The following is a 230,686-nucleotide window of genomic DNA, read 5'->3' on the forward strand; positions in this document are numbered from 1 at the left end:
CCGGCAATTCAGGCAGACGTTCCTGCAGAGCCGAAAGAATTTCAACCCGCTTGATCGAGTCGATCCCCAGATCAGCATCCAGGGACATCCCCAGCTCCAGCATCTCCACCGGATAGCCGGTCTTCTCGGCAATAACGTCAAGCAACCCGGTCGTAATATTGCCTGCGAATGTGCCGACAGTCGGCAAACCATCAGACACGGTCGCAGCCGTCACCGGGAGGGCAGTCGATTCGGGCCGCGCTGGTTGTTCAGCATCCGGAGAGGCAACAGCTGATATCATTTCCCCAGATTGCTGAACTAAGTGATTATCGACCTGGGCGTCCGACGGCACAGCGGGACTGCTTGAAATTCCGCTGATCAGCTGCCGCTGCTGCTCAACCAGCTGCATGAAAGATCGGGTTGCGGCCTGCTGCCCTTCGAGAAACTGCTGATGGAGTTTGGCCGTCTGTTGTGAGATTGTCTGTAAGGCCTCAATGTTCTGCTGGGTCAGGCGCAAGGCCGCCGATAATCCGGCACCCTGAGCACGTGCCTGTTCAGGTTGGGCTTGCGTTGTTGCTGGAGGCCGACTTTGTTCGGGCATGGGTATTTCCCTCTGCTGTCCTTGCGGCCGGGATGCCTGGGTAACGCTGTCCTCGGCCATTTTCTGCAGCCGCGGTGGTCGCGGTTGCGGTTTATTGAAATGGTTGGCACCTGTCAGGGTGACGGTTAGCCCTTTCTTCCTGACCGGTTGTTGCGCAGCTTGCTCAAGGACATTTTCATCCCAGGAGGTCAAAGCAATATTGACCCCAAGGGCAGCTAGTTTTGCCAACAGACGGGCCAGATCAACCAGGGCACAGCGTTTGCCATTAGAAGAATCAAGCGCCAGGGTTTGAATATCTTTACCCTTGAGGATGGTCCTGACCATGCCACTTAAACGCGCGCCCGGGCCAACCTCAACGAAGATACGCAGGCCATCGCGATACATGGATTCAATTTCTCTGACAAAATCGACGGGACTGGCCAGTTGTTGCGCCAGCAGTAACCTGAGTTCACCAACGGCCTGTGGGTAGCGGTCCCCAATGGTATTCGCATAGACCGGAAATTCCGGCTCTGCCAGGGTTGTGGTTTCCAGCGCCCGGGCAAAAGGTTCGGCCGCCGCCGCCACCAGGGGGCTGTGAAAAGCCGCCGCCACACTCAATGGTGTACAGGAAATACCTTGCTCGGAAAGTGCCGTGCGGGCGCGCTCGATTTCAGCATGGGAGCCGGATAACACGCCCTGTTCTGGAGTGTTACGGTTAGCCAGTACCAGGTCGAGGTGTTCACTCTTGATAAACTCACTGAGACGGTCCAGCGGAGCCGACACCGCCAGCATGGTGCCACGCTCGGAGCCTTTCGCTGCCATCAGTTCTCCACGCAGACGTGACAGCTGATGCAGATCGGCAGCACAAAAAACGCCGGCATTGCATAGGGCAACCAGTTCACCATAACTGTGTCCGGCAGCCGCACGTGGCGATAAACCAAAACGTTGCAGCACGGCAACGCCGGCACACTCGACGGCGCCCAGGGCCGGCTGGGCGACCTCAGTGGCACGTAAAGCACTGACAGCCGCCTCCTGCTGTTCCGATATGTTAACCGGGCGGGGATAAATCAGATCGGTCAGGGTCCGGCGCGGAACCTGTGCGTTTTCCGCAAAAACCTGATCCGCTTGGCTGATCGCTTGTTGAAATTCCGGAAATTGCAAGGCCAGGGCTTTGAGCATACCCGGGTACTGCGCCCCCTGTCCGGGATACAGAAAAGCGACATCCTCTGCGTGGCCTGCGGTTGAGAAATAGATACCATCCGGAGTTTCACGCCAATCTGTTGTTTGCTGATCGAGCACGGCAACAGCAGCATCAATGCGCTTGCCGATGTCCATCTTTTCCCCTACGGTCCCACGCTCAATCACCATCACCAGCCGACACGCGGCCTGGCGCTCAAAGTCAAGGCGTCGTTGGGCTGCCAGCAGACGCAGCTGCTGCCACTGTGTATTTCGAGGAAGCGCCTGCAGCTGTTTTTTCAACGCGCCCTTGTCATCAGCAGAAAATGGCAGGATCTGTACATCTCCAGTCCAGTCGACCTCGCTTTTTTCTTCTTTGTACTCCTCCACCAGACAGTGAAAATTGCTACCACCAAACCCCAGGGCACTGACTGCAGCTCGGCGGGGGTGATTCCCGGACGGGAACCAGGGTCGACACTCGGTGTTAACGTAAAAGGGGGAGTCCTTTTCAAGCAACACAGGGGCAGGTTGTTGCACCTTGATGGTCGGCGGCAATACCTTGTAATATATGGCCAGCGCTGCCTTGATCAGTCCGGCGGCACCGGCGGCGGCCTTGGTATGGCCGATCTGGGACTTGATGGAACCCAGTGCACACCAGGGTTTTTTCGCTGGTCCGTAGACCTGGCGCAGCGCATTGACCTCAATGGCGTCACCCACTTTGGTGCCGGTCCCATGCCCCTCGACCAGCTCAATCGTGTCGGGAGTTGCCTGAGCTTGCTCGTAGGCGCGTAGCAGGGCCTTGGTCTGTCCCTGAGCGCTCGGCTCATAGATTGCGGCACCGCGACCGTCACTGGAAGCGCCGATCCCCTTAATGACTGCATAGATACGATCACCATCGCGCTCGGCGTCTGCCAGGCGCTTGATAACAACAACCCCCAACCCTTCACCCAGGGTCGTACCGTCGGCATCATCAGAGTAAGGTTTGGCATGTCCTGAAGGAGACAGGGCCGGCGTTTTACTGAAGCAGGTATACATGAAGATGTCGTTAAAGGTATCAACCCCGCCCGTAATCACCATGTCGGAACGCCCGGCGGCAAGCTCCAGAGCCGCAAGGTTCAGAGCACTTAAAGAACTTCCGCAAGCGGCATCAACAACACAATTGGTACCGCCAAAATTGAAATGCTTGCTGATTCGTCCTGCTACCACATTACCAAGCAACCCTGGAAAGGAATTCTCCTGCCAGGGCACATAGGAGTCGGAAATCCGGGCCATGACATCAGCAGCCGTCTCCTCGTCGACTCCGGCTTCAGCCAGCGCCTGCTTCCAACGCGGATACCCTAAACGGGCGCCTAGGGGCACGACCAGTTCAAGGGTTCCGGTCACCCCGAGAATAACACTGACACGATCACGATTATATTCTTTGCCGGTACCGTAACCGGCATCATGGAGAGCCTGTTCCACCGCCAACAAGCCCAACAATTGTGATGTATCGATCGCTTCCAGGGCGTTAGGCAATATCCCGTAATCCATCGGGTTAAAACTGACCGGAGACAGAAAACCACCCATTTTGGCGTAAACCTTATCGGTAGTTTTGGGATCGGCGTCGAAAAAGTCGTCGGCTCGCCAGTGACTTTCCGGAACCTCGCGGATACTGTCGACACCGGTCTTTATGTTGGTCCAGAACTGCTGTGAATTCTCGGCATCAGGAAACATGCTGCCAATGCCGACAATCGCCAGCGGTGTCATTGTCGATCCTGTCGTTTGCTGATCGGTTTTCAACTGAGAAACTCCTTGATCTGCTCAACCGGCAATGGGACGGCAGTCGTTGTATCGACACGATATGCGCCCCACTGCTGCTTAAGTAAACGTACACGCTGCAACACCGCAGCGCCGAAAAGAATATTAAATGCAACCGGAACAACCTTACGGGCGGCGGTCGGTTCTAAAAAACTCCCCTTGACCCACTCGTTAAAAGCCCCCATGGCGGGGCCACACCAGATCTGATAGTCAATTTTCCGATCAGCAATCCCCTGATTAGCCCATACCGGTGTCTGTCCCAGGTACCAGCGAAAGATCAGTGCCATCTTGTATTTTGGATCGTTAAGGGCTTTTTCTACCTGGCGTGGATCTCGGGTCTGAAAGTAGTTTTGGGTCTGTTCCCAGACAGTTTCCAGTGGCACTTTGAAAAAGGTCTGTTCAATTTTCTCCCGCTCGGCCGGCGGCAAGGCGTCAATACTCTCATAAGCACGGTAAAGATCGTAAAGTTTGTGGGCGCGGATCGCAAACATGGTTCCGCGCTTGACCACCTGCACCTTGACCCCCATTTCAAACATATCACCCGAAGGAGCCATGGTAATATCCGCCTGTCGGGTTTCAGCCAGCATCTGCCGCACTGAATCGCAGGTTCCAGACTCGACACAAGCCTGGTTTACCGTCCCGGTGACCAGATAATCGGCACCCATAGCAAAAGCGGCTGCCGCTGCAGACGGGGTAGCTATGCCGCCGCCCAGGCCAATACGCAACGGCTGGTAATAACCATAGCGTTGCTGCATCTGATCTTTTTGGGAGAGCAGGGTCGGAAACAAAGACAGGGCCGGACGATTATCGGTATGACCACCTGAATCAGCCTCTGCCGTGACATCCTGAGCCATGGGAATCTGTTCGGCGAGTTGTGCCTGCTCTTCAGACAAATCACCAGCAGCCACCAGCTGTCGCAGCAACTTTTCTGGTGGTGGCGCAAAAAAACGGGCTGCCACTTCTTCGCGCGAGACCTTGGCAATCATCCGGTTGGGGGCAACGACGTTACCCTGACCATCTCGGTGAATACCATGGGTGCGATAACGCACCAGCGGCAAGGTCAAACCTAAAAATGCCGAGGCCTCAATCAGCTTGATGCCACGACGCAAATACAGTTCAACCAGGGCTTTTTCCAGCTCCGGTTCGGTCGGGCTATGAATCAGGTTTACACCAAAGGGGATACCCGGTCGATGCTGCTGCAGCTCATCAATAGCCGCTTCAACCTGTTCAAAGGAAAGCCCCGCAGAACCGAAAAACCCAAGCATGCCGGCCCCACCCAACGCCTTGACCATGGCAACCGAGCTGATCCCCTTGGCCATCGATCCACCGACATAGGCGTATTGTAGACCGTGGTCGAGGCAGAAAGAGCGACTTCCCAGAGAATCCAGTGAACAGGCAGGAACCAAGCCGCAAATATTTTCTGCTTTAATGCTGGTGGTGGCCGGATCTTCAACGACATGTAACTGGCCGGCTGATTTAATCAGCCACAATGGCCGGGAAACAGCGCGTAACAGGTTAGATACATCTATTGATGCAGGGTGGGAAGATGTGGCAACAGGGTTGCCGCTGCTCAAAGAAGTGAAGCTCACAAAAAACTCCTACAGGGATTCCAGCAACGACTGAATATCATCAACAATCTGTTTCGGGGTCGAAGCCCCGGCAGTCAGGCCGACGTTGTGATAACAACGCAACTCATCCAAAGGCAATTGCGCCGCCGTCTCAACGTGCAATGCTTTTGTGCCGTGCGACTCGATCACCTGAGCCAGCCTCCGGGTGTTGCTGCTTTCATAGCCGCCGGCAACAATCATAAAATCAACCTGCTCGGCAATGCGAATCGCCTCGCCCTGGCGCTTTTTCGTCGCGTCACAGATCGTATGCAGCACCGTCAGGTCGAGATCCTTACGCCCCGCCAGATTGGCACTGATCTCATCAAAAATCCCTTTGTCCTGAGTAGTCTGGGCAGCAAGGCAGTATTTTTTATTAGTATCAAGACGTTGCGCCCGACACTGTTCCAGGTTGTCAAAAACAAAAGAGCCTGACGCAGCATAACTTAACAGACATTTCACCTCAGGGTGAGTTTGTTCTCCGTACAGCAGGAGAATACGATCATCTGCCGTGTGCTGTTCAATCAGCAGACAGGCATCTTTAACTTTCGGGCAGGTTGCATCGACGACACGGATACCGCGATCAATCAGAGACTGCTGAATCCTTTTGGGAATACCATGAGCACGAATAACGACGGTAGATCCGGGAGGAATATCGTCAGGTGATTCAGCCGTAATCACCCCTTTGGCAGAATATTCCTCAACGACCTGTGGATTGTGAATAATCGACCCGAGGATATAGATATTATCACTAAAAGTGCCTTCTTTTTCGATCATTTCATCGAGCTTCCGCAGGGCCAGACTGACCCCCATGCAAAAACCGGCACTTCTCGCCCTCACAACGTTCATCTTCTTCAGTCGCCTTCGCCTATGTCCGCAGAGTCAACGGTTGTCATTCAAGCTATTCGCAATAATTAATAGACAAACTGCATCGTCAACAAATCGAGCATTATCCCATCAAAAGTTTCTACATGGCAAGAGATATTGGGCTTTTTTTGCAGGATAACATGAGAAAATCGCAGGGGAAGTGACAGAAGTGAATCACAGCAGGGATCCCGGCAACTAACGCTGCTTGGTGACAACATTATTTTATCCTTACAGTCTGCAGTCTCATGGGATTTCTTGGCTGCTAACACCTTCTTCAGATCCGGGCGAAACCGTCGCTCAAGACGACGGAGTTATTTATCATGGCTTGCGCAGGGATGGGATAAAAGGTGGTGACGACGCTGAAGATGTGAATAGTTCGATAATAGTATTTTTAACTGACAGAGCACGTCACCATCAAACCAGATTGTCATCACAAAAAACTTTTTTATTTTTTCACCGCCCCCCTTGCCTGGCCACTGCGATTGGGGTAATGTTTATACACAAGGGGGCTCAAGCAGCTTCCTGTAACCCCGTCGCCCCACCCCCCCTCCGGTGCGACGGGGTTTTTTATTTGCAGACCATTTAATCCAGGCCCCTGGCAAATAACGACAGACTGGATCACAAGCTGTTGCTATCATTAAATCTCAAGGAGGTAGAACGTGAGCAGGATTACCCTTCTGGATGGCGGCATGGGACAGGAAATGCTGCGCCGCTCGGGTGACCGGCCGACATCCCTGTGGTCAACACAGGTGATGGTTGATCATCCGGGCCTTGCGCAGGCGGTGCATGGTGATTACTTTGCTGCCGGAGCCACCTTTGCCACCACCAACAGCTATGCATTGCATCATGACCGACTGGAGGCCACGCCACTGAAAGGACGCCTTGGGGCGCTGATTGATCTGTCCCTCGCCGAGGCCCAGGCAGCGCGCGCTGCCCACGGCAAAGGACGAATCGCCGGCAGCATCGGGCCGCTGAACGGGAGCTACCGACCCGATATCCATCCGCCCCACAACCTAGCGGTATCACTCTATGCCGAAGTAGCAAAGGGGCTGGCCAAAGGCTGTGACCTCATAATCTGTGAAACCGTGGCTTCTGTTGCCCATGCCCGGGCGGTCCTGGAAGGGTCCTTGTCAGCGGGGCTCCCTGTCTATCTATCGCTGACTGTAGATGACGATGATGGCACCCGTCTGCGCTCAGGCGAGCCTTTGATTGATGTATTGGAGGCTGGGCAGGATGCCGACGCGATCCTGATCAACTGTTCCGTCCCTGAAGTGATTCCCGCAGCGCTTGATATTCTAGCACGGGGGAACAAACCTTTTGGCGCCTACGCCAACGCCTTCACCCGGATCCCGCAGGAATTCCTTGACCCCAAGGTCACCGTCGACACCCTGTCAACCCGCCTGGATCTGGGTCCCAAGGCCTACGCCGACCACGCAATGCGCTGGGTCAGACAGGGTGCCACCATTGTTGGTGGTTGTTGCGAAGTAGGGCCGGCGCATATAAAAAAACTGGCGTTAAGGTTGCGTACCACAGGACATGAGCTGATCTGAATAAGTCGTAAATCAGTGCCGGGGGAGACTGCAATCAAGCGGTTTTCCCCGTCACTGTTTACCTGGAATTTTTTAAATACATCACAGTCTTAGGAAAGCTTACAGAAGATCCAGCAAAAAAGGTTTTCAACGTTCAAATAAAAAAAGGAGCCAGATTTCGGATCTGACTCCTTTTTATTATGGAGCGGGAAACGGGATTTGAACCCGCGACTTCAACCTTGGCAAGGTTGCACTCTACCACTGAGTTATTCCCGCGTTAGTGGTGTCTGCCGCTACAGCGGATGTATGTATAGCAAAACGCTTTAAGGAGTGTCAATAAAAAAACCGGTTTTTTTATTTTAGAAATTAATCTTTAGATTTCAACGTGTTATCTAGCGAGCAAAGATCTTGAAAAATTTTGCGAAGTAATCAACCCCTGACCAGATTGTCAGGACCAGTGAGATATAGAAAATAATAATTCCGACATGATGCATCGAGGCATAGAGAAAGTCGAACTGAACACCAAAAAACCAGTAATATTGATAATGAAGCAGTAAAATAACCAGAGCAATCATCTGAAAAATAGTCTTGTATTTCCCCAAAGGACTGGCATCAATAACGATACCCTCAGACGAGGCGATGGAGCGGATACCGGAAACGATAATGTCGCGGGCAAGAATAATGAACACCGCCCAGGCCGGTACACGGTCCAGAGGAATCAACATGATCAGAGCTGCCATGACGATCAGCTTGTCAGCCAGCGGATCGAGAAATTTTCCCAGCACCGTCACAACTTCCCATTTGCGCGCCAGATACCCATCGAGCCAGTCAGTCAAGGACGCCGCAAGAAAAACCATGGCGGCCCAGAAACAAGCTTGCTTCGATTCAAACATCAACAGAACGACCACCACTGGAACGGCAACAATCCGCGACAGGGTCAGCATATTAGGAAGGTTCAACAGTTGTTGATAGGTTGAGGTCACCGTTGGTTTCCGTTCAATTGATAATGATTCATATAGTACCTTACTCGTTTAACATAATTGACGGTTTCTTCATAGGGGGGAATTCCACCAAACCTGCGCACGGCTCCAGGGCCGGCATTATAGGCAGCCAGAGCAAGATCGAGATTATCAAAGGTATCGAGCATTTTTCGCAGATACATGGCACCGCCAAAAATTGATTCAGAAGGATCAAAAGGATTACGGACGCCGACCTCACGAGCCGTCTCCGGCATCAACTGCATCAGGCCCTGTGCTCCTTTGCGTGACACAACATGCGGATCAAAGTTACTTTCGACCTTGATCACAGCCATCAACAAGAAGGGTTCAAGCTGAAAACGTTGCGCGTAATGACCAATAAGGGTTTCCACCCGGAAGGTTTCCCCTTCCGAACGATAGAGACGGTACTTACCACTATCAGGAACATTGGTATAATGAATCTTGCCCTGTGCATCGACATAGCGGTAGATCGCCGCATCAGCGCAGGCCGAAAAGAATATCAACAGCAGGAATAGTGTCTTAGCCCTCAGTATCATGAGATTTTTATAACTTTTGCCTGTTTTCGTGTCAAGCTGCATTTTTCGCTGCCGTCAGGTCGGGCTTGAGGTTGACAAGGATAATTAGCAACCGGATAATGACGCCGGCATTCCCTCCGGATAGAGAGTCCAAGGAGCTTACCCGTATGAAAATTGTCAGCGACTTTCTGGTTATCGGCACCGGCATTGCCGGCCTCACCTACGCCCTCAAGGTTGCTGACCAGGGCACGGTTGCGCTGGTAACCAAGCGTGAAATCGATGTATCCGCCACTCAACTGGCACAAGGAGGGATCGCTTCGGTCTTTTCAACCGAGGACAGTTTTGCAGATCACGTCCGCGACACGATCGTTGCCGGCTCCTATCTGTCCCACCCGGATATTGTTGATCTGGTGATCAACTCCGGCCCGCAAGCGATTCACAACCTCATCGACTGGGGGGTGAAGTTTAGTCGCAACGAAAACCAGCAATATGACTTGACCCGCGAAGGCGGCCACAGCTTCCGTCGGATTCTCCACGCCAAAGACTCAACCGGACGGGAAATCGAACGCGCCCTGGTTGAAGCGGTGATGCAGCATCCGAATATCAGTATTTATCAACATCACATTGCCGTTGACCTGATTACCGCAACCAAGGCAGGAATTGTTTCTTCTGATAAAAATCAGTGCCTCGGAGCCTATGTCCTGGATAAGAACTCCAATGCTGTTGTGACTTTTGGAGCACGCTTCACCGTTCTTGCCACCGGGGGTGCCGGCAAGGTCTATCTCTACACCTGCAACCCGGATATCGCTACCGGCGACGGGGTGGCCATCGGCTGGCGAGCCGGTGCCCATGTTGCCAACATGGAGTTCATGCAGTTCCACCCAACCACACTGTATCATCCTCACGCCAAATCCTTTCTGATTTCTGAAGCTGTGCGAGGTGAAGGTGCCATCCTGCGGCGTGCCGATGGCTACGCCTTCATGGCGGATTATCATCCGCTAAAAGATCTGGCGCCGCGCGATATTGTGGCCCGTGCCATCGATAATGAAATGAAAAAATATGGGGATGATTGTGTCTTTCTCGACATCACCCACAAAAGCCCCGACTATATTATTGATCATTTCCCCATGATCCATGAGACCTGTCAGGGTTACGGTATTGACATGAAGGCCGAACCCATACCAGTGGTTCCTGCTGCTCACTACCTGTGTGGCGGCCTGCAGGCAGACGCCAACGGCGAGACCAATATCACTAATCTGTTTGCCATCGGCGAAGTTGCCTGTACCGGATTGCACGGAGCCAATCGTCTGGCCAGCAACAGTCTGCTTGAAGGTGTCGTCTTTGCTGAACAGGCCGCATCTCTGTGCCTTTCGCGTCTCGCACACACCCCGCCGCCGACATCATCCATTCCCGCCTGGGACTCAGGTGCGGCTACCGACAGCGACGAAGAGGTTATCGTTGCCCACAACTGGGATGAAATCCGCCGCTGCATGTGGAACTATGTCGGCATTGTGCGTTCCGACAAACGGCTGCAACGTGCCATGAATCGCATCAAGCTCATCCAGCGTGAAATCAACGAATACTATTGGAACTTTCTTCTGACATCTGACCTTATCGAGCTACGCAATATCACCACTGTTGCCCGGTTGATCGTTCAAAGCGCCTTGATGCGCAAAGAGAGCCGTGGTTTGCATTACACGATCGATCACCCGGAAAAAGATGATGAGAATTTTCTCCACGACACCATCATCAGGGGATTGAATACGACCACCAAAGAGTCAATGAGCCAGACTGTCACCGCGACCAAATAAAAGGATTACATCTTGGATATCGACAAACTAAGAGAACGGATTAATCAGCTGGATGACCAGTTGCTGCGTATCTTCAATGAACGCGCTGCCCTGGCGGTACAGATCGGTGAAGTCAAAAAAGAGTTAAACCTTGCCATCTATGACCCCAAACGCGAAAAACTGATTTTTGAACGGATGCACAAAAACAACCCCGGCCCCCTTGATAACGCTGCCATCGTCAGACTCTTTGAACGGGTAATCGATGAAAGCCGCAGCCTGGAAAGAACTCACGCCAGAGGGAGCAAATAAAGATGCTGGTTATCATGAAAAAACGTGCCACTGAAGAGGAAGTTGAGCAGGTGAAGGAATTTTTAGTGGACCAGGATTGTGATTTTCATCAATCAACAGGCGTCGACCGCATTATCCTCGGCGTCGTCGGCGACACCCGTCGCATTGATCGTGTGCGCCTGAAAAACCTGACCGGCGTACTCGATATCTATAAAATCCCGAATGAGGAGTAAAACAAAGGCAGAATTCAGAATATAGAATTCAGAATACAGAAGGAAAAAGCCTAGCGGCCTCAAATTCCATATTCTAAATTCTATATTCTGCTTTTCCCTACCCAACAACCTCAGACTTGGTAAACACGGCCCGCAATACCTGACCCGCCCCTTCAATCATCTCGCGGGCGCCTTCTTCGCGATCGACCAGGGTAACGATTCCGGCAACCACCAGCCCCTCTTCCTGGGCACGTTCCACCGCCTTTAATGATGAGCCACCGGTGGTGGTGACATCCTCAACAACAACAACGCGGGAACCGGGCGGGAGATTTTTGCGACCTTCCAGCCACTGACCGGTGCCATGGCCTTTGGGCTCTTTGCGAATGATAAATGCGTGTACCGGCGTGCCGTCCAGAGCTGCGGCAATGGATGTTGCCGTGGCAATGGGGTCCGCTCCCATGGTTAATCCGCCAACACCATCAATCCGGCCACCGAAGGTCTTGACCTCTTCCCAGAAGGCCTTGCCGACCAGCAGGCCGCCACGGGCATGCAGGGTAGTTTGTTTGCCATCAAAATAAAAGTTGCTTTTGCGCCCGGAAGCCAGTGTAACTTCTCGTTCTTCGTACGATAATTCACAGATAATGGCTTTTAATTCCTCTTTTACGCTCATCGATAACTCCTCGAATCCAGATCAACTATTACGTGCTAGATTGCTGTTTTTTATTAAAAAAGTCCCAACTGGTTTGACTCCCTTAAACGTGGAAACTTGATCGGATAATTACCACTGAAACAAGCTTCACAAAAATCGATTTTGTGATCTCCAAACTGTGCCAGTGCTGCATGCAGACCCTCAAGATTTAAATAACAGAGCGAATCGGCGGTAATATAACGCGCAATCTCATCAATGGTATGAGAGGCAGAGATCAGTTCTTTTCGTGATGGAGTATCGATACCATAAAAACATGGATAACTGGTCGGTGGGCTGGAAATCCGCACATGAACCTCACGGGCGCCGGCATTGCGGATCATTTTGACAATTTTGCGCGAGGTCGTCCCCCTGACAATCGAATCGTCAACAACAATAACCCGTTTGCCTTCAATCACTTCACGGATGGGATTGAGCTTTAACTTAACGCCGAAATGGCGAATCGATTGCTGCGGCTCGATAAAGGTCCGCCCGACATAGTGATTGCGAATCAATCCAAGCTCAAAAGGAATACCTGACTCCTCCGCATACCCCAGGGCAGCAGCCATACCTGAGTCCGGCACAGCCATAACCAGATCAGCATCAACCGGATACTGACGTGCCAACTGCCGCCCGAACTCCTTACGGACCGGATAAACCATGCGGTTGAAAATCCGGCTGTCAGGGCGTGAAAAATAGATATATTCAAAAATACAAGGGGTATTCCGGGTTTCCTTTGGAAAAGGAAAGTAAGATTGCATGCCGTTTTTGTCGATCACAATCACCTCGCCCGGCTCGACCTCACGGATATATTCCGCTTCAATCAGGTCAAACGCACAGGACTCAGAGGCAACGACAAAGGCGCCGTCGAGTTTACCCAGACTTAACGGGCGAAAACCATTGGGATCACGCACGGCAATCATTCTGGTTTCAGTCAGAATAGCTAAACTGTAAGCACCCTTAACCTGCATTAGAGCTTCACACAAACGCTCCACCAGGGAATCTGACTGGGAACGGGCGAGCAGATGGATAATGGTTTCCGTATCTGAAGTTGTGGAAAAAATCGAACCACTTTTTTCAAGAGAGTTACGTACCTCCTGGGCATTTACCAGGTTGCCGTTATGGGCTACGGCGATACTGCCGCGTGAGTAATCCACCACGATCGGTTGAACATTTTTCATGTCGTTACCGCCGGCGGTTGAATAGCGCACATGGCCGATTGCCGAGCGCCCCGGCAGACGTTCAAAAATATCATCCCGGCGAAAGACATCGGCAACCAGTCCCATGCCCAGATGTGATTTCAGGTTCAGCCCGTCTGAGGCGACAATGCCGCAACCTTCCTGCCCCCGATGTTGCAAGGCATACAGCCCGAGATAGGTCAGATTGGCGGCTTCCGGATGTCCGAAAATACCGAAAACACCGCATTCTTCGTGAAGTTTGTCAAACATAGGACAGCTTAAAACTCCCTTGCCGGGTTCACAATATTAAAGAAGATCGGTAGCAATAAAATCCACCGCATTCCGATACAACCCAAGCCCTATCCCCTCTTCCGGTAAATTTTCCCGGGTCCAGCGCGGATGATGGGTACGGTGGAGATAGGCCTCAGGGTGCGGCATCAGACCAAAGATTCTTCCCGACGGATCGCAAATTCCGGCGATCGCAGCGACGCTACCGTTGGGGTTGTCAGGATAATCCAGAGTTGGCTGACCGGTCGCATCAGCATAGCGAACAACGATCAGGTTTTCTTGTTCCAGCCGTGTCAAGGTTTCCAGCGAGTCGGTAACAAATTTACCTTCACCGTGGCGTACCGGCAGGTAGACATCGGTCATTCCCCGGGTATAGACACAGGGAGAGCTGCTGTTAACATGCAGGTTGCACCAGCGATTTTCAAAACGTCCGCGATCATTGAAAGTCAGGGTGCAGTTTTGGCGGACATTGCCATCAAACAAGGGCAGCAGTCCCATCTTAACCAGCAGTTGGAAACCGTTACAAACCCCCATGACCAACTTGCCGGCAGCAACAAAACACCGCAGATCATCAGCCAGCGATTCCTCCCGGCCGGCGACCCGGGCATGGGCCAGGCGATTGGCACCGGCTTTGGCGCTACCTAAGTCATCACCATCAAGAAAGCCACCGGCCAGGTTGAGGAAATGATAATCTTCAAGCCGGACGCGGCCGGCCAGTAACGCCGAGACATGCACGATATCGGTATCCGCACCAGCCAGACGACAGGCATGAGCAACTTCCCGCTCACAGTTGGTGCCGTTTCCGGATATAACAATTGCCTTGACCCTTGCAACCATCTCACATCTCCTTCAAAGGCGCCTGCCAGGCACTCTTCAAACGATCCAGCGGGGCCTGAACAATAACAGTATCGGCACCGGCACAAACCTTCAGTTCGGGGATTTCAACCACCCTGCCGATCAGCGCAAGGCTTTGTCCCTGGAACAGTTTTTCAAATTTCCCTTGATGTTGTGGGTGAACCGTCACCAGCAAACGACTCTGGGACTCGGAAAACAGCAGCTTATCGGTACGCAGATCCGACGGCGCGTCGACCAGGGCCAGGTCGATATCCATACCAAAGCCGCCGGCAAAAGCCGATTCCGCCAGAGCGACCCCAAGCCCGCCATCGGAAAGGTCATGACATGAAGCCAGCAACCCCTGTTGCTGAGCCAGATTCAGGGTGCGATAGCGCTGCAATGCCGTCACCGCATCAACCTTGGGGACATTGGCGCCCAGATGTCCAAACTGAGCGTAATATTCAGATCCTCCCAGTTCATCCGCGGTACGACCGACCAGATAAACCAGATCGCCGGGTTTCTTGACATCCATGGTCACTGCCAGGCGCACGTCAGCGATCTTACCGATGACGGAAAACAAGACTGTCGGCGGTATTGAGATCTTGCGGTCGCCGATCTGGTAATCGTTCTTCATCGAATCCTTACCGGAGATCAACGGCACCCCAAAGGCGACGCAATAATCGTAGAGAGCCTGATTGGCACGCACCAACTGGGCCGCCTTATAAGGCCCATCGGGAGTTTTTTCACTTAAAACCGGATCGCACCAGCAGAAGTTATCAAGCCCGGCAACATGCTCAACATTGCCCCCGGTCGCCACATAATTGCGCAAACCCTCATCGATAGCGCAGGCCATCATGTGGTAGGTGTCGATATCACTGTAAGAGGGACAGATACCGTGGGCAACCACCACCCCTTCAAAACTGTCGAGGAGCGGACGAAAGACAGCAGCGTCCGACGGACCATCATTGCGTGCGCCGGTCAACGGTTTAACCACGGTGCCGGCCTGCACTTCATGATCATAACGGCGCACCACCGATTCCTTGGAACAGATATTCAGGCGTCCGAGCAGCAGTGTCAGTACCTCATTATAATCGGCTGGTACGGCGATCGCAGGCTCACTCACTAATGGTGGTGTCCACTTGGCGGGAAGCTGCATCTGCGGCACCCCGGCATGAATAAAATCCATTGCCAGGCAACAGACGGTCCGACCTTGATAAAGACAATGGAAATAGCCACTGTCAGTAAAAACCCCAAGGTCCGTCGCTTCAACATCCATCTCATTGGCCAGCGCGATAAAATCATTCAGTTTTTCTGGTGGTACCGCCAGAGTCATGCGCTCCTGCGCTTCGGAAATGAGGATCTCCCAAGGACGCAACCCCTGATATTTTAGCGGGGCACGATCCAGATGTAATTCAAAACCGCCGGTATCTTCAGCCATTTCACCAACAGAAGAAGATAAGCCGCCGGCACCATTATCGGTGATCGAATGATAGAGACCACGATCACGCGCCAGCAGCAGGAAATCAAACATCTTGCGCTGGGTGATGGGATCACCAATCTGCACCGCCGTAACCGGCGAACCTGCATGCAACTCTTCTGATGAAAAGGTCGCCCCATGAATTCCGTCCTTGCCGATACGGCCACCGGTCATCACGATATGATCGCCGGCATGAACTTTTTTCTCGTGACAGGGCTTGCCATGCAGCAAACGTGGCATCAGCGCGGCCGTACCGCAGTACACCAGCGGTTTGCCGGCGAAACGCTCATCAAACTGGATCGAGCCGTTGAGGGTAGGAATACCGCTCTTGTTGCCGCCGTGTTCGACCCCCTCGACAACTCCTTCAAAAATCCGCCGCGGATGCAGCAACCGTGGTGGCAACGGCTGATCATAAAAAGGCGATGCAAAACAGAAGACATCAGTATTAAAGATCAAGCGGGCACCCATGCCGGTCCCCATGCCGTCACGATTAACCCCGACAATCCCGGTCAGGGCACCACCGTAGGGATCAAGGGCACTGGGAGAATTATGGGTTTCAACCTTGAATACCAGGCTCCAGTCGTCATTAAATTCGATAACCCCGGCATTGTCCTTGAATACCGACAGACAGAAGTCCTTTCCTCCGAGATTTTTGCGCACCTGTCGAGTCGCACCGACGATAAATGTTTTAAACAAAGAATCGATCTGCTGCTCACGACCTTGATCATCTTCGTAAAAAACCCGTGCCGCAAAAATCTTGTGCTTGCAGTGTTCGCTCCAGGTCTGGGCGAGGGCTTCCAGCTCCACATCGGTGATCTTGGCACCCAAACCACAGTTTTGACGCTGGTCAATCACTTCAGGATCGCTAAAATGATCACGGATCGTATGCATCTCTTGCAGCGTCAGGGCGAGCATGCCGTCGCGGCTGATCTGCTGCAGCTCATCATCACTGACATTCAAATCAATCTGCCGGACTTCGGCAGACATCTTACCTACAACCCGGGGAATGACATCACTATCAATAGCCGGTTCGTTCTCGCCACGGGCCAGGACAGTCCAGCGTTGAATCAGTTTGTTAGCGAGCAGATCGGCAGCGATCTTCTCTGCGCTGACCTTGTCATGCAACCCTGTGAACAGGTATTGAGTGGAAGTATAAACGCCCTCTTCCGGTGTAAATGCTCGACCAACCAGATACTGGATCGCCTCTTTGGCAGTGCGCCCGGTATTATCGGTAACCCCGGGACGAAATCCGACTTCGATCAGCATATCGTAGTCACGGGTAAGCGACCGATTGATAGCAACATCCTGAATTACCGGATCGCTGAATGGACCACGCGCGGCTCGCTCTATATCGGCGTCGGAAAGCGCCGCATCGACGGTATAGACATCATGGGTACGGACAGATTCCAGCTCAATACCCAGATGCTCGGCAATATCTTTGTGTACCCGATTACCTCGAGCATCGGTGACACCGGCCTTGGGGCCGACAATTATCTTCCAGATCATGTCAATGACTCCGTGACATTAAACAAAACAGGGTTGAGCTTCCTAAGAAGGAATGACAATCGCGCCGGTATCATTAAAACACGCGCTGATTCGGGACTGGCAACCAACAATCACCTGGGTCTGATAGACTTTATCCCGAACAAACTGTTCAAAGAGGGATGAAACCAGGTTGGTACAGTTATTGTCTTCGCTCAAATGCGCCAGGAAAAGAGCTTCAAGACCCGGCCAGCCGATATCTTCCAGTAGTAGACAGGCCTGCTCATTGGAGAGGTGACCGTGACGACTGCGAATACGTTGTTTCAGAGTCCACGGATAAGCACCATCAATCAACATCTGTTCATCGTGGTTGGCTTCCAGTATCAGCACCCGGCACTGTCGCAGACAATCGGCAATCAGGCGGGTAGCGATTCCCAGATCAGTCGCATAACCAATCTTTCCTTCCCGGGATTCGATAGTAAAACCGACAGGATTGACCGCGTCGTGGGTCGTGGAGAAAGAAGAAATCAGCAGGTTGTGCAGTTCAAAGCTGTCACCGGCATTAAACTCACAGCACTGAGGAATCGTACCTAGCTGTGTCATGACCGAACACGTCTTGCTATCAACGTAAACGGGCAACTGATGGCGCCGTGCCAACGGCCCGATGCCACCGACATGGTCGTGATGTTCATGGGTGACCAGGATGGCATCAAGTTCATCGCAGCACAGACCAAGATTCGCCAGACGCCGCTGCGTCTCCTTGCCTGACAACCCGGCGTCGATCAGCAGTCGGGTGTTATCCACTTCTATAAGGGTACTGTTTCCACGACTTCCACTGGCCAGCAAACAGACGCGCACTGTTTTATGTGTCCTTTCATCCCCATGCAAGCGTTGTCCTTATACCGAAAACAGCCGCTTGCCGCAACCATAAACTGTTATGACATTTTTCTCCAAAGAGCGGGAAATAGATAGTCAAAATGGACTTTTTTATGTATCTTGATGGTCGATAAAAAACAACGTCAAGGCATTTCAACATAGGGGTTCAACGAAAGAGTTCCTTTTTTTCGTCCACTAAGTATACCCTTACATCTTTTATTTATTTGTCCCAAGGAGGAAATTAATGTCTGTGAAAGTTGCGATTAACGGATTTGGACGTATTGGCCGTAATGTTCTGCGGATTGCTGCCCAAACAAACAGTCTGGATGTTGTCGCCATCAACGACCTGACCGATGCTGCCACCCTGGCTCATCTGTTCAAATATGATTCAGTTCACGGCACCTTTGCCGGCGAGGTCAGTACTGACGGTGCAAACCTGGTAGTGAATGATAAAAAGATCCAGATCCTTTCCCAGCGCGATCCCGCACAACTACCCTGGAAAGAGCTGGGCGTTGACATTGTTATCGAATCAACCGGCATTTTCAGTGATCGTGACAAAGCAGCCATACACCTGACTGCCGGCGCAAAAAAAGTTATCGTCACCGCCCCCGGCAAGGATGCTGATGTTACTATCTGTATGGGGATCAACGAAACGGATTACCAGAGTTCCCACCAGGTTATTTCCAACGCCTCCTGCACCACCAACTGCCTGGCTCCGGTCGCCAAGGTGCTGCTGGAAAACTTCGGCATCGTTCGTGGGATGATGACGACCATTCATGCTTATACCAACGACCAGAACATCCTCGATCTTCCTCACAAGGATCTGCGCCGCGCCCGTGCCGCCGCTATGTCAATGATTCCGACTACCACTGGCGCCGCCCGCGCAACCGCGCTGGTTCTGCCGGCACTCAAAGGCAAGCTTGACGGCATGGCGATCCGCGTTCCTACTCCCAACGTTTCCCTGGTTGATCTGGTGGTCGAAACGGAAAAAGAAACCTCCATTGAAGAGGTTAATCGGGTGATGAAGAAAGCTTCTGAAAATGAGCTCAAAGGAATTCTCGATTACTGTGAACTTCCTCTGGTCTCCCGCGACTTCAACGGCTCACCCGCTTCATCGACCCTTGATGCCCTCAACACCAATGTGATCGGCGGCAAAATGGTCAAGGTGCTGACCTGGTACGACAACGAATGGGGATATTCCCACCGCGTGGTTGACCTGGTCAACTATGTCGCCAAAAAGCAGTAAAAAGTCTTGGTGAGACAATTGGAGAGTTACCATGTTCAACAAACAAACCATCGAAGACATTACTGTCACCGGTAAGCGTGTTTTCTGTCGCGTTGACTTTAATGTGCCGATTGACAAACAAGGAACGATCACTGATGACACGCGCATCCGCGCCGCCTTGCCGACGATCAGCTACCTGCTCAAAAATGGCGCCAGACTGATTCTTGCTTCCCACCTCGGGCGCCCGAAAGGAAAACCTGATCCGGCAGCAAGCCTGGCCCCGGTAGCCACCTATTTAGGATCACTGCTCGGGCAACAGGTGCTGATGGCCCCTGACTGCATTGGCCCTGAAACGAAAATTCTGGCGGAAAAACTTGAGCCCGGCCAGGTGATGTTGCTTGAAAATGTCCGTTTTCATGCCGGTGAAACTGCCAATGACCCTGACTTTGCCGCGCAACTGGCTGCCCTGGCTGAAGTTTATGTCAATGACGCTTTCGGCAGCGCCCATCGCGCCCATGCCTCAACTGAGGGAATTGCCCGCATTCTTCAACCATCGGTGGCCGGGTTACTCATGCAGAATGAGTTACAATATCTTGGTAGCGCCCTCGACAACCCACAGCGTCCCTTTGTTGCCATCCTCGGTGGAGCCAAAGTCAGTGACAAGATTACCGTCATCGAAAAACTGCTGGAGAAGGTTGACGCTATCCTGATCGGTGGCGGCATGGCTTACACCTTCCTGAAGGCGCAGGGCATTTCCATTGGCTCATCCTTAGTGGAAGAGGATCGTCTGGGTATGGCCCTTGATCTGCTGGCAAAAGCCAAGCAGAAAAACATCAAAATTTTCTTGCCGGCCGATCATCTGGCAGCTGAAACCTTTGCAGCCGACAGTCCCTTTACTGTTGTCAGCAATGATCGGTTTCCAGCAACCGGCATGGGGCTTGATATCGGACCGCAAACTATTGCCACCTATCAACAGCAGATCGCTTCAGCCAGAACCGTACTCTGGAATGGGCCGATGGGAGTTTTTGAGTTCGAGGCTTTTGCTAAGGGCACTTTTGCTGTTGCAGAAGCTCTTGCAGCCTGCAATTGTCTGTCTATCATTGGTGGCGGCGACTCGGTTGCGGCCGTTAACAAAGCCAATCTACAGGACAAGATGACTCATATTTCTACCGGTGGCGGTGCCTCCCTTGAGTTTCTCGAAGGCAAAGCATTGCCGGGGGTTGTTGCCCTTTCAGATAAAAAATAAGTAAGGAGACACACCATGCGTAAACCGATGATTGCCGGCAACTGGAAACTCCACAAAACCCTTGAAGAGTCTAACCAACTGGCTACCGAACTGGTTCAACAACTCTCCACTATCGACGATCGTGATATTGTCATTGCTCCGGTCTTTACTTCCCTGGCCAGTGTTTCCAGAACAATCGCCAATTCACCCCTCCAACTGGCGGCTCAAAACTGTTACCCGGCAGAAACCGGTGCTTTTACCGGCGAGGTTTCCCCCGCCCTGCTCAAGGATGCCGGCTGCCGATATATCATCAGCGGTCATTCGGAACGCCGACAGCTACTTAACGAAACCAATCAGTTCATCAATCAGAAAGTCAGCACAACCATCAACGCTGGACTTGGTGCGATTCTCTGCGTTGGAGAAACCCTCCAGGAGCGCGAAACCCATCAGATGCTAGAAGTGTTAACCGGTCAGATTAAAGACGGATTAGCCGGAATCACTCCAGAACAGATGACAGCGGTTGTCATCGCCTATGAACCGGTATGGGCGATCGGCACCGGGGTCACCGCCAGCAACGAACAGGCGCAAGAAGCCCACGCCTTTATCCGTGGCTTACTGCAGGGCTTATATAATCAGGATGTCGCCGAAGCCACCCGCATTCTATATGGGGGCAGTGTCAAACCGAACAATGTCGATGGACTGATGGCCCAGAGTGATATTGACGGTGCCCTGGTTGGTGGTGCCAGCCTAAAAGCCGAGGATTTTATCCGCATTGTGAAGTTTGAATAGTTAAAAAACCGAATTCAGGATACAGAATTCAGAATATAGAATAAAAAACTGCTAAAACTCCTGAATTCTGTATTCTGTATTCTGCCTCACCATTCTACCCCTTAAATCAACCCCAACGAGCGCAGCACAAATATCCCTGCTGTAATAAAAAACACTGACCCCAGTGATGTCATGGCGATGATGGCGGCAGCCAGATGATGATTTCCACCTAGTGATAGCGCCATGGGATAGCTTGCTGCCGCGGTTGGTGATGTGCTCATCAGGTAGAGCACGCCCAATTCCTGACCCTGCAGACCGATCAGGGCGCCACCGGTGGTTATCACCAGCGGCACAAACAGCAATTTCCCCGCCGACGCCCAGTACAAGGCACGATCCCCTTTAAATTCAAGTAATCGAATCGAGGCACCGGCACACAACAGCGCTAAAGGCAAGGTCATGCGGGCGAAGTATTCTCCGGTCGTCAGTAATAAGGCAGGAACCGGAAGCCTGCTCAACGACACCAGGACTCCAATAACAATGGCAATAATCAGGGGGTTTTTACCAATTTCAAGAATCACCCGCCACTTATGTGCCGGGTCGACTGTACGGTTCTGGTGCCGCGTCAGGGTGATCACCGATAAGACATTGAACAGTGTCGTCAAAAACGCCAGATAAATCGATGCAACCGCTACCACTGAATCACCAAAAGCACTCAGACAGAAGGCCAGGCCGATGATCCCCATGTTACCGCGAAACGCCCCCTGAACAAACACACCACGATCAGTAGCTGTTGTAATCCAGCGTGCAATTAAACGATCCAGGACAATAAAAACTGCAATTGTCGACCCCACCGCGTAGATGATCAGGGCAATCGGAAGATCGTGACGAAAGTCGGTTTCAACCAGTTTGACAAACAACAGACACGGCAGAGTAACCTTGAAAACCAGCTCAGCACCGACCTTGGCAAAGTCCTCAGTGATCAATCCGATCCGCTTGAAAACAATACCCAAACCTAGAATAGTGAAAATAGGCGCCGTGATGGTCAGGGCAAAGTAAAAATCAGCAACCATTTGGTGTCCTGATCAGGGATGAAAAATATCAAAAAAGGCCTGATCATAAATAACCAGGCCTTTTATTCAGGGGGAATCAGTTCATTGAACGCTGCAAAGGAACTATGACTCTTTCAATACATAGCCGGACCCACGCACCGTATGGATCAGTTTTTTATCATAATCGCGATCAATCTTGTTACGCAGGTAATTTACATATACATCAATAATGTTGGTGAATGAATCAAATGAATAATCCCAGACATTTTCAGCGATCATGGTGCGAGTCAACACCTTGTTAGGATTACGCATGAAGTATTCCATCAGGGCATATTCTTTAGAAGTGAGCTCAATCTCCTTGCCGGAACGCCACACTTTATGCGTCACCGGATCAAGGCGCAGGTCAGCAAAGTGAATTTCTGCACCACGGTCTGAGGTGCCGCGCCGGATCAAGGCACGACAACGCGCCACCAGTTCGGCAAAAGCAAATGGTTTAGCGAGATAGTCGTCCGCGCCGATATCAAGACCAACGACTTTATCCTCAACAGAATCGCGCGCGGTTAAACATAACACCGGGGTCTTTATATCCTTTTCACGCAGTTCACGAATAGCAGCAATACCATCTTTCTTCGGCAGCATGATATCCATCAGAATCAGATCATAGGTACCGGACAGGCCCTTTTCAATGCCGGCATCGCCGTCAAAAGCCAAATCAACCTTGTAGCCTTCCTCTTCCAGTCCGCGCTGGATAAAACCAGCGACCTTTTGTTCATCCTCTACGACAAGAATATGCATAGGTCCTTCTCCTTTACCCGATAGCAACAGGCATCAAGCAACGTCTTAATGATGAAGTAAACCTTGATGGTGTCGCAAAACTCACCAACTTAAGCGTTGCCGGCATTGCCTCACGGCTTCGACGTACGTAAGTACGCCCCATTGTTTGACAACAGCACGCCTTGCATTTGGCGTTTTTTGCTCAGCCATCGTATTTATTATGCTCTTTGTGAAAGCATCAAGCCTTGATCTGAGCAGCTTTCGACCTGAAAAAGGTGATAATGTTCAACCGCTGGTTCAAGCTGGACACTAATTAACAGAAAGCAACACTGGAACAATAGCAGGGTCTTGCTCAAGTCTCAACATGAAAATGAATTATTACTGCAGGTTACATGCTAATAGTCGGTCAAAAGATCATTGGAGCTGATTTAACAGGACGATAATTGAAAAAAACACAGGATTTCAACTTGGAATTGATGATCTTGATGTTATTAAAAAGCCGTTCAGCAACACCGTCAGTCTTGTATCTTGCTGCTAAAGACGCTCAGCATCGACTAAATCGTGCAAGCGATCCAAGTCGATCAGGCTGATCGTCCGGCCCTGAACAGCAATCAACTCTTCGTCGGCAAGTTTACGTAACGTACGCGACAGGGTTTCGCTGGTAGTACCCAGATTAGAAGCAAGTTGCGCTTTGGAAACCGCCAATTTGACTTGCTGACTGTTCATGTCACATTCACTGATTAAAAAACGGGCCAGACGCGCCGGAACATCACGAAAGGTCAGATCTTCAATCTGGCTGGCAAAATTCCGTAAAAAGCGGGATAAACCGGCAATCATGTTGATCGCTAATTGCGGCTGCCGATGGAGCAACCCTAAAAATTGATCCTTTGAAAAAAACAGCAATGAAGACGGATCAATACACATGGCAAACGCAGGAAAGGCGCCATCATCAAAGATAGCAGCGTCGGCAAAACTACTGCCCGGATGAATAACATGAAGAATTCGTTCCCGACCGTCGGGTGACAGCTTGAAAACTTTCACCTTGCCACTGACAACGACATAAAAACCATCAGCAACCTGTCCTTCTTCAAAAAGTACTTCACCGCGGTTGTAATCCCGCATCTTGCTGAGGGACAAAAGCAGCTGCCGATCCGCTTCAGATGTTCCGGCAAATAGATGGCATTGTTTCAAGATACTGGAAATATTAACACTCATGATGATATATGTCCTCGCTTGAAATTAAGGGCTTAATTTTATTTTACACTTTTGCTAGAATCTGACCTTAAATGAAAGGAAATGAAAAGATGAAATATATTCAAATACTTATAGTGACAGTTTTAGTTCTTGTCAATTTAATCCTGCCGGCTTTTGGTCGCGAAGTCACACTCTACTGGGAACCTAGTCCCAGCCCTGACGTGATTGGTTACAAAGTCTATTACCAGCAGGGAACACCTCAACTTCCACTGCGTGGAACAGAAGCTGATCAGGGCATCTCGCCGATTGATGCCGAAAATTCCCTCATGGCGTCGGTCAGCGGTCTGGAAGAGACGGCTGTTTATTATTTTTCAGTGACCGCTTACGATAGCCACAATAACGAAAGCACTTATTCCAATATTGTCAGTACGGCCTGGATGCCCCCGCTGCTCAGCCCGCAAAAGGAGAGTATCGTTGCCCCCTGGAATGTCACCTTTGATTGGGACGCCGGCCCCCCGGAACACTATCTGAACTATACACTCTATTATGGTACCGACAAGAATATGGTGATCAATGCCGGAGCTACACCCGGCAACCCGATCAACATCCCTAAAATAACCTGGCCAGCTCCGACTGACGGCCTGCTGATTGTCATTGCTCTGATGCTGATGCTGACGCTATTCTCTGCAACTGATCAAAGGGATAGGCGGGCTGTCGGCCTAAGAAGAGCAGCTATTACGGGATTATTTGTCTTTTCACTGGTAGCGTGCAGCGATGGGGGAGGATCTGGTTGGTCAGGAGAGGCGGTGCCCCTTTCATCATCTACGGCTCTTACGAGCGTTAATACCGGCAACATCACGAGCTACCAGACTGACAACCTGCTGGCTGGAACCACTTATTACTGGAAAGTAGATGCTCTAAGCACAACCGATCCGGGAACTGTTTTTCACAGTGAAACCTACAGCTTCACTACCGAGTAAAAGCCAGGAAGATTATTAGCCCGGCACAAAGAGATTGTGTTTTTTCAGCAAATCGTAGAGAGTCGGCCGGGTCACAGCCAACTGCTCCGCGGCTTTTTGAATATTACCGGCAGAGTCTTCCAGAGCCTGAACCAGGAGCGTTTTCTCAATCTGCAAGCGTGCTTCTTTCAGGGTCATACCGCGCATCGGTTGGAGCAGCTCCTGCGGCATGGCCCTTTTTTGCTGTTCACAGTCAACTTCAGCATCAGTATCACGCTCATCACTTTTAAATCCCAGATCCGCAGCAGCAATCATTGGTTGTTCGGCCATAATAATAGCACGCTTGATTTTGTTTTCCAGCTCACGCACATTTCCCGGCCAATCGTAGGCAAGCAGTCCGTTGCGGGCAGCGATACTGAAACCACGAACTTTTTTTCCATATTCCTGCCCGAACCGCCGCAGGAAATAATTGGCCAGCAACTCGATATCATCTCCCCGTTCACGTAGCGGCGGTAAACTGATGGTAATGACGCCAATACGATAATAAAGATCCTCACGAAAATCACCCTGGCTGATGGCCTCGGCGATATCGGTGTTGGTAGCTGCAATAATCCTGGTATCAAGCGGGATATCTTCACGCCCGCCAACCCGCTGAATCACCTTTTCCTGCAAAAAACGTAATATTTTTACCTGCAACAAAGGTGGCATCTCACCTATTTCATCAAGAAACAGGGTGCCATCCTGCGCGTACTCAACCTTGCCCTGCACCCGATTGCCGGCGCCGGTAAAAGACCCCTTCTCATGACCGAACAACTCTGATTCCAGGAGATTTTCAGGAATCGCCCCGCAGTTGATAGCAATAAAAGGCTTATCCTGGCGGATACCGCGCTGGTGAATCGCCTGGGCAACAACCTCCTTGCCGGTACCACTTTCACCTAAAATCAACACTGGAACATTTATTGAGGACACTTTTTTGATCGTTGCAAATACCTCGAGCATAGCCGGACACTGGCCAATGATACCACTGTAGTCGTTTCCGGATTGCTGCGCTGATAAATGCAGACGACGATTTTCTTCCTCAAGTTCTGCCAGTTGAAAAGCTCGCTCAAGAATGATCCGAATCTCATTGAGATCGATGGGTTTGTGATAAAAATCATAAGCCCCCATATCAACAGCAGCCAGTGCATTGTTGTGACCTTCATTGCCTGACAGTACAATAACTTTGGTATCCGGTCTATTTTTCAGTATTTCTTCAAGACACCGCAGCCCTTCGGTTGCACCATCTACATCAGGAGGCAATCCTAAATCCAGGGTCACAACCCGCGGCTGATGCTGGTTAAAAAGGGAGAGGGCTTCAGTGACACTTTCAGCCAGATGGATCCGGTAATCTTTGGCCAGCCCCCACTTGAGCTGCTTGCGGATTTCGGGACTGTCGTCTACGATAAGCAAATCGTTCATTACTATCCCCACAATGTCGCCTTAAACATCAAGAAGACCTCATATCAAAGGCCAGAGGCAGCCGCAGGGTAAACTCCGTCCCTTCACCTTCACGACTGTCAACCAGGATCTCACCATCATGGGCCGCAATGATCTGCTGACATTGATACAGGCCGATGCCGAAACCATGTTTTTTCGTAGTTTCAAATGGCTTGAAAAGATTATTACGAACAAATTCGGCACTCATCCCACAACCGCTGTCTTTAACCTTGACCCATCCCCGTGCCAGGTCTGCACCGTAAATAACAGCAACGGGACTTCCGTCTGTCGAAGCTTCTCTGGCGTTGACCAGTAAATTAACAAGAACCTTGTAAATCTCCTCTTCATCAACGGCAACTGAAACCTCCGGCTTACCGTCAATATGGATTACGCCTCCGACCGTGCCCACCGCATCAGCGATAATTTTTCCCAATGATACCGATGCAACAGCCAGCTGCGGCTTGTCTTTTAACCCTTTTAAGCGGGCAATCAGGGATTTCATGTTGGATACGGTATTGCCGATGGTTTCCAGCATATCCTGTTGAAACTCAGGATTGTCAATATGTTCCGCCGCATTATCCATCAGCAGGGATAAGCCGGAAACCTGATTTTTCAGATCGTGTAACACAAAAGTCGAAACCTTGCCTACCGCTGCCAGTTCGCGCGCCACCACAAGCTGATCCGCAAGGCGCAGACCCTGAATGGTCGTAATCGACTGACGTGCCAGCATGCGCAACATATCATAGTCTTCAAAGTTTAATAACTCGTCGGGGTTAATCTGCTCCCCCAACAGGATAAAACCCGCCAGTTCATCATCAAAAAACAGCGGTATGATCAAAAATAGATCCGGCTCAGGGATCGTCTCCAGCAACGATCCCTGCATCTCAGGTGGGTCATCACGGAGGTTGAGAATCCAGTCTTTTTTTTCAAGCTGACACATCACCGGGTCGTCAGCAAGAAACGGCCGCCAGTCGCGGGGGAAGTTAAATGCAGCTGCCGGTGAAAAGTGATTCTGCTCATCATCGTAAAGATAAAGCGCCGCGCCCTTGCAGGCCAGAATGGAACAGAAATGATCAAGAATAGCATTCTGGATCTGTGTCAAACTACCACCACCAGCCGCATAATGGGAAAACCGCTCCCACTGTTCGCGATAATCATATTTGCTCTGATAGAAGTTTTTCTGCAGCAGAACCTTCAGCTTACGCCGTAACCGCTCCGACAGAAACACCACCGCCAACACCAGACTTCCGACCAACAACAGAATATTGATGAGCACTTTGGCATCACCGATATTCAGGTACCGCAAGCCGCCACCGATCGTGCCCAGCAGAATCAGATAGCCCCCCACCAGCAACAGGACAAATGAACGATGGGCAATGCCGCGTGACAAGGCAAGACGGGCGCCATCGCCGCGCACCAGACGCGAGTAACAGAAAAGCGCGACAGCGGCAATAACAGCTACCGAACGGATAGGAAGATAATTGACGTTGATTGAGCGAAAGAGCAAGCTATGGCTGAAATACAAAGCGAAAGCTGCCATCAACAAGCCGCTGGCAAGCACTTCAAGTTTAACTTTCCAGCGCTGCAGTTCATGCAAGCCGGCCAGGGTTCGTTCCAGTTGTACCAGACCAAAGACCAGCACCAGCATCATCATCAGGTAAATAAAAAAACCTGGAGTTGTCAGAAAAAGGATTCGTTCATCAGCAAAATCGGGAGAAAAAATCAAGTGCAGACTCGGGGTCGCCAGCGCATAAACAAAAAGGGAGAAAAACAGCACAACAGCAATCCAGAAACCGACGCCACGATAAATGCGGGAGTTGTCACGAAAAGACGTTTTTGCATAAAAGTAGCATGCAAAAACCACAACAACCTCTAGCGGCATACCGATGCTGCGTAAAGAATAGATACGTTCCGGCGATCGCAGGGAGGAAAGGTCGATAAAACTCAGCCAGGCAAGGCCAAACAACGCTGCGATAAAAAACAGGGTCGCTGCGGTAAAACAGCGGCGGACCACAAGGATCACCACAGCTAGCGGGCAGATAAGAATATTCAACCAGAGGAGAGCTTCCGTAAGCATCAGTTCATGTCTACAGTTCTAGAGGTTTTGGTTTTCTTTTGACGAAAACTTTTGGTTCTGCGCCGGCGTATAATCGGGCACCAGCTGCTTCAGTCCCCGCCCGACGGCCTGGTAATCAAGAATCTTGGCATTACCCACCAGCTCAGCAATTTGCTCAACCAATTGTTTATAAGGCGGCGTCACCGACTGGGCAATACAGATTTTTTTATGGGGGGTCGGCAGCACTCCTTCGTCACCAAGAAGCAGCTCTTCGTAGAGTTTTTCACCAGGACGCAGACCGATATAGACAATATCAATATCTTCATATGGGACCAGGCCTGAGAGTCGGATCATCTCCTCGGCCAGGGTCGTGATTTTAACCGGGTCACCCATATCAAACAGATACACCTCACCCCCCTGGCCCATGCTACCGGCCTGGAGCACCAACTGGGTAGCTTCGGGTATCGTCATGAAAAAGCGGGTTACCTCCGGGTGGGTCACTGTAACCGGGCCCCCGGCCTCGATCTGTTTTCTGAAGGTTGGAATCACACTGCCGTTGCTCCCCAGCACATTTCCGAAGCGGGTGGTAACAAAGCTGGTTTGTGATCCCTTATTGAGAGACTGCACGTACATCTCGGCGATGCGTTTGGTCGTCCCCATAACATTCGTCGGGCGCACCGCCTTGTCCGTCGAGACCATGACAAACTTCTCGACCCCGTAATAATCAGCCGCATCCGCCAGCAGAACGGTCCCCTGAACGTTATTGTTGACCGCCTCAGCGGGATTTGTCTCCATCAATGGCACATGCTTGTAGGCCGCAGCATGAAATACCACCTGGGGTTGCTGCTGATCAAAAATCACATTGACCCGCGAGCGGTTACGCACATCTCCAATCACCGGAACGATAGGAATACTCTGGTAGTGTTTGCTCAACTCCTGCTCAATCATAAACAGAGGCGTTTCACCATTTTCAAAAAGAATCAGTTTAGCCGGATTGAAACGCATCACCTGGCGACAGATTTCACTACCGATACTGCCACCGGCCCCGGTTACCAGAACTCTTTTTCCGGAAATATAGTTTTGAATATCCTTACAATCGAGATGAATCGGTTCCCGCCCGAGCAGATCGTTCAGATTGACCTGACGAATCTGCTGGACGCTAACACGACCATCAATCAACTCACCAACACCCGGCAGCACTTTAAACTGGCATTGATATTTCTGACAGCGATTAACAATCGAGCGGATTTCACGCCCGGTAGCAGAGGGAATCGCAATGATAATCTCATCAATCTGTTGTTTGCCCAACAAAAACTCAAGATCATTCTGATTGCCAAGGACCTTGAGCCCCTGAAACAAAGAATGCCGCTTGGTCGGATCATCGTCTACAAAACCTACCAGATCAATATTTAACGCCTGATTCTGGCGGATTTCCCTGACAATCATCTGACCGGCGTCGCCGGCACCAACTACAAGAACCCTTTTGGTCTGTCCCGAGTCTCTCAATTGACGCCAGGGATGATAGGTTTCACGTATCATCCGCGTAGTAAAACGAATTCCCCCCACGAGAAGAAAACAAAAAATACCGTCCAGCACCAGAACTGATCGCGGTATGAGATTGAGACGATAGACCAGCACCGCATAAACAACAAAAATCAGTGAACCGACCAGGTTTGCTTTAACGATCTGGACAAGATCCGGCATGGACACATAGCGCCACCAGCCCCTGAAGGCTCCAAAGAACCAGAAGGTTGCCAATTTGATAGCGATAACAGCCGGCAGCAGTTCGGCAATCCTGCCACGATACATAGAGGGGATGGTTAAATCGAAACGAACAGCATAGGCAAGCAATAAAGAAGCACTGATGATCAACGCCGTCAGCAAAAAGGTGATAATAAGCCGGTATCGCTGAAAACGTTGAATAAATATATCCATGAACGACAACCCCCCGGAAATTTGCAAGTACAGAATGAATCTGTGATCAGCTTCGGGAGTCAATTAAAACATAAATGTCAGACAGATGGCAGCACGATTTTCATATCATTGTTGATTACCGTTTCCACTATTCTGACTGACCCGATCGCCCGATCCTTTGCCGGTGACCGTCTGCAGAATGTAAGAGAAGTACTTGCTAACCGTTAACTCCTTGATCATCAGCGCATCCGTTTCCGCCAACAGTTGCGGAGTCGACATGTCGATGTCATTAACTTGTGCCAGGCCCGTAACTCCAGGCCGCACAGAGTACACACCAAGCTCGGCACGCTCAGTGATCAGTTCCTCCTGATTGAACAGGTTCGGTCGCGGGCCTACCAGACTCATCTCCCCTTTCAGCACATTCCACAACTGCGGCAATTCATCCAGCTTGGTTTTACGTAAAAAGCTCCCGAGTCTGGTGATCGAAGAGGATGATGCCAGGTGGCTGGCTACGGATACGGTGTCAAGTTTCATGGTACGAAACTTCACCAGGATAAACGGCATTTTGTTCCTGCCGACGCGTTCCTGACGGAAGATAGGGGAACCGGTATCAAAGTACCCTAGAATAGCGATTATGAAAAAAACCGGAGCACCAAGGGTTAAGCCAATCAGAGAAAAAATAATGTCAAACATTCGGAGCATATAAAACCTTTTCTATCTGCAGTTATCTGCGGTCATATTGACTGCTTTTTTCAAACCTTCATCCAAACTTACTACCGGATCCCAGCCCAGCACTTCTCGTGCCTTGGAAGTATCCACCTGCAGATTGCCGCACAGGCGCAGCGCAATAGCCTGTTTGCCAATTAGCACAGCTCCCAACTTGAGCAATCCCACAGGGACAGGAACCAGACGTGCCGGCTTACCCAGCGCCTGTCCGACGCGACGCAGCAGGTCGGTTGTGGAAAGGTCTTCGCCATCGGCAACGAGAAAGGTCTGATTGGCAGCGGCAGGATGATCGATACAGGTGATGATTAAGTCGACGAGGTTATCAAGGGCGACCAGGCTGCGCTGGTTGTGGATGGCACCAAGTGGCAGGGGGATGCCTTTGCTGATCCAGCGCACCATGCTCAGGAAATTGCCTTTGACGCCCGGACCATAAACCAGGGGCGGACGGATAATAACAACTTCCATGCCGGTTTCTTTTGTCAACCGGTGTAAACCTTCTTCAGCTTCCTGCTTAGAGAAGCCATAAGGATCTTGAGGTGCAGGCGTATCCTGTTCCGTGAAAAAGCGCCCCGATGAAGTTTCTTCACCGTTAACCTTGACACTACTTAAAAAAATGAAGCGTTTGACCCCGGCGGCGGCTGCCTGGCGGGCAAGGTTGAGGGTTCCTGCCACATTAACCCGGCGGAACTCAGCTAACGGGTCACTGATCTCGTCTTTCATAATATGGACGCGAGCGGCCAGATGGATCACGGTGTCAACATCGGTCAGAGCCTCTTTCCACTGGGTATCAGGGCCGATATCGGTGACGACAACTTCATTGTTCAAAGACAATGAATTGCGAATCACGTAGCGCAAATCACGTTCTGCTGCCAGTAACCGTGAGCAGAGTTCGCGACCAATAAAGCCTGTGACGCCGGTGATTAAGATAACAGACATCCATCTACTCCTGGGTAATCAAAAAACCGCTTTCTCAACCATTAAAGACAGCACCGGGATCCTTTTCGGACTCGACCGTCATAAGATATGTACCTGTTACGTCCTGAGCTCAGGGACAATATACTCATCCAGTCGCTGTAAAAACTGTTCAAAACTCAACGCCTGTTTCAGGCTTGATCTGTCTTCCGAAAAACTACCAAAACTGATCTCACCCTTTTCAACAGCGCGAAAAGTCTCTACGATTGCCTCCAGGGTCGGCGGCACAACAACGCCAAGGCGATTACCCGAGACCCACCGAGCTACACTGGTATCCTCACCACAGACGGCCATCACTGCAGCTCCAGAAAACACATAGGAAGAGGACTTACTGGGAAACGCGTACCGGGTCACTTCATCCTCTATAGGCAGCAAAGCCCACTCATAATCGCAATTTAACTGAGCAGCATCCGTGGCAGAGATCTTGCCGAGGTATTCAACCTGATCATAACGCTTAGCCAGAGCAGCCATGTCAGAGGAAAACAAACCTCCACCTGCAAAGACAAATCGCAGCTTACCGCCGGTTTTAAGGAACTCGGTGATCGACTCAATCATCAAGGGAATGCGTTGAAGACGTCCTAAATTTCCACAAAACGAAAAGCCACGAACCCTTTGCAGACGAGGGATCACCTGGTCAAAAGAAACCGCAGGGTTACTGATAACATGTATTAGGGCTTTCGTGCCGGAGCGCTGGCGAATTTCTTCGGCCATTTCGTCGGTAATGGTAATCAACGCCTGAGCTCGGCGCATGGTCACGCAATCCATCCAGCGCAACAGGCGAAACAACAATGGCTGAACACGCACAACAACGCTGGCCGCCTCCGGGTGAATGTCCTGCAGATGATAGATATAGTGAGCCCGAAACAGCCGAGCGTAGATCATCACCACAAATGGAATCAGGACAGGCGGATCGGTTGATACATATATGACTTGTGGGCGCGTTCGCAAAAGTGTGATCACCACCCAGCACATAAAATAAACCGTGTCTAATGCTCTCACCAGAATTCCGCTGGATGAGATGGACCAGGCCTTTCCAGGAAAGAATTCTACACCCTCACCTCGCCCTTTTTCTGCCAGATGTTGTCGAATTCCCACGTGATCCTGGAGGATGACAGAAACAGAATGAGAAACAGACAGCTTTTCTGCCAAACGCAGCAGGGCTTCTCCAATAACCGGATAAATAGGCCAGAAGCTGCGGTTGATGATGACGATATTTCGCCGTCCAGAGTAAGATGTTGTCATACTAGAGACTTAGTACTCTTTCCAGACAGTCTGCATGACATAGTCACGATAACTGTGAAGTATGCGTACAACTTTTTCTGCCACATTCGGCATGCTGTAATCGGCCACCAGCCTGAGGGTACGATCAATTCCACGTTTCTGGCTGTCCAGAACTGTCAGGCCCTGTAATACGCGCTCCCGGCTTAAGCCCACCATCATCACTGCAGCCTCTTCCATCCCCTCCGGTCGCTCGTGGGCCTCACGGATATTCAACGCCGGAAAGTTCAAAATAGAAGCCTCTTCACTGATGGTGCCACTGTCTGACAGCGCCGCTTTTGCACACATCTGCAACTTATTGTAGTCCTTAAAACCCAGCGGCTTCAGCAGATGCACATTACTATGGAATGTCACACTCAGGGCATCAACCCGTTTCTGGGTTCGGGGATGGGTAGACACTATGACGGGATAACCGTACTGCTCAGCCACAGCGTTCAGGGTATCAACCAACGCCAGAAAATTCTTGTCGGAATCCACGTTTTCTTCGCGATGGGCGCTGACAACAAAGAACTGTCCTTCGGTCAGGTCAAGTCGCTCCAATATATCGGAAGCTTCAATTCCACTACGGAAGTAATTGAGCACCTCGAACATCGGGCTGCCGGTTTTAATAATGCGATCGGGTGGCAGCCCCTCACGCAGCAGGTAATCTCTAGCGATAGCGCTGTAAGGCAGGTTGATATCCGCCGTATGATCCACAATGCGGCGGTTGATTTCCTCCGGCACCCGCATATCAAAACAACGGTTACCGGCCTCCATATGAAATGTCGGGATTTTACGACGTTTAGCCGGAACCACGGCCATACAACTATTGGTGTCACCCAGAACCAGCAGGGCTTCAGGCTGAACATCCGCCAGGACTCGATCAACAGCAATGATAACGTTCCCGATGGTCTCAGCGCCACTGGCACCCGCAGCATGCAGAAAGTGGTCAGGTCTGCGAATATCCAAATCCTGAAAAAATATTTCATTCAGCTCATAATCGTAGTTCTGACCGGTATGGACAAGTATGTGCTCACAGTGTTCGTCCAAACTGGCGATCACGCGTGAGAGCCGAATAATCTCCGGGCGGGTACCTACAACCGTCATAACTTTGAGTTTTTTCATTATTTACTCCAACAACATTTTACGATTCACACGAAGACCACCAGCCATAAATAAGTCTTATCAAGCTGTATTTATTGATTTTCTACATTATCTTCGTATCTGACTTTATGTAAAAATATGATTTTTATCTAGAAATGTGTGGCTATTCTTCTATACCGGTTCAAAGTAAGTATCAGGGTTCTCGGGATCAAAACGTTCGTTTGCCCACATGATCGTCACCATATCACTATTTCCAGTATTGTAAATATTGTGGGTATAACCGGTAGGGATATCGACGACTTCGAGCTTTTCGCCGGAGACATGGTATTCAATGATTTCATCGCTGCCAATTTTGCGGAAGCGGATAACACCTTGCCCACTGACCACCAGAAACTTTTCATTTTTGGTGTTATGCCAGTGGTTGCCCTTGGTAATTCCAGGTTTGGAGACATTGACGGACACCTGGCCACGATCTGATGTACGGATGAACTCCGTAAAGGAACCGCGATCATCCTTGTTCATCTTCAACGGGTAGCTGAAGTCATCAGTCGGCAGGAAGCTCAAGTAGGTGCTGTAGAGCTTTTTGGTGAACAGATCTGACATATCAGGGATATTGAGCCACTGGCGGCTCTGCTTGAAAGAATGCAGTAACGCTACAATTTCGCCCAATTTAATAGTGTGTACCGGATCCACCACGGCATAGCCATCCTGAACAGTAGCGCGACCATCAAGACAGGCAACAAATGAAGCGACCACATCATCGATATATGCCAATGTCATGATCACGGACGGATCATTAACCTTGATTGGCAGATCGTGAGCGATATTATGGCAAAAGGTGGCGACGGCGCTGTTATAATTGGGGCGGCACCACTTCCCAAAAAGATTAGGCAACCGATAGACATAAACCCTGCCACCAGTTGCCTGCCCATAGGCCAATACAACCTCTTCAGCCTGCCGTTTGCTGATCCCGTAAGGATTATCCAGAGTCGCCTGAGTGGAGGAGCACAGGACAATCGGCACCGCCCTGCCCTGTTCCAGCAAAATCGATGTGATTTCTTCCGTCAAACCGGCGTTACCGGTGGCGAATTCTTCCTGATGTTGTGGGCGATTGACGCCTGCCAGGTGAAAGATGAAATCGGCCTGTGAACAGAGGGTCGAAAGCGTGGCAGGGTCATCTTCAATATCAAACGTGAGCAACACATATTCTTTGCGTTGCCGTAATGTCTCGATCAGGTTTTTGCCGACAAAACCGGAAGATCCGGTTATGAGAATGTTAGTCACAAGAAATCCTTTTTAAGATGGAAAGTCGAGCTTGAGCCTGGAGTTTCAACCCTTAAGCAGGATCCTGCAGCTAGCACCTTACTCCTTAAATCCTCGCTCTTTTCACCTCTGCCGAACATCGGTTGTTTCACCTGCCAGTTCGCGCCTGACGTAATCCAGAGACAACAGTTTTTCTTTTATCTGCTCAATGGTCAAACGTTCGGTATTGTGTGAATGATAGTCTTCAAACTGCGTAAGGTTCTGCTCGCCTTCAACAAAGTACTTGTTGTAGTTGAGGTCGCGATTGTCCGCCGGAATGCGATAGTATCCGCCAAGATCTTCCGCATGAGCCATTTCTTCACGGGTCATCAATGACTCATAGAGCTTCTCGCCATGGCGGGTACCGATGACTTTGATCTCATTATCAGCCTCAAAGAGCTCCAGCAGGGCCTGTGCAAGATCATTTATAGTGGAGGCCGGAGCTTTCTGAACAAATGTGTCACCCTGCTGTCCATGCTCATAAGCATAAAGCACCAGATCAACAGCATCGTCTAGTGACATCAGAAAACGGGTCATGCTCGGGTCGGTTACTGTCAGGGGTTTTCCTTCTTTAATCAACTTGATAAAAAGTGGAATGACTGAGCCCCGCGAAGCCATGACATTGCCGTAACGGGTACAGCAAAGCATGGTTTTATCGGGATTCACAAAACGCGACTTTGCGACAACGATTTTTTCCATCATCGCCTTGGATATGCCCATGGCATTAATTGGGTAAACAGCTTTGTCAGTACTCAAAGCAATCACCCGCTCCACCCCTTTGGCAATGGCGGCATTCAGGACGTTTTCAGTACCGAGAACATTTGTTTTAACTGCCTCTAAAGGGTAAAATTCGCACGAAGGCACCTGCTTCAAGGCTGCTGCCTGAAAGACGTAATCGACCCCTTCCATAGCGTAAAGCAAACTGTCGTAGTCACGGACATTGCCGATATAAAACTTAACTTTTGGATTAGCTAGACCGATCCGCATGTCTTCTTGTTTCTTTTCATCGCGGCTGAAGACGCGGATTTCCTTGATATCAGTGTTGAGGAAGCGGCGGAGAACGGCATTGCCGAAGGAGCCGGTGCCACCAGTTATCAATAGAGTTTTTTCTTTAAGCATCTCTTTTCCATTCAATTTTATGTGCTGTTAAAACTTGGGTTAGCTCAACCCAGTCAGTCACTTTTATGATTTTTTCAGAAGATAAAGATGGAAACAAATGTTCTACATAAAACTTATCTTTATTGCTTACAAGGATAGCTATTGCTAATCTGCCGCGCTGTGAAGACTCAACAAGGACCGTTGACTTCCTAGAGAGACAAACTGATGAGCTTAACGCCTTGCCTAATTCTTGAACAATGTCTATATCTGGAAAATGACTTGTATAAGTAGCTTGATCTTCAAGGGGATGCAGTTTGATTGAAAACTTAATTCCCCTACGTATTAATTCATCAATTATTTTAATATTAACGTGCTGCTCTCTAGGTTCGGTGAAAAAACAAATTTGATTAATTACTTCATCCCCCTCACTACTCTTATTTATTCCTAGCATCTTATTAAGAACCTCGTCGGAATAAAAAAATTTATCTAAAGAATATATCGACTGAAGTATTTTTCTAGCATTCTCGCTGAAGCAATAAAAAACATCCCCACACAGACCGCCAGGGAATTTAAAACCATATTCCAAACCGTGAGGAAAACACGTTAAATGTCTACCCCTCTGCCTACAACACCGCGTCTGTAGTAAAGCGAAACGGTCTTCCTTTTCCCCAGAAAAAAATTCTATATTTTCTGAAGTGTACGCTAGAACCTCCTCCAAGCATGCTTCATAGAGGGCCTTATGAGGAATTCTTTTCCAATAGTTACAGTATACAGAAAGTGCAAACCACCTTCCTAAAAAGCCCTGTGCATCCCTATAAAACAGAAACAAATCCCTTATGGTACACCATAGAGTTCTGATATAAATTCTCGGAAAACTTAATGACCATAATATGGAATAGATTGAATTTCCTGGAATATTAAGGGTAGAAAAGTTATCAATTAAGACCAAACAGTTTGTTTTTTCAAAAATAATTTCTTTTGCTCGCGCGTAACCGGACTTACTTCGAATCAGAAAAACTTCTCTATAGGATTTTAAATCATTCTTAACTGATGAGGGTCGTCTACTACCCTTTGATAAGAAGAAAAAAGGCAAGAAAGAAGTAATAAAGACAGTTAAAAATAGACAAGAAACAAAAGCAAACAGAGCCTGAAGAGGAAAGAAAATATTCTCAACTAGGCTCTTGTCTAAGTGAGAGTCAGCCTTTAAGTGAGAAAGAATACCTTTGTCAGAGAGTCTTGAATCCCAAGAAAAAGAAGCCTTCTCTACGTTAGGTGTCGACTTCTTTAGTTCCTTATATTTCACATAATAATAAAAAAATAATTCGTTTACATAGTCAGATGATGGCTTATGCGTGAAAGAATTGATCTCATCTACAAAACTTTCAGTATAAACATTTTCAAGGTCCAATTTTTTCCAATCATCGTCAATTTTGATGCGCCACGAATCCCGGACTAGTTTTAACTCTTTTGACATATCACTCAGATCTATTTTGAAAAATATCGTTTAGCCCTTCACAGACAACAATATTATGGGAGCAACAAAATTCAGACCAATCAGCGAATTCCGTCCATTGCTTAATGAAAACAAAATCTATATCGTACTTTTTAGCGGCCAAATAATCGTACTTACTATCCCCAATAAATAGTGCAGGTTCTACTATATTCCTGCAACCGATTTCACGAGCTAGAATTTCCTCCTTCGAGTCGGGAGAACCAAATATCCCACCATCGAATAGCTCCTTAATCCCCTTTTCCTGAAACACCCATCTTAATTCATCCTGTGCACCACCAGACACAATTAACCATTTTGAGCCAGGGCTTGCATGTTTAAAATCTAGAAGATGAGGTTCTATTTGGCTTTCACACAGCCCTTTTCTGACTATGCCGGCATAAGTATTTACTAGTTCATCAAGGGATGGCAATTCTTCTACATTGGGAGCAATTTCGGTAAGAAAATACGCGAACTTTTTAAACCGAGAAATACCGCCATTTTTTTGATGATACTCAACAAGTTTGTCTGCGGCATCACGACCAAAATCGACAACGGTTTCATAAAACGCTTTGGTTTTTAAACCATTCGAGTTCAGAACAACACCATCACAATCAAAGATCAATGTTGAGTATGCTTGAATTTTACGCCTCATGGTTGTGATCCCTGCAATGCAGATTCAACCTTTGCTACATCCTCAGGAACATCAACAGCTAGGCTTCCTGGTTTTGTCTGAACCATCTTTACCGGTACGCCAAGCTCAAAAAAACGCAATATCTCAATATCCTCACATTGCTCCAAAAAACTTTTCCTACCAAATTCTCTGTATTTCTGAAGTTCGTCTTTAGAAAATGCATAGATACAAACCTGTTTTTTATACCGAGTCGGAGCATTCTTACTATCCTTGAATCCAGGGACCGGAAGACGAGACATATATACCAATATATCTTTTTCATTTGTGATGACCTTGGGGATATTGATACTAGATGGATCTTCTGTGTCACCCATCATAGCGTATCCATTGATCACCATTTCAAGGTTATCCAACTTAGCGTCCCGTATTCTCAAGATATCTAATGGGTCCACAAGGGGCTCATCGCCCTGCATGTTTATGAAAATATCACCCTCGATTTTAGATGCTGCTTCCGCAATTCGATCCGTACCCGTTAACGCTGTACCTGTCATCACAACTCTGAATCCAGCATCCACCACAACCTTCGCAATACGCTCGTCATCCGTAGCGATGTACACATTCTGGCACCCCAATGCTCGCGCTGCCAGTTCGGCAACCCACAAGATCATAGGCTTGCCCAGTAACGGCACCAGAGGTTTACCCGGATAACGACTGGAAGCGAACCTGGCAGGGATAATGACAACTGTTCTCATGGGAAACTCACAGTAAATAAATTGATGTTAAGGGCATTTTGTAACGTGTAGGAGTCACAGCCAAAACAGGACAGGCTCTGTTAGTGTTCTCATAGCTATTAAAAATATCCTGCATTTCCTCAGTACGAGGATCATCAGCTCCGTAACCATCAAAGCCCGCCATATAAACGCGATCAGCACCACCGCTGCTGGCGATGGCGAGGGCGTAAGCCACTACCAGCGGTAAGGGTACTACACAATCCATATCACCAAACTCAAACTTCCCGGATTCCACGCTCAGACCGAAATCAAGTATAAGTTCCGGATCGTAGGAACTTTGGACGTCAACAGGTAACATCGAATATGGCATTATAATCGGCTGCCGACTCTTACGATGTTTTGGAGCATCCGCTAACAAACGTATCGGATGGCACGCAACGCGGAAATCAATCAAATCATCTGCTATCGCAGATTGTGTATTAAGCGCCAAGACAACTGGACGATGTTTAGAGATAAAAATTTCCAACGCAGTGGAGTGATCACGAGCCCCCGGACCCGCGCCCAGAATAAGCACCTCACGCCCGGAAAAACTCTTAGCTGGGTTCCATTGACCTGTCGCTCCTCCTTGATAAAAACTACGGGCTGTATCTAGGGTATTGGTACTGAATTTCCTGCCACCGACACGCCGCAAATGGTGAATGACAGCCAACACATCGGCTTCATCATAACGGTTGTCCCTTAGCATTTCCTGAATATATGTCGGGTGGATGCCATATTTTCCCGCTAGGTAATAGTAAGGGTTTGTACCCCATCCATATTTATTTTGCAGCGGTTGAAAGTATGAAGATGCAAGCCGAAAAAGAGGGACCAAAAGCCTGTTATCTGAGCGACGCTCTGCCACCTCAATAGCAAGCTCCTCAGTTTTTGCATTACCCGGACCTCGACCCATCCCCGTAACAGTAGCGTCTAACCAAGTAGCTCCTTCATCAATAGCCCTTAAGGTATTTTGTAGCGCCATTCCCATACTGTCATGGGTGTGAATACCGATTGGACCACTCCACCCCTCACGAATGGTCCTGATGATATCAGCAACAGCGTCAGGGGTCATGCTCCCCAAGGAATCCGCAAAATAGAGAACATCAGTCGGTGTTTTTTCAAACAAACGAGCCAACTCAGTGATTTCATGACGGGCTGCAGCAGAAATCTGCATGAGGTTTATGCCAACCTGATATCCCCTATCCTTCAGCCAGGAAATCGCAGAGAGCCCATTTGGCACTTCGTGCAAATGGTACGCAATTCGGACAAGGTCGATGCGGGATTCGACAGCGGGAAGCGGAAACAACTCTTCAAGAGATTCTAAAATACTGTCAGCAGAGAGAAATTCAGACGCATTGACCATTACACCAACTTTAAGATGCTCTGGGATCGGTAACGCAGCAAGATGCTCTTCGGAACAGTATGCGAACATACCTTTAAAACCACCAGGTTTTCGTGAACGCAAACCCAGCTCAACGATATCAACACCACTCTCGCCAATGGCACCTAAATACTCAGCAACCAACCTATCTGAAAAATCCCATGAGTTATAGTAGCCACCATCTCTCAGCGTGCAATCCAAGAGGATTAAATTGGAATCCATTTCGTAATCCTTTCACATGAATTTTTTAAAATCAGAGACCAAGGTGCAGTATTTTTAATCATTTGAATATTGATAAATGTATTTATAAACAGGAAGAAGTCATAACGATATATTAAAAAGCAAACTTCACCTTGGAAAAAATAAAAAAAATTACTGCATAAACCCCAGATAATGAAAATAGTACATTCGACAGATAATTGTTAGAAAAAAACAATAGGGGGATTGAGACCAAAAAACAAATCAGTGGTAGTTTAAATATGCTTAATCTAGGGCCGGGAGATGAGCTGATGAAAACAACTAAGGTGAATAAAAAAACAAACAGCAAAGTACCAACATGGCTAAAATCATATACTAGTGTTGCTATAAGGCCATTAAACTTACTTCCATATATACCAAGCGAGTCATAACGAAGATCAATATAAGAAGTAACATTATAACCAAACTTTTCTATTATATAATCAAACAATGCAAAAGAAGATTTTCCATACCAAAGATTAGAAAATGAAAAGTTTTTCAAAACAACTAAGCTATTGCCGATCCACTGTGAAAAATAATCAAAGATGGAATAGAGAACTGTATTTTTGATAACTGATTCGTCGGGAATCTGATAGTAATTGGAATCAGAAAACCTGTATGACGTTATGATTAAAAATACCGACAACGTCAAAGAACCTAAACTCAAACCCATTAAATTTAACTTTTTACGTATATCCTTTTTCAAAGTAGGAAAAACATAAATGTAAGCACATGCGTACATTAAAAGAAATTGAACAACCGACGACCTTGACAATCCATGTAGACCAACTAAGGGTAAATTAAGGCTTAGAACGAAAAAAATAAACGATAAATAATAATATCTTATAGACACAAAATAGAAGTGATAAGCCAAAGAAATAATGCCCAATGCAGACACAAAATTGACATAAGAAATCACAATAGGAGGGAACCAACTCCTAATAAGGATAGCAGCTTCACCCTGGTTTTTGAATTCAGTAATACTTATATTGTCAATAAGAACATAATTCAAAGATTTAGTGATTACAAAAATATTTATAATTAATGCAGGAAACAAAAAAACTATTAAAAGAAAAAAAATTATCTTGAAGTATTTAATATTATTACATAAAAATTCTTTTCTAGTTTTAAAAAATAAAAAAGACATTCCAAAACATAAAAGTAAAAATACAATAAATATAAAATTAAAAACATCAATCAAAGTTTCTATATAAAGTTTTTTCCCTATTAGCCAGCCAGAAAAAAAAGACAAGGAAATTAATAAAAAAATAAAAGAAGATATTGCATATCTTTTTCTTAAAAATAATGCAGGAATAAAAAATATTAAAAAGGATATTAACATAAAAGAATATTAAAATAATTTTTAGGTAGATTGTCCAGGTTAAAAATAAATAAGTTTAACTTGAATTTTATAGCTGTGTCTTTAAAAAAAAACAATTCCATAATTTAATAAAACGTGTGTCAATATATTTAAAAAAACTTCAAATCACCCACAACAATATGGATATTTTTAAATTGTTCCACTCCAAGTTACCCTAAAATATTTTTAAAACCTTTTCAAAAAATACAAACTCGAATACTGCAGATAATTCATAGAGCGATAAGCTGGATTGATTTATAAAGATCTTTCAGTACCCTTAACATAATCTTCAAGCATGTTACATATTAAATCCGTACTGGAAACATTTTCTCTTAAGTTTAGGGCCAATTATGACGCGTCATATCCAGAATCTTTAAAAACAAAATTGCTGCCGACAAATGTATATAATGCTTCGCACAACTCGTCATAATTCTTTACAATGGTTTCCACATCCGAAGCACCAGCAACCTCATAATTATGAAATAACGGGTGATTGATACAGGGCCTGAAATTAATGTTTGGCTTAAGACTCTGCTCTGCTTCCAGGCCAGTTGTGCATTCACTGTATTTTCATATACTTAAAATTTATCCGGTAATTGCTGAGCCGTTGTCAGCTAAGAATCCAACCGTTTTTTTGACATAGCATCTTTCATTCGCCAGGAACTATAAAAACGACTCCTGAGGATATAGTAATTAAATCCGGTCGCCCATCTAGCATCCGCCACTGCTCCAGAATGAAGCTCTTATTAAATCCTGAGGCTTTATCTTCATTGCCAACTTTAATGATGAAAGACTTAAATAAATAAAACATCTTTCTGGAAAAATAAAACAAAAACTTATTTTTAAAGCAGTGTCCAGATATCTTAAAGCTCGTGTTGTTTTCACTGAAATGCTGATAAATATCGGTACATATCTCCTCAATCGCGTTAAACTCTCTTGTAGAATTTCGCACATAAGGGGCCAGTATTTCGGCGTCCACGTGTAAGGAGGATTTCGGATTGTAAAGTAATCGATTGAAGGTTCTGTCAAGTTCATTAAAATCTTTAACCGTTTCTCCAATCTCCGATGCTCCAGCAATGGTATGGCCACCGTCGTGTCTGGATGAGAAATTGATCGAGGGTATGCCAATGACCGCCGCTTCAACTCCACTTGTGCTTTCGGAGTGGATAAATAAACGGGCTCCTCCAAGGACACTGGTAAGGTCCCCCGATTTATCGACTATCACATTACCCAAAAATCGGTACAGTGATCTATAAAGTGAAGCATCCTCGCCCGGGTGCGGCCTGAAAACAAATTCAATTTCAGGGTGGTTTGCCGCGAGATCATATATGGCATCGATAAAGCGAGCCCTATCAATGGATACTGAACACCATCTTTTCACTTGCTGGCGGAACAGATCACCTTCGGAACTTTCTTCGGCGCCCTCTGTTTGCATTCTTATATTCAAAAAGCTATCTGATATTAATGAAATATCATCTTTGGCAGGAGAAATTCCTGCAAACCTACTGCAAACCAACACATAGTCTTTTCTATTCTCTCCGGTTTGCTTTCGTTCTGACCCCTCCCGAGCTAAAAGGTACCTTAAATAATCCAGACGGGGTGCACCACAAATATCCAGGGAACAGTCGGCATATACATCGCTGAATACGAATCTCTGTCGGTCTCCCCAAAAATAAACCTTTTTAAGAAAAGGCCTTGAGAAGTATTCTTCGGGATATATTCTTTTTACCGCTGATTCATACTCATCCTTATAATAGAACGCACCTTCATCGTGCAAAAAAAACATTGATGATTTGGTTGATTCAATTTGGTTTATGAAATCAATATCGAATCGCCCTCTTCCAGTATTGCCTCCAAATCTACCAAATATCAAAGCTCTCCGTAATAGCGACATAACCAAAAAAATATCATGCGGTCGCCCCAAGACGGTAGAGATACCCTGTTCAGCAAGCTTTTTCGCCATTAAAAGCCTCCAACCAAGATCTCTCCTGGGAGAATCAACCGAACTTAGAACAACTTTTTTAGTTTTCAAAAACTTAAAAGGAATCATAAAAACTTCACTATTCTTTCCAAAGAATATAAGAAAAAACACCTCTTAAAAATTATAACTATCAAGGATTTGTAAACGAGCATTTAATTATAAATTATTTTAACATAAGTAGTTCTATATTAATATTTTTCCAGTATTTGTACTTAATTAATCCCGAAATAGAACAACCAGCGATCATAGCAACAGTTACAGCCCAATAGGCATTGTAGCGGCCAACAATAAAAACTAATATTGCTGCTACGAGTAATCCGATAACATTTGCAAAAATGATAATTTTATCTCTTGATGTTGCATAGAGTGCGTATTGGTATACATACCCAACCAAGAACACTGATACAGCAAAAAGAATTCCATAGAATAGTGAAACATTTTCTGCATATATTTTTTCGCTAAGAAATGAAAAAATAATCGGTATCGTTATAGATATGCAAACTAGCAACACCAGCATCCAAATAAAAGACTGCTTTACCAGTTTATTGTATGCAGTCGCAAATCCTATAAAATCTCTATTTTTGTATGCCTTCATCATTTTTGGATAGAAGAATACGAATACGCCAGACTCCATAAATGAAAGCATTGCAGCAGCAATACTCATATAAATACTGTACGCGCCTAACAATGCTAAACCATTGAATACCTCAAATGCATAACGATCTAAGGTAAATAAAGACCTTGCTGCAATGGAAGAAATTAAAAGTGGAAGCGCAATCCAAATGCCTCTTTTTACCCAATTCCAGTCCGGTCTTATCCACGATGCCCCCCAATCGAGTTTAAGTAAAGGGCTGATTCCAACAGTTATTCCCAAGCCCACCCCAACCATCCAGAACAGTAATAGCGTCTCAATGTTTCTTACGGTTGGGAACAGCCACATGGCAATAATAAAACAAATGGCCCAGAGCGCCTGTTTGAAGAATATTATCACCGTGGCCCGAAAGGGTTTTTCCATTGCGACGAGTAGCCGCATTAATTCCGCAGATAAGTGCTCAAGGATAATAAGACCCAGAAACCCGGCCATGAATTGCGATGGTATCAGGCCAAAAAGAAAAATCAAACTCACCAGCGGCAGCACAAACAGGTACATGATCCCAAAGAAAATAACCTGCGTTGAAATCAGGCGTGGCCACTCGTTTTTTGGTCGACCTACAAGGTCACGGGTGCTGTACGTATAAAACTCAAAACCTACAAAATAAATCGAGTACGAGACAGTAACAGTGATAAGGCCGTACAGACCAACTTCTTCCGGCGGCAGAAATATGGCAAGGCTGAGTATCAATATAAACTTGATTGCTAATGTGAAGCCACGAAGACCAACGTTTAAAAATCGGTATTTCATCTATTTAAAGAAACCGTCATGTTTCTTGCCTTCTTAAAAAAAATATATAAGCCGGGACGGAAAATTTTCCGGTCTCAGTAACCCTTGTGAGATGATTGATGGAATCATGGGGGAGGACCTCCGGAAAGGCATCAAATCAGGACATGGCTTAATGGCAGCACAATAGGATTTCACATATCTTAAAATCCAATGCCTCATCAATATCCATTGATCGTTCCCTCGGCATCACGTAAGCCCCCAGGTCATCGGTAAACAGGTTTCCCCGTTGCCGCAAAGTATTAACAGATGCCACGTAAACTGCGCCGTTTAGACGGTATTCAATTTGGTAGTCTTGCGAACGCTTACCGGGTAAGTCCAGGCCCTGCAGTTGGCCGCTCTCGGCAATGGTGCCAATCCATGCCGTCGGGTGGTCTACTTCGCAGACGCTTACTACCGTGTCCGAACTTCCACCTTTCTCGTATCTCTGGACGGCAGCGAGAATGTCTTCAGCCGTTCGAAGGGGGGACGTAGGCTGCAGGAGAATCAGCGTTTTCGCGGCATATCCGGCTTGCTGCTCGGCGTTTAGTGCGTCCAGCAGGGCATCGGCTGTCGTAGCGTAGTCGGTCGCCAGCTCTGCCGGGCGCTTATGGGCAATCAGGCCTTTATTGGGATAGCGCCGGACGATGGACAGTATTTCATCATCATCACTGGTCACCATGATACGGGCGGATAAACCGGTTGCCAGCGCCGCCTCAATGGTCCAGCAGATAAGCGGCTTTCCTGCCAATGGCAACACATTCTTGCGAGGCAGTCGCTTACTGCCACCGCGGGCGGGGATAACAATCAGTCTATCGTTGTGCTCAGCCATTCAGCAGCCCTTTAACTTCTTCGGAGCTTTATGGAAATAATCCATGCTCTCGATATCCAGCCAATCCTGATTCTCATGGGCCCGCATACACATGGTGGCAATGCCATCCTGCTTTTCATGAATTTCTAGGAAAGTTTCACCCTGAAAAGGTTAAGTAATCGTTTAGCAGTAGATGAAACCGCAGGTTAGAGCTGTCGCGAGCGGGAATGATAGCGAGAATGGTTTTACCCCGAATCAATTGAATACTCCATCATATTCACCTTTTGCTCGATTGAGGTCTTCAATCTGCCCCAAGTCCAACCAGTATTCCCTGACCGGAAAAACTGCTATTTCCTGGCTTTTGTGAGCAATGCTATTGAGAAAACTCGGCATGTCACAGTGTTCATCAGGTTTGAACATCGTCAATAAATCTGCATCCAGTATATAAATTCCAGCATTTATAAAGAATTTCTGCACCGGCTTCTCTTCTATGCCGACAAAGCGTTGGCCATCCACCCTTACAACACCAAATGGCACCTGAATGTCGTACTCTCTGACACACATGGTTGCCTTCGCGTTCTGTTCATGATGAAAGGATAGCAGATGGCTGTAATCGACCTTGGTCAAGACATCACCATTAATGACCAGAATTGGCAAAAATGGTTGTTCTGGCAAGAGACTTAGAGCCCCAGCAGTCCCCAGGGGTTCCTTTTCGTGCAGGTACACGATAGCACAATCAAATTTCGAACCATCCCCGAAATATTCCTTGATGATGTCCGCTTTATAATTAACCGCCAGACAAAAGCGACGAAAGCCGTACTCTCGGAGATTTTCAATGATTGTTTCCAGAATCGGCTTGCCCCCGACATGCAGCATAGGTTTTGGGCAGTCCTTGGTGAGAGATCCCAACCGGGTTCCCAGACCTCCAGCCATGATGACAACCAGATTCTCTCGGGTTTGAGGACGCATCAGATCCTCAATAATCTCCAATCCAACAAGTCGGCCGTCTTGATCAACTAAAGGCACTTGGTGAAGAGATTTCTGACGAAGCAATTTAAGGATCTCTTCGCGACTCTCTTGTACTTGAGCGACAATGGGTGAGACATTCATAATCTTGGCTACTGACTCTTCGAGGGGAATGCCCTTCAGAATCCCGCGACGTACATCACCATCCGTAATCGTTCCCAAAAGATGCTGATCCATGTCAACCACCAAAGCGATCTGCAGAGCCCCCTCATCAATGATCCTGATCGCCTCACGAACCGGTGTGTGTTCTGATATAAGAACTTTTTTCCAGTTTTTCATTTAAAAATGACCCTGCTGAGTGTTGAATTTCTTAAACATAAAATCATATTTATTCGTCAACTCACCACCCATCCTCAGCTTAGGGCTTCTCTCACCCGATAAACAACCAGCGGCATCTACGTCAGCTATGAAAGTAATTCTGAGTGAGGTGTCTCCTGTTTTAACAATTACACTGCTATGGTCGCGACCAACAATTCGACCCGGCCGATCAATGTAGACAGGAGCTTCTGAAATCATTTCTGCCTTAACAATAGCTAGTTCTCTACCTGCCCAACCAGCTCTTGCACACGGGCCAGGGACGCTGATACCACGAATAAAATTATAAATGCGTTGGCTTGACCAACTCCAATCTATCCATTCGTCTCCATCCCTGCGTTGGCTGCAATAAAACCCAACAGGGTGTATATCTTTTTGTTTTATGGCTTCAAACTTGCCAGTATAGATAAGCTCCAATGATTGGTATAGAGTTGTTGAGCAAAGAGTTGTTGCCTTCTTAAGCAATGAGGAGTAATCATCCTTAATATCAATAGTTCCAATATTTTGAACTATAATATCACCAGTATCAATACCTTCATCAACATAATGAACAGTCACTCCAAAATCTTGGTCACCATTTATCAATACCCAGTTCAGGACATTACGTCCCCTATAGAATGGTAATTTACCAGCATGGCAATTAATAAACTTTCGGGGTGGCAAATCAATTATTTGTTTTTTTAATATCTGGTTAAAGGACATTGAAACAAATATATCGGCGCAAAACATGCTTATTTTAGAAATGAATTCTGAGGAATTGACATCCGGACTAGTAAGAAAGGGGATATTCAGACGACTTGCATATTCTTTAAGTATGGGATCCGCTTTATCATGCCGTGCGACTATGAAGACAACTTTAAAGTTATCATTTTCAATAATTTTATCCAAAGCTTTATGGGCCCATTCCCCATCTGCAAAATATCCAATTTTCATTTTATAATCTCATCCTCAGAATAATTTCTTGGAGATTTTTTACCAATCATGTCCCAGTAACACATCGGTGTAAGACCATCACCTGGGCGTTTCGCAACTATATTTATGGCTGTAAAAGCTTCGCCAATCCTGATCTCTGTTTTCGCAACCAAACTTTTCCTAGCGACTGAGATATTTTTCATCTCACTCGCACCAGGCTGCTTAACACCGTTCCCCAATGCGATTTCAACATCACGAATAGAGCGTACCATTTCCTTAAATTCTTCCGGCTCAAGGGACGCCCTATGATCAGGGCCGGGAAGGCTGCGATTCAGGGTAAAATGTTTTTCAATAACAACGGCCCCCTTGGCAACTGCTGCAATGGGTATGGCAATTCCAAGGGTATGATCTGAGTAGCCAACTGGCAAGCCGAAAACTTCAGCCAAGGTATCCATTGCCCTCAGATTGACCTCTGCGAACGGCGCAGGATATTCAGTCGTACAATGCAGCAAACGGACCTTTTCTCGCAGGGCAGCTTGACCTCTATCAGACAGAAATGCGCTCCTAAAAGCTTTAAGTGATGGCACACCATTCTGCCCATAAGTAAAACCGAAAGCAAGCACACCCAGGGCCTGTTCAATTTCACCCAAGGTGCTCATTCCCGTGGAAAGAATCACCGGCTTGCCTGTTTGTGCAATCTTCAGCAAAAGGGGTCCGTTGGTGATTTCACCAGAGGGAATTTTGATATAGGCCATATCAAAAATACCAACAAGGAGATCGACACTTGCCAAATCAAACGGAGTAGATAGAAATTGAATTCCGGCCTTTTCACAATAATCGTTCAAAAAACGATGTGCGTGCTCGTCTAGCTCCAGTTTTTTGATCATTTCATACTGGGATTCATCCACCGACGTAGTTTGCTTTTGGTAATCGGCCTTTTCGGCCTTCCTGCAGACAAGTGTCTCCGCCTTGAAAGTTTGAAACTTAACGGCATCAGCCCCAGCAGTAGCTGCAACATCGATCAACTCTCGGGCCAAGTCAAGCGAGCCATTATGATTGACTCCAGCCTCGGCAATAATGTAAACAGAATCAGCCATCTTCAATGTGCCCCGCAGTCAAAAAACTTTTTCTTCAATAGTGAATCATCCAAATTGATATTTTTAATCACTTTGACGATTCTCTCCGAACTGTGACCATCACCATAGGGATTAACCACCTGGTCACAATTTAACTCGAAAGCCTTGTGGACTGCATTTACAATATTGCCACTTTCAACGCCGCAATTAATAACGGAAGCTGCCTGCAACCGCCCCTTCTGTCGATCACCAATATTAACGGTCGGAATCTTGAAAGATGGCGCCTCATAAAGACCGCTCGATGAGTTACCGACCACTGCGTCAACCTGTGCCATGACACTCAAATAACGCAACTGACCCAAGGATGTATACGCTTTAGCATAAGAGCGATCCTGGCAAAAATCGTCAATCATTTCAGATAAAATGCGCCCCGAAGTGTCTGCATTTGCCTTGGTGAATATGATTCCCATCTCAGGTCCGAACGAATCAAGCGCGGAAAGGAGTTCTGCAAACTGAACCGCTGGTGTCTGGCCGTCCAACGTTGCCGGATGAAAAGTCACCAGCAGGTTACGTATTCTGAAGTTGAAGCCTATTTCTTTTTCAAGCTCCCTGCGAGTTAGCAGTCGCAATCTCTTGATCTGATCAATACCGGTACTACCTACCAGGTGGACATTTTGAGGATTTTCTCCCATCTGCCTGACTCGTTGCACAGCATTAACATGACTTACAAAGTGAACATGCGCCATTTTAGTGATTGCGTGTCGAATGGACTCATCAAAGGCCCCCTCGGTAGTATCCCCGCCAAATAAATGAGCTACAGGAATGCGTGCAACCAGGGCAGTTTGTGCCGCAGATAGAATTTCAAAGCGGTCGCCCAGCAAAACCAGCATGTCTGGCCTGATTCGTGCGAGGGCATCAGCAAATCCAATCACGCCAAGACCGATTGATTTAGCAACACCAACCGGGGTATCGCTCGAAAGAAGCATTTCAACTTTTTCGTTGATTTTAAAACCGTCCTCCTCAATGACCCGATAGGTGAGTCCAAATTCCGGAGAAAGGTGCATACCTGTAACAATAAGCTGAAGTTCTAGATCAGGATCTGTCTGGATTTCTTTCATTAACCAGTATAACAGGCCATATTCAGCGCGCGTTCCAGTAACAACACAGATTTTACGCCTGCCCATCTGACCCTCCGAGCCCAGCGCTACTGGGGATATTAACCAATCGCCGAACCAGATTGTTCGCAACCACGAGATCCATGCTTGGGCAATCATGATAAATGGGAAGTTCAGACATCAGCGACCAGGCTGGTCGTGTCATGATTCCATGGTCGTTACTCAGTTTAAGAAAACCTTCGAGCACCTCAATATTCGGAGAATCAAGAAGCAGTACATTCAACCAATAGTTACTCTTTGCAAAATCAGGCTCGGAAAAAAACCTGACACCTTTCACCCCAGAAAAAGCCTGGGCATATTCATCAGCCAAGGCACGTTTTCTTTCGATAAAACGCGGCAATTGTTCCAACTGGGCGCAGCCAAGGGCGGCATTAATATTAGGCATGCGGTAGTTGTAACCGATCTGATCGTGCACGAACGCCCAAGGGTGGGAGACCTTGGCGGTGGTGGTAAGATGCTTGGCACGCCGAGCCAACTCCTTATCGTTAGTGAGGATCGCGCCGCCACCGCCGGTAGTCATGATCTTGTTGCCGTTGAAACTGAGTGCTGACAAACGACCATGGTTGCCGGTGTGGTGCCCTTTATAAAAGGTACCGAGCGACTCAGCCGCATCCTCAACGATAATAATTCCATAGCGGTCACAGATTTCCACCAACGGGTCGAGGTCAATCGGGTGACCAAAGGTATGCATCGGCACCACGGCGGCAATCCGCCGGCCGGTCTTGCGATTCCAGGATTCGCCCTCTTTTATTTCAACGATGTCGTGTAGATAATCACCAAGACGATGGGGATCGAGCCCAAGGGTTTTCTCCTCGGAGTCAACAAAATGCGGTACGGCTCCGCAATAATGGACAGCATTGGCGGTAGCGACAAAGGTCAGAGCAGGGGTCAGAACTTCATCCCCCGCGCGTACCCCTGCGAGTTGCAGACAGACATGCAGGGCGGCGGTACCATTTACAACCGCGACGGCTTGTTGCACCCCCGTATACGCCGCCAATTCGTCCTCGAAGCGATCGACAAATTTTCCGACAGAGGAAACCCAGCCGGTGTCGAGGCATTCCTTGACAAAATTCCATTCATTGCCGGCAAAAAGTGGCTCGTGCAATGGCGTGAAGTCCCGTGAGGAGTCAAGTACCCGTCGAAAAGCGCCAAGCACCTGAGTTGGATCAAAACTTTTGATCATATATTGTAAATCCCGACCTTATAGCGTGCAAGATTTTCTGGGTCGCAGAACCAGTCTGCTGTTTCCGCCAGACCGCGCCGAAAACCGTCCCGGTCGCCATACTCAGGAACCCAACCCAGCAGGTCGCGAGCCTTGCTGTTGTCGGCCCACAACCGTTCAACTTCACTCTTATCCGGCCGCAGTCGCGCCTGTTCTGTCTCGACTTCAACTTGAGCATCCATAACTTCGGCAATCAGTTGAACCGTCTCGCCAATGGAGATTTCAAAATTGCTACCGATGTTAATCACCTCGCCGATGGCAAAATCGGACTCGGCAACAGCAATGAAGCCGCGCACGGTATCGGATATGTAGTTAAAATCGCGGGTTGGATGGAGGGCCCCAAGCTTGATCTTATGCATGCCGGCAGCAATCTGGGCAATGACGGTGGGAATGATGGCGCGCGCCGATTGACGTGGGCCATAGGTATTGAACGGTCGAACAATGGCCACGGGTGTATTAAAAGAAGAATAATAAGACATGGCGATCTGATCGGCGCCGATCTTGGAAGCCGAATAGGGTGATTGCCCCTGCAACGGATGTTCTTCGGTTATCGGCACGAATCGAGCGGTACCGTAAACCTCGCTGGTCGAGGTGTGAACAACCTTGGCAACTTCAAGGTCGCGGGCAGCCTGAACGATATTAAGCGTGCCTTTGACGTTGGTGTCAACATAGGTATCGGGAGAATGGTAGGAGTAAGGAATAGCAATCAGAGCGGCGAGATGGAAAACTACATCGCATTTTTGCATAGCCTGACGCACGCCGTTGGGGTCGCGAACATCCCCGGAAAAAACATCGAGGGAATCACGCACATTTTTGTCGGCCTGGTCTAACCATCCCCAGGAGTTGAAGGAATTATATTGAACAAAGGCCCGCACAGCATGACCGCGCCGGACAAGATCTTCAGTTAAATGAGAGCCGATAAACCCATCGGCACCAGTCACCAAAATCTTTTTTCCCTGAAAATTCATATTACCTCGAATAATTGTTTGTACACCCTGTCCATACTATAAACGGTACGGGAACTACGCCATCAAGTACTGGATAGCTACCCTCATAAATTTTTTCATTATACATCATCCATCTTAAAAACATCTGACTGAGGGTGAAAAAATGGATAAATATGTAAAAAACATTCCGGGTATCAGGAGGCTTCAGATCAAATCTAAAAATTCTGTATTCCTTTTTTCGCAGATACCATCTAATCATACTTGCTGGGAACCATTTAAAAGTCAGTGGTTCGATATCGTAGTAAAACCATATATTTTGTACGATGGGGCAACATTTATAACCGGTTCCCGTTGATTTAACTAACTTTTTTGGTCACTACCGGCTTGACAGGTTTATATCTGCGCACACAAAAAAGAATTATTTTTTTACAATTTTTCATATTTATATGATGTTTTTCTGCTCCAGTCAGATTTCAGTCAGATATTGACGTTATATTAGTCAGCGGATCGACGGATCTGCTGATGTCCCGGCAGGTCCGGAGGGGGGCGGCCCCCACCACCTGATACGTGGTGGGGGCTTTTTTATTAACATATTGAGCAGCTATTATCATCTATCCGTCTGATTTTTATCATACATTCCCTAAATATCGTAAGCCAACCCCTCAACTCCTGCCTGATCCGACAGGTTCAGCCTGGCAAGTCTTCGATAGGCAACGGCGTCAATGGCTGTTTGATATGATTGTGACTGCATCAGCTGTTTGGTGACAAGTTCAGCACTTTTCTCATGACGCACCCCATCACCATCAACACAGTTGTATCCCTTGGTTATCAACTTTCCTTGTCAGCAACTGCCTTGCGGCGATTAATCATGGCACGTCTGATTAATCCCGCTATGATACCAAGCATTCCTCCAGCTACCGCTCCTAGCGCCAGTATCATCATCTTGTTGGGCTTTGTCGGGTGAGTTGGCAATGTTGGTGTCTGCGCCAGCCTGAAAACCTCAAAGTCTGCAGTTTGTAATCTCTGTTGCGCCTGAAGCAGTTCATTTTCCATTTTTTTCAATTCACGCAGGGAGTCAGAAAAGGGGACGTTGTCTGTTCTCGCCTTCAAGGTATCAATGCGATGGTTATTTTCAAGCGCCGTAAGTTTTTTTTGCAGATCAGACAAGCCATCAATATACGGGTCATCGCTGGTACGTGATTTAAGCTCCTGGATTTCAGCTTCGAGAATTTCGGTCCCCAGCCAGTAGCGGGAAGGGATGCGACTGGTTAAATCTATCGTCGTTGTTGTCCCCATTTCACGACGATAATCCAGCGGATCAACAGGTCGTGTAATCCCCAGCTGCTGTGCCAGTGCCAGATCGGTTTCCAGGCGGGATATCTGAAAGCTGCGTTGCTGCGCGGCTTTTTGTCTGAGAAGTTTTATTTCTGCCTGGATAATTTTTTTCTCTTCCTGATCCGTCTCAAGCAAACGGGAAATTTCAGCAGCAAGCTCCTGATTAACCTGCTGATTTTCAAGTTCGAACTGTTTGCGATTTAATATCAGTTTTTCATCCAAAGTTTTTAACAGGTCATCCAGCAGTTCTGATTTCGCTCTCTTATCGACGGTCTCGATGATTGTACTTACCAGAAGATAAGCTTCTTCTGGGGTTGACCATTGAGCGGACAGAGCGACTGAGAGTGATTGACCCGTCAGAACTTTTGCTTTGGATTCGGTCGGCAGGCTGACAGTGATATTTTTCATTAGTGTGGTGACAATACTGCTCGGACTTCTATCGGGTTCTTTGAATGTTTGTTCTATTGCCGGGTCCTTAAAAAGATAAATGCCCAGATCGGGGGAAGTGATCACTTCAACAAACTGTCGATAGACCCGATCTAAACCAACATCCAACACACCGGGATAATTTAAAGTGATGATATCTTTTTCCAGGGGGGGCAAAAACGACGCATTGACCTCATACGTTTTTGGACTTAAAAAGGCGAATAGGCCTCCCAAAAGGGTCACAATCAAAAAGATACTGATAACGGTCACCTTCTCTGCTATCAGTCCATCAACAAGCTCAAACAGATCAATCTCATCATCTAGAGCATATTGATTGATTTCTGCTGGTTTATCCTTATTATCCCTCAACATCACCCTCCTGAGATCAAATTTATTCGTGCGCAGTTTTTTACCTGTATCGCGGAAAAGAAATACAGACTACCGATCGTCAAGCTATCTGACAAGGAAAATGTACACGCGTGGCAGGCAGAAACAATTGGGAGGAGTTGCAAATACATCCCAAATTCAAAATCCATTCTTTTTAGCGTAAAAGGGTGTTAAGATCCTGACTTTATATGACATCTTGACGATATCCTCAACATCAGGAGTTACCAGCGTGCAGAAAATCGACCAGATCATTCAGGCCAGCTGTTTTAAAAACAGTGACCGGGTGGCATTTAAACATAAAGTCAATGGCCAGTGGAAGGAGGTTTCCTATGGCCGTTTCTGGAACAATGTTGAAAAATTGACGGCGGGGTTGCAGCAGCTCGACATCAAGGAGATGTCACACGTAGCCATTCTTGCGCCTTCGTCGCCGCGCTGGGTCACTTCCTATCTGGCGATCCTTCATGCCGGCTGTGTTGCCGTACCAATTGACAAGGAACTTAAAGCAGCGGAACTGCGTCATATTCTTGGTGATTCTGATGCCCAGGCAATCATTATCGGCCAGGCCCAGTTTGATACCCTGCTGGAAGTTATCGATGACCTGCCCGGCTTGAAAAATATCATCCTGATTGATACCCCGGTCGGGGAAATGGGTGATCAAGGGCACATCATCGACACCATGCAAGAACTCAAATCCTTGTGGCAACAGCTGGTGGCTGATCTGGATATTGCTCCGGAGCGGCGCGAACCGCTTGAAGCAGCAGCGCAACAACTACGGCTACTGGTGACCAGTCCACCCGAAACCCCTCCAAAAAATAAAAAAGAACGACACTTCTTATCTGATGCTGAGCTTATCCGAAATCGCTTGCTTAAGGAGAAACGGCTATTTTCTTACAAGGAAATTTTTACTGAAAAGCCTGTGCTACCCAGCAGCGTCAATGCGAATCAGAACGCTGTGATTCTCTATACCTCAGGCACGACGGGGCGTTCAAAGGGCGCGATGCTGAGTCATCGCAATATCGTCAGCAACATTGAAGGCGCCCAGCTGCATTTCAAGCTCGACAGCTCTATTGCCACCCTCTCTTTTTTGCCGATCAACCACGTGTTTGAACAGGTCTGCGGCATTCTCCTGCCCCTCTCTCTGGGTGGCCAGATAAGCTTTGCTGAATCGATTAAGAAACTGGGAGATAACCTCAACGAAATCAAGCCGACCTTCCTGCTTGGAGTGCCGGCGGTTTATCGACTGCTTTATGACCGTATCATGAAAAAGATCGATTCCAACACTTCCTCACGGATGTTGTATAAATTCTCCCTGACCCGGAAGATTGTCGCTGCCAATGTCAAAAAAGCGGTGGGAGAAAGCACCACTTTTGTCAGTGGGGGCGCCGCCCTTGATCCGACTATTTCCGAAGGCTTCCGCGATCTTGGTCTGACCTTGTATCAGGGCTACGGCATCACCGAGACCTCTCCGGTAATTTCGGCGGAAAGCCCGTTTAAGAACAAGCCCGGCACTGTTGGCGAATGCCTTAAAGATGTACAGGTGCGAATCGACAACCCCAATGCCGAGGGCGAAGGGGAAATCCTGGTTAAAGGACCCAATGTCATGCTCGGTTACTACAATAACCCGGCCGCAACGGCAGAGGTTCTGCAGGAGGGCTGGTATCGTACCGGCGACTTAGGACACATTGACGCAGGCGGCATGTTGTCTATCTGCGGGCGGGTGAAAAATCTGATTGTTACTCCCAACGGCAAGAACGTTTATCCGGAAGAAGTCGAGAACCAGTTACTCAAAAGCCCTTATATTGCCGAAATCATGGTCTATGGCCATCGCATCGGCAAGACCGCTGAAGAGGTTTACGCTGTCGTCTTTCCCGATGAAGAAGCGTTGTTTGCCCTGGCACGGGAGCATAAGGACAAGCCTTTTGCTGCCGGCGAAATTGAAAATTTGATTCGCCATGAGATTCAGAACTACGGCAAGGAACTGGCCGACTACAAACGGGTGAAAAAATTCACCCTGCGTGAGGATGAATTCCCGAAAACGACGACCCGCAAGATCAAGCGCTATATTGTCGAACCAGAGATATCGACGAACTAAAAAAATAGTAACTACTTTTCACCTACTGGAGTAGACCAATGACAACCGACATCCGCTGGCAGCAGCGCTTTTTCCAGTTTGAAAAGAGCTACAAACTGCTCCAAACCGCCCTGGACATAGAACGACCCAGTGAGGTTGAACGCGCCGGCCTCATCCAGTTTTTTGAAATAACCTTTGAATTGGGATGGAAACTTCTCAAAGATTTTCAGGAGGCGGAAGGCTACACTATCACCAGTCCCCGCAATGCGATCAAACAGGCCTTTCAGAATAGTCTGATTACCCAGGGAAAATATTGGCTGCAGGCACTTAACGATCGTAACTTAACGACCCACACCTATAATGAAACCACGGCCCGGCAGGTGGAAAACGACATCCGCTCGTTATACGCTCCATTTTTGCAGGAGCTACACGAATCTTTTCTGCCGAAGATGGTTACATAATGGATCCTTCACCCTTTGGTCTACCTCAAGCTGACTATGATGAGATGCTGCAAGCCATCAGATGTTTTTCTGATATTACTAAGGTCACGCTATTTGGTTCACGGGCTAAAGGCACCTACAAATCTGCCTCTGATGTAGATCTGGCGATTGAAACGGATGGCACAAATCGCCGCACAGCCATCGAGCTGGCGATCCGGCTCAACGAAGAGACCCCCCTGCCCTACATGTTCGACGTGATCGACCATCAACAGATCAGTGAACCGGCGCTGCTTGATCATATTGAGCGGGTTGGAGTTGTGATTTATCCCTGATAAATATAGATCCGGTGCCGATCAGATAAAAAACGAAAGTATCTGTTCAGCACCGGGTCGGGGATCCTGTGGCAAGGGTTTTTGTCGCCATGGACGGCGACAAAAAGCGGTCATGGATGACGAAAAGCGTCCCTTGACATAGAATTCCCGACCCGGTGCAAGGATAGAGCTAAATAGTTACAAACGAAAAAAGACAAAAAAAACGAAAAATTTATTGTTTTTTTTGCTGAAAAGGGGTTCCTGTCAGATTTTTTTCAGAAATCGTGGGTATAGTGTTACCCACAACTAGGATCTGAACCACTTGCAATGAGATATAATGCAATGCGGTTCGGAGGGGGGGGAGCCCCCATCCTGAAAATGGATGGGGGCTCTTTTTTTTTAAGCAGTTGATGAGTTTTTGCGACGACATCACAGCTTTCTCAGCCGAGATCGTGTTCAACACGAATCAGGCGCGGAGTCTGGCAGGTAATATCAAAAGCTTCTATTTCTTTTAACGCTTTCACTACATCTGCTTCTTTGGCGGCATGGGTCATCAGAACAATGGGAACACAGTCGGCATCGTGACGCTCAGGCTGGATCATCGACTGGATACTGATGTCATGGTTGCCGAGACAACCGGCAATCCTGGCAAGAACGCCGGGTCGGTCGAGACTTTTAAAATGCAGATAATAGTGACTGATGATCTCACTCATTGGCTGGATCGGCAGCGACTGAACCGCCGCCTCACAACATCCCATGATCGGCACACGCAAGCGGGCACCACTGAGAATATCACGGCTGATGGCCATGACATCGCCCATGACCGCACTGGCGGTCGGGTCCATGCCGGCACCACTGCCGTACAGCAGGGTCGGCCCGACAAAATCACCGGTCAGGCGCACAGCATTAAAGACACCATCGACCTCAGCGAGCTGATCTTCCGCTGGAATCATGGTCGGATGCACCCGCACTTCGATCTGATCACCATGATTCTTACCGATTGCCAGCAACTTGATCTTGTACCCCATCTGTTTGGCAAAACTAATGTCGACAGCGTCAATATTGCTGATCCCCTCGATATAAACCTGATTAAAATCAACCCTGGTGCCAAAACACAGGCCGCTGAGCAGGGCAATCTTGTGAGCAGTATCAACACCTTCAATATCAAAGGTCGGATCAGCTTCAGCATAGCCTAATTGCTGTGCTTCCTTGAGTACCGCAGCAAACTCACTGCCATGATCGGTCATCTTGGTGAGGATATAGTTGCAGGTGCCGTTGAGAATACCGAGCACCGAACTGAACCGATTGGCGCCCAGGCTCTCCTTGATCGGGGAAATAACCGGAATACCACCACCGACGGCAGCTTCAAACATGACCGAGACGCCGGCCTTGTTGGCAGCGGCGATAATTTCTTGACCATGCACGGCCATCAGCGCCTTGTTGGCGGTCACCACGTGCTTGCCATTGGCAATGGCCTTGAGCAGAAAGCTTTTTGCCGGTTCATAGCCACCAATCAGTTCGATGACCAGATCGATCTCGGGGTGACTGATCACATCATCCACGTTGGTGGTCAATATGCCCTGTTCCACTTGCACTCCACGATCGGTCGTGATATCCAGATCGGCAATTTTCACCAGTTGCACCGAAGCACCAAGGCGCTGCTGGAGCACATCCGCGTTTTTTTGCAGTACCCTGACCACCCCGGTACCGATGGTTCCAAAGCCGAGCAGGCCGATATTGATGCCGTTCTTCATGTGTTGTCTCCGTTCATATTATTTACAATCAGCCTGATGCTTGACTGAGTTCTTTTGTGCGATTTTATCCAGCAGTCCGTTGATGAATGAGGGTGACTCCTTGGTGCCGTAACGCTTGGCGATTTCGATCGCCTCGTTCAAGGTCACCGCTGCCGGGATATCAGGCAGAAAATGCAATTCATAGGTTGCCAACCGCAACAAGGCCAGATCAACCGCTGACATCCGCGTCAGGGACCAGTTGTGTGCTACAGCCTTAATCCGCTCATCAAGGAGTGGTCGCTGTTCCAGAACCCCGCGCACCAGTTTTTCGGTAAACAGACGAACCGCTTCCGGTACCGGTCGTGCTCCCTCTTCCAGGGGTTCGCCCAGGGGATCTTCTGAATAATGGAGGTTATCCCAGAAATTTTCCAGAATCTGGTCTACATTAATCTGATCAGACTGATACTTCAGCGCAAAAAGAATTTTTAGGGCAAACTCTCGCCCCCACCGACGGTTATTGCTCATCAGCGTTAAAAGCCCCCAGAACATTTACCATTTCCAGTGCACTCATAGCGGCTTCAGCGCCTTTATTACCCGCCTTGGTTCCGGCGCGCTCAATCGCCTGTTCCACGGAATCGGTGGTTAATACCCCGAATGCCGCAGGCAGACCGTATTCCAGAGACACTTGGGCAACCCCTTTGGTAACCTCGGAGCTGACATATTCAAAATGTGGAGTACCACCTCGTATCACCGCCCCCAGACACACAAGCGCATCGAACTTGTTTGAAGCCGCCATCTGCTTGGCCATCAATGGTATTTCAAAGGCCCCCGGAACCTTAACAACTGTCAATTGTGAATCGACGGCACCATGACGAATCAGAGTATCGATCGCACCTTCGAGCAGTCGTTCGCAGATAAAGCTGTTAAAACGGCTGACGATAATCCCAAAACGAAAATGTCCGGCATCGAATTTTCCTTCAATGGTCTTTGGCATCGATCAACTCCTGTTGGTTAAATCAGATTATAAATTTTCGAGCAAATGTCCCATTTTTTCGCGTTTTGTTTTCAGATAATTAACGTTTGACCCCTGGGCAGGAATCTGAAGTCCGACCCGTTCCACCACCTCAAGACCATAACCTTCAAGACCAATAATTTTTTTCGGGTTATTGGTCATTAAACGGATTTTGCGTACCCCCAGATCAGCGAGCATCTGGGCACCGATGCCGTAATCGCGCAGGTCGGCGGCAAAACCCAGCATATGATTGGCCTCGACCGTATCGTGACCCTGATCCTGCAGTTCGTAAGCCCTGAACTTGTTGATCAGGCCGATACCACGCCCTTCCTGACGCATATAGAGGATAACGCCTGTTCCTTCAGCGCCGATGCGATCCATCGCGGTGTGGAGCTGAGTGCCGCAATCGCAGCGCGCCGAGGCAAAAACATCCCCGGTCAAACATTCGGAGTGAACCCGCACCAGCACCGGCTTTTCCGGGTCAATGGTGCCTTTAACCAGAGCGATATGATGGGCATTATCAACTTCGTTTTCATAGATGATGGCGTTAAAGGGACCACCATGGGGGGTTGGCATGCGGGTTTCAGCCGCACGGCGAACCAGTAACTCCTTACGCATCCGATAGGCGACGATGTCGGCAATGGATATGATTTTCAAATCGTGTTCTTTGGCAAATACTTCAAGTTGCGGCATGCGTGCCATGGTGCCGTCTTCGTTCATAATTTCACAAATAACCCCGGCGGGCTTGAGTCCTGCAAGACGCGCCAGGTCAACCGAACCTTCGGTCTGTCCCGCGCGTACCATCACGCCACCTTTTTTAGCCCTTAAAGGGAATACATGACCGGGGCGTGCCAGATCCCTGGCGCTGGTGTCATCAGCAACAGCGACCTCAATAGTCCGGGCACGATCGGCGGCAGAAATGCCGGTAGTCACCCCTTTGCGCGCTTCAATGGAAATCGTGAAGGCGGTACCAAAGGAAGAGCTGTTGTCGTTGACCATCAGCGGTAGCTCCAGTTGGTCGGCGCGTTCTTCAGTCAGTGAAAGGCAAATCAGACCCCGTCCATGGCGAGCCATAAAATTGATCGCCTCCGGAGTTACCAACTCGGCGGCAATGACCAGATCACCTTCATTTTCGCGATCCTCATCATCAACCAGGATCACCATTTTGCCGTTGCGGATATCCTCCAGGGCGGCATCAATTTTTGCAATTGTCATTATTATTTTTCCTTTGTCTATCTGTATTTCATCAGCATCTCAGGACAAGGCGGAATTTATCTCATACAAACCCGTTTTTAGCAAGAAACTCACGGTTCAATGAACCACCGGTGGCCCCTGACGGCAGAGTCACAAAACGTTCAACATATCGGCCGATCAGATCGGTTTCAATATTGACGGCATCACCAACGCGCCGCTCTTTTAAACAGGTCTGCTCAAGGGAATGGGGAATCACCATAATGCTGAAACGGTCAGTAAACACCTGATTGACAGTTAAACTAACGCCATCGATGGCTACCGAGCCCTTGGCGACGATATAACGTAGCGACGTCGCACAAACAGCGAACTCAAAATAGACTGAATTATGTTCTTTACGCATTTGCCGCACCGTACCAACAGTGTCAACATGACCGGCCACCAGATGGCCTCCAAGGCGGTCACAAAGGCGCAGGGCCCGTTCCAGATTGACAGCTGTACGCGGCGACAGTGCACCTAAAGTCGTTGTCCGCAAGGTTTCCGGCGAGACATCGAGGGTGAAGCTGTCGCGATCCCAGCCGGTGACAGTGAGACAAACACCATTGACGGCAATACTTTCCCCCAGGCACAGATCATCATGCACCAGGGAGCTGGCAATCCGCAAACGGCCGGAATCCCCACCACCTTCCAGGCTGCGAACCTGGCCGATCGCCTGTATCAGTCCAGTAAACATGTCTGTACCTTTGCTCTGATCAACAGATCACTCCCCGATGTTTCGTGACGTACATCTTCCAACATGGCGCTATCAGCCATCAGGGTTGCTCCAGCGCCGGCAAACAAACCAGTGGTCGGGCAGCCGCCAACCAGTCTTGGCGCCATAAACACCATCAGTTCATCAATCAAACAGGCTTTCCACGCTGCTGTCGCCAGGGTGCTGCCACCTTCAAGGAGCAGATGTTGAATATGGCGACGCCCGAGTTCATCCCACAAGGCCAGAAGATTGACGCGGCCTTCGTGGTCCACAGGCAGCACCAGCACCTCTGCACCTGCAGCCGTTAAGGCGTTGATCCGTCCCCGATCATTACAACAGGTGGCGATCAGGGTTGCTGCAGCAGAAGACTGGGTCAGCATCTTTGCCTGCAGCGGAAAACGTAAGCGGCTATCGACGACAACACGCAACGGATCACGCGTGATTTCATGCGGCAAACGTACATTGAGCAGTGGATTATCCTTAAGAACCGTTTCAATCCCCACCATAATGGCTTCTACGCGGTTACGCAAGCGATGTACCCGCAAACGACTTTCCTCACAAGAAATCCAGCGCGAATCTCCCACCGCGGTAGCCGTATGGCCATCCAGGGTCATGGCCGCTTTATAGATCGTCCAGGGGTGGCCGCTGCGCAGATGCTTGCTGAAACCGGCAATCAGTTCTGCCGCCTGATCCCGACACAAACCGACTTCAACAGCGATGCCGGCCTCGCGCAGGAGTGTGATACCGGCTCCGGAAACGCGTGGATCAGGATCAACGATGGCAACAAAAACGCGCTTTATACCGGCAGCGATCAGAGCTCGGGCACAAGGAGGCGTGCGGCCGGTATGGGAACAGGGTTCGAGAGTGACATAGATATCCGCGCCCTGCGCTTTTGCGCCGGCCTGTTCAAGGGCATAGACTTCAGCATGGGGCATGCCGGCTTTGGGATGGAACCCTTCACCGACAACCTGACCGTCCTTGACAATCACTGCTCCGACCGAGGGATTTGGCGCAGTGCGCCCCCTTCCCTTCTCGGCCAGTTCAAGGGCTCGTAGCATAAATGTTTGATGGGAAGATGTAGAGTCAGTCATGGTGTTTGGGGCTTTTTTGCCAGGGAAAACATTTAAACAAAAAACTACCCTTTTTGATGCTTTCGTTCGCTGGCTATGCAAAAGGCGCTAAATGCAAGGCGCGCGATTATTGTACTATAATGTGTACTTATGTACGTCGAAGCAGTGAAATAAGCGCAGCAACGCAGCAGTTCGCGAGTTTTTGCGACGCCATCACCCTTTGCCGGAGTTTTTAAGCAAGTCAGTGAGTTCATTCATGAACTCATTGATATCCTTGAATTGACGATATACCGAAGCAAAACGTACATAGGCTACCTCGTCGGTAGCGTGCAAGGCATCCATCACCGCTTCGCCGATCAGACTGGCAGAAATTTCCTTGTCCCCGCACTCCTGAAAATGCCGCTCCAGCTGATCCACCAGGGCTTCAATCTGCTCCATGGAGACCGGCCGTTTTTCGCAAGCGCGCTGCATGCCGGAAACAATCTTGGCACGGTCAAAGGGTTCACGGCGACCATCTTTTTTGATGACGTAAGGCAGGATCTCCTCCACCCGCTCATAGGTGGTAAAGCGTCGTTCGCACGATGGACACTCGCGTCGGCGACGAACGTTGTTGCCATCCTTACCAAGGCGCGAATCAACCACCCGGGTATCTTCATGACCGCAAAAAGGGCATTTCATGTGGTACTGTCCGGTTGATAATGATGAAAACGGATTCCGGCCTCACCGAGCATCTCCAGCGACAACTGATCGGGATAGCCCCGGCCATAGATAATTTCAGCGACCCCGGCATTGATGAGCATTTTGCTGCAGATAATACAGGGAGAATCAGTGCAGTAAAGAGTCGCATCGGTAATATTGGTGCCGTGGCGAGCCGCCTGAATAATGGCATTCTGCTCCGCATGCAGACCGCGACAGAGTTCATGACGCTCACCGGAAGGGACTTTTAACTGATCACGCAAACAGCCGGTAACATCACAATGGGTGATGCCGGTAGGTACCCCATTATAGCCGGTCGCCAGAATATTTCGATCTTTTACCAGCATGGCACCAACCTGACGGCGCATACAGGTGGATCGGGTTGCTACCAACTGGGTAATTTGCATGAAATATTCATCCCAATCCGGACGCACCATTTTTTTATCCAAGCCGCTGAGGATAGAGGGGGAAGGATTGACACAACTGTTTGACCTCAGCTCTGATTTCAGAAAGTACGTCAGGATTATCGCTGTTTTTCAGGGCTCTATCAATCCACTCCGCGACCTGTTCCATCTCTTTTTCTGTCAAACCACGGGTGGTGGTAGCCGGAGTACCGAGACGGATTCCACTGGTCACAAAAGGAGAACGGGTGTCAAAGGGGACGGCATTTTTGTTGACTGTGATCCCGGCATGTTCGAGGGTTGCTTCGGCAACCTTACCGGTCATTTCAGTTCCACTGAAATCGACCAGCATCAGATGATTGTCGGTACCTCCGGACACCAGATTGTAACCACGCGCCACCAGACCAGCGGCCAGGGCCCTGGCATTTTTCACCACCTGGATCGCGTAGGTTTTGAATTCGGGCTGTAACGCCTCTTTAAAAGCGACCGCTTTAGCAGCAATGACATGCATCAGTGGGCCACCCTGGATGCCGGGAAAAATCAGGCTATTGAGTTTTTTCCCCCACTCTTCAGTGCACAGAATTAAACCACCACGGGGGCCACGCAGAGTTTTATGGGTCGTTGACGTGACAAAATCAGCATAGGGAACCGGATTCTGGTGAACACCGGCTGCAACCAGCCCGGCAATATGCGCCATATCAACCATCACCAGCGCCCCAACCTCATCGGCAATCCGGCGAAATGCGGGGAAATCAATCTCACGGGGATACGCACTGGCACCAACGACAATCAGCTTGGGCCGGTGTTCATGGGCCAGGCGCTCGACCTCGTCATAATCAATGGTCCCGGTTTCAGCCTTTACTCCGTAGGCAACGATATTGTAGAGCTTGCCGGAGAAGTTCACCGGCGAACCGTGAGTCAAATGTCCACCATGGGCCAGGTTCATCCCCAGCACCGTATCTCCCGGTGCGCAGGTGGCCATATAGACAGCCATATTGGCCTGGGATCCGGAATGGGCCTGGACATTGGCATGCTCGGCACCAAACAGTTGCTTCGCGCGATCAATGGCCAACTGTTCAGCCACATCGACAAACTCACAGCCGCCATAGTAGCGTTTGCCGGGGTAGCCTTCAGCATATTTATTGGTCAATACCGACCCCTGCGCTTCCAGCACGGCTTCACTGACAAAGTTTTCCGAAGCGATAAACTCAAGGCTGTATTCCTGCCGGGCGACTTCCTGCTCAACAACCTTTGCGATATCAGGGTCAACCGTTGCCAATCTATCTGCTGTCATGCTTACTCTCCTGTTAAAAAAGAACGCACTGCAAAAACCCTTTAAAACATCATCAATCCGGTCTGGCTTGACGCCAGGATGTGCCCGGCCACAAACAAAAAACGGAGCCGTTAACCGCTCCGCATAGATCGAGACAGCAAACCATACCCTTACTCCAGCGCGGCAATTTTATCCAACCGCTGCTGGTGACGGCCGCCCTCATAGCGTGCTGTCAACCAGATATTGACTAACCGCAAACCCTTCTCAGTAGAGAGTACGCGACCACCTAAAACAAGAATATTGGCATCGTTATGCTCTGCAGCCATCTGCGCGGTGAACTCGTCATGAACCAGTGCCGCACGAATCCCGGGGATCTTGTTGGCAGAAATCGACATGCCGATTCCGGTTCCACAAACAAGGATCCCGGCCTTTGCGACACCGGAAGCAACTGCCGTGGCGACCTTCTCGGCAAAGTCGGGATAATCCACCGAAGCCGTATCATCGGTACCGAGATCAGTACATTCGATCTGCTGCTCGCGCAATGATGCAACAATCGCGTTTTTCAGATCCAACCCACCGTGGTCGCTGGCTATAGCAATCATCGAAAAAAACTCCTAGATTTTCTTAAAAGCCAGGGTCGCGTTGGTACCACCAAAACCGAACGAATTGGAGATGGCCGCCTGACAGGAGATTTCCCTGGCTGTATTGGGGATGTAATCAAGATCACACTCGGGATCTGCCTCCTGTTGATTGATCGTCGGCGGCAGGACCCCGCGATCGAGGGCTAGAGCGGTATAAACCGCCTCCATGCCGCCGGCAGCACCGAGGCCATGACCGGTCATACTCTTGGTTGAACTGATCATTACCTTATCGGCGTAAGATCCGAAAACCGTTTTTATTGCCATGGTTTCGTAGAGATCATTGAAATAGGTTGATGTGCCGTGGGCATTGATGTAGCCGATCTGTTCAGGATGAAGACCGGCGTTGCGCAGGGCCATCTTAATGCACCGGGCAGCGCCTTCACCACCGGGAGATGGCTGGGTCAAATGATGAGCATCGCTGGTCAAACCATAGCCAACCACCTCACAATAAATTTTTGCGCCGCGCTTTTTAGCTGATTCATATTCTTCCAGCAACATCACACCGGCACCTTCAGACATAACAAACCCATCACGATTTTTATCGAAGGGACGGCTCGCTGCCTGGGGATCGTCGTTACGGCTAGAAAGGGCCTTCATCACATTAAAGCCGCCAATCGCCAGCGGGGTAATAGTCGATTCAGCACCGCCGGCAAACATGGCATCAGCATCGCCACGAGCGATCATGTGATAGGCATCGCCAATCGAGTGAGTACCAGTAGCACAGGCAGAAACGGACGACAGGTTTGGACCCTTGGCACCGAAGCGCATGGAAATCTGCCCGGCAACCAGGTTGATGATGACCACAGGAATAAAAAAGGGCGAAATCTTTTTATAACCACGCTCAAGCATCACCTGGTGGTAGTGCTCAATGGCCGGCAAGCCCCCAAGACCGGAACCAACCAGCACACCGACCATCTCTGCGTTGTCTTCAGTGATTTCGTAACCGGAATCTTCATAAGCCATGGTGGCCGCAGCAAGCCCATACTGGATAAAGAGATCCATCTTCTTGATCTCTTTTTTATCAATATAGTCTTCGGGATTGAAGTCCTTGACTTCGCCGGCGATCTGGGTGGCAAGCTCGGAAGCATCAAATCGGGTGATGGGTCCAATGCCTGATTGACCATTGGTTACGGCCGTCCAGTTTTTTTCAACACCGGTTCCCAGGGCAGATACTATTCCCAGACCGGTCACCACAACTCTACGCATAAATCAACTCTCTTTAACCAAATAATTTTGTTTTGGTTCAGGTAAAGATTGAAGCGCCTGAATAAATAACGGGCTGAGGACGACCTGATCGTTCTCAGCCCGTCGCAACATCAGGAAAGCTTGCTGATATAGTCGATCGCATCCTTGACAGTCTGGATCTTTTCAGCATCTTCATCGGAAATTTCGACGTCAAATTCTTCTTCAAGGGCCATGACCAGCTCAACGGTATCAAGCGAGTCAGCACCAAGGTCATCCATGAAAGCAGCATCTTCAGTGACCTGATCTTCATCTACACCCAGCTGCTCAGCAACAATCTGTTTTACTCTTTCTTCAATCGAAGCCATTTTATGTTTCTCCTTTGTTATGTCGGCCTGTTGCAGACCATTTTGTGTTTATTTACATGTACATTCCACCATTGACGCCAATGACCTGACCGGTAATGTAGCCGGCCTGATCCGACGCCAGAAATACCACGGTTGCTGCTATATCATCAACATGCCCGAGACGCTCCAGGGGAATCTGACTAGTCAATTCCGTACGTTGCTGTTCAGTCAGAAATTCGGTCATATCGGTCTGGATAAAACCGGGAGCAACAGCGTTGACAGTAATCTGACGTTTGGCCAGTTCACGGGCATTGGATCTGGTTAAGCCATGGAGACCGGCCTTGCTGGCACAATAGTTGGCCTGACCGGGGTTCCCCATCTGTCCAACAACAGAAGAGATATTAATAATGCGGCCGCTGCGCTGCTTGGTCATCAGTCGGGCAACGCCACGTGTACACAAAAAAGCGCCCTTGAGGTTGATATCGAGAACGGCATCCCAATCATCTTCCTTCATCCTCAATATCAAACCATCACGTGTAACCCCCGCATTATTAACAAGAATATCAATCCTTCCAAAGCGTTCTTTAGCGCTAGCAACCAGTCGCTCGACATCATCGGCCCGGGAGATATCAGCGCCGATGCCGAGGGCCTGGGTCCCAGCCTGTTCGAGCTCGGCTGCCACCTCGGCAGCTTTATCAGCCTGGGTCCCAACCACAACCAGGTGCGCCCCCTGCCCCGCCAGGGCCAGCGCAACCGCGCGCCCGATACCGCGAGTAGCACCGGTGACAATTGCGATTTTATCCTTTAACAGCATGCGTCCATCTCCTCGACTGTTTGCATCCAGCTTAGCACAACACATCAGAGCTGCAGGCGCTTTAAACTTTCTACATCGCCAACCTGATCCAGGGTCGCACCACGCTGAATCCGCTTGATTAAACCGGTTAATACCTTGCCTGGACCAACCTCAAGGTAACGATCGACCCCCTGCTCAGCACAATGCTCGATCGACGCATCCCAACGCACCGGCGCACACACCTGTTTGATCAGCAGCGACTTGACCCGCTCAGGATCGTCACAAAAGGTCGCCTCAACGTTGGTAACCACCGGAAAGGCAAATGGGGCCACCGCAACCGTGGTCAGGGCCTGTTCCAGACGCTGCGCAGCTGGAGCCATCAGCGTACAATGAAACGGAGCGCTGACCGGCAGTTTCAGGGCACGTTTGGCGCCGCGCTCACTGGCCAGAACGATGGCACGCTCAACCGCAGACGCATGACCGGCAATCACCACCTGACCCGGCGAATTAAAATTAGCCGGTGCAACTACTTCCCCGTGAGCGGCATCATGACACAGTTGTTCCAATGCCTCTCCTTCAAGTCCCAGGATCGCAGCCATTGCACCAACACCGACGGGCACCGCTTCCTGCATGAAAATTCCGCGTTGTCGTACGATGGTCAGGGCATCAGCAAAAGAAAGAACACCAGCAGCTACCAGGGCGGAATATTCACCGAGGGAATGGCCGGCAGCGTAGGCCGGCTCAAGTTCCACTTCCTGACGCAAAACACGCAGGGTGGCAATACTGACCGCCAGAATCGCCGGTTGGGTATTGGCAGTAAGCTTCAGATCCTCTTCCGAGCCGGCAAAACACAGTTGCGCAAGGTCAAAGCCCAACACATCATTAGCTTCTTCAAAAAGCTGCCTGGCCAGAGCAAAGTTCTGAGCCAGATCTTTGCCCATACCTGAATATTGCGACCCTTGGCCAGGGAACACCAGTGTCAACATTATCTTAAATTCCTGTCATGTAGAATTACACCCAGCGCAGCAAGGCCGAGGCCCAGGTAAAGCCACCACCGAAAGCTGCCGACAACACCAGATCACCCGAATTAATCAAGCCTTGACGATTGGCCTCATCCAGTGCAACCGGAATGGTAGCACCCGAGGTATTACCATATTTATGCACATTGATATAGGTCTGTTCGTCTTTTAAGTGTAATCGTTTTGCAGTCGCTTCGAGAATTCGGCGATTGGCCTGATGGGGCACGAACAACTTCACATCCTCGTGGGTAAAGCCATTGCTTTCAAGAGCTTCGATCGATACCTCGGTCAGGGAGCGAACCGCAACCTTGAAAACTTCATTTCCCTGCATCTTCAAGAACTGCAGACGCGAATCAACACCGGCTGTCGATGCAGGATGCTTGGCACCAAAACCCGGCTGGTACAGGAGCTCAAGGTAGTTTCCATCGGAATGCAGGTGACAGGAGAGGATACCGGCATCATCAGCACCGGCTTCCACCACAACGGCTCCGGCACCATCGCCAAAAAGAACACAGGTATTTCGATCGGTCCAGTCTATCGAACGACTCAGGGTTTCAGCGCCAATCACCAGAGCTTTAGTGCCATGGCCACAACGAATATAATCGTTGGCACAGGACAGGGCGTACAAAAAACCGCTGCAGGCTGCTGACACATCATAGGCAAAAGCTTTTTTGGCGCCAAGTTTGGCCTGAACAATACAGGCGGTTGCCGGCCAGGGGTAGTCCCCGGTGATGGTCCCGACAATGATCAGGTCGATCTGGTCAGCTCTGACACCGGCCATTTCCAAGGCACGCTCAGCGGCCATAACCGCCATATCAGAGGTACATTCATCATCCGCAGCAATTCGTCGTTCCTCGATACCAGTACGAGCCATGATCCACTCATTGTTGGTATCGACCATTTTTTCTAGATCGAGGTTGGTGAGAATCTTTTCAGGCATATAGGATCCTGTACCGGTGATGCGTGCTCTCATGCCTGTACCTCCTGAAAAAAGCCTGTCATTGCTCAAATACCGTTGCCAATCGCTCAAAAAAGCCGCTCTGGGCATATTCACCGGCCTGGCGAATGGCAATACTCATAGCGACAGGATCAGAACTGCCATGACAGACAATCCCGGCGCCGGCAATTCCCAGCAACGGCGCGCCACCATATTCAGCCGGATTGATTCTATTCTTAAATGATTTGAAAGCCGGACGGCTAAGCAGATAACCGACCCTGGCCCAAAAACGGTTCTCGATCTCACGCTTGAGCATAGTGCCGATCGCCACAGCCAAACCTTCAGACACCTTGAGCAAGACATTGCCGACAAATCCGTCACACACCACCACGTCGACCGAACCGTTATAGACATCGCCGCCTTCAACGTAGCCACAATAATTCAACGGCGTTTCTTTTAACAACAGATGAGCCTCACGAGTTAACTCATTGCCTTTTTTTTCTTCGGCACCGTTTGACAGCAGACCAACCCGGGGCCTTGATTTGCCAAGGTGATGTTCAACATAAAGACTCCCCATCAGTGCGAATTGATAGAGATGAATTGGCTTGCAATCGACGTTAGCACCCATGTCAAGAACCATCGTCTGATCAGCCAGATTTGGAAGAGAGGTACCAATAGCCGGACGCTCAACGCCATTAACACGACCACAGACTAACATCCCGGCAGCCATAATCGCACCGGAATTGCCGGCGCTGACAACAGCCGTAGCTGAACCTGATTTCACCAGATCAAAAGCTACGCGGATAGAAGAGTCCTTTTTACGTCTTACCGCTGACGGTGAATCGTGCATACTGATAACGTCACTGGCATGATGAAGCTCTATGTGCAACCCACCGATGTCATGCTTGGCTAATTCCTGTTGTACCCGAGGAGTATCACCCACCAGAATGACCTGACATCCCCAGCGTCGACATGCGACAACGGCGCCGGCAACTTCGACTTCAGGAGAATTATCACCCCCCATGGCATCTACAGCTATTTTCTTCAACATGCCGGCGCCAGTTCAGGTCAGACGTTGTCGCTGCTGATAACTTCTTTTCCTTTATAAGTACCGCAACCGGAGCATACCCGATGGGGAAGCTTGGGTTCGTTGCAGTTTGGACAGGTGGAGATGCCCGGGGAGCTGATTGCATCATGAGCGCGGCGCATATTTTTTTTGGACTTTGAAGTCTTTTTCTTTGGAACAGCCATCTTATTCTCCTTGAATGGATGACACCGGCAGATGCCGGAGTGTTTTTATGTCAATAACCAACCAAAACAAACAAACCTTAATCAGCCTTGCCCTTTAATCGGGCCAGGGATTCAAACTTATTATTGAACACTTTTTTCTCACAACAACAATTCATCGTATTTAAATCAACACCACAAACCGGACATAAGCCCCGACATTCAGCAGAACACAAGGGGTGCATCGGCACCACCAACAGGAGTTGCTCCTGCACCGGGATCAGTAACTCCAGGCGATCCTCACGATAAGGGATCAATCCCAGCTCGTCAGGTTCAAGCTCCTGCTCAAGCGCCGGATCAGCCTGTTCCATTTCGGGCACAAAAGTCAGAGCAAAATCCTCTGACAATTCGTACTCAAAGGAACCCAGGCAGCAGCCACAGATCAATTCCAGCGTTGCCCCAATATGCCCGGCGACTTCGACCATACTGCCGGACTGGGAAAAACGTAAGTGCAGACAGATAGGGCCACGGTAAGCACTGTCACCAGTACTGGCCAGCTCCTGTAACTCCGGAAAATCTCGGGCAGCACAAGTGTAGTCTTGCTCCAGCTGTCCACCCTTGATATGTTTCAGTTCCAGCTGCACGACCACCCTCAAGGCAAAGGGAACAGTATAAAGGGAGAAGCATCCATGTCAAGACAAAAGACCTGCTCTCCCCCGCATTTATGGCGCTCTTGTCTAGCCTATCCCCGGCGGTTTTGCAAGGTTTTTTTACGCCTTATCAACCTTTACGGAATGGCTGATTCAGCACACATTCAACAAGGATGAACTACCCATGTCAGAGTCCCGAAGCCCGTCCACCTGTAACCATGACCTGTCACCCCTGGCCACTATCATGGCAACCCTGCGTGCTCCTCACGGCTGTCCATGGGATCGGCAACAGACCCCACGGAGTTTAAAGAGCTATATTCTTGAAGAAGCCTATGAACTCCTCGAAGCAATTGATCGTGGCAAGCCTGATAATATCTGTGATGAATTGGGAGATCTGCTCCTGCAGGTTGTTTTTCTTGCCCAGATATTCAGCGAACGCCGTGAGTTTAACTTGACCAATGTGATTGAGGGAATCTGTGCCAAGATGATACGGCGGCACCCTCATGTTTTTGCAGATGCCGACACAGATACGCACGCACAACGGTGGGAGCAGATTAAGCTACAGGAGCGTCTCGACAAGGGCCATTCACAACAACTGGCCCAACGCCTGCCCCCTTCACTACCAGCCCTCAAGCGCACCCAGAAGCTGATTGAAAAAACAGCAGCCTTCTCTGCCTTAGACCGGCTTGAACAACTGCACACCGGGCATAAAAAACTTGAACAAAGTATAGTCGATGCGTCCTGCCCTCGACCACAGACTGACGACATTATTGGTCAGTTGTTTTTCGATTTAACCGGTCTGGCGGCAGCGCTGGGATTAGATGCTGAAGATCTGTTACGGCAAAAAACAACAGCTGCAATTGCGAAAGCAGACGACCGAAATGCTGCTCTTGCCTTGTCAGATTTGACAAATTCCTGAAATCCTGTAACTTTTGCCGACATTCCACATCAGCCGTTGAAAACCTGTGGATAGTCCTGTTAATTGTAACCAAAGCCTAACAACAAGCGCTCCACCCTGCGTCTTGCACATTTTTTAGTCACTTATTTTATCAATATATTTCAGCTACTTAGGAGTTTGCAAAAAAACAGAAGAACAAATACCATATGATGGTAATGATTCATTTAATTTTTTTGATGAAAAGGTCTATGCATGTTTATAAAGCTGCTGATTCTGTTTACTTTTATCCCCATTCTGGAACTTATGGTGTTGATAGAAGCGGGGCGTCAGATTGGCGTCATATCTACTATCAGTCTGGTGATTCTGACCGGGATTGCCGGCGCGTTCCTTGCCCGTAGCCAGGGATTTGAACTCCTGACTCGCATTCAATCTGATTTACAGGCCGGACGGGTTCCAGCTGAAGAGCTGTTTGACGGAGCAATGATTCTGGCGGGTGGGGTTGTCCTGCTGACTCCCGGCTTCTGTACCGATCTGATCGGTTTTATGCTTCTGACTCCGACCACCAGGCACCATATCAAAAAATGGCTCCGGCAATGGGTTGAAAAAAAAGTAGCCCGTGGAGAAATTCAGTTCCGGCGCCATTAAGGATGTTCCATAGGCTGCTTGTCGCGTCGTAATTTTTTTCTGATCAGACGCAACAATTGATGAATCTCTTCAATTTTCAGCAACAGACAGCCGGCAGTAAAAACAACAATTCCCGATCCCACTGAAGAAGCCAGAATCAGCGCTTTATAGGCTGATGATCCGGATTGATTCCAGTCGACCAGCCCCAGCAGCAGCGAGACCAGGAGTGCCATCGGTAGACAAGCGATGATGATCCGGGCACTCTGGGTCAGCAGTTGTCTGGCCAACCTCAGGTTGAGTTTGCGCTGCAACAGGGTCAGTAGCGCTGCTGCGTTGAACAACGAAGCCAAAGTCAACGCCAAAGCCAATCCCATAAAACCGAGCCATTGCATGAATAGAATACCGGCGCCAAGGTTGGCAAGCAGTGTCCAGAACGAAACGATCACCGGCGTACGGGTATCCTGCATTGCATAAAAGGTTTGCGCGGCAATCCGGCTATAGCCGACAAATAGCAAGCCAGGAGCAAAACAGACTAACGCCAGGGCGCTGTTATCCATATCACTCAGACCAAACTCGCCGCCGAGAAAAAACAACGAGAGAATCGGCTTCGCACACAACATCAACCCGACCATGGCCGGCAGGGTTAACAGGGCAATCAGTGTCAGGGAAAAATTCAGCGACTGCTGCATCCCCTCTTGGTCACCATCAGCGACCTGCCGACTCATCATCGGCAGCACCGCCTGCGCCAGGGACACAACAAAAATCCCTTGCGGGAACTCAAACAAACGCTGCCCATAGTAGAGATAAGAAACACTGCCATCAGGCAAAAAAGAAGCCAGTAAACGGGAAACTACAATGTTTATTTGGTAAATCGCAACTCCGGCAATCCCCGGGAGCATGAGCAGAGCGATTTTTCTCAATTGCTCATCATGAAAAAAACGGAAATCGGGACGTAAACGAATGCGATAACGCAGCAAGACAGGAAACTGCAACAGCAGTTGCAGGACCCCACCCAACAGAACCCCGAGAGCCAAGCCGAATATGGGTCGCTGAAATAATTGGCCCATACTCAATGCCCCTAAAATCATCGCCAGATTTAGCAGCAGCGGAGAAAGTGAGGGAAGGAAAAAGTGACCACGAACATTAAGAATGCCGGTCAGTAGCGCCAGCAACGACACCAGTGCAATATAGGGGAACATGATCAGGTTGAGCTGATGGGTGAGTTCCAACTTTCCTTCAGTCTGACCAAAACCATAGCCGATAGCCTGAACAATCCATGGTGAACAGGATAGCCCCAATGCCACAATCACAAACATTACCAGCAGCAATAAGGAGGCACAGCGGTTAGCCAGCTGCTGTGCCTCCTCTTCACCACGGCGATGAAAGACCTCGGAAAAAACCGGCACAAAAGCTGCGGTCATTGAACCTTCAGCAAAGAATCTCCTGAGCAGATTAGGGATAGTAAAGGCCATAAAAAAGGCATCGGTTGTAACACCGGCACCAAAAATACGCGCTACAACCATATCCCTGATCAAACCGGATACCCGACTGATGGAGGTAGCGGCCGACATCACCAGGGTTGCTTCTACAAAGCGCTTCCTGCTTGGCATAAATAATATTTAATCCTTTTTTGAGTTCTACAACTTGCTGAAGCTGCGTGTTTTTTTTATTTGAATAAACTATTTCTAACTTGACAGATAAGATCCGTCTCCCTATGATTGCGCAAATTTAAAGCAAACACAGAGGTTATTACTTAAAACAAGGAGAATTCGTTCGTGGCAAATCACAAATCGGCATTAAAAAGAGCTAAACAAAATCTGGTACGCAATGCACGCAACACCCATATCCGCTCTACCATGCGCACCCTGGTTAAAAATGTTCGCACTGCCGTCACTGCCGGTGACACTGAAGCAGCCAACACCGCGCTGGCCAAGGCAATTCCTTACATTTCCCGCAGCTCCGCCAAGGGAATTATTCATAAATCAACTGCCAGCCGCAAAGTTTCGCGCCTGACAAAGCTTGTCAACAGTCTGGCACAAGGGTAATTTTCAGCAGACACCGCCTGATCACCCACTGCTGGTACTAAATATCGAGAAAACCCGTTGAGCGACCCCTGGCAGGGATCAATTTACGGGTTTTTTTATTTGTCACGAATCAGGCGAATCACCATCAACTCAAGCAACGACCCGGCACCACCGCCACTGGATTTCATTGCCAGATCGGTCTCGATAAACAACTCATAGGCTGCCATAAAATGCCGGCGTGAGAAACGTCGTGCCTGTTCAAGCAGGCGCTGAACAACAAAGGGCGGTCGCCCTACCTGTCTGGCGATGTCATTGACAACACTGTGCTGACTGGCCAGCGCTCTGATTTTCCATAACAGTCGATAATGGCCGGTAATCAGATTCAGTACGAGTAGCGGCGGTTCCGATGCCGCGGCAAAGCGGCGCACCAGAGTCAGGGCACAAACCAGATCGCCCCTGGCTACTGCCTCTCCCAGCGCAAAGACGCTCTCACTCCGGCCACGTGAGACGATCGCTTCTACATCGTCCACACTAATTTCGTGGTGTTGACCGATATACAAAACCAGCTTATCAAGCTCGCTCTCAATCTCCTGCAGGCTGTTACTCACCAGTGAACAGAACAGATCGAGACCATCCCTGCTGATGGTGACACCGCGTTGCTGTACTGCACGGCGGACAAAACCAGGAAGCTCGCGCTCGGTAGGAGGATCAAATTTGAGAACTACACCCTTTTTTTTAAAAAGCTGGAAAAACTTGCGGCGGTTATCGATTTTATCAGTGATCAGCAACAGACAGGTCTGCTCCAGCGGGTGTTCCAGATAGGTACTGAACTTGTCTTGTTCTGAAGCCGCAAACAGATGAAAATCATTGACGGTGACAAGCTTACGAGGAGCAAAAGCGGGATAGGTAGAGGCAGCGTCAAGAATCTCTTCAGCCCGCGCACCCTTAGCATTAAACTGATGGTCGTTGAAATCATCCCTGGTCGTGCCAAAGATGGCAGAGCGGATACGCTGTTGGGCCTGGCGCAGCAGATAGTCTTCTTCACCATATAGCAAAATAAGTGCTGGGGGGGCGGTCTCAAGCTGAGAAAAAAAATCATCATGTCGCATCAGCTGATCATTTCAGAAGTCATCAAGCAGACGTGAAAAAACTTCTTCGGCCAGCCGACGCGCCAACTCTTCCTGGGCCCGACGTTCTTCATCCCCTTGCAGCATTTTGTCGGCAGCGGCATCATACTCGGATTGCCATCGCACTGTACCATCCCACAACAGCGCCTGATTATCGATACGCTGCAAGCGCACTGCGACAACCATACTGGCACGATATTTACTGATCTGATCCCCCTGCTGATAGGCAATGGCACTGCTGTCATAGGAAAGGATACGGCCGGTCAGCTCTGCTTCGGCTTCTTCGAGGGCAACATGGCGGATATTGGGGCGACCAGATAAAATGTCGATTATTTCTGTTGTCAAAAGATTTTCCAGCAACGGTTCACGGGTCTGATTAGCAAACAGTGAAACATGAATACGTTCGACCCCACCCGGCAATGAGCCTCCCTGGCCGGGGAAATGATAACCGCAGGCTCCCAGCAGCAGAACAACCACCACCAGTAGCAGACGCATCACGACACCACCACGTTCACCAGGCGTCCGGCAACCACAATGACCTTGCGCACCTGTTTGCCTTCGATATAGCGTTGCACATTGGTTTCGTTCAACGCCTCTTGTTCAAGCTGTGTCTGTCCGGCCGCAGCCGGAACCTGGATTTTTCCACGCACTTTACCATTCACCTGAACAACCAGGGTGATAACGTCAGACTTAAGGACCTCCTCTTCCCAACGTGGCCAGCCGCAAACCTCGACACTCTGCTGATGCCCGAGGGTTTGCCATAATTCTTCGCAGATGTGAGGGACAAAGGGGTTTAATAAACGGACCACCGCCTCCAGGGCCTCTTTCAGGACAGTTGTTTCCTGCCGGCGATCAGGCAAGGCGTAAATCGCATTCACCAGCTCCATGACCGCGGCAATGGCGGTATTGAAGTGAAAGCGTCCGTCAATATCTTCCGTGACCTTTTTGATCGTCTGATGGGTTTTGCGGCGCAGTTCCGTTGCTGCCTCGGATAACGGCTCCATGGTTGAATCATCCTGCTGGAAATCGTTCAGGCTGTCACTGACGGCACGCCACACCCGACCAAGAAAACGTGCGCACCCTTCAACCCCTTGTTCATTCCATTCCAGATCTTTTTCCGGTGGCGCGGCAAACAGGGAGAAAAGACGTGCAGTGTCAGCACCATAGGTATCAATCAGCTGATTGGGGTCAATCACGTTCTTTTTTGACTTACTCATCTTCTCGGTGCGTCCTGCCTCAACCGTCCTGCCACAGGTGCTGCACTTGCCCTCAAGCACCTGCTCAGGGTAGAGCCAGCCGTGCTCGGTGCAACGCTGGGTTTCCTTGCAGACCATCCCCTGGGTGAGGAGATTGGTAAAGGGTTCGTCGACATCGAGCATCCCTAAATCACGCAACACCTTGGTAAAAAAACGCGCATAAAGCAGATGCATCACGGCATGTTCGATCCCCCCGATATACTGATCAACGGGCAGCCAATGATTAACCGCATCGCGATCAAGAGGAGCCGCATCATGCTGCGGGCAGGCGTAGCGGGCAAAATACCAGGAGCTTTCGACAAAAGTATCAAAGGTGTCAGTTTCACGGCGCGCCGGTTTGCCACAGGTTGGGCAGTCGACCTTGACGAAGGACTGATGGCGCGCCAGGGGGGATCCCCCGGCACCGGTTAATTCAACATCGGTGGGCAACAGAACCGGCAACTGGCTTTCCGGAACCGGCACGGTGCCGCACTGATCGCAGTAGATAACCGGAATCGGAGTGCCCCAGTACCGCTGGCGTGAAACGCCCCAATCACGCAAGCGGTAGTTGACGGTCTGGCGACCACTCCCCTGTTCGGTTAAAAAAGCAGCGATGCGCTGCTTGGCGTTGTCATTATCAAGACCATCAAAAGAACCGGAATTCACCAGGATCCCATTGCCGGCATGAGCCTCGGTCATGAACTGGGCCTGCAGTTCTTCGCCTTCAGGTTGAATCACTACAATCACCGGCAGGTGATATTGGCGGGCGAACTCAAAATCGCGCTGGTCGTGGGCGGGAACCGCCATCACCGCGCCGGTACCGTAGTCCATCAAAACAAAATTGGCCAGATAGACGGGAAGGCTGCGGCCGTCAGCGGGGTTAATACAGTAGGAGCCGGTAAAAACCCCTTTTTTCTCTACTTCACCACTGATGCGGTCCGTCTTTTCCTGACGCGCCACCTCAGTAATAAAAGCCTCGACCTGGGGTCGCTGTTCACGAGTTACCAACGCATCGACGAGGGGATGCTCCGGGGCCAGACTCATAAAGGTCGCGCCAAACAGGGTGTCGGGCCGGGTAGTAAAAACCTTGATCTGCTCTTTGCGATCGGCGACTGCAAAGCTGATTTCACAACCATAGCTCTTGCCGATCCAGTTGCGCTGCATAGCCAGCACGCGCTCCGGCCAGCCACTCAGCCTGTCTGTTCCCTCAAGCAGCTCATCGGCATAATCGGTAATCTTGAAAAACCACTGCTCAAGTTGTTTCTGGGCAACGGTCTGGGAGCAACGCCAGCAACTTCCATCTTCTACCTGCTCATTGGCGAGCACCGTCTGACAATCCTCGCACCAGTTGACTGACGAGGTTTTTTTATAGGCCAGCCCGCGTTCCAGCATTTTCAGGAAAATCAGTTGTTCCCAGCGATAATAACCTGGATCACAAGTCGCAAACTCGCGTTCCCAATCGTATGACAAACCGATACGTTGCAGCTGTTTGCGCATATTGTCGATATTTTCATAGGTCCATTTGGCCGGATGAATACCATGCTCGATAGCGGCATTTTCAGCCGGCATCCCGAAAGCATCCCAGCCCATCGGGTGGAGCACATTGTACCCCTGCATCCGTTTGAAGCGAGCAACGACATCGCCAATAGCATAATTGCGTACATGACCCATGTGAATGCGACCCGAAGGATACGGAAACATCTCAAGCAGATAAAATTTTTCTTTAGCGCTATGCTGTTCGGCCCGGAAGGTTTTCTGCTGCTTCCAATAGAGTTGCCATTTGGCTTCAATCTGTTCCGGACGATACTGACTTTCCATATAACCTCCGACACATCAATTAGTGTCACACTGATGTTATCTGTTTTTTATTCTGAATTTTGAATTCAGTTTTTATTTTTCTTATTCCAGATGCACGAAAACCGGCTGAAGCCGGTATCGTCGTAAATCAAGTATAATGTGTTGCAATGAGAGTGACCGGCGCGGGCAGGAGACCTTCGAGACCAGCAAGCACACACTGGCAACCGAAAAAAAGGAATCACTTTGCCCGGTAAGTAATCCGTCCACGGGTAAGATCATAAGGTGAGAGCTCAACCGTGACCCGGTCACCCGGTAGAATACGAATATAATACTTACGCATTTTACCTGAAATATGGGCAAGAACTACATGATCATTATCAAGTTTAACTCGGAACATGGCGTTCGGCAAAGGTTCTGCCACCGTTCCTTCTACTTCAATAGCTTCTTCTTTGGCCAATGGTGCCTCCTGCCCAACTTTACGTTGGTAAAATTAGAGAAATGCGACTTATTGCACGTTAATCACCGAGTGTCAAGCCCTTGTCAACACTGCAAACGCAGTTCACTGGAAACATGTCACAAAAATATGGCGGCGGGCCGATCGAGCCGCACCCACAAGGACCTGGCGGCGCATCAAGTCCCGTAGCCAATACTCTGGTTCCTGAGAGGTCAATAAGGGATGCCAACGCTAACCGACCACAGCTGATCAGCCCTGGTGGTAGCATTGATGAAGCACTAAAAGACAAATCAGATGCGACGGATTATAGGTTACAGGGGATCAGGATGCAGAACTCAACAACCGCTCAATTGAGGCGATCACCATGGAAGATTTGAATGGTTTGGTAATATACTGATCAGCCCCCACCTGTTTGCCACGCGCCATGTCTTCCGGAGACTTTTTTGCCGTCAGCAGAATCACGGGGATATGGCGCGTCTGCGGTGATTCTTTAATCTGCTGGCAAACTTCAAACCCATCCATCTCTGGCAACATAATGTCAAGCAGAACCAGATCAGGAGGGTTTTCGGCTACCGCTTTAAGAGCTGCCAGCCCGGTTGTAACTCCCTGAACATGAAACCCCTTGGTCGTTAGCAGAATACTCTCGAGCTTTAACAAACTCTCTTCATCCTCTACAATCAGAATTTTTTTCTGCATGCTATACTCCTCTATTAAAAAATCGCAACTGCATACAGTATAACAGGTATCAAGCCACTGTTTCCGGCTGCAGCAACTGCTCCATAACAATGCCGGCCTGCGACAAAAAAATCGCAAAGGCATCAAGAGCCAGAGCATCCTGGGAATGGTGAAAACCGTCACCGTACAACAGGGCGACGACACGCCCGCCACTGGTTAATGGGGCCACCAGCACATCATCCGGAACCCGTCCCAATAACGCACATAAGCGCTTATTGGCTGCAGCACAATTAAGGGCCCCCCGAGCCAGTGACCTCCGTTTGATCGCCTTGGCAAAAAGCGAATCAGGACTGATATCAATATGTAGCCGGCGCACCAAAGAATCAGCGTGCTGACCGTTGTTTGTCAGGCCGAACTGGCCCAAACCGACCAGACGCGGGCCACGCACATCGAGAATAATGGCACGCCGCATCAATTCACTGGCATAGCGGAGAATCAGCAGGACAATTCCACCGCCCAGATCAGGGTCCTGCAATTCCGCCAACATACCACGCAACAGGGTGATACGGCTGCGATCCTGGCGCTGTTGCAGCTCCTTCAGTTTATTCTCCAGTTGCTCATCATTGAGAACAACGTCGGACCTCGTCGTTTCGATTAATTGAATTTTAACCGCGAGGCGTTGCGGACTTAAACCTTTTTCAAGAATCAGGTCGAAGGGATTGAGCTGAGCGCTGCCATAAGGAGCCACCTTCTCAATGCTGAAGCTGAACTCTCCTTCCTGCCAGCGACAGAAATCGACAACAATCTGCTCTATCTGGTCACCTACCACCTGCTCGATTTCATGAGCAGCCAATTTAAACAGGTAGCTAATAATCAGACCCAACGGCTGATGTTTGCGCAAGCGTTGCTGAAACTTCAGCGCTTCGTCCACCTGCTGCATGGAAATCAGCCGGCGCTCACATAACAACGTACCAAGTCCCTGGGGGAAACCGCTGGAACTGGCACGCACGACCTGACCATCACAAAAGCTGATACTGCCATGATCCTGCGCACTGGACAGTGTTAGAGTCCCTGATTTTTTACCAAGACTGATCAACTGTAAAATCGAGCAGATGTTCAGATCTTCGAGGCGTCCCTGCAAACTCATGACGACAACAATCCCGCAATTAGCATAGGGTTAATCTGTGTCTTTGCCGCGTCCGCGAAATTGCAGTCGCAGCGGAACCTTGTCAAAACCGAACTTTTCTCTGAAACAGTTTATCAGATAACGCTCATAGGAAAAATGGACGTCATCGGGCCGATTACTGAACAGGACAAAAGTCGGCGGGCGCACAGCACTTTGGGTGGCATAGTAAAACTTCAACCGCTGACCGCGCACCAGTGACGGTGGATGCTTGGCAAGGAATTCCTCCAGCCCCTGATTGATCTGACCGGTGGTTATCCGGCGATTGAACTGCTCGGCCACCTCGGCCACCAGCGGCATGATCTTGTTGATCCGCTGCCCATTCAACGCCGAAACAAACAACAGCGGGGCAAAGGGAAGAAATTTACAGCGCCGCCGCACTTCTTCAACAAAGCGAGTCATCGTGTGATTATCTTTTTCCGGCACATCCCATTTATTGACCAGCAGAATCACCGCCCGCCCCTTTTCATAGGCATAGCCGGCAATCGTCAAATCCTGATCAGTAATCCCCTCAACCGCGTCAATTACCATCAGCACCACATGGGCACGATCCATTGCTTTTAAGGCATGGATGGCACTGAACTTCTCCAGCGCCTCACTCACCTTGCCCTTGCGACGGATACCGGCGGTATCGATCAACACGAAGCGCTGCTGATCGAACATAAAAGGAGTGTCGATACTGTCTCTGGTGGTACCGGCGACCGGATTGGCGACCACCCGCTCATAGCCGAGAATGCGATTCACCAGGGACGACTTGCCGACATTGGGCCGGCCGATCAACGCCAGCCGCACCTCCGTTTCGACTTCAGGTAAATCTGCCTGCTCGGGCAGCAAAGCCTCGAGGGAATCGATCAATTCTCCAATGCCACGGCCATGTTCGGCGGATAAAGGAATAAAGGCATCGATACCCAGGTTATAAAAATCGACGGTTTCTGCTTCCTGCTTGTCGCCATCGACCTTGTTGACAACATAAAGCACCGGTTTTTCGGTACGCCGCAACATGGCGGCAATTTCTTTATCTGCCGGTGTCAGGCCATCTCGGGCGTCAAGCAGATAGATGATGATATCCGCCTCTTCCACCGCCACTTGCGATTGTTCGCGCATTTGACGAAGCAGCTGATCAGCGGCTTGCGGCTCAAAACCACCGGTATCAATCAACAAAAACGGCTTATCGTAGCGAGTAATTTCAGCGTAATGACGGTCACGGGTGACCCCGGGAAAATCTTCGACGATGGCCTTGCGCTGGCCCAACAGACGGTTAAACAGGGTGGATTTCCCTACATTCGGGCGACCGACGATAGCAACAGTTTTGAGCATAAGGTTTTAATTCAACTTTCACGACATGGAATAAAACGGGTCAACAATCTATTGCTAACGATTGCTGTAGCCGAGCTCGCGCAACATCCTCTCGCTCTGACTCCAGTTTTTATCAACCCGCACAAACAACTCAAGGAATACCCGCACCCCAAGCAGGCGCTCAATATCCTGCCGTGCCTGCTGGCCAAGGCGTTTGATCATCTGGCCGCCCTTACCAACAATAATTTTTTTATGGCTGTCACGTTCAACATGAATAGTCGCCTGGATAACCACCAGATTCTTCTCAGGTTTATCTTCGAACTGCTCCACTTTGACCCCAACGCCGTAGGGAATTTCGTCACTGGTCTGGCGCATAATTTTTTCGCGTATCATCTCCGCAGCGATAAATCGTTCGGGCAGATCAGTTACCTGGTCTTCAGGATAATAGGGGGGGCCGGGGGGAAGCATGTGGGTTACAGTTTCCAACAATTCCGGCACACCATCACCGCTGATTGCTGACAACGGGATAATCTGGGCAAATTCAAAGGCGTTGCTGAACTGCTTGATCTGTTCCAGCAACAATGGCGGAGCAATCTGATCGATCTTGTTGATAATCAGAAAGACCGGGGTATTCAGGGGTTTTAAAAGGCCAAAGATCGCCTCATCAGCCGGGCCCGGGCGCGAGCCGGCTTCTACCAGGAGCAGGATCAAATCAACATCTGAACAGGCACCTACAGCCTGATCCACCATATACTTGTTAAGCTTGCCTTGCGGGCGATGAATACCGGGGGTATCAAGGAAAAGAATCTGCGCCTGCGCAGTATTATGAATACCTAAAATCCGGTTGCGCGTCGTCTGGGGCTTGTTCGAGGTAATGGCAATTTTCTGTCCAAGAATCTGGTTAAGCAGGGTTGACTTGCCGACATTGGGTCGCCCGACAAGAGCGACAAACCCAGATACAAATGGCAGGTTGACATCATCAGTCATCAACAGCTACTCCTTTCAGCAACGGGTGGTCGAGCGCTGCCGCTGCCGCCTGCTGTTCTGCACTTTTTTTGCTGGAACCTCGGCCACGACCTAAAATCCGGTTGTTAAAATGAACTTCCATAAAAAAGATCTTGTCATGTTCGGGTCCTTCAATCTGGGACAAACGATATTCAGGCAACTTGTTAAAAAGAGATTGCAGACGTTCCTGCAAGCAGGTTTTATGATCGCTGCCGTAACGCAACCGCGCTGAAGCTTCAATCGCCGCGGCAAAATTCTTTTCGACAACCTGGCAGACGGTGGCAAAACCCCCATCCCGGAACACGGCACCAAGCAGCGCCTCAAGGGCATCAGACAACAGACTGGGTTTGTTGTAGCCCTGATGATTCACCTCCCCCCGTCCCAGACGCAGGCAGGGGCCAAGGTTTAATCCCCGGGCAATCTCTGCCAACCCTTTCTCACAGACTACCTCAGCACGAATTCTGGTCAACCCCCCTTCGGGGATATCAGGGAAAAGTCGATAAACCAGATCGCTGACAGCCAGCTCAAGCACGGCATCACCAAGAAATTCAAGGCGCTCGTTATGGACCACGCATTCCGGCTGTTCATTGCTGTACGATTTATGGGTTAATGCCTGGACGATCAAACTGAAATCTGTAAATGTATAACCAAGTTTTTGTTGTAACTGCAGATAGTTATCTTCCACTTTATCTCCGTAAAAAACCAATAATCAGCGCAGTATAGACAAATCATCGACATAGCACAAATTCTTTTCCTCCCTGCTGAAAAACGGTATCCCGCTGATTTTTTTACCTTTACGGTCATTAAGCAAAACCGTAGAGACACATTGTTGTGAAACATGGATAGAACTTGAAAACTTACGGCACGTGAACCATAATGCCTGTCCCTGATTTTAATCGTTAAAAATCTGATACCCGTTCAACACAGGTGAGTCCCGAACCTGCAGCGACAACGGAACCAAGGCCGTAAAAAAGTCTTCGTATGACGTTTATCAAGGAACCTTGACAGCGGTAATGAATTTTGACTCCATCATAGGCCATCAGCAGCAGATCAAGATACTGAATGCTGCTATCGAGCACGATCGCGTCGCCCACGCCTACCTTTTTGATGGCCCCGACGGCATCGGCAAGAAACAGGTTGCGCACATCTTTGCCCGGATTTTTCTGTGCGAGTCAGCTACAGGCCGTGACCATTGTGCGGCGTGCACTAAAATGGCAGCTCACTCACACCCTGATTTTTTCTCCCTGGAGCCTCATGGAACTGCAATTAAAATCGACCAGATCCGTGCTATTCAACCACAACTGGGGCTGCGTTCCTTTGCTGGGCGGGGGAAGGTTTGTCTGATTGACAGTGCTGAACTGATGACCCATGAAGCGGCCAACGCCCTGCTGAAAACCCTTGAAGAGCCCACTGCCGGAACCTTGATTATTCTGATCAGCAGCCGACCCGACAGCCTGTTGTCTACGATCCGTTCACGCTGTCAACGGGTACGTTTTAACCGCCTGCCAAACCGCGAGCTCGCCCAACACCTTGAAAAAAAACTCACCATCAGTGCTGCAGAAGCTACGGTGCTGGCGGCGATCGCTGATGGTAGTTTTGAAAAAGCGCTGGGACAGCATCAGGATCTTTACCTGAAAAAACGTGCCGGGCTGATTCAATCCTTGTCAGCCCTCTCGCCAACTAGTACTATTCAAACGTTCGAACTGGCGCAAACCCTTAAAGCAGAAAAAGATATCATCGACGAAATCCTTAACTTGTTCGATATTTTTTTTCGCGATCTGCTGCTCATTCAACTTGGTCAGGCAGAACATCAGCTGATCAACCAGGATCTGCTGCCCCTGATTCAACAGCAAAGTCGCCAGCTGTCAACGCCGCAATTGATGACGAAACTAAGGGCCGTGGCACAAGCGCGCAGTTATCTGGGCCGCAATGTTAATCTGCATCTGGCGCTGGATCATATGCTGATGCAGATTGCCAACGCCTGAACTTACTAGGGACACCTATGACCCAAACGTTAAAACTTGTCAGTGTATCTTTTCACTGTGCCGGAAAAATATTTGATTTTGAAGCCCACGACCTGCAGCTGTCTTCCGGGGACAAAGTCATTGTTGAGACCGAGCGTGGCCGCGCTCTTGGAACCGTGGTAAACAGCCCACGTGAGACGCATCCCGGTGAAGCACCACCCAAACTAAAATCAGTTCTGCGTCTTGCTACTGAGGACGATCTGGCCATGGCCGCCAGTAACGACGAAAAAGAAAAGGAAGCTGTTGCTTATTGTCGTCAACGCATTCGCCAACGTGGACTCGACATGAAGCTGGTGCGCGCGGAATACCTTTTTGACGGCTCTAAAGTCCTCTTTTACTTTACTGCCGAAGGCAGAATCGATTTTCGTGATCTGGTACGCGATCTGGCTCAACAACTGCGCACCCGCATTGAAATGCGCCAGATCGGAGTACGCGACGAAGCTAAACTTGTCGGTGGCCTTGGCGTGTGCGGTCGTGAACTCTGTTGCAGCAGTTACCTTCGCGACTTTGCACCGGTTTCGGTCAAAATGGCCAAAGCTCAAGGGCTGGCTCTTAATCCGACTAAAATTTCAGGTCAGTGTGGCCGTCTGTTGTGTTGTCTTGCCTACGAATATGAAAATTACAACGAGATGCGCAAGAAACTGCCTAAACTTGGTAAAAAAGTCACCCTGACTACGGGGCCGGCGGAAGTGATTTCCCTTGACATCCTGCAACAGTCGGTCACCCTCTCCTGCCCTGGAGGGGAACGTTGTCGCATGCAGATCGAAGCACTTCAGCATGAGATTGCCCTGGCGTCTAATCCGCAACTGGCAGCCAGTCTGGAAGCTCCTGCTCAAACAAAAGAACAGTCGCAAACTGTTCAGGAAAAACAGCCGGAGAAAAAATCAAAGAATCAGGCACGCCGTTCCCGTCAGCGTCGTGAGCCGACAACCAAAGAGACAACTCAGACAACTCAATCCCCACCGGTTCCGGTAGCGACTGCGGCGGAAAAAACTGCAGCGGCTCGAAATGAAAATCTACCCCAGGATAAGACGGCCAAAAAACGGCGGCGGCCAAGACGGCGGTCGAACCGACCCAAAAATCCGGACAAAACAACAAGTTGATCAACTGGATGACAACCCCCCTTCCTCGCCGGAGCGATCAAATAATGGAAAAGACCTTCTACGTTACGACACCGATCTATTACGTAAACGATGTTCCACACATCGGCCATGCCTATACCACCCTGGCCTGTGATGTCATGGCCCGTTACAAACGTGCACGCGGCTATCAGGTGGCGTTTTTAACCGGTACTGATGAGCATGGACAAAAAGTTGAAGCGGCGGCCAAGACCAACGGCGAGACCCCGCTTGAACTGGCAGATCGGGTGGTTAAACGTTTTCAGGCGCTGTGGGATAAACTCAACATTTCCCATACCGATTTCATTCGGACGACCCAGGAACGCCATAAACATACAGTCCAGGAGCAGTTTAAAACCATTGAGGCCAAAGGAGACATCTACCTTGGTGAATACGAAGACTGGTACTGTACTCCTTGTGAGACCTTCTGGACAGAGACCCAGATGATCAACGGCAACTGTCCTGATTGTGGTCGCGCAACCACAAAACTCAAGGAAGAATCCTATTTTTTCCGCATGAGCAAATATCAGGAGCAACTTCTTGCCCATATCGAGGCCAACCCCGACTTTATTCAACCCAAATCGCGCCGTAATGAAATTTTAAGCTTTGTCCGCGAAGGTCTGCGTGACCTGTCAATTTCCCGCACCTCTTTTTCCTGGGGAATTCCGGTACCGGGCAACGAGAAACATGTTATTTATGTTTGGTTTGACGCCCTCACCAACTATATTTCAGCTTTGGGCTATCCTGAGGATCAAAATAAACTGTTCGCCACCTTCTGGCCGGCTGTTCATGTCATTGGCAAGGACATTCTGCGCTTTCATACTGTCTACTGGCCAACCTTTCTCATGGCCGCCGGACTTCCTCTGCCCCGTCAGATTTTTGCCCACGGCTGGTGGACGGTTGAAGGCCAGAAGATGAGCAAAAGTCTGCGTAATGTGGTTGAACCCCACATGCTGGCCGATACTTACGGCGTCGACACCATCCGCTACTTTTTATTGCGCGAGGTTCCCTTCGGACTGGATGGTGATTTTTCCCATAGCTCCTTGATCGGGCGCATCAATTCCGATCTGGCTAATGATCTTGGCAACCTTGTCAGTCGTTCCACCGCCATGCTCGGCAAGTATTTCAGCGGCACATTGCCACAGCCGCGAGCGACTGAGGCTATCGATGACAGGTTTTTAAACTTGTTTACCGAAACCGTCACCAGATCTGATGCACTGCTCAACGAAATGGCCTTTAACAAGGCTTTGATTGCCATCTGGGAACTGATTTCAGCCGGCAACAAATATATTGACGATACCGCCCCATGGACTCTGGCTAAAGATCCAGCACAGCAACAGCGGCTGGGAACCGTCATGTATAATCTGGTTGATTCATTACGGGTGGTTGCTTTACTCATTACCCCGTTCATGCCCGAGACCGCCGAGAAAATTCTGACACTGCTCGGAAGCGATACCAGCTCTTTGCACACCGAGGAATTTGACTTTTCGGTGCGCCTGACTCCGGGAACGTCTATTGAGAAAGCAGCACCGCTGTTTCCGCGCATCGAAACCCAATAACATGTTGCGCACGTTCAACCACCCTTGCGACCGCTGAGAGAGAACAACTCTATCTATGAATTTTACGAGATGGGGACGCACTTTTTTTTATGCTGAGTGAACAAATATGACTGATGCTACCCCAAAACTGGTTGACAGCCACGCGCACCTCGACAACAGTCGCTTTGCTGAAGATCTGGAACGGGTAATCCTCGCTGCACAGACCGCCGGTGTGCGCTATATCCTCTCTATCGGCTGCGATCTGCAAAGCTCTATCACCAATGCTGATCTGGCCTGCCGCTACGAACCACTGTACGCTGCCGCTGGTTTTCACCCACACGACGCGACAGCACTAGATGACGACGCCCTGGCGCAATTACGCCGGCTTTTACAGCAGCAAAAAGTCGTCGCCGTCGGTGAAATCGGCCTCGATTATTATCGTAATCGCGCTCCTCATGACATTCAGCAGCAGGCTTTTCGCCGTCAGATCCACCTCGCCAGAGAGGTCGGCAAGCCGGTCATCATTCATGACCGCGAAGCCCATGAGGACGTCTTGACGATCCTTGCTGAAGAAAGAGCTTCTGAAGTGGGTGGTGTCCTGCACTGTTTCAGCGGCGATTTGGCAATGGCTCACAAATGTATTGATATGGGCTTTTATCTGTCTTTTACCGGAGCAATTACCTATCCCAAAAATGATGAGGTCCGCGCTATGTTGCGCCGGTTGCCATTGGAGCGGATCCTCCTTGAGACTGACTGCCCCTATCTGGCGCCGCAGGCGTATCGCGGCAAACGCAATGAACCCGCTTACCTGCTTGACACCGCCCAGACCCTTGCCGAGATCAAGGGGCTGACGTTGGCAGATGTTGCCCGTATCACCAGCCGCAACTGTTATGACCTGTTTGGCATCGGCACCATTGAGAGCGCTGCAACCATCGCCTATCGGATTCGCGACTCGCTCTACCTCAATATCACCAACCGCTGTACCAACAGCTGTATCTTCTGCGCTAAATTCAACGATTTTGTCGTCAAGGGGCACGAGCTCAAACTTGATCACGAACCGGATGTCAATGAGGTGATGGCGGCCATTGGTGATCCAACTTTTTATCGCGAGATCGTTTTCTGTGGCTATGGCGAACCCCTGTTGCGTCTTGATTTGATCCTGAACGTAGCACGGCGCCTTAAAGAACAGGGTTGCCGCATCCGTATCAACACCGATGGCCAGGCGAACCTGGTGCATGGCCGAAATATCTTACCGGAGCTGAGCGGTCTCGTAGATGCCATCTCAGTGTCGCTCAATGCTGCTGATGCGACGACCTATCAGAATCTCTGTCAATCCCGCTTTGGAGAAGAATCGTTTGCCGCCGTTACCGAATTTCTGCACCTTGCCAAAGACCATATTCCCGACGTGACCGCGACAATGGTCACCTACCCGGGGATCGATATCGGAGCCTGCCAAGAGTTGGCAAGGAAGATAGGGGTTGACTTTCGTGTTCGTGAATACAACGAAGTTGGATAATCAGGGGATTTCAAGATGAACGAAAACCATCAGTATCAGTATGATCTGTTTGTCATTGGTGCCGGCTCAGGCGGTGTCAGGGCCGCTCGTATGGCTGCGGCTTTGGGAGTTCGCGTCGCCGTTGCCGAGCAGGATCGCACCGGTGGCACCTGTGTCAATCTTGGCTGTGTTCCGAAAAAGCTCTATGTCCACGCGGCCGAATATGGCTCCGCTTTTGCGCAGGCTACCGGTTTTGGTTTTAACAGCCGACGCCCCCCCTTTAACTGGCAGATCCTCCAGCGGAACAAGGATAATGTTGTTGCTAAATCCAATCGCGCCCTGGAGGGAATATTAAACAAGGCCGGGGCGACACTGATCAGGGGCAAAGCCACTATTACCGGTAAGAACGAAGTCACAGTAGGTACTACCAGCTACAGGGTGGAGCGCATCCTGATTGCTACCGGCGCTCGTCCCTTCGTACCAGCGTTTCCAGGCAGCGATTTAATGACAATATCTGATGATGTATTTGTCCTGCCAACCCTGCCAACCCGTGCCCTGATTATTGGTGGCGGCTATATTGCAACGGAATTTGCAGGTATCTTCCATGGTCTCGGAGTCGCGGTTACCCAGGCCTATCGGGGTGAGCTGTTTCTACGTGGTTTTGATAAAGAAATCCGCAGTTACGTTGCTGACCACATGCGCAAAAAAAAGATCGATCTGCGCTTTAATTGTCAGCCCAGTCGGATAGAAAAAAACGCCGACGGCTCGTTGCAGGTAACCTTTACTGATCGCTCCACCCTTGAAACCGATATGGTTCTGGCAGCAACCGGACGCCGTCCCAATAGCGCTCATCTTGGCCTTGAAGGGGTGGGGGTAGAACTGGATGAGCGCGGTGCCATCAAGGTGGACGAAGGGTTTCAGACCAATGTACCATCCATCTATGCATTGGGCGATGTCATCGACCGTCTGCAACTCACTCCCGTCGCTCTGGCCGAAGCCATGAATCTTGTTGATCGTTTGTACCGTGACAAAAAGGCCTGTTTAAGTTACGCGTTGATTCCCAGTGCAGTTTTCAGTTCGCCGAACATCGGAACCGTCGGCCTAACCGAGGAACAGGCGTGCGAACAATACCCCCACATCGACATCTTCACCACGGAGTTTCGTTCTCTTAAACAAGCCCTGGCCGAGACAACCGAACGCTATCTGATGAAACTGATTGTTGACGCAGATAGCGACCGGGTGGTCGGCGCCCACATGGCCGGTGAAGGTGCCGGGGAAATCATCCAGGGGATTGCGGTTGCCCTGAAAGCCGGAGCCACCAAAGCGATGTTTGATCAGACCATCGGCATTCATCCAACCAGCGCTGAAGAATTCGTCACCATGCGCAGCAAAACACGCTCAGTCACCAGATAAAAAACAGTTGGAGTTAGAACTTCCGGCTGCCTTTTTTGCTTGAATAAGCCCGGCAAGTTTAGTGCAGCGAACTGTTACTGGGCGCGCAAGCGCTTTAACGTATTGTCCAGCAGCTTTTTCATCGAATCGTTGTTTTCCCCCTGAGCTTCCGGTAACAGCTTATTCAGCAGGCGGTCTGACGCTTCAGACCTGGCCTGGTCAATGGCCTGTTGCTCCAGCGCCCTGATGTCAAAGCGGATCTGCGGGTTGGTTAAACTGCCACTGATGTCCAGGGGCAGCACCCCCCAGCCGCTACCGTCAACAAATGCCTGCTTCAATCGCTCAGAGGCCCCCATGCGACTGAGAACCTCAGGTGCCAGCCGGGTGGCCAACGACAGGTTGATCGAGCCATCAACACCAATACTCCCTTTCGGGCTTATTTTCACTTGGGTTCCATCAAGATGACTGTCAATCAGCGCCTTGCCATTCTTGAGGCGATATGTACCCTGAAAATCACGAAAGGACAGATTTTTCAGAGTCGGGCTGTCAAGAAACCAGGAAACCTGATCAAGCAGATCAAAACCACTGAACGCCCCCTGTGACAACTGGATTTCACCCTCCAGCTGCAGAGCTTTGAGCAGATTTTCAGCAATGGTGCCACGTCCGGAAAAGCTGTTGACCCAGTTGGCCCGGCCACTGACTTTCTGACTGGCCGCAGGGAAAATTCCGCTGATCAAGGTTGCAAGATCGGGTTGTGTCACCACTGCCCGCCCCTCATAGTTAAAACCCGCGACGCCGAGATCAATGGATGCGTCCAGGTTGAATTTTCCTTCGCCGATACGGCCACTCAGAGGTGCGATGGTCACACGACTATCGTTGACACTGATGGCAGCATTGACTTGCGACATCGTCAGTTGCCGATACAGCAGGCGATCAACTGTTGCCGTCCCGGTGATCTCAAATGGCAGTTCGAAGGGACCAGGTTCCTGCACTGGTAGTTGTCCAACAGCGGGAGTAGCCGGAGGTGGAGATTGTCCCTCCCCTTTCGGAAAAAGTCGGTTCAGATTCAGTTCACGCGAAGACAGGGAAAAGGTACCGGTGACCAGTGGCGTCATAAGATTTGTCAGGTTAAAAACCAGTTGCGCTTGTTGATCGCCCCCTTGAAGAAGCAGATTATCCGAGGTTAGCCGGTTCTGTGCGAAAACGACATCACCGTTTAAGCCGGCACGCAGATGGCCTACCGTTGCCTGCACCTGATGAAGGCCGATGCGGGCCGAATGAACCAGCCGATCTGCAGTATTTATTGGCCCCAAAAGCCGCAAGTCAACGGTTAATTCACCCGCTGGACTGTAGGGTTGTAATTGTCGGGTAAGATGTTGCGGCAGGCTTTGAATGCTATGGCGCAGATCGGCTTTATCAAGAATCACCTGGAGATCAAGTTGGGGACTGGCACCGGCCAGATCAATATTCCCCTGCAATGTCGTTCTGATGTCATTGTAATTCAACAACGCGGTCGAGATCTCGAGGAGCTGCTCATTGATATCGTAACGAATAGCATAATCTGTTGCCAAACGAACCTCACGTAACGGCAAATCCGGCAGGTCGCGCAGCACGATATCAACCTGATTCAGGACCACCTTACCGCGTGACAGCAGACGCTCAGGGGTCCAATCGAGATCAAGATTGACCTCCAGTTGCGCACTACCCAAGGAACCGGGCAGATAGTTACGGTAATAGGGAGCAAAAGGAATCAGATCAAGAGAGGTTACATGCAACGCCGCGTTGCCGGTCTGGCGGGACAAGTCAACCTGTGCCGACAAATTAACCCGTGATTGATTCAATATCATGGAAACATCAAGGGGAAAACTCTCCTTGAAAGAGAGTTTTTTAGCGCTTAAGTTCAGGTCACTGAAACTGTAGCGAAACGGAGCGCTAGGATTAATAAAGCGATCGATAAAAAGAATCTGTCCGTTACGGATATTAATGTGCTGGATCAGCAGCTCAAACGGGGCTTCCATAGCGCTACGCGTATCCAAATCCGGTTTTCTGCTAAGCTGGTTCTCTTGCTGGTTTTCACTTAACAGACTGGAAAAATTGAAACTGCCGTCAGGATAACGAATGATGGTAATGGCCGGCCCATCCAGAAGGATTTCACTTATATCCAGTTGCCCTTTGAGCAGCGACCAGAGCCGATAACTCAGGCGCGCGGTTTCCACTGCGACGAACAAATCAGAGGAATCTGTCTCCTCAACCCTCAGATCGCTGATTGTCACGCCGGAAAAGATCCCGATGTCAATGTCACCAATGACAAGGGTACGCCCAAGTTGTGTTTCGACCATCGGCAAAAAGGTTGAACGTACCCGTTCCGGCGTCAGTTGGGTTTGTATCAGAACAGCCAGAGCCACTAATAAAATGCTTAGAATAGCGACAACAATCAAAAAGAACCTGACTATTCCGGACATTGATCCCTCCAAAATAAATTAAGAATATATTAATTTCAGTATCTGTGATCTGTGCCTGCGGAGTCAATTAAAACCGGCATTATTAAAATCAATTTCTCAGAAAAATAAAAAACCGGCGCTGCGCGATATCGGTCACCAAACTGGTTATGATCGTCATTTTAGTACCCTCTCTTTTGAGGATGCCGGTATATTAATTTTTTTAGATGATAAAATAATATTAGAATTATTTACTTTTCATGCCGGCATGAATAGATTGGATTAAACCTTAACAACTTAATATGAGGGCACGCATGAAGAGAGCTAAACATTCGCTGCTGGTCGATGTTGGTTGGTGTGAATGGGTCGCCTTTCCGCAATTGAAAATACCGGCGATTGAGGCACAAATCGACATGAGCAGTCCAATATCCCTGCTGCATATTTTTGACTTTACCACTTTTAAGGAAGGTGAAGATTTGTTGATCAGCTTTGGTGTCAACCCGATTCAGAAAAATACCGATGTCGAAGTCTACTCAATAGCAGCTGCAAAAAATCGCCGCCTGTTAACCGGAGCAGATGGTACCCGTCAATGGTGTTACAGCATTGAAACCGAACTGCGCATCGGATCGATGAAAAAAAACGTAGAATTGTTTCTGGTCAAAGATTCTTCCTCGACATTCCGTCTGCACCTGGCATCCCAGGCCATGAAAAAACTTGCCAACATCGACCCACGACAACGCTACATGACCGGCAATCTGCTCAGTCCTGCCACCATCGGCGCACTTCACTAGAACTGAACCTGCGAACAGGAGCGGTCAGTAGCAGTGGCTGTGCCACAAACAGGCCGGCGGGTTGACGCATCAGGGCGCAGAGGAAGTATTTGCGGTATCAATTTCAAGCCAGCCATCTACCAATGGAAAATATAAGGCGGCCCTGACTTGATGATCCGGATCAAAGCGCCGCATCAGTTCTGCGTATATCTGCAGTTGCGGTTGATAGCGAGACCCTTCACGCTGAAAAAAATCTTCCAGTTTTTCCCCCTGAGCAGGTGTGCTGGTCTTATAATCAACAACCCAGCGCAGACCGTCAGCGACGAAGGTCCGGTCAATTACCGCATGGATCATCTGTTCATCTTTCAACCCACATAAGGCGAGCTCTGCTGCCTGGTCAACATAGGAAGCCAACAACCACTTTCCACGTGGACTCGCCAATGTTCGGTCAACAGCCGCTATCACCTTTTGTGTCGCTTCTGTCAGATCCTTTTGTCTAACACCTAATCCACGTAACGATTGCCGGATCTCCCCTATCCGTTGAGCCTCTTTCACACCGTTCCAGGCACCGGTTCCGACCTGGGTAATTCGTTCAAAAATCTGGTGAACCAGGGTGCCGACATGGCGATGAAGAGACTTCTCCCAGCCACTGTACAGGGTCTCAACCAGGTTCTCGGCAGCAGGCATGGAAGCTGTTTTTTCAGCAGGCCAGGAGATCGTTGGAACACCCGCAGATGGTGGCAAAATCCACGAACTCTTCAAACGCTGGAGCCTTACCAACCGATTTTCAGTTACGACCGTCTCCACCGACGGTTCAGGTTGTTCATAGGCACGGCTAACCTCGGGCCAGAGTTTTTCCAGCAGGGATCCCGTCGTCGGCTTTAAATCCCCATTCTGGTCAGACTGGGCATGTCCGAGCAGGTGCAGATGACGGATGGCCCTGGTGGCCGCAACATATAAAAGTCGCGCATTTTCAAAATCGTCCTTAGACGCCTCCAGGTGTGCAACCAACTGGTAAACCGGGTCTTTTTCCCCACTGCCGCGGGCGCTGACCGGGGCCAGCAGCAGGCCATGTTCCGGATGTTCAAGCCAGCGCAACAAGGGGGCGTCGGAGGTACGGGTTTTCTTTCCCAGACCCGGAAGAATGACGGTATCAAACTGTAATCCTTTGGCTTTATGAATCGTCATGATCTGGAGTTTACCGCTCGCGTGACTGTCGGGAGGAGAATAAAGCTGCTGTAAACGTCGTGCCAATTGTTCCATATCTGTCAGGTCTCCCCCCTGATCAAGCTCTTCAATCAGCGCGAATACCAGATTGATATCTGTAATGACAGTCTCCGAGAGCCCCACCGGACCTCCGAGGGCCACCCAGCAGCCTTCAACCAGATCACGCAACGGCAACTGGGATCGAGCCTTTATCCCCCGCTGGAGAACAGGCCAAACCCGCTCAAGACGCCGGCGGCCGTCGTCACTCAAACGCGCAATGACGGACATATCCGCCAGCATGGATGGAATGGTTCGCTCGTGAGGGTTGTCACAGAGGGTATAAAGATCGTCCAGGGTCAGACCACACCAGGGCGCCCTGAGGATCGCGGTCCAGGCCAGGCGATCGCCCCGATGAAGCAGCGCGCGCGTCAAGTGAACAATATCGAGCACTGCCGGGCGAGCTTCGAGACGATCGATGTCTTTGGCCTGGTAGTCGATACCGCGCTGACGCAACAACGGCAACAATTGGCGCAAATGGTTACGCCCACGCACCAGGACAGCAATGGTCTGCTGCGGATCCTGGGCCTGGGAAGCTTCGATAATAGCGACAACCCGCTTGGCTTCTGCGCCATCATCGACGGCGGCATAGGGGTGAACCTGGACCGCATTACCATCCAGCGCAGGTTTAACGGCCTGTGCAGTAGCCATCGGCACGGCACCGGAAGTGACATCCATCCGGGCCGGGAAAATGGTTGTAAAAGCCTTATTGACCCAATCAACTATCCCCAGTTGCGAACGGAAATTACAGCATAGGACTAAGGGGGTCAGCGGCAGGTTAGCACTACCGAAAGACCCTTTAAAACTATGGAGAAAAAGCCCGACCTCGGCTTCACGGAAACGATAAATCGATTGCATTGGATCACCGACCAGAAACAGGGAGCGACCATCGCCTGCGGTCCAGCCGGCCGTCAGAGTACTGAACAACTGATACTGTAAACGTGATGTATCCTGAAACTCATCAACCAGAATATGCTGCAGTTGATAATCCAACTGTAACAGCAACTCGCTCGGGTTATCAGCATTCCCCAGGGCCTGATTCGCCTTCAGGGCAATCTCGGTGAAATCTGCCTGGCCGCGTGAACGGAACACCAGCCACAGCTGCGCCACCAAAAGCGGCAGCAAGTCAAACAAGGCATCCAGCAGTTGCCACTGTTTGGCGCTGTAAAGCTGTCGTGGCAGGGAACGCAGGAGCTCAAAGGCGACAGCCAGATCAGGGACCCGTTCAAACTGTTCCAACAGGCTGGCCATTCTCTGCTTGGCAGCTTTGGAGTGATTACCGGCAGGAAAGCCGATATTTTTGTTCAACGATTTCCTGAAGATGCCGGAACCGGTCAACAGAAAATCGGCAAGTCCGCACCATAAAGGCATCTGTTCCATGGTGGCCGGCGGCAACACATCCTGTCCACGCCAAAGAGCAATGGCGGCTTCTTCAGGACAGTGGTGCGCAGCAAAATCAATACAGGCCAGCAGCTCAGTTACAAGAGAAACAGGAATACTCTGATGGGCGCGCTCCAGATGTTCGGTACAGATGTGTTCAAGGCCGGCATTCAGCTCACGGTAGAGCTGGTCTTTATCGCTGGTCAAGTGTCTGAGCCACTGATCGCGCCGGCCGAGCAGGCTGATGAGCATGCGCTGCACTACGGCCATGTCGTTATCCAGATGTTCAAGAACGATCTTTAGGGCGTTACTGACCGGGCCCGGCTGTTCCAGTTGCGCGAGAAGTTGGGTTACTGCCGCCGCGTACAGTTCCGATGCATCGTCACTCATCTCCGGCATGCCCCCAAAGCGGGTTACCCAGGGCATCTTGCGGACGATGGTGGCACAGAAGCTGTCAATCGTCTGAATCGCCAATTGGGCAGGATTCAGCAGCAGACTCTCCCCTTGGCGGTCCAGCGCCAGGCGCGCCAGGCGCCAGGTCAGGGCTTCGTGCTCCGCCTGAGGTTGTGGAGCGCTCTGGGCCAGGGCCAGGGATTCAAGTAAACGCCGACGCATTTCGGCAGCAGCCTTATTGGTAAAAGTGATCGCCAGAATCTGTTGCGGTTTGTCGACCACAGCCAGCAATGCCAGCAACCGCTGGATCAACAGCTCGGTCTTTCCTGAACCGGCTGGGGCCTGAACAATACAGGAGATATTGGTGTCGATGGCCTGGAGACGTTGTTGTTGGTCGGCGCTACTCATCGCTCCCCTCCTCTTCAATATCTCCGATGCGGCACAGGCCTGGCAAATCACAATAGCGACAGCTTCTCAGCGGATCAAACGGCTTGACAGCAGCAGTACCGGCGGCAAAATCGGTCGCTAGTTGATTGAGTTCCCGGTGCCAGAAATCAACCAGGGTGCTCCAGTCACTGACGCCGATCTCCTGGGCTTTTGGCAACGCTGCCACGGTGCGCACTTTGTTCAGCATACCGTCGTCACTGGTGATACCTTTTAAACGGCACTGACCGGCCTTAACCAGCGCGACCACGATCCCCTGCGCCCGCTCGTTCTTTTCGCCTCCGGCAACGGCATAGCTCGGCAACTGCGGTTCAATCAAAGGCTCTGTTAAAAAGTCGGCAATATTCACGGCGCTACCGGTTTTATAATCAATAATAATCCGCTCACCACCGACCAACTCATCGACACGATCAACCGTCAATGTCAACTCTAGCGGGCCGATATTAGCCTGATGACTCTGTTCGAGCTGGACAACCGTGAAGGGGTCACGGCGGCGTTCGATGTTTTCAAGCCATTCGCTTACCAGCCTGACCAGGCGCTGTCTTTCCAATAGACAAAGCTGCTGCTGAAAGTCAGTGTCTGTGCCCAACCCGGTCGCCACGGCTTTTTCAACTGCCGCCACGATTTCCTCTTGCACCTGTGTACCAGTTAATTGCAGATAGTGGTACTGATTGCCCCATTGTCGCCAGAGTTCCTGCAAGACCAGATGCAGCAGACTGCCGCGTACCAGGGGCGACAAGCCGACTGCGACTTGATCAAAACGACGCACCGCCAGGCGATGGTGAAAAAATGCACGAAAAGGACAATGGGCCTGGTCTTGAAGCAAACGAGTACCACCGCTGGACTGGGGGATCAACAATGGTGGTCCCTGGTCATCCTGCCAGGGTTCGAGTTCGGCAAGCATGCTTTGCATCCGGTACGACAGACCGGCACACTCAGCCAGGGGCAGGGTATCAACCAGATCAATATCTTTGATTAAAGGACTCGGACTCAAGTCGGTATCACCTGAGCGTTGTGGATAGCTGAACACAATATTACCGGCGGCACAGCGCAAACGTGACAATACCTGACCGCCAAACTCCAGTTCACGGGCAAAGCTGGAATGAGGCATCTGCATTTCTTCCTGCAGACGAAAAGGGATAAATGGGTTGGGTCGTGGATAAGCCGGCAAGGTACCGGCATCCAATCCCATTACCCAAAGATGCTCGAAGTACAGCCCCGACGATTCCAGCAGACCGACCACCTGCACCGGTCCGCTCGCTCGTTGTGGTTGAAAGTCTGTCTCGCTGGCGATTCTGCGTACTATCCGCAGCGCCCGGCTGCGTTCGAGCGCTTCAGCGTTGGGGTCAACTGCTGCTAGGCTGCTCAGGACCTTGTCGTACCAGGCTGTTACCGCTTGATAACTGGTACTCGATAAAGGGGCTCCTTGTGGCCAACCGCAGGACTTGAGCTCCGCGGCAAAAAGATCGGCCCACTCTTCTGCCGCCACCGCACGCTGATTTATATCCTTCAGGCCGGACAAAAAACCTTCAAAACCAGGCAGTCCGCCAAACCCCCTAGCCAGCCGCAGCAAGGCAGCAAGACTGAACTTTTGCTGCTGGAGTGATCTCAGACGTCGGTCAAACAGGGCTCGTCGATCTGCCTCCTGCTGGCTGCCGCTGATAAAAGGGGTCCGCAACAGACATGAAACCCGATCCATGGTCATCTGTGGCTGGACATCCAGACATGCCAGGGCGGCCGCAATAACCCCCTGTTGGGCCAGAGGGGAACCGAGAGAAAGCCCGAACAAGCTTGTTTGATCAAATTGAACTGCCGCCATCGGGTCAATCTGCTGCCTTAGAGCGCGCTCAATCTGCGCACGTCGGTGCTGCAGATCGGGAACAACGATACCAATGGAGTCCTCCCCCTGATCCAGCAACAAACGTACCCAGCGAGCCATCCGCAAAGTTTCATCATCTTCATCAACAGCAGCAAAGCGTACAACTTGCCCCTCTGTTCCCTGACTCATATCGAATTCACTGCAGGGCAATCCACGTTCATTCATCAGCGCTTTGAGTCTGATTACACCGGGCGGCGGTTGATCAAAACCAACCAGCAGTATTTTCTTTGGCAGGGGCAATTGATTATTGGCAAATGCGTCCAGAACCCGGGTTGAAAGCCCCCCCTCATCCAGCCACTGGCGGTCTTCGCATAAACGCAAATATTGATTGCGCCAGTCACAGAACATTTGCTGGTCGGCGGTTAAATAACGGCACTGCGGAACCAGTTCGTACTCACTTAATAAATTATGGGCACGCACTGCGGTATCAGTGGTGCGATCAAGATTCATCAATTCCAGAACGGAACCACGAGTCGCGGAAGAAATAAAGTTTTCCCACAGATGATGTTGCTGATAGGCTGTCAGCAGGCGGTTACTTTCGCCAAGTCGGTCTAAACACTGCTGCAACCAGGCTGTATAGGGGAAAATACCCGCACCTGGCCATACCGGAACCCCCTTCTCGACCATAGAACGATCATAAATCGTACGCAGATGGCGGAACAGACGTTTGTTAGCAGTCAAAACGACAGCGCCCTCTTCGACAGCCGCAAGAATCTGCTGCGAAAAACTGTTGACCATGATAAATCTTTCAGGACAAAAGGAATGACAGGGAAAAACAGCCGGAATTGCCATGCCAGAATTACCACATAACAGACAAGGATTCAAACCCGAGCGCTCGCAACGACAACAGGACGCTTGTGATTTTCACTACTTTTGCAGTGCCATTTTCGTTACAATGAAGGCGAATCTGGATGCTGGATAAAATCGGACTGTCGGCAAATCATTGACCGACATGTTCACTGCTGCTCTTGCTTACGTTTTTCGAACCCCATAATCTCATCGAGTGAACAGGCAAACCATAACCATGGACATTGAGCTGACAGACTATGAATTAACCCCGGAAACCACCCTCATTCGCGGCTTCTGGATCGATCTCGGTAGCCGGGTTGAAAAGGACTCAGGCTGGATGCGCATTGAGTGGCTCATCGCCAAGCGTCTGATACTGGTCAAGCAGGGGGACACCGACGTGGGAATGCTGTACCGTTATCCGACTGACAACAGTCTCTGGCATTATTGGCTTGTCGCCCCGCAGATGGCCGATGGTGGGCCACCTGCCCTTGAAAAAATCAGTGCGGATCAGGCGGCATCAATCTTCGGTTAACGATGAACCATCAAGCGCCGGCACAGAATAGAATACCTGTCAATCAGCTATAGATGTTACCTTAGTGATGAAACGGTCGTTACTTTACCCACGTCAGAAAAGAAGAGTCCATGAAAACTACTAATCTGATCATCTATTTCCTGCTGGCGGTGGTTATTGCTTTTGGATTATCAATCTATTTTCACAGTCGCGTTGATGATGTCATTGTCGGCGATCCGGTTATCCCGGCCCCCCCGCAGGAACCACTCAAGCGCCCTGTGGTACGCTATCCAGTTCCAGATAGCGTACCGGCACCGGAACCGGCCCCTGTCCTGCAGCCACCGCTTGAAGAGGTATCACCAACGCCGCTGAATGACCCGCTGAGCGACTTGCCTGAAACTCTGCCGGCGATTGATAAAAGTGATGTCCTGGTCGATCAGGCCCTGGTTGGACTGTTGGCCGGCCGCCGATCCAGCGATCTGGTGATCGTGAACAGCTTTATCCAGCGCCTGGTGCTGACCATCAACAACCTGCCGGAAAAAAAACTGCCACTGGCTCACCTCCCCTTTGAATTTCCTGAAGGGAGCTTTGCAGCGGTGGGAGAGGAAGAGAGCCTGCGAATTTCTCAAGAAAACTATCAGCGCTATGCTCCCTACCTGAATCTGCTGGAAGATACCAACCCTGATACGGTCATCAGAGTCTATGTTTATCTTTATCCTTTGCTGCAAACGGCTTATCAACAGTTGGGCTATCCAAACGCCTATTTCAACGATCGTCTGGTTTACGTGCTCGCCCATCTTCTGGAAACACCGAATCCTGATGATCCGCTGGCGCTGAAACGGCCCTCGGTTAACTACACCTACGCTGACCCGACCCTGGAAAACCTGTCTGCCGGACAGAAAATCCTGCTGCGCATGGGCAAGGAACAGCGTACCCGTGTCATGTCGGTATTACGCAATTATCAATTTCGCCTGACCCGCCTGCTCCCGTAACCGAGCAGGCGAATCAATCAATACAGGCTCAAAAGCCTTAATGCATTTGGCGTCGCTCGGGCCCGGGATAGTGATCTCTTGGTTTTCTGCGAACCGGATCTACGCCGACATATGCCCACCCCTCACCACGCTGAAACTTGATGATTATCTCCTCTTCAATGAGGATTTGAAGACTGCGTGGATCAACCTGATCCATCATTCCATCTTCATAAACAACCGGCACACTGAGCATAATAATCCTCCTCCTGTTAGTCTAGCTGTCGACATTATAGCAGATTTTATTCTAACCCTGCTTCGCCCCTCATATGGTTTATTATATCATTTAAAACCTGACCGGTTTACCTTGACACCTTCGACCGATAACGCATAATAATTAACTGTAAACTTTGTCATGAGGCTTTTGTCGCTACGACAAAAAACTCAAAACATTTAACTACTAAAGCTATTTGAATCATTATTTATATGGAGGATCAAGCAGTTATGAAACGCGTATTACTCTTTATCGCCACCAACCTGGCAATTATTTTTGTTTTGAGCATTGTCTTGAATCTGCTCGGTGTGGGAAGCATGCTCGACGAGCAGGGTGTCGGTCTGGACATGACCAATCTGCTCATTTTTGCTTCAGTATTCGGTTTTGGCGGCGCCTTTATCTCCCTGGCCATGTCCAAATTCATCGCCAAGCGCATGACCGGTGCCAAAGTGATTACCACCCCCAGCAATGAAGCTGAAGCCTGGCTGCTGCAGACGGTAAAACATCAGGCTGAAATTGCCGGCATCGGCATGCCGGAAGTGGCCATCTATAACGCCCCCGAAATTAATGCCTTTGCTACCGGCATGCGCCGTAACAGCGCCCTGGTGGCAGTCAGCGCCGGCCTCTTGCAGTCGATGACCCGAGATGAAGCGGAAGCCGTTCTGGCGCACGAAGTCAGTCACGTTGCCAACGGCGACATGGTCACCCTGGCGCTGATCCAGGGGGTTGTAAATACTTTTGTTATTGTCCTGTCACGGGTTGTTGGCCATCTGGTCGACCGGGTGGTCTTCAAAACTGAACGCGGCCACGGCCCGGCGTTTTTCATTACCTCGATTATTGCCCAAATTGTTTTTGGTATCCTTGCCAGTGTTATCGTTTTCTGGTTCAGTCGCCAACGGGAGTTCCGGGCAGATGCTGGAGCGGCACGCTTGTCCGGCCGTGAAAAAATGATTGCAGCACTGGAAAAGCTTAAGCGCAACAGCGGTCAGGCACAGCTACCGGAGCAGATAGCAGCATTTGGTATCTCCGGGGCTAAAGGGCAAGGAATCAGGCGTTTTTTCACGACTCACCCGCCCCTCGAAGAGCGCATCGAAGCACTTAAGCGCATGCTCTAGTGACAGTAACTCCTGCTTTGCTGTAACCTACAGATAACTCCGAGCTTTTTCGGGGTGTCTGTAGGTTTTTCTGCGAACGCTACAACTCCATAACGAGATGACCGACGATGCCGATGAAAATCATTTTATCAGCCATTCTAGGCCTTTTGTTGACGGTCCCTCCACCCATGACTGTTGCTGCTGAGGTCTTCTCGCCAAAGCTTCAATCAGTCCTGGATCAAAACTCTTCAGAATCTGTTTCGGTCATTGTGACATTAACCACAGATGAAACCCCGGTCATGCTCGCCAGAAGATTGGGACCGCGTCAGCGTAACGAGATTATCCAGGAGTTGAAATCCGCTTCCGAGAAAAATCTGAAACAACTTCATCAATTGTTGGGTCAACACAACCTCACAGCTGTCCGGCCCTTATGGCTTATCAACGGCATGGCATTAACTGCGCCGCCTGAACTTCTCGCAGAATTGGCTTCAGTCCCTTACGTTCAGGCAATCAGCCTTGATGAAGAGATTCGGCTACCCTCGAATCTCGCCACCGACACCAGCTCGACAGAATGGAATATTGCACTAACCGGTGCGCCATTCCTCTGGCAACGTGGCTATGATGGTACAGGCATCACCATTGCCATTCTCGACTCAGGTGTCAACATTGATCATCCGGATCTGGCAGGGAGCTGGCGCGGCGAGGACGGAGACTGGTTCGACCCTTATACTGACAGCACGAGACCCTATGATTTTGGCGGATATCATGGCACCGGCGTAGCCAGCGTTGCCCTCGGTGGTCATCATAGTGGCAGCACAATCGGTATGGCTTCGGGGGCCAGCCTGATTGCAGCAAAATTATTTCGTGACGATGGCACGGGAAACCTCTCCTATATCATTGAGGCATTGCAGTGGGTTCTGAGCCCTGGAGGTGATCCGGACCGGGCACCAGCGGTCATTAACAACTCCTGGGGATTTGATGATGAAGCAGGAAACTGTTTGTCCACCTTTGGTTCCGGGAGCAGTACCTATCATTTACGTACGGCCATTCAAACCATTAAGGCCGCTGGAATCTTTGTTGTATCTGCAGCCGGCAATAATGGACCAGATACTGCAACCAGCATCAGCCCAGCCAATTATCCTGAAAGCTTTTCCGTTGGGGCAACGTGGCCGGATAATGCCATCGCCGGGTTCAGTTCGCGGGGGCCATCTGCTTGTCCTGAGGACATGACCTACCCTGACCTGGTAGCTCCCGGAATAATGCTTAAAGCGGCAGCAGGCGGCAGCGGAGAAAACACCTCCTATCAGTATGTGTCAGGCACTTCTTTTTCGGCACCTCATGTCACCGGCGCTGTGGCGCTCTTGCTCAGTGCTGCAAACAACCTTAATCTGAATCTCGGCGTTACGGAAATAGACATGGCACTGAAGTATTCCGCAATCGATCTTGGTCCACCCGGTGTGGATGATGCCTACGGTTTCGGACTTCTCGATGTGGTTAACGCTCTCAATCTTATTGAAAACGACTTATTGCCCGATATTGCCGGCAACTCCCCCCCGTTACCACCCCAAATCATCGCACCGACAGCAGATACCATTTTCACATCAACCGACATCATAACCCTGGCCTGGGAAGAAGCGACTGATCTTGATGGCGATGCGCTCTCTTATGTTGTCGTCGTCGCTGACAATCCCTATCTGAACAATCCTCTTGATATCGGTGCTGGTGCTTTTGCTACTACCCTTTTTGGACTGTCCTTGTTTGGAATGGCCCGATCACGTCGATGGGGAAAGCTCGTCATCATCATGCTTATTCCTTTTATCCTGGGGTTGGTGATTTCCTGTGGCGGCGGCGGTGGCAGCGGAAACAGCGACAGTCCACAAACGACTGCCTACGATTTCAGTCAGACCATCGGACCATTAAGCCCAGGCAGCTACTATTGGAAAGTTGTCGCCAATGATGGGCGGGGTGGGATTAGTGAGAGCATTCTGGCGAGTTTCACAGTGCAGTAACCAGAACCCTTCATGTTTTTTCGCAATCCAAACCCCATATTGCAGTGGGCTTCCTGGGAACAGACCACATCACATCACTCCGGCGTAAAACTCTGGGCGCCCATGTAACAGTTCATGTGAGTAATGGGTTCCACTACCTTAATACTTATTAGCTCTGAGAGGCAGTTTATCCAGGGGCGCTTCCTTTGGTGCTGTGACATTTTTGTTAACATTTTGCGATACACTGTTTAACACTCCGTGATTCTCCTGTGATGGCGTTCGCTGATGATGAACTCATGACCAGCCACATCGGCAGGTTAAAACCCTTAAGGAGATATCACTATGAAAAAATTCACTACACTCGCTACAATATGTCTATTCGGACTGATAATCAGTGTCAGCCAGGCGGCAGAAATGATGTCCTCAGAGGGGATGATGAAGGACAACATGAAAGAGTCAATGGATCATCAGGTCATGAAGAAGGATGACATGTCGGACTCTATGGAGCACAGTATGGAAGATGAGGGGATGTCAAAGGATAACATGACCATGAAGGACGACAGCAGGGACAAGTCAGACTCCATGAAGTAGCGGGGTGCCGACAAAGGGCACCAGAACCAGGAAAAGATGACTCGAAATGTACTGATCATTGAGGACAACCCGGGTATTGGTGAGCTCGTAGGTATCCATATAGCTGAACTCGGCATGAACCCCGTTCTGTGTGAACGGGGGGATATGGGGCTCGCGCGCTTTCGAGAAGGGGGTATTGACCTTGTGATTCTCGACCTCATGTTGCCCGGAATGGACGGGTTGTCCGTGTGCCGCGAAATCCGCGCCGGTTCGGGTTATGTTCCAGTGCTGATGCTCACGGCTAAAAGCACGGAGCTAGATCGGGTTCTGGGCCTTGAAATTGGGGCGGATGATTACCTCACCAAACCCTTCAGCGTGGCCGAGCTCTCCGCCAGGGTGAAAGCCCTGTTCCGAAGGGTGGATGCCATGGCTTCTGCGCCGGCCGTAGAAACCAGCAATGACGAGTTGACGGTAGCTGGACTGCGTATTGATCCGATGCGCCGCCGGGTATGTGTAAGGGACCAGGAGGTAGAACTCACCGCACGGGAGTTTGACCTGCTCTGGCACTTTGCCGGCCATCCGGGTCAGGTATTCAGCCGCGTCCAGCTACTGGACACCGTCTGGGGTTACAGCCACGAAGGGTACGAGCATACCGTCAATACCCACATCAATCGTTTGCGGGGCAAAATCGAAACGGATCCGGCCCGACCGGAGTTTATCCAGACCGTCTGGGGGGTGGGTTATCGCTTTCGGGAATAAAATATGCTGAAAACTCTCTACACCAGACTGGCCCTGGGCTTGTTTTTATTGTTACTGGCAGTCGGCCTGCTTTATACCATTATCAGTCTCTATTCGTTGCGTGAATACAGTGCGTCGGTAAATCAGGAGTTGCACCGGGAGCTGGCAAAGAATCTGGTGTCAGACAGGAACCTGGTCAGCGATGGACAACTTGACCGAAGTGCCCTGAAAGAGCTGTTCGCGTTGTACATGACCATCAACCCCAGCATCGAAATTTATCTGCTTGACCTGGATGGAAACATCCTTTCCTATTCGGCCGATCCGGCTAGAATTAAACGTAAACAGGTTTCGCTGGAACCGATTAGACAACTGATGTTGGACATGAGCCGTTACCCCGTACTGGGCGACGATCCCCGCAGCCATGATCGACAGAAAGTATTTTCTGTGACCCCGGTGCCCTCGGCAGAGAATCCGGATGGATATCTTTACGTAGTGCTGCGGGGCGAGGAATATGATACCGCTGAAACCATGGCACGGGGGGGGCAGGTACTGGCGCTGAGTGCCTGGGCCTTGCTGACCAGCCTGGCGGTGGTGATGGTCGCGGGGCTGGCGATTTTTCGCATGCTGACCCGCCGTCTTACCGCCCTGACCCGGCTGGTGGAAACTTTCGAGAGCAGCGATATGAGCCGGAAGCCACCAGTCACCTGGCGCGACCAACATCCTCTGGTTCGTGACGAGATCGACTATCTGGGCGTCACATTTGATGATATGGCCCGCCGGATTGCCTCCCAGATTGACCAACTGACCGAAAAGGATGCCCAGCGTCGTCAGTTGGTCGCCCAGGTGTCCCATGATCTGCGTACTCCGCTGGCTTCCATACAGGGATATATCGAAAGCCTGAAATTAAGGCGGGATCGACTTAGTCCACAAGAACAGGATCGCTTGCTTGATATTGCCCTAAAGGAAGGTCGACGTTTAAGCCACCTGGTTGATGAGCTGTTCGAACTTGCCGCACTTGAGGCACGAGAGAGACAACCCGCCCCGGAGCCATTCCCCCTCGCCGACCTGGTAAACGACGTGGTTCAAAAGCACGTTCAGGCCGCGCGGGACACCCGGCTGGAGCTGACCCTGAGTGGCAATCCGGCAGAGCTGCCCAACGTCTACGCGGACCTTGCAATGACTGAACGGGTGCTGGATAACCTGATCGGCAATGCCATTGCTTACAGCCCGGCAGGTGGTCACATTGAGGTGGTTGTTGGCCAGGTGGGAGGAATCCCGGAGGTTTGCGTGCGCGACACCGGACCAGGCATTTCAGAGCAGGACCTGCCACATATCTTCGATCCTTTTTATCGGGGGGAATCCTTTAGTGCCGGCCATGCCGGTCTCGGCCTTGCAATTGCCCGCAGGATCATGGCGCTTCAGGGCGGTGATATCCAGGTTGAAAACCGTCCCGCCGGCGGCGCCTCCTTCTCCCTCCGATTTCCTGTCGACACTCCCGGCAGACCGTTGTTATAAAAATGTTATCTTCTGGAGACCCGGTTGTGATGAATCTCATGCATACTGGTTACAATATTCACTGCGCAGGAGGTTAATGTTATGAAACGGTATCAGTTACTGATTTTTACAGCGGTTTTAATTGGCCTGGCCTTATTTCAGCTAAACCTTTCCAACGCCATGGTCTCGAAATATGCCCCGGCCGATCCTGACCTGGCAATAGCGACCTTCGCTGGTGGCTGTTTCTGGTGTGTAGAAGAATCTTTCGAAAAAGTTCCCGGTGTTGTAGCAGCAGTATCGGGGTACAGTGGCGGCGAAGAGACAAATCCGAACTATCAGCAGGTTGCCGGTGGTCAGACCGGCCACACAGAGGCTGTGCAGGTTTATTATGACCCGCAGATGATCACCTACGAAGGGTTACTGCAGGCGTTGTGGCGAACCGCCAACCCGACGGATGCCGAAGGTCAGTATGTGGATCGCGGTAAGCAGTATCGACCAGCGATCTTTTACCGCAACCCGGCAGAGAAACAAGCAGCCGAAATTTCGGTGGCTGAGCTGGAAACGTTTGGTCGTTATGAGGATCCGATAGTGATCGAGATCGTCCCTTTCAGCGTCTTCTACGAGGCCGAGGAGTATCATCAGGATTACTACAAGAAAAATCCGCTTCGTTATAAGTTTTATACCTTCAACTCAGGTCGCTACCAGTTCATTGAAGAGGTCTGGGGAGAAGACCAGGAAGTAGATTATTCCCGGTACCAGCCGCAAAACGGCGCGGGCTCCGCGCAGATTGAACCTGGCGAAGCCAACCGGCAACCAATCCAGGTGGCGGGATTCAACCCCGCTACATTCGAAAAACCAAGCGATCGGGCTCTTAAGGATCGGTTGACCAAGGAGCAGTACCACATCACCCAGCAAGACGGTACGGAGCCTCCCTTCAGGAACGAATATCATAATGAAAAGCGACCGGGACTCTATGTAGATGTTGTCTCCGGTGAGCCGCTGTTCTCATCCCGCGACAAGTATGATTCCGGTACCGGTTGGCCCAGCTTTACCCGGCCTATCGATCCGGATTGGGTGGTGGAGCATGAGGATCGAAGTTTTTTTTCGGTGCGCACCGAAATCCGCAGCCGTTACGCCGATTCCCATTTGGGACACGTCTTCAATGATGGCCCGGCTCCAACCGGCCTGCGTTATTGCATGAACTCCGCAGCATTAAGGTTCATCCCGCTGGAAGACATGGCAGCGCAGGGCTACGCCGCGCTGATTGCTGAAGTAGAAGAAACTGGACACAGCAAACAATAAAGTTTCGTTCTGCGCAAAAAATGTCCTCGGTTGAAAACCAAAACGCAGCGATCTGGTCGGCGATTGAAAATGCTGCTGTACGGAAGCACTGGTTGTCGTGCCGCGGCTGGCCAAAACTCAACAAATAAGTAAAAGGGGGTGCCGGCAAAATTTTCCTGGCACCCCTTTTTTAGTTATAAAAAAAGCCTTACTACTCGTCGCGGCATGAAAACTTTCTTAAAGAAGGATAATGCTTTTTACGCATTGTATCGATAAGACACATTTTTTCGATATATTGCAGCCTCACCCTTGACAAAATTAATCGAAAGCATAAGATAGTAATTAATTACTATTTTATGGAGACAAGATGATTAGACACAGTAAAAATCTTCCGGCAGATGAACGTCGTGCGGTAACCGTCGAGGCCGTCGTCGCATTAGCTGCCGAGCAGAACCCCAATGACATTACCACCGCAGCCATCGCCAAGCGCATGGGGCTGACCCAGGGCGCCCTGTTTCGTCACTTTCCCAACAAAGATGCTATCCTGCAGTCGGTGATGGGCTGGGTAGCCGAGCGCTTGCTGACTCGGGTGGATAAAGCATTGCAAACAACAACCTCGCCGCTGGAAGCCCTTGAGGCGATGTTCATGGCCCATGTGGAGTTTGTCATCGAGCATCCGGGCGTGCCGCGCCTAGTTTTTGGCGAATTACAACGGGCTGAACAGACGAATCCCAAGCGCATGGTGCAAACCCTCATCCACCGCTACGGAGAGCGGTTGAGGCGTTTGTTCAATGAAGGCAAGACCCTCGGTGAGCTGGACGCCCATCTCGACACCGAAGCCTCGGTTATCCTCTTTATCGGCACCGTCCAGGGACTGGTAATGCAATCGCTGCTTGCCAGTGATCTAAATCGTATGCGCGATGATGCGCCGAAAGTCTTTGCCATCTTTCGTCGCGGTATCAGGAATATGCCATGAAAAACCTTCCAGTCCAGAAACGTACCCTGGCGGTTCTGTTCGTGCTGTTGCCCCTGCTTATTCTCTTTGTCTATGTTGCCTTGCGTTCGGGGCCGCTGGCGCCGGTTCCGGTCACGGTTACCAGAGTGGAACACCAGTCGATAGCGCCGGCACTGTTCGGTATCGGTACGGTCGAGGCCCGTTACAGCTATAAGATTGGTCCTACCTTCGCCGGGCGGATCAAACGTCTGGACGTACAGGTGGGAGATCAGGTCGAGACCGGACAAATCCTCGGGGAAATGGACCCTGTCGATCTCGACCAGCGCATCCGTGCCCAGGGTGCCGCCCTGATGCGCGCCGAGGCACAAGTCAGTGAGGCCCGGGCGCGACTGGCTTACGCGCAAAAACAGGCACAGCGTTACGAAGAATTGCTCGCCGCCCGCTCGACCAGCGAGGAGATCCTGGCGGGCAAAAATAATGAGTTGCAGATTGCGCAGGCAAGTCTGAATGCATCAATGGAAGAGGCTGTCCGCATTGGTGCCGAACGTGCAGCGTTGATCGCTCAGCGCAAGAACCTCTCTCTTATTGCCCCGGCCGCAAGCCTGGTCGCTCTGCGCTACGCCGATCCTGGCACCACCCTGGTGGCAGGGCAAGCGGTAGTGGAGCTGATCGACCCGCAGAACCTGTGGATCAACGTGCGTTTTGATCAGATTCATGCACGGGGATTGAGCGCCAATCTTGAGGCTCGAATCGTCTTGCGCAGCCAGGATGAAGCCTTGCAAGGACATATTCTAAGGGTGGAACCCATCGCTGACGCGGTGACCGAGGAGATGCTCGCCAAGGTGATATTCGACCAGTTCCCGTCACCGCTACCTGCGATTGGCGAACTGGCCGAGATCACCGTAACCCTGCCGGAGCTTGCGGCTGCGCCGGTCATCCCCAATGCAGCCATTCACCGCTACGCCGGTAAGTTAGGTGTGTGGAAGGTCATCAATGACGATCTGCAGTTTACTAACGTCACCATGGGAAACACCGATCTGGAGGGCCGGGTCCAGGTACACGAAGGGCTGGAAGTCGGTGAACAGGTGATCGTCTACAGCGCAAAAGCCTTGACACCACGCAGCGATATCGATGTAGTTGACCGGATCCACGAGGTGTCCCAATGATCAGTCTGGCCGGTCGCGACATCATGAACGCCTGGGGAAAGTTCGTTTTTACCGGACTGGGACTCGGGTTGCTGATCGGTGTGACCCTGTCGATGGCAGGCATCTACCGTGGCATGGTGGATGATGGTAAAGCCTTGCTCGATAACATCGGCGCCGATCTCTGGGTGGTGCAACAGGACACCCTTGGTCCCTATGCCGAAGCGTCGAGCATCTACGATGACAGCTGGCGAGGCATCAACGCCATGCCGGGAGTGGCAAGAGTAGCCAATGTCACCTATCTCACCATGCAGGTACGCCAGGGCGAACGCGATGTGAGGTCGATGGTTACCGGCGTTATGGCCGGCGAACCCGGGACCCTCGGCTGGCCACCCTATCTCGTCGCTGGTCGCCACATCACCCGTGGCCATTACGAGGCGGTGGCTGATATCGCCACCGGCTTCAACCTCGGCGACCGCCTGCAGATCCGCCGCAATCACTACACGGTGGTTGGCCTCACTCGAAGGATGGTTTCGTCCGGTGGCGACCCGATCATTTTTATCCCGCTCAAGGATGCCCAGGAAATCCAGTTTCTCAAAGACAACGACGCCATTTTGCAACAGCGCCGTCGCACCGCCGCCAATCCGAACTTTAATCGACCACAGGTTCCGGGGTTGCTCGACGCCATCATCGCTTCCCAAAGCAGCAACACATACGTCAATGCCGTTCTGGTCCAGATTGCAGCGGGTCATGACGCAGAAGAAGTGGCACAGTCGATCCGTCGCTGGAAGCGTTTGACGGTCTATACCCGCAACCAGATGGAAGAAATTCTCATCGGCAAACTGATCGCTACTTCGGCCAAGCAGATCGCCATGTTTCTGGTCATCCTTTCGATTGTCAGTGCGGCGATTGTCGCATTTATCATCTACACCCTGACCCTCGGCAAGATTCGGGAGATCGCCGTTCTCAAGCTGATCGGTACCCGCAATCGCACAATTGCCGGTTTGATCATGCAACAATCGATCGCCCTTGGAGTGATCGGCTTTGTGGTCGGAAAAATCACTGCTACCTTGCTGATGGCACCAATCTTTCCCAAATACGTGCTGCTCGAACCGGTCGACTCAGTGATCGGGTTTGTCGCCGTGGTGGTGATCTGCATACTCGCCAGCATCATCGCCATTCGTGTCGCCCTCAAGGTCGATCCGGCCGAAGCCATCGGTGGCTGAAATGAATGGTAAAGGGATTCGTATCGAAAACTTGAAAAAACGTTACGGCCGCGGCGATACCGCCGTCGATGCTTTGAAGGGCGTGGACATGCAAGTCGCCCCGGGTGAGGTGGTCGGTCTGGTCGGCCCATCCGGATCAGGCAAAAGTACCTTGCTCAAATGCCTGGGAGCGGTGATCGCGCCGACCTCCGGGCGAATGATTCTTGGCGACGAGGTAATCTATGACGACGGCTGGAAGGTGAAGGACCTGCGTGCCCTGCGTCGCGACCGTATCGGCTTCATCTTTCAGGCACCCTATCTCATCCATTTTCTCGATGTTACCGATAACGTCGCCCTGCTTCCCATGCTCGCCGGAAAATCAAACGCCGAGTCGCGTAAACAGGCCGTCGAACTGTTCAAAGCCCTTGATGTGGAGCATCGCGCCAAGGCCATGCCGGCGCAACTCTCCGGCGGGGAGCAGCAGCGGGTGGCCATTGCCCGTGGATTGGTCAATCGTCCGCCGGTCATTCTCGCAGATGAACCGACCGCACCGCTTGACAGCGAACGCGCATTGGCGGTGATCCGGATTCTGAACGAGATGGCGCGCAAGTTCGACACTGCGATAATCGTCGTTACCCATGACGAAAAGATCATGCCGACTTTTAAACGCATCTACCACATCCGCGATGGAGTAACCTACGAGGAAGCTGGCGAAGGACGAGATTTCAAACGAAAGACGACTTAAAGCGAAAGATACCAATGAGAAACCATAGCGTGATTAATATCATTGCCTCAGTCCTCTTGGTCGGTTTACTGGCCGGCTGTGCCGTTGGTCCTGATTTCAAGCGTCCGGCAAGCCCCGCAGTGGCAACCTACACCACATCCCCGTTACCTGATTTCACCGCTTCAGCTCCCACGAAGATAGGCGGATCCCAGCGCTTTATTACTGGCGATGGGGGCAATTCCCAATGGTGGCAGGAGTTTGGTTCAGCCAAACTCAATATCTTGATCGCTGAAGCCTTGCAAGCCAGCCCTACTCTGGACGGAGCTCAGGCCGCTTTGCGTCAGGCGCAGGAGGTTTATAGCGGGCAGGCGGGTTTAACCCGCTATCCACAGGTCGATGCCGGCCTCACCGGCCAGCAGCAGCGCTTCAATCCCAACTCCTCGGGGCTGCCGGGCGACGCCCGGGATTTCGATCTTTACAATGCCGGCGTTGGCGTGCGTTACAAGTTCGACCTGGCCGGTGGCAACCGGCGCGCCCTGGAAGCCCTGGAAGCCCGCAGCGATTACCAGCGCTATCAACTGGACGGGGCGCGCCTCACCCTGGTGAGTAATATCGTCACCACCGCCATCAGCCAGGCCAGGTTATGGGAACAAATACAGATATCGCAGACCATTCTCCGGGCGCAGGAAGAACAGCTGGAACTGACCCGGGAGCGATTGCGGCTCGGCCAGGTCGCGAGTAGCGAGGTGTTGGTTCTGCAAACCGAAGTGGAACAGACCCGCGCCGGCATTCCGCTGCTACTTAATCAACTGCAGCAAAGCCAACATCTGCTTGCAGTTCTCGTCGGCCAACCACCGAGCGCGAAAAGCCTGCCATCTTTTTCCCTGCAGGAATTCACCCTGCCCGTCGAGCTGCCGCTGATCGTTCCTTCCGAACTGGTGCGTACGCGACCGGACATCCAGGCCGCCGAAGCATTGCTGCAAGCTGCCAATGCGGAGTATGGAGTGGCGGTCGCCAACCTTTACCCTCAACTCAACCTCAGCGCCAGTCTCGGATCACAGGCCCTGACAACCGGCGCACTGTTCGGCAGCGGTTCGGCAGTCTGGAGCCTGATTGGACAGCTGACACAACCGCTGTTTAATCCCGGATTACCGGCTGAAAAACGTGCTGCCCTGGCCGTTTTCGATGCGGCGGCGGCGCATTATCAAGTCGTCGTTCTCGATTCTCTGCGCAACGTAGCCGATGTGCTGCGAGCACTGGAGAATGACGCTCAACGGTTGTCAGCCCTTTCCTCCGCTGACACAGCGGCCCAGGGTTCTCTCGAATTGATGCAGCGTCAGTACCGGCTGGGTGCGGCCAGTTATATGCAGCTGCTCATTGCTCAACAGCAGGCACAACGGACCCAAATCCCTCTGATCGAGTCCAAGGCACAGCGCTTGATCAACAGCGCCGTTTTTTATCAGGCCATGGGCAGTGACTTTAATGCCGGTCTCTCTGCCGCAAGCCTGATCAAGCGCTAGACTGGTGATGCCTGGTGCACTTAATCATTAACAAAGAGCAAGGTGTCCACCTGTTTGCTGACTATATGAAACCCGTGAATCTGCAAGCTGCAGACTGAAGTATCTCAAAACCTGAAGTTTAGCGTCACATCCCCTCCGAAGCGGCCTGATCCGGTGGGGTGGAGTGTCCATTGATATCAGGGAATTGGTGATTTTAGACCTTGTTGCATCGATCCGTTGGTCGATCTGGCTTTGTCTTGATATCTAAGCTACCGCGCGGCGCTCATACTCCTCAACCAGGCGCTGATATTTTTCTTCCAATCCCGGTGTTTGCTCTTCAGCCCGATGATAAGCAACAATCATCTGTGCCCGGACATCTTCCGGCAGAATCCGCTCTGCTAACGGGTAGAGAACGCTATCCTCCTTGTCAATATGTTCGCGCAGCAGGGCGATATAACCGGCAGCATTTTCGGCGATTACCGCTATTTGCCCGGTTTCACCGGACAGAGCCTTTTCTGCCGCGTCCGCCAGATTACGGACAAAGGCGCGCCCCTGGTCATGCTCAATATGCATCGCCTCAATCGGGGACTGTTTTTCCGGCATACCATTATTGATCAACTCGACAAACAGCACATCTTCCTCTTTGGCGTGATGAAAACGGTCGGCGTAGTTACGGATAAAATCGACCGCATCGAGGAAAAACTGCCAGTTGCGAAAACGCCCCTGCTCCATCAGTGCAACGTTTTTTTCCAGCAATGCGATCATCCGCAGAATCAGTTGATGCTCCTTGACCATCACCTGGGTAATGTCGGTTTTCATTAGGCAACCCTTTCGCCGGCAACGCCGATGACAGCAATTTCCAGGGGGATATCCTTGCCCGACGCCTTGACGGCCTCCTCGGCCATGAGCGCCATACCGCGACAGCAGGGAACCTCCATGATGGTGACGGTCACCGACTGGATATCGTTCTGCTGCAGGATATCTGTCAGTTTGGTGACGTAGTTGCTGGTGTCATCCAGTTTTGGACAGGCATTGACCAGTACCCGCCCCTTGATGAAATCACGATGGAATTCGGCGTAGGCAAAGGGGGTACAATCAGCCGCAATCAGCAAATGGGCGCCCTGCAACCAGGGGGCATGGGGCGGCACCAGATGTAACTGGGTCGGCCACTGGCGCAATTCCGACTCGATACGGCCGGTGTCCTGATTTGCGGAGCAGACTTTTTCAACGTTGCGTACCTGGCTGCCGGGGCAACCGCATGCAAGATTTTTCATGATGTTCTCCTGATATCTAAAGTGGGTTTTTATGCTGGTGTAAGGTAATCATTAATTTCCTGTTCGATTTGGGCCTCAAGCTCTTCACCCAGGGCGTGAATCGTCACGACATCCTTGAGCAGGCAGATGCCGACGCGGCAGGTGACACAGCCGATATCGAACTTTTCGAGAATGGTGCCAATCTGCGGGTGGACTTTCAATACGTCCTGAATCGCCTGGTTGCCGATATCCTGATGCAATTTCATACTGACCTCCTTGTTGTTTGTTGAGGCCAGGTTAAGGGAAAAAATATAAAGAAAACATGACCTGGATCAATTATGACTTTTTTTGTTATTTTTTATACGGACTACCGGACGGGATTATTTTAGAGGAGATCCGGCAGGTGGTACGATTGCAAGCACCAGCCCGCCGGTTAAGTTCAACAAAAATATAAAGATCCAGAAAAAGTTCTACACCAACGGTAAAGTGCAAACTAGCTGTTTTTCTGCTCTTTTTCTTTTTCCAGCTCGGAAATGCGCTCCTTCAGGGATTTTTCACGCGTCCAGACATCGGTCACATCGCGCATGATGGAGGCGACACCCATGGGCTTGCCGCTGTCATCCCTTAACAGCACAATTGAAAAGGCACAGGAGAGCTGGTGCCCATCTTTATGCAGAGCCGGGACCGACAACAGGTTGGTCCCGTAAGCGGATTCTCCCGTTTCCATCACCCTGAAATACCCTTCCCAATGGCGCGCCCGCAGCTTTACGGGGATGATCAGGTCGAGGGACTGCCCCAGGGCCTCGGCGGCAGTAAAACCGAACACCAGCTCGCACCCGCGGTTCCACAGGCGGATCACTCCTTCGTGGTCGGAGAACAGGATCGCATCGGGAGCCTGTTCGATAATCTGACGGTAGCAGTCGGCAGCAAGTATCTCTTTCATCTTGATATCCTTGTCTTACGGGTTTTGAATATAGGCGTTGCGGCGGGTATAGAACCACCAGTTCAGCACCAGGCAGATCCCGTAGAAAACCGCAAAGCCATACAGGGCATATTCCGGCGTGGTCGCCTTGATCTGCTCACCAAATACCTGCGGAATAATGAAGGCGCCGTAAGCGGCGACAGCGGAGGTCCACCCCAATACCGGCCCGGCCTGCTCCCTGTCAAAGATAACCGCGATGGAACGGAACGTCGATCCGTTACCAACGCCGGTGGCGGTAAACAGAATGATGAAGAGCAACAAAAAAGGCAAGAAATACTCCTCCGGGGTCGCTGATGCGTAGGCTGCCTTCATGAACCAGGCGCAGCCGAAAGCAGACAGAATCATCACAACGGACACCCACTGGGTGACAATAGCGCCGCCAAACTTATCGGAAATCTTGCCGCCGACCGGACGGATCAACGCACCGATAAAGGGTCCCATCCAGGCAAACATCAGAGCACTAGGGCCATTTGGGTTAAGGGTATCGTGAGTCAACACGCCGTCAACCAATAGATGAGAAAACCCGAAAATTACCTTGATCGACAGGGCAAATGCTGCCGAATAGCCGATAAAGGAACCGAAGGTCATCGTATAGATGACCGTCATGGCCCAGGTGTGTTTATTGCTGAAAATACGGTATTGGCGATCCAGGTTGGCGCGCAGCTCGCCCCGGGTCAGGTACTTCATGCCGAAAACCGTCCCCATGATGACCAGCGGCAGTACGATCCATTTACTCAACAAGCCGAGGCCGACCGGCGGCGGCAACAGCAGATAAAGACCGGCCGCTGCCGTGACAAAGGCGATCAGTAACAGGCCGGTGATCTTGGCGAAAGCCACCGGTGGCGCGCCGATATTGGGTGAGACGGCATCGGTGGTGATATTGTTCATACCGAACCAGCCGGCCACCGCCAGGGGAATCAACAACACCAGCCAGACATAGCCGGCGTTTTGGATATAGGTTTCCGTACCGGCGGGGATCTTGCCGATCAGGGTACCGCTGGTGTTGATCAGGGTCTGGGATTCGCCGCCGAACAGACCGAAGGTCATCACCAGCGGGATCAGGATCTGCATGGTGGTGACACCAAAATTTCCCAATCCGGCGTTCAGCCCCAGGGATGTTCCCTGCACCCGTTTGGGGAAGAAAAAGCTGATATTGGACATGGACGAAGCGAAATTTCCACCACCGATGCCGGACAGCAAGGCCAGCAGATAATAAACCTCAATGGGCGTTGTCTGGTTCTGCAGAGCCATGCCGGTACCGACTGCCGGAATCATCAGCAAGGCAGTGGTAAAAAAGATAGTATTGCGGCCGCCGGCGATACGAATCAAAAACGAACTGGGGATGCGCAGGGTTGCCCCGGTCAGGCCGGCAATGGCCGACAGGGTAAACAGCTGCGACTGACTAAACGGATATCCGAGATTGATCATCTGCACCGTGATAATGCTCCAATAGAGCCAGACCGCAAAACCACAGAGCAGACTCGGAATTGAAATCCACAGATTACGCCGGGCGATTTTTTGACCGGTGCTGTTCCAGAACTCCTCGTTTTCAACGTCCCATTGTTCGAGATCATATTTCGCCATGGCAGTCTATCCTCTCAAAATAAAAATCTATGTTGTGCTAACGGTCCTGCTCTATCTTACGCATATCTTCCGGATGCTTTTCCCGCATCGCCCCGCTGGCGGTCCAGTGCAGCCAGACAAGGCAGACTAAGGACAGTAGGAACATGAACATCCAGCTGCTGGTCCACAGGCCGGTCCATTCGAGCAGATAGCCGAAAATAATCGGGCAGACAAAACCGCCCAGACCTCCGAGTACCCCGACCATGCCGCCGACAACCCCGACTTCTTCCGGAAAATAGTCGGGAATCAGCTTATAAACAGCCGCCTTGCCGATCCCCCAGGTACTTCCCAGCACAATCACCAGAATGGCAAAAATCCAGACATTCGCCTGAAAAAAGATCCGTGTGACCCCTTTGGCCAGCAGCTCTTTCTTCTGAATCTGTTGACCGACTACAACCACTGGCTCCTGCCAGGCCTGCTTGGTCGGAAAAATCAGTAGTTGCTCGTCATAACTGACAATGGGAGGTTTTTTATTAAGTTGATATTCTCTCGAGTCGATGACAATGCGATCGGCGCTGACGACTGTCACCACCCCGGAACGAACCGCCATCACACCACGACCCGGTGAATAAATTTCCATCCTCGGAATGATCAGCATGAAACTGATCAGAACAGAAATCCCCAGCACCCAGTACATGATCATGCGGCCACCAAACAGATCTGACAGCCAACCTCCCAGGGCCCGGATCACTCCCGACGGCAGGCTGAAGGCCGAAGCAAAGAGACCGGCGGTGACCAGTTGCAGATGATAGACATTGACAAAATATGGAACCAGCCACTGTGCAAAGGCAACAAAACAACCGAACACCAGAAAATAGTAGAGTCCAAAGCGCCAGACCCGCACGTCACCCAGGGGTTTAAGCATCTGGATCACGGTTTTGGTGGACGACGCCGGTTTCTTGTTTTCCGCCAGAAGGAAAAAAAGCACCCCCATGGCCATAAGCATCAATGCGTAATAGACGGGCAGTTGACGCCAGCCTTCCAGATAAGTGCCACTGTCGGTAAACCGGTTCAGCAACGTCGGTGCCAGCAAGGTAGTCAGGGCGGCGCCGGCATTGCCGGCACCAAAGATCCCCAGCGCCGTACCCTGACGTTCACGCGGGTACCAGACGGAGGTAAAGGCGATGCCGATGGAGAAGCTGACACCGGCAAGCCCGAAACCGAAACTGCAAAGGGCAAAGGTGAGAAAACTGTCGGCTTTGGAGAGCAGGAACATGGGGATCGCACACACCAGCAACAAAACCCCAAAGACCGGCTTCCCCCCGAATTTGTCGGTCAGCATGCCGGCGGGAAGACGGAAAATTGCCCCGGTCAGAACCGGTATTCCCATCAGCCAGCCGATCTCCACCGGCCCCCAGTCGAATACCTGATTATCGGCCAGAAATGTTACCAGCACGCCGTTGAACATCCAGGCCGCAAAACAGACGGTAAAGGCCAGGGTATTGAGGAATAAAATCTTGTGTGAGGTTGCTGTCGCGACATCCTGCATCTGGGTCTCCTTATATGAAAACAACCCTACCCGGACGTTTTAATCATGGTTGGAAAGCACAAGCTGCCAGGGGCGCGCCAGGGAGGCCAGCGGGATGCTGACCACATGCACCAGGCGTGAAAACGGAAAAACCGCCACCAGCACAAAAGCATTCACCGCGTGCAGCTTGACGATGAAGGGCATGGTCGCCAGATAACTGACATCCGGACTGAAAACAACCAACGACCGCAACCAGGGGGTCATCCCGTGGACATACCAGAGTCCGCCCCAGCGCAAGCTCAAAGCGATCCAAACGCCGCTGACCACCTGGGTCAGCAGCAACGCCAGCAGTAGCCAATCAACCTTGCTGGTTACGCTTGCGACACGCGGATTGCCCGCCCGGCGGAGGATCAACACTAGGATCGCCACCACCGTCACCAGACCAAGGGCGATACCGGTCGCTTCGAGCAGCAGCAAGCGCCCCGGTTCGCCGAGCAGAGCGCCCCAACTCTGCGGAAACAGAAACGCCAGGACATGGGCCAGCAGAATCAGCAGAATGGCGTAATGCCAGGGCACCGATCCCCAGAACAGGGCGCGACTTTCGAGAAACTGCGACGACTGGGACGACCAGGAATACCGATCGATGGCGTAACGGTAAAAACCGACAGCCACCGCCAGGGCCACGGCGACATAGGGGATGACGGCAAACAGCATCAGATCGATCATGATAAGGCTCCTTTATCTTCATACAGAGGGCCGAGCCAGCTGTGCAGGGCGACCAATAAACTGCGGTAGGGATGGTCTTCTTGTTCAATCGCACCGATCATTTTATTTAAGGTCGGGATAATGGCGTCCGTAATCAGCTCCGCATGGTACTGGAAATCACTGCTTGTACCAACGAAGCGCAGAACCTCACTCAAGTGATCCGGCAGGTCATTGCCTGCGGAAAAGTTGTGTTGTCGATAGAGTTCAGTCAATTTCATCAGCATCAGCGTGCGCTGCTGGCTTTCACCACACAGCTGCCAGGCAACATAGGGGTGACACAGGGGTTGCAGTTCAAAGGTTGCGGTGAATGTCTCTTCCAGTCGTGTTGGTTCACTGTCTTCAACAAAGGCTTTGAAGCGGCATAGCTGTTCTGCGCCCGCCTGACTTTGTTGCGCCAGCAATGCGTGACACTGCGTCACCGTCTGTGCCGTCTGGACATCGGGATAACAGAACAGCCGGGAAAAGTGCTCAAATAGCTGCTGATCAATCTGCATACTGGTCATTACCACCTCCTCTTCGGCGCTTTGCGGCTGCCGAAGCCCATCTCCTCGCGATGCTGTTGAGGATCATGCAGAGCGTCGATAGCTTGCTCGCGCAGCAGCGACGGAATAACGATACGTTCCTTCATGCCGGCCTGGGTAGTCATACGGTAAATGGCGTCAATCTGATCCGTTGTCACCCCGGCTATCGCGGCTGCGGCAGTAACCTCAGCGGCGTCCATATCTCCGACACTGAGTTGACGCCGCTGCAGACGCACGGCGATCAGTTTGCGGTAAACCGCCTTCACCTCGTCCTGATTGCCGCCGGTGAACAGTCCAGCCAGATAAGCCAGTGGTAAACGGGCATTTTCCAATGTCGTAAAGAAATCTGCTGCCATTTTCTGTTTGCCCTGCTGTTCCTGTGAGATCACCGGCAACAGCGGCGGCACATAAAAAAGCATCGGCAGGGTACGAAACTCAGGATGCAGCGGCAGAGCGATGCCCCACTCCTTGACGAACCGGTACACCGGTGAGCGCTGGGCCGCAAGCAGGATCTGTTCGGCGATCCCATCTTTGCGCGCCTGTTTGATGACCAGCGGATCATGGGGATCAAGGATCAGACTGCGCTGCGCCGCCGCCAATTCGCCATCAGCGCTTTTTGCCACCTCTTCGATCCGATCGGCGTCGTACAGCAGGACACCCAGATAACGAATCCTCCCGACACAGGAGTGGAAACAGGCCGGTGCTTCACCGACTTCCTGGCGCGGGTAACAAAGGATGCATTTTTCTGATTTGCCGCTACTCCAGCCGTAGTAGGTTTTCTTGTAGGGGCAGGCGGAGACGCACATGCGCCAGCCGCGACACTTGTCCTGATTGATCAGGACAATGCCATCTTCTCTGCGTTTGTAAATCGCTCCGGAGGGGCAAGCGGCGACACACCCGGCATTAAGGCAATGATTACAGATACGCGGCAGGTGAAAAAACACCATCTTTTCGATTGCGAACAACTGCTGCTGTTCTTCCTTACTCAAACGCACGACGCCGGGATCGTTGGCGGCGTAGATAGTGGAGCCGGACAGGTCATCATCCCAGTTAGGGCCGGCCTCAATCTTCATCGGTTTGCCGCTGATCATGGAAACCGGACGCGCCGTCGGCTGATCGTCCCCTGCCGGAGCCGACGTCAGATCGTCGTACTTATGAGTGAAGGGTTCATAGTAATCATCCATGGTCGGCAGGTCAGGGTTGTGAAATATCTTGGCCAGGGTACCAAGCCTCCCTCCACCTTTCAGTCGCAGTTGCGCGCCGTCCCGCTCCCAGCCGCCGCGATATCGCTCTTGATCTTCCCAGCGGGTGGGGTAGCCGGTTCCCGGTTTGGTCTCGACGTTGTTCCACCACATGTACTCAACACCTTTGCGATCGGTCCAGAGGTTCTTGCAGGCAATACTGCAGGTGTGACAACCGATGCATTTATCAAGGTGAAAGACAGTTCCTATCTGTGCTCGTATTTTCATAAGATCTATTCTCCCTATCCCTCTATAATAGGCAGGGTACGGCGCGCCGTGCCCCTACGTTGTGATTCGGGCGCCACGAATTGCGCGCCTACACCTTTCAATCACCACTGCGGTTCGCCATCGAGCTTGCGCACCAGGATGAAGGTGTCGCGGTTGGCGCCGGTTGGCCCCCAGTAGTTCCAGCCATAGCTAAACTGACCATAGCCGCCGACCATCAGGTTCGGCTTGAGGCGCACCCGGTTGAGGCTGTTGTGGCCACCGGCGCGGCGATTGTTCCGCAAGGGGGATTTGGGCACCCCGATGGTGCGCTCCATCGAGTGATAGAGAAAAGAGATGCCCTGCGGCAGGCGTGAACTGACCACAGCGCGGGTCACAACAACCCCGTGATCGTTGTAGATTTCGACCCAATCGTTATCAACCACCCCGATCTTCTCGGCATCCTTGTCATTGATCCAGAACGGGTGGCAGCCGCGCGACAGGGTCTGCATCCGATGATTATCACCGAAAGTGCTATGGATACCCCACTTGCCGTGAGGAGTGAGATAATTGAGCATGATGCTCTTGTTCGCAGTTTCAGTAACAACAAAATCCTGCAGCACGCTCGGGTCGGGCTTGGGTTTATAGGTTGGCAAGTGCTCGCCGTAGGCCAGATAGCTTTCATGATCGAGATAAAAATGCTGGCGACCGGTCAGGGTGCGCCACGGCACCAGCCGCTCAACATTGAGGCTATAGGCGGAGTAGGCACGCCCATTATTGGTCAGGCCGCTCCAACAGGGACTGGTCAACAGGCGTCGCGGCTGGCGATCCAGATCGTCAAAGGTCGTACGGACACTGCGGCTTTTTTCGGCCAGGTCGAGCAGCGGCACCCCGGTCTTCGATTCTTCGGCCTGAAAAGCCCGGTAGGCGATCTCACCGTTGGTCTCCGGAGCCAGGTGCAGGATCACGTTGGCAGCCTCTTTGGCGTCGGCCAATGACGGATAACGCTGGCCGTCCCAATTCTGGGTCGGGGCCGTTTCCAGCAATTCATCGTAGAAATCTTCGATCGACCAGTTCAGGCCGTGGACACCAATACCATCCTTGCGCGGACCGGGCCCATAAGAGATAAAACGCTTGTAGAGATTGCGGTAATCACGTTCGACCACCACCAGGTTCGGCATGGTTTTGCCGGGAATCGCCTCGCACTCTCCCCTGCTCCAGTCTTTGACCGTCGGCTGCGCCATCTCCGCCGGGGTATCATGGGCCAGCGGCACCGCCACCAGGTCGCGCACCGGCTCAGGCAGGTGAATCTCCGCCAGTTCGCTGACTTTTTTAGCCAGATTCTTGAAAATATCCCAGTCACTGCGCGACTCCCAGCAGGGCGGAACCGCAGCCTGCATGGGATGGATGAAAGAGTGCATGTCGCTGGTGTTCAAGTCATCCTTCTCATACCAGGTGGCCGTCGGCAATACGATATCGGAATAGAGGGCCGAGGTATCCATGCGGAAATTGATATCGACCACCAGATCGAGTTTGCCTTCCGGTGCCTGATCACGCCACACCACATCCTGTACTGATTCTTTTGCAGTTTCCGGTGCAATCAGGTTGGTGTGGGTACCAAGATAGTGTTTAAGAAAATATTCGTGCCCCTTGGCACTCGACATCAGGGCATTACCACGCCAGATAATCCACATGCGCGGCCAGTTTTCCGGTGCGTCGGGGTCTTCCACGGCGAATTTCATCTTCTTTTCTTTCAGCTGCTTCACCGTCCAGTCGACAATTTCCTGATGACCGGTCGCTCCGGCGGCTTCAGCTTCTTCAATCACGGCAGCCGGACTGCGGTCGAACTGCGGGTAAAAAGGAAGCCAGCCGTTGCGCACGGCACGAATCTGATGATCGATGGTGTGACCGCTGGTTAGCGGGTTACGTTGCGCCGCCGGATTGATCTGAATCTCGTCGGCGGTGCGCTCATACCGCCACTGGTCGGTATGGACGTAGTGATAGGAGGGTGCATTCTGGAAACGCGGTGGTTTGCTCCAATCAAGAGCCCCCATGATTGTCGACCATGGGGCGATGGGCGCCAGCTTTTCCTGACCAACATAGTGATTCAGTCCGCCACCGTTGCGACCAACACAACCGCAGAGCATCAGCGCGGCGATACCGGCACGATAACTCAGATTGGAGTGATACCAGTGATTGACGCCGGTACCGATGATGATGGAACATTTCCCTTCGGTACCCTCGGCGGTGGCAGCCCACTCACGGGCAAATTGAATCACTGTAGCCTGGTCAATACCGGTGAACTTTTCCTGCCAGGCCGGGGTATAGACGCCGTTTTCATCTTCATAACCGGACGGATAATCCCCTTCCATGCCACGTTCAACCCCGAACTGCGCCATCAGCAGATCATAGATCGTCGTCACCGCAATCGGGCCATCGGCGGTATCGAGAAAACGGACCGGCACTCCGCGGTTAACGCTTTTTTCCGCCGAAAAATCATCAAAATTCACCTGCAGGACATCCTCATGCTGATCCAACAATGACAAGCGTGGTCGCAACGGCTGCCCGTCGCGGCCATCCTTCATCTGGAGATTCCACTCTCCCTTTTTCTGCTGCCAGCGGAAGCCCAGGGTTCCCAGCGGCATCCGGGGTCTGCGGCTGTCTTCATCCCAGATCAGATACTTGAAACCGGCATTCTCCTCGTCGCGATAGTCCTCAAGGTCCGCGGCCGTGACCATACGGCCGGGGCGATAGGTGTCATTGTGCTTATCAAGGCGGATCAGGAAGGGACTGTCACTGTAGCGTTTCAGGTAATCCATGAAATAGGGGGTTTTGGCGCGATGGTGGAATTCCGTCAGGATCACGTGATTAACCGCCATCCAAAATGCGCCGTCCTGTCCGGCATGGAGAGGAATCCACTGGTCACCGAATTTTGAGGACATACTGAAATCAGGTGAGAGAACCGCCACCTTGCTGCCGTTATGGCGCGCTTCGATCAGATAATGGACGTCCGGAGTGCGGGTCATGCCGGGGTTAGAACCCATCACGGCGATAAACTTGCTGTTGTACCAGTCGGCGCTTTCGGCGACGTCGGTCTGCTCCCCCCAGACCTCCGGAGAAGCATTGGGGAGATCACAGTACCAGTCGTAAAAACTTAAATTGGCGCCACCCAGTAATTGCATGAAACGCGTACCGCCGGCAAAGCTGAGCATCGACATGGCCGGAATCGGTGAGAAGCCTACCAGGCGGTCCGCGCCGTATTTTTTAATGGTATATATAGTCGATGCAGCGATGATCTCTTCAACCTCGTCCCAGCTCGAACGGCGAAAGCCTCCCTTGCCCCGTGCCTGCTGGTAACTGCGGCGCTTGTCTTCGTCTTCAACGATGGCGGTCCAGGCAGCGACCGGATCGTCATGCTCGGCTTTGGCCGCACGCCACAGGTCGGTCAGAACACCACGCAGATAGGGGTAACGGATCCGTAACGGACTGTAGAGGTACCAGGAGAAAGAGATTCCGCGCTGACAACCCCGCGGTTCATAGGGGGGGATGCCGTCTTCCAGTTTCGGGTAGTCGGTGGCCTGCAGTTCCCAGCCGACGATGCCGTCCTTGACATGGACATTCCAGGAACAACTGCCGGTGCAGTTGACTCCGTGGGTGCTGCGCACCACCTTGTCACACTGATTGCGGTTACGATAGAATTCTTCCCAGTTGCGCGATTTCGGATCAACGATATCTTTTATCCAGCTCATGATGGCCCACCTTTACTTAAGTGTTTGACGATGTTGATCGATCAGAGATTGACGCACGCCGGATTTCATCCTGCGTCTGGCTGCCAGGACCGTGCCCCCTGCAACGACCAGCAGCGCGATGAAGACCCACACAGGCAGCCGATCAGGCACATTCGTGCCGGCCTCGATCGCTTCACCAAAAAACGCCGCCAGGTCGGCGATCTCCTGTGCCGTCAGCGGGCGATCACGGTAATAGGGCTCCATACTGGGAAAGGGCAAAAACTCCAGCACCTGGCTGACGCCTGACTCACCAAAATTTTCATACAGCGGGGTCAGGTCCGGACCGTAATAACCGGAGGAAGGTGCCAGGCCGGTTGCGGAGTGGCTATGACAGGAAAGACATGGCGCTCCACCCCCGCTGAAGGCATCGGCTCCGACATACAGCGCTTCCCCGGCACGGGGATCTGCAGCGGACAGGTTAGAACAAACCCCCAGCACGGAAAGGATACATAAAATCAGCCTCAAGACGTGAAATCGCAACATAGACACTCCTTTAAACCAAAGACACAAACCAGGATACATCCACGGCAAACAGAATAACCGGAGTTTGGAGGCGCCCGGATCTGCAGTACGCCGCATGGGCGTTTGCTTGTTGCTCCTCCACAAATCATACCAATGTTTTAAGGAATAGCTAATTGTCTGTTTTTATTGTATTTATTAATCAGAAGAAGAAAGGGTAAGTGCCGCTTTTAGCGGAGCGGGGGGAAAACTGTTACAACGCTGTTACATTTCAGGAAAAATGTTCCGTTTCGGTAACATTGGTATCAATATGGTACCGTTGCATTTTTTCCCAGAGCGTTTTTCGGGTAATGCCAAGGGCCTTGGCGGTTGGAATTTTGCGGCCGTCATGCGCGTTCAGTGCCTGCAGAATGACCTCACGTTCACAGCGTGCCAGAATTTCCTTCAACGGGCCCTGCCCGAAGGAAAGCTCGGCAGCAGCAATTGTTCCGGCGACAACAAAATCCGTCGGCAGATCGCCGGGCAGAACTTTATCGCCGCGCCCCAGGGCAACCGCTCGCTCCATTGCATGCTTGAGTTGACGGACATTGCCGGGCAGTGGGTGCTGCTGGAGCAATTCGCGCGCTGCAGCAGAGAGCTCCGGTAGCGGTTTTTTCATCTTACGGGCAAAAAACTTCAAAAACATCTCCGCCAGCGGAATCACATCTTCCGGGCGCTTGCGCAGCGGTGGAATCTCCAGAACAATGACATTCAAACGATAGTAAAGATCTTCGCGGAAGCGCCCCGCCGCTACCGCCTTTGCCAGATCGGCATTTGTAGCGGCAACAATCCGTACATCGACCTGCGACGACATCTGACCGCCAACCGGCTGCACCCTTTTATCCTGCAGCACCCGCAGCAATTTCACCTGGGTTGCCAGGGGCAATTCTCCGACCTCATCCAGGAACAATGTTCCTCCTGAAGCGGCCATGAATTTCCCTTTTTGATCCTGCTGAGCACCGGTAAATGCCCCCTTAACGTGACCAAACAGCTCTGCCTCGACCAGGTTTTCAGGCATAGCTCCACAGTTGAGTTTGACCAGCGGCTGATCCCGGCGAGGGCTTAAATCGTGAATCAGATCGACGAAACATTCCTTTCCGGTACCGCTCTCACCCGTGATTAATACGGTCGAATCAAGGGGAGCTATCGCTTCGAGATTTTCCAGGGTTTGGCGCATCACCGGGCTGTCAAAAATTAGGGGGGTATCTTTTTGCTGATCGGCCAGAACATCTTTGAGTTGGCGTACCTCCTCGGCCAGCCGCCGTTGCTCGGTCACATCACGGCTGATCAGCAGGGTGCCGATAAACTCACCATTGTCGGCGCGGATAGCAGAGTAAGAATTGTCAAAATCACGTCCCTGTGCCTGGATAAAACGATGACTGAAAGGAAATTGCTCGTCCTGGAGATTCGCCAGCAGTTCGCTGATTTTAGGGTGGGCGCGGCGCGGATGAATATCAAAAATGGAACGACCAACAATGCTGTCTGCAGCAACCCTGCGGATTTTCTCTGCCGCCGGATTGCAGATGCGGATGATGTGCTGCTGATCGAGAAAGATAACCCCCTCATTCATGTCCCTGATAATCGCTTCGAGAACCTGTGGTAACGGCTGCATGAACGACCTCCCTCATGATGTAACGTTTTAGTAACATAATCATTCTAGCTCTAAAAACAACCACGAGCAACGGTGTAATCCAACACTGAGTAACTTGCAATATATGTAGAGACATACAAAGGGCGAAAAGTTCTATAAATCACAACCATAAGTATAGAAAATCCCCGCTCGGTGATGCAGGCGGAGATTTCTGGTAATGCAGGTTCTTTAGTAATTTTAAGATGGCATGATTCTCGGCAAAATTACAGATCTGAAAAAGCTCAACATATAAGACCAGACCGCCAGCTCATAACCAACATATCTGCTCATTTTGTCTATTGCGTAAGAACCACAAATCACGGAGAGGACAAAAATAAATATTTATTGGATTCGATTACACTTACAATATAATCGATTGCAGTCCTAACCCTCGCAAGTTGTCGTGAATCAGGGTTAACTTGGAGCCAAAACCACCGTTCTGCGAACAAATCAGGCAGGACTGGCACGAGGGTTGGTTCTGTATGAGCCATAAAATAGGGAACTACGCCAATACCGGCTCCGGCAACAATGGCGTTCATTTGCCCAACCACTGTTGAACTACGCAAGCGGGCCTTTAACCCAGGAGCAAACTCATTGAGAAACCTCAGGTTCTCGTCGTAAAGAAGATCCTCAATATAATCGACCAGATCATGATCTGACAGATCGTCTTTTTTTAAAATTTCACGGTGATTTTGTAGATAACTTTCTGCGGCGAACAGTCCAAGTCGATAATCCGTTATCTTGCGGGCAATAATATGGCCGGTCGTTGGCTTGGTGATAGTAATCAGGATATCAATCTCCCTTTTACTAAGGCTGTAATACATCGGTACAGCTATGAGCTCAACTTCGAGATGAGGATGTTGCTTGTTGAGCTCACTGAGATGTCTTGCCAAAAAACAATTTCCCAAACCGTCCGGCGCGCCAATCCGAATGGTTCCCGATAGCTGGCTGTTTTTTCCGTAGACTCTTTCATCCAACGTCATGACCGTTGTTTCCATCTGTTCAGCATAAGGCAGCAATGCTTCACCGGTAGGGGTGAGCCGACAACCTTTCTCGGTACGTTGAAAAAGCCTGGTATCGAGAGCGGCTTCAAGTGCGGTGATCCGTCGCGAAACGGTACTATGGGTTACCTGGAGCCGTGCAGCAGCCGCTACAAAGGAACCGGTTCGGCATACAGCCAGAAAAAATCGTAGATCATCCCAGTTTTGGTTCATTATTCAGTCCCTAATGTCGCTCTTGAAAGTTCACAAAATAATCCTTCTTACCATCCGATGTGCAAAATTGCACACCATGTGACAGATATTCAATATTTACTGATGATTATCATACAGCATAAATTAGATCATTGAAGAACAAAAAAACTTTATCTAACTGGAGCGCAAGCGTGGAGGTGACACATGAAAGGTTACGATTATGACCAGTCTCAAGAAACTTTCGCCAATCAAGACCTCGACCAGATTCTTCGGCATTGCAGGACGTTGCATAATCAGGCGGTGTTTGATTCTTTTAGAAGATTGATAGTTTGGGGCCAACAGTTTTTCAAACGATGTGCTTCGATCTTTTCTCAAGACGACAGAGTAAAAAAATCAAAACCTTTATGGGACTCCTCAAAATAGGCGAACATTAAATGAAGATTCCGAAATTACATTTGATGGAGACTTCATGCCTAACGCACATTTAGGTATCATCATAAAGACGCTCGTTTCTGCGGGGCCATCCCCAACCAGCTGGTTAATCGATTGAAACAGAGAGAGCCCCGGCAACCATCTAAAAGTGCCGGGGCTTTTTTAAATATCAACCCCAGGAGTGGCGATCCAGACGGGTTTTCTGGAAAAGCAGGTCTTGCGATTCTGTTTATAGCCAAAACTAAACTCCGCGAGTTGATCCTTAGGGTGGATCACAGATCATCTCCATGGCAAGATCCTGTTTCTGACGTTTGGCAGAGACCAATCCTATGGCGTTGCGGTTGAGATAAACTCTTGGGAGTGGCCACTGTCCGGTAGAACGAGAGTCAAGATGACGCTCACCATTCCCGGCGGCACGAAAATGGGAGGGAGGAAGTGATTTGCCAGCTGTCTTTGAGTGTAGGCCAAGGCGAACGTCAGTGTAGATATACCCTCAATTCTTTCAGGTCCATGCCCTGCCTCCTATTAATCTTAAAAACAGGTAGTTAACATCTGAACTATATATTTGCAATATGGCCTGAGGCTGAATACAGTGAAAGCATCTGCAGGAGGAAAAAGATGCCCATCTATTTTGACTGTAATGCGACAACACCGATTGAACCGTCCGTAGCCGCGGTCGTAAAGAGATTCCTTGAAAAGGACTTTGGCAATCCCGCCAGCCCGATCCATGACTACGGTGTTTTCGCGCGCACCGCAGTTGATCACGCCCGCAGGCTGGTTGCCCGAGTGGTGAATGCCCGCCCGGATGAGGTAATCTTTACCAGCGGCGCGACAGAAAGCAACAACCTGGCGATCCTTGGTTTGGCCGAAGAGGGAATACGCAGTCGGCGCCGCCACGTGATTACGACGGCAATCGAGCACAAGTCGATCCTTGAGCCGTGTGCTGAGTTGGAACGCCTCGGCTTCGATATCGAGATCGTGCCGGTGTCCCCGGATGGACGATTTGATCTGGATCGCGTGGCATCGGCCTTGCGCCCGGATACTCTTCTTGTCTCCACGATGCAAGTCAACAACGAGACGGGTGTTCTTCAACCGATCGCGCCCCTGGCCGAGATTATGGAGCACTCGGATGCATGGTGGCATGTTGATGCCGCCCAGGGGTTCGGCAAAGAACTCGAATCCCTCCGTCACGGTCGCATCGACATGATCTCGATCAGTGGACACAAGATCTATGCCCCCAAGGGAATCGGCGCTCTGATTGCCCGAAGGAGGGGAAGCCACCTGCCGCCGTTACGCGCACTCATGTACGGTGGCGGTCAGGAACAGGGATTGCGGCCAGGGACCTTGCCGGTGCCACTCATTGCCGGACTGGGCGAAGCCGCCAAGCTGGCATTGCGCAATCACGGTGAGCGCCGGGAGAAGTGTCTTGCCATAAGGAGCGAAATCATAAAAGTTCTTTTCTCTCTCGGCGCGCAGCAGAACGGAGATGAGAAATCCACCCTCCCGCACGTCACCAATATCTCGCTCCCCGACATCGACTCCGATCAGGCCATCAAGGCTCTAAAACACGTCATCGCAGTTTCGAGTACATCGGCCTGCACCTCACACACCCGAACGCCGAGCCATGTTCTTACAGCCATGGGGTGCTCGCCGGAGCAGGTCGAGGCGTCTCTGCGGTTTTCGTGGTGCCATATGACTGAAGAGGTGGACTGGGACAAGGTATCAGCAATTCTCTCTCAAGTGCGTAGAGGCAAATGAAAGGAGTGCAGCGATGATCCAGGTCTTCATGGAGCTTGAACAGGCAACGACTTATCAGTATGAGCATGGGGAGTTGCCGAAGTGGCTGGCCGATCCCGTGTTAAATGTCGCAAGAAACCCCGTGCGGTATGAGGGGAAGGAGTATCTAGTCGAAATCCTGCTGGATCAGGTCCGCGAGTTTGACGTCTATGCCGAAGCGGGTTGCTGCAAATGGGCCTATGACCATGAAGATATTGCCCGATCCCTTCGGTGGCTGGAGGAGTCATGACCGTTTTTGAGAATCTGAAGCATGCCATGGAAACTGCTCAGAAAGATCAGGATCTGCCCGACTTCTTAGCTGCAGAGATCCTGTTCATCATCGAGAACCGGGAAAAGTTCAAAGATAGAATAGTGGAGATAGAGGATCTAGTCGAACAGGTCACCCTCTACGATACCTACGGACAAACGGGTTATCTCGGCATGGGTGTCAGTAACTTTATCCTGGAAAAAACCTTACAGAGGTTGATCAACCCAACTTAGCAATAGAGAGTTCTATAAAGCACGACTCACAAAATAAAAATCAACGGCACCATCTAGAGCATGCGGTTAAGCCTGTAAAATAATAATTTTCAGTTCTCAGTAATGGGAGACGGTATAGGTGACAGTCAGTTTCGATAGAATAAAACAACAGATCAGTTTCATCGAGCAACTAGATTCACTCAAGCAAGTCCTTCGGCAAAACCTGGTGATGGATGAGTCTCGCCGGGAAAATAGTGCTGAGCATTCCTGGCATATTGCTACGATGGCGATGGTATTAAATGAATACGCTCCAGTTGAACTTGACCAGCTGCAGGTATTAAAGATGCTGTTGCTGCATGATGTGATCGAAATTGGGGCGGGTGACACCTTTTGTTTCGATATAGAAGGAAACAAGGACAAGGAAGAAAGAGAAAGGCTCGCTGCCGAGCAGCTATTCGGCCTGCTTCCGGAAGATCTGAGCTCCGAGTTCATGAGTCTTTGGAACGAGTTCGAAGAAGGCAAAACAAGCGAGGCCCGTTTCGCCAATTCGCTGGACCGATTCCAAACCCTGCTTCAAAACATTAACACCCGCGGAGGAACCTGGAGAATCCACAAGATAGAAAAAGAAAGGGTGATCCAGCGAATGTTACCAATAAAGGAAGGGGCTCCTTTCCTTTGGCCAATGGTAGAGCAGTATTTGGAGGACGCTTGTGCACAGGGAGTCTTTGAGGACAAGTCGGGCAAAAAATGAAAGCCATATTGAGTCGTCTCTTTGTTACTGGATTGCGTACAAACGATAATGTTCTGAGTTTTCTCCTAAATTGCGAGCTTTCAAGAATGAACACAGGGGAACCTATCTTTAGCTAAGAAACTCCCGACTTAGGTAGACAGTTTATACTGGTTTTGTGTTTTTTTCTTACCTTCGACACACCTCAGTATCTCTGCTGCTCTTTTGACACTATTTTCTCACTTTTAGTCCCGCTGTAAATTTGATAACGGATTCGGTGGAAAATCTGACTTGACTGAAAATCCTGCAATTCTAGTCACTGAAGATTGTTGTGTGCCGAATGTCAAAGGAACGCATCTTGGCTAGTATTTTATCATTGTTTTTTATTTGGCACGGATTTTCACTTCACAACTGTTTGAAAATACGTGGGCACGGGCCCAAAACAGACCGAAGGTCAGAAAAGTAATGACCATCAGTTTTAAATGAGCGGCAAGAACGGAGAGCCGAAGGTCAAACCCTTAAAACATGGGCACAAATAAAAAAGCACCTAACCAAAACTGGCTAGGTGCTTGATTTTATGGCGGGGCTGACGGGACTTGAACCCGCGACCTCCGGCGTGACAGGCCGTTTTAACGCAGTTTTAAAATGATCCATTATCTGGCAAAAAGTTGATTTAAAAAGCATAGTTATGCTTCAATAAGGAAATTATCAATTCCTTTTTTGTGTTTTTTTGTATTTTTTCGTCATACCCATAATCGTCAAAAATCTCCAAAAACGACCTTCGGTTTTATTTACAAATACCAGTGCTGAAATACTGTATATGTGAGATTACCAATAAATAACCTTGCTTTTATCTAGCCTTCACGATCACTATAAAGTTTAAAATCAGTAACTTCTATAATCCAGAATTTAAGATTGTTAATAATAAAGGGTGATATTTTATCTCTTCATGTCACCCTGATCGACCGCTAATATAAACATTGAACGGAAACATTTTCATATTGAAAAAAACTGCAAAAACACAAAACCTCCACGACAATTTCATCTACTCTTGAGCTACTCTTTTAGTAAGTCGACATTCCGAATCTAGAGAGCAGAAATGGTTCTTTAGGTGACACCCGACCATACTTCTTCAAGCGTGAGCCCCCCTGATGAAAAGCAAGTTGACGTCGGAATCAATATCATTTTGTTCTGTTAACGAGAAAATATCATCTCATATTGAGTTCTCCTCCTCAAAAAATGTATATCGGCAAGTTAATGTCATATTGACAAGTACTCTATTTAAGTATAATAAACCACCATGATCCCACATAATCACAAAGACATAGACAGCCTGCTAAAGCAGATAGACGATGGCAAACAGTACCCATGGTGGATCCAGAGCGAATTACTGGATGCAATCGAAAAAACCCGGTATTGGAAAACCTCTTCCGACTCATTCTGCAACTGGATAACACAAAACGCCTATCGTTTCGGTGTCAAACAGTCGATGCTGTGGAGAAGATTGTCTGCAGGACGCTATATGAAAGAAGCGCAAGAAAAATTACGAAATAGAGGTATCTTTGTATCAGATCCTGAAGATTGTATAAAGAAGATTGGGCCGGAAAGCTTTGAATTGCTAGCTAAATTGGAAAGAGCTGTGCCCCAAAGTTATTATAATGAACTGGCGCCCAAGGTCTTTGCCGGCGACGTCAAACGTATTCAGTTAAAATCATTGTGGGAAACCTACCGACCTGTCCTGGGGGGGCAAACTGCACGAGGCCGTGGCGGCGCCCCACCTCCTGTCGACATTACCGATCCACACCAGAGTGCTTTATTGACTGAGGCTATGACTCTTGAAGCTCTCAAGGCTGCGGGACCAGGTTGGACAGGTCATCATGACCTAAAGGCATATCAGATATTTTTACATGTTTCTCCGGAGGGATTCGTCGTTTCAGATCGACGAGAACTGTTTTCTGCTGTCGCAGTTGTAAAAACAGCCACTGGAAAGTTGGAATTTCATGGTTTTAGAAACATGCCTGTCTCTTTGAATCCGGTTCAAGTCGTTGAACAGAAGGAGAAGGATTTTTACGACATGTCAACATCTTACTGTGATTTTGTCTGGATGATCTATCCGCTTCAAGACATCACCGAACCCTTAACCAACCATCTCATTCAAAACCTCCCAAAGGGTACAGGACTGGTTCTTCTTCGTGAAAAACACGTCTCGATATTAAAAAAAGCACCAAAGTCCCCCGCTCTTTCCAAACATAAGTGCAAATTGATTACCACACTTTTCACCCGTATGTTGGGCGGGATTATGAATCCGTAAGCTTTTTGTATTTTTATACTTCCTTTGTAACCTATTTAATTTATTAAAAACTCGATGCCTTACCGGCCTATCACCACCTGTGTATAACGCATCATAGCGATAAAATCACAATGTATGATTTTGTTGACTGTTTTTGTCTATACGTATAGACTATAATCATTCACTCATTTACTCTGCCATCAGCAGTGTCTGGCACTGCATTTTTTGTCTATTTGTGTAGATTTCAATAAATTTATTTAAAATGACAAAAAATATTCAATCGCCGCTTGTTATGTAGGTAAGGGCACAAGACAACACCAAGGAGGACACAAATGAAAAAAACTTCAGTTGAATATTCAAAATCAACTACATACTTCACGATTAAATTATTGGCCGAAAGTGGTGAGATCCAAGGCTTGAACTTAAATAAATACATGGAAATACTGGAAATTTTTGAGGCCCCTCAAGAGCAGGAAATGCTCTTTCTGGTCCTTTTTGGTCTTGAGCAAGCATTACAAGTTGTAAGGAATATCAGTGCGGTTGGTTGGTGGAAAGAGTCGCGGCAGGAGCTGCTTGAAATCGAACCAGTCTGCCGGATTCTTCTAGAAAACAAGAAAAAAATCATGGCCTATGCCAATGAGCGCAAGGAATTGCGTAAACTGGATTTGCAAATTAGCAAGAAGACCCGATATGTGACCCGCAACAATTCATTTCGTGGCCTAATCGGAGAGCATCCACTTTGGTCTACACTAGGTCACGAAGCTCCACACGAAAACTTGAGTCCGCAATTCAGTCAACTGCTGGCTCATACTTTGATCAGCCTATTGATTCTTCGCCATCATCCGGCGCAGGCACATCTCACAAAAAGCCTTGATAGTGCGTTTTCTGTTATTCGCATGCTCGCTAATTCTTCAAAAATATGTCGGCAAGAGCTTGATCCACTGCCCTTGAAGGTCATGAACCCTGACGTATATCTCAATGAACTTTCCAAGATCACAGGTGAATTTCGCATCCACTCAATTGCAAACCTGCTCAAAGATGCCTACAGAATGACGCCGGATGGAGAGGAAGCAGATACTGATGATAATGAAGAGTTGGCCATCAATAATATTAAATTTGTCAAACCTCCTGAGGAAGACCAAAACACAGAAGACGAAACTTCTGGGGGTTATGATGTCATTAGCGGACGCCGAGCCAGTTTTCCAGCAGATTTTTTTACCGGTAAACAAATCGCTCATGCCCAGGCCAAAGCGAACCAGATTTATCCTGGTAGTTGGTCGGCTTTGTCGCAACATGATGCTATTCAGTTGCTTAAGTGGATGACCTCTTTAACATCTCATAAGTTGTCTCCCAATGATGTTGAAGGGGCAGCACTAATACATTTAATGTTCTGGTTTAGCCTCAATGAACATCGTCTATCAACAATTGTCTATGGGCAACAGGGCGATGTTCAATTCGAGACGATCGACAGTTACGATCCTCTAGCTGGCACGATAACTCTATACAGTCCCTATCCGCGCCTGAAATCACCGATAGATGAACTGGAAGCAACGCAAGTGTATTCACGCCAGTCATGGATTAGGCTTGAGGTACCTATTGAGTGCCGCAATGCACTGAATCGGCACATGGAATTATCCGAAACCGTTGTCGGAAATCCCATCTTTAAAATGTCGCCACGCTTGATTGTCCGGCGATGCAGGAAAATCCTGAAACAAAACCTGAGTAAAAATCGGCTTAAAATAAAAGCAGTGCAAAAGTTTTTCTATGAAACTGCCGCCAGGATCACCAACCCCGTGAGTGCAGCGTTAATGCTTGGTCGTGACAGCGCCCTGGTACGGTCTAAAGTCCATTATCAATGTTCGAACCACTTGATGCTAGAAAATCTATATCTAACCACCTGTCAACATGTGCGGAAACTCGTTCCACAACCTGAGGATGGCACCGTTCCATTGCCGCATACTTTGTTAGAAAATTCATATCTTGGCACACCTAATCGCCCTTTTAAACGTACCGTTATCAACCTCTTTGAGAAATTATCTGCTGAACTTAATAATTTTCGAGAGCGGCGACCACAGATCAAAACCTTGGATGACCTGGTTGCCTACCACAATCTTTACACCCTGCACTCAATCATGTCATGGAAATTTGCCAGCGGCCTGCGAGCCGTTATCCATCCATACATCAACCAGAACAGCTACGATGAGTTAAGTGGATTCTGCATACTACGCGATAAGGACACAAAAGATGGCTACCATACACGCTTAGTTTGGTTGCCTGATGTATGCCGTAATCAGCTGCGCCATTACCGTATCTACCGCGATATGTTTACAGCAAACTGTCAACGCCAAAATATCAATCCCGAACAATTTGACAAGCTGCCAGTGTTCTTTCTACGTAACAGCTTGGATGAATTAACGATTGAATCGATTACACCGTCCAGCCTGGAGGAAAAACTCAAACAGCATCAATATTATGCTCCAGCCAATGCACAGCGCAGTTTCCTTCGCAGTGAGCTCATAGAACGTGGCTGCGCCCATGATGTTATCGAACTTTTTTTAGGGCATTGGAACCATGGCGAGGAAGGTTTCAGTGCTTCATCGAGCGTGCACCCTGAAGACTATCGCGCTAGTCTCAAAACCTACCTGCCGACCTTAATGAAAGAAATCGGGGTAAAAGCGATCAAATGCGTTCCAAGCCTGAACATTGATTTCAAGCTGAACCGTGTTGTTGGTACAACTCCACGACAATCTCGTCTCGACAATCTTCTGGGTCTGCCGGACAACATGGACCCTCACCCTTTCTGGCATGAGGCCAAGGGCACTCTTTTCCAGGGAATGGACAAATTCAAAGCATTCAATGCTTACGACAAAGATCTTCTCGCCAGGGTCGCAATCGATTTGCCCTCCCTCTATAGCGGGGAGTTACTGGATCAACCAGTGGTGGATTGGAGTCTTGAGCAAAATAAAATAAACATTTTTTTTGAAAAAACCCTGGTTAAAGAACGAACACCACAAGCGGTGTACAAACAACAGCGATTGTTTTTCCGTGTCCTAGATCTATTAAAAAACAAATATGGTCTTCCGATCATGGTGCCGACTCCTCCTAGGTTATCCATAAGAGAAAAAAATCTAATCAAGGCTGATATGGGGGTGGATTTTAAACTCTATAGAAAGCTTGAAAAGGCCTTCTGCCATGATATTGATATGGGAATCCCGCATTCAGCAATATTGCGGACCGGCCAGATTTTGCTCAGCGGGATCCTTTATGGCGGCCTACTCAAGCGATCCTGGATGGAGCGAGTCCCTGAATCTTTAGCAAAGCGCTTATACCGGGAAGCGGAGTGGTTATGGCTTGATCTGTGGACTGTCGAACCACATGAAAACCAAATTGTCAGAGTTCGACAGCAAGGACAGCCAAAGTTTTTTCGGCGATGGATCTCTGACACAACCAGCCAGTTACTGATCTGTCTGTGGTTCCGGGACGATCCTGATTTTCAGAATAAGGTTTGTCCAGATGCCATCGTTGCACTGAAAAGCTATCTTCAACATCTCGGTTTTTCCCAGGTCACACTAAAAAAGCATAAAGCAAGAAAAAAAAGCAACTCCCGGCGACTTGAACGGCCTCGCATGTACAATACCGGCGAGTTAACAGATCTGCGTCTACGTCTGAAACATCCCCGACAAGCGCCGATCACTGTCAATCAGGTGATCCATTCAGCCTATGCAATGACATTGACCCGCATGCCGGCGTTTCTTGTTGCCTACGCTCGGGATATAAATTCATCTGCTTCGTTGCCAGACGAAAGGTGGCTGTACGCAATTGGCGGTCACACGATTCCTATAGAAAAACACTCTACCTTCCCAATGCAAGAACCACCTGATTTTGCACCCACGAACTTCTTGTGTTCCTATCAGAAAATATTGCGGCAGGAACTATGCGAAACAATTCAGCCAGCAAATAGTGATCCTGAAGAACAACCGGAAACCGTTATTGCCCGAATTCAACTATTCATTGAAGATCACCTGAACAATATGGTGCCTGTGCTTTATCTACTGGCCCAGTGGGCCCTCTATTTACTTTCTGTACGAGACTCACCACTTGACCCCCACCGACAAAAAGAACCCCTGGCAAAAAGCACTGTCCGCACATATATAACTAATATTGCAGATCTTTTGATTGATGAGTGTGCGGATCAGAATCCGTTACATTTCAATGAGGAAGAACTTACAGCTCTCTACCAGAAGGTGGTTTCAACAGAACAAACATCTCACCGAGAAGAAAAGTACAAATCAAAAAAAATTGACATTGAAAGTCCGATATCACGCCGAGTGTATTTTTTTCATTCTTTTTTAATCATCGTCCATGAGGCTCAACCCTTCCCTCTTCCGACCAAAGAAACCTCTAGTGTTGGCGGGGTTTCAGCTCATTTTTTGACCGAACAAACTTACTTTCGCTGCCTTGAGGCTCTCAACTGGAGGTCCTCAAACCTCAATCGTCACGAGATAAACATGATCATCATGTTAATTTTTGGATATCGTCTCTCTTTTAGATGTCGAGAATCACTTGGGTCACGACTCAAAGACATTCTCGGCGATGATGACTTGGAAATTTGTATTCGCCCTCATCGTCAACGCAAAACGAAATCACCTTCTGCAACACGATCAGCAGTCCTTCGAAATCATTTGCCGCCACTTGAATATGATTTTATTCAACGTCATGTCGTGAGACGCCGCAACGAATTCAAAGTCACATCAGACGATTTCTTGATGACCCTAAGTGAGTTGCACAATCAGATGATCAGTGATGCTCAAATCATGGTCCCGCTTCGAGACCTGATTAAAAAGGCATGTTGTGATCTGCTAGCCGTTTATCATCACACCCGACACAGTTTTTTAATCAATCTCATTATTGCACTACTGTGGCGCAAGGACATCAAACTGCAAGAGATACCTTTCTTCATGAAGGGCATGACGCCGCCTAACCCCAAACTGATCAACAGAATCAAAGCCACCAAATGCACCGGTCGGGGAGACCTATATGTTGCCGCTATCATGATCGGTCATGCTGACGTAGCTACTGGATTATATTCCTATTTTCATCTTTGTGACTGGTTTCTTGCCTATGTGATGCGTCATGAATCATCATCTCCACATTTGTCCCAAAAAGCATACGCACGCCTGATGAGCTGCAGCACTAAAAATGTTTCCTACTATTACAAAACCCAAAAATACCCATTTGCAGGAGCCCTAGTCGCCCTCCTTGATGAACTCCCTGCATCATGTCGGCACCCGGCTTTGAGCAATGCTTTGCCAACACCACCACCCATCAATTTATCGAAGGAAGTTAATCCACGGATACCTCATTTTGATCAGGTTTATAACCAGGTTAAACAAGATGTTGCCGCCAAAAAATATAAGCTCAAACTACCGCGCACACCCCAAGACATGGAGCAATTACAAGGTTGGTACGCCGCCTGGAGGATTAAAGGGACTAAGACCTGCATTAAGGCAAAACGCCTGTCGGAGTGGTTTTTCGAGATCAGTTCTGACAAGGGATGTGTTCAAGTCCATTCAATTCCCGATCTGAATCAACTGCTGAATTTCCTGGTCGATTCGGAATTTGACCTGAAGACGCTACAAGCCATTTTCGTCCCTGGAGAATTTGCATCCACGCAGTCTCGCGAACAGAGACTTGATCTCTGGAAATTGCGAACCCCCAACATCAATTGGATGCCTTTGAATGACAACATCCAACTACCTGAAAACAGCAAAGGCCACGTCTTGCTTGACAGTATTCAAACTAATCGCAAAGCAACGAGCACTCCTTTGTCTCTTATGCGCGTACTTGCGGCTTGCATGAAAACATGGTCATTAACAGAATAAGGAGCAAATGATGAAATATTGTGTCTACCAACTACAAATTGAACTCAGTCAGGAAATTGATAATATCGATAAGGTCGTTGAACTGACAGACAAAAGCCTGCTCCAAAACAAGTTTGTAGATCGATACACTAACCTATGGATTCAGTCATTCAATATCCTCGGCACCTGCTTTTATCCTGTTATTATCGTGGTGCCATCTCACGTTAGAAATATGGCAAAACTAGGGTGGGTTTATCATATTAAGCTTACGTGTAACCAAGAAAATTTCACACGATATACCGATCTAGTTAAAATCAATCATCAGAGCCTTATCAGACACCTTAAACCTAAATACAGCCGCACCCTGGGACAACCTAACCAACCATTTTATGAGACAATTTGTAACAATCTTAAACATTTCGACCTACAATTGATCCTCCCAGACAAAAGCCATTACGATGATATTGACAGCAATATTTCCTCTCTGCTCAATCTTGCTCCATTTACCATCAATGCTGAAATCAAAGTTCTCGAGGAACCAGAAACACAGCCTCGGCAGAATGATTTTAATTTCCTATCAACTGACACAAGAGGAATTCCTACAATCCTTCCACCTGATGCGGGATTTCAAACCAACGATAAAATTAATAGCCATACAACAGATATTCTTGAGCAGGTTGAACATCCTCATTGCCCTGAAAAAGCCGACCAGACGACACTACTTCAGGAGAAAAAATCTACATCTTCAGAGCTGGTTCCCTCAGAGCTGGTTCCCTCAGAGCTGGTTCCTTCAGAGCAGGTTCCTTCAGAGCAGGTTCCCTCAGAGCAGGTTCCTTCAGAGCAGGTTCCTTCAGAGACAATTCCATCGGAGTGCGAACTGACGGCCCCCCTGACAACACCAGTCCAAAATTTAATTGACTCTGAAAATGAAATAAGAAGGCAGCTGCAGGCCAGACCATTTTCTGTAAGATTGGAAACATTTTCTACAAAAACAAGTCTTGCCAGCCTTTTGTTCAACTTTAATTCAAAAAAAGCTGAAAAATTTTACTTCGATATAGAATCTATTGAAGCAATTTCCAACGATTTTAACTTTTATCGGCACAATGAATTTTACGTCAAAATCATTGATCCTCGTGGCTCTAAAAGCCAGATTGCTCTGATCAGATCTGACAATAAAGAGCGAAATTAAATAAATGAATCGCTTACAATAGTTGCTGTCGAGAACCTACAATCGATGACAGCTGAAAACAAGCTATTGGTTTATTTCTGGCAGTGCACGCCGTGGGAATTGGTTATGATTTTTGATGTTAAGAGCCACGCAGAAAATCAATATCAATCAGAGTGGATTTTCCTGACAATCAACTTCATCTTAACCCGGGCTATTCATGAAATCTCGAAATGCATACGCAAATTGCGAGAAGCCGTGTTGAATGTCAGGGCAACTTCTGACATGTTTTCCCCGATACATCGGGAAATAAAGGTTCCACTTTGTCGTTAATAACCTGCGCACCACCAACAATTTCTACAATCAGATAAGCATCATCAGACCTTTCATCGGCAGCCTTCATTGCCAGGCGGGATGCTTCTTCATAGGCTTTGCCGATGGTAGCGTGGATATGTCGTGGTTTGGTTCCTTGCTTACCATGGCGGAACACCATGAAACCTGACTGACGTTCATTATTCTTCTCCTAACACGGGCTGAATATCTACTGTAAAAGCTTTGATCACTTAACCGCCTGCTGAAAAATTCACTATAAAAAAATATACTGTCAATTAGGGCGGTTCTGCCGAATATTCCAATTTTACGTTCTCGTTTTCAGAATATTCCGCGACCCAGCAAAGCGTGTTGACCAAGGACATCTGCTCCACCGTATTACACTTGATCGCCATCAGCTTAGGGTTGGCAACTACCAGTGCCAAACAGCGGGCCCTGGAGATGGCGACATTGATGCGATTTTTACTGTAGAGGAATTCGATATGTCGGGGCAGATATTCACCGCTTGACGTTGTCATGGACAGGATCACTGCTTCGGCTTCCTGCCCCTGAAATTTATCGACGGTACCGACCCGGGCGTCATCCGGAAGTTTTTCCTTGAGAAGATTCACCTGCATATTATAGGGCGCGACAATCAGGATATTGTCGGCAGTCATGGGGTGAGTACTGCCCTCCCGGTCAACATAGTCCTGCTCCAGCAGACTGTGATAAAGATCAACGACCAGTGCGGCCTCTTCTTCACTGCGCTGCCCGCAGCCGTCATGGTCTGCCGGAACAAATGAAATCCCGGTGGGGCGTAATGCCGCATGAGCGTTGTCATTGAGTAGAATCTGCCGCTGTTGATTGCCGCTTTCCGGTTTCAGGCGACTGTCGTACACGGCATCCGAGATAAATCCGCAAACATCCTGGTGCATACGCCAGGTGATGGCCAGAAAGACGCCACGATTCTCAGCAATGGTGGCATCCCCCTGGAGCAGATAGTCCAGGGTCGATTCTCCCGAATGACCGGGGTGGACTCCCTGAATTGGTTGCTGCAGTTGCATCTGGTCACCGAGCAGGATGATATTCCGCGCACTGGTTCCCATGGCGATCAGATTAGCCAAGGCCACCTGCCCTGCTTCATCGATAAAGAGATAATCCAGAGTCTGATCCATATCAGGATCGGCAAACAGCCAGGCCGTTCCGGCGATCAATTGTGCCCCTGAAAACACTTTGGTCGTGGTGTTGGTGATGCGCCTGCCGTGGTACAGCGTGTCCTCCCCGGAGCTTTTTTTGATGCCGGTAAAGTTGAATCCTTTGTCATCGGCGCGTTTTTCCACCCCGGTCAGCAGATTATTGATGGCCTTATGGCTGTTGGAGGAGATCCCGACCCTGGCGCCCTGTTCGAGCAGATCAACGATGACATGGGAACCGGTATAGGTTTTTCCGGCACCAGGTGGCCCCTGAATAAACAGATAGCTGTCCTGTAATCGACTGACAGCGTCACTGACCTGTTCGGTGAGTCTCGATGGGTTGGAAATGATCGGACTGTCCGGTGTCCATCCCTCGATGGTTGGGTGTTGTCTGCCAAGAATAGCTCTTAAGGCTGCATAGTTTCCATCTGCGGCGATGATACTGTCGGCAAAGCGAAACAGGGCCTCTTTTAAAGGCTTGGTGCTGATCAGTCCGGTAGCGATAATAGACAATTGCTTCGGCAGTTCATCCTGCTTATTGCCGATTTTCAGGCGAATAATCCGTTGCTGTTCATCAAGGGATTCGATGGTTCCAGCGGGTGTCAGGGTATCGGCCCGCAGACACTGATCCCCTTCTTTGCACTTAAACTCCTGGGCAGGATACCGATAGGTGTACAGCGTCGACCGCTTTATTGGTTCCGGCGGGTATTGTTCCATAGCTGCTAAACCGCCGATCGATTCAGGATCGTCGATCAATTCATCTTCGCTCATTTCATGACGGGCAAACATGGCCCACCAGACCGGTTTTTCTGCACGGCGATGAAAATCAAGGAGCTGAAAAACCAGTTCACGAAAAAAAGCCTCGTCGTCCCATTGGCTGCGGTCTTCGGGTAGAGAACCAAGCAACTGCTGTTGATAGTCGGCCAGGCGCTCTTCCGTTTCGCGTACCTGGTCGCTGCGGGTGTCTACTTCTTCATTATCCTCAGCCAAATCATTAAACCAGATGGCATCTTCCGGGCGAATGCCCAGCAGCCATTGCTGCAGCAGATAGGTCGAACGGCAGTCATCTTCATTGTAGTCCTGAATCTGCTGCAACAGTTGGGGGTCACCGGACTCCTTCCAGTTCTCATAGTAGACAATACTGGCACCGGCATTGGTGACCTCACCGGCACGTTTTTCCATATAGAAGGTTTCGAGGTTTTTGATGGAATAACGGGGTTCGGAGATCAGGATTGCTTCGCGAACCACCTTGTACAGATCCACCAGTTTGTTACTGCGGAGCAGGTGATCAACCTCGGCCTCGCAGGTGCCATGCAGCGACATCAGTCGTTTCAGAGCAGTCTCTTCGTAGGGGGCATAGTGGTAGATGTGCATACGTGGGAACCGGGCAAGGCGCTCCATGACAAAAGCCATGAAATTTTGAAATGCCTTGCGTTCCTCCTGGCGATTGTGGGCCCAGAAAGGTTTGAATATTTCCTTGCCCTGATCGAAATAATAGAGTCCGAACAGATACTCAAGTCCACCCTCTTCCAGGGGATCCCCTTCCATATCGAAGAAGAGATCCCCCTCATCGGGTCGAGGCAGACGTTGGAACCCGCGCTCTTCTAGCGGATCGACCTCCAGATATTCATAAATATCCTCGCCAGACGTTCTGTGCCGATGTTGCAGGGCGGCCTGACGCTGGAGTTTGTGCAGGGTCGATGGCAGCATGCCGGGGACACGGGTGGTTTCAGGGTCAACGGTGGCTAACGCTGCCAGGGTGCTGATGTCGGTAGCGCACAGTTTGTTGATCTGGGCCTTATTGATATTGGCTACCTGACAGAGGTGGTCATCCTGCTGCCATTTGGTGTTGCAGATCTCGCGCCAGTGGCACATGTCACAATGGGAGCAAGGCTCAGGATAAGTGGATGAAGGTCCTGAATCGACCTGAGCGAGGAAGCGGGCTTTGACGGTGCGGTAATATTTGAAGAAATCGGCCAGACGATAACTCTTGTTAGCAATAACGTAAACGCCCGCATTTCTGATAACGCTGCGGGCGTGTCTGTTTAACCCGCCATTTTTCTCTCATCACCTGAATTCAACCTTTGCATTCGTTTGTTTCTGCCTCAATCCTTTTCGGAGTTCATTCCCGGGAGGATCGAGATGGCAACTCGTTGCGAATTCTGTGGTCGTTTTTTCGTTCCAGACCGGCGTGTCGGCAAACGCCAGCGGTCCTGTTCCAATGTGCTGTGCAAAAAAAAGCGTAAACAGGATGCTCAGAAGCGGTGGGTTGCAGAGAATCCCGGTTACTTTTGCGGCCGCTACGAGGTGGTGAAGCAGTGGCGGCTGCGGCGAGCCGTGATACAAGACGAGAGACCACCCGCCAAGCCAGTGCTGAAGCTGGTTTTCATCGTCCCGGCGGACCGGCCGGGGATGATACAAGACGAGATCCTCCTGCGCAGGGTGGCCCCGGCAGCGTTTGCGGCCACTGGGCTGACGAAAACCATGATACAAGACGCGATGGCCCTGGGGCCTTGAGACGTCGTAGGCTCGTGGACATCTTTTTCTCTTTCGGGAGGATGGCCATGGACGATGATTCTCGCGATGAACGCGATGCCTTTGTGCTGCATCTGCGGCAGGTCGAGGGCTTGAGCTGCCGGCAGATCGCCCGCCGGATGGGGATGTGCGCCAAGACGGTTGCCCGGGTGATCCGGGAAGAAGGCGGCTCGCCACAGCGCAAGAACGATGCCGGCATCATGGTGCCTTTTGCCCGCCTGGTGCGGGAGTGGTACGCGACCCACCCGACGCTCAAGGCGACCCAGGTGTTTGAGCGGTTGCGCAGTTATGGTTTTGCCGGCTCTTACCCCACCGTGGTCAAACAGACCCGCCCCCTTCGCGTCAGGAAACCGGCCATGTTTCACGAACTGGAGTTGCTGCCGGGGGAAGAGGCGCAGGTGGACTGGATGATCCTGACCCTTCCCGGTCAGACGATGTACGGCTTCGGCTACATCCTCGCCTGGTCACGTTCCCTGTTTGTCCGCTTCTATCCCCGCATGAGCTTCGAGTTTTTTCTCGCCGGCCATCTGGAGGCTTTCCGGGAGAACTTCGGCGTTCCCCATACCCACCGCTACGACAATCTCAAGAGCGTGGTGCTCAGCCGTCGACCTCATTTGGTGCTCAACCCCCAATTCGTCGACTTCTCCCGGCACTACGGGTTCACCATCCACCCCTGCACACCCTACCGGGCCAACGAGAAGGGGCGTGTGGAACGGGTGATCCGCGATATCCGTTCGTTTCTGGCTGTGGAGTCCTTCGCGACCCTGCAGGAGCTCAATCGGCTGGTGGACCGCTGGTGCCGGCAGCGTAACGCGACGGTCCACCGGTCCACCGGGAAACCCCCTTCCGAACTGATCTTCGATGAGAAACTCAAACCGCTGCCGGCCATCGCTTATCTGCCGCGCAGGATGATCACCGGCAAGATCGGCCGGACCGGTTTCGTCGAATTCGAGACCAACCGCTACTCGGTCCCCTCCCGCTTCAGCGAACAGACCGCTGTGATCCTGGCCTATCCGGACCGGATCGAGATTCTGGTCGGTGCGGCCTGTGTGGCCACCCATCCGCGCTCCTTCGGCGCCCGCGAGAAACGGGAACTGCCGACCCATCGTCAGGACATTCTGCGAATCACCCCGCTTTACCGGCAGGAGCGCATCCTGCAACTGATGACCGGAATGGACCCCGCCGTCGCCGGACTGCTGGAACACAACGGTCACTCACCGGCAGTCGCCCAAACCCTGTTCCGGCTGCTGGTGCGGCATCGCAAGCCAATGTTTCTCTCGGCGGTCCGGGAGGCTGTTGCACAGCAGGTCTTCCGGGTTGATTACCTTGCGAACCTGCTGGAACGGCCGCTGTCCCCGGCGCCTTGCCCGGTGACGCCCCAGGACGGACGTTTGTTGCAGATTGCCTATCAGGAACGGAGGCTCGATAGTTATGACCAACTTGACTGATCTGTGGCGAGGGTTCCGGTTGCTCTCCGATGCGCAAACCTTCTCCGTGGACGAACAGGCCTTTCTGGAACGCTTTCTGACCCAGGAGGCCGCCTTGAAAGAGCAGCGCCGCATCACCTTCCTGCTCCAGCGGTCCGGTATCCGGCGCATCAAGCTGCTGTCCGACTTCGACTGGGCATTCAATCCCAAACTTCCCCGGGAAAAACTGCAGGCTTTCAGAAACGGCCCCTGGCTGCAGCACCCCTGCAATCTGGTGCTGGTCGGCCCGGCCGGCGTTGGTAAGACCCATCTGGCCCAGGCGCTCTGCCATGAGGCCGTCATGGCCGGCAAGCAAACCTTTTTTATCACGCTCTTCGACCTGATGGCCAAGCTTGGCAAGGCCAAAAATCTTTACTCCCTGATCGATTTCTACGCCAAGGTGCCGGTGTTGTGCCTGGACGAACTCGGCTACGCCTTTCCCTCCAAAGATCAGGCCGACTGCATCTTTCAGATTATCGCCAAACGCACCGAAATCCAGACCACTCTCGTCACCACCAATCTGGTTCCATCGCAGTGGGGCAAGGTGTTTGACAGTACCACCGCCTCGGCCATTCTTGATCGGCTGAGTATGAACGGAACGTTTTTGACCTTAGAAGGGAGATCCTATCGAAGCAAACGCTAACGAACGACCAGGAGAAACACCAAAAGAATCCCACGAAGGCCGGGACTCGGAGCAGATCATCACGTTTCCGGTCCCAAAGGGCATCGTTTATCCAACGTGACGAAGCTCAACGCACCGGTGCGCCAACACGCACACAACAACGCCCGCAGCGTTATCAGAAATGCGGGCGGTTTGATTATCGCTTACAACTCTGCTCGGTCAGATCGCCCAGGACAACATGGATATGGTTTGGGATGACGCCTTGTACGTTAGCAAGAAGGTCGGAATAGAAGCAGAGTTGGATGATGAACTTGGCTTTGGTTTTACGGGCCAGCTTGGTATCGATGACCTCGTAGCTGTAATCACCCAGGGCTGAAGGACGTTCAACCCGGCGCAGAAAATCAACCACACCAATGAGATTATCCGTCCGTAGACACCCCTGAAAGATGACGGCAGCACCAGCGGCCATGGCTTGATGAGTTGCTTCAACCGCCTCGGCACTTTTACGGTTATCGGCCTTGATATTGACAACGTCGATCCCTTTAGCCTGCAGGGCCAGCAGATAATTTGACTCGTGCTCATATCCCTTTTTCTGGATCAGTTGTGTCTGCTCATCGTCCTCTACCTTGGGTAGCGGCGTGTCGAGGTTGATCAGATTCAGGGAGGTGAGATGCTCACATTCGAGATAATCGACGAGATCACTGGCGGAGTAGATGTAATTGACCAATCCTGATGTCAATCGAGTCACTCCATCCTATCTTTTAATTCCATTTCTCCAAACAAAGTGCCCATCGAATGGGTCTAGCTGCGATTTCAGCCCATTCCCTAATCTTCTTTGGATCACGATCTGCCAAAACCGCACGGTAATCTCCAATATATTTCCAGCGATCGGTAAACTCCTTTAGGAAAAAGGGAGACGGGTCCTTTTGTTTGAGTAACAATTCAGCTCTTTTCTCCACGTCGGCCCCAGGACCAACAAAAATTAGCTCTGGTGCGAACGGGTTCAGGTCCAAACGAACACATATTGCCGTAATTTTATTGCTGACAGTAGGAAGGTAGGGCTCAATTCCGCCGCCTAGAATTTCATGAATTTCCCTACGCGTAAACTGCTGACCAATTTCAAAGTGACTCATCCCAAGCCTCCTGCTCAATACATCTCTGGATGTTTACCGTGCTTCATGCCAAGGTGTTACACGATAATCTGAAAGTAAAACGTCCTCAATTTATGCTGATTCTAAGATGTTAATCGGAGCCGATCACGGAAATAGAATCGACCAACTGAAAAGAATTGGAATTTGTTTGGAATTTCTGCCAAACCTCCGACCAGGTTTCTTCTTCAAAGATAGAAACTAGGGTTGTCTCCCCTGGGTCTCCTGTGTCTAACCCCCAATCAATTCGAATTCCTCCCTTGTCAGTCAAAATACAACGGTAATGAAAAAAGTCTCCCCGGTAGGCTTGGTCCCATCGAAAAATTTTTAAAGTCACCCCGCCGGGTATCATGCCTGCAAGATTTTGATTGCAGTTTTTTTGAAAATCTTGAAGTCGTTTCTCTTTCGCCTTTCCATATTCATCGTTGTGAATTCCTGTATGGAACTCAAGGATGGGCATTCTTTCGCGGCCTATAGTGGCTAGCTCAATGAACTTTTTCAGCGACCGCTGCCATTTTTCCAATTCAGGATCAAAGAACTTATCAACAAAAATGATATGTTCAGAAATCTGAAGAAGACAGGCAACCGCTTCTCCCAACGCTTCAGCTGTGCGGGGAACTGACTTCTCACGACGTACTGTCCAGCGGGGGATCCCGTGGCTGAGTTCCTCAGCAAGCAAAACGTACTCAGGCCTTTCCGCTATTGAATTGACGATCACTGCGTGAAAGGGGCACCCATCGGAAAACTGTGACAGGGCATTGGTAACCCAGTCCACTGATCCATCATAAGGACGGCCTGACCGAACAAACCCATGTTTTTTGAGCCTGTTTAGTTCAATTTCCAATCGTGCTTTTTGGGTGAAAGAAAAATTGTTGCAGGAGAGAATGACTCTTTTAGGCCAATCTTTCGGAAATTTTGCAATAAGTCGCCCCTTGGAAACACCAAATTGTTCAATCAAATATTTAAAATTTTGCCATTCACTGAGACATGCCGGCTCGACAGCATATTCGTACAACATCAGAACAACTCCCCGGCCCGCTCTTCAAAGAAACCCTTGGGCCAAGAACCAAGAGAATCGCCATCCTCGGAAATCAGCAAGTTTCTAATAGCCAGACCATCTGGTGAATGCTCAATGTAATTAACTCTAACCTGCTCAGGCGCGAGAGGGGGCGTACCCGGCGGAAGATCATCTTCGTTTGTTTGACGAATCCGCTTTAGCAGCCGCAACAATAGGTGTTCGCTATGGGTTTCTATGATGAACATTTTATCCCCATTATCGGCAGCGCTGATGAACAAATCTCCTAGATTGACCTGCAGGGCCGGGTGGATATGGAGCTCAGGCTGCTCAACCATAAAAATTCCGGTACCTTTATCAAGAGCACCCACTATCACCGGAAGGACCTGTGATATGCCAATGCCGATATCCTGAGGAAGCACTTCCAATTGGCGTTTTTCGTCAATCAGGACCAGACGCCGTTCTTCAGGGAGACTTTCAACCTGGATAGCAACATCCTCATCCAGGAAATCACCGGAAATGAGGAAGCGGTATAGGGGTCCTGCCATATCTAGCTTCTTGAACCTATTCAATTCTAGACGATAGCCAGCATTGAGCCGATCTTCACGAGATAGCCAATCGCTGACTTCTTCGATAAACGGCTCATCTGATTTGTAAAGAATATCCCAGGCCGCCAGACCACTGGCCCAGCGGGATTCGTCCAGCGACCGAACGGCACTGAAATGACGGGGAGGCGTTTTTCGGATTGGGCCAAGATACCGTCCCTTTTTAAACTCGTTGAGCAGGAGTTCGCCCGGGCCAACTATAAGCTGGCTGAGATATCCCAGAAACTCCAATGTGTCTGACTTGAAAAGTTTATCTTCACTCGACGGTGCAAAGCATTCCGGGGGGACGACCAGTGCTTTTCCCCAAGGGGGCAAAACAGTCTGCGTGTTTTCAAGCATCAAGTTAAGGTCGTCACCTTCTCCCACAATACTTTTATTGACGATCCTGTCGAAAACCTCAAGGATATTCCAATCCGAACAGATCCTTATGACTTCCTCTAAAGAAGGATGATACAGGTTTAGCTTAGAAATGCGTACCCGTTTCCCATCATCACCACACTCAATGGATGCCACTTGTGGCCCATTAAGCCCGGTAGAATATGAAGTTAGAAGAGGCTTTCGCAATAGATGACTCCAGCCGACCTCAAGCTCCACCCACGCAGAAGAGATCTCAATCCAATCTGCCAGATTAAAGTTTATTTCAAGACGGTGAGAACCCCTTAGCTCTGTATCATAGTCATTATACTCGCTGACAAACGCCGGATATTCTGGGAGATCTGAATGATCCAGGCCCAATTCAACCCTTAATCTAATTCGACGAGAAAGATCATGATTATGAACCAGGTTGGCAAAACCACCCAGATTCAACGAATCATCGGCACCAAGACACTGGTCGGCATCCACGTTGCCGCGCTCCAGGATCTCGCGGAAATAATGCAGAGCCTGAATGATGGTGCTTTTTCCCGCACTGTTAGGTCCGAAAAACAACGTGATTGGCCTGAATTCGACACGCACCGGATTGCCGATACCTTTAAAGTTTTCAATGGTCAGAGCAGTTATTTTCATCTGATGTTCTCAGCCGGCAAGGGTTACTGTTTGAGCAAATAGGTCGACATCCACGTTACGCCTGCACACTTCGTGTGCCTTCTCAAAACCGAAGGATTGAAGTAGAGGTCCACATACCTTCTCAAGGTGGCAAACAGCCTGCCAAAGCTCAGGCCAGAGGGAACGGAACAAAACCAGAGTTTCTTCAGGGTTTGCTCCATAAGCCTGAACGAAATCTGCAAAACGATCGATAGGGACCCTTGATCGACACCGCTCAATCATAGAAATAAAGTTCACGTTCTGATACCCGAGACGGGCAGCTATGTCTCCCTGGGAGAATCCTTGGCGTTTGCGTAGCTCGATCAGCAACTCGCCGGCCTGAATTCGGTTTAGGGGGTAGTGCATAAATAGTTTCTCCTGAGAAGATGTTTTCATTTTCGTTTTCGAGCAATACGCTATAGCAACCTATACATGTTGTGGTCTATAGCGAGAGACGTGCCAAGTCCATTTAGCAGAAAAAGCCACTGTTATCGTTGAAGATTTCAGCTATCAAAGACAGGGCCAATTCCAATACAGTAAAATATTTTGTGAATCTGCAAATTTTCTTATTGAATAGCTGAAAGGCGTCAACACCATGACAACCTTATCAGGAGTTGGTACGTCCCTTTATGAAGTCCGCCAGGTTCACCACATTTGACCTGTCCTGCAGTTCCAGCAGGGCCAACAGTGAGTCGCGCCATTTCTTTTGCGGGTAGAAATAATCCTTGTCGCCACCACCATACTTGCGCAAAGTGTCGTTGATCATGTTCCCCATAGCGAACACCTCTTCTGTCGATTCGGGCAGGCGTTCGAACCGATACTTATCGAGATACTCAACTTCATCGGCCACCTGGCGGATGTGCGCCTGAACACTTCGGTTAAGTCCTTGAGAACAATAGACCGATGCGCATTTCCTGGTGACCGCAGAAATCAGTTTTTCCCGCTGGGCAGCAGGCAGATTACACAGCCAGCTTGCTTCAGCAATGATCCGCGAGCGTAACAGTTGATCGAATCCGGAGAGATCCGATTTTTTTAGTGTCGAAAAAAACAGAGCGTAACGACTGGACTCTTCCATGACGATGACGCATTTTTTCCGCAGCAATGTAATGCGGTGGGCGTACCAGTGCCAAGTGTGATTCCCGCCTGATTCAGCGGGAAGGGTATAACCGGCCTTGATCAGGTCATCACCGAACAGTTTGCTGGTATGCAGATGGATCACATTGATAACTTCAATTATTTCATCCGCTTCGGTGTTTGCGACAAGGCCGACCCTGCAGCCGACTTCGAAGTTTTGCTCGTGCGTCCATCCTGGAGGGTTTTCGACGCTGCGCTTGCGGCCTTAGAGCTGGTCTGCTTTACTGGCTCCTTGGTTTGACTCAATGCACTCCCTGCGGCTTTTTTGGATAATGATCCCGTATTGCTAGAGCGCAATGTTTTGGATGCACTACTGGCAGCTTTTTTACTTGTGACTTTTTTGTTCGTCGGCATGCTACCTCCCTATTTCAGCAAACAGTTCAAATCGGAAAAAATCTTTTCGAACCGATCAATAACTTCATCAGAAATCTGTTCTTGAAGCTCACCCAAATGCTCCGAGAAATACCGTGCAGGGCGATAATGGTTAAAGCTCTTACCGCCGAAAGATGGCCTCAGCGCCACAAGCACTCTTTTTACATTAGACTTAAGGTCGTCTAGAGAAATCGCTTTTTCGAATTCCTGATTCACCAGATGGAGATAAAACTCCCGATCAAAAAGATCTTCTAAGTCGGCCTCATCTGCATCTACATATTGCGCGAAGGTCAAAAGGCATTTCTGACGCAGGATTTTTTGTTTTATCAACTGCTGCGTTACAGAATCAGTATGTGGGTCATAGTCCATTAGCGTGGCAATATTCATCCGCTTTTGACTGCCTAACAAAGAGACAAATACTGGGATTTTTCCAGCGCCGCCTGCCGGGGTAATCGTCCATTTTTCTGAAAGCGCCGTCTTTCCCTTTTGCTCAAGCAAGGCAGACATGGTTTTCAGGTAGATCAGATCGGAGGGGCCTTCAACGACAAGGGTATTGGGACCGACAAAAAGAGTTTGATGAATTTCGTAACCTAGCGCCCCCTGTAATGGAAACAGGGTGTCATCGTTCACTGTCAGGACATCACGAGTCACTTTTGTCCCTTCACCTTCAGGGTTGATGGCGTCTGTTTCCATCCCGTTATCCTGAACAAGGCGAACCCTCTCAAAATGTGAAGAATCAACCAAGAACGGGGAATGTGTCGTATATATTACCTGATGACCAGGCCGTAGTTCTTCTTCAATATAATCAAGGAGATCAGCCTGAGCCTTGGCATGAAGGGAAAGTCCCGGTTCGTCTAGCAATAAAATGAGAGGAGTATCGTACTCCTCTTTCTGTTGCCCGAAGTAAGCCAGGAAAGAAAAGAACCATACAAACCCACGAGACCTGCGCCCCATTGGGGTGGTCGCCAGATGTTTCGTGTCATAGATTTCAGCCCAAAGATTGATTCCACTCTGCATGCCTTCGGGGTCTTCTGGTTTTGCTTCCCGCACATCGAAACGAATCTGAAGATGATTGTTTTGCGACCAGTAGGTAAGCAGATTTCTCGTTAAACGATTGCCAGCCCCCTCAAGTTTGTTCTTCAAGTCCTGAGTGTTCGTGGCTGTCAGTGCCCTATCCAAATCGATACGTGCATGCTTCAGTAAGCCGAGAAGGGGCCGATCTGCGTCTTTGAGAGCTTCACTATCCCTTCTGCCTTTGAGAGCATTCAGATTCTCCTGTCCGCGCATCTGGTAGTATTCGTCAAAATATAGAAATTTCGGGACATGTTGCTTCACATATTTTTGATAAATAAACTTGCTAACTCCTCCGGCCTTTTCTATCTCAGCTACAGCCTTTTTGATCTGAGAAACATCTTCCTGCTTACCCTCTTCCTCTACACTCACGACAAATGCGCTGAGATCTTTGAGGGATTTACACTTTTTTGCTTCAGTTGCCGTGTCTTGGGGGAGATGTGCTGCAATGAGGTGCGATACAACTTTTTCTTCTGAAACCGCAAGATTGAAATACAAGGTATTGTCATAGCCCTTGGACAGCTCAAGCTCACGTGAGGATAAAATCTCATTGGGATAATCCTGTTCGATTTTTTCAAGATCGGCATCTGCCAGCTCGAAATGAGCGCGAATCACAATTGCCGGATCACGTCGCCCCTGTTCCACATCATATTGATAATCGTCTACCTCGGCCCTGGGATAATCATCCGTAGGATTGAACTTGCCATCTTCTGGGTTGATTGGATTTAACCGATAGAGCGCATCCAGCAAAGCTGTTTTGCCAGATTCGTTTTTCCCTACAAGACAGGTCACCTCTTCCGCATCGATGAGACCAGAATCTTTAACCGAACGAAAATGTGCTACTTGAAATGATTTGAGTTTCATTTGATCCCTCCTCCAGTTGATAGGCTATTTCACTCGTATCTTTTGAAATATGTTCCCTCTGCTCCTCATTTTTACTAAAGCTCTCCTCGGAAGGCGCGCTGGACGAGGGAGTTGAAAAGGTTTTCTATTTCCTCTTGATTCGAAAGAAGCTTTTCAATTGCCGCTATTGTTGAGGCCAGCCTCTTTGAAAACTCTTTTTGCATCGATAACGGTGGCAAACAACAAGGGTAAGCAGCAAATTCCTTCCTATTAATTTTCGGAATATTCGCTCTTGACGAAAGAGTTTGGGTGTAATTCAAGAACGAGTCCGACAGCAGGAGGTACCAAAGGAATTCCTTTGTCATAAGCTCGTCGTCTACCCTTACGGGATAAACATCTGCGCTACAGAGACCGGAAAATCCAGGAAGAGCTACTTTACGTAGTAAAGGCCTTATTTTCGAATAAAGAACATGTCTTTCATCGAAAAGAAACTTCCCGCTAATCAGCCCGTCCTCCTTCGCTGATTTTGCTGGCATTAGTCTGCCTGTAGCCTTTTCGATGCGATCTGGCCCAATGTGCAAAAGATCCTGGTATTGCTCCTCGCGTGGTTCAACCATGGGAGCATCGATAAATGTAATCTCGCCTATCGGCCTCACCTCCCACCCCATCGGATTCGTGACCGGGTCGCCGAACATGTCGAGGAAGACGGCGCGGAGGAAGTCCTCGGTCAGGCGGATGGCTTGCTGCCGCTTGCGCCGGATGGCGTCTGCCTTGTCGAGGATGGCGGCGATGCGGCGCTGTTCGGGGAGTGGGGGAAGAGGGATTTCAAATTCTTCTAGTTCACTTTTCCGAATATTTTTAATATTTGCGCCACCAGATTTTTTGCTCCAATTTCTAAAGGCAGAAGACCTTAGAAAATGAAATAAATAACCGGGTTCGCATACTTTCTTTTTGGCACGGATTCCTGCACAAAAAGCACCGAAACTTCCTTCCCAATCAGACTCGGCCCGAGCACATTTCCCAACAATGTCAGCACTCCCAGAAGAGGTGCACATTATCAAGTCATCTTTCTTGATGAACTGTTTTTTGGAGACCTTCCCTTTAGGCACCCAAACTAAATCGGCATTTAAGAGCAAACGGTCTTGAACATTTCCGGCACGAATAACTGGTACCGTAAGTTCTGAACCTGCTGGCTCCCCGTCAGCTCGGCTGAATGTTACTCCTCGAATAACATCAGCGATATCGCCTAAGGATAGTTTCTGAAGAGTGCTCATCCCAGCAAGCCCTCCAACTCATCCAAATCCTGCTGAATCTCATTCTCCAGTTCACGCAGCTTCGCCAGAATCACCTTCGGCGCTTCGTACTGCACCTCTGCGTAAACATCCTGCTTGTAGCGGTTCAGCGACAGGTCGTACTTGTTGTCGCGTATCTCTTGCGCCGGCACGAAGAAAGCTTTGGCGGTGCGGTCGGTATCCTGTTTCGGATCACGCTTTTTGAACCGCTCCAGGCAATCGGGCAGATCGTTGGCTTCAATCGGTGTACGCTTGTCATCCAACGACAAGCCATCGGCCTGCACGTCGTAGAAAAACACGTCGCGGGTTTCACCGCCTTTGGTGAACACCAGAATCGCGGTAGAGACACCGGCGTAGGGCTTGAACACCCCGCTCGGCAGAGAAATGATCGCTTCCAACTGGTTCTGGTCGACCAGCAGCTGCCGCAAAGCGACATGCGCCTTGCTGGAACCGAACAACACACCGTCCGGTACGATAGTCGCCGAGCGCCCGCCGTTTTTGAGCATTTGCAGAATGCGTACAACAAACAGAAGCTCGGTCTTCTTGGTTTTCACCTTGGCGAGCAGGCTGTTGTCGACATCCTCAAAATCGAGGCTCCCCTTGAAGGGCGGATTGGCCAGCACCACATTGAAAGCGTCGCGGGAGTGCTGCGGAAAGCGATCGGAAAAACCGCCGCTCATGGTGTCCTGGTAGTGAATATCTGGCGCGTCGATGCCGTGCAGCAGCAGGTTCATGGCGGCAATGCGCAGCATGGTGATATCAAAATCAAAACCATGCAGCAGACCCCTCTGGACATGCTCGCGATAGTTTTCCATCAGGTCACCGGTGTAGACTAGGCTGCCATCCTCTTCCTTTAATACCCCCTCGGGAGAGGTGTATTTCTTTTGCAGGTAATGCATGGTTTCCACCAGGAATCCAGCGGTGCCACAGGCCGGGTCGCAGACGGTCTCGCCTGCTTCGAGGCTAGGATCGAGCATTTCGACCATCAGCTTGATAATGTGGCGCGGGGTACGAAACTGCCCCTGAATGCCGGCAGTGGTCAGCTTGGCGAGCAGGTATTCGTAGAGATCCCCTTTGGTATCCCCCTCGGTAAGTGGCAGCTCATCGATCATGTTGACCGCCTGCACCAGCAACGCCCCTTTCTGGATCATCAACTGGGCATCCTTCATATACTCGCCAAACTTGGCCCCATCGACAGAAACCGTGCGAAAGTGGGGAAAGACCTTGTCGCGGATGTGCGGCAACATCTGTTCGGCGGGCAGGTTTTTGAAGCGGTGCCAGCGCAGTGCCTGCCCCTCGTCATTATCGGGAAAACGCCGACGGAAGGGTTTGCCGGTGCGGCTGGCTTTTTTCTCCTCCCGTGCTTCGCCGATATCGAGCAAACGGGCGAACATCAAAAACGAGATCTGCTCGATCACGGTGAGGGGGTTGGTGATGCCGCCGGTCCAGAAGTTGGTCCAGAGGGCGTCGACCTTGGATTTCATTTCACTGCGTGTCATAGGGTTGCTCTTGCTCCTTGGGGCTTGAATGTATCAAGAATGCAGATCAGTTCATCGATCTGGCTTTCATCGCTAAAAATGCCATCGACGCCGTCGCTGGCGAGTTTGGTAAAGGGGGGTTCGTAAAGCCGTTCCAGCTCGATTGCGCCGTACTTGCTGATGTGGTTCTTGAGCATGGTCAGGAACAGAACCTGGTTGGAGCCAAGTTTCGGGTATTTCTGGACAAAATGCTCAAAGCGCTGGTTGACCGTTGCGGCATCCATGCCGATGATGCGGCGCAGGATAAAGTCGAGGGGCTGGGCTTCTTCATAAAACTCTTTGAGAAGGTTGATATCCACCCCCGGATGCTGGGTGAGGATCAACGACGCCAGGGTGTTCAGGTCGGTCTCGCTGACCGGCTGCCCGGCGCGGATTTTCTTCAGGGTCAGGTTACTGTCAAAATGCTCACGCAGTGCTTCTTCGACCTGCTGGCGATAGACAGACATGTCGACTTCGCGGATGCTGGTTTTTCGCTGCTGGTACTTTTCGTCACCGTCGGTGATATCGATCACTTTGGGATTGGGACGTCCACCTCCACCGCCAATATCATGATGATGCATGATGCCGCGCAGTTCGGTGCGGACCCGCTCCAGATCAACAATAGTGATAGACTGCCAGAAATCCGCTGCTTTGATCTGCTTGATCAGTGCAAACTTTTCCTGAACCGGGTTCAGATGCATTTGCAGCAGGGCAACCCGGTCGAGCAGACGATCCTTCAGATCACCCAGACGACCACTTTCGCGCAGCAGTTCCAACTTCATCTGGGTTAACAGCAGGTCGTGGTGGTAGGCGTCAACATGCCCGGCTAGCTTGATCCACTGCATCAGCGGAGCGACCTCGTTGCGCAGGATGATCACGGTGGCTGGCTTGAACTGCTCCAGTACCTCAGGTCGAGAAACGCTGGCCTTCTCTTTCCATTTTTCGCGCACGGCAATGGTTTTTTCCGGCAGAGAATGGATATCTTTACCGATCAGCTTGACCGCCAGCTTGAAGCTATCGAGGTCGGCTTTGTTCAGTGCAGTTTCTGCTAACTCAATGCGTGCCTCGAAGATCTGCTGCATCAACGGTTTGCCGGGGATAGCTTCGGCCTCGGGCTTGTTCTGCTCGAAGAATTCGAAGTTGCCCCAGTGATCGAAAATTCGGAACTTGGTTTTGTCCTTTCCTGGCCCGAACATATCCTTGCAAAGTCGGGTGCCGCGTCCAATCATCTGCCAGAACTTGACCTTGGAGCGGATCGGCTTGGCGAACACCAGGTTGACCACGGAGGGAACGTCGATGCCGGTATCGAGCATATCGACGGAAATGGCGATGGTCAGCTCCTTGCTGCCGTCGGTCTCCTTGAAATCATCGATCAACTGTTCGGCCCGGGGGTCGTAGTTGTCGATGACCTGGCAGAATTTGCCGCCGTACTGGGGATACATTTCATCAAACAGCTGCCCCAGCAGCACTGCGTGGTTATGGCTGCGGGCAAAAATGATGCTCTTGCCGGGGTGTTGGCCGGTGGCCTCGCGCAGACCGTTTTCCATCAGGTTGCGCAGGATTGCCCGGTTGGTCTCTTTGTTGAAGATCTGCCGATCGACATCATTGGAATCCACGTCGAAACTTTCCGGGTTTTCGCCATCTTCTTCGAGCTGCTGCTTCTGCTCGTCGGTCAGGTCGGCGTACTTGATCCCTTTGCGCAGAAAGTTGGTAGTATGGGTGAATACTTCGTAGGGAACCAGATGCCCCTCTTCGACGGCACGCTCCAACGGGTAGTAGACCGTGGGGTTCTTCTCCTCGCAGCCAAACAGGCAAAAAGTGTTACGGGCAATGAAGTCGACCGGGGTGGCGGTAAGACCGACCTGAAGACAATCGAAATAGAGAAACAGTTCGTGGTAGCGGTTGTAGATAGAGCGGTGCGACTCGTCGGCGATAATCAGATCGAAAAAACCGACGTCGAAGGTGGTAAAAATCTTCTGCATCGCCGGATAGGTGGCAAAGTAGACCCGCTTGGTGCGGTCTTTGGCGGTGCTGGCGGTGACATAGGTGGTCGGCTCACCGATAAAATCATCAAAAGCATTCTTGGCCTGTTTACGCAGCTCACGCCGGTCGCAAAGAAACAGCACCCGCTTGACCCAGCCAGCCTGAATCAGCAGATCCGTCAGAGCTACAGCAACGCGGGTTTTGCCGGTACCGGTAGCTTGGACGATCAGGCTCTTACGGTGGCCCTGGTCAAAACGCTCGGAGACCCGCTTAATCGCTTCAATCTGATAGAGGCGGGTGGTGATCTCTTTTTTCGGCAGCCGCTCAGCCAGCTTCTGCCGTAACTGCCGCTGCTGAAGGTGATACTGCATGCTGTCTTTCGAATAATAACCATGCACCTGACGCGGCGGGTAGTTTAGGGCATCGTCCCAGAGCCAGGTCTGGTGGCCATTGGTGTAGAAAATCAGCGGGCGCTGACCTTCATTTTTCTCAATGCCATCGGCATAAAGTTGCGCTTGCTTACGCCCAATGTTTGGATCTTTGGAAGTCTTCTTGGCCTCAATCACCGCTAACGCCTTGCCGTTGTCTTCTCGCAGGACATAATCGGCATAGCCAAATCCGCTATTCGTCGGTTGGTAGGGAACTTCCTCTTCCTGCACCACTTCCGCCGTGCTGATACCTTTAGCACCCACATCCCAACCGGCTTCGGCAAGCATCACGTCAATCAGGCGATGACGGGTTGTCTCTTCGTCAAACTGCAGGGCATCAGCGGCTTTTTTGCCTTCATGGAGCAAGGCAGCCAGCTCTTCACTTTTCTTTTCTGCTGTTTTGACCGCAGCCCGCTGCTGCTCCAGTTCGTCGAGCAGGAGCCTCATCTGTCCCTCTTGTGCCTGGAGTTTCCGCAACGCCTCTTTACTGGCCTTTGCCTTAGTGCCTACAGGCTGGTGAACAACTGGGACCGGTGCGTAGGTTGGCAAACTGGCTTTGCTGATGTGGCCAAGGACAAGATGCAGCCAGCAACCGAGATCGAAGCAATCGCGGAGGCATTCCACCGATTCTTTCACGCTGATGGGCTCGCCGTGCACTCCACGGTTGCCGATTTTTCTGAGCAGGTGAATTTTGTCGAGGACGACCTTCGGCACCATTGCGATGAAAGATCCGTTGGTCAACAGATCAACAAACTTGGACTGGTAGGGTTTCGGCAGTTGCTTGCTTTGATAGATTCGCTCGACAGCCTGCTCAGCGAAAAGTCTCATCTTTGCTACCGCGCTGGCCGGGTCGCTATGCAGATAGGTTTCTGCAAAGCCACCCAGATCGGCCAGTTCGGGAGCCCCCTCCCGCAGGAATTCAAAATTTTGTGATGTCATGATTTCTGTGCTCATGCCCCCCAGTATCAGCAATTGACGTGCCAATCAGACTTCAATGTTTAGCTTGGTCATCCAATTGGAAAGGGTCTGATAGTTTGGCAAGCCTAGCAGTTTAGCTGCTTTGCTTTTGTTACCACCGGCTTCTTTGAGGGCACGGCGTAGATAGTGAGATGAGGTAATGTCTAGAATTTCTTGGAGTTTGAAATCTCCCCCCAGGTTTTTTTGGAGGATATCATCATTTTGTTTTGATGGGTTAGACAGAAGTGCCGTACTTACATCTTTTTCCTCAATCACGCTGTCCTGAGACCATACGCAGATTCTCATGATAGTGTTTAACATCTCTCTAGCATTTCCAGGCCAATCGTGATGAACCATAATCTTTTTTGCATTAACAGAAAATCTCTTGTGCTTGTAGTTTGGTCCACTGGATAGTTTGTCGTTCACCTGCTTGAGAATTGCGTCCAAAAGTAGACTGAGGTCGCCATGTCGCTCTCTAAGTGGTGGAAGCCTGAGTATGATTACGGCGAGTCTGTAAAATAGATCTTCGCGGAAATTTCTTTCGATCATTTCTGTCATCAGATTGCGATTCGTAGCAGCGATGATTCTGACATCCACCCCTCTTTCGAGGGGGTCTTTAAGTCGCCGAATTTTTCCATCGTTGAGAGTACGCAGTATCTTGACTTGCGCCGCAAGGGGCATCTCACCGACTTCATCCAAAAACAAGGTTCCCCCGTTGGCCTGTTCGAAATAGCCGGCATAATCCTGGTCAGCTCCGGTAAAAGCCCCCTTTTTGTGCCCGAAAAACTCAGATTCAAAAAGTTCGTGAGGTATTGCTCCGCAGTTCACGGCAATGAACGGCCTGTTTGTGCGCGGACTTTCTTTGTGAATTGCTCGGGCAAACAGTTCTTTACCGGTACCCGTTTCCCCTTCTATAAGTACGGGAACGTCACGTTGTGAGGCAAGGCGCGCCTGCGCGATCAGGGTCTTCATTTCGGGGCACTGGTGAACAATTTCATTAAACGCCCCCATGTCTGAGACAGCACCGGCGCTAAGCTGTATCAGGCGATTGTCAGAGCCTTTGGAAATGTCAGGAATGAACTCCGTAAAGATATTGAAAGGCATCTGGACATATTCCAGGCCCTGTCTTAATGAGGTCTGGATGAGTAATGCGTCAGGATAAAGCCCTTTAGCCAGCATGATCCATACAGCAGCCATCGCCGGTGTTCCAGGGCTGAGATGAAATACAGGTATGATTTTTTGTCTAGCAGATGTGCGGACGGCTTCGACATGGGTTCTTGCGGCAACGTAGATTGCCGCAAAGTCGATGGGGCTAGGCAGTTTTACTGGAAAAATCGATATACGGCTCCCGCATTTCTCCGCAAGCCACTGTCGGTATTTTTCAGCGTCCCGTTCTGGTCCGTAATTGTTCAGCAGTGCAATGTGATCAAAACTATCAGCGATAACGGCCCCAGCGATTGGTCCGAGGCCTTCTCCCTTTCCCGCTGCAGCATCAAAATCATGACCACCAACCCAGGCGAATAAAGTTTTTGACATGGTTTTGTCCTCCTCCACACGCCTAAAGTATAAATATTTTTGTTTTAATACAAATAATATTTCAAAAAATATTTACGCCGCCGAACTTCATCCTCTCACCACCGGCAAACACTCCCAGCGTGTCGTATAGGCCGGTGATTTGAGATCCTGCTTCATGTACCAGTCTTTCTTCGGGCGCTGCCCACCGAACCAGATCTTGCCAATGCCGGTGTTATTGATGTTATCGATAGCGAACATGAGTCGATCAGCGGTGTCGGTATCGTCGGGTTGACCAAACAAGGGGTATTGCATCTGCTGTTCGGGGGTAAAGTCACCCAGCATGACACCGGCCTTGGCGTAACGGTGACCCTCTTTCCAGATCCGCTCAAACAGATTGGTTGCCATACCGGCCAGCTGCCGGGTATCGGAGGTGGGTTGAAAAAAACGGCCGGTGACGGCATTGCCGTAGTAGGGTTCGTTTTTGTCAAAGGGGCTGGTGCGGATAAAAGCAGTCATGACGGTTGCCCGTTGTTTCTCTTTTCTGAGTTTTGCGGCGGCACGGGCGGCAAACTCGCAAAGGGCCTGGCGGACCTGGTTTTTGTCGATGATCTTCTCGCCGAAAGAACGGGAACAGACGATCTGTTTTTTTGGCGGGGTGATCTCTTCCAGATCCAAGCAGGATTCGCCGTTCAGTTCCATGACGGTACGTGCCATGACCACGGAATATTTCTTGCGGATGAAGCGGGTATCCATCCGCGCCAACTGCCCTGCAGTGGTAATACCGATGTGGGCGAGACTTTCCGTATGACGACGACCTATCCCCCAGACTTCTGATACCGGGGTGATATCGAGCAAACGCTGCTGGCGTAGTGGATCGGACAGATCCACAACACCACCGGTTCGTTTGAATTTCTTGGCTGCATAGTTGGCAAGTTTAGACAGGGTCTTGGTGGGGGCAATACCGACGCACACGGGAACACCCACGTCCTTACCGACGGTCTGTCTGATCTGGTGGCCATAGGTTTCAAGATGGGTGATACCGCTTACATCCAGAAAGGCTTCGTCAATGGAATAAATTTCAACCCGTGGGGAGAAGGTTTCCAGGGTCTGCATCACTCTGGTAGAGATGTTGCCATAGAGGGTATAGTTGCTGGAGAAGATGCGGATCTGATGTTCTTTGATCAGATCCCTGACCTTGAACACCGGGGTTCCCATCTTGACTCCCAGATCCTTGACCTCCTGGCTACGGGCAATGATACAGCCATCATTGTTTGACAGCACCGCCACTGGAACCTGTTTCAGGTCGGGACGGAAGACCCGCTCGCAACTGACGTAGAAGTTGTTGCAGTCAACCAGGGCGAAGACTTTATCCGTCATGGTTTGCGCAGGGAATGGATAACGGTGGTGACCACACCGAAAATTTGCAGGTCCTCCCCTTCGGGAATCACCAGCGGCAGGTAGTTCTTGTTCATCGGCATCAGCCGTACCGTCGGTTTGAGTTCCAGCCTTTTTACGGTCAACTCTCCCCCGTATTCGGCAATCACCACATCGCCATGACGGGCCTCCAGAGATCGATCAACCACCAGCACATCACCGGGAAAGATCCCGGCATCAAGCATTGAATCGCCCGAAGCCCGGACAAAGTAGGTGGCGGCGGGCTTGGTGATACACAACTCATTCAGATCCAGACTGCGCTCGCAATAGTCGGAGGCCGGCGAGGGAAAACCGGCAGGCACCCGATCGAGATACAGGGGGATATTCAGATTTTCCGGTGGCACCTGATCGGCCCGACCGAGTAGAATGGCTTTCATATTGATCTCCTGACGGCAGTTTTTACCCACGAAGAATACGCTGCCTAGATGACACAATATGTCACTAAAGTGAAGCAGATTGATCTGATTTTTTTTCTGCTGAATTTTTCTGCTGAATTTTTCTTGCCCATCAATCCAAGTTGGAGTAATCTTCAAATCAAGGGGCAACATTGCTTCCTAAAAACCCTTCGTGCACCCCCCCTCCGCACGAGGGGTTTTTTTATTTTATGCCTGTCACCAACAATCGAGACCGCATGATCAGGTGACGGAAGATGTTTCACAACTCGACAGAAGCTTTCTTGGCGATGGCATGATAGAAAACGCCTCCATCTACATTAGCTGTTGATACAGTGATAACTTGTTGATCATTACTATGATGGAGAGGATATCATGTGCGGACGCTTCGTACTCACCACAACCGCGGACCAAATCCAGCATAACTTTGGCGTCGAGGATGTTCCTTCCATCGTCCCGCGCTACAACATCGCTCCCACCCAGGACATACTGGTGATCCGGCAGAACGGTGGCGGCTCCCGATACGCTGGAATGCTGCGCTGGGGGTTGATCCCCCTCTGGGCTAAAGACCCTGCCATTGGCAACAAGATGATCAACGCCCGCAGTGAGACCGCCCATGAAAAACCATCATTCCGCAATCCGATCCGTTATCACCGCTGTTTAATTCCGGCCTCAGGGTTTATCGAGTGGGGGCAAGAAAACGGCAGCAAACAGCCCTGCTACATTCATCGAAAAGATGGCGCACCCCTCGCCTTTGCCGGGATCTGGGACAGTTGGAAAGGGGCGGAAGGAACCATCGAAAGCTGTAGCATTCTGACCACCGCGGCCAACACCCTGGTCGCGAAGATTCACGACCGGATGCCGGTGATTCTGTCCGCGTCCGAATACGACCAGTGGCTGGATCGGCAGATCACCGAGGCAAAACAGCTTGAAGCCCTCTACGCCCCCTTCCCTTCTGATCTGTTACAGGCAATCCCGATTTCTACCAACATCAACAACCCCCGTCATGACAGCCCCGACTGTCTGGAACCGCTGAACTGATGGCGCACCATCCCGACAATCCCCTGGAACGTCTGGCCCGTTCGATTGAACGGGTAAGCTTCCATGCGCAGGAGTCGGGCTGTTGTGTTCTCCAGGTCAAGGTCCGTGGTCAGCGTGAACTGATCACGGTAGTGGGCTCGGCAGCGTCTGTCAGACCCGGCGAATATGTCGAGTGCACCGGGGTCTGGCACAACGACCGCACCCATGGCCTGCAGTTCAAAACCAAACAGTTGCAGATTGTGCCCCCACCATCCTGGAAGGCATTCAGAAATACCTGGGATCAGGGAGGGTCAGAGGCATCGGTCCCCACTTTGCCGGGGTGCGGTTGATAACTAGGGGAGCAGGTCTTTACCGTGACCGAAAAAAACCGAAAAACCTGCATTGAAATTTCGTTTTCATAAGCCTTCGCAGTTGTTCATTCGATTGTAAGAGATCTGGTGTGATGAACGTGCTGAAAATTTTCAATTATCGATAGTGTGGTACTAACCAAATAGCTGTTACTGATCATCATCTCCATTTCCAATAAATAATAAAGTGTTTCGAGAATCATCTGAATCACCAAGTTGCTGTTTGAGCTTTTTCAGGTTCCAGATGTGCCGGTCAAGCGAAAGATTGTTGGGAAACAGAACCAGATGTCCATCTCTGTTGTTCTCGTACAGTTTTACGAATTCCTTATTTGCTTCAAGGTTGACTGAATCTGCTATCAAATTCGTAGCCATTAAAGTGAAAGCGAACGCAAACTGAATGGACATTTCACCGGATGTGAAATATTCATCGATAACTAATCGAAACATATCCACTGCTTCTTCTACATTTTTCTCCATACGCTAAATCTCCTTTTGCTTAATGATCAGTTTACTCTCAGCCAGTTTTAGTTTTCAAGCAACACCTTCCAGCCTATCATCCAGAGCAGCAAGCCGGCTCTCCGCTTTCATCAGAGCTTCGCGCAGGTCGGCAGCCTTCTGCTTGGCTACGGCGGCTCGTTTTTCGGCATCAGCATACTGGTTCCGTGATTGTTCCAATTCCGTTCGGAGATTGTCACACTGCTTCTCAAGTTTGATGGTATGTGCTTCTGCCATGGCGAGCTGGTGTGCTGTTCGGGCGTTGTCCTGCCCAAGCATTTCTGCTTTGTCTTGCACTTGCCGGTTAGCTTCCTGCTGTTGGACCAGGCTCTGCTGTAGATGAGCGATGGCATGATCGGCAGCCGCCTGCGCTTTGGCTGATTCCGATCGTTCCTGATCCCGCTCTTCGCTCAGCTCCTTCAAGCTGGCAAGCAGTCTCTCAACCTGATCTTCCATCAGCGCCAAAGAGTCAAGGGCTTCCTGTTCACGCCGTTTCAATCCCTGGATCTGATCATGTAACAGCTGGGTGTTTTGGCTGATTCTATTTGTGATCTCGGTGTTGATGGCCGCCAGCAGAGAAGCAGACAATCCGGTGGTGGATGCCAGGGCTTTTTGTGCATCGATCTCTTCCACCTGGTTCATCAGTCTGTGCACCGTTGACATGCCGCCACCGGTGATGGCCAGGACATTGCGACGACTGATGCGTTCCCCTTGTTCTTGTAATGTTTCAATCGCCTGCTGGACTACTTCCAGCGTAATTGGTGCTTTCATTCTGTTCTCCTTGCGTACCGGTAACGTTACAGTGATAACGCTACCGTAACGTTACCGGAATCATCTGGGTGTTCAGCAAGCATGACTGACAGATGGGGCTTTGTTGGCCATCTGCATATCAAGCCCGGCACTCAAGCGATCACAACAGGCCACCAGATCAGCCATGTCGTACTTGGGGACCGGCTTGTTGATTTTCCAGGTCAGCAGATAACGCAACTCCTGCGCTCCTTGTGCCCACTGTTGCTCCATCCTGCGCAGATAGGGTGAGAGAACCTCCAGGGTTAACTTGTCATGATCCATACAGCTGCCCAGGGAGGTACGCGTCATCAAATTGGTCATGGTCATGATTTTCCCAATATCATGAAACAGCATGGCGACGATGCCCAGTTCATAACTGTCCCGGGGAAATTCCCGATGGCGTTCCAGCATCTGAACACTGTCAAGGCTATGATGCAGCAGGCCACCAGGGTAATTGTGGTGATGACGCAAGCTGGCCGGAGCAGAGATAAAAGCAAAGGCAATTCCGTCATCCGCCAGCACCGCCTCGACAAAGTCCTGCAGAACCGGAATGGTGATCTGACGTAGGACATATTTCAGATCAGATAGTAAATTGGGGATTGGGCAAAGACTCTGAGGAATCAATCGAAGCACCTCCCCTACTCTTTTTTCACGGACCGGCATGATGCGACTCAGGTATGCTCGCAGCTGCCCATTGAAAACACGGGTGGTCCCATCGACCTGAACCAGCGCGTAATTGGGAAAATAAAGTCCCCGATAGATGTTTTCATCCCAGACATAGGCAGGGAGTGATCCACTGCTGTCCTCCATGGTAAATTTCAAATAGGGATGACCGTACCTCGATTCACAATAAACGGCATCGCGCAGGCGAAATGTGCTGGAAAAAACTCCCGGTTGATTCACTGTCAACATCTCAATGCTGTGCATAACTTCCACCTCCATTAATCTGCGCATTTATCAGGTTCTCAAAAGCTGAACCATCTTTTCTGGTAAGATTTGGAACGAACCGGGAATAAACCGTAAACAGCATGGCCGTGGTACTGTGCCCCATCTGCCTGGCAATCCATTCAGGATTTTCTCCGGAAGCAAGCCAAAGTGTTGCCGTGGTATGACGCGTCTGATATGGACGACGTGTTTTCATTCCCAGCATTTTCAAGGTTGGGTACCAAATGCGTTTAGTAATGTTGCAATGATCAAAGGGAGAGCCATTACGGTTACAAAAAACAAATTCACTTTTATTGCCGGTGACCTCCCACTGCCTTTTGAGTGCCTGGTAAACAAGGTCAGACATCTGGATTTCTCGAATAGATCCGGGCGTTTTGGTACTCTCTTCGCGCATTCGAACCAGAGTTTCACGGACCAGTATTTCCCGCCGATGAAAATCCACATATTTCCATTTCAGACCGTCAATTTCACCGGTACGCATCGCTGAGAAAAACCGCACCGTGTAATAATTCTGAAAATCCTTTCGAACAAATTTCAAGAAATGCCGAACTTCATCAACGGTAAAAGGGTCAATATCTGTTTTTGGAATTCTCAGTGGTTTGATTCCTCGAAAAGGAGTGTTAAAATCAAACCTGTCAGCTGCATCATTCAAAATCATACGTAAAGACGTCATGATGTGATTGATCCGCATAGGCGATAACCCCGTCTTTTTTCCGATAACAACTTTGGCGAGTGAGGATCGGAATTTGAGGATGTCACCTTTGGTGATGCAGCTGACGTTCATTTCACCAAAACGTGGAAGCAAATGCTTATCAAGGATGCCCCGAACCGTTTCCTGATGAGACCGTTTCCAGCGCACCAGATTTTCTTCAAACCATTCTTCGGCAAAAACATTCAATACAGGTATATCACCACAAACCGAATGAAGCTCTGCGGCAGCAACTGAGCTGTCCTGTTTCAACTTTTCGAGATTGCTGCTGCTGGGAAAGTACTTTTCGTACTGAAACGTGCCGTTCTTTATTTCCCGGTCTATCTGAGACATGAATGTTTCCAGTTTTTTACGATTGTCTGGGGAATCGGGAAGCAGGGTTTGCTCTCGGCACCGATAGCCTTGATAGAAGAAATCAAACTGGAGCTTTCCCGTTTCCTTTCTTACTCTGACTTTACCCATTGAAAATACCTCCGTTTGCCATAGGGATGGCTGGAATTTGCTCTGCTGATGCCATGACCATATCCTGTTCAATTTGTTCCCAGATGTAGAGGACCCGTCGCCGGCCGAATGGGCGAATATAGTGAATGCCTTCAAGAAAAACTGCATCTTTGAGAGCACTCCGGATGTAGCGTGCGTCATAACGTAAACGTGTTGCCAATTCTTCTGTAGTCATGTAGGTTTTCTGTCCGTTCATAATTTTCTCCTTTTTGAAGTATGCTCAGATCGAATATGGGCCCTTTAAATTTATATAAATCATATATGATTCATAAAAATCTGTCAAGTTCATTTCAGCATTTTTGTTCATAATTGATTTAAATTTCCTTCCTGGGCGCAAATATTCAGTGAAAAGCTTAAAAAATTCCGCTATGCTTGAAGAAAAAAGGAGGATGAATTGATTCGTTTTCACTTAAAAAAATTGATGTCTGATTGGGAGTTTCGGGAAGGACGCCGACTTTCCATTGGTGAACTCGCTGAGAAATCTCAAGTTACGAGACCAACCTTATCCAGAATTTTAAATCAGAGGGGTTACAATACGACGACAGACAATATTGGACGCCTTTGCGCATTTTTTGGTTGCCGGGTGGAAGATATAGTTGAATATGTTTCTGATGATGAGGTCTGTAACAATTGATTAAATAGGAATTATTTTGTTAGGTTTCCTAATGATGTGAAGTCGAGTAAAATTTAGACAATGAAGAAGATGTTTTGTTGATGTTTTCAACACTCCCTACATTTAATAATTTGCTGTTCTGTTGACCATCAGTGAAGAAATGTGCTGGGGGATGTTTCTGCATATGGGTTTTTAAATTTACTAACGAATTTCCAGACAACTCACTTGCACTTGCTTATTCTGATCAAAACCATCCAAGAGATCTTGCGGAAATCCATCCAACTTTTATCAGCCAAGCCTTCCCAGGCTGGAAGCCACAGCACCATTTTTTATAGATAGCCTGAATTTGAAGTAACCATGCCGGCCCTCTTATACGTTCCTTAGGTCACCTAAACGGGGGGCATAGCAACTGACGCTTCTACGATTGCCGCGTTGCGAAAAAATACTTATTTCGTGAGCCTTCTTTGTTTAAATGGCATTGGAAAATCTATGGTACAAAAATGGACCAAATAGCAAACACTAATCTCACTGACAAAGACATCCCTGCGCCAAATGCTGAATACTGGGGCGTCATTGACCGCTTCGCCCGTTCCTTTGATGGGTATGGTTGTTGGGGATCGTTTGATCAGTGCTCCGAGATCGGCAATAACAGCTTGCAGTCTTGGCAAGAGAAAAAGGGCTTGCCACTCTCACAAACGGAGTTGAGAACTTGTTTGTTTTTTGAGCAAAGGCGTTGGCGGCATTTTGAGAAGCATCCCGATCGCGAAGCTATGATTTACATCCACGCTCTTGTCGAGGCAATACGAAGCAAAGTACAGGAAGGTGAAATCTACTGATTTGGCATCCAAAAAAAAGCGGCAGGTTCACTTTAGAGAGGTACAGCAGGCATGAGTGACGATAACAAACAGAAAAACGGCCAATTGCCGTCGGAAAGAGTCCTATATCGCGGTTTTGAAGGTGGTTCAATCTATACTTCAGAGAATGACGGAAAGTTTCTTGTAATTATTGATGAAAGCTCCATGTCTGCCCTTCTTCCGGCAGATGACCTTGAAGGAATAAAGTTGGTGGACGTTATTGAGTTTGGGTCGGAACTAGAGCGTTCTGAATATTTGATGAGTCGTTTTGGTCCATCTCATTGAAAATCTTGTGACTAGATGGAAGTTGCTGTTAAACCATTCTCAGTAAATTTAGCCAAACTCCCTAAGCACAAACGTATGTAAAAATGTTTCAACCTGCCTTGGATCTTTATCTTTATCGACTGTGCTACACAAATATTCTGCCTACCTTTTAACTCTCCAGAATTATGTCCAGATTCCTTTTTAGCTCTGCTGAACTCTCGGCTGCAATACGTAGATTAACATAGTAATTTTTTCTTGCAACCTTCCTTGTTTCCCCGCGAAGGTGTAAATAGGCTTCCATTGTTGACGCTGAGCCCATGCCAGCAACAACACCCCAACCTGCCACAGGGTGCCATATATGATCTCCAATAAGGTGATTTTTTGACGATTGCTCTTTGAGTAATGTCTCTCTGTTGTTTTTCAATATTTGTTCGATAGTGTCTACAGCAATTGCTAGGCGGGGAGCTTCTGAGGCAATTAATTCACGTGCCCTTTCTACATCAAGCCGCGTTACAAGAGAAGTGAGTTTTCCTATGGAGGTATCTGTTCGCATTATCTCACAACTGTAAACCTGATAAATATTGATGGCCCTCTCGAACTTATCATTATCTTGCTCCCATGATAGCCGAGCTAAGACTGCCAAAAGGGCTACCCATAGGGTGCCATCACCTACGACCTGAAGGAATATGTCATCTTGTCCATTCGTTAGATAACGTTTCCTGACCTCGGCAAGCAGGCCAACGTCTTCACATTCTGTCCGCTGCCGGTTTAATAAAATATCAACGACACGTGTCACAATAGCTCTGGCTTCCTCCGCGTTCAACCAGCCACCCCGTTCGCCTAACAGGGCTATCGCTAAAGGATACGCTGCAGCCTGAACAAGCTTAGTGGCAGTACAATCTTTGGAGAATTCTGGGGCTGAAAATTTATCAAAAAATCTGTCCAGATCATCTTTTAGTCGCTGTTGATGTCGAGTTGTTGGCGGCTCACGTTCTTTTGGTAACGGGTTCCCAGTGATTCGTGATTTACTTCCCTCTCCGCTTGGATCATTCTCGGAATCTTCAGGGTTTGCTGTGGAGCCCTCATCTTCACTAGGCTTAGTTGTCTCGACTTCTTCAAACAACGCCCTCATAATTCCATTCATCGAAAGATGGATGCCAGTGCCTGACTCTTTTGCCAAGTCCCCTTTGCTGGCATCCAAATCATCCAAGCTTTTTACTAGATCTTCCGGCTTTACCGGTTCGGCTGCCGGTTGATCGTTTGTTCGTCTGTCTTGAACTTTGCGCTTTGGAGGATCACGGTAGGCGGCACTTTCTGAAAAAATTGATGCAGAGATCATTGCTAGGTCAGAAATGACTTTTTCATGTTCAGATGTCGTTCCTGACTTGGGCAAATTCTTGAACGGTTCTGCTGGCGGCTTAATCTGGGATGCACGGATGATGGCATCCATATCATTGATCCAGTGCAGTGGGGTTTCGTAAGTCATTTCACCGAGAATAACTCGGACCTTGGCTAGGCCTGTGGTTTCTGGCCAAGCGATCGTTTCAGGTATGAGTCCTGTGAGCAGTCCGTTGTCCCCTACATCAAGATGAATATTTACGCCTTCAGGTCCTAAAAAGACTGTAGTCGCATCTGCGCTTAATGCCTGGTTTAAAAAAACCTCTAAATACCCCTGACCCCGATACAAATATATGGCTTTGACCCAATAACTCGGAGCCATTCTTTTTATTATTTCAGTAGAAGTAGTGCGCTCTATGCCAATGCGTATTTCCGGAATTGATGACAAGACATCTACAAAATCGTCTTCATTCGCGTTGTCATATACCTGTATGAGTTCAATGTTCCCTTTCCCTTGAACTGGTGATCTTAACCAGGCAGCACCTGAACAATTTGCTGAACCGACAATGGCAGCGGAACCATCTGGCCCGTCGAACCAATAAAATTTTGCGTGGAGCATTTGGCTACCAGAAAATGGTGCCAAACTCACTTTCGCAGGGCATTGATCAATTTTGCTTTTAACAAAAGAAGCATTTCCCGGAGAAACTGCCACAACACACTCTTTAATGCCAAACTCATCGTGGCACCAGGTAATAAACGCTCCCCCTTCATCTGTTGACCCAGTCAGCGCCAGCATGCGATTAAAGCGGCGACCCGCCCAGCGACGTTGAAGTTGGGTTGACAAAGATTCCATCGGCTTCGTCATGAGAATTGTTGAAGTCCCTTCTTCGGTGGCAGCCAACCAAGGGTAATCCCGTAAACGATCCAGCGCATTTCTACCTACCTCGGATGTTAGGTAAGGAGATACATTTTCCAGAATATGGTGTACCGCTGCAGCCGATCCCGGCTGGTGAGCCTCTAATCGTAGCTGATATGCTAGCTCTCGATTACCGCCCCATCCACCAAAGGTTAAATTACCTGACCCCAACAACAGTCGCGCACCTTTGCCACCAACCCGTAACAAAAGCTTAGGATGAAAAGTACCGCTGGTTTCTGCCGGGGCGAGCAAGTAACTTTTCCCCAGATAGTTGAACTGACCTGCATAGCGGGTTACCGCATTCTGCAATTCATGTTGATCCCCCACGACAGTGATATCCGTGCTTCCCCCATAACCGAGGTCCCTTAAAACAATTCGTTCAAAAAACAAGGGATCGAATGAATAAGTCAACGCAAGCGCTCTGGCGAAAGTATATTCACGGCAAAACTGACGAGGATTCATTTCTCACTCCCGCAGCGATTTAAGACTTCGTAGCCATGGTCCAATGCTTCCCGACCCTTCGGGGTAAGACCGTCCTCGTTTAGAAACCCTAACTGACCCAACCAGCCAATAGCATCTGAGATTCTGGACGCCATCCGTCCTCCCTCATAGGACCGAGACCGATGTTGCCAATGTTCTCCGTCACATAACAGAATGGCGACATCCTTGTTCATATCAGCAAACATGCGAGACCAAGCGATGCGTAAATGTTGATCAACTGTCCGTTGGATAAGCCAGGAAATGATATCAGCAAGGATTGGATTTTCAGCGTTCCAAAGCTCCAATTGAGGAATTAACACCTCTCTAAAACCGAATCTGGCCAGACCTGCCTGCAACAATATCCTCATGTGGGGAAATGCTTCTGGGTCATCATTTGCCACTCGGTTTTGGCATAATAACCACACTACTGGCAATATGCCTGCTGCCAACGCCCTGTTCTTCAAAGTCTTCTCAATCAGGACGTTTTCATCTAGGTTCCCTTGCCATCGGTATAACCCGCGAGCAGCTCTTTTGTTGTGAAGCAGCGCTGTCACCCGTTCAGATAGAGTTCGGAAATGTATTGTAAATATTGTTTCCTCCTCCGCCAAAAGGCCCAGGGTAGACAAAGCTTCATTGCAACTTTCACTGGATACCAGGCTGTGGATGATTTCATTGTGATGCACTGCCCCTTCAAAGCTGCCCAGCTCATTACAAACCAATCCAAGTACGGCTTCATGAACAACAGCCAGAGAATCACGAATCCTGTAACAAAGATATCCATCAAGAACCGAGGTTAGATGACTAGGCAGAGGCGTTTCGTCGGCCAAAGCAGCATTAAAGATATCGTCTTCTACAGGTTTCCGCTGGTGCTGTTTGGCAAGTTCGAGAAACAGTGAGTAGGCTCCCACGCGTCTTAATTCCCGAGAAGCCCATTGTTCTGCAGGGTGGGAAGGCATGAGGGCCGACAACAAACAGGAGCTTTCAGTATCACTGATTTCCTCCAGATTAATAGCCTGCCCCAACTCAGCAAGGACATCCCTAGGGATATTCGAAACATTTGGATTCTCTTTTAAAATGTTGAAAAAACGAGTGTTCTTGATCAGATCCTCGAATGTGAGCGCTAATGGAAGACCTCTTTCCTGGGTTAAGCCTGGTGATCCGTTGTCCTGAGAAAAACCCAGCAATAAATTGTATGAGGTGCCCGCATAGAGGGTAAAACCGGGTTGGTCGACTAGGGGGGTCAGATCGATGGAATCCCCACCTGCGACAATTACATCCAAAGCCTTAGTGACCCCAGGAAGATAAAGCAGTTGACGGTTAACCAAAAGGGTTGCCAGTATGATGGCAGTTTCGACCCGAAAAGCGAATTCTCTAAAGGAATCTTGGGAGTTGGGAAGCCCGGATTCACCAAATGTCTTGATGATCCAGGCCCGAATCGAGAGAAAGCGGATTCGGGGTGTGACGGTTGTAATTCCGATCAGTTGGTAGGTACTGATTGCATCGACGGGCAATCGTAATCCTGTCAGATCTAAACCATTGGTTGGTTTACTTTGATTCTCAACCCATTCAGGTGCTGTGTCAGGCATAGATTATGAAATCCCCCCCAAGGAAGGCCTTATTGTGAATGTTTTCAAATCTATATGAAACTAGTGACCAAGTCAAAGCAATGATTGTTGAGCACCTTCCCCCGGTCGCCAGACTGAGTAGGTTTCTAATAGGCCAGGGTTTGTAGGAAGGTATCGTTTAGTCCGCCGAAGAAGGCATCAAGCTGAATGAAGAACAATAGGTGAGAATATTATCTTCAACACAATAAGTGGAAAGTGGAGGCTGATTGAAGCGCCTTGATAACAGAGAAAAACCCGATACAATGAGCTTTAAAGAGTGACGATTTTCACATAGGAATCTCATGATTTTGACTTGGCAGACTTTATGGAGGAAAATCCCGGCAAGTGCCATCTAAGCTTTATTCGTTAGGAGTTGATTGATGCCAGGTATCTTTTGTTGATTGGGATACTGTACTGCCCTATTCTCTGTCCGTCTTGCCCCATGCTATTGAAGTAATATCCCCAATCTCCTTCATAGATGCGATTTCCATGGGGTAGAGAGATGAATCTTCGCTGGTCTTTAGCCACCTTGGCTTCGCACGCAAAATCAACACCTCCTGTTGTAACTAGCTTGTCCACGATCGATTCGGGATTTTTTTTAATAAAATTATAGACATCGTCAAACTTACTCTGAATTTCATTAATTCTCTTTCTCGGCATGTGATTTCCTTTGACTTAACAATGGTAAAATGAATGAACCGCAAAGATATTGATTTTAGTCCAGTGTCATTTCATTACCTACAAATGGTCTGGTACCCTTTAGTAGACTGATATATCGTGGTGCACTTCTGCTGTGTATTAATGTGGATGTTCGTATCTGACTGGGCCCGCCCTATTGACTTAGGACCACCCAATACGTGCCATCCGATAGCGGTGAGGACATCGTCTGTAAATACATACGGTGTGAACTCATCATCAGTCGTCAGACCATCAGGTTGTCGGCCAGATCTGAAGTAGAATATCTCAATTTTCTTTCCTTCGGCCATATACGACTCTGACGACTTTCTAGCACTTGATTCTAACCTTTCCTGAGTTGGCATCAATATGGCGAGTACCTTCTGTTTGGGGTCTCCTAATAGCACTGTCGAAGATGCACTTTCGTATTGCTCGATCGCCCGGTCGATTTTCACGGACGCGCAAGCAGTGAGCGCGACCAAGACATAGATAATTAGGCAGATTTTCTTTGTCATGATTATGTTCCTATGATTTTTTTTGTGAGCAGAATGTCACATCATGTTTTTAAGTACAGATTTACTTGCGAAGTGATTCGCATAAAATATGGCAACATTGGGAGCATCATAGTTTCTGTTCGCTGAAGTTTATCACATTCTGGCTTATGACCACCCACAGAACACGAAACGCCCCCGATTAGCTGATCGAGGGCGTTTCTTATTGGGCAGGGTCTGTAGGAATATGCACTTTACAATGTGCAAAATCTCCAGATTTTGGCAAACCAACTTCTGAGACATTTTTCGACCGGGCGATACTCCAGATGTTACTTCCCCCCGAGCAACGTCCAACAAATCAGCACGCACAAGAAGGTTTCATCCCCTTCCTGCTACGGACGATCCACAAAGGGGGAAAAGACAGTGGATTTTGCCGGTCAGGCTGTGTGATAAGTACCACAACCTGACCGGCAAACTCAGATCAGCTCAGTTTTGTGACCTTGACGCTGACACCGTGTCGAGCGGTACAACCCGTCCAGTAATCAAGTAACAGGCTTTCACCTGTACGAGTCGGGTCGGTCGGCAACATAGGGTTTACGCTTGTGCCCGTTGCCCTTTCCTTTAATCCTTTGATGAGTTTGCCATCAATCATTCGATCATCACCGCCAAACCCCCGGGTATGACCGAAGCCCATCCCTACCGAGATGGCTCCCTTGACCACTCCTTCGTCAGTCTGGAGTTGACCATCAGTGGATTGGCCGGAGGGACTGGTAATTCTCACCTTATCGCCCGAGGCAAGACCAAGCTCTTTGGCGGTGTGGATATTCATGTAGATATAGTTTGTCGGGCTGAACTCTGCTGTACGTTTGAAAGCAACGGAGTAGGGGGAGCGCAGAGTCGATTTATAGCTTGAAAATAGCAGGGGAAACTCATCCTGTGGCCAGTGTTTTTCCCAGTTGTCACCATTCCAGAAATGATTCGGCTGGTAGGTCGGGATGCCCGGATAGGCTTTGCCGCTGTAGGCATGGATGAAACTGGTAACCGCTTCGTTATAAATACGCAGGCAGCGTCCCGTATGACCGTTCAGGAAGTCACCGCTGTAGCGTGGTTCTGCTTCATAATAGCCACCTCGTGACAGTACCGCAGCAACAGCGGTACGTTCTGCCGGTGTCAATTTGTCGTTGAGTGGTTTCATCGCACGTTCCGCCCCGGACCAGATCATGTCTTCTTTTGTAACCGGCGGGAGCTTCTGGCACATGGTAGCAACGTTGGCAAGGTACCGTGCACTCCAGTCTTCCAGGGTAAATAGATCGACTTGCCTGCCATCGCTGGTTTTGATGGCATTTTTACCAAAGCCGGGCAGATTCATCATTAGGGCGATATCGATAAGAAAACGCTCCATACATACATGCCGGCCATATTGATCTTTGACCGTCCGCGGATTGACCACCGGGGCTCCCGCTGAAAAGCCCTTCATTTCTGACCCCCACATCCGATCCGCCGCGTATTCCTCGTGGGCTGACAGGTCAGGGATAATATAGTCACACAGATTCGTTGTTTCATTTAAATGACAGTCTATTCCGACACTCAGGCCCAGTTGTTTAGGATCTTTCATGCTGTTAATGACCGCCTGACTCAAGCCACTGTTACCGTAGGTAACGTTGTTGCGCCAGCTGAAAAAAGCGCGAAAGCGGTAGGGATCATTATTGGCATGGCTGGTCAGCATTTCGCCCGCATGTTTGACCGGTGCGATCTCCATCCACGGCTGACTAGCGGGGTAAAGGGGCTGATTATTGGCACGTTTGTTTTTGTACTCTGTCGAGTTTTCGTATTTCCCCTCCCGGCTGGCAGTGATCCCGATTTCTTTGCCGCTAAAGCCTCCGTCGATCTTGCCTAGTTGGTAGAGGTCGTTTTTGTTGCCGTTGTGGAAACCGAGCCAGTAGGCAGCGCCACCTTTGGCGTGATGGGAACCGATCAGGGTGTTGAGCAGACCGGTCAGCCAGCCGGTCACAAAGCCATCGGCGCTACTCGATGCAGTGGACAGCATGACGCTGGATCGACGACCATGACTGGTAAAATCTCTGGCGATCTGTCTGAGTTTTTTTTCACTGATGCCGGTCGCTTTTGCGTAGGTTGCAAGGCTATTGCGTTGGGCTTCCGCTCTGAGAATGGTAAGAGAGCTTTTTACGCTAAGAGATTTTCCATCCTTGTCGGTGAGGGTCTGGTCGACAAAAAGCTCACCATCCTTCACCGTCTCGGCATCAGCGGGGTTCCCCGTCTGGGGGTCGATAACAACCGGGTTTTCTCCGGTCAGACCGATTGCTGATCCGCTTAAAAATTTGCCGTTTTGCGGATGGTTCGGCTCGGTAATTACCAGATGGCTGGCGTTGGTGTGATGAAGTTCTCCTTTGGCTTTTGCTGCTGCCGCATTAGCTGTTGACAGGTGATGTGCATTGATCCAGTTGTTATCAAAAACCAACCTCATCAACGCAAATAAAAACGGAGTATCACGCCCGGGTTTGATCGGAACCCATTCACCGCCGGCATTGGCGCTGGGTGTTGTGCGCAGCAGTGGGTCAACCGAGATATATTTGAAATTGTTGTCGACCCGCGCATCGGCAAGCTGGCGCCCGAGGCTGTTGAGACTGTTGCCGGAGTTGCCGGGACTGGTTCCCAGGAAGATGGCATATTTGGCCTCTTTCCAGTCAGGATGGGCATGCCAGGCGCCCTGGTGTGGGTCAACGGCGGCAAGGGCCAGGCCGAGGCGTTGTTGCGCCCCACAGTAGGCGGATTTCTTGCCGATATTACTGGTTCCCCAGGAATTAATCATAAACCGGGTGTAGAAGTTTGAACGGGCGGCATTGTCACCAAGATAGGTAGAAAAAAGATGGTTGGCCGCCGAGCCGAATTCCGGTTGACCGGGCGCTGCTTCTTTGTCCAGTTGCCGTATCTCCCTGAGGCCTGCAACTTTGCCCTCACCGAAAAGATCACCACCTTCGACGATCTCTTTTAAGGCCTGTTCGTAGGGGATCGTATTCCACTTTCCTTCCCCCCTTTTCCCGGCCCGTTTAAGAACCTGGGTGACGCGGCGTTCATCGTCAACGGAATCAGTGGCGGCCGTCCCGCGTCCACAGGTTGTGGCGCGATTGTTATGGCCCGGATCACCGGTCAGATGTTTAAATGCTTCTTTCACCGGCATATCCAGGGGAAGGGGGTCACCACTGTTGTTTTCGCAATAGGGATTACCATTGACGCGCAGGATTTTGTCGGTCTTATCATCTACCCGAACGCGCAGTCCACAATTGTCAAAACAACCGAAACAGCGTTGAAATGCCATCCGTTGTCCTGGTGTCTGAGAAAAATCACCGGTCGCTTCATCGACTATAAATTCTGGGGTTAACGCATTTTTTGCAACCGAGCTTATGGGCGGGTCTTCTTTCGATTTTACATAGTTCGAAGCTTTTGCGGTGGTGGCAACAGCAATGGTTCCGGCAGCAACTCCGATGTTGGTCATAAATTTTCTGCGGTCCATATATAATTCTCCTTATCTCTGCCAGTTCAGATAACTCAGGGTCAGTACTTTCTGGTCGTCTGTAGTTTCAGGTAAACCGATGTAATAAATTTTCGGTCCTGTTCTTTTTGCCTCCAGCATGGTGTACACCTGATTGTTTTTTATCGTCTGCACGATCTTTGATTCGGGATTGTTCAGATCACCAAAAATCCTGGCGTGGCCGGCACAGCTTTCAACACAGGCCGGCAGCAATCCATGGCTGGATCTGGCAATACAGAAATCACATTTTTCAGGAGGCAGCCTGGCTTCATTATCACCTGCCCGTGCTCCATATGGACAGTGTTCTACGCAAATCTGACAGGCGATACAGGTATCCTGGTTGATATAGACAACACCATTCTTGGTTTTTCCTGTAGCTGCTACCGGGCATGGTTCCGTACAGGTCGGCTGTTCGCAGTTGCCGCATTGGGTCGGGATGGCCATGGTTCCGTAACTATCATTGTGCGGAATCGAAAATTGGCGAACCTGATTACGTGACATCCCTTTCGGCGTGCCATTTTCGATGGCGCAGGCGAGGCTGCAGGACAGACAACCGGTACAGCGTCGTACGTCGATAACCATGCCCGGTTTTTTAGAATCCCTGTCATTGCCGGCCAGAATGTGAGCTGTCGGGATCAAGGTCAGGGTAACGCTTGACCCCAAAGCTTTCAGCATTGTACGTCGATTAATCATTACTTCCTCCTTTCGTTGTTTTGCGCTTAAGCGATAGAATGAATGCACTCTCTCTAGAGCAAACCTGATGCCATTTTTAAGCTGAGCTTCAACATGCTGAAAACAAAGAACAAAATTATTTTTAGTGGAAACTAAAGGGATCAACCATGGTTGTTGTGATTTGTACCCGATATGGTCGAAACGCAGATTTAGTGACAGGTGCGGGAGGAGTGAACGAAAGTTGATGATTTAACTTTTGTTGATACCTTTGCATTTTTTTTGTTTCATGTGATCTTATCAATATCACCAGATATTATCTTGATCGCCAGGAAAGGTGTTCTTTTCGATATGAAAATCTTGTTGCTGCTGATATGGCTGAGCTTGCTGGGGCCTCACCTTTATGCGCAACCCCCACTCTATATCGGCAGTGCCTTTGAACCGCCGGTATCGACCCCGGCGCAACAAGGTATTGTTGACCAGATTGTCTTAGAAGCCTTTGCGCGCCTTGGAAGAGAAGCAGTGATTACCCATCTGCCGGCAGAACGTTCACTGCTCAGTGCCTCCAGTGGAATCAACGACGGTGATCTGATTCGGGTTGATGGCTTGCAGAATGACTATCCTGATCTGGTACAGGTTCACGAATCATTGATCAATTTCGAATTTGTTGCGTTCAGTAAGAATTCCCAGATCAAGATGAATGACTGGGAGGATCTTTCAGGCTACAGTGTCGGCATCGTCAGAGGGTGGAAGATACTTGAAGAGAAGGCCGTCCATTCCCGGTTGACGAAGGTCGACAGCCTTGAATTGCTCTTTACCCTTCTGGAAAAGGGCCGAGCCGATCTTGTTATCTATGAGCGTCTGGCGGGACTGCATGCTATTCAGACCATGCAATTGCAGGATATTTTCCAAGCAGCTCTGCCACTGAAGGTGCAGCCCATGTATCTCTATCTGCATCGTGTCCACAGTGATCTGGTGGGACCTCTGGTGACGGTACTGAAAGCCATGAAGCAGGACGGAACCTTTCAACGCATTTTTGCGAACCGCCTTTCAACCCTTGCTGTTGGTGAAGCTCAGTGAATGCATTCAGAAAGGTTTTTGATTTTTCTTCAGACAGTATTGCCCGCAATCTGGTCGTCTATCTGTTTTTATGCAGTTCAGTTATTACGCTGATCGGTACATCTATCCAGCTTTATCTCGAATATAATCGTGATATCAACAGTATTGAAAAGAGCCTTGGACAGATAGAAACCAGTCAGCTGGAAAGCATCAAACAAACATTGTGGGTATCTAACGATTCGTTCTTGAAGATACAACTGGACGGATTACTCAGGTTGCCCGATATCGCCTATCTGGGCATCAAGAGCCATGGAGAAACAATTATCTCTGTGGGCACCAAAGGTCAGGCCAATACAATCGAACGCTGGTTTCCCTTGAACTATAACTACCGCGATCAGGAAATCGACCTTGGAGAATTGTTTGTTGTCGCCGACCTCCATGGTGTTCATCAGCGACTGGTTGATCGCGCCCTGATCATTTTTTCTACGTTGGCGGTTAAAACCTTTCTTGTTTCTGTATTTATGCTCTTTATTTTTTATCTGCTGGTTGGTCGGCATCTCAACAGTTTGTCGGAATATGCCAGGAGATATGATCCGGACAAGGAAGAGAGTCCTCTGGTATTAAAAAGATCCCGGAGAAAAATAGGATCCGGCGATGAACTGGATCAAGTAATCAGCGCTTTCAACGAAATGAGCACAAAGCTCAATGCCTTGTTTCAGGAAAAGAAACATAACAACGAAAAGTTACGCCACGAGATCAATGAACGCACAACTGTTGAGTCGGCCTTACGTGAAAGTGAGCAGCGGTATAAGAAATTATATCAGGAATTCCAGGTGATACTGGATGGAATTCCTGATGCCTTGACCCTGCTGACGCCCGATCTAAGGGTCATCTGGGCCAACCGAGGGACTGCAACATTGCTGAACCGGAAGATGACTGAACTTCCCGGCCGCCATTGCTATGAGATCTGGCAGGGTCTTTCGTCGACCTGTGACGATTGTCTGGGCAGGGCCTGCTTCGAACGGGGTCAAGCGCTGGAGGGCACGCGTAAAACGTCAGATGGGCGAGTGTGGGAAAAGAGAGTGTTCCCATTGAAGGACAAGGATGGAAAAGTTGTTAATGTCATTGAATGGAGCAGTGAAATTACTGAAAAGATTCGTCTGGCCAGGGAAGCAGAATTGGCCAGTCGCCTGGCCTCACTGGGAGAGCTGTCAGCCGGCGTTGCCCATGAAATTAATAATCCCAATGCGATGATTCTTCTCAATGCCCCGCTACTTAAGCAGATCGTTGATGCAAGTTTTCCTGTTCTTGAAAAATACTGTAAAGAGCATGGCGACTTTGAGCTTGGCGGGATGACCTATACAGAACTGCTGGCCGAAGCACCGATTCTGCTTAACGGTATTATGGATGGCTCCGAGCGGATTAGAAGAATTGTAGAAGACCTTAAGGATTTTGTCCGTAATGAAAATACCACTGACGAGGAAGTTTTTCACCTCGCAGATGCCGTGAATGCTGCGGCCAGGCTGACGGAAGGGTCTATCAAGAAAGCAGCAGCTGATTTTAATGTGTGCTATTTTTCAACCTTGGAACCAATGAAAGGACGCCGTCAGGATATTGAACAGGTGCTTGTCAATCTGATTCTAAATGCCTGTCAGGCTCTTTGTGCGGAGCATCAGATCATCGAACTCGCCGCAGGCTACGATGCGCAGAATAACGAGAATATCGTGACAGTTCGTGACGAAGGCAATGGCATCCAGGCACATGACCTTCCACGCATCATGGATCCTTTTTTTACCACCAAACGTGAATGCGGTGGTACCGGTCTTGGTTTATCCATATCGGCGCGCATCATCAAAAAACACGCCGGCACCATCGCAATAACCTCCAGCCCTGGTGCTGGGACAACGGTTACGATCAGGCTGCCGGCACATAGGGGTGAGCGGTAGGATGACGGTTATGAAATATCCTTCTTTACCGATACTGCTTGTAGATGATGAACCTTCATGGCTCCATGGCCTGACGGTGAATCTGCGATTGAATGCAGGGATCAACAACCTGCGTATCTGTCATGACAGCCGTGAGGTGATGGGTCTGCTGGATACTGAAGATATCAGTCTGGTTCTGCTTGATTTGAATATGCCCCATGTAAGCGGTCTGGAGCTTTTGCCGCTGATCGTACAGCATCACCCGGCGGTTCCTGTGATTATTCTTAGCGGTATGAACCAGTTGGAGACCGCAGTGCGTTGTATGCGGCAAGGTGCTTTTGACTATTTTGTTAAAACGACCGAGCAGGAGCGGATGGTTGCAGGTATCCGCCGAGCACTGAGTCACGCTGAATTGCAGCAGGAAAACCGCCAGTTAAAGGAGCGTTTTCTAGCCGAAGATGCTGAGTATCATGAGGCTTTCTCGCCGATCATTACCCGCCACAAGAAAATGCATGCGATTTTTCGTTATATTGAGGCTATTTCTGCCAGCTCCGAGCCGGTACTGATCACCGGCGAAAGTGGCGTTGGTAAAGAGCTTGTGGCAAAAGCGGTGCATCTGCTCAGCCGTCCTGATGGACCCTGGGTAGCACACAATGTGGCCGGTCTGGATGATAACGTATTCGCCGATACCCTTTTTGGACATTCACGCGGTGCTTTTACCGGCGCTGATGCCTTACGCAGTGGTGCTATTGAAAAAGCTGCATCAGGCACCCTTTTTCTTGATGAAATCGGAGATTTATGCCTCACATCCCAGGTCAAGCTTTTGCGTTTGTTGCAGGAAAGGGAATACTTTCCGCTGGGTGCTGATGTACCAAAACGGCTTCAGGCCCGAATTGTTTTTGCCACCAACAGGGATCTGTCAGCCATGCAGACGGTAGGCTCCTTTCGCAAGGATCTTTATTATCGTCTGCATTCTCACCATATTGAGATTCCACCACTACGTGACCGCCCTGAAGATATACCTCTGCTGCTTGATCATTTCCTTCAGGAGGCGGCTGACGCTCTTGGCAAGAAAAAACCGACGCCACCGGATGAATTGTCAACTCTGCTGTCTACTTACCATTTTCCTGGCAATATCCGGGAACTCAGGGCGATGGTTTTCGATGCGGTCAGTCTTCATCAATCCAGAAAGCTTTCCATGGAATCTTTTAAAAAGGCAATTGGTTTCAGTAGGATTGAGGGCAGCTTTACGGCAGGTAGTGATCAGGAGGGGACGAGTGAAGAGGCGATGGTGTTTCCTGATCGGTTGCCGACGCTAAAGCAGATGACTGAACTCGGTGTTGCAGAAGCCATGAAGCGGGCGCGCGGCAATCAAAATATTGCTGCCCGGTTGCTTGGAATAAGCCCCCAGGCACTGAGTAAGCGTCTGAAAAGACATGAAAAACATGGAGAAGTTAGGTAATTTTCCAATTATGATGCACTATTCTCTAAATTGGGTTGATGGTTTAGGCCGGTTAAACAAGGGACGGGGCACATCCTATAAATAACAACTATAAGAACATGAAAATCCCGTCAGGATCACCAGGTGGGATTTTCTGGTAATGCGGTACTTGCGAGACTCTGAAGTGTCTAGTTGGCCAATAACGATTCAGTCTGTACGAGATGGTCGATATATCGACACCAAGCGTCGCTGTCGCGTTGCGGAACAGTAGAATTGCCACGAATACCAAGTTTGAATTCGATCACAGACTTCCATTCATCCGAACCTATATCTGGGCCGTGTCCGTGGCCATCTCCGGTTGTTACTTTCTTTTCTATAGACTGATACCATCCAATGGAGCAAGGGGTATTCGTTTTCTGTGTCGAGTTCACGACACTGTTTGGACTTGTACAGCTAACCGCAAAAACAAGTAACATTGTCAGCCATATATAAATTGCTGTCGTTTTCAGGGTGTTGTTTAGCATAAAAATAATCCCTACAGTTTAGATGCCATCTCAAAAAAAAGCCCCGGATCTATACACGTGGGGAATAATTTACAGAATCAGAAAAAGTGAAAGCCAGTTGCGGGGAGGTGCCGCAACTGGCTTTCTTAACTACGAAAGGAGGAGGTAAATGAAGAGGAACTTGGCTCGCCTGCCACAACAAGCTTTGTTCTGTTGATTAAGACTATATTGATAGCCGTTATCAATTGCAAGCAATAAATGACCGAAAGGGTAATTTATTTTCTCAGGTCCTTTTTGGCCCATCCTCTGGCCAATAAGCACCGTGTTGAGCAGAAAATCAGCCTGACGACCCCACCGGGCTTTCTGGCAATGCAGGGTATTCAGTAAAGACTGGTCAACACGGTTTTTCGGAGCCGAATACAATTTGAAACAAAATCCAGGATGGCTACCTTTTTTTTACAACGACTTTTATTTGGAATTGCCGATCGGCACAAGTAGCTCTTTCAACAGCCGTCTTTCTTTGGCCAGAGCACTTGTAACTCTAAACATTAGGTCATTACTACGTTCTGGACGACATCCAAACCGTCATTCCTAACTATACATTGTGCTCATTAGTTGTTTACAATTATTTTCGTAAGTGTTACTCTCCGCAGCAGGATTTAAACCTTTTTCAATACTTAACAGCAGGAAACATGGCGACCCTGGCATCCCTTGACACTCTCCAGACAGGCTTGGCCTTGGCGGCTGATGTACGCAACCGAAGTGGAAGACTTCTGGCGGCGCAAGGAACCGTTCTGAACAGTCAGCATCTGCTGGCATTCCGTACCTGGGGTATCAGAGAGGTGGAGATCTGCTCCTCGAATGACTCCGAAAGCAGTGCTGATGCAGGAAATGACAATGAACAGCTACAGGCACGTATTATTGAAGCGGCGCGGCAATTGCAACCCCATTTTCGTCTCAATGATCTGGCTCATCCCCTGATTGCGGAGCTGTTGCGACTGGCTGCAACCAGAAAGGCAACGGCTGGTGAAATCTGAAAGTTTGCCGACAGTGCAGCAGTTGATCGCCTCAACATCGGCACTTTGCTCACCACCCTTAGTGTACCAGCGCCTTAACGAAGCAATCAATCATCCTCGCACATCTATGCAGGACATCGCCCGAATCATCTCTGAAGATCAGGGGCTAACGGCACGCTTACTCAAAATCGCCAACAGCCCTCTCTATGGTTTCAACGGAGTGGCCTCGATCCAACGTGCCGTCACCTTGATCGGTACCCGCGAAATCCGCGATCTGGCTTTGGCAGTGAGTCTTGTAAAAACCAATTTTTGTGCTGTGCAGCCCGACGCTGAACGTCGTTTGAGACATCACTGGCGTCACAGTATCAGCTGCGCAGTGGTTGCCAGAAATATCGCTTTTTTTCTTCGAGAAGCAGATATCGATCGTTTTTTTGTTGCCGGCATTCTGCACAATATCGGACGTATGCTCTTGTGGATGTCGCTCCCTGAACTGGCAGAACGGGCTGTTACCAGGGCCATGAGCGACAAGTATCCGCTGCATATCATCGAACAGGAGCTGCTTGGTTTTGATCACGCCAAACTGGGTGGTGCATTGCTGGAATCCTGGAACTTACCCCCTGGCCTCGCCCGCACAGCCTCTTTTCACCATCAACCGGCGCACCCTCTCAGTAATACTGGTGACGCAGCAATTATTCATCTAGCCGACTTAATCTGTCAGGCCTTTGGCTGGGGCCCGGATCTCGACATCCCGATGGTCTGTCTCGATGAAAAAAGCTGGGAGTTGATTGATTTCCCGCTGAACGCTCTGGTAACTGTCGTAACCCAGTCGGAGTTACAACTTCACGACATTCTGAGCATCTTACAGGATCAGTGATGCTCGATTCCGGATCTGACAATTCTTACCTACACCAACGGATCGACTTCCTTGAAGAATCGAATCGACATTACATCGCGATTCTTGATCTATTAACCGGCAGTGGTGAATTTCATTGGCGTCTGGCTCAGGCTCAATCCGTGAGAGAGATTTTTGCAATCACCGCAGAACAGATTCAACAAGTGATTGCTTTTCCGCTCATGGGATTTCTCGAATCACAGGATGACGGCACCTTCTCCCTCACCTGTCAGACCCCTGACGCTGATCGGAAAAACCTGCAGGAGTTTATTGATGAAAAAATCCTGGATGGTTCATTTTCTTGGGCTCTGAATCGCAATCAGGCGCAGCTTTCTCCCTTGAGCAATAACCGCACTCTGTTACTGCATGTGCTGGAAACCCGTTCCCGTGTTCGCGGCATGTTTGTCGCATTGCTACCGGAACATTGCAGCCATCTTGATTCGCCTCGCTTAAGCGCTCTCTCTATCATCCTGACAACTTGTTCCTACACTCTGGAGAGCTGTGTTCTTTATGAGATGCTCCGGCGACAGATGTCATCTCTTGAAGACCAAGTCGCCGAACGAACCCGCGACCTGATTATCGCCCGTGAAGCGGCTGAGGGTGCTAATCAGGCCAAAAGTGACTTTCTCGCCAACATGAGTCACGAAATCCGCACCCCTATGAACGGCATTATTGGGATGACGCACCTGTTACGGGAGACAACCCTCAATTCGGAGCAACTACGCTATGCGTCAAGCATTCAGGAGTGTGCAACATCCTTGACCGATTTGCTGAATGATATCCTTGATTTGTCGAAAATCGAGGCAGGCAAACTTGAACTGGATCCGACCAACTTTGACCTGGAGCAAATGCTTTCGGAGATCTGTGACATTGTCTCTCTGCGCGCTCACGAAAAGAATCTGGAGTTTGTTTGCTCTCTCGGTGAAAAAGTTCCGACCCTGGTCTATGGCGATGGCGTCAGACTTCGACAAGTCCTAGTCAATCTTGTCGGCAATGCGATCAAGTTCACCGATGAGGGGCATGTCCTGGTTGAGGTATGCCGGATCGATGAGCAGGTACAAGATGTCAGACTCCAATTTACCGTGCGCGACAGCGGCATCGGCATCCCCTTAGACAAACAGGATCAACTGTTTACCAAATTCAATCAGCTCGACACCTCCATATCACGCAAATACGGAGGCACCGGACTGGGACTCGCTATTTCACGGCAGCTGGTTGACATGATGGGAGGGACTATCAGCATTGAAAGTGAGACCAACAGCCGCGGGACAGTATTCTGCTTTGATGTCAAACTGTTGCTGCAAGCGTCCCAGCCCGAACCAAAAAGGTTGCCTGACCTGAACCGACAGCGCATTCTCATCGTTGATCACCATGAGTACAGCTGTGCTGCTCTGGCAGATCTATGCCGCCGTTATCAAGAGCAAGTCGACAGTGTCGAAACCGGCAAAGCAGCGATCGAACAGCTCAAACGTGCCGAACGGGAACAGCAGCCTTACATGCTGGTGTTTATCGAGCAGGATCTGCAGGACATGACTGCCGAGGAGCTGTCACAAGCAATAGAAGTGGAGGCTGTCGGTGTTGCTCCACGACGGATTTTACTGATCCGTTTCGGTTTTAGTGCTCAAGTCCGTATTGACCAGCGCAATAACTTTGCCGCTGTTCTTGTCAAACCGGTTCTGCCTCGCCGACTTGTTGAGCTACTTTATCCGGACAGCAATGAACAATCTCTGATTCAAGTCAGATCAGAGCTATCAGAACCTCGTCGCCCGTGCCCTCAGCGTTGCAACGTCCGGCTGCTACTGGCGGAGGACAACGCTGTCAATCAACAGGTTGCCGCCGGGCTACTGAAACGCTACGGTTTTCAATTTGACATCGTTGCCAATGGTCGGGAAGCTGTAAATTCTTTCAACAGCAACCGATTTGATCTGATCCTTATGGATATTCAAATGCCGGAGGTCGACGGAATTGAGGCTACCCGGCTGATCCGGGCAGCAGAAGCCATATCCGGCAATCCTCCGATACCGATTATTGCGATGACCGCTCACGCAATGCTCAGCGATAAGAACCGCTGCCTGGCCGCCGGCATGACCGATTATATGACCAAACCTATTGATCCAACGATACTGGTGAATATCATCCATCAGCACCTTCCAACCGAATTGTCGGCATCTGAACAGCTGCACACCGTAGCCGAAGAAGAACACCGAGAAATGCCGGAGAAAGGGGAACAAATCTTGGCATTATTTGACTACAAAGATCTATTAAAACGCTTAATGGATGACCGGACGCTGGCCAATGAAATCCTCGCGGAATTTGTCAGTACTGTTCCGGCGGAAATAGATACTCTCAAACGACATATCAGGCGTTGTGATACAGTCTCTGCTGGACTTCAGGCCCATAAAATTAAAGGAGCTTTTGCCAATATTGGCAGTCACTATCTGGCAAACGTTTGCAGCACTATGGAACAGGCAGGGAAAGTCGATGAGATTAAGACTCTGCAGCAAGAATTCGCATTGCTTGTCAGCCATTACGATAAATTGCAGTTGTTGATTGATGAACATTTAACACATTAATGGAGATTTAGATGAAATTTCTAGTCGTAGAAGATGAATTCACCACACGTCTGATTCTGCAAAAAATTCTTGGGGAATATGGTGATGTCCATATTGCTGTCAATGGACGTGAAGCTGTTGAAGCGGTTAAAAGCAGCCTGCAGAACAACGAACCCTACAAACTGATTTCGCTGGATGTGATTATGCCGGAGATGGATGGGCACGAAGCTCTTAAAGCAATCCGCGGACTAGAGAGTCATTTCAAGGTTCTCCATGCCGATCGTGCCAGAGTGATAATGACCACCTCGCTGGGAGATGGGAAAAACATCATGTCAGCCTTCAAGGAACAATGTGATGGCTACCTGGTTAAACCAATCGACCGGGCAGAACTGATAAAACTACTTAAGAATTTGTAACTCACCGACATCGATAGAGAGTCCTCTTGCTGATCCCACACCACGAACTTTTCGAGAGGATATTATGGTCTCAACCACCGACAACCATGCTGACACAGGGGGAAGGTGATCACTTTTGGATGTATATATAGAGAAACAGGATGATTAGTGAGAACCTCTTATCTATTTTCTGGTGATTTCAACCATGCTGGTGCAACTCGATATGAAATCCGACGGATCGGACGCAAAGCCACGAATATCAGCAGGATCAGGATGCTCCACTACAGCCAGAGAGGCAGCAGTTCTTAGATGATACCGATCTGTGCCGGAACTTTCAATATTTCATGAGGCACCCAACCCTGGTCTTGACGAGAGAAATGATTGCAGAACGGATCTGGGGTTACTCCTTTGATTATTTAACCAAGTTAAATTATAACTAATTCAGTTGTGCGCTATCAAGGCACCTATTATGTTTATTATTTCGAGTCAACTCATAATTGTCCACGGTCCCAACCGTCTTTAACTGACAATGAAGGGATAAGATGACTTCTTCCTCGGCCGATCATGAAAAGATCCAGAAACTAATCGATAAGCAGATCAATCTTCCCTCACCACCGGCCATTGTTGTCCAGATCCTCAACACGGTTCAGAAAGAGAATGCATCGCTACAAGACCTGACCCGGATCATCTCAGCCGATCCGGCATTAACCGCCAAGATGCTACGGGTCGCCAATTCCAGCCTTTATGCGCTGAAAAACAAAGTGCCTAGTATTGAACGCGCATTGTGTGTCCTCGGAACCAATGTCATCAAAAATATTGCCTTGTCATTCGTTGTTGCCAACGATATGCGTGGCAAAGGCACGGTTAATTTTAATCTTGACTATTTCTGGCGCCGCTCAGTCACTGCGGCCGTCGCAGCGGAACTTTTAACAAATCGTCTGCAAGAAAGAAACGATGATATTTTTGTGACAGCACTACTTCAGGATATCGGCATACTGATCATGTACCAGAACAAAGGTGAGGAATACATTCAACTCCTAGAAGATCGGTTAATGTTCAAAAGCTCTCTTTGCGTACTGGAACAAAAGAAGTTTGGTTTTGATCACCAGCAGCTTGGTTCCACCCTGTTGACGACCTGGGGACTGCCGGACACCATTGCTGAACCTCTGCGTTTTCACCACGACACAACGGATGTCCCTGAAAAATATGCACACAGTGCGAAGATTTTGCGGATTTCCAACCAGCTCTCGTCAATCTACAGTGAGTCCAACTGTGCTGAGAAGGTTCGGTCGCTGCAAGAGCAAATGCAGCTCTTATTTGATTTCGATGTCGAGCAGGTTCGTGAACTGGTGGATGATGTTGCCATCACAAGCATTGAATTCCTGGAGACCTTTGAACTGGACCCGGGCGATATCAAGCCCTATTCACAAATGCTGCAGGAAGCGAATGACGAACTCGGGCGGTTAAACCTATCCTACGAGCAGCTGGTGCTGGAGCTCAAGGAATCCAAGGAAAATGCTGAAAATCTGGCTCACGATCTCCAAGAAGCCATGACCCGCTTAAAACAACTGGTCTTTCGGGATAGTTTGACTGGGCTTTTCAACCACCGCTATTTCCAAGAAATCCTCAGCAAGGAGTTGGCAAGAGCACTGCGTTATCAGTCCTCTGTGGGACTGATCATGTTTGATATCGACAGCTTCAAGAAGGTAAACGACGAGTATGGCCACCCTACTGGGGACCTGGTATTGATGAATGTTGCTCGGGTGGTTGAAGCAGCCGTTCGCCCCAGCGATGTTATCGCACGCTATGGAGGAGAAGAGTTTGCTGTGATCCTGCCACACACCAATCAGGCTGGGATGAGTGTTTTTGCTGAGCGCCTTCGTCGTAGCGTGGAAGGGAGTGCCACTTCCATTGATGGAATAGAGATATTTGTGACCATCAGTGTCGGGGGAGTATGCTGGACACCAGATAGCCCGCAGGTGACCAAGAAGACTTTGGTGGAAACTGCAGACCGGGGTCTTTATATGTCAAAACGCAACGGTCGCAACCTGGTGACAATCCTTGAGCCTTAAATCGCCGACGATAGGTAAATCTTCATTGTTTGCATAGATCCAGATTCACTTGGCGGTTCGGCCGAACCCTTCCGAGTCCTACGAGATTTTCTAGAATTATCTGCATCTACCAAATTTATATCCTCCATTCAATGATGATGACTCCAGCATTTGCGCGATCAACTGTCAAGCTGAGATCTCAAAACTCACTAGATTTTACACAAACAACAGCCCAACCTGAAATCATCAAGTTGGGCTGTCTTGCATGTTGTTCTTTAATGGTGTCCGGCGGGTGTCAATATAGTTGTCGCTTCATTTGTTCATGCTGCCTTATTGAGTTCCCCTGCTGACAGCCGCTTGGGTGCTGGGTTTAGTGTGACAGCCCCTATCGGTTCCCAGTTTCGTATGCTTCGTGTCCATCGCCCCGGATGCTTCTTGCGAGCCGACTCATAAACTTTACTCCGATTTTCCAGTTTTGTTTTTTCCTCTCCATAGTGGCGGTCATCAGGAGATACGAAGCGGATCTCGCTATGTAAGTGTTCTGTGTTGTACCATTGTACGAAACGATCAACCCAATGTTGTGCCTGCTGCTCAGACTCAAATGGGTTTGAGGGATATTCTGGTCTATACTTCAGCGTTCGGAACAGGGACTCCGAGAACGGATTGTCATTGCTGACACCGGGTCGACTGAAGGACGCCATGACACCTAAATGCTGGAGAGTCGCCAGCATGGTTGAGCCTTTCATCGGACTCCCATTGTCGGAGTGCAGGATTAATCCTAGCGGGTCGATATCGTGGTGATAGACCGCATCCATAAACAAGTAAGAACTGTTCTGGTCACGTTCTTGGGGGTAGACCGTTGCTGCCATAATTTTGCGGCTCCAGACATCTAAGATCATATACAGATAAAAGAACTGTCCTCTTATCTGAGACTTGAGGTAGGTAATATCCCAAGACCACACCTGACAGGGGCCGGTTGCCATTTTCTCTTTGGGCCGTCGATGGGTCACTGGCCTGCAACGTTCGCGATGGGCTAACTGGCTTTCGGCACGCAAGATGCGATAAAAGGTTGATTCCGAAGCCACATACCGACCCGCATCTGCAAGACGAGGAACAATCTGACGGGGTGAAAGGTCACGGTATTCGGGTGCGTTAGCCACTGCCAGAACCTGCTGTCTCTCAGCAGGTGAGAGTTGATTGGCCGGCGCGGTTCGTGGGCCATTCCGTCGGTCGTAACCGCCACTTTGGGTCCGCCATCGCTGTACCGTACGACTTGTCAAACCAAGGATTCGGGCGGCTGGCTCCAGGCGGGCACCATGGCACATCGCATTCTCGATGAGCAACAGGACCTGCTTTCTGGCTAAGGGATCGTGTCGTCGTCCTCGTCCACCCAAAGATCCCGGGCTTTTTTTTTCAACACCAGCAAGGCGGCCGCTTCTGCCAAAGCCTTGTCCTTGCGATGAACTTCTTTCTCCAATTCCTGAATACGCTTTCGTTCATTACGTTTACCGGCCATTGGTTCAAGACCAATCAGCATCTGATCGTGCCATTGCTGCAAATGGGCTTCGTGTAAACCTCGACTACGTAAGAACGGGCCAAGATCTTCCTCGGAGAGAGAGGCCGCTTCCAAGACGGTGGCGAGTTTTTCTTCAGGGGTCCAATCCTGGGGACGTTTCATCGTGGATATCCTCCGGATAGACTTGGAAAACGACGGCGGGTCAGGCTGATCAGCAACGTCAACCGTATCAGTTTCGCTCATCCAGCGATAGAGTGTGCTCCGTGATACGCCAGCTTCTTGAGCGATTGAGGTTGCGGTTGCTCCGTTTGGGTCCGCAGCCTTGCGAACCATAAGCGCTTTGAAAGATCTGGTATACATACGCCTCCCAACTGCCCCCAAATAATGATGGTCAGGTAGAGGCGACAACTATGCTGACACAGGGGGTGTCTTACTTCTCCTGGGATTTATAATCCACCACCAGGGGCTCTCGACCATCTTGTGGTGGATGGGTTTCATGCAACAACAGGTCGATCGCTTTGCCCAAGATCCCTGGATGGTTTTGTTTAAGAACAGGCGGCGAGCTTGGATGATAATATGCACTTTGCTTCTTGATGGGTATTCGTATCGGAAGAAATCAGCTTACCTAGAAAAAATGTCAGTTAAGGTCAGTTGGGATAGACCGGAAGTCAAAACGGGGAACTGAATGCCAATATTTTTTAAGAATTTGAATTGGCACGAATTATGACTCTTCTAAATATCTAAAATGACAGTAAGGAAGTTTCAAAAAAGACCGAAGGTCTGAAATTTGCTGACCGTTGGCTTATGAAAACAGGCCTACCAGTGAAACCGACGGTCAATTTGAAAAAAGACTGTCACAGAAGCGTCACAAAAACGTCACAAACACAAAAAGCACCTAACCAAAATCGGCTAAGTGCTTGATTTTATGGCGGGGCTGACGGGACTTGAACCCGCGACCTCCGGCGTGACAGGCCGGCGTTGTAACCGACTCTACTACAGCCCCTTAAATTGGTGGGCGAAGAGGGGCTCGAACCCCCGACATCCTGCTTGTAAGGCAGGCGCTCTCCCAGCTGAGCTATTCGCCCGAAACTCTAAAAATGGCGGGGCTGACGGGACTTGAACCCGCGACCTCCGGCGTGACAGGCCGGCGTTGTAACCGACTCTACTACAGCCCCTCTTCAGACAGAAACAGGAAGCTCGATTGCGCCCAGACGGAATGACATGCCGGACGGCAAATGCTTCCTGCTCCCTATATTGTTAAATATTTTCTAGTACAACAAACAAAAATTAATTGACAGCATCTTTCAACGCTTTGCCGGCCTTGAACTTGGGAACCTTGGCAGCAGCAATTTCAATTTTCTGTCCGGTCTGGGGATTTTGCCCTGTGCGTGCAGCACGATCGCCAACACTGAAGGTACCAAAACCAACCAGCGCAACCTTGTCACCAGACTTAAGTGCTCCTGTTACAGTTTCGATAAATGCCTTAAGTGCTTCTTCAGCATCAGATTTGCTAAGTCCAGCTTTTTCTGCCATTGCATTGACAAGATCCGCTTTAGTCACGGGATACCTCCTTGGTGATTGATTAATGTGATCCGCCTGAAAACGCGTAAGGTATATCAGGTTTGCGAAAAAAGTGTCAAGCTCTTTTTCCCGTCATAACAAGGCTTGAGCAAGTTTTTACCAAGGGCCTGTCAGCCTTCGTCTATATTCTCCCCGGTTGGGAGCAAAGCCAGGGCAAGAACCTGATCCATATGTTCCACTGTTACAACCTCGATACTCTTCAACAGTTCCTGCGGTAGCTCGGCTAAATGTTTACGATTATCTGCCGGGATGATAACCCGTGTAATTCCACCGCGCCTGGCAGCAAGAATTTTATCTTTCAATCCACCGATCGCAAGGATACGCCCGCGCAGGGTAATCTCACCGGTCATTGCAACTTCTTTGGTTACGCGCCGGCCACTAAGGGCTGACGCCAGCGCTGTGGCAATGGTGATGCCGGCAGATGGCCCATCCTTCGGCACGGCACCTTCCGGTACATGGATATGAATATCAAGGGAGGAGGTCATGTTTTCTTCAAGACCCAACTCTTGCCAGCGCGAACGGATATAGCTTAAAGCGGCCTGAGCGGATTCCTGCATGACCTCACCCAGCTGACCGGTAATAATGAGCTTGCCTTGTCCAGGGAAGGTTGTAACCTCAATAACCAGCAGTTCTCCTCCGGTTTCAGTCCAGGCGAGGCCGGTAGCCAAACCGACCTGATCCTCTTTCTCACGTAACCCGTACTTGTATTGAGCAACTCCAAGAAATTTGGTTATCTGCCTGTCCGTCACCCTGAAATGTTTTTTCTTTCCTTCAAGTAGCGCCCTTTTAGCCAATTTGCGCATCACGGCGGCGATTTGACGATCCAGGCTGCGAACACCTGACTCGCGTGTATAATGGCGGATAATTTCGTAGAGAGCTGCGTCCGAAAACTGGATCTGATCAGCTTTCAAACCATGGGCAACAATCTGTTTTTTGAGCAGGTAGCGTCGCGCAATATGCAACTTCTCTTCTTCGGAATAACCCTCAATGCGGATCACTTCAAGGCGATCGTGTAATGGCCGAGGAATCGAGTGCAGACTGTTGGCTGTCGCGACAAAAAGAACACTTGACAGGTCGTAATCAACATCCAGGAAATGATCGACAAAGCTGTTGTTCTGTTCGGGATCCAGCACTTCAAGCAGCGCGGAGGAAGGATCGCCCCGAAAATCAGTGCTCATCTTGTCGATTTCATCAAGCATGAAAACCGGGTTTTTTACCCCGGCCTTGCGTAGTCCCTGGATAATCTTACCCGGCATCGCGCCGATATAGGTACGCCGATGTCCACGTATTTCCGCTTCGTCCCGAACGCCACCTAACGACATGCGAACGAATTTACGTTGTAAAGCTTTGGCAATCGATTGCCCCAGTGAGGTCTTGCCGACACCGGGCGGTCCAACCAGACAGAGGATCGGGCCTTTTATTTTTTTAACCAGGGCCTGGACCGCTAGATATTCAAGAACACGTTCCTTGACCTTGTAGAGACCATAGTGATCCTCATCAAGAATTTGCTCAGCCTTCACCAGATCATGGCGATCACGGGTGCCCTTATCCCAAGGCAACGACAAAAGCATTTCAATATAGTTACGCACCACGGTCGCTTCTGCCGACATGGGAGACATCATCTTGAGCTTGCGAATCTCGGCCCGGGCCTTGGCCTGGGCTTCTGCTGACATTTTTTTATTATCAACCTGCTGCTCGAACTGCAGAAGTTCCTGCTTAAAGTCATCCTGCTGGCCAAGCTCCTTCTGAATGGCCCGCATCTGCTCATTAAGGTAATATTCCTTCTGACTGCGTTCCATCTGACTCTTGACTCGGCTGCGAACCCGTCCTTCAATCTGCAGGATTTCCGTCTCCTGTTCCAGCAATACCAGCAGATGCTCAAGTCGTCGGGCTGGATCAAGTAGTTCCAGCACCTCCTGTTTTTCCGCAATAGTGACCTGCAGATGGCCCGCCACAGTGTCGGCGAGCTGTGCCGGCTCATCAATGCCGACGATAGCGGCACCGACTTCAGGCGGAATTTTCTTGCTTAACGTGGTATAGGTGTCAAAGGCACTGACTACAGCCCGCATCACAGCTTCCAACTCAGTCGACCGGATCGATTTGTTTTCCTGCAATTCAGTGATAATCACCCGGTGAAAGTCTTTTCCCGGCACAAAAGATTGAATTTCTCCGCGCTGGATTCCTTCAACCAGAACCTTTACCGTGCCATCAGGAAGCTTTAGAAGCTGGACAACTTTCCCCAGGGTGCCGACCGCATAAAGATCCTCTCCAGCAGGATTATCGTTACGTGGATCTTTCTGGGTTGTCAAAAAAATCAGTTTATCAGTGTCTTCCACAGCTCTTTCGAGGGCACCAATGGAAAGAGGGCGGCCGACAAAAAGGGGGACAGCCATCAGGGGGAAAACAACAATATCCCGCAGCGGCAACAACGGATACTGGCGTTGGTTAATAACGTGGGCATAGCCATCGGACATATTTTTTACCTCTACAGACAAAAGAAGCGCAGACACCCCCAAAAGGGTCTGCGCTCCAGATAATCAACCAGAAGTGATTGCCGATATGAAAACAATAAAGGCGTCAGGCGCTTTCAGCGACATCGTAGATAACCAACGGCTTATTCCCTTTGGTAATCACTTCATCATTGAGGACAACTTCTCTGACGCGATCCTGCGAGGGAATATCATACATCACCTCAAGCATGGAATTCTCAAGCACTGAGCGCAAACCACGGGCACCGGTCTTACGGGCCAGGGCTTCCCTGGCTACCGCAACCAGAGCCCCATCGGTAAACTTCAGTTTGACATTTTCCATATCAAACAAACGCTGATACTGTTTGATCAGGGCATTCTTTGGTTCACGCAGAATCTGGATAAGGGCGGCCTCATCCAGCTCATTAAGAGTAGCAATCACCGGGACACGGCCGACAAACTCGGGGATCAAGCCGTATTTAAGCAAATCACCGGGCTGAATTTTGCTCAGCAGATCGCCAAGATCCTCCTCTTTTAACGAACGAACCTCAGCACCAAAACCCATGGCCTTGGAACCGATACGCTTGCTGATAATCTTTTCCAGTCCGGAAAAAGCGCCACCACAGATAAACAGTATGTTGGTGGTATCGACCTTAAGGAACTCCTGCTGCGGATGCTTGCGTCCTCCCTTGGGCGGCACACTGGCTGTTGTCCCTTCGATAATCTTCAACAGCGCCTGCTGTACCCCCTCCCCTGACACGTCGCGAGTGATCGACGGGGATTCCGACTTGCGGGCAATCTTATCAACCTCATCGATATAGATGATGCCTTTTTGCGCCTTTTCAAGGTCATAGTCTGCCGCCTGCAACAGGCTCAGAATAATATTCTCAACATCTTCTCCAACATAGCCGGCCTCGGTCAGGTTGGTGGCATCGGCAATAGTAAAAGGAACATCAAGAAGCTTGGCTAACGTCTGCGCCAGCAGGGTTTTACCACTTCCAGTGGGGCCAAGCAGCAGGATGTTGCTTTTTTGAATCTCAATGTCGTCATTTTTATCTGAAAATTCGACCCGCTTGTAATGGTTGTAAACCGCAACCGAGAGAATTTTTTTGGCGCGTTCCTGACCGACCACATATTCGTCAAGTACGTCCTTGATTTCTGAGGGTTTTGGAAGATTCTTTCCGCTGCCTACGGTAGCCTGATCCTGCCGCGCTTCTTCGTCAATGATATCGTTACACAGTTCAATGCACTCATCACAGATATAAACTGTCGGGCCGGCAATAAGTTTCTTGACTTCTTCCTGCGATTTTCCGCAAAAGGAACAGGTCAAATGGCTATTATCTTCTTTTGAACTCACCTGGTGTACCTCCGTTACTCCTGACGACCGGGTTTCTTCTTGACAATATCGTCGATGATACCATAATCACGGGCGCTTTCGCTATCCATGAAAAAATCACGTTCCGTATCCAGAGCAATTTTCTCAATTTTTTGTCCACTGTGACGCGCCAGAAGCTCATTCAGGGTTTCGCGCATGCGCAAAATCTCACGGGCATGGATATTAATATCCGAAGCCTGCCCCTGAAATCCACCCAGCGGCTGATGGATCATAATACGAGCATGGGGCAACGCATAACGCTTGCCGGGAGCGCCGGCAGCCAGCAGAATAGCCCCCATGCTGGCGGCCTGGCCAATACAGATCGTCGACACCGGCGATTTGATATACTGCATGGTATCATAAATGGCCATTCCAGCTGTGACCACACCGCCGGGTGAGTTCACATACAGGTGAATATCGCGATCAGGATCTTCTGATTCAAGGAACAACAACTGGGCGATAATCAGGTTAGCCATGTGATCTTCGATGGCACCACCTAAAAAAATAATCCGGTCTTTTAAAAGTCGCGAATAAATATCATAGGCACGTTCACCGCGGCCGGTATCTTCGACAACCATGGGCACCAGAGACATGATCAGGACTCCTTTCCTGTAGTTTCAGGGTCGTTGTCACCTTCAGGAGCCTTCGGCTCAATTTCGGTAATAACCGCGCTAGCAAGCAAAAATGCCGAAACTTTTTCCTGCAGCAGTTGGCCTTTAAGACCGCGCAGCGCCTGGTCGTTTTCAAAAAACTTTTTGACCTGCTCTAACGGGGTGTTACTCTGCTCGGCAAAATCCGTGAATTTCTTTTCAACCTCGTCATCAGCAACAACCAGTTGCTCCTGCTGGGCGATCGCATCGAGCAACAATTCTCCCTTGACCTGTTGAGTCGCCATGTCCCAATAGGTTTTGTTGAAACTTTCGTCATTCATGCCCAACATTTCCAGCGACATCCCCTGGGCTTTTAAGCGCTGTGAAAAGCTGTCTTTAAGGTACATGAGCTGGTTGGTAACCATCCCGTCCGGGACGTCGAAGGGGTTTTTCTCCAGCAGGGCATTCATCAGATTTTCCTGCACCTGGCTATCAATCTGTTGTTGCTGCTGGGCCTTGAGGTCATCCCGGGTTTTTTCTTTGAGCTGCTCCAGGCTTTCTGCCTCCATCTCTTTGGCAAAATCTTCATCAAGGGCAGGAACCTTTTTCTCCTTGATTTCCTTGAGCAGGACCTTGAAAACAGCATCCTTTCCTGCCAGGTTTTCGGCACCATAGGCTTCCGGGAAGGCAACATGGATGTCTTTTTCCTCATCGCGCTTCATGCCGACCAGTTGTTCCTCAAAACCGGGGATAAAGCTGTTGGATCCCAGCTCCAGCTGATAGTCTTGAGCGGCACCATTTTCAAAGGCTTCACCATCAATGAAGCCGGTAAAATCGATCACTACCGTATCATCATCACGAGCGCTCTCGGATTCCGCGACAACCAGCTGAACCTTGGATTGGCGCATCTGCTCCAATTGCTGATCGACAGCCGACTCATCGAAGACAAGCTTTTCTTTTTCCAGCTCAAGGCCGGTATAATCCTTTGCTGTCACCTCTGGTCGAACGTCGACTTCAGCCTCATAAGCAAAGGGCTTCCCCTCCTCAATGGCACCGGTCTGGACAACTTCGGGTTGGGAGACGGCTTCAATCTTGTTATCAATCAGCGCCTTGTAAAGACTGTTGTTAATCAGCGTACCAATGGTGTCATAATGGGCCTTGGGACCATATTGTTGCTCAAGTATCTGTTTGGGCACTTTCCCCTTGCGAAACCCCTTGATATTTGCAGTCTTGGCGATTTTTTTAAAAGCACTGTCCAACTCACTGGCTACCAGATCAGCGTTGACTTCGATGGTGACTTTCTTTTTGATCGGGCTCAAATCTTCGACGGTAACATTCATTGATTAACTGTCCTTCCTGATTTGCAATTCAACATCTTTAGGGATATGGGCAGGCAACAAAACCCGGTGAATTGAATTAAATGAAAACCTTAAACTGGTGCGAGAGGGGGGACTCGAACCCCCACATCAAAGGACACCAGATCCTAAGTCTGGCGCGTCTACCAATTCCGCCACTCTCGCACAACATTGACATGACAAGCAACAATGCTCACCCTCCATACCCACCCGGTCTGACGGGCTAACTGAGCGTGGAAGGTGAGCATTGTTCACGTTTAAATGGGGTGAGTGAAGGGGCTTGAACCCTCGACAACTGGAGCCACAATCCAGTGCTCTACCAACTGAGCTACACCCACCAGAAAAACCAGACGACTATAAGAAATCTTACGCTGTCTTGTCAATTTAAAAAATACCAAAAAAATCTTATCCTTAATTAATCGCTACGCTTTTACTTTCATGGTGACAGAATTCGACTACCTCAACGACATGATTCAGGTACCTGTGAGGTTTCCTTCTGAAGATCGCCCCTGCCAAGACAAAGCAGCATTGCGCAAATCTGCCGGACGCAGATAAGGATATTGACGTGCGGACAACCGGGTATCACCGGGCAGCAGAGCAAAGCCATTGGTCTCTTCCGGAGTAATCCCTCCATGTGCTCCGTTCTCTTCTGCGAAGGATAGAGCGGTCACGCCATGACACCAGCCGAGTAAGATCAAATCACCGGCATCCGGATGCTGACACAGACGCAGCAGATCATCACCGAGAGCATCAATAAATGGATGATCTGCACCGAACAGTATGGCCAGATCATCAGGCAGCTGTAATTCGGCCGTTGCCGTGGTAGCACTGAATTTTCCGGACGCACTTCGCGTCAAGATGACTGGGACTCGATGAACCTGCGCCAGCTCAGAAGCGATGCGTTTTTTCTCCGTGTCTGCAGGGCTTTCTTCCAGATAGATGTGAGCAACCGGACCCATGGCGGTCATAACGGGGTGAATATCCTCGGGAGCGCTATCATTTCCGCCGATGACAGAGAACAGAAGCTGGATGGTGTTCCCACCCAGCAACCGAATGCGTCGAGTTTGAACACCACTGGTACTTTCGGAATGAGTCGTTTCAGACGCAATATCTATTTGATTAACGGTCATCTTGACCGCCTGCACCAGTGGGTACCCCTGGACCTGCCGATAAGGACAAACACGGACCTGTCCGTGATCAGAATAAACCCAGAGTGCGTAGTTTCGCCATGACGTGCGTTTGGCAGCTCGCCATAAACGGGCAGCAGCGTCATCAATTCCCTTGAGCGTCCAGTGGGCGAAGAGGGAATCAGGACCACGGCGATGAGATTGTTCATCGTAACCGAGAAAATTTGCATGGATCACCGGTAGGCCCCGGCTGATATCGATCTTGGCGCCAATCACGCAGAGCTCACGTAACAGGATACAGATGCCGATCCGCGTCGGAATAAATTTCAACTCTTTGAAAAAATCCTGACCACGAACCAGACCGCGGGTAAAATCACACAGCGCCAACCCCAGTTCCAGCGGCAACAACACCGCAACCCTGAGAAAACTGTAGAAATTGGTGAACAGGAAAGTCAGCAAAACCAGAGGATTAGCTGCCCGCAGAACCGTTCCCCAGCCCATCGCCGAGGGGCAGAAGTGTGATTCTGCCGCGCCACCGGTAAAGTTGTCGGAATAGGCGCTACCTCCCTGCAGTAACGGCCGGTTGCCGGTCTCGATGTGGCATGCCTGAAGCTTTGCGGCGGCTTCCGGCTCATACATGCGGACGACGTGACCCGATGCATGATCTCTGAAAGAGAACGCTGGAACCGCGCCTTTGACACCATAAAACAGTTCGGATTGAACCGCCGGTGTGGTCGATGGCAACCCCGAATAGTGGCTGTGAGTCTGATAGCCTTCGCGCTCGATCAAGCGACTTAAGAAAGGCATTTCACCACCGGCGACAGCCTGTTCAAACTGACCCTGTGAAAGCCCGTCGATCTGAACCATGATCAGCCCCGGGCGGGTCGGTGAGCCTTCCGAGACCGGCAGTTTTAGTAACCGCGTCAGCCAGGCACTGCGACTGAAGCTGCGTCGCACGCGTTTGAACAGGGATTTTATTCGCGCCGTCATCTCAGTTTTTTTCTGCAAGATAGTGAGGATCTATCGCGGCATCGCCGGCCCGGGCGTAACTTTTCAGGATATCCCACTCGGTTTTGATAAAGGCCAACACCTCATTCAGGCTGTTTTCATCATCCTCTTTATCAGGTAATTGTTCGGTGAGGCCTGCGTAGCAGTTCAGGGCGGTAGCTGCTGAACGGAGCATTGAAAAATCATCTGCGGTTGCGAGGGCGGCCCGTTTAAGATCCTGCCGTTGCTGTGCAGATTGTTCCTGCACCCACTGCAGGGCGGTTCTGAAAGCTGTCACTGTCGTCTCCTTAAGCAACCGCCCATTGACTTTATCTTTCACCACCTCGCGCACTCCTGGTGCGTCCTGCGCGACCACCGGCAAACCGGCGGCCATGGCTTCGGTTAATACCATCCCTTGAGTCTCGCTCGTGGAAGCAAAGGCAAACAGATCCATCGCATGCAGGGCATCGGTCAAGCGCTGTTGCTGGAGAATACCGGCAACATGCAGCCGTGATGCCAGGCCAAAGCGGCTGAAGATCTCTCGAATAGACTCTTCGGAGGAACCTGTTCCAACCACCAGAAAATGCACATGTTGGTTATCGCCGGCAAAATCAGCCACCGCCCGAGCTAGAAACTCAAGGTTCTTTTCCGGCGCCAGCCGTCCCAGATGGCCGACGACGTAAGCGTCCTGGGGAATTTTCAGATCTCTGCGAAATGCGGCGCCGTCGCCGCTGGCAAAGAGATCCATTTGCACCCCCGTCGGCACCACGGTCACTGGAGAGGTGACACCACGTTCCAGCAGCAGACTCCGGATACTTTGACTGGGAGCAAAAACATGATGGGAGAGATTGGCGTAGCGGGTAGCCAGCTCAATGACAAAGCGTTTAAGCGCTGGTGAGTTGCCCGGCACGTAGTGGGTGTATTGCTCATACAGGGTGTGGTGAGTAAACACCAGCGGCAGTCCCCGGTGGCGTGCCAGACGCAATGCGGTGATCCCCAGCAGGAAAGGGTGCTGGGAGTGAACGATATCAGGATTAAAATCATCAACCGCCTTACTCATATGGGGGTGGATCGGCAACGCGACGGAAAAATCACTGGCGTTGAAATGCTGGATCGCGCTGATACGCACGACGTCGGTTTCGTCTTGCGGCATATCGGGAAATTCGGGTGCCACAACGAGGACCCGATGCCCGTGTTTACGATATTCTCCAATGAACGCTTCCACCGAACGGGCTACGCCGCCGACATGCGGGGTAAAGGTGTTGGTGAGGATGAGAATATTCATGCCCTATGGATCCTTTCTTCTTAAAATAATTGACGCGGAGCCTGCGGTAACCGATACCGGCCTAAAACCAGGCAGGCGGATTGTGATCGGTGGCTCGTCGCCATACCAGTCCCCCCGCCATTCGACAGATAGTGCGTGACTGGAATCCGGCATGAGGTTCAGGGATATCGGACCGAAGGTGGTTGGCGCCGGACCAAAATGGATCGGCTTGTTGTGCGTCAGCCAGCGCTCGGGAACCCCCGCCCCGAGGATCAGTCGTTCGCCTTCTTCGCGAACGAAACAATGCCGTAGCATTAAGACCCATTCAGCAGCCGCCCAGACATGGTGGCCATCACCCATACAGCCGCCACCGGTATGCGGGTGAATGGCCTCGGGCCACTGCCCGGTTGGCGTGGACAGGGCAGCAACAGTATCCATCAGTTCAAGATAGCGCGGATCACCGGCCCGCAACATAACTTGAGCCACGTGCAGGGTCAGGTAGGCATTAAGACCGGAATGGATCATATCCTGATAAAAAGCCCCATTCACGAAGCAGCGCGCAAACAGAAACTCGACGCAGTCGAGCAGGCGCGGATCATTTGCCGGATAGAGCTGGGTTGGATACCCGCAGGCCAGGGAGCCAATGGCACCGGCATCCAGACGGCGATAGGGAGATGCCGGCATAGCCGGACGCTTCAGCTGTTCGGCACAGCCCGCCAGGCTGCGCTCCACCGCCGCCGCGAAAACGTCGGCGTCTTTTGCAATCTCCTGAGCACAGTCAGGAGCAATCTTTTGAAGCATGGATGCCGCTGCGCGCAGGCCGGCAATTCCCCAGAAATCATCCCAATAATAATAGTCATTAAGGCCCAGATGCTCAGCGCTGAAACCAGCCGGCAAGAGCCCGGCATGGGGACAGCTGAGATCGTCGCTGAGTCGCTTGCGCATAATCCAGCGCGCACCTTTTTGCACCGACCCCTTCCAGTTCGGGTCAAAGGGTTCACCGGTCAGCTCAAAATAGCGCTGGAGAATCCACAACACCTGCCCGTTAGAATCCCATTCTCCATCCTGGGAGCGGAAATATCCGAGTACCGTCTGACGCTCCGGAAAACGCGCCAATGCCCGTTCAGCTCGGCGCTTAAGACCAACACAAAGGAGCGCATGAATAATAAAAGCCGAGTCACGGAACCAGAAACGCTTGTAGGTAAAGGGTCCGGGGTAAACATCATCAGGCGAATGCAGAATCAACGAGGTCACGGCAGCGTCGTAGAGAAACTGGTAACGCGGCTCCGGACAGATGAGCTTGCAGGTATCCTGCTGCTCCCTGCTCCAGGCATCCCGGACAAGAGGTTCGGTTGGTCGTTCAGGTAAGGGCAGCGGGATACTGACCGTGACTTCATCTGCAGCTCCAGTCGTGATGGGGAACAACGCCGCCGCCGTTGCCATACCGATATCACAGCGACCAGCTTTCAGCTCAGTGCGATCATGCAGATGAATGAACACATCCCCCTTACGGTAATCGGAAACTTGATGGTGGCTAACGGGGCGGCTGAATTCAACCCGCTGATTCTGATCAATGGTCCAGATTTTGCGCTCATCCGACAGGCTGATTTCATGGATGAAACTGATTCCTTCAGGATTATAAGGGCGCAAGGCCAATATCAGCCAGGCGTCTCCTTCGACGCACGCCCGCAAGCGCAGCTTGCAAACCGGTCGTCCATCTTCGAGCTGGACCCAGGTTTTGCTACTCAGCTGTAACCCCGATCTTTGTGTTTCGGTGGTGATGCTAACCTCAGGCCCAAGATCCTGATGTTGCCTGCATTCCGAGACACGTGACGGCAACAGCAATTGCCCATTATCAGACATCAGCCAGGCATCAATGGACCAACCATCATGGAAGGGGGTCAACAAACCACGCGGATCGACAATCGGCAGCTCCGCGCAATCGGGGTAACCGACAGCGGTCCAGTTGCGATGAGTCAGATTGATGTGGGTCAGGGAGAAAGCCCGTGGAATGAAAGACACATCGTTTGGATCAAACTGCCGCTCAATCCAGTAGGGCCAGACCCAGTCGAGATTATGCTGTACAACCCGGCTGTTAATCAGGCCACGGGCATGAAACACGACCCCGGCACGCAGGAGCTCAATCGGTTCGGCAACTTCTGACGGTTGGGCGAAGCTGTGCAGTCGCGCCATCAGAGCGAACGGATCGAGAAAACCTTTACTCCGGGCCATGCGACGAACAACAAAACGCCATGGTAACCACCTGAATAAATTCAAGAAATATCCTCCTCATCACCGCCACTATGCATATACTTCCTCAGGGCACGACGTGCAAGATGGTTAAAATAAAGAACCGCAATGACGGTGGTCACAAAGCCGGCCGCATACATAAACCATCCCAGAGAAGAACGTTCCAGGTTCCCGGCTGCCAGCGCGTTGATATCAATGGCGATGGAGCCAAGGTAGACATTATGGACAGAAAAAGGGACAAAACCGAGCAGCGAACCGATCACAAACCCTCGCAATGAAAATGATGTCAAGCCAAAAAAATAGTTGGAAACCTTACTCGGGAAAAACGGGATCAGGCGGGTCAACAGCACGATTTTCCACCCCTGGGGTGCGAGTTCATCGTTTAACAGCCGTAATTTGGCGCGGGACAGGACAAAGGATCGGGCGCGCTGCCCGAACAGATACCGGGCAATCAAAAACGCAATGGTTGCGCCGAGGGTGGTTCCAACGACGACATAGAAAGAACCTTCGACAACACCAAATACCAAACCGGCACCGGTGGTCAGCAGCACCCCTGGCAGCAACAGAACCACCACCGCTGCCATAATCACAATAAACAACAGCGCTGCCCACGCCCCTTTGGTATCAACCCAGCGCAGCACCTCTACCAGCTGTTGATGAAGATCAAAATAAACCATCACCACAAGTAACAAAGCAACGAACAGCACACTGGCGAGTATCGCCAATAATGGAGATCCTCTGCTAGTGGCATCGTCACTGGGTGAAACTTCATTCATAAAATCCCTGGAGCCTCCTTTTACCAGAAAAGTTTAGCATCGTTTGCTTGTATAGCAATCCGTTCAGCATCTGTTCACGTGATCGTCAGAGTGGTTTCCCGACCAGATCAGTTAATCGCTCAACTGTGCCACCAGCGGCAGATGATCAGACGCGTTACGAATCAGCGGAGTGCGCGGCACATTCAACTGCTCCAGTTTCTCCCGCGGTGCAACCCAGATTCGGTCGAGGGCAAACAACGGCCAGCGGGCTGGGAAAGTGCGCAAAGCAGGTGTTGCTGAAAAATGCCGGTGCAACCATCGCAGTGGTCGTCCCCATAAAAACCATTCGTTGAGATCCCCAAGCAGCACCTTGGTATGCTCTTCCGGGGAAGCCTGCAGGCGCTGCAGCAAAGCGTGAATCTGGGCACGTCGCTCAGCAGGTCGCAAGCCCAGATGGGTAGCCATCACTTCAAGTTTTTGCCCATGGTTATCCAACAGAACGTGCAGCGCCCCGCGTGGTTCTCTGCCGGTGACGCTGAGATCAAGCCGATTAATGGAGAGCACTGGTAAGGCGGTCATCAGCGCGTTGCCATAGTGACCGCTAGTGCGACTCATGGTCATTCCATGAATAGCTTGCCAGGGCTTGCCGGCACAAAGGCGATCGAGCAGACCAGGGTCGCGGTGCAGAAGTTCAACCTCCTGCAAGGCAATGATCTCTGCGTCAAGGATATCAAGAACCGCCTTGATCCTCTCCGGATCGTAAAAACCGGCATGCCCGTAACAACGGTGGATGTTGTAACTGACCAGACGCAGGGTCATTGTTGATTGTCTCCTGTTTTGTCAGTCGCACTTGTTGATATTTTTTTATATAAGCAGACGCCTGGAACCGCTGTCATGACCTGTTTATTATTTTCGTCGCCATGCATGCTCGTGCTTTTCGTATTTTTGCTTTACCGCCGCCCAGGCAACCTTATGTGCTACTTCTTCACGTGAATCATCTCCCCTTCTGTCCTCTTCATCCTGGTACTGGTTCCAGGCACTGTTAAAAGCCGCCTGATAAATCTCCTGGGCATGTTTAGGTAATGATTCTCTGACCGACTCAGGCAACTCTTTCAGCGATTCATACGGCATAGGCTCCTCCTATTAAAATGGCTTTAAAGATAGACATCAGGTTCCTCAACCAATTGTACCTGATGCTGACACAGGATAAAGTCTGAAACCCGGTTTTTTACTGGCTTTCAAAAAAGATGATCCTGCTGTGGATTGCCAGATGTCTGTGGCTGTTTTCTTGTCTACATGTTAAAATGTTCGTCTTCCATCTTTCATTGGGCGCCGCCGCACAAGCAGTCTTTTTTATCCTTCTTGTTTCATCTGGAGCTTTTTAAAGTGTCTGACGCTTCTGCCAAGAATCCTGCTACTCAAAAAATCCCACTGTTCACCGATGCCGTTGCCGCAGGATTTCCCAGCCCGGCAACCGATTACTGTGAGTCGCGCCTGGACTTGAACGAATTTTGTATCCAACATCCGGCCGCAACCTTTTTTGTCCGGGCGGCAGGAGATTCGATGATCGAGGCCGGGATCTTCCCGGGCGACATCGTGATTGTCGATCGCACGCTGGAGGCGAAACATGGTGACATTATCGTCGTCGCCATCAATGGTGAACTGACCATCAAAAAACTGGAGACCCGTCCCTCCCTGCGTCTGGTTGCGATGAACAGCCACTACCTGCCCCTCTTCATTCCCGAAGAAACCGACCTTGAAATTTTCGGGGTGGCTATTCATGTTATTCACTCCCTGCGTAATCTGTAGATCTCCTGATGTACGCCCTGGTCGATTGTAATAATTTCTATGTCAGCTGTGAGCGCCTGTTCGATCCGGCACTCAACAATGTGCCGGTCGTGGTTCTTTCCAACAATGATGGCTGTGTGGTTGCCCGCAGTCCGGAAGCGAAGGCCTTAGGCATCAAGATGGCGGTGCCGGCTTTTCAGATAGAAGGGCTGATCAAAAAGCACCAGATCCGCATCTACTCTTCCAACTATGCCCTCTACGGCGACATTTCTTCCCGGGTGATGGCAACCCTGGAAACCCTCGCTCCGCAGATTGAAGTGTATTCCATTGATGAGGCGTTCCTCGATTTAAGCGGTTTTGGACAATCTGGTTCCCTGGCCGGGTACGGTCATCATATCCGCAAGACCATTAAACGACACATTGGAGTGCCGGTCTGTGTGGGCATTGCCCCGACCAAAACCCTGGCAAAACTAGCCAACCACGGCGCCAAGTCCTATCCCGGCACTAACGGGGTGGTTGACCTCAGCGCTAAAGAGCGGCAGCAGAAACTGATGTCACTTGTTGATGTCGGTGAGATCTGGGGCATCGGACGCAAAACCGCCGAAAAACTACAGCGCCAGGGGATCAGGACCGCACTCCAGCTTTCACAACTGGACCCGCAACGCGCGCAGCGAATGGCTAACGTCAACCTGGTTAAAACCATAGATGAACTCAATGGGGTGATCCGGCATTCCATTGACGACATACCCGAGGTCCGCAAACAGCTGATCTGTTCGCGGTCATTCGCTCAGCGCATGACTGACTACGACTCTTTACGTCAAACAATCTGTGAGTTTGCTGCACGGGCTGCGGAGAAATTACGAGGGGAGCAGTTGGCTTGCCGTATTGTTCAGATTTTTATTCGCACCAGTCAGTTTAACAGCAATGATCCCGGTTACAGCAATTGTGCCACCGCCAGACTTTCAGCGCCGGCGGCTGATACCCGGACGATTGTCAAAAGCGCGACCGATCTGTTCGACTCAATCTGGAAGGAAGGTTATCGCTATGCCAAATCAGGTGTGATGCTGGGTGATTTCTGCGACCCGCGAACTGTCCAACAGGATCTGTTTGCTGACGTCAAAGTTGATGGAGAAAGTGTCCGGTTGATGGGTGTCGTTGATCGGATTAATCTGTCCGGCAGAGGCAAAATCTGGTTCGCTGGGCAACGACCCTATGAGGACTGGTTTATGAAACGAACCAACCTCTCTCCGGCATACACGACCCGGTGGAGCGACCTGCCGCTGGTAAAGTAAAGATCACCAGCTCAAGCAAAGTAAACCTGTTGAGCAGATGTTTTTTTCTGGCGCGCCAGGAGGGATTCGAACCCCCGGCCTACGGATTAGAAGTCCGTTGCTCTATCCAGCTGAGCTACTGGCGCTTAGAAGATCTGGATGGTGACCGACAAAGGCTGGTTTCTAGCACGCTGATAAAAGATTTGCAATGAATTTTGTCGCACCTCACACCGTTTGAAACTTCAGTTATTCATGGTCGTTCTGATCATCATCTCCACCCTGACAGGGGCTACCAATAAGCCCAGCGGATGAACCGGCTCCAGCAAGCATGGGGTCCTGAGAAAACGGATCGGCGGGTAGATCGGTACGCAAATCGGTGGCGTGACTCAAGGTTCGCTGCAACAGATCAAACAAATGTCCAAAACCCGGGTCATCGACAAAGGGGTCGTTATCCTGAACGTACGTGTTCCACGCCTCTGATGTCGCTACCGGATCTTCATCAAACAGGTCTGATAGCTCACTGTTTTCCGCCCGCTGTGCACAAACGGCCTGCTCAAGCAGGGAGAAACTGTAGAGCAGATCGGAGATCAGCTCCTTTGGCTCAGGAAAACCACTGCTATAAAGGCGCGCTAGTTGTTCTAACCACTCTGCTGCCAGACTGTAGTTCCTACTTTCAAGCTGCTGCAATCGTGACGGCAGCCCCCCAAACCTGGCTAATGAATGGCACACCTTTTCCGCGATTTTCTGCACACTGTTGAGATTCTCTGTATCTGCGCACAACGACAACTGCTGTAAATGTTCAATCAGTGCGGCCGTTGATTCCTGCTCCGGGCCAGGCAGCCTGTCAGCGTGTTGACGCAGGGCCTCTGCACAGTCACTTATCCGTCGCAACATATCACGTTGCTGATCACCATCATTCATAAAATCCCTCGAGAGGTAGCAAAGCAAATCACCAGCAGGTGCGGTTAAAAATAAGGGCCTGAAAATGAGACAATACCCTCGTTAGCATCAGAGAGCAACCCGGCTATGGTGATCGCGTCTGTGCATCCAGAACAAAATGTACAGGCACCACAACCCAACTCTCAACCAGTTTTCCTGCCCGGCTGGCAGGAGTGAAGTGCCAGCGTTTAATAGCTCTGCGGGCAGCCTGATCAAGACTTCTATAACCGCTTGAATTTTTGAGAGTCACTTCAGCGACTTCACCACTGGCAAGCACCCTGACATTGAACTCTACAGTCCCTTCCCACCCACGTCGCCGCGCAAATTCCGGATAAACAGGAGCAGGACGATGGCCATAGCGTGGCTGGGCCGCCACCTGCGCGACCAAAGACTCTCTATCTCCCGGCACAACATCAGCGCCTGGCGGCGCTGCCGGGATGGACTTCTCGTGTTTCAGTGGTGAGCCCTGGGATACGGGGGCGGGCTTTTCTGATAGGGGGCTAACCGCCGCCGAGCTGTCATGCTGAAGGGGCAACACTGAGATTCTCTCCGGCAGGTTGGCGACTGCGGCCGCTTTAGCTCGCGGTGGTTTTTGTTGGGGCTGAGGAACAGGTCGCGCCGGTGATTCTTCAACGGCAGCCGGCATTTGCTCTTCCAGGTCCGGGGGCTGCGTGTGAATGTCAACTGGCCGTTGCTGCTCAATCAACTCCTTAGCAGGCTCATGTGAATTGTCCGCCTCAGTCTCATCGACCATGTCGATCGTGTCAGTCAAAGAAGATTCGGACACATTTGCAGCAACAGTCCCCTGCCCTTCAGAAGAGCTGTCAACGGTAGCAGGAGGGGCCATCTGTCGCTGCACCAATTCAACACCGGCAAGGAATTCGCCGGCTTGATGATTGCTGTTGCCCGGGCTTAAAACCAGAACAACGGCATGTAGAACAGCCACAGAAAGTACAAATCCGAGTATCCGCATGAATTCCTGGCAACCTGACCTTTTATTATATTATTACACCAACATCCAGGATCTTTTCATTCTAGGCCTGTTTCTTCATAAACCTCAAAAACCGCACTCTGGCTAACCATGCCGTGGCGATTACTGACCAGTAGATTGTAACGCCCCGGATACATCGGTGCCGACATGACAAGATTCAGCTGACTGCGAGACTGCAATTTAATCCGGTCGGCAAAATGAGGAAGCGGGATCGCCGATATACCGCTGGCATCCTGAAAAAAATACAGCAAGCCATCATCGATAAGCAAAAACTTCGACAAACGACTCAGTGGCACGGTAGCGATCCTCAGCGGCCGGGTAGGCACCGTGACGTCGACAATATGAACTCCATCGCGCAGAGTGACAAGATAGACCAGGTCCTCATGAAAACGCACTCCTTTGCTATAGCCCGGCAAGGAAATCGAGCTGGCCAGTTGCGGGCTGGTCGGATCCTTGACATCAATAATTAATAAACCGGAACGGCCATTGGCGATATAGGCCACACTGTCATGAACTTCGATATCGACCTGCTGATCAAATTGTTGGGCCGGAAATGGAGGACGCAGTTGGCTGATCAGTTCCAGCTTGCCGCCTTCATGGAAGCGATAGATCAGCAGTCCCTGGTCATTGGTCACGCACAGCAGATGATCATTCACTGCAGCCATGGCAAGGACCTGTGGAGCATCCACCTCTTCCACAACCAATGCTGCCCCGATATCGGCAACATCCATCACCCGCAACTTTGTATGCGGTGAGTAACTGATCAGATAATCATCGACCACCAATAAGCTGTTTGCTGCATAATCAGTCCACTTTGCGATTAATTGAGGACTGGTGCGAGCACTGATATCAAAAATGTTGATCCCGGCATTCTCCTGACTGACAAAAAGGAGATTTTGATAGCGAGCCAGAGAGAAACTAGGCCTTGGAGCATTGTCAAAATGAACGGCGCGCTTTTCCTGTTTATCAACAAAGGCGACTCCACCAAAACCTGCGTGTCTGAAACTGAGATAAAACAGATCATCAACGACTATTCCATCGCTCACCCCGGGCAAGGAGCTGATCCAAGTAGCCACCTGGCGCGAACGTAAATGCCGGCGATCAATCGTCAATAGCCCTTCCAGCGAACCTGTTACATATAGATTCTCACCGTATTCTGACAGGGTTTGCAGCCCGCCAGCAAAGGCCATCTGTTCAGACATGGTTTGATCACGAAGGTCGAAAATACGCAAACCGACACTACGGTCAATCAGATAGAGGTGATGCTGCCCTTCGATCAGACTCATGATGGAACCGAAATCTTCCCAAGAATGATTCAACTTCAGGTGATCCAGATGATTGAGTTGATCAGATGGCCCTAACTCAATCACCCTGAAACTGTCGGGCAGAGCAACATAGAGCTGTTCATTTTTTGTCAGAATCGCCCGCACAGATGATTCAAAGCGCATCTGATCTATCAGTTTCAATGTCGCCGGGTTACTGCAATCATAAAGGAACAGCATGCCGTTGCGATCAAAAAGGAAAAGTCGCTCACCGTAAAACGCCATCCCGCGAATGCTGCCAAAATCAAGTTGTCCAATTTGCCGGAGCAACATCGGCCCATTCAACCCATAAACCTTAAGGCCGCCGGAATGAGTAGTCACATACAAATGACCCGCATGAAGGTAACTGGCGGTCGTGGTATCACCGGTCCAGATTTCAGATTCAATGCTAAGCCGGCCCATCTCCAGTGTCATCATAACCAGTCCCAGCCGCCCACAGGACACAAACAGCTTACCATTGCTATAGTGCAGGTCGACAACCGATCGTCCGGGCAGGTAAGTCTCCAGCAGTCGGGGTGAGTCAGGGTCAGCAATACTGACAAGATTCAGACCGTCGTTACTGCCGATGAGCAATAACTCACCGATGATCAGACTGGTATTGAAAAATCCATCCAGTGGATAGCGGTTAATTACGGAATCCTGATTGCTGACATCCATGATCAGACTGACTTGGGTATCGCGATCAAAGCCACTACCGGTTAGCTGCAAGGTCGTGGTGCTGCCAACGGCCAATCGCTGAACGGGGGCTGGGTGGACTACCAGGGTTTCGGTGGAACCGAGATAGCTGCGAAATAACCCTCCTAACCAGATCAGAAGAAGGATGCCCAGCGCAATGCCGGTTAATAAAGCAATCATGGGTAAAGAGCGGTTCATCAGATTCTCTCCCCGACGACAGCAGGTGAAGCAGGCTTGGATTTTACCAGCAAGGGATCAAGAATCCGGCGCAAGGCCGATTGACTGACAGGTTTTTTAAGGTATCCAAACAAAGGCGCGGTTAGCAGATCCGTAAACTCATGCTCACCGAGCAGACAGCAAAATGGCAACTCGTTTTTTAATGTCTGCAGCTCTTTCATGCTCTGGGATGTGAGCTCGGCAGCATCAACAATCATCAGAACAACATGATCATGACGACACAAGGCCACAGCCTCCTGGAGATTATCAGCATAATCAGGCACAATCTGCCAGGCTGCCAGCGAGAGCCGCAGCAACTGCCGCTCGGCAGCATGCCGGCCAACATATAGCACCCTGGGAACGCTGGGACAACTGATGGCATCAGTGTTAGCTACCTGTGGCGGAGCTGCGATTTCCTCAAGCAGGGACAGGCTGAGTTCCACAGTAAAACAGCTACCCTCACCAGGACGACTTGCGACAGTGATGCTGCCCCCCATCAGGTCCACCAGCTGCTTGACAATCGGCAGCCCGAGGCCACTGCCAATGTTGACCTCAGAGGAGAAGCTTTTATGTTGATAAAACAGATCAAATACCCGCTGACTGGTCGCTTTGTCCATACCAACCCCGGTATCCTGCACGGTAAAGACAAATCGCCCCTGCTCCTGATATTCCGACGCCAGTTGCAAGCTCGCAGTAATGACGCCCTTGGGAGTAAATTTGATCGCGTTGCCAATCAGATTCATCATGATCTGCCAGATTCGCGCCCGATCTCCGCGAACCCGGCGAAAAGCCGTTATGGGGATGTCGGCGATAAGTTCGACGCCCTTGGCCAGCGCTTGAGGTTCCAGCAGCTCGACAACCTCCTCGATGATTTGTGCAGGGACAATGTCATGATGTTCAAGCTCTATAACCCCGGCTTCAATCCGTGCGATATCAAGAACATCGCTGATCAGAGCCAGCAGGTCATTACCCGACCTATCAACGGTATCAACCAAAGTACGCTGATGTTCTGTCAACGCGGTGCGCTGCAACAGGCCGTTCATTCCCAGCACGCCAATGAGCGGTGTTCGCAGTTCATGGGTCATGCGTGATAAGAACTGCGACTTGGCCGCATTTGCCGAATCGGCCAACTGACGCGCCTTTTCCAGTTCGGCCACCGCTGTCCTCAGTTCCGCCGTTCGCTGCTGGACTGTAAACTCCAGATGATCCTGGTGGCGGGATTGCTGTCGTTGGTGCTCTTCGACCTGATCAAGCATGTGATTCAAGCCATCAACCAGCAGAGCAATTTCATCGTTACTCATTTTTGTTGCCCGAACCGAATAATCCTGTTGAACCGAAATTTTCTCCATTACCCCGGCAAGATTGAGTAACGGCTCAGATAGCGGCTTCTGCAGACGATCGGCTAGGATCCACGAAAGAATAAACAACAGCATCAGCGCCAGGGTTGTACCTAAAGCGACGCCACTCAAGCGTCCATAAAGGGTATCAAGGTCACTGAGCACATACAGGGTACCAACACGATCTGTTTCGTAGAAGATAGGGGAAAAAAACCCCAGATGTGAAAAGCTGGAATGAATCTGTTCTTCGCTTGCGATGGTCCAGTAGGTCTCATTGGAAGAGTCAAAATCCTCCTTTAGGAAACTCCAGGTGAAAGCAGCCTTCTGATGTGACAGATATTCTGCTACCGGCTCGCCCTGATGATTAAACAGATAGGCAGCATGGATATATTTCTGGTTCGCTAACGCAGCAAGAATCTTTTCAGTTTCCTGATAATGACCGAGGACCAGAGGCTGACGGCTGTTGCTTCCTATCGCCGCAGAAAGCACCCTGATTTCCTGAATCAAAGCGGCCCTGGCAGCAAAAACTTCGGCAGTCAGTACAACCAGGCTGACAATCAGCAGTAACAGCACACTGATCATCATCAATAAAATGATCAGCTTGTTTTTAATTGATTGTCTAGGCTGGGTTTTTACCATGAATAAAAAATCCGAACACTAAAGGCCAAAAGGTAATCAGCAGACTATCAATTCATGAAGGAAAAATGAAGTTATTAACAATAACAATGAGTCCGGCGTATTTTTCAGGGATCAGGCACATGTTGATTGCGCTATCAGGATGACTGTTTTAAAGTATCTCTGCAAAACCTAAAGGACAAAAGGCAAATGGATAATGCCCGCCCTCTTTTTCATCAATTGCTGACCGGAGTTCTGATTTTCATGAACGGAAAAAACCAGATCATAAGCAAGCCGCAACAGCCTGCAGCTGTACCGATATCCTTCCATCAAATGCCCCTCAAAGAACAGTTGCTGCAGATTCATCAGGCGCAAGGAAAAGATAAATATCGTCTGGTCTTTAATAGTAGCAAGCCGGAAATTGTTGTCCCACGGCTGCATCCCCAGGAGCTCTATCTGACGGTTAACGATCTTGGCGCGGAAGATTCTCTGGAGCTCATCTCCCTGGCCTCCCCGGCTCAGATCACCCTGATTCTGGACCTTGATTGCTGGGATCTGGACACCTTGAACCCGGAATCAGCGCTAAACTGGCTTGAATTTTTATCCAACTGTGACGAAGAAAAAGTTCGCCAATTAGCGCGTGAAATAGAGCCGGAGACCCTCGCTTTGATGCTCGGCAAGCATTTGACCATTATCCGTGGCCTTGAAGCTTACGATGATGATGATGCTGAAAACGCCAAGCGGCTCGAAGCCATCTACGACATTGAATACAAGTCGGAAGACGCCGCCAAGATCCTGGGTTCCCTGTTCAACATCTGGCAGGAACGTGAGCAGAGTCATTATCTGCAGATCATGGAAATTATCCGCAGCGAAAACGTATTGGTTCTTGAGGAAGAAGTTTATCAGCGCCGCAGTGCCCGTTTGCTTGACTTAGGAATCGTCCCGACCATGGACGCCAGGACGATATACACCAGAACAAATCCACAAACATTTGTCGTTGGCGACAAACAGGATTTTCGTCTCGAAGCTGAGAGCTTGCCCAGCCCACTGGCACTGCTTAAAACTGCAATCCCTCACCATTTTCTGGCAGCCGTCCTGGAAGACGGTATTCCGCACGAACTGGCCTGTGAAATGCTTCACCTGGTCAACCGCAAATTCAGCGCTGATCAAATCGATCTGTCGTCAAGCACAGAAGTGCGTGAGGCTCTTCAACAAACCTACGACAATCTTAATCTGGCGCTGCAATATCTTGCCGGCAACGATCTTGACCGGGCTACAGAGATTTTCCACACCACCTGGCTACAGCGGCTGTTTCAGCTCGGCCATAGCCTGATCAGTCATGAACAGGATCGTGCCATTGCGATCAGAAAGGACCCTTGCTTTGCTAACCTGAATGAGTCTTCAACCTTTTTCATCGACCTGTTGACCGAGCAGCCACCACGTCATTTTTGCGAAGGCTGCGACACCTGTCCCAGTGAAATTTGCGCCATCAACACGATGGAGCAGATTCAGCATATCGGCCGGCGTCTGTCGCAACTGGAAAGCCTCCTTGATCGGAGTAAAACAAGCCCAACGTAAAAATGGGGTTCTAACCGGTAAAGGGTTTAATGACGCACAACTATCTGGGCAGCTGGCACCGGGGCTCTGTCCTTAGCAGGAAATAATGAATCATCTGTTCAGTGGTTGACAACCCAGCTAATTCCTTGAATCTGCGTAGATAAAGACTAACCCTCCGACCGTTTTCCCAGGCAAAACGACTGGCATTAACATCCCTCCCCCTTGCATCTGCCTGAGCCTCTGCTATTTAATTAAAAAGTTGACCATGCAATTTTAAACAGGAGGAAAGACAATGAATGGATTGATGAAACTTTTTGCAGGATGCGCACTTGCTGCATTTGTCAGTGCCTGCGCTCCGGTAGCCCAACCCCCCCTACAACCACTGACATCACCAGCCGTTGCCAGCGCAGGCAAGGCCGCCAAGATCGATAATTTCCAGATCATTATTGATTCATCCCTCAGCATGGACGAGGGCGGCAAGTTTTTTGTCGCGGCCAGAGACATCGCCAGCCGCATCAATCAGGGGATCCCAACTGATCTATCCTACAATTCCGGCTTACGCACCTTTGGTCATAATCGCCATCAGTCGCAACATCCTACCGACTTGCCCTATGGCATGACCCGTCATGACCGTCAGGCTTTTCATGACAGCCTCGGACAAATAAAATACATTGGTGGCACCAGTCCCCTGGCTGCAGCTATTGATGCCGCGTCCCATAATCTGAAAGCTGCTGGTGGCCAATCAGCGCTCATTATCATTAGTGATGGGCTCGATATGGACGACGCTCCTGCGGCCGCCGGACAAGCGAAAGCTCAACTTGGCGACAACCTGTGTATTTACACTATAGCCATTGGCAATCAGCGTAATTCCATGGGTCATAAAGTGCTTGAGAAAGTTGCCCGGGCCGGGCAGTGCGGCTTTGCGACAACCGCCGCGAAACTCGCAGACGCAAGCGCCATGTCACAATTTATCTCTGATGTTTTCCTGACCGAACCAGCACCGAAACCGGCACCAGCACCCGCTCCAGCACCGGCCCCGGTTGTGCGCGACAGTGATGGTGATGGCGTGCCCGATCATCTCGACAAATGCCCTAACACTCCTCGTGGCGTTGCCGTTGACACCCAGGGCTGCCCGCTTGACAGTGACGCTGACGGCGTAGCTGATTACCTGGACAAATGCCCAGGGACTCCGGCCGGCGTTCGTGTTGATGCTGAAGGATGTCCAACAGTCCTGAGCCTGCGCATCAATTTTGGTTCTGACAGTGCCAGCGTCTCTCCCCAGTTTGATGGTGAGTTGGCTAAAGCGGCTGAATGCATCAACAGCTATCCCGGCCACAACGTTGCCATCATTGGTCATACCGACAGTGTTGGCGCTGCCGCTTATAACCAGATCCTCTCCGAGCGGCGTGCGGCAGCGGTCAAGGATGCGCTGGTTGAACGTTTCAATGTTCCTGCGGCAAAAATGGTTTCCCAGGGCATGGGTGAATCAAAGCCGGTTGCTGACAACGCCACTGCAGAAGGAAGGGCGTTGAACCGGCGTGTAGATGTCGCTTGCGGTTATGCAGTTGAATAACTATTAAGTTATTCAGATTAACAACTGATCCGACAGAGAAAAGGCCGGGAATGCCAGGCCTTTTCTCTGTCGATCGATACCTTCTGAAAAAAACTTCTTACCATATCAGCTCTTCGACCTCTACACCGGCGGACGTTCTTGTTACATAGATAAAAGTCACAATCCGGCGTCCGGGTGATTCCGGCAAGTGATAAAAAACGCTGCTGAAAAACTGCACTTTGCCCTCCCGCTCCAAACCTTCCAGTTGCTTTTTAACTTGCCGGCGGACCTGCGCCTGCTCCTGCACAGTTAAGCATTGATCATAAAAATCGGGGGCGTTACCACTGACAACCCGCTCCAGATGAGCATAGTCTCGGGCCAGGGCTTCACGCATTCTAATCTGATATTTATCATCGGCGTAGCCATCCACATAGCGACCTAGTTCTTCGGCCAATTGCCGCAACGAACGACTGTTGCTATGTAATTGCTGCGCGCACCAGTAACGGTTCAACTCATCCAGACAACTTGAGAGAGATCCGGAAAGGTCAATAAGGACAGTAATCAACCGGGGAAACTTATGGCCGTTAACCAGAAGATCATTAAGTCTACTGATGCCGCGCACCCGCTCCAGTTCAGGAAAACTCCACTCTGCGGTCGACAGCACACCATAAGGAGGGGTCTGATCATAACAGATGTTCAGTTCTTCGGCCTGTCGGCGCAGGGGTGTGCCCGGCAGCAGCTTCACCAGTTCAATCTGCAGATGATCAGCCCCCAGAGCATAAGTCCAGTCGATAGCGTCACAGAATTCCGTTAAGCCACCGCCCGGCAGACCGGCAACCAGATCAAGATGGAGGTGAATATTCGTGCGTTTACTCAAGGCCCGAACATTGTCAGCCAGCAGCTCCAGAGACATGGTACGGGACACCCGTTGCAAGGTTTCGGGCAAAATCGCCTGGACACCAATTTCAAATTGAAAGACACCGGACGGAACCTGCTCCAACAGTTGCAGGGTCGATTCATCAAGCAGATGGGCACCGATTTCAAAATGAAAAGTGCTGGAACGATTATGCTCAAGGATGTAGCGGAAGATCTCACGGGTACGCACCGCATCGTAATTAAAGGTGCGATCAACAAACTTGATTACCTTGACCTGTTGTTCCATCAACAGGCCCAAATCAGCTCTGATGCGCTCCATGGAAAAAGAGCGCACCTGGTTACTGCTGGCGCTCAGACAAAAGCTGCAACGATATGGGCAACCGCGACTGCTCTCATAATATACCAACCCGCGGTTCAGATCGACCAACCCAGCAGCGAAAGGGGAAGGGATATCATCGAGCTGGTCGAGCAAGCTTTCCCGGCTGGATGAAGGCTCCCCCGGCAGTTGCACCCCGGGAAACGCAGAGGGCTTTTTGCCGGCATGCCAGTCAGCAAGCAGACGACGCAGAGGGGCCTCCCCTTCCCCGCAGATAATAGCATCAACCGGATACTGGTGAAAAAAGTCAACGGTTTCAAAAGAAATATCCGGACCTCCAAGAACTATCCGATAGTCAGGATTGATCTGTTTCAGGCAACAGACCAGCTCCAGGGTCGTCACCCGATTCCACAGATAAACGGAAAAACAGATGATATCAGCATCGGCAGCAACAATCCGCGCGAGGAGATTTTCTTTCGGCTGGTTCAGGGTTAATTCGAGAATCTGAATCGCAGGGCAAACCGGGAGGCAATAGGCCTTGAGATAGGGCAAGGCCAGACTGGCATGAACGTAACGACTGTGCAGGGTGGTCAACAGGGTTTTCATGGCGACAGATTACCCGATTGCCCCCCCACAGCCAAGGACTAAGAAGAAGAACATGTCAGGGGCAGATCAATCCATCCCTGATCTTGATAGTGCGCTCCGCCCGGGCGGCGAGCTCCTGGTTGTGGGTAATCATGATCGTCGTCAGCCCCTCATCACTCAAGCGGCGCAAAATGGCGTAGATTTTCTCGCTGTTTTCCGTATCCAGATTGCCTGTTGGTTCATCGGCCAGCAGTACCGCCGGATCATTGACCAACCCACGGGCGATAGCGGTACGCTGCATCTCGCCGCCACTTAACTGGGCAGGGGCATGGTTGAGCCGATGTTCCAGTCCGACCATTTCTGCCAGTTGTTCAATTTTTTTGCGCTGGGCCGGCTTTTTACTGAAGAGCAACGGCAGCGCAATATTGTCAAAAACGCTCAATCCCGGAATCAGATAAAACTGCTGAAAAACAAAGCCGATCTTCTCCCGGCGGATTTTTACCAGTTGCGATTCAGGCATGCTGGCGGTATTGACACCGTCAAAGATGACATCACCGCTGGACGGCTGATCAAGACAGCCGAGGATGTGCAACAAGGTCGTTTTACCGGCACCGGAAGGTCCGACAATGGCCATCATTTCGCCGCCGTCAATGGCCATGTTGACACCACGCAGGGCGCGCACATTTTCGACACCGCGACGATAGGTTTTTTCAATTTCTCTTAATTCAATCATCCCTTGATAGCCTCTACCGGATTAATTTTTGATGCTTTTACCGCCGGATAAATGCCGGCACAAAGCCCGATAATAAATATAAATGACACACTTCCCAGCGCCACGAGGGGTTCAAAGCGGATCAAGTCGCCGGAGGGGACAAAGGGCATGACGGAGCGGACAAAGGTTTCAATCAGGCGGGCGCCGAGGGTCGACAGAACAATACCGACGACACCGCCAAACAGGGCAAGGATCGTTGTTTCACTCAGGATAATCCGGAAGATATCCCAGCGTGAAGCTCCTACCGCGCGCATCATACCAATTTCCTGGGTGCGCTCGAACACCGCCATGAGAATCGAATTCATGACCCCGACCGCACTGATCAGGATCGCTATCAGCACGATCGCCAGGCTCAGAGCCCGCGCTGCAGCGGCCAAATTGGAAACCGAATTCATCACTTCACCCATAGTAACAATCTGGATACCGGGCACCGTTGAAGTCATTGCCTCGGTAATGGCGCCAATGCGCGTCGGGTCATCAACCTTGACACCAATAGCGGTTGCTGCTTTTGGATAGCCGAGCAGATTCTGGGCAGTCTTAATCGGCAGATAGACAAAGGCATCATCCTGACTGCCTGAATAGCCTACCGTTCCGGCAACAACCAGATCAACGCCATCAATCGGCGAAGAAAAGTGATCTCCGGGTTTAAGATTGTCATGCTGGGCAACCTCAAAGCCCAATAACACTTCATGCTCAGAACGCGGAATCCTGCCGGTGATCTCCCAACCCGGCTTAATCGCCTCCAGCACGGTCATGTCGACGCCATAGATCAGATCGATTTTACCACGTTGCTGATCCGGCAACTGAGCGACAAGAATCGGCGTCGCCAGAGCAATCCCTTCTGTGCGCTCTACCTGTTCCATTACCTCGGTATCGAGAAATTTAGGGATAACCGCCCCATGTAAAACCAGGGCCGCTACCTCGTGGGCGCAGCCCGACGGCACAATCATGAAATGCAGACCGGTGCGCTCCAGTTCGACCGCCAGACCCTCCGTGAACCCTTTATTGAAGGACAACACAGCAAACAGGACACCCACAGAAGCGGCAATACCGAGCATGGTCAACAGACTGCGGGTACGATGACGCAGGATGTTTTTTGCGGCTAGTTTCAAAAAACTGGTCATTTCACTTCAACCCCGGTGGCAATCAGCAAAAAAGCCTGTTGCGATCTGGCGACTGTACCACTGGCGATAGCCGTTTTGTTCGGCAGAGAGGGCAATTCGAAGCCGTTGCGTGACAGGTCGATATACACCTGGCCGGTGTCATCCTGCAGATAAAACCAGCAACCATTAGAAGCGCACTGACTGACAATACGCCCCTCCAGGGTAACCGTTTTCCCCATCAGATCCGGTCGCAGAAACATATCCTTAACCTGAACCCTGGGAGCATCGGGATCAATCCCGGCGCCATATTTATCGCCGCCACCACTGCAGGCAGCAAGAAACAGAGAAACAAGAAGTACTGATGCAAAAACCATATTTTTCATCAACTAAACTCCTGGTTGTCGAGGCCAAAAAAACAAGCATGATAGGTAACCAGCAACTTCCATTGCCCATTCTTTTGTGTGGAGGTAAAGAATAAGTGGGGGAATTTTTATCAAATACTATTGTTTTTGTAAAGTAGAAGCGGTGCAGAGGACACTTTTCAGGATAATGAACAGTCGTTCTTTGTGCTTTTGAGCAGAGGGTATAAGAGGCGCTCGTCGATGCCAATTTTCTATGTTATATTCACTGTCTGCGTGAAAGGAAGAGACCCATGAGCAAAAGAAAAACATTTTTGACCGTCGTTGCCGACTCTGACGGGGAAGTATTCGAGCTTCCGGATCTTCTCATGGCTGGAATGAACGGCTTGTCTTTGTGCCGGCCACAAGCAGATGAACTGATTCCGTTGCCGGAAGGTAGCCGCCTGTTTACTATTCCCAACACGCCCCCCGTCGGTTTTGATCGCCGCACCGGTCAGCAGAAAACCGTTAGCCGGATGCCTAAATCCTGGGGCGGCGGTTCCTTGCAAGCAGTTTCCGCTTTTGTCACTCCGGCTTTTACCCGCACTCTGTTGCCTGCCGCTGACTACATCAATAAACCGGTTGAATTAACCCTCTGGTCTTACACGGCAGTGGGCTGGTGCGTGGAGGAGGAGCGTTTTTATGTCGCGGCCGTCCGGGTCGATCGTAACCGTCAGTGGGAGCCTGGGCACTTTGATGACCGCAAACTGGAACCGCTGGTACGTCAGCGACTAGCACGTGAGGCTGATAATCGGCTGCTGGTGCAATTATCTCGTTGCGCCCTTGACTATCACTGTTTTGCCGCAAAAAACCTGTTTTTCGGTCGTTGGGAAGCCCCCCTGCCCTGCTCTCCTGCCTGCAATGCCCAATGTCTTGGTTGCATTTCTCTGCAGGACGAGCCCAAAGCCTGTCAGGCCAGTCAGGATCGCATCGATTTTGTTCCGACACCTGAAGAAATCTGTGCGCTGGCAGTCCCTCATCTTAAAAAAGCAGAGAACGCAATCGTTTCCTTTGGTCAGGGCTGTGAAGGGGATCCGATCATGCAGATCGACACCGTCAGCGCCGCGGTCAGACAGATGCGCCGTCAAACTGAGCGGGGCACCATTAACTTCAATACCAACGCCTCGATCCCCGCAGCCATCGACCAACTGGCCGCCGCCGGAGTTGATTCGATCCGGGTCTCACTTAACTCGGTTCAGGAACGTTTTTACAACGCTTATTACCGCCCGTATTGCTACACCTTTGCTGATGTCCGGGAGTCGATCCACCGCGCTAAACAACATGGGCTGTTTACCATGCTCAACTATCTGGTTTTTCCGGGAATCACAGATCGCGAGGATGAAATCGAGGCACTATTAAAGCTGATCGAAGAGACAGGAATCGACCTGATTCAGATGCGCAATTTGAGCATCGACCCTCTGCTCTATTGGTCAACCCTGGGAGCCGAAGGCAGAGGAATCGGGATGAAGAAGATGCTTGATCTGGTAAAACAACAGGTTCCACGCATCCAGTTTGGTTATTTTAACCGAACCCGCGAAAATTTTTACCCTTGCGGGTTTGAAAACGACTGGCCGTTACCGGCGCAACTCTGATCCGCCGCTGTCAGGGAGCAACCATTACGGGCTTCAAGTCCTGCGGATCGATTCGACATAGTCGGCAGCAGCAACCATAAAGGCAGCGAAGTCCTTCTCCAGTTCCTCCCGGTGCTGATGGAGCTGATCATACCCCCGGGCCAGCGGAATTCTGTGATTCAATCGTTGTTCAAGACGCCCCAGCACCCGTTCTACGACCTCCTCCTGACGATAGGATGTCAGCCAGTCATTGGCGATCATCCGCGGCAATTGTTCCTGCAGACGTAGCGGCAGATAAACCCGGCAGGCTTGCAATCCACCATAAACGTCGTGAGCAAATTCCTGTAACGGCTGATGAGCGTAATGTTGCCATTGGCAGGCGAGGAAATGATCGTAGAACACGTCCACCAGGATACTGCGACCATGGCCAAAAGAAGAGCATAAACGGCGGCGGCTGGCTTGGAAAGGTGGGCTGTCGCGAGTAAACGTGTCCAGCCGGCGATGAAGCCTGAGGTGGGCTACAAGGTCATCGGGCAACTCACCGAAACAACTTCCTTTAAAAAAATCACCCATCAGTGAGCCGGACCAGGCCAGCGGACGCGGTGCAGAAAAATACAGATGGGCCAGATAATTCATGTAAAATGACCCAACATCAGCATCAACAGAGTTTTTTCATCGCTGCGGCTAAATCATCATCAAACTCGCGATCGCTGTTGTTGACAGACAGTAAATGGCGGTAGAAGCCCTCCATCAGATGCCTATGCTGATCTCGGATAAAGCGGCGGCTGAGCATGTCGAGTTGATAGAAGGGATCCTCATCCACCACCACCAGCTCAACAAAAGTGTTAACCGCCGTCTCCAGATCGCCGGTATCAACGGACAAACAGATAAGCCCTGCCAGCGCAAAAGGATCACGTCCGAAACTGATGGAGCGCCGATACGACCGGGCAGCCTCTTGCTTCATGCCAATATGGTAATAAGCATCGCCCATGCGCGTATGCAGGGCCTGCGTACCTTCAGAATCCTCAAGAATTTTCTGCCAGACCTCGATGGCTTCTTTATAGCGTTTATGCCAGCGGTGACAGTT

Annotated in this window: 193 protein-coding genes and 7 tRNA genes (1 of these 200 only partly in view); 62 read left to right on the forward strand and 138 right to left on the reverse strand. The window is 50.1% G+C overall.

The genetic code is table 11. The features are described 5' to 3' along the window. The 3 genes from AC1931_RS02975 to ispH all read right to left on the reverse strand — a co-directional run. Positions 1–3,514, reverse strand: a 3,514-nt coding sequence (locus tag AC1931_RS02975) for a beta-ketoacyl synthase N-terminal-like domain-containing protein (protein ID WP_483875738.1), incomplete at its 3' end; no start/stop codon positions are given. Continuing rightward, complete coding sequence (locus AC1931_RS02980) at positions 3,511–5,121, reverse strand: PfaD family polyunsaturated fatty acid/polyketide biosynthesis protein (RefSeq protein WP_483875739.1); 1,611 nt, start codon at positions 5,119–5,121, stop codon at positions 3,511–3,513. The genes AC1931_RS02975 and AC1931_RS02980, both read right to left, overlap by 4 nt. Positions 5,122–5,130: 9 nt before the next feature. After that, on the reverse strand, positions 5,131–5,985 hold the full coding sequence (ispH, locus tag AC1931_RS02985) for a 4-hydroxy-3-methylbut-2-enyl diphosphate reductase (protein WP_483875740.1): 855 nt from the start codon (positions 5,983–5,985) through the stop codon (positions 5,131–5,133). 677 nt (positions 5,986–6,662) lie between these two features. Between ispH and AC1931_RS02990 the strand changes: the two genes are divergently transcribed. Continuing rightward, the gene (locus AC1931_RS02990) at positions 6,663–7,553 is read left to right on the forward strand and encodes a homocysteine S-methyltransferase family protein (RefSeq protein ID WP_483875741.1); all 891 of its coding nucleotides are present in this window, start codon (positions 6,663–6,665) and stop codon (positions 7,551–7,553) included. 180 nt (positions 7,554–7,733) lie between these two features. Here AC1931_RS02990 and AC1931_RS02995 read toward each other — a convergent pair. From AC1931_RS02995 to AC1931_RS03005, 3 genes are all read right to left on the reverse strand, one after another. Then, positions 7,734–7,808, reverse strand: a tRNA-Gly gene (locus tag AC1931_RS02995). A gap of 116 nt (positions 7,809–7,924) precedes the next feature. After that, positions 7,925–8,515, reverse strand: coding sequence for a CDP-diacylglycerol--glycerol-3-phosphate 3-phosphatidyltransferase (gene pgsA, locus AC1931_RS03000; RefSeq protein WP_483875742.1), 591 nt, complete (start codon positions 8,513–8,515; stop codon positions 7,925–7,927). Continuing rightward, on the reverse strand, positions 8,512–9,066 hold the full coding sequence (locus AC1931_RS03005; RefSeq protein WP_483875743.1) for a transglycosylase SLT domain-containing protein: 555 nt from the start codon (positions 9,064–9,066) through the stop codon (positions 8,512–8,514). The genes pgsA and AC1931_RS03005 overlap by 4 nt, the downstream gene beginning before the upstream one ends. 146 nt (positions 9,067–9,212) lie before the next feature. Here AC1931_RS03005 and nadB point away from each other — a divergent pair, with 146 nt between their 5' ends. The 3 genes from nadB to AC1931_RS03020 are packed head-to-tail and all read left to right on the forward strand — an operon-like array spanning position 9,213 to position 11,356. Further along, complete coding sequence (gene nadB / locus AC1931_RS03010; protein ID WP_483875744.1) at positions 9,213–10,856, forward strand: L-aspartate oxidase; 1,644 nt, start codon at positions 9,213–9,215, stop codon at positions 10,854–10,856. Positions 10,857–10,868: 12 nt separating this feature from the next. Next, positions 10,869–11,144, forward strand: coding sequence for a chorismate mutase (locus tag AC1931_RS03015; RefSeq protein ID WP_483875745.1), 276 nt, complete (start codon positions 10,869–10,871; stop codon positions 11,142–11,144). Positions 11,145–11,146: 2 nt separating this feature from the next. Further along, positions 11,147–11,356, forward strand: coding sequence for a hypothetical protein (locus tag AC1931_RS03020; RefSeq protein WP_483875746.1), 210 nt, complete (start codon positions 11,147–11,149; stop codon positions 11,354–11,356). Between the two features lie 97 nt (positions 11,357–11,453). On the opposite strand, the gene pyrE is transcribed toward AC1931_RS03020, so the two are convergent. Genes pyrE through AC1931_RS03045 form a run of 5 tightly spaced genes read right to left on the reverse strand, consistent with a single transcriptional unit; the run spans position 11,454 to position 18,137 of the window. After that, entirely contained in the window at positions 11,454–12,005 is a 552-nt protein-coding gene (pyrE, locus tag AC1931_RS03025) for an orotate phosphoribosyltransferase (RefSeq protein WP_483875747.1), read from the reverse strand. 53 nt (positions 12,006–12,058) lie between these two features. Next, the gene (gene purF / locus AC1931_RS03030; protein WP_483875748.1) at positions 12,059–13,468 is read right to left on the reverse strand and encodes an amidophosphoribosyltransferase; all 1,410 of its coding nucleotides are present in this window, start codon (positions 13,466–13,468) and stop codon (positions 12,059–12,061) included. Between the two features lie 36 nt (positions 13,469–13,504). Then, on the reverse strand, positions 13,505–14,323 hold the full coding sequence (locus tag AC1931_RS03035; protein WP_483875749.1) for a phosphoribosylformylglycinamidine synthase subunit PurQ: 819 nt from the start codon (positions 14,321–14,323) through the stop codon (positions 13,505–13,507). 1 nt (position 14,324) lies between these two features. Next, positions 14,325–17,303 carry a phosphoribosylformylglycinamidine synthase subunit PurS gene (locus tag AC1931_RS03040; RefSeq protein ID WP_483875750.1) on the reverse strand — a complete coding sequence of 993 codons (2,979 nt, stop codon included), beginning with the start codon at positions 17,301–17,303 and terminating at the stop codon, positions 14,325–14,327. 42 nt (positions 17,304–17,345) lie between these two features. Beyond that, on the reverse strand, positions 17,346–18,137 hold the full coding sequence (locus AC1931_RS03045; protein ID WP_483875751.1) for an MBL fold metallo-hydrolase: 792 nt from the start codon (positions 18,135–18,137) through the stop codon (positions 17,346–17,348). Positions 18,138–18,399: 262 nt separating this feature from the next. Between AC1931_RS03045 and gap the strand changes: the two genes are divergently transcribed. The 3 genes from gap to tpiA are packed head-to-tail and all read left to right on the forward strand — an operon-like array spanning position 18,400 to position 21,394. Continuing rightward, on the forward strand, positions 18,400–19,401 hold the full coding sequence (gap, locus tag AC1931_RS03050; RefSeq protein ID WP_483875752.1) for a type I glyceraldehyde-3-phosphate dehydrogenase: 1,002 nt from the start codon (positions 18,400–18,402) through the stop codon (positions 19,399–19,401). 31 nt (positions 19,402–19,432) lie between these two features. After that, positions 19,433–20,626 carry a phosphoglycerate kinase gene (locus AC1931_RS03055; protein ID WP_483875753.1) on the forward strand — a complete coding sequence of 398 codons (1,194 nt, stop codon included), beginning with the start codon at positions 19,433–19,435 and terminating at the stop codon, positions 20,624–20,626. A 15-nt stretch (positions 20,627–20,641) separates the two neighbouring features. Beyond that, the gene (gene tpiA, locus AC1931_RS03060) at positions 20,642–21,394 is read left to right on the forward strand and encodes a triose-phosphate isomerase (RefSeq protein ID WP_483875754.1); all 753 of its coding nucleotides are present in this window, start codon (positions 20,642–20,644) and stop codon (positions 21,392–21,394) included. A 101-nt stretch (positions 21,395–21,495) separates the two neighbouring features. Here the strand turns inward: tpiA and AC1931_RS03065 are convergent, their stop codons facing one another. The 3 genes from AC1931_RS03065 to AC1931_RS03075 form a co-directional block, all read right to left on the reverse strand. Next, the gene (locus AC1931_RS03065; protein ID WP_483875755.1) at positions 21,496–22,443 is read right to left on the reverse strand and encodes an AEC family transporter; all 948 of its coding nucleotides are present in this window, start codon (positions 22,441–22,443) and stop codon (positions 21,496–21,498) included. Positions 22,444–22,545: 102 nt separating this feature from the next. Then, positions 22,546–23,217: a response regulator gene (locus AC1931_RS03070; RefSeq protein WP_483875756.1), complete on the reverse strand. Its 672-nt coding sequence runs from the start codon at positions 23,215–23,217 to the stop codon at positions 22,546–22,548. A gap of 513 nt (positions 23,218–23,730) precedes the next feature. Then, on the reverse strand, positions 23,731–24,411 hold the full coding sequence (locus AC1931_RS03075) for a Crp/Fnr family transcriptional regulator (RefSeq protein ID WP_483875757.1): 681 nt from the start codon (positions 24,409–24,411) through the stop codon (positions 23,731–23,733). Positions 24,412–24,500: 89 nt separating this feature from the next. Here AC1931_RS03075 and AC1931_RS03080 point away from each other — a divergent pair, with 89 nt between their 5' ends. Next, on the forward strand, positions 24,501–25,370 hold the full coding sequence (locus tag AC1931_RS03080) for a hypothetical protein (protein WP_483875758.1): 870 nt from the start codon (positions 24,501–24,503) through the stop codon (positions 25,368–25,370). A 15-nt stretch (positions 25,371–25,385) separates the two neighbouring features. Here the strand turns inward: AC1931_RS03080 and prsR are convergent, their stop codons facing one another. The 25 genes from prsR to AC1931_RS03205 all read right to left on the reverse strand — a co-directional run bounded on the left by prsR (position 25,386) and on the right by AC1931_RS03205 (position 56,137). Continuing rightward, entirely contained in the window at positions 25,386–26,807 is a 1,422-nt protein-coding gene (gene prsR, locus AC1931_RS03085) for a PEP-CTERM-box response regulator transcription factor (RefSeq protein ID WP_483875759.1), read from the reverse strand. A gap of 28 nt (positions 26,808–26,835) precedes the next feature. After that, positions 26,836–28,902, reverse strand: a complete 2,067-nt coding sequence (prsK, locus tag AC1931_RS03090; protein WP_483875760.1) for an XrtA/PEP-CTERM system histidine kinase PrsK — start codon at positions 28,900–28,902, stop codon at positions 26,836–26,838. An 18-nt stretch (positions 28,903–28,920) separates the two neighbouring features. Then, a complete protein-coding gene (locus AC1931_RS03095) occupies positions 28,921–30,816 on the reverse strand; it encodes a polysaccharide biosynthesis protein (RefSeq protein ID WP_483875761.1) in 1,896 nt (631 codons plus the stop codon). 105 nt (positions 30,817–30,921) lie between these two features. Further along, positions 30,922–31,488 carry a sugar transferase gene (locus AC1931_RS03100; protein ID WP_483875762.1) on the reverse strand — a complete coding sequence of 189 codons (567 nt, stop codon included), beginning with the start codon at positions 31,486–31,488 and terminating at the stop codon, positions 30,922–30,924. Between the two features lie 21 nt (positions 31,489–31,509). Continuing rightward, positions 31,510–32,457, reverse strand: a complete 948-nt coding sequence (locus AC1931_RS03105; protein WP_483875763.1) for a UDP-glucose 4-epimerase family protein — start codon at positions 32,455–32,457, stop codon at positions 31,510–31,512. A 96-nt stretch (positions 32,458–32,553) separates the two neighbouring features. Further along, positions 32,554–33,735: a glycosyltransferase gene (locus AC1931_RS03110; protein ID WP_483875764.1), complete on the reverse strand. Its 1,182-nt coding sequence runs from the start codon at positions 33,733–33,735 to the stop codon at positions 32,554–32,556. Positions 33,736–33,744: 9 nt separating this feature from the next. Then, a complete protein-coding gene (gene wecB, locus AC1931_RS03115) occupies positions 33,745–34,875 on the reverse strand; it encodes a non-hydrolyzing UDP-N-acetylglucosamine 2-epimerase (RefSeq protein ID WP_483875765.1) in 1,131 nt (376 codons plus the stop codon). Positions 34,876–35,025: 150 nt separating this feature from the next. Beyond that, positions 35,026–36,138, reverse strand: a complete 1,113-nt coding sequence (locus tag AC1931_RS03120; RefSeq protein ID WP_483875766.1) for a capsular polysaccharide biosynthesis protein CapF — start codon at positions 36,136–36,138, stop codon at positions 35,026–35,028. 102 nt (positions 36,139–36,240) lie between these two features. Further along, complete coding sequence (locus AC1931_RS03125) at positions 36,241–37,275, reverse strand: polysaccharide biosynthesis protein (RefSeq protein WP_483875767.1); 1,035 nt, start codon at positions 37,273–37,275, stop codon at positions 36,241–36,243. Continuing rightward, on the reverse strand, positions 37,268–38,728 hold the full coding sequence (locus tag AC1931_RS03130) for a hypothetical protein (RefSeq protein WP_483875768.1): 1,461 nt from the start codon (positions 38,726–38,728) through the stop codon (positions 37,268–37,270). Before AC1931_RS03130 ends, AC1931_RS03125 begins: the two co-directional genes overlap by 8 nt. A 1-nt stretch (position 38,729) precedes the next feature. Further along, entirely contained in the window at positions 38,730–39,398 is a 669-nt protein-coding gene (locus tag AC1931_RS03135) for an HAD family hydrolase (RefSeq protein WP_483875769.1), read from the reverse strand. Further along, entirely contained in the window at positions 39,395–40,129 is a 735-nt protein-coding gene (locus AC1931_RS03140) for a 3-deoxy-manno-octulosonate cytidylyltransferase (RefSeq protein ID WP_483875770.1), read from the reverse strand. The genes AC1931_RS03135 and AC1931_RS03140 overlap by 4 nt, the downstream gene beginning before the upstream one ends. 7 nt (positions 40,130–40,136) lie before the next feature. Further along, a complete protein-coding gene (locus AC1931_RS03145) occupies positions 40,137–41,747 on the reverse strand; it encodes an aldolase catalytic domain-containing protein (RefSeq protein WP_483875771.1) in 1,611 nt (536 codons plus the stop codon). Positions 41,748–41,859: 112 nt separating this feature from the next. Beyond that, positions 41,860–43,104: an O-antigen polymerase gene (locus AC1931_RS03150; protein WP_483875772.1), complete on the reverse strand. Its 1,245-nt coding sequence runs from the start codon at positions 43,102–43,104 to the stop codon at positions 41,860–41,862. 667 nt (positions 43,105–43,771) lie between these two features. Continuing rightward, on the reverse strand, positions 43,772–45,172 hold the full coding sequence (locus AC1931_RS03155; RefSeq protein WP_483875773.1) for a surface carbohydrate biosynthesis protein: 1,401 nt from the start codon (positions 45,170–45,172) through the stop codon (positions 43,772–43,774). A 94-nt stretch (positions 45,173–45,266) separates the two neighbouring features. Then, positions 45,267–46,505: a lipopolysaccharide biosynthesis protein gene (locus AC1931_RS03160; protein WP_483875774.1), complete on the reverse strand. Its 1,239-nt coding sequence runs from the start codon at positions 46,503–46,505 to the stop codon at positions 45,267–45,269. Positions 46,506–46,653: 148 nt separating this feature from the next. Further along, positions 46,654–47,352: an acylneuraminate cytidylyltransferase family protein gene (locus AC1931_RS03165; RefSeq protein WP_483875775.1), complete on the reverse strand. Its 699-nt coding sequence runs from the start codon at positions 47,350–47,352 to the stop codon at positions 46,654–46,656. A gap of 234 nt (positions 47,353–47,586) precedes the next feature. Then, positions 47,587–48,636 carry a nucleotidyltransferase family protein gene (locus tag AC1931_RS03170; RefSeq protein ID WP_483875776.1) on the reverse strand — a complete coding sequence of 350 codons (1,050 nt, stop codon included), beginning with the start codon at positions 48,634–48,636 and terminating at the stop codon, positions 47,587–47,589. Beyond that, positions 48,637–49,605, reverse strand: coding sequence for a methionyl-tRNA formyltransferase (locus tag AC1931_RS03175; RefSeq protein ID WP_483875777.1), 969 nt, complete (start codon positions 49,603–49,605; stop codon positions 48,637–48,639). Further along, positions 49,602–50,681 (reverse strand): N-acetylneuraminate synthase, encoded by a 1,080-nt coding sequence (gene neuB, locus AC1931_RS03180; RefSeq protein WP_483875778.1) that lies wholly within the window; start codon positions 50,679–50,681, stop codon positions 49,602–49,604. Before neuB ends, AC1931_RS03175 begins: the two co-directional genes overlap by 4 nt. Before the next feature lie 2 nt (positions 50,682–50,683). Continuing rightward, complete coding sequence (gene neuC / locus AC1931_RS03185; protein WP_483875779.1) at positions 50,684–51,844, reverse strand: UDP-N-acetylglucosamine 2-epimerase; 1,161 nt, start codon at positions 51,842–51,844, stop codon at positions 50,684–50,686. After that, positions 51,831–53,018 carry a LegC family aminotransferase gene (locus AC1931_RS03190; protein WP_483875780.1) on the reverse strand — a complete coding sequence of 396 codons (1,188 nt, stop codon included), beginning with the start codon at positions 53,016–53,018 and terminating at the stop codon, positions 51,831–51,833. Before AC1931_RS03190 ends, neuC begins: the two co-directional genes overlap by 14 nt. Next, positions 53,015–53,998: an NAD-dependent 4,6-dehydratase LegB gene (locus AC1931_RS03195; RefSeq protein ID WP_483875781.1), complete on the reverse strand. Its 984-nt coding sequence runs from the start codon at positions 53,996–53,998 to the stop codon at positions 53,015–53,017. The genes AC1931_RS03190 and AC1931_RS03195 overlap by 4 nt, the downstream gene beginning before the upstream one ends. A gap of 646 nt (positions 53,999–54,644) precedes the next feature. Next, positions 54,645–54,836 carry a hypothetical protein gene (locus tag AC1931_RS03200; protein ID WP_483875782.1) on the reverse strand — a complete coding sequence of 64 codons (192 nt, stop codon included), beginning with the start codon at positions 54,834–54,836 and terminating at the stop codon, positions 54,645–54,647. Further along, the gene (locus AC1931_RS03205) at positions 54,833–56,137 is read right to left on the reverse strand and encodes a Wzz/FepE/Etk N-terminal domain-containing protein (RefSeq protein ID WP_483875783.1); all 1,305 of its coding nucleotides are present in this window, start codon (positions 56,135–56,137) and stop codon (positions 54,833–54,835) included. The genes AC1931_RS03200 and AC1931_RS03205 overlap by 4 nt, the downstream gene beginning before the upstream one ends. 244 nt (positions 56,138–56,381) lie before the next feature. Here AC1931_RS03205 and AC1931_RS03210 point away from each other — a divergent pair, with 244 nt between their 5' ends. The 3 genes from AC1931_RS03210 to AC1931_RS03220 are packed head-to-tail and all read left to right on the forward strand — an operon-like array spanning position 56,382 to position 58,995. Next, positions 56,382–58,244: an AMP-dependent synthetase/ligase gene (locus AC1931_RS03210; protein ID WP_483875784.1), complete on the forward strand. Its 1,863-nt coding sequence runs from the start codon at positions 56,382–56,384 to the stop codon at positions 58,242–58,244. 38 nt (positions 58,245–58,282) lie between these two features. Then, positions 58,283–58,684 (forward strand): nucleotidyltransferase substrate binding protein, encoded by a 402-nt coding sequence (locus AC1931_RS03215; RefSeq protein ID WP_483875785.1) that lies wholly within the window; start codon positions 58,283–58,285, stop codon positions 58,682–58,684. Then, complete coding sequence (locus tag AC1931_RS03220) at positions 58,684–58,995, forward strand: nucleotidyltransferase family protein (RefSeq protein WP_483875786.1); 312 nt, start codon at positions 58,684–58,686, stop codon at positions 58,993–58,995. Before AC1931_RS03215 ends, AC1931_RS03220 begins: the two co-directional genes overlap by 1 nt. A gap of 419 nt (positions 58,996–59,414) precedes the next feature. Here the strand turns inward: AC1931_RS03220 and AC1931_RS03225 are convergent, their stop codons facing one another. The 18 genes from AC1931_RS03225 to AC1931_RS03310 form a co-directional block, all read right to left on the reverse strand. Then, a complete protein-coding gene (locus tag AC1931_RS03225) occupies positions 59,415–60,728 on the reverse strand; it encodes a homoserine dehydrogenase (protein WP_483875787.1) in 1,314 nt (437 codons plus the stop codon). Positions 60,729–60,746: 18 nt separating this feature from the next. After that, positions 60,747–61,232 (reverse strand): transcription antitermination factor NusB, encoded by a 486-nt coding sequence (gene nusB, locus AC1931_RS03230; protein WP_483875788.1) that lies wholly within the window; start codon positions 61,230–61,232, stop codon positions 60,747–60,749. Continuing rightward, positions 61,222–61,701: a 6,7-dimethyl-8-ribityllumazine synthase gene (gene ribH, locus AC1931_RS03235; RefSeq protein WP_483875789.1), complete on the reverse strand. Its 480-nt coding sequence runs from the start codon at positions 61,699–61,701 to the stop codon at positions 61,222–61,224. The genes nusB and ribH overlap by 11 nt, the downstream gene beginning before the upstream one ends. 27 nt (positions 61,702–61,728) lie before the next feature. Beyond that, positions 61,729–62,934, reverse strand: a complete 1,206-nt coding sequence (locus tag AC1931_RS03240) for a bifunctional 3,4-dihydroxy-2-butanone-4-phosphate synthase/GTP cyclohydrolase II (protein ID WP_483875790.1) — start codon at positions 62,932–62,934, stop codon at positions 61,729–61,731. Positions 62,935–62,995: 61 nt separating this feature from the next. Beyond that, entirely contained in the window at positions 62,996–63,643 is a 648-nt protein-coding gene (locus AC1931_RS03245; protein ID WP_483875791.1) for a riboflavin synthase, read from the reverse strand. Continuing rightward, positions 63,628–64,752 (reverse strand): bifunctional diaminohydroxyphosphoribosylaminopyrimidine deaminase/5-amino-6-(5-phosphoribosylamino)uracil reductase RibD, encoded by a 1,125-nt coding sequence (gene ribD, locus AC1931_RS03250; RefSeq protein ID WP_483875792.1) that lies wholly within the window; start codon positions 64,750–64,752, stop codon positions 63,628–63,630. The genes AC1931_RS03245 and ribD overlap by 16 nt, the downstream gene beginning before the upstream one ends. A 192-nt stretch (positions 64,753–64,944) precedes the next feature. Beyond that, positions 64,945–65,409 (reverse strand): transcriptional regulator NrdR, encoded by a 465-nt coding sequence (gene nrdR, locus AC1931_RS03255; RefSeq protein ID WP_483875793.1) that lies wholly within the window; start codon positions 65,407–65,409, stop codon positions 64,945–64,947. Then, positions 65,406–65,864, reverse strand: coding sequence for a deoxycytidylate deaminase (locus AC1931_RS03260; RefSeq protein WP_483875794.1), 459 nt, complete (start codon positions 65,862–65,864; stop codon positions 65,406–65,408). Before AC1931_RS03260 ends, nrdR begins: the two co-directional genes overlap by 4 nt. A 4-nt stretch (positions 65,865–65,868) precedes the next feature. Then, the gene (gene glyA, locus AC1931_RS03265; RefSeq protein ID WP_483875795.1) at positions 65,869–67,122 is read right to left on the reverse strand and encodes a serine hydroxymethyltransferase; all 1,254 of its coding nucleotides are present in this window, start codon (positions 67,120–67,122) and stop codon (positions 65,869–65,871) included. Positions 67,123–67,271: 149 nt separating this feature from the next. Next, positions 67,272–67,703 carry a ribose 5-phosphate isomerase B gene (rpiB, locus tag AC1931_RS03270; RefSeq protein WP_483875796.1) on the reverse strand — a complete coding sequence of 144 codons (432 nt, stop codon included), beginning with the start codon at positions 67,701–67,703 and terminating at the stop codon, positions 67,272–67,274. Positions 67,704–67,715: 12 nt separating this feature from the next. After that, entirely contained in the window at positions 67,716–68,948 is a 1,233-nt protein-coding gene (gene fabF, locus AC1931_RS03275; RefSeq protein ID WP_483875797.1) for a beta-ketoacyl-ACP synthase II, read from the reverse strand. A 110-nt stretch (positions 68,949–69,058) separates the two neighbouring features. Continuing rightward, the gene (gene acpP / locus AC1931_RS03280; RefSeq protein ID WP_483875798.1) at positions 69,059–69,292 is read right to left on the reverse strand and encodes an acyl carrier protein; all 234 of its coding nucleotides are present in this window, start codon (positions 69,290–69,292) and stop codon (positions 69,059–69,061) included. Positions 69,293–69,344: 52 nt separating this feature from the next. Then, positions 69,345–70,085 carry a 3-oxoacyl-[acyl-carrier-protein] reductase gene (fabG, locus tag AC1931_RS03285; RefSeq protein ID WP_483875799.1) on the reverse strand — a complete coding sequence of 247 codons (741 nt, stop codon included), beginning with the start codon at positions 70,083–70,085 and terminating at the stop codon, positions 69,345–69,347. A gap of 44 nt (positions 70,086–70,129) precedes the next feature. Next, the gene (gene fabD, locus AC1931_RS03290; protein WP_483875800.1) at positions 70,130–71,050 is read right to left on the reverse strand and encodes an ACP S-malonyltransferase; all 921 of its coding nucleotides are present in this window, start codon (positions 71,048–71,050) and stop codon (positions 70,130–70,132) included. A gap of 25 nt (positions 71,051–71,075) precedes the next feature. Further along, a complete protein-coding gene (locus AC1931_RS03295) occupies positions 71,076–72,056 on the reverse strand; it encodes a beta-ketoacyl-ACP synthase III (protein ID WP_483875801.1) in 981 nt (326 codons plus the stop codon). Between the two features lie 25 nt (positions 72,057–72,081). Then, positions 72,082–73,071 carry a phosphate acyltransferase PlsX gene (plsX, locus tag AC1931_RS03300; RefSeq protein WP_483875802.1) on the reverse strand — a complete coding sequence of 330 codons (990 nt, stop codon included), beginning with the start codon at positions 73,069–73,071 and terminating at the stop codon, positions 72,082–72,084. A 17-nt stretch (positions 73,072–73,088) separates the two neighbouring features. After that, positions 73,089–73,271: a 50S ribosomal protein L32 gene (rpmF, locus tag AC1931_RS03305; protein WP_483875803.1), complete on the reverse strand. Its 183-nt coding sequence runs from the start codon at positions 73,269–73,271 to the stop codon at positions 73,089–73,091. Positions 73,272–73,348: 77 nt separating this feature from the next. Next, entirely contained in the window at positions 73,349–73,891 is a 543-nt protein-coding gene (locus AC1931_RS03310; RefSeq protein ID WP_483875804.1) for a YceD family protein, read from the reverse strand. A gap of 190 nt (positions 73,892–74,081) precedes the next feature. On the opposite strand from AC1931_RS03310, the gene AC1931_RS03315 reads away from it, so the two are divergent. Then, positions 74,082–74,816 carry a MazG family protein gene (locus AC1931_RS03315; protein ID WP_483875805.1) on the forward strand — a complete coding sequence of 245 codons (735 nt, stop codon included), beginning with the start codon at positions 74,082–74,084 and terminating at the stop codon, positions 74,814–74,816. Between the two features lie 231 nt (positions 74,817–75,047). Beyond that, entirely contained in the window at positions 75,048–75,440 is a 393-nt protein-coding gene (locus AC1931_RS03320; RefSeq protein WP_483875806.1) for an FxsA family protein, read from the forward strand. On the opposite strand, the gene murJ is transcribed toward AC1931_RS03320, so the two are convergent. Further along, positions 75,437–77,029: a murein biosynthesis integral membrane protein MurJ gene (murJ, locus tag AC1931_RS03325; RefSeq protein WP_483875807.1), complete on the reverse strand. Its 1,593-nt coding sequence runs from the start codon at positions 77,027–77,029 to the stop codon at positions 75,437–75,439. The genes AC1931_RS03320 and murJ overlap by 4 nt on opposite strands. 165 nt (positions 77,030–77,194) lie before the next feature. Between murJ and rpsT the strand changes: the two genes are divergently transcribed. After that, positions 77,195–77,464: a 30S ribosomal protein S20 gene (gene rpsT / locus AC1931_RS03330; protein WP_483875808.1), complete on the forward strand. Its 270-nt coding sequence runs from the start codon at positions 77,195–77,197 to the stop codon at positions 77,462–77,464. Positions 77,465–77,559: 95 nt separating this feature from the next. Here rpsT and holA read toward each other — a convergent pair whose 3' ends face one another. The 9 genes from holA to rnc all read right to left on the reverse strand — a co-directional run bounded on the left by holA (position 77,560) and on the right by rnc (position 86,900). After that, positions 77,560–78,552 carry a DNA polymerase III subunit delta gene (gene holA / locus AC1931_RS03335; protein ID WP_483875809.1) on the reverse strand — a complete coding sequence of 331 codons (993 nt, stop codon included), beginning with the start codon at positions 78,550–78,552 and terminating at the stop codon, positions 77,560–77,562. Positions 78,553–78,564: 12 nt separating this feature from the next. Then, a complete protein-coding gene (gene lptE, locus AC1931_RS03340; RefSeq protein WP_483876161.1) occupies positions 78,565–79,065 on the reverse strand; it encodes an LPS assembly lipoprotein LptE in 501 nt (166 codons plus the stop codon). Further along, positions 79,065–81,623, reverse strand: coding sequence for a leucine--tRNA ligase (gene leuS, locus AC1931_RS03345; protein WP_483875810.1), 2,559 nt, complete (start codon positions 81,621–81,623; stop codon positions 79,065–79,067). Before leuS ends, lptE begins: the two co-directional genes overlap by 1 nt. Before the next feature lie 217 nt (positions 81,624–81,840). After that, positions 81,841–82,059, reverse strand: a complete 219-nt coding sequence (gene infA, locus AC1931_RS03350; protein WP_483875811.1) for a translation initiation factor IF-1 — start codon at positions 82,057–82,059, stop codon at positions 81,841–81,843. Between the two features lie 318 nt (positions 82,060–82,377). Next, positions 82,378–82,752, reverse strand: a complete 375-nt coding sequence (locus tag AC1931_RS03355; protein ID WP_483875812.1) for a response regulator transcription factor — start codon at positions 82,750–82,752, stop codon at positions 82,378–82,380. A gap of 49 nt (positions 82,753–82,801) precedes the next feature. After that, positions 82,802–83,878: a DUF4388 domain-containing protein gene (locus AC1931_RS03360; protein ID WP_483875813.1), complete on the reverse strand. Its 1,077-nt coding sequence runs from the start codon at positions 83,876–83,878 to the stop codon at positions 82,802–82,804. A 30-nt stretch (positions 83,879–83,908) separates the two neighbouring features. Then, positions 83,909–85,231 (reverse strand): ribosome biogenesis GTPase Der, encoded by a 1,323-nt coding sequence (der, locus tag AC1931_RS03365; RefSeq protein WP_483875814.1) that lies wholly within the window; start codon positions 85,229–85,231, stop codon positions 83,909–83,911. 54 nt (positions 85,232–85,285) lie between these two features. After that, positions 85,286–86,197: a GTPase Era gene (gene era / locus AC1931_RS03370; RefSeq protein WP_483875815.1), complete on the reverse strand. Its 912-nt coding sequence runs from the start codon at positions 86,195–86,197 to the stop codon at positions 85,286–85,288. Then, positions 86,190–86,900 carry a ribonuclease III gene (gene rnc / locus AC1931_RS03375; RefSeq protein ID WP_483875816.1) on the reverse strand — a complete coding sequence of 237 codons (711 nt, stop codon included), beginning with the start codon at positions 86,898–86,900 and terminating at the stop codon, positions 86,190–86,192. Before rnc ends, era begins: the two co-directional genes overlap by 8 nt. A gap of 328 nt (positions 86,901–87,228) precedes the next feature. Here rnc and holB point away from each other — a divergent pair, with 328 nt between their 5' ends. The 5 genes from holB to gorA all read left to right on the forward strand — a co-directional run bounded on the left by holB (position 87,229) and on the right by gorA (position 93,803). Further along, positions 87,229–88,200: a DNA polymerase III subunit delta' gene (gene holB / locus AC1931_RS03380; RefSeq protein WP_483875817.1), complete on the forward strand. Its 972-nt coding sequence runs from the start codon at positions 87,229–87,231 to the stop codon at positions 88,198–88,200. A 17-nt stretch (positions 88,201–88,217) separates the two neighbouring features. After that, entirely contained in the window at positions 88,218–89,342 is a 1,125-nt protein-coding gene (locus AC1931_RS03385) for a PSP1 domain-containing protein (protein ID WP_483875818.1), read from the forward strand. Positions 89,343–89,386: 44 nt separating this feature from the next. Continuing rightward, a complete protein-coding gene (gene metG / locus AC1931_RS03390; RefSeq protein WP_483875819.1) occupies positions 89,387–90,916 on the forward strand; it encodes a methionine--tRNA ligase in 1,530 nt (509 codons plus the stop codon). A 106-nt stretch (positions 90,917–91,022) separates the two neighbouring features. Continuing rightward, the gene (locus tag AC1931_RS03395) at positions 91,023–92,411 is read left to right on the forward strand and encodes a TatD family hydrolase (RefSeq protein WP_483875820.1); all 1,389 of its coding nucleotides are present in this window, start codon (positions 91,023–91,025) and stop codon (positions 92,409–92,411) included. A gap of 15 nt (positions 92,412–92,426) precedes the next feature. Continuing rightward, positions 92,427–93,803 (forward strand): glutathione-disulfide reductase, encoded by a 1,377-nt coding sequence (gene gorA, locus AC1931_RS03400; protein ID WP_483875821.1) that lies wholly within the window; start codon positions 92,427–92,429, stop codon positions 93,801–93,803. A gap of 74 nt (positions 93,804–93,877) precedes the next feature. Here gorA and AC1931_RS03405 read toward each other — a convergent pair whose 3' ends face one another. Then, on the reverse strand, positions 93,878–96,244 hold the full coding sequence (locus AC1931_RS03405; protein ID WP_483875822.1) for an AsmA family protein: 2,367 nt from the start codon (positions 96,242–96,244) through the stop codon (positions 93,878–93,880). Between the two features lie 290 nt (positions 96,245–96,534). On the opposite strand from AC1931_RS03405, the gene AC1931_RS03410 reads away from it, so the two are divergent. Continuing rightward, positions 96,535–97,011: a putative ATP-dependent zinc protease gene (locus AC1931_RS03410; protein WP_483875823.1), complete on the forward strand. Its 477-nt coding sequence runs from the start codon at positions 96,535–96,537 to the stop codon at positions 97,009–97,011. A 69-nt stretch (positions 97,012–97,080) separates the two neighbouring features. Here AC1931_RS03410 and AC1931_RS03415 read toward each other — a convergent pair whose 3' ends face one another. Continuing rightward, on the reverse strand, positions 97,081–100,434 hold the full coding sequence (locus AC1931_RS03415) for a UvrD-helicase domain-containing protein (RefSeq protein WP_483875824.1): 3,354 nt from the start codon (positions 100,432–100,434) through the stop codon (positions 97,081–97,083). Further along, the gene (locus tag AC1931_RS03420; protein WP_483875825.1) at positions 100,427–103,087 is read right to left on the reverse strand and encodes a PD-(D/E)XK nuclease family protein; all 2,661 of its coding nucleotides are present in this window, start codon (positions 103,085–103,087) and stop codon (positions 100,427–100,429) included. The genes AC1931_RS03415 and AC1931_RS03420 overlap by 8 nt, the downstream gene beginning before the upstream one ends. Positions 103,088–103,373: 286 nt before the next feature. On the opposite strand from AC1931_RS03420, the gene AC1931_RS03425 reads away from it, so the two are divergent. Further along, a complete protein-coding gene (locus AC1931_RS03425) occupies positions 103,374–103,670 on the forward strand; it encodes an Imm27 family immunity protein (protein ID WP_483875826.1) in 297 nt (98 codons plus the stop codon). Positions 103,671–103,780: 110 nt separating this feature from the next. Continuing rightward, complete coding sequence (locus AC1931_RS03430) at positions 103,781–104,641, forward strand: DUF3014 domain-containing protein (RefSeq protein WP_483875827.1); 861 nt, start codon at positions 103,781–103,783, stop codon at positions 104,639–104,641. A gap of 37 nt (positions 104,642–104,678) precedes the next feature. On the opposite strand, the gene AC1931_RS03435 is transcribed toward AC1931_RS03430, so the two are convergent. After that, complete coding sequence (locus AC1931_RS03435) at positions 104,679–104,873, reverse strand: GSU3473 family protein (protein WP_483875828.1); 195 nt, start codon at positions 104,871–104,873, stop codon at positions 104,679–104,681. Between the two features lie 248 nt (positions 104,874–105,121). On the opposite strand from AC1931_RS03435, the gene htpX reads away from it, so the two are divergent. The 11 genes from htpX to AC1931_RS03490 all read left to right on the forward strand — a co-directional run bounded on the left by htpX (position 105,122) and on the right by AC1931_RS03490 (position 117,602). Beyond that, positions 105,122–106,006 carry a protease HtpX gene (gene htpX, locus AC1931_RS03440; protein WP_483875829.1) on the forward strand — a complete coding sequence of 295 codons (885 nt, stop codon included), beginning with the start codon at positions 105,122–105,124 and terminating at the stop codon, positions 106,004–106,006. Between the two features lie 248 nt (positions 106,007–106,254). Beyond that, positions 106,255–107,994, forward strand: coding sequence for a S8 family serine peptidase (locus tag AC1931_RS03445; protein ID WP_483875830.1), 1,740 nt, complete (start codon positions 106,255–106,257; stop codon positions 107,992–107,994). Positions 107,995–108,315: 321 nt separating this feature from the next. After that, a complete protein-coding gene (locus AC1931_RS03450) occupies positions 108,316–108,564 on the forward strand; it encodes a hypothetical protein (RefSeq protein ID WP_483875831.1) in 249 nt (82 codons plus the stop codon). A 36-nt stretch (positions 108,565–108,600) separates the two neighbouring features. Continuing rightward, complete coding sequence (locus tag AC1931_RS03455) at positions 108,601–109,302, forward strand: winged helix-turn-helix domain-containing protein (RefSeq protein ID WP_483875832.1); 702 nt, start codon at positions 108,601–108,603, stop codon at positions 109,300–109,302. A 3-nt stretch (positions 109,303–109,305) separates the two neighbouring features. After that, positions 109,306–110,796: a HAMP domain-containing sensor histidine kinase gene (locus tag AC1931_RS03460; RefSeq protein WP_483875833.1), complete on the forward strand. Its 1,491-nt coding sequence runs from the start codon at positions 109,306–109,308 to the stop codon at positions 110,794–110,796. Between the two features lie 81 nt (positions 110,797–110,877). Further along, positions 110,878–112,077: a peptide-methionine (R)-S-oxide reductase MsrB gene (gene msrB, locus AC1931_RS03465; protein ID WP_483875834.1), complete on the forward strand. Its 1,200-nt coding sequence runs from the start codon at positions 110,878–110,880 to the stop codon at positions 112,075–112,077. Between the two features lie 346 nt (positions 112,078–112,423). Beyond that, positions 112,424–113,032, forward strand: coding sequence for a TetR/AcrR family transcriptional regulator (locus tag AC1931_RS03470; RefSeq protein ID WP_483875835.1), 609 nt, complete (start codon positions 112,424–112,426; stop codon positions 113,030–113,032). After that, positions 113,029–114,177, forward strand: a complete 1,149-nt coding sequence (locus tag AC1931_RS03475; RefSeq protein ID WP_483875836.1) for an efflux RND transporter periplasmic adaptor subunit — start codon at positions 113,029–113,031, stop codon at positions 114,175–114,177. Before AC1931_RS03470 ends, AC1931_RS03475 begins: the two co-directional genes overlap by 4 nt. Continuing rightward, positions 114,174–115,379: an ABC transporter permease gene (locus AC1931_RS03480; protein WP_483875837.1), complete on the forward strand. Its 1,206-nt coding sequence runs from the start codon at positions 114,174–114,176 to the stop codon at positions 115,377–115,379. Before AC1931_RS03475 ends, AC1931_RS03480 begins: the two co-directional genes overlap by 4 nt. A 1-nt stretch (position 115,380) precedes the next feature. Beyond that, complete coding sequence (locus AC1931_RS03485) at positions 115,381–116,103, forward strand: ABC transporter ATP-binding protein (RefSeq protein ID WP_483876162.1); 723 nt, start codon at positions 115,381–115,383, stop codon at positions 116,101–116,103. 29 nt (positions 116,104–116,132) lie between these two features. Next, a complete protein-coding gene (locus AC1931_RS03490) occupies positions 116,133–117,602 on the forward strand; it encodes an efflux transporter outer membrane subunit (protein WP_483875838.1) in 1,470 nt (489 codons plus the stop codon). A 243-nt stretch (positions 117,603–117,845) separates the two neighbouring features. On the opposite strand, the gene AC1931_RS03495 is transcribed toward AC1931_RS03490, so the two are convergent. The 13 genes from AC1931_RS03495 to AC1931_RS03555 all read right to left on the reverse strand — a co-directional run bounded on the left by AC1931_RS03495 (position 117,846) and on the right by AC1931_RS03555 (position 132,768). Beyond that, complete coding sequence (locus AC1931_RS03495; protein ID WP_483875839.1) at positions 117,846–118,400, reverse strand: hemerythrin domain-containing protein; 555 nt, start codon at positions 118,398–118,400, stop codon at positions 117,846–117,848. Beyond that, complete coding sequence (locus AC1931_RS03500; RefSeq protein ID WP_483875840.1) at positions 118,400–118,855, reverse strand: iron-sulfur cluster-binding oxidoreductase; 456 nt, start codon at positions 118,853–118,855, stop codon at positions 118,400–118,402. The genes AC1931_RS03495 and AC1931_RS03500 overlap by 1 nt, the downstream gene beginning before the upstream one ends. 29 nt (positions 118,856–118,884) lie before the next feature. Beyond that, on the reverse strand, positions 118,885–119,100 hold the full coding sequence (locus tag AC1931_RS03505; RefSeq protein WP_483875841.1) for a hypothetical protein: 216 nt from the start codon (positions 119,098–119,100) through the stop codon (positions 118,885–118,887). A 227-nt stretch (positions 119,101–119,327) separates the two neighbouring features. After that, a complete protein-coding gene (locus AC1931_RS03510) occupies positions 119,328–119,777 on the reverse strand; it encodes a PAS domain-containing protein (RefSeq protein ID WP_483875842.1) in 450 nt (149 codons plus the stop codon). A 15-nt stretch (positions 119,778–119,792) separates the two neighbouring features. Continuing rightward, positions 119,793–121,400 (reverse strand): MFS transporter, encoded by a 1,608-nt coding sequence (locus AC1931_RS03515; protein WP_483875843.1) that lies wholly within the window; start codon positions 121,398–121,400, stop codon positions 119,793–119,795. 37 nt (positions 121,401–121,437) lie between these two features. Then, the gene (locus AC1931_RS03520) at positions 121,438–122,928 is read right to left on the reverse strand and encodes an MFS transporter (protein ID WP_483875844.1); all 1,491 of its coding nucleotides are present in this window, start codon (positions 122,926–122,928) and stop codon (positions 121,438–121,440) included. 39 nt (positions 122,929–122,967) lie between these two features. Then, positions 122,968–123,633 (reverse strand): respiratory nitrate reductase subunit gamma, encoded by a 666-nt coding sequence (gene narI / locus AC1931_RS03525; protein WP_483875845.1) that lies wholly within the window; start codon positions 123,631–123,633, stop codon positions 122,968–122,970. After that, entirely contained in the window at positions 123,630–124,175 is a 546-nt protein-coding gene (gene narJ / locus AC1931_RS03530; RefSeq protein ID WP_483875846.1) for a nitrate reductase molybdenum cofactor assembly chaperone, read from the reverse strand. Before narJ ends, narI begins: the two co-directional genes overlap by 4 nt. Further along, positions 124,175–125,662 carry a nitrate reductase subunit beta gene (narH, locus tag AC1931_RS03535; protein WP_483875847.1) on the reverse strand — a complete coding sequence of 496 codons (1,488 nt, stop codon included), beginning with the start codon at positions 125,660–125,662 and terminating at the stop codon, positions 124,175–124,177. The genes narJ and narH overlap by 1 nt, the downstream gene beginning before the upstream one ends. A gap of 101 nt (positions 125,663–125,763) precedes the next feature. Then, a complete protein-coding gene (locus AC1931_RS03540; protein ID WP_483875848.1) occupies positions 125,764–129,387 on the reverse strand; it encodes a nitrate reductase subunit alpha in 3,624 nt (1,207 codons plus the stop codon). A gap of 12 nt (positions 129,388–129,399) precedes the next feature. Continuing rightward, on the reverse strand, positions 129,400–129,909 hold the full coding sequence (locus AC1931_RS03545; protein WP_483875849.1) for a hypothetical protein: 510 nt from the start codon (positions 129,907–129,909) through the stop codon (positions 129,400–129,402). 247 nt (positions 129,910–130,156) lie between these two features. Further along, the gene (locus AC1931_RS03550; protein WP_483875850.1) at positions 130,157–131,536 is read right to left on the reverse strand and encodes a sigma-54 interaction domain-containing protein; all 1,380 of its coding nucleotides are present in this window, start codon (positions 131,534–131,536) and stop codon (positions 130,157–130,159) included. 335 nt (positions 131,537–131,871) lie between these two features. Next, a complete protein-coding gene (locus tag AC1931_RS03555) occupies positions 131,872–132,768 on the reverse strand; it encodes a LysR family transcriptional regulator (protein WP_483875851.1) in 897 nt (298 codons plus the stop codon). Positions 132,769–133,797: 1,029 nt separating this feature from the next. On the opposite strand from AC1931_RS03555, the gene AC1931_RS03560 reads away from it, so the two are divergent. The 7 genes from AC1931_RS03560 (at position 133,798) to AC1931_RS03590 (ending at position 145,502) form a co-directional block, all read left to right on the forward strand. Next, the gene (locus tag AC1931_RS03560) at positions 133,798–134,937 is read left to right on the forward strand and encodes a cysteine desulfurase family protein (protein ID WP_483875852.1); all 1,140 of its coding nucleotides are present in this window, start codon (positions 133,798–133,800) and stop codon (positions 134,935–134,937) included. A 13-nt stretch (positions 134,938–134,950) separates the two neighbouring features. Then, positions 134,951–135,205, forward strand: a complete 255-nt coding sequence (locus AC1931_RS03565; RefSeq protein WP_483875853.1) for a GSU3529 family protein — start codon at positions 134,951–134,953, stop codon at positions 135,203–135,205. Continuing rightward, complete coding sequence (locus tag AC1931_RS03570; protein ID WP_483875854.1) at positions 135,202–135,456, forward strand: GSU3529 family protein; 255 nt, start codon at positions 135,202–135,204, stop codon at positions 135,454–135,456. The genes AC1931_RS03565 and AC1931_RS03570 overlap by 4 nt, the downstream gene beginning before the upstream one ends. 118 nt (positions 135,457–135,574) lie before the next feature. Further along, entirely contained in the window at positions 135,575–136,186 is a 612-nt protein-coding gene (locus AC1931_RS03575; RefSeq protein ID WP_483875855.1) for an HD domain-containing protein, read from the forward strand. A gap of 1,276 nt (positions 136,187–137,462) precedes the next feature. Beyond that, complete coding sequence (locus AC1931_RS03580) at positions 137,463–138,473, forward strand: hypothetical protein (RefSeq protein WP_483875856.1); 1,011 nt, start codon at positions 137,463–137,465, stop codon at positions 138,471–138,473. A gap of 311 nt (positions 138,474–138,784) precedes the next feature. Further along, on the forward strand, positions 138,785–144,334 hold the full coding sequence (locus tag AC1931_RS03585) for a hypothetical protein (RefSeq protein ID WP_483875857.1): 5,550 nt from the start codon (positions 138,785–138,787) through the stop codon (positions 144,332–144,334). A 7-nt stretch (positions 144,335–144,341) separates the two neighbouring features. Continuing rightward, positions 144,342–145,502: a hypothetical protein gene (locus AC1931_RS03590; RefSeq protein ID WP_483875858.1), complete on the forward strand. Its 1,161-nt coding sequence runs from the start codon at positions 144,342–144,344 to the stop codon at positions 145,500–145,502. A 244-nt stretch (positions 145,503–145,746) separates the two neighbouring features. Here the strand turns inward: AC1931_RS03590 and AC1931_RS03595 are convergent, their stop codons facing one another. Both AC1931_RS03595 and AC1931_RS03600 read right to left on the reverse strand, forming a co-directional pair. After that, a complete protein-coding gene (locus AC1931_RS03595; protein ID WP_483875859.1) occupies positions 145,747–145,971 on the reverse strand; it encodes a hypothetical protein in 225 nt (74 codons plus the stop codon). Between the two features lie 115 nt (positions 145,972–146,086). Further along, positions 146,087–149,005, reverse strand: a complete 2,919-nt coding sequence (locus tag AC1931_RS03600) for a TM0106 family RecB-like putative nuclease (protein ID WP_483876163.1) — start codon at positions 149,003–149,005, stop codon at positions 146,087–146,089. Positions 149,006–149,122: 117 nt separating this feature from the next. Between AC1931_RS03600 and AC1931_RS03605 the strand changes: the two genes are divergently transcribed. Genes AC1931_RS03605 through AC1931_RS03615 form a run of 3 tightly spaced genes read left to right on the forward strand, consistent with a single transcriptional unit; the run spans position 149,123 to position 151,624 of the window. Beyond that, complete coding sequence (locus AC1931_RS03605; protein ID WP_483875860.1) at positions 149,123–149,497, forward strand: hypothetical protein; 375 nt, start codon at positions 149,123–149,125, stop codon at positions 149,495–149,497. A 47-nt stretch (positions 149,498–149,544) separates the two neighbouring features. Beyond that, positions 149,545–150,963: an IS21 family transposase gene (istA, locus tag AC1931_RS03610; RefSeq protein WP_483875861.1), complete on the forward strand. Its 1,419-nt coding sequence runs from the start codon at positions 149,545–149,547 to the stop codon at positions 150,961–150,963. After that, positions 150,947–151,624, forward strand: a complete 678-nt coding sequence (locus AC1931_RS03615; RefSeq protein WP_483875862.1) for an ATP-binding protein — start codon at positions 150,947–150,949, stop codon at positions 151,622–151,624. The genes istA and AC1931_RS03615 overlap by 17 nt, the downstream gene beginning before the upstream one ends. A gap of 175 nt (positions 151,625–151,799) precedes the next feature. Here AC1931_RS03615 and AC1931_RS03620 read toward each other — a convergent pair whose 3' ends face one another. From AC1931_RS03620 to AC1931_RS03645, 6 genes are all read right to left on the reverse strand, one after another. Beyond that, on the reverse strand, positions 151,800–152,342 hold the full coding sequence (locus tag AC1931_RS03620; RefSeq protein WP_483875863.1) for a hypothetical protein: 543 nt from the start codon (positions 152,340–152,342) through the stop codon (positions 151,800–151,802). A gap of 22 nt (positions 152,343–152,364) precedes the next feature. Next, a complete protein-coding gene (locus tag AC1931_RS03625; protein WP_483875864.1) occupies positions 152,365–152,736 on the reverse strand; it encodes a DUF6697 family protein in 372 nt (123 codons plus the stop codon). Positions 152,737–152,845: 109 nt separating this feature from the next. Beyond that, entirely contained in the window at positions 152,846–153,769 is a 924-nt protein-coding gene (locus tag AC1931_RS03630) for a hypothetical protein (RefSeq protein ID WP_483875865.1), read from the reverse strand. Continuing rightward, positions 153,769–155,376, reverse strand: coding sequence for an AAA family ATPase (locus AC1931_RS03635; RefSeq protein WP_483875866.1), 1,608 nt, complete (start codon positions 155,374–155,376; stop codon positions 153,769–153,771). The genes AC1931_RS03630 and AC1931_RS03635 overlap by 1 nt, the downstream gene beginning before the upstream one ends. 9 nt (positions 155,377–155,385) lie before the next feature. Next, a complete protein-coding gene (locus AC1931_RS03640) occupies positions 155,386–155,760 on the reverse strand; it encodes a helix-turn-helix domain-containing protein (RefSeq protein ID WP_483875867.1) in 375 nt (124 codons plus the stop codon). A 241-nt stretch (positions 155,761–156,001) separates the two neighbouring features. Next, positions 156,002–156,613 (reverse strand): DUF6933 domain-containing protein, encoded by a 612-nt coding sequence (locus tag AC1931_RS03645; protein ID WP_483875868.1) that lies wholly within the window; start codon positions 156,611–156,613, stop codon positions 156,002–156,004. On the opposite strand from AC1931_RS03645, the gene AC1931_RS03650 reads away from it, so the two are divergent. After that, complete coding sequence (locus AC1931_RS03650) at positions 156,605–156,769, forward strand: hypothetical protein (protein ID WP_483875869.1); 165 nt, start codon at positions 156,605–156,607, stop codon at positions 156,767–156,769. The genes AC1931_RS03645 and AC1931_RS03650 overlap by 9 nt on opposite strands. Before the next feature lie 122 nt (positions 156,770–156,891). Here AC1931_RS03650 and AC1931_RS03655 read toward each other — a convergent pair whose 3' ends face one another. From AC1931_RS03655 to umuD (AC1931_RS03685), 7 genes are all read right to left on the reverse strand, one after another. Continuing rightward, positions 156,892–158,835: an AAA family ATPase gene (locus tag AC1931_RS03655; protein WP_483875870.1), complete on the reverse strand. Its 1,944-nt coding sequence runs from the start codon at positions 158,833–158,835 to the stop codon at positions 156,892–156,894. A 74-nt stretch (positions 158,836–158,909) separates the two neighbouring features. Then, complete coding sequence (locus AC1931_RS03660; RefSeq protein ID WP_483875871.1) at positions 158,910–160,088, reverse strand: restriction endonuclease subunit S; 1,179 nt, start codon at positions 160,086–160,088, stop codon at positions 158,910–158,912. Further along, positions 160,085–161,605 carry a type I restriction-modification system subunit M gene (locus AC1931_RS03665; RefSeq protein WP_483875872.1) on the reverse strand — a complete coding sequence of 507 codons (1,521 nt, stop codon included), beginning with the start codon at positions 161,603–161,605 and terminating at the stop codon, positions 160,085–160,087. Before AC1931_RS03665 ends, AC1931_RS03660 begins: the two co-directional genes overlap by 4 nt. Then, positions 161,602–164,973: a DEAD/DEAH box helicase family protein gene (locus AC1931_RS03670; protein WP_483875873.1), complete on the reverse strand. Its 3,372-nt coding sequence runs from the start codon at positions 164,971–164,973 to the stop codon at positions 161,602–161,604. Before AC1931_RS03670 ends, AC1931_RS03665 begins: the two co-directional genes overlap by 4 nt. Before the next feature lie 45 nt (positions 164,974–165,018). Further along, positions 165,019–166,527, reverse strand: coding sequence for a sigma-54 interaction domain-containing protein (locus tag AC1931_RS03675; protein ID WP_483875874.1), 1,509 nt, complete (start codon positions 166,525–166,527; stop codon positions 165,019–165,021). Between the two features lie 87 nt (positions 166,528–166,614). After that, on the reverse strand, positions 166,615–167,883 hold the full coding sequence (umuC, locus tag AC1931_RS03680; protein WP_483875875.1) for a translesion error-prone DNA polymerase V subunit UmuC: 1,269 nt from the start codon (positions 167,881–167,883) through the stop codon (positions 166,615–166,617). Beyond that, entirely contained in the window at positions 167,880–168,317 is a 438-nt protein-coding gene (umuD, locus tag AC1931_RS03685; protein WP_483875876.1) for a translesion error-prone DNA polymerase V autoproteolytic subunit, read from the reverse strand. The genes umuC (AC1931_RS03680) and umuD (AC1931_RS03685) overlap by 4 nt, the downstream gene beginning before the upstream one ends. Before the next feature lie 390 nt (positions 168,318–168,707). Here umuD (AC1931_RS03685) and AC1931_RS03690 point away from each other — a divergent pair, with 390 nt between their 5' ends. Both AC1931_RS03690 and AC1931_RS03695 read left to right on the forward strand, forming a co-directional pair. Further along, the gene (locus AC1931_RS03690) at positions 168,708–169,373 is read left to right on the forward strand and encodes an SOS response-associated peptidase (protein ID WP_483875877.1); all 666 of its coding nucleotides are present in this window, start codon (positions 168,708–168,710) and stop codon (positions 169,371–169,373) included. Then, positions 169,373–169,702, forward strand: coding sequence for a YrrC family ATP-dependent DNA helicase (locus AC1931_RS03695; protein ID WP_483875878.1), 330 nt, complete (start codon positions 169,373–169,375; stop codon positions 169,700–169,702). Before AC1931_RS03690 ends, AC1931_RS03695 begins: the two co-directional genes overlap by 1 nt. A 168-nt stretch (positions 169,703–169,870) precedes the next feature. Here the strand turns inward: AC1931_RS03695 and AC1931_RS03700 are convergent, their stop codons facing one another. The 5 genes from AC1931_RS03700 to AC1931_RS03720 form a co-directional block, all read right to left on the reverse strand. Beyond that, the gene (locus AC1931_RS03700; protein ID WP_483875879.1) at positions 169,871–170,197 is read right to left on the reverse strand and encodes a hypothetical protein; all 327 of its coding nucleotides are present in this window, start codon (positions 170,195–170,197) and stop codon (positions 169,871–169,873) included. A gap of 54 nt (positions 170,198–170,251) precedes the next feature. Further along, complete coding sequence (locus tag AC1931_RS03705) at positions 170,252–170,986, reverse strand: DNA-binding protein (protein WP_483875880.1); 735 nt, start codon at positions 170,984–170,986, stop codon at positions 170,252–170,254. A 72-nt stretch (positions 170,987–171,058) separates the two neighbouring features. Continuing rightward, positions 171,059–171,931: a hypothetical protein gene (locus AC1931_RS03710; protein ID WP_483875881.1), complete on the reverse strand. Its 873-nt coding sequence runs from the start codon at positions 171,929–171,931 to the stop codon at positions 171,059–171,061. Continuing rightward, positions 171,918–173,120 (reverse strand): Arm DNA-binding domain-containing protein, encoded by a 1,203-nt coding sequence (locus AC1931_RS03715; protein WP_483875882.1) that lies wholly within the window; start codon positions 173,118–173,120, stop codon positions 171,918–171,920. The genes AC1931_RS03710 and AC1931_RS03715 overlap by 14 nt, the downstream gene beginning before the upstream one ends. Next, the gene (locus tag AC1931_RS03720; RefSeq protein ID WP_483875883.1) at positions 173,113–173,355 is read right to left on the reverse strand and encodes a hypothetical protein; all 243 of its coding nucleotides are present in this window, start codon (positions 173,353–173,355) and stop codon (positions 173,113–173,115) included. Before AC1931_RS03720 ends, AC1931_RS03715 begins: the two co-directional genes overlap by 8 nt. A gap of 225 nt (positions 173,356–173,580) precedes the next feature. On the opposite strand from AC1931_RS03720, the gene AC1931_RS03725 reads away from it, so the two are divergent. The 3 genes from AC1931_RS03725 to AC1931_RS03735 all read left to right on the forward strand — a co-directional run bounded on the left by AC1931_RS03725 (position 173,581) and on the right by AC1931_RS03735 (position 174,911). Then, a complete protein-coding gene (locus AC1931_RS03725; protein WP_483876164.1) occupies positions 173,581–173,793 on the forward strand; it encodes a helix-turn-helix domain-containing protein in 213 nt (70 codons plus the stop codon). Positions 173,794–174,272: 479 nt separating this feature from the next. Continuing rightward, positions 174,273–174,608 (forward strand): hypothetical protein, encoded by a 336-nt coding sequence (locus AC1931_RS03730; protein ID WP_483875884.1) that lies wholly within the window; start codon positions 174,273–174,275, stop codon positions 174,606–174,608. A gap of 51 nt (positions 174,609–174,659) precedes the next feature. Further along, a complete protein-coding gene (locus AC1931_RS03735) occupies positions 174,660–174,911 on the forward strand; it encodes a hypothetical protein (protein WP_483875885.1) in 252 nt (83 codons plus the stop codon). 148 nt (positions 174,912–175,059) lie between these two features. Here the strand turns inward: AC1931_RS03735 and AC1931_RS03740 are convergent, their stop codons facing one another. The 6 genes from AC1931_RS03740 to AC1931_RS03765 form a co-directional block, all read right to left on the reverse strand. Further along, positions 175,060–177,606: a phospholipase D-like domain-containing protein gene (locus AC1931_RS03740; protein ID WP_483875886.1), complete on the reverse strand. Its 2,547-nt coding sequence runs from the start codon at positions 177,604–177,606 to the stop codon at positions 175,060–175,062. Continuing rightward, positions 177,603–179,210, reverse strand: a complete 1,608-nt coding sequence (locus tag AC1931_RS03745) for a hypothetical protein (RefSeq protein WP_483875887.1) — start codon at positions 179,208–179,210, stop codon at positions 177,603–177,605. The genes AC1931_RS03740 and AC1931_RS03745 overlap by 4 nt, the downstream gene beginning before the upstream one ends. Before the next feature lie 384 nt (positions 179,211–179,594). Beyond that, positions 179,595–179,888, reverse strand: a complete 294-nt coding sequence (locus tag AC1931_RS03750) for a hypothetical protein (protein ID WP_483875888.1) — start codon at positions 179,886–179,888, stop codon at positions 179,595–179,597. 74 nt (positions 179,889–179,962) lie between these two features. Further along, positions 179,963–180,418 carry a DUF3192 domain-containing protein gene (locus AC1931_RS03755; protein ID WP_483875889.1) on the reverse strand — a complete coding sequence of 152 codons (456 nt, stop codon included), beginning with the start codon at positions 180,416–180,418 and terminating at the stop codon, positions 179,963–179,965. Between the two features lie 457 nt (positions 180,419–180,875). Continuing rightward, positions 180,876–183,926, reverse strand: coding sequence for a molybdopterin dinucleotide binding domain-containing protein (locus tag AC1931_RS03760; RefSeq protein ID WP_483875890.1), 3,051 nt, complete (start codon positions 183,924–183,926; stop codon positions 180,876–180,878). A 12-nt stretch (positions 183,927–183,938) separates the two neighbouring features. Then, a complete protein-coding gene (locus tag AC1931_RS03765) occupies positions 183,939–184,637 on the reverse strand; it encodes a 4Fe-4S dicluster domain-containing protein (protein ID WP_483875891.1) in 699 nt (232 codons plus the stop codon). Between the two features lie 327 nt (positions 184,638–184,964). On the opposite strand from AC1931_RS03765, the gene AC1931_RS03770 reads away from it, so the two are divergent. The 8 genes from AC1931_RS03770 to AC1931_RS03805 all read left to right on the forward strand — a co-directional run bounded on the left by AC1931_RS03770 (position 184,965) and on the right by AC1931_RS03805 (position 196,468). Further along, positions 184,965–185,693, forward strand: a complete 729-nt coding sequence (locus AC1931_RS03770) for a substrate-binding periplasmic protein (protein ID WP_483875892.1) — start codon at positions 184,965–184,967, stop codon at positions 185,691–185,693. Further along, positions 185,690–187,618 (forward strand): ATP-binding protein, encoded by a 1,929-nt coding sequence (locus AC1931_RS03775; RefSeq protein WP_483875893.1) that lies wholly within the window; start codon positions 185,690–185,692, stop codon positions 187,616–187,618. The genes AC1931_RS03770 and AC1931_RS03775 overlap by 4 nt, the downstream gene beginning before the upstream one ends. Before the next feature lies 1 nt (position 187,619). Next, complete coding sequence (locus AC1931_RS03780) at positions 187,620–189,059, forward strand: sigma-54-dependent transcriptional regulator (RefSeq protein ID WP_483875894.1); 1,440 nt, start codon at positions 187,620–187,622, stop codon at positions 189,057–189,059. 1,174 nt (positions 189,060–190,233) lie between these two features. Further along, on the forward strand, positions 190,234–190,578 hold the full coding sequence (locus AC1931_RS03785) for a hypothetical protein (RefSeq protein WP_483875895.1): 345 nt from the start codon (positions 190,234–190,236) through the stop codon (positions 190,576–190,578). Beyond that, entirely contained in the window at positions 190,568–191,431 is an 864-nt protein-coding gene (locus AC1931_RS03790; RefSeq protein ID WP_483875896.1) for an HDOD domain-containing protein, read from the forward strand. The genes AC1931_RS03785 and AC1931_RS03790 overlap by 11 nt, the downstream gene beginning before the upstream one ends. After that, positions 191,431–194,022 (forward strand): response regulator, encoded by a 2,592-nt coding sequence (locus tag AC1931_RS03795; protein ID WP_483875897.1) that lies wholly within the window; start codon positions 191,431–191,433, stop codon positions 194,020–194,022. Before AC1931_RS03790 ends, AC1931_RS03795 begins: the two co-directional genes overlap by 1 nt. Positions 194,023–194,033: 11 nt before the next feature. Then, a complete protein-coding gene (locus AC1931_RS03800) occupies positions 194,034–194,417 on the forward strand; it encodes a response regulator (RefSeq protein WP_483875898.1) in 384 nt (127 codons plus the stop codon). A 521-nt stretch (positions 194,418–194,938) separates the two neighbouring features. Next, complete coding sequence (locus tag AC1931_RS03805) at positions 194,939–196,468, forward strand: sensor domain-containing diguanylate cyclase (protein ID WP_483875899.1); 1,530 nt, start codon at positions 194,939–194,941, stop codon at positions 196,466–196,468. A gap of 299 nt (positions 196,469–196,767) precedes the next feature. Here AC1931_RS03805 and AC1931_RS03810 read toward each other — a convergent pair. The 17 genes from AC1931_RS03810 to AC1931_RS03890 all read right to left on the reverse strand — a co-directional run bounded on the left by AC1931_RS03810 (position 196,768) and on the right by AC1931_RS03890 (position 212,846). After that, a protein-coding gene (locus tag AC1931_RS03810) for an IS3 family transposase (protein ID WP_483875900.1) occupies positions 196,768–198,323 on the reverse strand; the annotation gives its coding sequence in 2 pieces (ribosomal slippage) (positions 196,768–197,852 and positions 197,852–198,323; 1,557 coding nt in all). Between the two features lie 566 nt (positions 198,324–198,889). Then, positions 198,890–198,966, reverse strand: a tRNA-Asp gene (locus AC1931_RS03815). A gap of 6 nt (positions 198,967–198,972) precedes the next feature. After that, positions 198,973–199,048: transfer RNA gene (locus tag AC1931_RS03820), tRNA-Val, on the reverse strand. A gap of 13 nt (positions 199,049–199,061) precedes the next feature. Then, positions 199,062–199,138: transfer RNA gene (locus tag AC1931_RS03825), tRNA-Asp, on the reverse strand. Between the two features lie 112 nt (positions 199,139–199,250). Then, positions 199,251–199,523 (reverse strand): HU family DNA-binding protein, encoded by a 273-nt coding sequence (locus AC1931_RS03830; protein WP_483875901.1) that lies wholly within the window; start codon positions 199,521–199,523, stop codon positions 199,251–199,253. Positions 199,524–199,654: 131 nt separating this feature from the next. Continuing rightward, on the reverse strand, positions 199,655–202,018 hold the full coding sequence (gene lon / locus AC1931_RS03835) for an endopeptidase La (RefSeq protein ID WP_483875902.1): 2,364 nt from the start codon (positions 202,016–202,018) through the stop codon (positions 199,655–199,657). A gap of 103 nt (positions 202,019–202,121) precedes the next feature. After that, positions 202,122–203,369, reverse strand: coding sequence for an ATP-dependent Clp protease ATP-binding subunit ClpX (gene clpX, locus AC1931_RS03840; protein WP_483875903.1), 1,248 nt, complete (start codon positions 203,367–203,369; stop codon positions 202,122–202,124). Between the two features lie 14 nt (positions 203,370–203,383). Beyond that, on the reverse strand, positions 203,384–203,980 hold the full coding sequence (gene clpP, locus AC1931_RS03845) for an ATP-dependent Clp endopeptidase proteolytic subunit ClpP (protein WP_483875904.1): 597 nt from the start codon (positions 203,978–203,980) through the stop codon (positions 203,384–203,386). A 2-nt stretch (positions 203,981–203,982) separates the two neighbouring features. After that, on the reverse strand, positions 203,983–205,317 hold the full coding sequence (gene tig, locus AC1931_RS03850; protein WP_483875905.1) for a trigger factor: 1,335 nt from the start codon (positions 205,315–205,317) through the stop codon (positions 203,983–203,985). Positions 205,318–205,412: 95 nt separating this feature from the next. Continuing rightward, positions 205,413–205,497: transfer RNA gene (locus tag AC1931_RS03855), tRNA-Leu, on the reverse strand. Between the two features lie 97 nt (positions 205,498–205,594). Beyond that, a tRNA-His gene (locus AC1931_RS03860) sits at positions 205,595–205,670 on the reverse strand. 135 nt (positions 205,671–205,805) lie between these two features. Further along, positions 205,806–207,467, reverse strand: coding sequence for an alkaline phosphatase family protein (locus AC1931_RS03865; RefSeq protein ID WP_483875906.1), 1,662 nt, complete (start codon positions 207,465–207,467; stop codon positions 205,806–205,808). Next, positions 207,451–208,731 (reverse strand): glycosyltransferase, encoded by a 1,281-nt coding sequence (locus tag AC1931_RS03870; protein WP_483875907.1) that lies wholly within the window; start codon positions 208,729–208,731, stop codon positions 207,451–207,453. Before AC1931_RS03870 ends, AC1931_RS03865 begins: the two co-directional genes overlap by 17 nt. Before the next feature lie 3 nt (positions 208,732–208,734). Further along, complete coding sequence (locus tag AC1931_RS03875; protein WP_483875908.1) at positions 208,735–210,987, reverse strand: hypothetical protein; 2,253 nt, start codon at positions 210,985–210,987, stop codon at positions 208,735–208,737. After that, positions 210,984–211,736, reverse strand: coding sequence for a TVP38/TMEM64 family protein (locus tag AC1931_RS03880; protein ID WP_483875909.1), 753 nt, complete (start codon positions 211,734–211,736; stop codon positions 210,984–210,986). Before AC1931_RS03880 ends, AC1931_RS03875 begins: the two co-directional genes overlap by 4 nt. A gap of 111 nt (positions 211,737–211,847) precedes the next feature. Beyond that, a complete protein-coding gene (locus AC1931_RS03885) occupies positions 211,848–212,534 on the reverse strand; it encodes an endonuclease/exonuclease/phosphatase family protein (RefSeq protein ID WP_483875910.1) in 687 nt (228 codons plus the stop codon). Between the two features lie 87 nt (positions 212,535–212,621). Further along, entirely contained in the window at positions 212,622–212,846 is a 225-nt protein-coding gene (locus AC1931_RS03890; RefSeq protein ID WP_483875911.1) for a ChaB family protein, read from the reverse strand. Between the two features lie 255 nt (positions 212,847–213,101). On the opposite strand from AC1931_RS03890, the gene umuD (AC1931_RS03895) reads away from it, so the two are divergent. Together umuD (AC1931_RS03895) and umuC (AC1931_RS03900) are read left to right on the forward strand one after the other, a co-directional pair. After that, positions 213,102–213,524 (forward strand): translesion error-prone DNA polymerase V autoproteolytic subunit, encoded by a 423-nt coding sequence (gene umuD / locus AC1931_RS03895; protein ID WP_483875912.1) that lies wholly within the window; start codon positions 213,102–213,104, stop codon positions 213,522–213,524. 8 nt (positions 213,525–213,532) lie between these two features. Then, positions 213,533–214,795, forward strand: a complete 1,263-nt coding sequence (umuC, locus tag AC1931_RS03900) for a translesion error-prone DNA polymerase V subunit UmuC (protein WP_483875913.1) — start codon at positions 213,533–213,535, stop codon at positions 214,793–214,795. A 48-nt stretch (positions 214,796–214,843) separates the two neighbouring features. On the opposite strand, the gene AC1931_RS03905 is transcribed toward umuC (AC1931_RS03900), so the two are convergent. The 5 genes from AC1931_RS03905 to AC1931_RS03925 all read right to left on the reverse strand — a co-directional run bounded on the left by AC1931_RS03905 (position 214,844) and on the right by AC1931_RS03925 (position 220,893). Beyond that, positions 214,844–214,920, reverse strand: a tRNA-Arg gene (locus AC1931_RS03905). Between the two features lie 100 nt (positions 214,921–215,020). Continuing rightward, positions 215,021–215,695, reverse strand: coding sequence for a hypothetical protein (locus AC1931_RS03910; protein ID WP_483875914.1), 675 nt, complete (start codon positions 215,693–215,695; stop codon positions 215,021–215,023). A gap of 103 nt (positions 215,696–215,798) precedes the next feature. Further along, positions 215,799–216,659, reverse strand: coding sequence for an energy transducer TonB (locus AC1931_RS03915; protein ID WP_483875915.1), 861 nt, complete (start codon positions 216,657–216,659; stop codon positions 215,799–215,801). A gap of 83 nt (positions 216,660–216,742) precedes the next feature. Further along, positions 216,743–218,899: a hypothetical protein gene (locus tag AC1931_RS03920; RefSeq protein ID WP_483875916.1), complete on the reverse strand. Its 2,157-nt coding sequence runs from the start codon at positions 218,897–218,899 to the stop codon at positions 216,743–216,745. Beyond that, a complete protein-coding gene (locus AC1931_RS03925; protein ID WP_483875917.1) occupies positions 218,899–220,893 on the reverse strand; it encodes an ATP-binding protein in 1,995 nt (664 codons plus the stop codon). The genes AC1931_RS03920 and AC1931_RS03925 overlap by 1 nt, the downstream gene beginning before the upstream one ends. Positions 220,894–221,079: 186 nt before the next feature. Here AC1931_RS03925 and AC1931_RS03930 point away from each other — a divergent pair, with 186 nt between their 5' ends. Continuing rightward, positions 221,080–222,447, forward strand: a complete 1,368-nt coding sequence (locus tag AC1931_RS03930) for a DUF6178 family protein (RefSeq protein ID WP_483875918.1) — start codon at positions 221,080–221,082, stop codon at positions 222,445–222,447. 271 nt (positions 222,448–222,718) lie between these two features. Next, positions 222,719–223,999: an OmpA family protein gene (locus AC1931_RS03935; RefSeq protein WP_483875919.1), complete on the forward strand. Its 1,281-nt coding sequence runs from the start codon at positions 222,719–222,721 to the stop codon at positions 223,997–223,999. A gap of 97 nt (positions 224,000–224,096) precedes the next feature. Here the strand turns inward: AC1931_RS03935 and AC1931_RS03940 are convergent, their stop codons facing one another. Genes AC1931_RS03940 through AC1931_RS03955 form a run of 4 tightly spaced genes read right to left on the reverse strand, consistent with a single transcriptional unit; the run spans position 224,097 to position 228,013 of the window. Further along, positions 224,097–225,776, reverse strand: a complete 1,680-nt coding sequence (locus AC1931_RS03940) for a B12-binding domain-containing radical SAM protein (protein WP_483875920.1) — start codon at positions 225,774–225,776, stop codon at positions 224,097–224,099. Between the two features lie 55 nt (positions 225,777–225,831). After that, positions 225,832–226,488 carry an ABC transporter ATP-binding protein gene (locus AC1931_RS03945; RefSeq protein ID WP_483875921.1) on the reverse strand — a complete coding sequence of 219 codons (657 nt, stop codon included), beginning with the start codon at positions 226,486–226,488 and terminating at the stop codon, positions 225,832–225,834. After that, a complete protein-coding gene (locus AC1931_RS03950) occupies positions 226,485–227,651 on the reverse strand; it encodes an ABC transporter permease (protein ID WP_483875922.1) in 1,167 nt (388 codons plus the stop codon). The genes AC1931_RS03945 and AC1931_RS03950 overlap by 4 nt, the downstream gene beginning before the upstream one ends. Next, the gene (locus tag AC1931_RS03955) at positions 227,648–228,013 is read right to left on the reverse strand and encodes a hypothetical protein (RefSeq protein WP_483875923.1); all 366 of its coding nucleotides are present in this window, start codon (positions 228,011–228,013) and stop codon (positions 227,648–227,650) included. Before AC1931_RS03955 ends, AC1931_RS03950 begins: the two co-directional genes overlap by 4 nt. Positions 228,014–228,282: 269 nt before the next feature. Here AC1931_RS03955 and AC1931_RS03960 point away from each other — a divergent pair, with 269 nt between their 5' ends. Beyond that, positions 228,283–229,620 (forward strand): radical SAM family protein, encoded by a 1,338-nt coding sequence (locus AC1931_RS03960; protein WP_483875924.1) that lies wholly within the window; start codon positions 228,283–228,285, stop codon positions 229,618–229,620. Between the two features lie 33 nt (positions 229,621–229,653). Here the strand turns inward: AC1931_RS03960 and AC1931_RS03965 are convergent, their stop codons facing one another. Then, on the reverse strand, positions 229,654–230,235 hold the full coding sequence (locus AC1931_RS03965; RefSeq protein ID WP_483875925.1) for an acyl carrier protein phosphodiesterase: 582 nt from the start codon (positions 230,233–230,235) through the stop codon (positions 229,654–229,656). A gap of 22 nt (positions 230,236–230,257) precedes the next feature. Continuing rightward, a protein-coding gene (locus AC1931_RS03970; protein WP_483875926.1) for a tetratricopeptide repeat protein crosses the window boundary here: on the reverse strand, positions 230,258–230,686 show its final stretch. The gene runs 687 nt beyond the window's last position; only the last 429 of its 1,116 coding nucleotides appear in the window; its start codon lies beyond the right edge, outside the window — the gene reads right to left on this strand; its stop codon occupies positions 230,258–230,260.

Source organism: Pelovirga sp. C15f (assembly GCF_057178085.1).

Bases quoted from the DNA above. Each gene is read 5' to 3' on its own strand.
- ispH (WP_483875740.1), bottom strand. From the start codon at position 5,985: ATGAACGTTGTGAGGGCGAGAAGTGCCGGTTTTTGCATGGGGGTCAGT.
- AC1931_RS03005 (WP_483875743.1), bottom strand. From the start codon at position 9,066: ATGATACTGAGGGCTAAGACACTATTCCTGCTGTTGATATTCTTTTCG.
- nadB (WP_483875744.1), top strand. From the start codon at position 9,213: ATGAAAATTGTCAGCGACTTTCTGGTTATCGGCACCGGCATTGCCGGC.
- AC1931_RS03020 (WP_483875746.1), top strand. From the start codon at position 11,147: ATGCTGGTTATCATGAAAAAACGTGCCACTGAAGAGGAAGTTGAGCAG.
- pyrE (WP_483875747.1), bottom strand. From the start codon at position 12,005: ATGAGCGTAAAAGAGGAATTAAAAGCCATTATCTGTGAATTATCGTAC.
- purF (WP_483875748.1), bottom strand. From the start codon at position 13,468: ATGTTTGACAAACTTCACGAAGAATGCGGTGTTTTCGGTATTTTCGGA.
- AC1931_RS03035 (WP_483875749.1), bottom strand. From the start codon at position 14,323: ATGGTTGCAAGGGTCAAGGCAATTGTTATATCCGGAAACGGCACCAAC.
- AC1931_RS03040 (WP_483875750.1), bottom strand. From the start codon at position 17,303: ATGATCTGGAAGATAATTGTCGGCCCCAAGGCCGGTGTCACCGATGCT.
- gap (WP_483875752.1), top strand. From the start codon at position 18,400: ATGTCTGTGAAAGTTGCGATTAACGGATTTGGACGTATTGGCCGTAAT.
- AC1931_RS03055 (WP_483875753.1), top strand. From the start codon at position 19,433: ATGTTCAACAAACAAACCATCGAAGACATTACTGTCACCGGTAAGCGT.
- tpiA (WP_483875754.1), top strand. From the start codon at position 20,642: ATGCGTAAACCGATGATTGCCGGCAACTGGAAACTCCACAAAACCCTT.
- AC1931_RS03065 (WP_483875755.1), bottom strand. From the start codon at position 22,443: ATGGTTGCTGATTTTTACTTTGCCCTGACCATCACGGCGCCTATTTTC.
- AC1931_RS03070 (WP_483875756.1), bottom strand. From the start codon at position 23,217: ATGCATATTCTTGTCGTAGAGGATGAACAAAAGGTCGCTGGTTTTATC.
- AC1931_RS03075 (WP_483875757.1), bottom strand. From the start codon at position 24,411: ATGAGTGTTAATATTTCCAGTATCTTGAAACAATGCCATCTATTTGCC.
- AC1931_RS03080 (WP_483875758.1), top strand. From the start codon at position 24,501: ATGAAATATATTCAAATACTTATAGTGACAGTTTTAGTTCTTGTCAAT.
- prsR (WP_483875759.1), bottom strand. From the start codon at position 26,807: ATGAACGATTTGCTTATCGTAGACGACAGTCCCGAAATCCGCAAGCAG.
- prsK (WP_483875760.1), bottom strand. From the start codon at position 28,902: ATGCTTACGGAAGCTCTCCTCTGGTTGAATATTCTTATCTGCCCGCTA.
- AC1931_RS03095 (WP_483875761.1), bottom strand. From the start codon at position 30,816: ATGGATATATTTATTCAACGTTTTCAGCGATACCGGCTTATTATCACC.
- AC1931_RS03100 (WP_483875762.1), bottom strand. From the start codon at position 31,488: ATGTTTGACATTATTTTTTCTCTGATTGGCTTAACCCTTGGTGCTCCG.
- AC1931_RS03105 (WP_483875763.1), bottom strand. From the start codon at position 32,457: ATGTCTGTTATCTTAATCACCGGCGTCACAGGCTTTATTGGTCGCGAA.
- AC1931_RS03110 (WP_483875764.1), bottom strand. From the start codon at position 33,735: ATGACAACATCTTACTCTGGACGGCGAAATATCGTCATCATCAACCGC.
- wecB (WP_483875765.1), bottom strand. From the start codon at position 34,875: ATGAAAAAACTCAAAGTTATGACGGTTGTAGGTACCCGCCCGGAGATT.
- AC1931_RS03125 (WP_483875767.1), bottom strand. From the start codon at position 37,275: ATGCTTAAAGAAAAAACTCTATTGATAACTGGTGGCACCGGCTCCTTC.
- AC1931_RS03130 (WP_483875768.1), bottom strand. From the start codon at position 38,728: ATGTCAAAAGAGTTAAAACTAGTCCGGGATTCGTGGCGCATCAAAATT.
- AC1931_RS03135 (WP_483875769.1), bottom strand. From the start codon at position 39,398: ATGAGGCGTAAAATTCAAGCATACTCAACATTGATCTTTGATTGTGAT.
- AC1931_RS03140 (WP_483875770.1), bottom strand. From the start codon at position 40,129: ATGAGAACAGTTGTCATTATCCCTGCCAGGTTCGCTTCCAGTCGTTAT.
- AC1931_RS03145 (WP_483875771.1), bottom strand. From the start codon at position 41,747: ATGGATTCCAATTTAATCCTCTTGGATTGCACGCTGAGAGATGGTGGC.
- AC1931_RS03150 (WP_483875772.1), bottom strand. From the start codon at position 43,104: ATGTTAATATCCTTTTTAATATTTTTTATTCCTGCATTATTTTTAAGA.
- AC1931_RS03155 (WP_483875773.1), bottom strand. From the start codon at position 45,172: ATGATTCCTTTTAAGTTTTTGAAAACTAAAAAAGTTGTTCTAAGTTCG.
- AC1931_RS03160 (WP_483875774.1), bottom strand. From the start codon at position 46,505: ATGAAATACCGATTTTTAAACGTTGGTCTTCGTGGCTTCACATTAGCA.
- AC1931_RS03165 (WP_483875775.1), bottom strand. From the start codon at position 47,352: ATGGCTGAGCACAACGATAGACTGATTGTTATCCCCGCCCGCGGTGGC.
- AC1931_RS03170 (WP_483875776.1), bottom strand. From the start codon at position 48,636: ATGAAAAACTGGAAAAAAGTTCTTATATCAGAACACACACCGGTTCGT.
- AC1931_RS03175 (WP_483875777.1), bottom strand. From the start codon at position 49,605: ATGAAAATTGGATATTTTGCAGATGGGGAATGGGCCCATAAAGCTTTG.
- neuB (WP_483875778.1), bottom strand. From the start codon at position 50,681: ATGGCTGATTCTGTTTACATTATTGCCGAGGCTGGAGTCAATCATAAT.
- neuC (WP_483875779.1), bottom strand. From the start codon at position 51,844: ATGGGCAGGCGTAAAATCTGTGTTGTTACTGGAACGCGCGCTGAATAT.
- AC1931_RS03190 (WP_483875780.1), bottom strand. From the start codon at position 53,018: ATGATCAAAAGTTTTGATCCAACTCAGGTGCTTGGCGCTTTTCGACGG.
- AC1931_RS03205 (WP_483875783.1), bottom strand. From the start codon at position 56,137: ATGTTGAGGGATAATAAGGATAAACCAGCAGAAATCAATCAATATGCT.
- AC1931_RS03215 (WP_483875785.1), top strand. From the start codon at position 58,283: ATGACAACCGACATCCGCTGGCAGCAGCGCTTTTTCCAGTTTGAAAAG.
- AC1931_RS03220 (WP_483875786.1), top strand. From the start codon at position 58,684: ATGGATCCTTCACCCTTTGGTCTACCTCAAGCTGACTATGATGAGATG.
- AC1931_RS03225 (WP_483875787.1), bottom strand. From the start codon at position 60,728: ATGAAGAACGGCATCAATATCGGCCTGCTCGGCTTTGGAACCATCGGT.
- nusB (WP_483875788.1), bottom strand. From the start codon at position 61,232: ATGAGCAATAACCGTCGGTGGGGGCGAGAGTTTGCCCTAAAAATTCTT.
- ribH (WP_483875789.1), bottom strand. From the start codon at position 61,701: ATGCCAAAGACCATTGAAGGAAAATTCGATGCCGGACATTTTCGTTTT.
- AC1931_RS03240 (WP_483875790.1), bottom strand. From the start codon at position 62,934: ATGACAATTGCAAAAATTGATGCCGCCCTGGAGGATATCCGCAACGGC.
- AC1931_RS03245 (WP_483875791.1), bottom strand. From the start codon at position 63,643: ATGTTTACTGGACTGATACAGGCGATCGGCCAGGTTCGCAGCCTGGAA.
- ribD (WP_483875792.1), bottom strand. From the start codon at position 64,752: ATGACTGACTCTACATCTTCCCATCAAACATTTATGCTACGAGCCCTT.
- nrdR (WP_483875793.1), bottom strand. From the start codon at position 65,409: ATGAAATGCCCTTTTTGCGGTCATGAAGATACCCGGGTGGTTGATTCG.
- AC1931_RS03260 (WP_483875794.1), bottom strand. From the start codon at position 65,864: ATGGTGCGTCCGGATTGGGATGAATATTTCATGCAAATTACCCAGTTG.
- glyA (WP_483875795.1), bottom strand. From the start codon at position 67,122: ATGACAGCAGATAGATTGGCAACGGTTGACCCTGATATCGCAAAGGTT.
- rpiB (WP_483875796.1), bottom strand. From the start codon at position 67,703: ATGATTGCTATAGCCAGCGACCACGGTGGGTTGGATCTGAAAAACGCG.
- fabF (WP_483875797.1), bottom strand. From the start codon at position 68,948: ATGCGTAGAGTTGTGGTGACCGGTCTGGGAATAGTATCTGCCCTGGGA.
- acpP (WP_483875798.1), bottom strand. From the start codon at position 69,292: ATGGCTTCGATTGAAGAAAGAGTAAAACAGATTGTTGCTGAGCAGCTG.
- fabG (WP_483875799.1), bottom strand. From the start codon at position 70,085: ATGCTGTTAAAGGATAAAATCGCAATTGTCACCGGTGCTACTCGCGGT.
- fabD (WP_483875800.1), bottom strand. From the start codon at position 71,050: ATGTTGACACTGGTGTTCCCTGGCCAAGGGTCGCAATATTCAGGTATG.
- AC1931_RS03295 (WP_483875801.1), bottom strand. From the start codon at position 72,056: ATGAGAGCACGCATCACCGGTACAGGATCCTATATGCCTGAAAAGATT.
- plsX (WP_483875802.1), bottom strand. From the start codon at position 73,071: ATGTTGAAGAAAATAGCTGTAGATGCCATGGGGGGTGATAATTCTCCT.
- rpmF (WP_483875803.1), bottom strand. From the start codon at position 73,271: ATGGCTGTTCCAAAGAAAAAGACTTCAAAGTCCAAAAAAAATATGCGC.
- AC1931_RS03315 (WP_483875805.1), top strand. From the start codon at position 74,082: ATGTCAGAGTCCCGAAGCCCGTCCACCTGTAACCATGACCTGTCACCC.
- AC1931_RS03320 (WP_483875806.1), top strand. From the start codon at position 75,048: ATGTTTATAAAGCTGCTGATTCTGTTTACTTTTATCCCCATTCTGGAA.
- murJ (WP_483875807.1), bottom strand. From the start codon at position 77,029: ATGCCAAGCAGGAAGCGCTTTGTAGAAGCAACCCTGGTGATGTCGGCC.
- holA (WP_483875809.1), bottom strand. From the start codon at position 78,552: ATGCGACATGATGATTTTTTTTCTCAGCTTGAGACCGCCCCCCCAGCA.
- lptE (WP_483876161.1), bottom strand. From the start codon at position 79,065: ATGCGTCTGCTACTGGTGGTGGTTGTTCTGCTGCTGGGAGCCTGCGGT.
- leuS (WP_483875810.1), bottom strand. From the start codon at position 81,623: ATGGAAAGTCAGTATCGTCCGGAACAGATTGAAGCCAAATGGCAACTC.
- AC1931_RS03355 (WP_483875812.1), bottom strand. From the start codon at position 82,752: ATGCAGAAAAAAATTCTGATTGTAGAGGATGAAGAGAGTTTGTTAAAG.
- AC1931_RS03360 (WP_483875813.1), bottom strand. From the start codon at position 83,878: ATGAGTTTGCAGGGACGCCTCGAAGATCTGAACATCTGCTCGATTTTA.
- der (WP_483875814.1), bottom strand. From the start codon at position 85,231: ATGCTCAAAACTGTTGCTATCGTCGGTCGCCCGAATGTAGGGAAATCC.
- era (WP_483875815.1), bottom strand. From the start codon at position 86,197: ATGACTGATGATGTCAACCTGCCATTTGTATCTGGGTTTGTCGCTCTT.
- holB (WP_483875817.1), top strand. From the start codon at position 87,229: ATGAATTTTGACTCCATCATAGGCCATCAGCAGCAGATCAAGATACTG.
- AC1931_RS03385 (WP_483875818.1), top strand. From the start codon at position 88,218: ATGACCCAAACGTTAAAACTTGTCAGTGTATCTTTTCACTGTGCCGGA.
- metG (WP_483875819.1), top strand. From the start codon at position 89,387: ATGGAAAAGACCTTCTACGTTACGACACCGATCTATTACGTAAACGAT.
- AC1931_RS03395 (WP_483875820.1), top strand. From the start codon at position 91,023: ATGACTGATGCTACCCCAAAACTGGTTGACAGCCACGCGCACCTCGAC.
- gorA (WP_483875821.1), top strand. From the start codon at position 92,427: ATGAACGAAAACCATCAGTATCAGTATGATCTGTTTGTCATTGGTGCC.
- AC1931_RS03405 (WP_483875822.1), bottom strand. From the start codon at position 96,244: ATGTCCGGAATAGTCAGGTTCTTTTTGATTGTTGTCGCTATTCTAAGC.
- AC1931_RS03410 (WP_483875823.1), top strand. From the start codon at position 96,535: ATGAAGAGAGCTAAACATTCGCTGCTGGTCGATGTTGGTTGGTGTGAA.
- AC1931_RS03415 (WP_483875824.1), bottom strand. From the start codon at position 100,434: ATGAGTAGCGCCGACCAACAACAACGTCTCCAGGCCATCGACACCAAT.
- AC1931_RS03420 (WP_483875825.1), bottom strand. From the start codon at position 103,087: ATGGTCAACAGTTTTTCGCAGCAGATTCTTGCGGCTGTCGAAGAGGGC.
- AC1931_RS03425 (WP_483875826.1), top strand. From the start codon at position 103,374: ATGGACATTGAGCTGACAGACTATGAATTAACCCCGGAAACCACCCTC.
- AC1931_RS03430 (WP_483875827.1), top strand. From the start codon at position 103,781: ATGAAAACTACTAATCTGATCATCTATTTCCTGCTGGCGGTGGTTATT.
- AC1931_RS03435 (WP_483875828.1), bottom strand. From the start codon at position 104,873: ATGCTCAGTGTGCCGGTTGTTTATGAAGATGGAATGATGGATCAGGTT.
- htpX (WP_483875829.1), top strand. From the start codon at position 105,122: ATGAAACGCGTATTACTCTTTATCGCCACCAACCTGGCAATTATTTTT.
- AC1931_RS03450 (WP_483875831.1), top strand. From the start codon at position 108,316: ATGAAAAAATTCACTACACTCGCTACAATATGTCTATTCGGACTGATA.
- AC1931_RS03455 (WP_483875832.1), top strand. From the start codon at position 108,601: ATGACTCGAAATGTACTGATCATTGAGGACAACCCGGGTATTGGTGAG.
- AC1931_RS03460 (WP_483875833.1), top strand. From the start codon at position 109,306: ATGCTGAAAACTCTCTACACCAGACTGGCCCTGGGCTTGTTTTTATTG.
- msrB (WP_483875834.1), top strand. From the start codon at position 110,878: ATGAAACGGTATCAGTTACTGATTTTTACAGCGGTTTTAATTGGCCTG.
- AC1931_RS03470 (WP_483875835.1), top strand. From the start codon at position 112,424: ATGATTAGACACAGTAAAAATCTTCCGGCAGATGAACGTCGTGCGGTA.
- AC1931_RS03475 (WP_483875836.1), top strand. From the start codon at position 113,029: ATGAAAAACCTTCCAGTCCAGAAACGTACCCTGGCGGTTCTGTTCGTG.
- AC1931_RS03480 (WP_483875837.1), top strand. From the start codon at position 114,174: ATGATCAGTCTGGCCGGTCGCGACATCATGAACGCCTGGGGAAAGTTC.
- AC1931_RS03485 (WP_483876162.1), top strand. From the start codon at position 115,381: ATGAATGGTAAAGGGATTCGTATCGAAAACTTGAAAAAACGTTACGGC.
- AC1931_RS03495 (WP_483875839.1), bottom strand. From the start codon at position 118,400: ATGAAAACCGACATTACCCAGGTGATGGTCAAGGAGCATCAACTGATT.
- AC1931_RS03500 (WP_483875840.1), bottom strand. From the start codon at position 118,855: ATGAAAAATCTTGCATGCGGTTGCCCCGGCAGCCAGGTACGCAACGTT.
- AC1931_RS03505 (WP_483875841.1), bottom strand. From the start codon at position 119,100: ATGAAATTGCATCAGGATATCGGCAACCAGGCGATTCAGGACGTATTG.
- AC1931_RS03510 (WP_483875842.1), bottom strand. From the start codon at position 119,777: ATGAAAGAGATACTTGCTGCCGACTGCTACCGTCAGATTATCGAACAG.
- AC1931_RS03515 (WP_483875843.1), bottom strand. From the start codon at position 121,400: ATGGCGAAATATGATCTCGAACAATGGGACGTTGAAAACGAGGAGTTC.
- AC1931_RS03520 (WP_483875844.1), bottom strand. From the start codon at position 122,928: ATGCAGGATGTCGCGACAGCAACCTCACACAAGATTTTATTCCTCAAT.
- narI (WP_483875845.1), bottom strand. From the start codon at position 123,633: ATGATCGATCTGATGCTGTTTGCCGTCATCCCCTATGTCGCCGTGGCC.
- narJ (WP_483875846.1), bottom strand. From the start codon at position 124,175: ATGACCAGTATGCAGATTGATCAGCAGCTATTTGAGCACTTTTCCCGG.
- narH (WP_483875847.1), bottom strand. From the start codon at position 125,662: ATGAAAATACGAGCACAGATAGGAACTGTCTTTCACCTTGATAAATGC.
- AC1931_RS03540 (WP_483875848.1), bottom strand. From the start codon at position 129,387: ATGAGCTGGATAAAAGATATCGTTGATCCGAAATCGCGCAACTGGGAA.
- AC1931_RS03545 (WP_483875849.1), bottom strand. From the start codon at position 129,909: ATGTTGCGATTTCACGTCTTGAGGCTGATTTTATGTATCCTTTCCGTG.
- AC1931_RS03550 (WP_483875850.1), bottom strand. From the start codon at position 131,536: ATGCAGCCGTTACCACAGGTTCTCGAAGCGATTATCAGGGACATGAAT.
- AC1931_RS03555 (WP_483875851.1), bottom strand. From the start codon at position 132,768: ATGAACCAAAACTGGGATGATCTACGATTTTTTCTGGCTGTATGCCGA.
- AC1931_RS03560 (WP_483875852.1), top strand. From the start codon at position 133,798: ATGCCCATCTATTTTGACTGTAATGCGACAACACCGATTGAACCGTCC.
- AC1931_RS03565 (WP_483875853.1), top strand. From the start codon at position 134,951: ATGATCCAGGTCTTCATGGAGCTTGAACAGGCAACGACTTATCAGTAT.
- AC1931_RS03570 (WP_483875854.1), top strand. From the start codon at position 135,202: ATGACCGTTTTTGAGAATCTGAAGCATGCCATGGAAACTGCTCAGAAA.
- AC1931_RS03580 (WP_483875856.1), top strand. From the start codon at position 137,463: ATGATCCCACATAATCACAAAGACATAGACAGCCTGCTAAAGCAGATA.
- AC1931_RS03585 (WP_483875857.1), top strand. From the start codon at position 138,785: ATGAAAAAAACTTCAGTTGAATATTCAAAATCAACTACATACTTCACG.
- AC1931_RS03590 (WP_483875858.1), top strand. From the start codon at position 144,342: ATGATGAAATATTGTGTCTACCAACTACAAATTGAACTCAGTCAGGAA.
- AC1931_RS03595 (WP_483875859.1), bottom strand. From the start codon at position 145,971: ATGGTGTTCCGCCATGGTAAGCAAGGAACCAAACCACGACATATCCAC.
- AC1931_RS03605 (WP_483875860.1), top strand. From the start codon at position 149,123: ATGGCAACTCGTTGCGAATTCTGTGGTCGTTTTTTCGTTCCAGACCGG.
- istA (WP_483875861.1), top strand. From the start codon at position 149,545: ATGGACGATGATTCTCGCGATGAACGCGATGCCTTTGTGCTGCATCTG.
- AC1931_RS03615 (WP_483875862.1), top strand. From the start codon at position 150,947: ATGACCAACTTGACTGATCTGTGGCGAGGGTTCCGGTTGCTCTCCGAT.
- AC1931_RS03625 (WP_483875864.1), bottom strand. From the start codon at position 152,736: ATGAGTCACTTTGAAATTGGTCAGCAGTTTACGCGTAGGGAAATTCAT.
- AC1931_RS03630 (WP_483875865.1), bottom strand. From the start codon at position 153,769: ATGTTGTACGAATATGCTGTCGAGCCGGCATGTCTCAGTGAATGGCAA.
- AC1931_RS03635 (WP_483875866.1), bottom strand. From the start codon at position 155,376: ATGAAAATAACTGCTCTGACCATTGAAAACTTTAAAGGTATCGGCAAT.
- AC1931_RS03640 (WP_483875867.1), bottom strand. From the start codon at position 155,760: ATGCACTACCCCCTAAACCGAATTCAGGCCGGCGAGTTGCTGATCGAG.
- AC1931_RS03650 (WP_483875869.1), top strand. From the start codon at position 156,605: ATGGATCACATTGATAACTTCAATTATTTCATCCGCTTCGGTGTTTGC.
- AC1931_RS03655 (WP_483875870.1), bottom strand. From the start codon at position 158,835: ATGAAACTCAAATCATTTCAAGTAGCACATTTTCGTTCGGTTAAAGAT.
- AC1931_RS03660 (WP_483875871.1), bottom strand. From the start codon at position 160,088: ATGAGCACTCTTCAGAAACTATCCTTAGGCGATATCGCTGATGTTATT.
- AC1931_RS03665 (WP_483875872.1), bottom strand. From the start codon at position 161,605: ATGACACGCAGTGAAATGAAATCCAAGGTCGACGCCCTCTGGACCAAC.
- AC1931_RS03670 (WP_483875873.1), bottom strand. From the start codon at position 164,973: ATGACATCACAAAATTTTGAATTCCTGCGGGAGGGGGCTCCCGAACTG.
- AC1931_RS03675 (WP_483875874.1), bottom strand. From the start codon at position 166,527: ATGTCAAAAACTTTATTCGCCTGGGTTGGTGGTCATGATTTTGATGCT.
- umuC (WP_483875875.1), bottom strand. From the start codon at position 167,883: ATGACGGATAAAGTCTTCGCCCTGGTTGACTGCAACAACTTCTACGTC.
- umuD (WP_483875876.1), bottom strand. From the start codon at position 168,317: ATGAAAGCCATTCTACTCGGTCGGGCCGATCAGGTGCCACCGGAAAAT.
- AC1931_RS03690 (WP_483875877.1), top strand. From the start codon at position 168,708: ATGTGCGGACGCTTCGTACTCACCACAACCGCGGACCAAATCCAGCAT.
- AC1931_RS03695 (WP_483875878.1), top strand. From the start codon at position 169,373: ATGGCGCACCATCCCGACAATCCCCTGGAACGTCTGGCCCGTTCGATT.
- AC1931_RS03700 (WP_483875879.1), bottom strand. From the start codon at position 170,197: ATGGAGAAAAATGTAGAAGAAGCAGTGGATATGTTTCGATTAGTTATC.
- AC1931_RS03705 (WP_483875880.1), bottom strand. From the start codon at position 170,986: ATGAAAGCACCAATTACGCTGGAAGTAGTCCAGCAGGCGATTGAAACA.
- AC1931_RS03710 (WP_483875881.1), bottom strand. From the start codon at position 171,931: ATGCACAGCATTGAGATGTTGACAGTGAATCAACCGGGAGTTTTTTCC.
- AC1931_RS03715 (WP_483875882.1), bottom strand. From the start codon at position 173,120: ATGGGTAAAGTCAGAGTAAGAAAGGAAACGGGAAAGCTCCAGTTTGAT.
- AC1931_RS03720 (WP_483875883.1), bottom strand. From the start codon at position 173,355: ATGAACGGACAGAAAACCTACATGACTACAGAAGAATTGGCAACACGT.
- AC1931_RS03725 (WP_483876164.1), top strand. From the start codon at position 173,581: ATGTCTGATTGGGAGTTTCGGGAAGGACGCCGACTTTCCATTGGTGAA.
- AC1931_RS03730 (WP_483875884.1), top strand. From the start codon at position 174,273: ATGGACCAAATAGCAAACACTAATCTCACTGACAAAGACATCCCTGCG.
- AC1931_RS03735 (WP_483875885.1), top strand. From the start codon at position 174,660: ATGAGTGACGATAACAAACAGAAAAACGGCCAATTGCCGTCGGAAAGA.
- AC1931_RS03740 (WP_483875886.1), bottom strand. From the start codon at position 177,606: ATGAATCCTCGTCAGTTTTGCCGTGAATATACTTTCGCCAGAGCGCTT.
- AC1931_RS03745 (WP_483875887.1), bottom strand. From the start codon at position 179,210: ATGCCTGACACAGCACCTGAATGGGTTGAGAATCAAAGTAAACCAACC.
- AC1931_RS03750 (WP_483875888.1), bottom strand. From the start codon at position 179,888: ATGCCGAGAAAGAGAATTAATGAAATTCAGAGTAAGTTTGACGATGTC.
- AC1931_RS03755 (WP_483875889.1), bottom strand. From the start codon at position 180,418: ATGACAAAGAAAATCTGCCTAATTATCTATGTCTTGGTCGCGCTCACT.
- AC1931_RS03760 (WP_483875890.1), bottom strand. From the start codon at position 183,926: ATGGACCGCAGAAAATTTATGACCAACATCGGAGTTGCTGCCGGAACC.
- AC1931_RS03765 (WP_483875891.1), bottom strand. From the start codon at position 184,637: ATGATTAATCGACGTACAATGCTGAAAGCTTTGGGGTCAAGCGTTACC.
- AC1931_RS03770 (WP_483875892.1), top strand. From the start codon at position 184,965: ATGAAAATCTTGTTGCTGCTGATATGGCTGAGCTTGCTGGGGCCTCAC.
- AC1931_RS03780 (WP_483875894.1), top strand. From the start codon at position 187,620: ATGACGGTTATGAAATATCCTTCTTTACCGATACTGCTTGTAGATGAT.
- AC1931_RS03785 (WP_483875895.1), top strand. From the start codon at position 190,234: ATGGCGACCCTGGCATCCCTTGACACTCTCCAGACAGGCTTGGCCTTG.
- AC1931_RS03795 (WP_483875897.1), top strand. From the start codon at position 191,431: ATGCTCGATTCCGGATCTGACAATTCTTACCTACACCAACGGATCGAC.
- AC1931_RS03800 (WP_483875898.1), top strand. From the start codon at position 194,034: ATGAAATTTCTAGTCGTAGAAGATGAATTCACCACACGTCTGATTCTG.
- AC1931_RS03805 (WP_483875899.1), top strand. From the start codon at position 194,939: ATGACTTCTTCCTCGGCCGATCATGAAAAGATCCAGAAACTAATCGAT.
- lon (WP_483875902.1), bottom strand. From the start codon at position 202,018: ATGTCCGATGGCTATGCCCACGTTATTAACCAACGCCAGTATCCGTTG.
- clpP (WP_483875904.1), bottom strand. From the start codon at position 203,980: ATGTCTCTGGTGCCCATGGTTGTCGAAGATACCGGCCGCGGTGAACGT.
- tig (WP_483875905.1), bottom strand. From the start codon at position 205,317: ATGAATGTTACCGTCGAAGATTTGAGCCCGATCAAAAAGAAAGTCACC.
- AC1931_RS03870 (WP_483875907.1), bottom strand. From the start codon at position 208,731: ATGAATATTCTCATCCTCACCAACACCTTTACCCCGCATGTCGGCGGC.
- AC1931_RS03880 (WP_483875909.1), bottom strand. From the start codon at position 211,736: ATGAATGAAGTTTCACCCAGTGACGATGCCACTAGCAGAGGATCTCCA.
- AC1931_RS03885 (WP_483875910.1), bottom strand. From the start codon at position 212,534: ATGACCCTGCGTCTGGTCAGTTACAACATCCACCGTTGTTACGGGCAT.
- AC1931_RS03890 (WP_483875911.1), bottom strand. From the start codon at position 212,846: ATGCCGTATGAATCGCTGAAAGAGTTGCCTGAGTCGGTCAGAGAATCA.
- umuC (WP_483875913.1), top strand. From the start codon at position 213,533: ATGTACGCCCTGGTCGATTGTAATAATTTCTATGTCAGCTGTGAGCGC.
- AC1931_RS03910 (WP_483875914.1), bottom strand. From the start codon at position 215,695: ATGAATGATGGTGATCAGCAACGTGATATGTTGCGACGGATAAGTGAC.
- AC1931_RS03920 (WP_483875916.1), bottom strand. From the start codon at position 218,899: ATGAACCGCTCTTTACCCATGATTGCTTTATTAACCGGCATTGCGCTG.
- AC1931_RS03925 (WP_483875917.1), bottom strand. From the start codon at position 220,893: ATGGTAAAAACCCAGCCTAGACAATCAATTAAAAACAAGCTGATCATT.
- AC1931_RS03930 (WP_483875918.1), top strand. From the start codon at position 221,080: ATGGATAATGCCCGCCCTCTTTTTCATCAATTGCTGACCGGAGTTCTG.
- AC1931_RS03935 (WP_483875919.1), top strand. From the start codon at position 222,719: ATGAATGGATTGATGAAACTTTTTGCAGGATGCGCACTTGCTGCATTT.
- AC1931_RS03940 (WP_483875920.1), bottom strand. From the start codon at position 225,776: ATGAAAACCCTGTTGACCACCCTGCACAGTCGTTACGTTCATGCCAGT.
- AC1931_RS03945 (WP_483875921.1), bottom strand. From the start codon at position 226,488: ATGATTGAATTAAGAGAAATTGAAAAAACCTATCGTCGCGGTGTCGAA.
- AC1931_RS03950 (WP_483875922.1), bottom strand. From the start codon at position 227,651: ATGACCAGTTTTTTGAAACTAGCCGCAAAAAACATCCTGCGTCATCGT.
- AC1931_RS03955 (WP_483875923.1), bottom strand. From the start codon at position 228,013: ATGAAAAATATGGTTTTTGCATCAGTACTTCTTGTTTCTCTGTTTCTT.
- AC1931_RS03960 (WP_483875924.1), top strand. From the start codon at position 228,283: ATGAGCAAAAGAAAAACATTTTTGACCGTCGTTGCCGACTCTGACGGG.
- AC1931_RS03965 (WP_483875925.1), bottom strand. From the start codon at position 230,235: ATGAATTATCTGGCCCATCTGTATTTTTCTGCACCGCGTCCGCTGGCC.